This window comes from Microbulbifer sp. ARAS458-1, from assembly GCF_045348205.1.
GTDB lineage: Bacteria > Pseudomonadota > Gammaproteobacteria > Pseudomonadales > Cellvibrionaceae > Microbulbifer.
Genome location: NZ_CP155838.1, coordinates 1 through 230686, shown reverse-complemented (window position 1 = coordinate 230686; position 230686 = coordinate 1). Strand labels below are relative to the sequence as shown.

The following is a 230686-nucleotide window of genomic DNA, read 5'->3' as shown; positions in this document are numbered from 1 at the left end:
CTTGGTCGTGGGGATCTGGGGCCGGACCAGCTTGTCTGGGAGAGTGCTGATGACTCACTGCTGCGGGAGAAACTAGACGATGAAAACTGGCAGCCCAATGAAAGCCAGCTCCCGCAATATCAAACCGTAGCCCGGCTGTATCGCCTGTTGTTGCAGCCGCCACTCAACCTTTCGCGTGATGTTCTTACATTTTGGACCTACGCGCTGGTTAAGGGGGCGAATCCGCAGGAGGTGGCGGTTGCCTTCCTGCAGTCCGACACCGGCAAGGTGAACTTCCCTTCCATACAATCACTTACCAGCGAAGGCTTTATCGACAAGCTTTACGCACGCGCTTTCCCCGGGTTGGGTCAACCGGCGCTTACCTACGCCGGGCAAACCTATACGCGGAACGGCTTGGTCGATGCCATGACGGGTGGCATGACTCGTGCGCAAGCAGCCGTGCTTTTCTCGCAATCGATGGAATACGCCGGAGCCACGAACGTCTCCCTGCGCCGCAGCTTCGATTACTTCTATGCCCAGGATTACAGCTGGGCGGTATTCAGTTGCGATGAGGGCGATGAGTACACCCGCGACTGCGACGAGGATGGCCTGCCGGATTTCTGGGAGATTCAGTTCTTCGGCAGCACGGATAGTGAAAGCGGCGATACCGATGCGGATGGCGACGGTATTAGTAACCAGCAAGCCTTTTTGGCCAACCTCGACCCCTGTGCGAACCTGTGCAACTACGGCGCCACCGTTAAAGCACCCGAGCCCGCGCCGATGCCCACCGTGGATACGGGGGAGATCGATATTTCCGGACAGATTGGCAGCCTGCCTGGTGAATTCCGGGTGAGTGAATCCGGCGCGGCCAGCTATCAGATACCGCTGAGTCTGCCTGCTGGTACGGCGGGTGTAGCGCCACAACTATCCATTAACTATTCCAGCCAGAGTGGCAATGGGCTTTTGGGCCACGGCTGGGCGTTGAGCGGACTGTCCGCGATCACCCGCTGCCGCCAGACACTCGGTCAGGACGGTCAGGCCCGCCCAATCACTTGGAGTGATGAAGATCGCTTCTGCCTCGATGGCCAGCGCCTGCTTGTGGTTGAGGGTGAATACGGTGCAATCGGCAGCCTCTATCGCACGGAGATAGATAGCTTTGCGCTAATCCAGCTGCGCAACAATCAGAACGGGATGTTCTTTACCGTGGAGCGCAAGGACGGCTCAATCAGCTACTTTGGTGCCACCGAGGATGCAAAGCAAACAACCGCGCAAGGAACGCTCACCTGGGCGATCAACAGGTTTGAGGACAGTGCACGCAACCGTATTGAATTCATTTATCAGAACATCGGCGGCCAAAAGATAGACGAAATTCGTTATGCCTATGTAAATACTGAGGGAAGCAGAGATAGTGGATATGCTGCGTCAGTGCTTTTCGATTATCAGAGCCGTGCAGACTCCATCAGTGGGTTTGTTGCTGGTGAATTCTTAGAAACCACGCAGCGGATTCAAAAAGTACATGTATACAACAATTCAACAGAGATACGACGATACGAACTGGGGTACAAAACGTATTCCGCGGACACTCTGAGCCGCCTGGAACGTATTCGACAGTGTGTCGGTGATCTCTGTCAGCCAGATACGGTGTTTAATTGGCGTTTGCCGGTACCGGGAAGCTTTGCTGGTTCACCTGCAGATATAGTGACACTCAGCACTCAGCAAGACCGTGCAGCAATAGGTACTCGCCCTGCAGATATCAACGGCGATGGTCAAATGGATCTTATTTGGTTGGAGCCGGATTGGTACGACGATGGTTCCGGAGAAATAGCCTTCCAGACTTTCAAGTATGTTCTTGCCAAAGAGGACGGGTTTGGGATCGAGCGCACGGTCTATCGAGAGCCTGACAATACCTACCGGCCTTATGAATGGCAGATGGTTGACTACAACGCAGATGGCCGTGCGGATCTTGTCGCCTACCTGGAGGACAACGGGTACTGGGGCGTGGTCTTGTCAGAGCCAGATGCAGAGGGCAACTGGTATTTGCATGGTGTTCCAGCGCACCTTCCTGAATTGACCAACCGTAGTGCGAAATTCACCGATATTAATGGTGACGGCCTGGTTGATTATGTTACCAGCAGCGAGTATCGCTTACTGGAGCCTCTCGGGGATGCGGCGACCAATCGCTATTACCGTTTTGGAGAGAGCCAGCCTGTCACATTCGATATTGACTGGAGTCAGGTCGTCTGGAGTAGCCCGATGGGTGACTCGGCAACCCCTTCGCGCGCCTTTATTCGCAGTGCAAGTGCGCCGGCGGATTTTAACGGCGATGGTTTAGTCGACCCCCTTGCCAACCTGATGATGCACGCTGAGTGTCTTCCCGGTGGCTCTGTCACCGGCACCTGTGAATATTCCGCCGGAGTGGCAATTGTTATCTCCAGTGCGCTAGGTGAGTATGAAAGCAGCATTTATCTGGGTGCTGTTTCCAGCGCAGAGGCGGTTGATATTAACGGCGACGGCCTCCCAGATGTCGTTTACCGCCTGGGTACCACCGGGTATTACCGGATTAACACCGGCTCCGGCTTCGAGGAAGCGGTCTCACTGGGAGAAGTTCCGGCTCACCGCCAATACTTTGATTACGACAACGACGGTGATACCGATATTGTTTGGCATGACGCAGATGCACATCGACTGAAAGTAAGGCGTTGGCGTAGTCTCGATAAAACGTTTGCGCAAGCCGAGTCGTTCCGAAGCACCGGTGGTAACGAAAATGCGTTACACCTGTTTACCGATATGAACGGCGATGGTGTAAGCGACTACGTTAAGGTCGAAAACGATCGTGCCTTTCTATACCCCGCGACCGATTTCCGGGTGCCAGTGAATGTGATTGATAAGATCACCAACGGTATTGGCGCCGATACGAATATCACCTATGGCGCCTTAACCAATAGTGGGCACTACACACGCCGTGACATTACAACCACCACGCAAAACCGTTGTGAAACCGCGACGTATGGTGGGTCCGCGCCGAATTCTGGCGTTACTGGTGCGGTCTGGTGTCAAGATTACGCTGTGGCAGACCTCGCAGAGTATTACGGTGCGCTGAACGATGACTGGTCAGATAAAGGTGGTCTCGGAAAGCTGTCCGCCACTCTGGAACTGATGTCCCCGATGTACGTGGTCACTAATGTTGCAAGTAGCGCGCCCACGCCCGCCAGCATCGACCCTGAAGGCATCAACGCGACCAGCGAAATCAGCTATTTCTACGCTCAGGCCAAGATCCAGGCGGGTGGCCGTGGCCTGCTCGGCTTCGAAGAATTGCGCACCGTCGACGAGCAGACGGGTGTCGAAACCATTACCAGCTACCGTCAGGATTTCCCGTTCCAGGGCTATCCGGTCAGCACCGTGGTGAAAACCGCGGAAGGCAAAACCCTCAGCGAATCGGTCAATACCTGGAAATTGAGTAAAGCCGATGGTAGTGCCTGGTCCGGCTGGGGCGATGCAACTAAAGACGACGGCAGCGCGCAACTCGGACCGCTGCAACCCTGGCTCGAAACCAGCGTCGAAAAAACCTGGGCGCTGGAGAGCGCGGTGGGTGCCGAGCCGGTGAAAACCGTAACTACGGTGAACACCTTCGACCAGTATGGCAACGCGACGGACATCCTGACCACTATGGTGGCCGGTGGCGATATTTTTACTACCCACACGGTTAATACCTTTGGAGAAGGTGAAAGTGTCAACTTCGCCAACCCGGATTACACGCTTTCCGGCTATGCCGAGTTGGGTCGCCTCACGCGGGCGGTGGTTGTACATGAGCGCACGGAAAACGCTGAAACCGACAAGGCAACCCGTACCAGTGCATTCACCTACTACCAGAACGGCGGCAAGGCGGGTCTGCTGGAAACTGAGACCGTAGAGCCAGACGCCAAAGATAAAGAAGGCAATCCCGCACCCAATTTGACCTTGACCACACGCTACGACTACGACAGTTACGGCAACAAGGTACTTGTAGAGCAGCGTGCCGGTGATGTCGCGGAGGCACGTGCCAGTCGTTGGATTTACGAGGACGGTACAGGGCGCTATGTGGAGCAGGAGCTAAACGCCTACAACCAGATTGTAAGTACGGTTACTGCGCGCAACGAACTGGGGCTGCCCACTGCGGCCGAGGATATGGCGGGGAACGAGAGTCAAATCCGCTACGATGCCTTTGGCCGCAAGGTGCTGGAATACAGCCCAACCGGCGCCCACAGCATTACCTTGTTGGCCGCCCCGTCTAGCCACTGCCCGGCGGGCAGTGCGTATCAGCAAACCGTGCGCTCCGCCGGTGGCGGTGAATCCTTCACCTGCTTCGATGTGCTGGCGCGCACCACCCGCAGTGCCACCCGTGGCTTCGACGGTAACTGGGTATTCGCCGATACCGAATACGACAAACTCGGTCGCGTATACCGAAAATCCGAACCCTACAGTGGAACCGCCGGCAGCGCTCAGCACTGGACGGTAATGTCCTACGACATTCTCGGCCGCGTCGTTGGCACCGATCTGCCCGGCACCGTTAGCAATAACGGTACCGGCTACGATGTGCACATGGCCTACAGCGGCTACACCACCGTCACCACCAACCCCGAAGGCCATACCAAAACCGAGGTCAAGAACGCCAAGGGTGAACTCACTTTGGTTACCGACCACCTGGATGGTGAGATCAGCTACCGCTACGACGCCCAGGGCAACCTCCGCTTTGTCAGCCGCACCGCCGCCGACAGCAGCCTGAACCCGGTAACGGAAATGCGCTATGACCTCCTCGGTCGCAAAATCTGGATGCAGGATCCGGACAAGGGCGGTTGGGATGGTAAACACTGGGAGTACCGCTACAACGGCTTTGGTGAATTGGTGTGGCAGCAAGATGCCAAAGGTCAACAGGTGGTCAATCAGTATGACAATCTGGGGCGGCAGACGCTGCGCATCGACTACGATGCCGACGGCAATAAAGAAGGTGAAACCGTCTGGACTTTCAACAACAGCGCTAACACGCAGGACGACATCCCGCCGGGTGCGCTGTCTGGTGTGATTGACCTTGAATCCGGCTATGCCCAGATCCCCGGCTACGACCAGCTCGGTCGCCAGAACCTGTTGCTTACAAGTCTGGCCGAGGGTGATGACCACTGGACCAGAACCACCTACGACCAGTACGGTCGTGTGCTCCAGCAGTTCGACGCCGCCGGTGATGGCACCTGGCGCTCCAACGCCACGGAAAACGAGTACAACCAGTACGGTTATCTAGTCGCCGTGCAGGACGCGGAAAACATCAACCAGGCCAGCGCGGAAACCTACTACACCGTGCTCGCCATGGACGAGCGCGGCAACGTCACCGAATCCCGCCAGGGCAACGGTGTAGTCACTACCCGCGAGTACAACCCCGGCACCGGTCGCCTGGAATACCAGACCGCCTCCATCCTCGGCATCACCCAGATCCAGGATCTCACCTACCAGTGGGACAACCTCGGCAATCTGGACTGGCGCAAAGACCAGAGCGGCGGCAAGGACCTGTTCGAAGACTTCGAGTACGACGGTCTAAACCGACTGAAGAGTGCCCAGGTCACCGGCAGAACCGCGCAGACGCTGAATTACGACGGCTTTGGCAATATCACCTACAAATCCGACGTGGGGGATTATTACTACGCGGACGACAGCGAATGTGAACAAGCCGCCGGCCCTCACGCCCTGTGTGCCACCGTGGATGACATGGGAGAGGCCACCCAGTACAACTACGACGCCAATGGCAACATGATCAGCGGCGGTGGCCGAAGCCTGCACTACAGCACCTTCGACAAACTGCTGCGCATCGAAAAAGACGGCCACACCACCGAGTTCCAATACGGGCCGGATCGCAGCCGCTACCTGAGAGTGGACATCGACAGCAGCAATAAACGCACCGAAACCCGCTACCTCGGCAACGTAGAAAAGATCACCAACCCGGACGGCTCCAAAACCCTCAAACGCTACCTGCCCGGCGGTGCCGTGGTCACTATCGCTGGCGGCGAGCGCCAAAACCGCTACCTGCACAAGGATCACCTGGGCTCGGTGGATGTCATCACCGATGCCAGCGGCAGCGTAGTACAGGCCATGTCATTCGACGGCTGGGGCCAGCGCCGCAACGCCCAGAGTTGGGAAGCATTGATCGCTTCGGAACTCACCAGCTTCAACAGCGACATAACCACCCGCGGCTACACCGGCCATGAAATGCTGGATCAGGTGGGGCTGATCCATATGAACGGGCGGATATACGATGCGAGACTGGGGCGGTTCCTGCAGGCGGATCCGTTCGTACAGGCCGCTTCCGACACGCAGATGTACAATCGCTACAGCTACGTGCGGAACAACCCGTTGAATGCGACGGATCCCAGCGGGTACTTTGTCTTTACCCTTGCGGCCGCAGTCTATCTGGCTGCTGCTGAAATCACTACAGCCTGGATAGTCGGTGTGGTGATGGGGGCCGCCGGCTTCCTGGATGCCATGTCGCAAGGCGCCAGCTTCAAAGACGCGCTCAAGGCCGGGGTTATACAAGGGGTATCAGCAGCGGCCTTTGCGGGTATCGGCCAGGGTAATTTTATGGGAATAGAGATTGGTAGCGTTCCGATGAAAGTTTTTGCCTCTGGTGTTGTCGGCGGTATCACCAGCGTACTTCAGGGCGGCAAATTCGGCCACGGCTTTGTTAGTGCCGGTATTGGCGCCGCGGTTGGTGCAAGTAAAGGACTCAAGTTGCAATCCGGAGGTGGTTGGGCCAATGCAGGTCGGGCTGCGGTTCGGATTACAATTGCGGGTACGGTTTCCCGAGCGACTGGTGGTAAGTTTGGGAATGCGGCGGCGTATGCTGCGTTTTTTATGGCCATCGAAGCTTCAAATTTACCGAATAAGCCGGAAGGAAGTGGAAAGTTAAATCGTGGGCAAGTAGACCCTAAAGACTTAAAGAGACGCCAAACCATGGCGGAATCCATGATTGACAATTTGTATAATGAGGGGGTCTTAAGTGTTGACCAGCGATTCGCAGGATCTAACGCAATGGATGACCTAGTCGAATATTTGGAGCCACATATGACCGCGATAACTGAAGCCACTGGGCTTGAGGTTGGTGGGTGGATATTCGGCGATTCTGGTGGGCTAGGTTATACGAGGCCAATAGTGGGTTACGAACTAAACGCACCTACAGGCGGGTATACGAGCGTGGTCGACCTTGGTAAGAAATCTTCGGTTAATCTTCCTAGTGGCGCAAAATTGTCGGCTACGTGGCATACACACCCAAGTGGAAATACTTTTTCTCGTGGTGATATTAACAATGCTGTTAGGAGAAAGTTAGATCATCATGTATTCACTGACGAAGGATCTATTTACCGCAGAGTATGGAGCCAAAACAGAACCTGTATCGTTAACGCCAGCTTTTCATTTGCGCGATCAGTAGATGGTGCAAATATAATGTCATGTGGATTTCATTAATGACTAAATTATTTGTTAATTTTCTTTTTATAATTACATGTGTGCACGTGCACTCTTCAGAAGCTGAGCTAAATATTTCGAGCGAAGAAAAAAATGTTTTGATAAAAAATTATGACAGTTCGGTTAATAAGGGTTCTCTGAGTCCTGTAGGTCAGCTCTCGTTTGCCAACCTTGGGGGGATCAATGCATGTTTGAACCATGGTGGTAGCTACGACTCAAGTGGCGATGATTTTAATGACTGGTCGATAGAGGTTTATGAGTTCAATGAAGGTAGTGTTATAAGATTTTTCGTTCGGGGCTTAGAGGATGCAGAAACCCTCTGTTTCATCGATGCGAATGGTGAAGTTTTAGGGCTTAGACAATAATAAGATCAACGGGAAATAATTTACGTCGGGGTAAAGTTTTGAGAGGTTTTAGGGGGTTCAAAACTCTGTGCCAGCCGTATAGTCTGACGTGTTTTTCCAAGCGATCCGGGACGTGAGTCGTCAGTTGTGATAGCGTGAGGTTCTAGTTCTGAAACGGGTGCGCCCAGCGCTCAGAAGCTTTGAGTATTCCGGCGCTCAGCAGCTTGGGAAAAAACGGGTCAAGTCTAGACATAACAGTATTTCGACATGGCTGGTCGGTGCGTTTGGCGATATAACGCCAGTACTGAATACGGAAAGCGTAAACCAGGCTAGCGCAGAAGCCTACTACACCGTTCTCGCCATGGACGAGCGCGGCAATGTCACCGAAACCCGCTACCTCGGCAATGTGGAGAAGTCACCAATCCGGATGGTTCCAAAACCCTCAAGCGCTACCTGCACAAAGACCACCTGGTTCGGCCTGATGGCCTTGGGCTCGTTTTTCTCCGGCGATATTCTCAGCGCCTACCGATGGAATGCCGTGCCCTGGGATTCTTTTGCGCCGCTGGTAATTACCGTGTTCGCGCTTGCTGTTTTGATTCTGCGAAAGAACTCGGAAAGGTGCAGGCTGCGTAGTGTTTCAATAAGCGTGCGCAGTAGCGTGGAAGCGTCACGCTACTGCCGCAGGATCTTTTCCATCGCTTTGCCCTTCGCCAGCTCGTCAATCAGCTTGTCCAGATGGCGAATTTTCCGCATCAACGGATCCTCTACTGCTTGTAATTCAGAGGAGATTGGTGGGCCTTCCTGGACTTGAACCCAGGGCCTGCCCGGTTATCGGGTTGAGAGGTGAGTCGGCATCCGACGGGTTCGAAGCGCGGAGCTTGGGGTAAAAATGGTGGGCCTTCCGGGACTTGAACCCAGGACCTGCCGATTATGAGTCGGATGCTCTAACCAACTGAGCTAAAGGCCCCCACAGACGCTCGCAGGGTCCTGCGAGCGGGATGGCAAAGTACTCGATTTTTTCCGTGAAATCAACGCTCTGTCGCGCCTGTAGCGGCGTGCCGCCTGCCTTACCAGGCCCAGTTGAAGCCCAGGTTGGCATTGGCGCCGGACCAGTCCAGGTTGTCCAGGGAGCGCTGGTAGCCAATGTTCAGGAAGGCGCTGCCATACTGGCTTTCCAGTAGCACAATGCCCCCACCGAGCTCTCCCCAGGTGGCCTGGCGATCCAGGTTGGTTTGCACGTTTAGATCAAACAGCAGCTCGTCATTACCGCCAAGTGTGTGCCAGAGGTTGCCGAAGAGGTAAAAACGCAGATTGCCGTCCAGCCAGCGACTGTCCAGATTGTAGCCGCGGATACCGGCGCGGAAGTTCGCTTCCGGGGTCATATCCGGCTCCACTCTGGAGACGCCATCCTGATATGCGCTCAGGTTGCTGTAGTTCACTACGGCCTGTAGTTGCGGCTCAATATTGAAGGCCTCGGTGGCTTGCCAGGTAAACCCCTTTTCGATCGACAGGGTCAGCTGGGGGCCGGTAATGGTGTCGCCGATACCCCGTGAGGATTCACTCTCAAGCTTCAGATAGGCGACCTTGGCAGTGAAATCAAAGTAGCCCATGTCCGGGCGGTAGTCATTGAAGTAATAGCCGATGTGGTGACTGGTCAGCTGGTTGTGGCCAGCGCTGTAATCGATAAATCCGCGAGCAAAACCGGTGACATCGCCACTCGCCCGTGTTGACCCTACAAACAGGCCCATTTCCCGCGCGCCGCCGGTGCAGGTGGGCGCGGACCAGAGGTTGGTTCCCAACTGAAAACCACTGATGTCGCCGTCGAAGCGGTTGTCGATGTCGCCGTGCCAGTCGTAGTCGGCGCGCATATGGTGCACGCGAATCCAGTCTTCGTTTATCCCGTCAAACCAGCTGCGCTGCTCGCCACGCCTTTTGTGGTAGCTGCCGATTTCCTGCAGGGATGTCAGGCGTGCCAGAGATTTCGCCTGGGCGTAGAGGGGGATTTCCGGGCGGTAGATGCGAACCGGGGTATTGCCTGATTGGGCCGCCAGGGTGTTGATGGCACTGATCTCGGCGGGGGCGGCCGGGCTCTCGCTGCTGGTGGAAATACTGTCGGTGCCGGTAAAGGCCAGAACGTCGTAGGGCTCTTCGATCCCCTGAGATGGGGAGGGGGCATCACCGGGGAGTATGGTGGAGCGCAGGTACCAGTTGTCTGCGTCTTCCGGGGAGGTGGCGCCGCGGAACAGGAAGTATTCATAGGGGCCGGCGGATACCGAGCCGTTCATGGAAAATGCGTTATGGCTGGTGGTGGCGCCGTTCAGGGCTTCTACCACAAGGATACCGTTCTGGGTTTCCGCGCCGTGGCCGGCGAGACGATTGAATATCAGCCGGGTTTGGCCACCGGCATGGCCGCCGTGCAGTACCAGTCTGTCGGCGAGGCTGTCATCGCCCTCCGCCACCATATCCATGTAAATGGTACCGCTACCCCAATAGTCTCCATGGATCGTCAATCGATTGGCGGTGCTGCCGCGCATGTCGATAACCCCCCGATTGGTAAGGGTTAACGGCTGTCCATTGTATGGTGTGAGTGCGCTACTGAAGTAGGGGAGTAACAGGGCGCTGGTGCTATCGAGATGCAGGTGGCCCGGGTGCCCGCCGGCGTCTCCGAGTACCAGTGGCGTATCCAGTGTCAGTTGCGCGCGGTTCCGCAGCCGTATTGACTCCCAGTGTTGCAGGCGCGAGGGATTGTCGAGGGAAATGTTGTGTAGGGTCAGGGTGTCGACCCCCGGCCCGCCGTCGATCAGTGCGTTACCGTGGCGACTGGCACTGTGCCTGTTGGTCAGGGTATACGTGTCGTTGTCGCTACCCAGCAGTAGCTGGCTGTGGAGGCCGGGCGAGAATAGCGCGCTGGTGAGCGCCAGTGGGGTCATCAATGAGGGTTTGGCGCCGGCGAAAATGCCGCGAGCCAGTCGCAGAGTCGACATGCTTCCGTCCCTGAATCTTATGGCTGAGCGCAGATCCGTTGCACTCTTTTGGGGAAGTACCTAGTGGTACGTCGGTACCAATAGTTTAGGTCGGAGAAGGGCTGTCTGTCGGGGCTTGCGGCTATTGGTCGCGAATATTGACGGGCAAACCAGCGTCGTCACCCGCCTGTAACCAAGGCTGTGGCCGCAGGCGGTTTTTCGTGTTCCGTGGTATTCAGGTAAGCCAGTGGGGGAGCAGGATACAGGCCCAGGTAGTTATCCACAGCAGCAGGGAGATGGAGACCGCGGCGGAACCGGTATCCTTGGCGATTTTGGATAGCGGGTGTTTCTCCGGGCCTACGCGATCCACCACCGCTTCCACGGCACTGTTCAACAGTTCGACAATCATCACCAGCAGGGTGACGCCGATCAGCAGTGCGCGCTCAACGCCGGTTTCGCCGAGCCACAGTGCAGCGGGTATCAGGAAAATAGCGAGGGAAACCTCCTGGCGGAAGGCGGCCTCGTTGCGCCAGGTGGCGATCAGGCCCTGGCGGGAGTACTCGGTAGCATCGATCAGGCGGGAAATACCGGTTTTTCCGGGCTTATTCACAAACTGTTCTTCCATTGCTCTGCAAAAATCTCCATCGGTTTATGTGTGGTCACTGGACGTTGCCGGGCTTCATCGGTTTGCAATAATTCCGACATCCACAAAAAAGCCCGGCGAGCCGGGCTTTTTCATTATAGACCGAGTAACAAGGCTTACTCGTCGAGGAAGCTGCGCAGGTGCTCGGAACGCGAGGGGTGGCGCAGTTTGCGCAACGCCTTGGCTTCGATCTGACGGATACGTTCCCGGGTAACGTCGAACTGTTTGCCCACTTCCTCGAGGGTGTGGTCGGTGTTCATATCGATACCGAAACGCATGCGCAGTACCTTGGCTTCCCGCGCGGTCAGCCCGGACAGCACGGAGCGGGTGGCATCGTGCAGGCCGGTGGACGTTGCGGTGTCGATCGGGGAAGACTGGTTCTGGTCTTCGATAAAATCGCCCAGGTGGGAGTCTTCATCGTCGCCGATCGGCGTTTCCATGGAAATCGGCTCTTTGGCGATCTTCAGGACTTTGCGCACTTTGTCTTCCGGCATTTCCATGCGCTCGCCCAGTTCTTCCGGAGTAGGCTCACGGCCCATTTCCTGCAGCATCTGGCGGCTGATCCGATTGAGCTTGTTGATGGTCTCAATCATGTGTACAGGAATTCGGATGGTGCGCGCCTGGTCGGCGATCGAGCGAGTGATCGCCTGACGAATCCACCAGGTAGCGTAAGTGGAGAACTTGTAACCGCGACGGTATTCAAACTTGTCCACTGCTTTCATCAGGCCGATGTTGCCTTCCTGAATCAGATCCAGGAATTGCAGGCCACGGTTGGTGTATTTCTTCGCGATAGAAATTACCAGACGTAGGTTGGCCTCAACCATTTCTTTCTTGGCGCGGCGGGAGCGGGCTTCGCCGATGGACATGCGGCGGTTGATCTCTTTGATCTGACCGACATCCAGTTGGGCTTTGTCTTGCGCCTGCTGTAGTTTGCGCTGAGCGCGCTGAATCTCGTCGACGACCTGACGCAGTGCGTCGGAGTAATCGCGCTTTTTCTTGATGATCGCGGGGATCCAGTCAAGATTGGTTTCGTTGCCGGGGAACTCCTTGATGAAGGTCTTGCGCGGCATGCGGGCACGCTTGATGCACAGGTTCATGATCAGGCGTTCTTGCGCGCGCACGTCATCGAGGATGCTGCGTACGGCGTTGTACAGCGGGTCGAACTGGCGCGGTGCCAGTTTGAAGAAGCGGAACACTTCACCCACGGCTTCCATGGCCTCGCCGGCCTCTTTGGAATCGCGGCCGTGCTTCTTGACGGCAGCATCTGCTTTCTTCTGTGCGGCGATCAGCGCGTTCATGCGCTCAGCCAGTTCTTCCGGATCGATGCCGCCGACGTTTTCCTCTTCCTCGGTAGAGTCGTCATTGTCGTCATCGTCGCCGTCGGACTCGTTATCGTCGTCCTTGTCGTCGGGCTTGTTGGCTTCTGCGGCCTGGCCAGCCTGGGCACCCGGGGGGACTTCGTCGGCGGGGTCGAGCCAGCCGGCGATGACGTCGGGGATGCGGCGCTCTTCTTTCTCGATCAGCGCATATTCGTCGATGATCTGCTGTACCGCGCCTGGCCAGTAGGCGAGTGCAGCCATCAGCTCACGCAGGCCTTCTTCGATGCGCTTGGCAATGGCGATTTCGCCTTCCCGGGTAAGCAGCTCTACGGTACCCATTTCGCGCATGTACATGCGCACGGGGTCGGTGGTGCGGCCTACGTCGGATTCTACGGCGGCAAGTGCGGCGGCGGCTTCGGCGGCGGCGATTTCGTCAGCGGAGCTATCGCCTTCGGCCATCAACAGTTCTTCGGCATCCGGTGCTTGTTCAAACACCTTGATACCCATGTCGTTGATCATGCCGATGATGTCTTCCACCTGATCGGGATCGGAGATGTCCTCCGGCAGGTGGTCATTCACTTCCGCATAGGTGAGATAGCCCTGCTCTTTGCCGCGGGCAATCAGTTCGCGAATGCGGGAGGTGGTTTTTTGCTGCTGGGTTTTGTCGGTCATGCACAACCCTGAATTCTGGGGATTGATAGTCGGGACTTTTGTCTGGACAAAGACGCGGGATTATAGCGTATTTGCGATAGCAATAACCACTGTGACTGTCAAGGCAGAAGGCGTGGTTCAGGGTGTCCGGGCGCGCTTGTCTTTGGCTTCCCGCCGCTTTGGGCGGCGGGTCAGTCTATATGGTGATGGCGCCTTGAAATTCAAGGGGTAGATTTGAATTGCTTTTGTGGCGGTGCCGCTACCGGGTATGCCTTTGTGAGACACGCCGTGAACCCGTCCCTGGGGGCTCTGCACCGCCATCCATGGCGGTGAAGGTCTCACAAAGGCATACCCGGTATCAGCACCTTCGCTTCGGCTTTAGTCTTTCTTCGGGCGAAACTGCGCCAGTAGCGCCAGTTGCTCGGCGCTCAGCTGGTTGCCGTTGGTCTTGAGCTGGCCGAGCAGTTCCCGCTTGCGCTGGCGCTCCGCGGCGAGCTCCAGGGTGCGCAGGCAGTCACTGAACTCGGTGTGGGGGTCGTATTCCAGCACCTGGCCCTGGCCGCCGATGATCGGGTGGCTCATGGCGAGGCGGGGCAGCAGTTCGCGGGCTTCCTTGCTTTCCAGGTTCATCAGGCGACCGAACAGCTGGTTGCTGTTGAGCGCCGGGTTTTTGTGCAGTACCTGAAGAATTTCCCCAAACAGCTGCAAATCCGCGTCATCACTGTTCTGGAAGCGGCTGCTGTCGTCAATCAGCTCCGCCAGCTGGGGGTGGTGCAGCAGCAGGGCGATCAGCATGCGCTCGGCGGGCAGGCGGTACTGTCCGCTGCGCCGGCGGGGCGTGTTGCCCGGGCCGCGGTCGTCCGGGTAGTCCGGTGGCGGCGCGGTATATTCGTCTTCAATCGGGGGGCCGTCGTAGGCTTCCGCGGGGGGTATTTCTTCGCCGAAATGGGGGGCGGTGGGTTCGCCGGGCTGCGCCATCGCGGCGGGCCCGGGGGCCTGCTTCTGCGCCGGTTTTGGCGCGGGCTGGGCCTGGCGGGCGAGCTCCGCACTGCGGGCTTTTTCCGCAGCGATGATTTCTTCCAGCATGTCCTGTTCGAGGCCGGTACGCCGCGCCAGTTGCTGGAACATCAGTTGGCGGTAGACGCCTTTGGGCAGGAGGTCGAGCAGCGGCGCGGCGGCTTTCGACAGGCGTGCGCGGCCGTCCATGGTCTGGATATTGATGCCCTCACCCAGCAGGTCGAACAGGAAGTCCTCCAGGGGGCGGCCCTGTTCGTCGATCAGTTTGTCGAAGCGCTCGCCGCCAATCTGGCGCACCAGGGTGTCCGGGTCTTCCCCTTCCGGCAGTAACAGGAAGCGCAGGCTGCGGCCGTCCTGCATATGCGGTAGTGCAGCTTCTAAGGCGCGGCGGGCGGCGGTGCGGCCGGCCTTGTCGCCGTCGAAGCAGAACACCAGTTCCTGGGTATGACGGAAGGCCAGTTGGATATGGTCTTCGCCGCAGGCGGTGCCTAGGGTGGCCACAGCGCAGCGGATATCGAACTGGGCCAGGGCCACCACGTCCATATAGCCTTCCACCACGATCAGTCGCTTCAGCTCGCGGTTGGCCTGGCGCGCTTCCCACAGGCCGTAGAGCTCACGGCCCTTGTGGAAGATCGGGGTTTCCGGGGAGTTCAGGTATTTCGGCTTATCGTCCCCCAGCACCCGGCCGCCGAAGGCGATGGTGCGTCCCCGCTGGTCGCGGATGGGGAACATGATGCGGTTGCGGAAGCGGTCGTAGTGGTGGCGCTTGCCCGGTTCCGTCTTGCCATCACTGTCCTGGCGGCGGATAGCGAGGCCGGCCAGCTCCAGCTGCTCCGCTTTCTCCGAACTGGTGCCCAGCTGGTTGAGCAGATTGTCCCACCCGGGCGGGGCCAGGCCGATGCCGAATTCCTTGCACACAGCGCCGGAAAGACCGCGGTTTTTCAGGTAAGTGATGGCCGGGGTGGAGACCTTGTGGTCCCGGAGTTTTTCCCGGTAGAAGTCGGCGGCTTTCTCGGTGAGTTGATAGAGAGACTGGCTCTCCTGCTGGCGTTTGATCTGGCCTGCATCGAGTTTTTCCCGCGGGACTTCCAGGCCCAGGCTCGCCGCGAGTTTTTCGACCGCTTCCGGGAAGGGCAGGCGGTCGTACTCCATCAGGAAGCCGACCGCATTGCCGCTGGCACCGCAGCCGAAGCAGTAGTAGAACTGTTTGTCCGGGCTTACGGTGAAAGAAGGTGTTTTTTCGTCGTGAAACGGGCAGCAGGCGGAATAGTTTTTTCCGGTCTTGCGCAGTTTGACCCGGCTATCGACCACCGGAACTATGTCGGCGCGGGCCAACAGGTCGTCGATAAAGTACTGCGGGATCTTGCCTGCCATAAATAATTACTAGCCTATTTAAACCACTGAGAATCGCTGCAAAACGTAGCGAGCGGGTGGCTGGCGGTGGCCGCCGGAGCGCAGGAAGCGGAGTGTACAAGTAGTACATGAGCATTCCGAGCACCGCCGGACGCCGTCAGGCGCCCGCGCAGTAGTTTTGCTGTGATTCTCAAAAGGCGGCTTTGACGAGCTTACTCACCGCACCCATATCGGCGCGGCCCTGCACCTGGGGTTTAACCAGTGCCATCACCTTGCCCATATCCGCCATGCTGCTGGCACCGGTTTCCTGGACAGCGGCGGTGACGATTTGCTGGATTTCCGCTTCGGACAGCTGCTCCGGCAGGAAGTCCTGGATCACGTCGATTTCCTGCTGCTCCACTTCCGCGAGCTCCGGGCGGCCCGCTTTCTCGTACTGGGTGATGGAGTCGCGACGCTGCTTGGTCATCTTATCCAGCAGGGCCAGGATGCGCGCGTCGTCCAGCTCGATACGCTCGTCCACTTCTACCCGCTTGATCTCCGCATTGATCAGGCGCAGGGTCGCCAGGCGCGCTTTGTCGCGGTTCTTCATGGCGTCTTTGGTGGCGGTGGAGAGGGTTTCCTTGAGTGTGCTCATCGGGTGTCGTCCGTTCTGGTTGCGGAAGTAAGAATTCGGGTTCAGGCGGCTAAGCATAGCGCCTGTGGAGGTGCTGCTGAAGTGGCAGCGTTTTGGAGGGGGCTCCAGAAATAGAAAACGGCGCGCGAGGTAGCCTCGGGCGCCGTTTCAGATCGCGAACCGCGTTCGCGTCAGCGTGCTGTGAGCGAGAGACCGGACTCAAGTCCGGTAAAACTCAGTAGAGACGCTGGAACTTGCGGTTTTCGCGCTGCAGTTTTTTGGCGTGACGCTTAACAGCGGCAGCAGCCTTGCGCTTGCGAACGGAAGTGGGCTTCTCGTAAAACTCACGACGACGTACTTCGGAGAGTACACCGGCTTTCTCGCAGGAGCGCTTGAAGCGGCGCAGAGCGATGTCAAATGGCTCGTTGTCTTTGATGCGTACTGATGGCATTAGATTACCTGTAAAATTGTTTCTCTCGGCCAAAATCCATAGAGCATGGCTCGTGTGGATCTGGTGGGGCCTATCCGGCTAACGTTGATCTCGCAGATCAGGCCGGAGGCCGGTTCACAGCGAGGGCGCAAATTCTATACAGATGATTTGGCCTTCGCAAGCCTTGTGGACCTAAACCCGTCAATCAAGTGTGACCCGTTGAAACATGCCGGCCATAGGGCACCGGGGTCGGTGGAGGGTTGCTGGAAAGGCAGGTAAATATAGTCCTGATTTCCCCCGCCCGCCGGGCCGTACGGCGGATTTCTGGTCCATCTGAGAGTATGATAGCGCCCCCGCAACCGGGTCCGAATCGGCAAAATGTCCGTTTTTGTGGTCCGCCCGGTTAATTTTCAATTTTTGAGGAAATATCCGGCACCGTGCGAGTACTCGGCATAGAAACTTCCTGTGATGAAACCGGCGTCGCCCTGTACGACAGTGAGCAGGGTCTGCTCGGTCACACTCTTTATAGTCAGGTGAAACTGCACGCCGATTACGGCGGCGTGGTGCCGGAACTGGCCAGTCGTGACCATGTGCGCAAACTGCTGCCGCTGGTGCGCGAGGTGATGGCGCAAAGCAACACCAGGCCGGAACAGATCGACGGTGTCGCTTATACCGCCGGCCCCGGCCTGATCGGCGCGCTGATGGTGGGCGCCTGTGCCGGCCGCGCCATTGCCTACGGCTGGGATGTGCCGGCCATCGGTGTGCACCATATGGAAGGCCACCTGCTCGCGCCCATGCTGGAAGAGAATCCGCCGGAATTTCCATTCGTGGCGCTGCTGGTTTCCGGTGGCCATACCCAGCTGGTGGACGTACAGGGGTTGGGCCAGTACGAATTGCTGGGCGAATCTCTGGATGATGCGGCCGGCGAAGCCTTCGATAAGGCCGCGAAGATGCTGGACCTCGATTACCCCGGTGGCCCGCGCCTTGCCGCACTGGCGGAAAAGGGCGATCCGCTGCGTTTTACCTTTCCGCGCCCCATGACCGATCGCCCGGGGCTCGATTTCAGCTTTTCCGGTCTGAAAACCTACACGCTCACCACCGTGCAACAGCACGCACTGGAGGACGGGCTGCCGGATGAGCAGACCTGCGCGGATATCGCTGCGGCATTCCAGGAGGCGGTGGTGGACACTCTGGTCATCAAGTGTCGTCGTGCACTCAAGCAGTCAAAGCGCAAAACCCTGGTAATTGCCGGTGGCGTATCCGCGAATAAGTTACTGCGCCAGCGCCTGGAAGCGCGCCTCGCCGAAGATGGCTGCAGCGTGTACTACCCGCGTCAGGAATTCTGTACCGACAATGGTGCCATGATTGCCTACGCCGGCTGTTTGCGACTGCAGGCCGGGCAGCAAAGTGACCTTGCGATCGATGTGCGCCCCCGTTGGCCACTGACTGAATTGACCGGCGCCCTCGACGCAACCTCGAAACACAATAAATAGCAGCGGAATAAAAGGAGACAGCTTTTGGACATCGTTTATATCCGCGATCTCAAGGTCGACACCATTATTGGCATCTACGATTGGGAGCGGGAAGTTCGCCAGACCGTCAGCCTGGACCTGGAAATGGCCTTCGATATCCGTGAGGCCGCCCGCACCGACAATATCGAGCACACTCTCAACTACAAGGCCGTAGCCAAACGCCTGATTGCGTTTATCGAGGGAAGCGAATTTCTACTGGTGGAAACCATGGCCGAGCAGGCCGCGGACATTGTGCGTAAAGAATTCAAGGTAAGCTGGTTGCGCCTGCGTCTTTCCAAGCCCGGCGCCGTGCGCGGCGCCCGCGATGTGGGTGTGGTAATAGAGCGCGGGGGATCCAGTGACCGTGGTAGCAAACAAAGTGCGGAGGCCTGAATCATGGCGACCGTCTACCTGAGTCTCGGCAGTAATATCGATCGTGAAAAACACCTGAGCGCCGGTCTCGACGCGCTGGTGGAAGCGTTTGGTGATCTGAAAATGTCGCAGGTGTACGAAAGTGAAGCGGTAGGCTTCGACGGCGACAACTTCTATAACCTGGTCGCCGCCATTGAAACCGAATTGTCGGTGGGCGGGCTGGCATCAAAGCTACGTGATATCGAGGATGCCAACGGCCGCCTGCGCAGTGGTCCGAAGTTCAGCGCGCGCACACTGGATATCGATATCCTGACTTTTGATGATCTCACCGGCGAAGTGGATGGTGTTAAGTTGCCGCGGGGCGAGATTCTCAAGAATGCGTTTGTGTTACTGCCTTTATCCGAACTGGCTCCGGATACCGAGCACCCGCTCGAAGGGAAAACCTATCAGCAATTGTGGGAAGCTTACGATCAGACTTCGCAAAATTTGTGGCCGGTGGAGTTTGACTGGCCAGTGCAATAAAGTGCCGATTATTATCGTGCTCTTATCGTGTGTTCGTAGGAGCCTGTTTGCAGGCGAGTAGTTCGAGGTGTTCGATCGTTCGCCTGCAGGGCAGGCTCCTACAGAATGCGTGGTAGAAAGTGCGCTGTAGGGTGGATAAGCGCAGCGCATCCACCACTCGGATTTGAACGACTCAGCTCAAGCTCGCCAGCGCCTCCTTGGTAAACGGCACAATCTCCTCTTCGCGCCCATCTTTCACCTTCTGCAGCCAGTTTGGATCCTGCAGCAGCGCGCGGCCTACGGCGATCATGTCGAACTCGCTGTTATCCATCCGGCGTACCAGCTCGTCCAGGCCGGTGGGGTTGGCGGTACCGCCCATGCCCTGGTTGTTGCCGCCGATAAAGTCGTCATCCAGGCCAACGCTGCCCACGGAGATGACCGGCTTGCCGGTGAGCTCCTTGGTCCAGCCCGCCAGGTTCATATCGGAACCTTCAAATTCCGGCACCCAGAAACGTCTTGTGGAGGCGTGGAAGATGTCCACACCGGCATTCACCAGCGGCTTCAGGAAGCGCTCCAGTTCCTGCGGGGTACGGGCGAGGCGCGCTTCGTAATCCTGCTGTTTCCACTGGGAGTAGCGCAGCACGATGGCGAAGTCCTCACCCACGGCATCGCGCACGGCTTCCACGATTTCCACCGCGAAACGGGTGCGGTTTTCCAGTGAGCCACCGTACTCGTCGTCGCGCACATTGGTGCCTTCCCAGAAAAACTGGTCTACCAGATAGCCGTGGGCGCCGTGAATCTCGACACCATCGAAGCCAGCCTGCTTGGCGGCAAGGGCGGAATCGGCGAAGGCTTTGATAGTGTCCTGGATATCCTGTTTGCCCATCGCCTGTCCGTTAGGCTTGCCCGGTTTGAACAGACCGGAAGGGGAATGGGCGGGGAAGGATTTATCCGGGCCTGTACCTTCCTTGCGTACCGCGCCCACATGCCACAGTTGCGGAATAATCTGGCCGCCCGCTGTGTGTACTTCATCCACGACTTTTTTCCAGCCGGCCATGGCTTCATCGCCGTAAATGGCCGGCACATTTTCGTAACCGTTGGCAGCGGGGTGGCCGACAAAAGTGCCTTCGGTAATGATCAGGCCCACCTCGCCCTCGGCGCGGCGGCGGTAGTAGCCGGCTACCTGGTCATTGGGTACATAGCCCGGCGAGGCGGTGCGGGTCATGGGGGCCATGGCGACGCGGTTGCGCAGCTTGAGAGATTTGTGCTCGAAGGGACGCAGCAGACTATCGAGGGAATGGCTCATGATTGGCTCCGGTTGATGCAATACAGTCGGGGCACTGTAGCGCGTACCGCAGCGTCACGGGATTATCGTAAGCGTAAAGGGCGTTGATATTTCCGCTCTTGCGATAGTTTTTGATACCACTTGATATAGGGGCCTGCTTTGCAGGCGAACGGCGCGGAGTGCTCGAAAGTTCGCCTGCAGGGCGCGAGTTTTGTAGGGTGGATAAGCGCAGCGCATCCACCAACAATCAACCGCCGTTCTTGAGTCTGCGCAGCAGCGCCTCGTGCTTGCGCAGCTCCGGCTTGTTTTCGAGGATTTCTTTCTCGCTCAAACCCTGCAGCTCGTGGGGGAACACCAGCCATTGATCGGTCTCGTGCAGGTAGTAGTGAGGCTCCATTTCTGTCTGGTTGCGGCTGGGTTTGAAGTAGGGGCAGGCGATGCGGATTTCCGGTGTGTTCTTTTTGCAGGCTTTCTGCATATCTTTGATCGCCTGCTGGATACTCAGCCCGGTATCGTACACGTCGTCCACGATCAGCATTTTCTCATGGGATTCGACCTGCTTGATCAGATAAGTGAGGCCGTGCACCTTCACGTCTTTCTGGCGTTGATCGACACCGTAGTAAGACGATGTGCGGATAGCGATATGGTCGGCGTGAAAACCGAGAAAGTCGAACATCTCCTGAACCGCAATACCAATGGGGGCGCCGCCGCGCCAGACGCCGACGATGTAGTCCGGCCGAAAGCCGCTTTCCACGACTTTCAGAGCCAGGGTATAGGAATCGTCCAGCAGGGACTGGGCAGAAATAAACTGTTTTTCGCTCACTGAAATACCTCGGGCGCTAAACGTGTAAACAACTCAAATATTCAGGCTGCGACCGCCATCGACGGCAATCACCTGACCAGTGATGTAGGGGGCGTCAGCGACCAGAAAGCGCACGGTTCGGGCGATGTCTGTCGGGTCACCGCTGCGCTGCATTGGGATGCGCGCCAGTATCTGTTCCTTGTTATAGCCTTCACCCTCCTGTTCTGGCCACAGAATTGCCCCGGGCGCCACCGCATTCACACGTACCCTCGGTGCCAGTTCTCGTGCCAGGCTCTTGGTCAACATCACCAGGCCGGCCTTGGCCGAGCTGTAAATTGGGTGGCTGGGCATGGGCTTGTCCGCGTGGATATCCGCAAGATTGACGATGCAGCCACTCTGTTCCGCCAGCGCGGGAGCCAGCGCCTGGCTGAGAAAGAACGGGGCCTTGAGGTTGCTGCCCATCAGCTCTTCCCACTGCTGTTCGGTGGCGTCGCCAATGGGGGTGGGATAGAACGCAGAGGCATTGTTGACCAGTGCGGTAATCTCGCCAAAGCAGGCCAGGGCGGAATCCGCCAGCTGCTGGCAGTCCTCTGCTCCGGCGAGACGGCTTTGAACCGCGGCGGCGGAACCGGCACGGCGCTGATTCAGTGTGTCTACCAGCGCCAGGGCGGCCCGGGCGGATTGCCGATAATGAATGATGACCTGGTGGTCCCGGTGCAGCTCTTCGGCAATGGCGCGGCCGAGGCGGGCGGCGGCGCCGGTGATCAGGACTGTGGCCATTGTGATGCTCCTTGGATGGATTGCCGGGGGCGGGGGTTAAACCTGAGGGGCGCCGTAGCTACCCTTTAGGTGCGCAAGTGCCTGCAGGCGCGCGCGGTCCAGTGCTTTACCCAGTTCGGCCCCGGCGAAGCCTTCGGCGATCAGGGCCTGAGGGTCCACGTTGGCGGCGGCTTTCCGGGCGGCACGCAGGTAGTCCACCTGGGGGTATTCGCGGTCTTCCAGTCCGAGCCGGCCGCGGGCATCTGCCTCACAGCTTTCCAGAAACTGCTCGAAGCGCTCGGGTTTGCGCAGGGCATCCAGTGCGCGCAGCAACTTGAGCAGGGTCTGCGGGCGCAATTCAAATGCCTTGTGGCAGTGAAGGTGGTACTCACATACACCGAGAGCGAGCGCGGTGATCGGGTTGGGCACGCGCAACCGCTGGCACACCGCTTTTACCAGCGGCAGGCCGGCGGCCTCGTGGCCGCGATGGCTTGGCAGGACCTCCTGGGGAGTAATGCCTTTGCCCAGGTCGTGTACCAGCACCGCAAATTGCACGGGCAGGGTCGCCGGCGCCTGGCGCAGTGCGCGCAATATATGGTCCCCGGTATCGATTTCCGGGTGGTGCAATGCCGGCTGCGGTACCCCGAACAGGCGATCGACCTCCGGTAGCAGTATCTCCAGGGCACCGCAGGCACGCAGTGTGCTGATAAAGATGTCGGGGCGCGGCTCGGTCAGGGCCCGGCTCACTTCCTTCCACACCCGCTCCGCTACCAGGTGCTCCACCTCCCCTGCATCCACCATGGTGCGCATTAGCGTCAGTGTTTCATCAGCGACGGTAAAACCCAGTGGTGCGTAGCGCGCGGCAAAGCGGGCTACACGGAGAATTCTCAGGGGATCTTCGCTGAACGCGTCGGAAACGTGGCGTAACTTACGGGCTGCCAGGTCGGCTTGTCCGCCGTAAGGGTCGACGATCACTCCGTCCTCGGTCTCTGCCATGGCGTTGACGGTGAGGTCGCGGCGTTGCAGATCCTGCTCGAGGGTCACCTCGGGGCTGGCGTAGACGGTAAAGCCGCCGTAGCCGTGGCCGCTCTTGCGTTCGGTGCGGGCCAGGGCGTACTCCTCATCGGTGTCCGGGTGCAGGAATACTGGGAAGTCCTTGCCTACCGGGCGAAAACCACGCTCGCGCATCTCGGTTTCGGTGGCGCCGACCACGACCCAGTCGCGCTCGTGAATAGGGCGCTCAAGGAGTTTGTCGCGGACCGCGCCGCCAACCAGGTAGACCTTCATCGGCGGAATCTCGGAGAACTGGGCGAAATGACCTCGGTGATCGAGGCAAATGGCCGGAAGCGAAGGGAAAAGGCGAAAAGTGCCATAAATGCCGCTAAACCTGAAATAAAACGCGCCAGAAACGGCGTCGACTCAGGTAAATACTAGGAAATTGGAGGGTCGGGAAGATAAAAAAAAGGCCCCGAAATTACAAGGGGGCCCAGGGTCTTAGGGTATTCGTGAAGAGAGAATCCCAACAAGCTCGTTTGCGCCAAAATAACCCGACTAAAAGGAGTAGCCCGAAATTCGTTACAAAAGGCTACAGGATCGAGGTAGATGGCGCCTGTTGTCGCTGGTTAAATGACCTGTAACAACATATGGTCCATTCTATTTAACCTGTCATAACTGTCAACCGTGGCTATCAAACTTTTATTGAGGGATATGTCTGTTGGTTCGTTAAATATATATAGGCATAGAATTAACGCCTGTTTATTTGGTTTAATTCAGCATAATTAATAACTAAATGCGCGATTCGTGGGGGATAGTAATAAAATGAGCGAAGTGCATGTTCTTACCACCGGGGAAGCGGCCCGGTACTGTGGGGTAAATTTCCGTACGGTTATCCGCTGGATTGAGCGTGGCCAGTTGAAGGCCTACAAGCTTCCGGGGCGCGGTGACCACCGCATCTGTGTGGAGGATTTTGTCGGTTTCCTGCGCGATAACGCCATGCCGGTGCCTGCGGAATTGGGTAGTGCCACACGCAAGATTCTACTGGTGTCCGATTCGCCGGAAATGATTGCCGGTCGCCAGCAGCTGCAGCAGGCCGGGTGTGAAGTGGATCTGGCCAGCGACTCCTTCAGCGCGGGTGCCATGCTTGCCTGCGGCAAGCCCGCAATGCTGGTGCTGGATTGCAATCTCGAAGGTGTAAATGGTTTTCAGATACTGGATATGCTGCGCTCGCGCAGCGAATTCTCTTCTTTGAGTGTTCTGCTGATTGCACCGGAAGGTGATACGAATCAGCAGCGCTGGCTGGATGCCGGTGCGGATGCTGTGGTTGCGGCCACTTGCGACCGCGGCGAGCTGGTGGGACGCATCAATCTGTTGCTCGACGCCTGATCACCGGCGGGGTTCCCCCCGCACCGCCTTTCAGGCGTTCAAAATAGTAGTCCACAAGCCGATCTCAGATCGGCTTGGGTACCAGCATGGATTCTTCCTCTTCCGAGCGGTCTCTTCCCATTTCCGGACAGTGGTAACTTGCAGTGATCTCATCACCGTTGAGGCTGTGCAGGTGCACGTCAAATCCCCATAGACGGTGCAGATGCTTGAGGACTTCGCTGGTATCTTTGCCCAGTGGCCGGCGCTGGTGTTGGGTGTGATGCAGGGTGATGGAGCGGTCACCGCGTGTATCCACGGAATACACCTGGATGTTCGGCTCGCGGTTGCCCAGATTGTACTGACCCGCCAGCTTTGCCCGCAGTTCACGATAGCCATCCTCATTGTGAATGGCACCGACCTCGATTTCCTTCTCCCGATCGTCATCGGAAATGCAGAACAATTTCATATCCCGCATTACTTTGGGTGACAGGAACTGCAGAATAAAGCTCTCGTCTTTGAAGTCGCGCATGGCGAACTGCAGGGTTTCCTTCCAGTTGGTGCCGGCGATATCCGGGAACCAGGCCCGGTCTTCATCGGTGGGGTTCTCGCAGATACGACGCAGGTCGGTAAAAATGTTGAAGCCTAACGCGTAGGGGTTGATACCGTTGTAGTAGGGGCTGTCGTAGGGTGGCTGATAGATGACGCTTGTGTGGCTGGTGAGGAACTCCATCATAAAGCCATCGGTCACTTTGCCACGGGCATGCAGCTCGTTCAGCAGAGTGTAGTGCCAGAAAGTGGCCCAGCCTTCGTTCATCACCTGGGTCTGGCGCTGTGGATAGAAGTACTGCGCCATTTTGCGCACAATACGTACCAGTTCCCGTTGCCAGTTTTCCAGTAGCGGCGCATTCTTTTCGATGAAATACAGGATGTTTTCCTGCGGCTCGTCGGGGAAGCGCCGTACCGGCGCCTCCTCGTCACCTGCACCCAGCTTGGGAATGGTGCGCCAGAGATCATTCAGCTGGCGCTGACGATATTCCTCGCGCTCTTTCTGGCGGCGCTCTTCCTCGTGGGCAGAAATCGGGTAGGGGCGTTTGTAGCGGTCTACACCGTAATTCATGAGCGCGTGACAGCTGTCCAGCAGGGATTCCACTTCATCCACACCGTAGCGCTCTTCGCAGCGGGCGATATAGTTTTTTGCAAACAGCAGGTAATCGATAATGCTGCTGGCATCGGTCCAGGTGCGGAACAGGTAGTTTCCTTTGAAGAAAGAGTTGTGACCGTAGCTGGCGTGGGCAATCACCAGCGCCTGCATGGTCATGGTGTTCTCTTCCATCAGGTAGGCAATACATGGATTGGAGTTGATCACAATCTCGTAGGCCAGCCCCATACGGCCGCGCTGGTAATTGTTTTCCACGCTAATGAACTGCTTACCGAAGGACCAGTGGTTGTAACCTACTGGCATACCTACGGAGGAGTAAGCGTCCATCATCTGTTCGGAACTGATGACTTCTATCTGATTGGGATAGGTGTCGAGGCCAAACTCCTTGGCCAGCAGCGCAATTTCCCGGTCGTACTCCTGAATGAGTTCGAAGGTCCACTCGGAAGTGGTGGAGATGGGCTGCTTGGTAGTGACTGCTGTATCGAGCATCAGGTGGCAACCTTCTGAGTAAATAATTGGCGGAATACCGGGTAGATGTCCCCGACATCGATAATCTGTTCCATGGCAAAGTGATCCGGGAACACATGGGCCACACTCTGGTATTCATCCCACAGAGCCTGGTGGTCTCGCGGAGTGATTTCCACGTAGGAGTAGTACTGCACGTGGGGCATGATGTCGTCGATCAAAATCTTGTGGCAGGTGCTGGAGTCGTCATTCCAGTTGTCGCCGTCGGATGCCTGGGCACCGTAGATGTTCCACTCGCTGGCGGGATAGCGCTCGCGCATAATGTCGCGCATCATTTTCAGGGCGCTGGATACGATGGTGCCGCCGGTTTCGCGGGAGTAGAAGAATTCCTGTTCGTCCACTTCCTTGGCGCTGGTGTGGTGGCGGATAAAAACCACCTCGGTGTATTCGTAACTGCGCTGTAGAAATAGATACAGCAGCAGGAAAAACCGCTTCGCCATATCCTTGGTGGCCTGGTTCATGGAGCCTGATACATCCATCAGGCAGAACATCACGGCCTTTGAGCTGGGGCGTGGTTGCTTCACCAGCAGGTTGTACTTCAGGTCAAAGTCGTCGAGGAAAGGAATGCGTTTTACCCGCGCTCTCAATTCTTCAATTTTCAGGCGCAGTCCATCCACCTTGCGCTGATCCCGCAGCGCCGGATCCTTGTTCTCTTCGACCTCAAGCTCTTGCTCCAGTAATTTGAGATTGCGGCGCTTGCCTCCGCTGAGTGCTATACGCCGCGCATTGGCTGCGCGCATGGAGCGCACCACGTTCAGACGGCCGGGTGTACCCTCGTTACTGATACCGGCGCGCACCACCTGGAAGGAATCATTCCCGGCGAGCTTTCGCTTGACCATATTGGGCAGCTCCAGGCCTTCGAACATAAATTCAAGGAACTCTTCCTGGGAAATCTGGAAGGCAAATTCATCCATGCCTTCACCGCTGTCACTGGCGCCACTGCCTCCGCTCCCCTGTCCCTGGCCTTGGCCGGGACGAGGGATGCGGTCGCCGGTAACAAATTCCTTATTACCCGGAAGTACCTGTTCCATATGGCCGCCACGGCCATTGGAAAAAATGGGCTCGTTGAGGTCGCGGGTGGGAATGCTGATCTTTTCACCGGCGCCCATATCGGTAATGGAGCGGCTGTTCATGGCTTCGCCGACGGCTTTCTTGATATGGGATTTATAGCGCCGCAAAAAGCGTTGGCGATTGACGGTGCTTTTCTTCTTGCCATTCAGGCGACGGTCGATGATGTAACTCATAGTACTGCCTCGGACCCGGAATCTTCGGGCCTTGAGTGGCGGTGCTGCCACCGGCAGCAGCACCTTCACAATTAACTTCTGCGCACTGTCCTGTTTTCAATAAACAAAAATCAGCCTTGCAGAGTAGGGTGGGACGAAAATGGCGGATGCGAAGGTGGAGGTGCCGACAAGGTTTTGCGAGACCTTCTAAAACAGCGACGTTTTAGAAGAGCCCCCATGGATGGGTTCACGGCGTGTCTCGCAAAACCTTGTCGGCACCTGCACCGCCACTAAATATCGCCGGAACCACCTGCTTCGGTTACTGAGACTTGCGTACCCGCAGATACCACTCGGAAAGCAGGCGAACCTGTTTCTCGGTGTAGCCGCGCTCAACCATGCGCGCCACAAAGTCTGCGTGTTTTTTCTGGTCGTCTGCAGAGGCCTTGGTGTTGAAAGAGATAACCGGAAGCAGATCTTCGGTGTTGGAAAACATCTTCTTCTCGATCACCGCTTTCAGTTTCTCGTAAGATCTCCAGTCCGGGTTTTTGCCCTGGTTACCCGCACGGGCGCGCAGCACAAAATTGACGATCTCGTTGCGGAAATCTTTCGGGTTGGAAATGCCTGCCGGCTTCTCGGTTTTTTCCAGCTCTTCATTCAGGGCCGCGCGATCGAGAATCTCGCCGGTTTCCGGATCGCGGTACTCCTGATCCTGAATCCAGAAATCTGCGTAGGTTACATAGCGGTCAAACAGGTTCTGGCCGTATTCCGCGTAGGATTCCAGATATGCGGTCTGGATTTCCTTGCCGATAAAGTCCACATAGCGCGGCGCCAGGTATTCCTTGATAAAGCCCAGGTAATTTTCCTGAATCTCCGGCGGGAACTGCTCCTGCTCGATCTGCTGCTCCAGTACATACAGAAGGTGTACCGGGTTGGCCGCTACCTCGGTAGCATCGAAGTTGAATACTTTGGACAGGATCTTGAATGCGAAACGGGTGGACAGTCCGTTCATGCCCTCATCCACACCCGCGTTGTCGCGGTATTCCTGGATGGTTTTCGCTTTCGGGTCGGTGTCTTTCAGGTTTTCGCCATCGTAAACCCGCATCTTGGAAAAGACACTGGAGTTTTCCGGGTTCTTGATGCGCGACAATACCGAGAACTGCGCCAGCATGCGCAGGGTATCCGGCGCGCAGGGCGCTTTTGATAGAGAGCTGTGTTCCAGCAACTTGTCGTAGATCTTGATTTCTTCCTGAACCCGCAGGCAGTAGGGCACCTTGACGATATAGATGCGGTCAAGGAACGCCTCGTTATTGCGGTTGTTGCGGAAGGACTGCCACTCGGATTCGTTGGAGTGGGCAAGGATCACACCGTTGAATGGAATCGCGCCCAGGCCTTCGGTACTGTTGTAGTTGCCTTCCTGAGTGGCGGTCAGCAGCGGGTGCAGCACCTTGATCGGCGCCTTGAACATTTCCACAAATTCCATCATGCCCTGGTTGGCACGGCACAGGCTGCCGGAAAAGCTGTAGGCATCCGGATCGTTTTGTGGGAAATCTTCCAGTTTGCGGATATCCACCTTGCCCACCAGTGCGGAGATATCCTGGTTGTTTTCGTCACCAGGTTCCGTTTTCGCAATGGAGATCTGGTCGAGAATGGACGGGCGCAGTTTCACGACCTTGAATTTGCTGATATCCCCCTGGTACTCGTGCAGGCGTTTTACTGCCCACGGTGACATGATGGTATTCACGTAGCGGCGCGGGATACCGTAATCTTCCTCCAGGATCTGTCCGTCTTCGGACGGGGAGAAAAGTGCCAGCGGTGATTCAAATACCGGAGAGCCCTTGATGGCATAGATGGGGATCTGCTCCATCAGGGCCTTCAGGCGCTCTGCCAGAGAAGATTTACCACCGCCCACCGGGCCCAGCAGATACAGAATCTGCTTTTTCTCTTCCAGGCCCTGGGCCGCGTGGCGGAAGAAGGAAACGATCTGCTCGATGGCTTCCTCCATTCCATAGAATTCGCCGAACGCCTTATAGCGCTTGATCACTTTGTTGGAGAAGATGCGTGAGAGTCGCGGGTCGCGGGAGGTGTCCACCAGCTCGGCCTCGCCGATGGCCATCAGCATGCGCTCGGCGGGCGAGGCGTAGGCGCTGCGGTCGTTTTTACACAGCTCCAGGTATTCCTGGATGGTGAGTTCTTCTTCCTGAATCGCCTCATAGCGTTCCAGGTAGTGATTGAATATCGACATGGTTTACGACTCCCTGTAGCGTACCGCGTCAGTAAACGGTCTCCTGCCGTGGAGTACCTACTGCGCTGCAGCGTGTGATGACCGCGAAAACATCTCGCAACGAATGCTTAAGAGCGCTGACGCGCGAGAACGCTATCTTTATTACCTATTGATTGCGCGACGATGCAGCTGTCGCAACAGGGGGCCTGCTATCAGGTCCCGCACTTTCAGGATAGTCAGCGCTGTGGCCTTGAAAGGTGGATAGGGCCAAGATGGGTAGAATCTGGTGTCAGTTTTGCGAGGCGGGTTAAGCGCGTAAAATAGCGCTCACAAACACGGGTTAGTATTCTGGCCCACCGGGACCGGTCGCACCGAGTGTGGGATACCAGTCCGGAGAACCTGAAATAAGGAAGTCTATGAAGATTTTGGTAACCGGGGGCGCCGGCTACATCGGTAGTCACACATGTGTAGAACTGATTGAGGCGGGTTTTGAGCCCGTGGTGGTCGACAACCTGTGTAACAGCAGTGAAGAAGCGCTGCGCCGCGTAGAGGCGATTACCGGCCGCTCTGTGCCCTTCCACAATGTGGATATTACCGATGCCAATGCCCTGGGTGAGGTTTTCCGCGCGTACGAGGTGCAGGCGGTAATTCATTTTGCCGGCCTCAAGGCTGTCGGCGAATCAGTTTCCCAGCCTTTGCGCTATTACCAGAACAATGTTGCTGGCACCCTCACTCTTTGTGAGGTGATGGCGCAGGCTGGCGTGCATCAATTGATCTTCAGTTCCTCTGCCACCGTCTACGGCGATCCGGCAACGGTGCCCATTCGCGAGGATTTCCCTACTGGTGCCACCAATCCCTACGGTGCCAGTAAGCTGATGGTGGAAGATATTCTACGGGATCTGAGCAACGCGCCGGGCAGCCAGTGGAAGATCAGCCTGCTGCGCTACTTCAATCCCATTGGCGCCCACGAGAGCGGCACCATTGGTGAAGATCCGGCGGGTATTCCCAACAACCTGTTGCCCTATGTGGCCCAGGTGGCCGTTGGCCGCCTGCCGCATTTACAGGTTTTTGGCGACGACTACGCCACTCCGGACGGCACCGGCGTGCGCGATTATATCCACGTGGTCGACCTCGCCCGCGGCCACTTGGCGGCGTTGAACAAGCTGAATAAGGAAGACACCGATACCGGTTGTTACACCTATAACCTGGGCACCGGTCGCGGCAGCTCGGTACTGGAGATCGTGCGCGCATTTGCCGATGCCGCGGACAAGGAAATTCCCTACCAGATAGTGCCTCGCCGCCCCGGTGATATTGCTGAGTGCTATGCGGACCCGACCTATGCGGAAAAAGAGCTGGGCTGGAAAGCGGAGTTTGATCTGAAGCGCATGGTGGAAGATACCTGGCGCTGGCAGTCGCAGAACCCGCAGGGCTATTTGAAGTAATCGCGAACGAATCGGAATAAAAAACCCGGCAAATTGCCGGGTTTTTTATTCTTGAGAATGTGACTTTTGGTTTAGATCCGGCGACGACGCAACAGCGCAGCGGCGAGCAATGCCAGCAGCGCAAAACCGGTAGCGCCACCGCTGGAGTCATTGCCTGGATTTTCCGGCTGTTCGAATTCTTCCTCTTCCTCCTCCTCCGGAATAGAGCTGTCATCTGCCCGTGCCAGAGTGAACACTGCGGTGGTGCGCGCAGGTACGCTGAATACACCGGCCGCTACCGCCGCATCCATCAGTGCTGTATCCGCAGAATTCTGTTGTACCGGGTGCAGCGCGAACGGCAGTTCTGCCGCAGATTCCAGGGTGAATTCCTGAGCCTCTGAGCCACCGTTGAACAACACCAGAATCTGCGAGGTCTCTTCATCGAAGTCGCCCGCCGGGTCGTTCAGGTGCATGGCGATCAGGCCTGGGATCTGTTCCGGTCCGGTATTGGCGAAGGACACCACCGATTGCACCGCCTCTTTGGTGGGCAAACGGAACAGGCCGCTGCTGCGACGGATCTGCAACCACTCCTTGAATACCGCCAGCGCGAACTCGCGGTCGGATTGCTGCGGTGCGATATCCGGGTTGGCCAGCAGCGGTGCCATCAGCCCCCAGTTGTCCTCGTTCTTGTCCGCAATCGGCAGGCCGGCACCCCAGTTATCGGTGGCGAGAGAGAAGTCGATGGCATTGAACCAGTCACCGGAGTTGTAGCTGTCGCGGTCCATGGATTTCGAGCGCAGGATTTCCTGGCCGGCGTGGATAAACGGCACACCCTGGGCAAGCATCACCAGGGAGGTGCTGAAGTTCTGCAGGCGCACGCGGTCGGCAACACTGGTGGTGCTGTTGGCCTTGATCTGAATGCCGTCGAACAGGGTTTCGTTATCGTGAGCGGCAACGTAGTTGATCGACTCCTGCGGGTCGGCGGTGTAGCCGGTGGGTTGGCCGTTGTAGACCAGCTCGGCGCCGGTCATCTCGGTGCCGTCTGAAGTTTCCAGCACATAATCCGCCAGGTTGCCGGCGAGAGTGATGCGCACTTTATCGGCCAGTGTCAGCAGGGTTGCGCGCTCATCGTCGCCACCGAATTTGCCGTTGCTGTCGGTAAACAGGCCGGTGCCGAAGCCCTGTTCCTCGAAGCCACCAAACGGATTGCCGCCACGCACGGAGTCGCGGATGCGGTCGTTGAAGGTGCCGACCCCGGTGCCTGCCATATTGCCTTGGCGGGCCTGTACGAAGCGCGCATCGTCCACCACTTCACCGAAGTTCCAGCCCTCGCCGTAAAGGTAAATGGAAGACCCATCTACGCCGTCGGCTTCCGTGGTGAGTGCCTGCAGATCGCTGGCGATATTCTGGATATTTTCCTTGGTGTGATGGCCCATGAGGTCAAAGCGGAAGCTGTCGACCTTATAGGCGGTGGCCCAGGTCATCATGGAATCACGCATGAGCTTTTCCATCATGGTGTGCTCGCTGGCGGTGTTGGCGCAGCAGCTGCTCATTTCCACAAAGCCCTCGCCATTGCGGCGGTGGTAATACCCGGGAACGATCTTGTCGAGAATGGAATTGTCGTACTGGGCAAAGGAGCTGGTGTGGTTGTACACCACGTCCATCACTACCCGCAGGCCCATTTCGCTCAGGGACTGCACCATCTCGCGGAATTCAATAATCCGCTGCACACCATTCGGGTTGGTGGAATAGCTGCCTTCCGGAACGGTGAAGTGCAGTGGGTCGTAACCCCAGTTAAAGCCGTCTTCATCGCGGATGGCATTCACCGCCGCCTGTTGCTCGGTGCTGTCGGGGGCGTAGACGCTGAGGTCTTCCGTGGTTTTCAGCTCCGAGCGCGCTTCGTTTACGGTGGCGAAGTCAAAGGCCGGCAGCAGGTGTACGTGGGTCAGCCCCGCCGCGGCCAGTTCCGCCAGGTGCAGGCTGCCGCGACCGTCTTCGGCAAAGGCGGCAAAAGTACCGCGTGCCGCTTCGCTGACCATGTCATCTTTGATACTGAAGTCGCGCACGTGCAGCTCGTAAATGGAAATATCTTCCGGCGCCGTCAGCGCCGGTTTGATCAATGAGTCCCAGCCTTCCGGTTTCAGGTCGACGTCATTCAGGTTGACGATCTGGGACTTGTGGGAATTAGTGGACAGACTCAGGGAGTAGGGGTCGGTGACCCAGTTGGTTTCGATTTCGCGGGTTGCGTAGGAGTAGACCTCCACCTCGTACAGATAGAACTTGCGATTCCAGTCGATGCTGGTGGACGCCGTCCACACTCCGTTGCTTTCGCTCATCACAATATGGGCGCTGGGGTCGAACTGCCCTGCGGTATCGAACAGATGTACCTTCACCGATTTGGCCGTGGGTGCCCAGAGCGCAAATTCGATGGCTGTGTCTCCTACGGTGGCGCCGAGGGTGCCGTCGTAAGCAAAGGCCGCATCGAGAAGACCCGGAGTCTGAATACCGGTGGCATCGACGATGGCGCCATCCGCGTCAAAAATGGCAACCGCGAGCTGACCTTTGATCAGGTCGGCAATATCCACCGTAGCCGGTACCGTGAAAGCGGTGCTGTTACTCAAGTGCGGAAATTTGGCCGCAGTTGCTTCGGAGGCACCGTCGGTGTTCAGAGCCAGCGCAACTTCGCTATCACCGGCTACACCATCGGGGCCGAGCGTAAGCGCGGCGTCGGCACTACTCACCAGTTTGGCACTGCCGCCCTCCGGCAGGTTAACCGGCCACAGAATGGTGGTGGTATCGACCCAGTGTGCCTTGTCGGTGGTCAGGTCACCGCGGGGCACGCCGTCGGTGCTCACAACGACTTTTTGGGTGTTGCTGTCGAAGGCGAAGTAAATTTCTTTGCCGTCCTCAACCGTGAAGGCAATGTTGTTGCCATCCTGTCCGTAGCTTTCATCCCAGCCCTCATTCAGGGCTGCTTTCATCTGGTAGTCGCCGGCGGGAATGGCGTCGGTAATCAGGGTGTAAACACCATCGCCGTCCACATCCTGCATCCAGCTTTGCAGGCACTGGGGTTGCCAGTCGTCGGGGCACCCCAGTTCGCTCTGGAAATCGCCGGTGGCGGTCACGATAGTGTGGCGGACATTGTCGGCGATCCAGTTGCTCTCGTGATCGTAAATAAACTTTACTTCCCGCTCCTCGGTGATACCGAGCACGATATTACCGCCGCCCGCGTCGCCATTGGCTCCGTAGTTTTCATCCCAGCCGCCATTGAGTGCCAGCTTGTACTCATAGCCTCCCGCGGGCAACGTAAAGGTGCCCTGCCAAAGGTCGTCTTCCGCATCGTAGGTCAGCTGGGATGCTTCACAGGAGGGATCCCAATCGCTAGCGCAACCTACTGCGCTCTGGAGGGTGCCCGGAATATTGACCGAGGAAACTTCTGAGTTGGGGGTCGCCTGTGCGGCACCGGCAATTGCCAGCGCCAGGAGCGAGATCATGTGTGGACGTTTGTGCGTACTGATTGAACAGGCGCGGCTGCGGCGCCCCTGTGACGGAGAGTTAGCTTGCATGCTCTAGAACCTTATTGTTTCTTTTATTGAATCTCTGTCAGCGGGTGCTGTGGAACCCACTGCTTCATCATCGCTGATGCATTCTCGATACATGCGTCCCCTCAAACCGACGGTGACTGAATGCATGTATAAAATCGCAAGCTCGATTAGAGGTCAGCCATCGGTAAACAGCATCCCACCCGCGGGGGGCGGAGGAAAAAGTAACCAGGGTTGATGGGGGCGGAGAGTAGCAACTCACCGCCGGGGTAAGCTACACGGAGGGTCTGCGAAAAAGCGGCCGGGGCTTGCCGCAAGACAAGCCTCACAGCAAGGCTCAGGGGTAGGAGTTGGGGGCGGAAGCGATTTGCGCCGTTGACGTAGCACCGCGATTCGTTCGGGAGGATCGCGTTTTGGTGAAGCGTTACCGGGAGCCGGCGGCAAGCGCCGGCTCATGTTCGCTCACCATCAAAAACGCATGGATGTCGCCTGACGTGATTGTCGGCCGCTGTTATCGGTAGTCGTCGATTTTTTTCGCGATATCGGGATTCATCGCTACGGCGCGGGCAATCGTGTTGTATTCCTGCCGTGTCAGCCCGGCTTCTTCTACCTGGGCCAGCATTTCTTTGTTTGCCTGTTCCCGCAACGCCATTGCCTCCTGAGGGTCCTGGGTATTCTGGAGTTTTGTGGTCATTTCCACGCGGGTTTCATCTACGTTTTCCTGTGCTCTGGCGAAAGCTTCAAGTTTTTCATCTGGAAGGTCTTCTGCATTGATCGATGACTGAGGCGTTGCCGAATAGGTGTGGGCTTCCTTCGCCTCCTGTTGTGTATCCTGGGACGCCCACGCGCTTCCCGAAATCAGTCCGAGCGCAAGCAGTGTACTGGTGGCCGTCGCAGAAAGAGTGATGGCAAGGCGATTTTTTTTCGGAGTTTGCATATTCATGGTTCGATTTTCCTCTTCGGTGAATGGAACACTGTTACAAACAGGTCAGCAGCGGGGAACTTCTTAGGGTGAAGTGTTCCTGTGCTGGCCGTTCGTGAAATAGAACAGCCGAGAAGATGGTGCTGTTGCCGGTAACTTGCGAAAACGTGATGGAATTCTCGATCACGGGGATCCGCGGCACTGCTTTGGAACTAAACCCGGTGCCGGCTTGTTCACTAGTAAAGGCCGACAAAGTCCGTTCATCTTGAAGGTGTTTGTATGCCAGTAAGATGGTGAGCGCGCGGCCGAGACCAGTGGAGAAAAGCAGCCTATGAAGTTCGAACAGAAGGTGTGTGAGCACATTCCCGGTTTGACCCGTTACGCGTTAGCACTGTGTGCTGAAAAGTCTCAGGCGGAAGATCTGGTACAGGACTGTATGGAGCGCGCATTGCGCAAAAGACACCTGTGGCGCCCTGCAAGCACCTTGAAACCTTGGCTTTTTCGAATGCTATATCGGATTTATCTGAACCAACGCAGCTCCGCGCGGGCGCGCAAAGAATCTCTGGTGGAGAACGCGGGAGAGGATGTGGCGATATCGTCGGGGCATGAAGCCGCACTGGATTGTCGGGATGCCATGTCAGCGATACAGCGACTGCCGGAAGAGCAGCGCTCAGCGTTGCTGCTGATTGTGCTTGAGAATCCCAGTTACCGGGAAGCTGCGGATATTCTGGGAGTGAATGCTGGGACTTTGCGTAGCCGTGTGTCCCGAGCCCGTGAATCTGTTCGCAAGGCCTGCGCGGAGAATGTTCCGGACACGGGTGGCTCGCTCACTTGCGAGCGGACAACCGCTAATGGAACCATTTTGCAGAGAGTGAAATAGTGTTGAAGTTTGCAGCAGCCTACTTGTGGAGTTCTGATCATGTCACTGCACCGTAATGATGATCGCTCGAACAGTGTGTCTATGGAAGAAATTTCCGCCTTTGCCGATGGCGCACTGCCAACTCAGCGTGCACGACAGGTGGCCCGTTATCTGCGGCTGAACCCTGAGGCGGCGAAAACGGTTTTTGACACCTGGCGTTTTGAAGGCGAGCTGCTGGGGGAGTTGAACGCAATAAGCAGCGATAAGTATAGAGGTGATACGACGAACGCCTCCGTTCGCCCTTTACCCTGGTTAAGTGGTGTCGCTGCAGGTGCAGTTCTGGTTCTGGGGGTGTGGGCACTAAGCCTGGAGCTGCGCACCGAGCAGTCCTATGGGACCCTGACCGCAGGCGCGCGCGCTGCCCAGGTCCGCCCGCTATCCGATCAACCGGGAGGGGCTGCGCTCGTTCAGGTTTCAGCGGCGCCAGCAATGGCTGTTCCAGATCTGGAAATAACGGCGCAACAAGGTGCCAGCCAGGTGTCATCGGAGAAGGGGCCTGGCACTGACTTGAATGGCGGTGGCGTTGCCAAGGCTCCGTCAACTCAACAGCTGCTTCCGGAGAGTCCCGCTCTGGCAGGAGACAATTTTCGCCTGAATTTCCACGGTGTGGACGGTACCCTGCTGACACTGGAAAGTTACTCTCTACAGACCCCGCCACAAGCGACATTTCACGAAGGTGTGCCCGATACAAAAGGAAGCGAAGGCATACTGGACGGAGGTGGGATAAACGAAGAGGTAAACCAGGGGCGGGTGCACTGGGTAACCAGTGAAACACTGTATGTGCTGACGGGAAATCTCGATGCGGCAGAGCTTATGGCCCTGGCAATACGCTTGCATAAACAGCAGGATTTGCAGCGGGCTTTGGTGGCGCCTCGCGCTACGGAAGCTATTGGTGACCGGGGCGCTTCGGGCATACTAAATCCCGCATCCGATGAGGCCGCTCCCGGGTTTAGCAAAATGTAAACTCGCTATTTTCCGTATGGCGGGTTTAGAGTGTGCAGTCCGCGCAATAAAAGGATTCGTCTTCCAGCTTTAGTGCGGTGAGGTAACCACCCCACACACAGCCGGTATCCAGAGCGTATACATTTTTTGTATTCGCCTCTCCTTCCAATGCCGCCCAGTGGCCAAAAATAATTCGGTCGTTTTTAGTCTTGCGATTACTGAAACTGAACCAGGGGCGGTAGTCGTGATGCGCTGCCAGCGGCCCCTGTTTGGTGACCAGATCCAGAGTGCCGTCCTCCTTGCAGAAGCGCATGCGGGTAAAGTAGTTGGTGATGGAGCGCAATCGCTCCACACCGATCAGATGATCGCTCCACTTGTGCGGCTCGTTGCCATACATACCGAAGAAATAGGCCTCCGCCATGGCGGGATCCTGCAGTGCCTGATGTACTTCACCTGCCAGCTCCAGGGCTTTGCTCATACTCCATATGGGGGGGATGCCCGCGTGTACCATGGAGAAATATTTGCCCTTGACCTTTTTGTGCACCATAAGCGGCTGCTTTTGCAGCCACTCCAGAAGTTGGTCGGCATCTTTGGCTCGCAATACTTCGGCGAGATCGTGTTCTTTATCGGTCAGTCGTTTGGCGCCGTGAGCAATGGCCAGCAGGTGCAGGTCGTGGTTGCCAAGCACCGCGGTAATCTGGCTGCGGTGCTGGTAAAGAAAGCGCAGTGTGCCGAGGCTGTCGGGGCCGCGGTGCACCATGTCGCCCGCCAGCCACAGTTTGTCTTTGTCTGGGTTGAAACGGACTTTCTTTAGCAGTCTTTGCAGTGGTTCCAGGCAGCCCTGGATATCGCCGATTGCGTAAGTGGCCATAATTCTCTCCGGTTATTCTGGTGGATGCGCTTCGCTTATCCACCCTACGGGGAGGGGGCAATTAGGTTTGAGCAGAAATTTGCCAGGTCAACGTACTCTTTTACGCTGAGGGTTTCCGGGCGGCGGCTGGTGTCCACCGGCAGCTGTTCGGGATTCAGATCCGGAAACAGCGGCTTCAGGGCATTGCGTAACGTTTTACGACGCTGCTGGAAAGCGACGCTGACGATGCGTTCCAGCAGGGCTTCATCGTCTGCCGGGTGCGGCAGCGTCTGGTGTGGCACCAGACGCACGATGGCGGAATCCACTTTCGGCGCAGGGCGGAAGGATTGCGGCGGTACCGGGAAGAGTCCCTGCACGCGGCAGTAGTACTGGGTCATTACGCTCAAACGGCCGAAGGCTTTAACCCCTGGCACCGCACTCAGGCGATCCACCACCTCTTTCTGCAACATAAAGTGCATGTCCTGCACCTTGCCGCGAAAGCTCAGTAGGTGAAACAGCAGCGGAGTGGAGATGTTATAGGGCAGATTGCCGACGATACGCAGCTGCTCGCCTTCCTCGACCATGCTGCCGAAATCAAATTTCAGTGCGTCTTTTTCAATGATGGTGAAGTCGGGATAGCTGCGGAACTTGAATTCCAGCATTGGGATCAGATCCCGGTCCAGTTCTACTGCGGTCAACGAAGGGCACTTGTCCAGCAGCAGCGCGGTGATGGCGCCCTGGCCGGGGCCGATCTCCACCAGTTTATCGGTTTCTTTGGGGCCGATGGCGCGCACGATGCGCTCGATAATGTTCTCGTCGACGAGAAAGTTCTGGCCGAAACGCTTGCGCGCCTTGTGTTGGAAAAAATTGTCCATGAATGTGTTCGTTTGAATGAGGTTTGCGCGCGGGACGCAGGGTTAAATTTGGCGCAGCTGGACCAGTTCTATGGCCTGGTGCATGGCGGCGAGAAGGCTGCCGGTATCGGCAATACCCTGGCCGGCAATGTTGAGCGCGGTGCCGTGATCCACCGAAGTGCGGATATATGGCAACCCGAGGGTGATATTGATCGCGCGCCCGAATCCCTTGAATTTTAACACCGGCAGACCCTGGTCGTGGTACATGGCCAGTACAGCGTCGCAGCGGGCCAGTTGTGGCGGGGTAAACAGGGTGTCTGCGGGTAAGGGGCCGATCAGGTTCAGTCCGAGGGCGCGCAGGGTATCCAGCGCCGGCTCGATGGTGTCGATTTCCTCACGTCCCAGGTGCCCGCCTTCACCGGCGTGAGGGTTGAGGCCACACACGCCAATGCGCGGGCTTTCGATGCGGAACTGGTCGCGCAGACTGCGATGCAGAATGGTGAGTACCTGTTGCAGGGATTCGCCGCTGATCGCTGCACTGACATCTTTCAATGGCAGGTGGGTGGTGGCGAGTGCCACGCGCAGGTCGTCGGCGGCGAGCATCATCACCACCTTTTTCACACCGGCGTTTTCCGCGAAGAACTCGGTGTGTCCGCTAAAAGGGACGCCCGCATCGTTGATCACGCCCTTGTGCACCGGGCCGGTCACCACCGCATCGAAGGTGCGGTCTTTGCAGCCCTCGGCGGCGATGCGGAGGGCTTCCAGTACATAGGCGCCGTTGGCGGGATTGAGCCGGCCCGGCTGCGTGGCTTGCGCCAGTGCGACTGCCTGTATGTGCAGGCTATTGGCCGGGGTTACTTCCGCCGGTTTATTCGCGTCAAATGGAATCAGTCGCAGGCTTTTGCCCTGGCGTGTGGCTTCCTGTCGCAGCAGGTCCGGGTCGGCGATGGCAACAATCTGGGCGAGGGAAATGGGGTTGGGGCGGTCGGAGCAGGCGAGTTTGACCGCCAGCTCCGGGCCAATCCCGGCGGGTTCGCCGGGAGTGAAGGCTATGCGTGGGGTCATTCCGTTACTGGCTTTCGCCCTCGCTGGTGTCGCCGGCAGCGGACTCTTCCGCGGGTTCTTTGGCTTCTGGCAGCTTGATTTCCACATAGGCCTGGTCGCGGATTTCCTGGCGCCAGTTCTGTAACTCTTCCTCGTAACGGCGGTTGCGCAGCAGGTTGGCGGCCTGGTTGCGGATGTACTGGTCCGTCATGTCCTGCTGACGGCGGCCTTCCACCTGCAGAATATGCCAGCCAAACTGGCTGCGGAAGGGCATGCTGATCTCGCCCACCGGGGTGTTGTCCATGGCCTGGGTGAATTCCGGTACAAACTGGCCGGGGTTGGACCAGCCCAGGTCACCGCCCTGCAGCATGGTGCCGATATCTTCTGAATTGTCTTTGGCCGCGTCTTCAAACTTGAGTTCGCCGGCCTGGATCTTTTGGCGCAGGTCGGTCAGCAGGTTGTAGGCGGCGTCATCGTCGCGGATCGCGGAGGTTTTCACCAGGATATGACGCACCTTGGTCTGCTCTACTACCTGCTCGGTGGCACCGCGTTGCTCATGGATCTTCAGCAGGTGGAAACCGGCGTCGCTGCGGAACGGCTTGGTGGTTTCACCGACGCTGATCCCGTCCAGGGCATCGGCGAACAGGGTGGGCAGTTCCACGGTTTTGCGCCAGCCCAGATCACCGCCCTGCAGGGCGTTCTGGCCCGCTGAGCTGGAGATGGCCAGGGCGCGGAAGTCTTCGCCGCCCATGGTTTTCTCATAGATGGAATCTGCTTTGGCGCGGGCTGCGGTCACTTCCTCCGCCGGTGCGCTGGAGCTGACCGGAATCAGGATATGACCCAACAGGTACTGGGGCGACTTCCAGAACTCACCCTCTTTGGAGCGCAGGAAGTTGTTGATGTCCTGATCGGTAATCTGGATGCGGCGGCTGACGCTGCCCTGTTCCACCCGGCGAATAATCAGCTCCTGGCGGATCTGCTGGCGGAAGGCGTTGTTGGAGAGGCCATCCGCTTCCAGTTTCTGCTGGAACTGGGCCGGGGACATGTTCATGTTCTGCTGCACCCGGGCAATGGCCTGATCCAGCTCTTCCTCCGCGATGGTGACACCGGCGCGGGCACCCATTTGCAGCTGCAGGCGCTCGATAATCAGCTGTTCCAGTACCTGGCGGCGCAGTACGTCTACCGGCGGTGCCTGCACGTTCTGAGCGGCGATCTGCTGTGTGATGGTTTGCATACGCTGATGCAGCTCACTGGCCATCACCACATCGTCGTCCACCACGGCCACCACGCGGTCCAGCTGTTGTACCTGGGCCCAGGCGGGGAGCGCAATGGCGCTGGCTGCGGCCAGAGTCAAAAGACCGCGGCGAAGAGAGGTGAACATCTGCATTATTGTCATCACTGTTTCAGTACTTCTCGTTGTTCAAAGTTGGCAATGCCCTGGGTGAGTATGCGCGTGACCGAGCCGCCAATGCCAGCCAGGCCCTTCAACTGCAGTTCAATATAGACGCCTTCGTCGAATTCCAGCTCCTCCGGCGGGACGACGTCGGCCAGGTCATTGTCCAGTTCACGGCGCCACAGCAGGCGGGTGCGGTAGCAGCAGGTGTCGTATTCGATCCCTGCCAGGTACTCCAGTTCCCTTTCAAAGGTCAAATCGTAGTTGGCCCGTGCCAGGAGTGAAAGCCGGTCATTCACCGGCCACGCGGCGGAAAGGTCGATCTGCTTGACCGGGCCCTGGATCAGATAGGTGTCAGTGCTGTCGTACACCTCCTCCTTGCGCAGGTAGCGGTAACTGGCGTTGATCAGACGGAAATTGTCGTCCAGGTAGCGCAGGGTGACGTTGCCGCGGTTAATGGTGTGGTCGGTATCGTGGTAGATAACCTCACTGCTGATGCGCAGGGCGTCGCTGGGCCGGCTCTCCAGTCGCGCGGCGAACTCCGAGCGCGGTACATCCTCGATAAAGTCTCTCAGCTCGATACGACTGGCTTCCGAATAGAAGATCTGCCCGGCGCTGGCGGCGAATAGGTCGCGGCCGCTGCGCGGGTCGATAAACCGGGTTGTGAGGCCAAACGAGGCGCGATCGGCATCATCAATACGGTCGTGACCGTTGAAGCGGCTGTCGCGGAACAACTGGTCGTAACTGAAGGTGAACAGCGAGGTGTCGTACAGCAGATCGTTACCCCCGTCGCTGGAGCTGTTGCTCACATTGAGGAAATCCGACTGGTCCGCGTCGGTGCTGGCCATCAGGAACAGGCGCGGCTCCAGCGTCTGCACATACTCCTGCTGGAACAGGTTGCCGTAGCGTTCGAAAAACAGGCCGCTGTCGATGGATATCTGGGCGGCGGAAGCCTCCGGGGTGTTCATGTCCGGGTCGGCGAGGAATGTCTCCGCCAGTTCGTAGCCCAGGTAGATGCCGTTGATCTGCGGGTTGAAGAAGCCCCACAGCCACTGTTTGTCCCAGCCAAAGCTGTAGTTGGCGTAGGCGCGGGTGGCGTTGACGAAGTCGCGGGTGCTGGTAGTGACACTGTCCGGGTCATCCACATCCGCGATGTACTGAATCGTCTGGGTATCCTCGTGATCGAAGGTGGTGATTTCGTGTTCCAGCAGTAACTGCCAGTCATCCCACTTGTAGTTGCCGTTTACGTTGAGTCGCGGCAACTGGCTGTAGGTATCGAAGCGGTCCTTCACCAGCTGCTGGTATTCCTGCGCGCGGAGACTGGCAAACCAGTGCTCGGTGGTGAGGCTGGCCTGCGCGGACTGGCCCAGGCTGGTCATGGCGCGAGCGCTGACGTTTTGCGGCACCTTGATCTCCGCGTTGTCCAGGTCGCGGAAATAATCCGGGTCGCTGACCTTGGTGTAATCGATCTTGGTGCGCCACAGGCCACCGGTACCACCGAGCTGGTTCAGGTTGGCATACCAGCGGTCTTCCCCTTTTGCCGGCAGCACCAGGTCTTCCGGAAAACCCTCGTTGATCAGACGGCGGGCATCTTCATCATTGCCGCCCTCGTCGTCCGGCAGCCCGGCCAGGCGCAGTTCGGTGCTGAAGGCCGGGCTCAGGTGCCGCCCCTCCAGTTCCAGGCCGGTACCCCGGTACTGCACATAGCGGGGGGCGATAGTGGCGTCCAGCTGCGGCGCGATATTCCAGTAGTAGGGCACTGCGATGTCCCAGCCGTTCTCATCGCTGTTGCTGATGCTCGGAAACAGGAACCCGGAAAGGCGCTCATCCCCCACCGGAAATCGCAGATAAGGGAAATAGAAGACCGGCACATCGGCAATCTCCAGGCGCACATTGCGCGCGGTGCCCTGGCGCTCCACATTGTCGATGGCGATCTCGCCACCAATCATGCGCCAGAAAACGTCGTCCGGTTCACAGCGTGTGTAATTGCCTTCCGTCAGAATCAGCTCCCCGCTGGCCTCGCGGGATGCGAAACGGGCAGAGCCGTGGGCGGCGTCCTCATGCACTACGTAGGTAGCATCTTCGATAGAGGCCGCCTTGCTGTCCGTGTGGACCTCGGCGGCCTTGCCGCGCACCAGCATGCCCGGTTCACGCATTTCGATGGCGCCACTCAGGTAGGCGGTGTTTTCCTCGCGGTTGACGTCGACCTGGTCGGCAAACAGCTGGCGGTACCCCTGAGTAATGTGCACGTTGCCACGCAATTGGGCGGTGCCATTTTCCAGCCAGTCGGAGCTGTCGGCGGTGGCGCGCAGGGGTGATTCTTCCGGCAGCTTGTCCGAATCGGGGTATGCTCGCAGCGGTTCCACAAACATGCCGCCACAGATCGGGGAAACCTGATTGCGCAACGTGGGGTCCAGCTGACTCTTGGGGAACCAGTCCAGGTACAGGTAGGGGTTTTCCACGGGCTCGGGCGCGGATTCCGTTTCGGCCGTTGCGGTGAGCGGCCACAGAGAGTGGGCGGCGAGCAGGCCGAAAGCGAGGGAGCGGGGGCGTGACAATTGTCCAATGGCCAGCGCAAGACGGCGCCAGCGGGAAGCTTCCAGCATCGAGTGATTGGTTCCAGCTATCTTTAGAGTCTGTCTTGTAATCCGGCCATGGAGTGTGGCCCTGATTTGGCCTTGGGCGAGACCGCGCGCGTGGCGCCGAAAAGCGCGATTCCGGCAAAGACGGAGCCGGCGCGCAAAAATCAGCGGTCGATTCTACTTGAATGGCCGTAACCATGGAAACCGCCCGTGCGTCGACTCGGCCAGATTAGCGGGTGAACCCGACCGCCGCTGCCGCTACAATGCACAGCTTTTAGGCGATAAAGCCCGCGGTGAAAAAGTGCCTCCGGGTATTTTCCGCCAATCGGTCGCCGCAGACCGTAAATGAACGTTTCGATAATGACAGGTGGTGGATGAACGAGTGTGTATCCCAGGTCCCGGATGAGCGCAGAGATCAGCTGCGCCAGTGGGCTGTCCGCGCCCTCCAGGCCGGCCATGAACCGCTGCAATTACCCCCCCTGGAAAACACCCTCCACCTGCAGCCCCTCTCGGGAGACGCCGGTTTCCGGCGCTATTTCCGTACCGATACCACCCCCAGCCTGATCGCGGTGGATTCCCCGCCGGGAAAAACCAACGTCAGCCGTTTTGTCGCCCTGGCGGATTACCTGCGCCGCAATGGTATCCACACTCCCCTGGTGATCTCCGCGGATATCGAACACGGTTACATGCTGCTGGAAGACCTTGGGGATACCCAGCTGCTCCGAGAGCTGAATGACGACAGCGTCTCTGGTCTCTACGCGGAAGTCATGAGCGAACTCCTGTGCCTACAGCAGATCAGCCGCCAGGAGGGATTATTCCCGCCCTACAATCGCGAACTACTGCATATGGAGATGCGCCTGCTGCCCGAGTGGCTGGTGGGCAAACTGTTGCAGCGGGAGCTGAGCGAGGAGGAAAACCAGCTGCTGGAGCGCACCTTCGCGCACTTGCTTGACAGCGCCAGCAGCCAGCCCCAGGTGCTGGTGCACCGGGACTACCACAGCCGCAACCTGATGATCCGCGACGGCGAACGCCCCGGCGTGGTCGATTTCCAGGACGCTGTCTGGGGTCCGGTTACCTACGACCTCGCGTCACTGCTGCGCGACTGTTACATCCGCTGGCCTCGGGAGCAGGTGGAAAACTGGGCGCTCGCCTACGCCTCCACCGCCATGGACGCCGGGGTGATACCCCAGGTTGACGGCAAAACCTTCCTGCGCTGGTTCGACTGGATCGGCCTGCAGCGCCACTTCAAAGTCCTGGGACTCTTCCCGCGCCTGTATCTGCGCGACGGCAAACACGGCTACCTGCCGGATCTGCCCCTTGTCATACGTTACACCCTGGAAGTGTGTGATAAATACGAAGAAATGCAGCCGTTCGCCCAGTGGTTCCGGACCGAGTTGTTGCCGCTGATCGAGCAGCAGGACTGGTACCGCGACTACCGCACCGCCGGCGATCGCCGCAATGTAGAAACCGAATCCTCCTGATCAACGCGCGAAAAAGCCACCAGATGACAGCCAAAACCTCAAAGGCACCCACCGCCATGCTTCTTGCCGCCGGATTCGGCAAGCGCATGCGCCCGCTCACCGATCACACCCCAAAACCGCTCATCCCGGTGCTGGGCAAACCCCTGATCGAATACGCCATCGAGCGCCTGGCCAAAGCCGGTGTCACCAACCTCGTCATCAACCTCGCCCACCTCGGCGAGCAGATCCGCGAGCACCTGGGCAGTGGCGAGCGCTTCGGGGCAAGCATCCAGTATTCCGAAGAAAACGAACCCCTGGAAACCGCCGGCGGCATCACCAAAGCCCTGCCGCTGCTGGGGGATGCGCCTTTCCTGGTGGTCAACGGCGATGTCTGGTGTGATTTCGATTTCTCGGGCTGGGTCAACAACCCCCTACCGGAAAACTGCCCCGGCCGCCTTCTCATGGTGCCCAACCCGCCGCATAACCCCGAGGGGGATTTTGGCATCGACGACGGTCTTCTATCCGGCACTACCAAACCCAGATTTACCTTCGCCGGCATCAGCTACCTGCGCCCGGAAATTCTCACCAGCTACCCCAAAGCCCGCGAGCGCTACGGCCTGGGAGAAGTGTTCGCGTATAACGAAGACAGGATGCAGGCGGAAGTTTACGAAGGCGACTGGTGCGATGTGGGAACCCCAGAAAGGCTGAATAAGTTGGAAGAAAGACTAAGAGCGAGTTAACCCACCCGCTTACGAAGTACAAAAGTACAAATCGAAGGCCGGGTGCCGGGTGGGGCTTTTCAGGATCGTCGCAAACAGGATGTTTGCGCCGAAACTCCCAGGGATGGGTTCACAGTGGTCCTGAAAAGCCCCACCCGGTGCCCGGCCGCCACCGGCGGTCGTAAAAGCACCAAAGACCCCGGAGCTATAACCAAAGCACCGAGATGAGAAAATGCCAGACTACAAAATTGCACCCTCCATCCTCTCCGCCAACTTCGCCCGCCTGGGCGAAGAAGTCGACAACGTCCTCGCCGCCGGCGCCGACTGGGTGCACTTCGACGTAATGGACAACCACTACGTCCCCAACCTCACCATCGGCCCCATGGTCTGCAAGGCCCTGCGCAACCACGGCGTAACCGCTCCCATCGACGTTCACCTCATGGTCGAACCCGTCGATGACATGATCCGCATGTTCGCCGACGCCGGCGCCACCTACATCACCTTCCACCCGGAAGCTAGCAAACACGTCGACCGCTCCCTGCAACTGATCCAATCCCTCGGCTGCAAGGCAGGCCTCGTTTTCAACCCCGCCTCCAGCCTCGACGCCGCCCAATACGTACTCGATAAACTCGACATGATTCTCCTCATGTCCGTAAACCCCGGCTTCGGCGGCCAGAAATTTATTCCCGCCACCCTCGGCAAACTGAAGGAGGCCCGCAAACTCATCGACGACTCCGGCCTCGATATCCGCCTCGAGATCGACGGCGGTGTCACCAAAGACAACATCCGCGAAATCGCCCAGGCCGGCGCTGACAGCTTCGTCGCCGGCTCCGCCATCTTCAATGCGGATGACTATGCGGAAGTGATCAAGGTGATGCGTTCGGAGCTGGCGCAGGCCTGAGGGCCGCTTCGTAGCCTTGGGAGCTTTGTAGTGGACACCGTGGCGGCCAGATGCCGGGTGGAGCTTTTCGGGACCGCTGTGAATACGTCCCTGTACGCTTCGTCGGCAACATCCCTGTTGCCGACGATCCCGAAAAGCTCCACCCGGCACCCCGCCTTCGCATCATATTTCAGCGTTCTTAAGTACCATACGAAGCTGGAGTGCCGGGTAAAGGTTTTTGAAAGCGTCGCAAACAGGATGTTTGCGCCGCAGCGCCCAGGGATGGGTTCACAGCGGTTTCAAAAACCTTTACCCGGTGCTCCGGCGCCACAAAAGGTTATAAAGGACTTAATCAGGGCTGTTAAGAACCACGAAATCCCAAGCTTGCCGCCTCTACCAGAGATTTGTACACTTGCTCGCCGGAATACAGGGAAGCAACTCGACGCTGCGAGATTCTGACATTGAACTGCACTGCCCCCCACATCAACAGCTGGCGATGGCGCCACTGATCCTTAAAGCCTGAAGACCAGGAACTGGTCCGACGGGCGCCTCTCTCGCGGGTAGGATTTCACAACTCATGCGCAATCCAGACCCGAATACAAAACTCAACGCATTGCATACACCGGAGTCGCCATGACCCCCAGCGAATACGCCCAACTTGCGTCTAAAGGATTTAACCGCATACCTCTGGTCCGCCGCGTACTGGCAGACATAGAGACCCCGCTCACCACCTACATGAAGCTCGCCGCCCGCGATGGCGGTCGCTACAGCTACCTGCTGGAGTCCGTGCAGGGCGGGGAAAAGTGGGGGCGCTACTCCATTATCGGCCTGCCCGCGCGCACCGTACTGAAAGTGACCGGCTACGATATTGTGGTCGAGCGCGATGGAAAAATCGTCGAGCAACACACCGTCGAAGATCCACTCGCCTTTGTCGAGGAGTTCCGCGGGCGCTACAAAGTGCCGGAAATCGCCGGCCTGCCGCGCTTCAACGGCGGTCTCGTCGGCTACTTTGGCTACGACGTGGTGCGCTATATCGAGCCCAAGCTCGCCGACAGCTGCCCGCCGGATACCCTGGGTAACCCGGATATCCTGCTGATGGTCAGCGACGAGCTGGTGGTGTTCGACAACCTCGCCGGTGCCGTGCTGTTTATCGTGCACGCCGATCCGGAGCAGGGGGATGCCTTTGAAATCGCCCAGCGCCGCCTGGATCAGCTGGTGGGGCAGCTGTCGCAGCCGCTCGAGAGCGTCGAGCCGCTAGGGATCGACGGCGATCACACCGCCGAAGACACCTTTACGTCCCATTTCGGCGAAGAAGCATTCAAACAGGGCGTACATAAGGTCAAGGATTACATCCTCGCCGGCGACGTGATGCAGGTAGTGCCGTCCCAGCGCCTGTCGGCCCCCTTCACCGTTCCGCCGCTGAACCTGTACCGCGCCTTGCGCAGCCTGAATCCGTCTCCATATATGTACTTCCTCGATCTGGGGGATCACCAGGTGGTGGGTTCCAGTCCAGAGATTCTGGTGCACCTGGAGGACGGCGATATGACCGTGCGCCCGATCGCCGGTACCCGCCGCCGTGGCGCCACCGAGGAACAGGATCTGGCGCTGGAGAAAGATCTGCTGGCGGACCCGAAAGAAATTGCCGAGCACCTGATGCTGATTGACCTCGGCCGCAACGACGTGGGCCGGGTTGCGCAGACCGGTACCGTGCAGGTCACCGAAAAAATGGTGGTGGAGCGGTACTCCCACGTGATGCACATCGTCTCCAATGTGACCGGAAAAATTAAACCGGAGCTGCACGCCATCGACGCCCTGCGTGCGGCCCACCCGGCAGGTACCCTGTCCGGCGCGCCCAAGATTCGCGCCATGGAAATCATTGACGAACTGGAGCCGGAAAAACGCGGTGTCTACGGCGGTGCCGTGGGTTACCTGGCGTGGAACGGCAACATGGATACCGCCATCGCGATTCGTACCGCGGTGATCAAGGATGAAAAAGTGTACGTACAGGCCGGTGCCGGCCTGGTCGCAGATTCCGATCCGCAATCCGAGTGGGACGAGACCATGAACAAGGCGCGGGCGCTGTTCCGCGCCGTGGCCATCGCCACCGGGCAATAACTTATTTTTCTTGATCCATTGGAAGCAGTTGAACCGATGAATAGTGAAATTTCAGTAGGGCAGAGGCGTAGTTTTGCTGAACAGTGTCGCCGCCTGGTCGATACACCGATTTTCAATCAGGTGATTATCGCCCTGATCTCGGTGAATGCCGTGGTGGTGGGGCTGGAAACCTCCACCTGGGTGCTGGAGCGTTTCAGCGGTGCCCTGCACGGCATCAACCAGCTGATCCTGGGCGCGTTTATGGTGGAGGCGGCAATCAAGATGGCCGCCCACGGCAACCGCCCCTGGCGCTATTTTGCCAATGGCTGGAACTGCTTCGATTTCTCCATCATCGTGCTGAGCCTGATTCCGGCGGCGGGACCTATGGCCACGCTGGCGCGCCTGGTGCGGGTGCTACGGGTGTTGCGCCTTGTCTCCGCGTTCCCGGAACTGCGCCTGCTGGTAGACACACTGCTGCGCAGTCTGCCGAGCATGTTCCATATCAGTCTGCTGATGGGGATCATTTTTTATATATACGGGGTGGCCGGTTATTTCCTGTTTCACGAAATCGACCCCACCCACTGGCGCAACCTGCCTATCGCCCTGCTGAGCCTGTTCCGCATTGTCACCTTTGAGGACTGGACCGACATCATGTACACGGCGATGGAATCCATGCCTTACAGCTGGATTTATTTCCTCAGCTTTGTGGTGATGGGCGCGTTTGTGATGATCAACCTGTTTATCGGGGTGGTGCTGAACAATCTGGAAGAGGCCAAACTGCGCCGCCTGGACGAACTGGCAATGCCGCCGAGCCAGACCGAAATTCTGCGCGAACTCCGCGCAACCCAGGAGTCCCTCGCTCGCTTGCAGAAGCGGTTGGGAGACATGGGAGATGAGAAAGGAAGCGAATCATGATCCTGATGATCGACAATTACGACTCTTTCACCTTCAACATCGTGCAGTATCTGGCGGAGTTGGGCGCGGAGGTCGTGGTCAAACGCAACGATGAAATCACCGTAGCGGATATCGAAAAGTTGCACCCGGAGAAAATCGTAATCTCCCCGGGCCCCTGTACGCCGAACGAAGCGGGTATCTCCATGGAGACCATCCGCACCTATGCGGGCAAGCTGCCCATTCTGGGTATTTGTTTGGGACACCAGAGTATCGGTCAGGTGTTCGGTGGTCGCGTGGTGCGCGCCGGGGAAGTGATGCACGGCAAGACCTCGCCGATCATTCACAACAATGTCGGCGTATTTAATGGGCTGTCCAATCCGTTCGAGGCGACCCGCTATCATTCGCTGGTTGTGGAGAAGGGCAGTCTGCCGGATTGTCTGGAAGTTACTGCCTGGACCGAGACCGAAGACGGTGAGATCGACGAGATCATGGGCATCCGTCATCGCGAATTGCCGATCGAGGGGGTGCAGTTTCATCCGGAGTCGATTTTGACTCAGCACGGGCACGATATGCTGCGGAATTTTTTGGAGTCTTGAGGTATTGGTGCGGCGCTCCGTAGGTGGCCTGGTGGCGGCGCTGCTACCGGTATCCGTTTGCGAGACACGCCGTGAACCCATCCATGGGGGCTCTTCCGCGAGGTCCCTCTCGCGGAAGGTCTCGCAAACGGAGCCCGGCATCAGCACCTTAGCTTTGGATGCCGGAGACATAGCGAACCCCGGGAAACGAAAATCTTAGGGAAGGGGAAGAATAATGAATATCCAACAGGCCATTGGAAAACTGGTCGAGGGTGAACATCTAACCCGTGGGGAAATGCGCGAGGCCATGGGCCAGATTATGCGTGGGGAAGCGGAAGACGCGCAGATAGGTGCATTTCTGGTGGCCCTGCGCATGGGTGGTGAATCCGTGGAGGAAATCACCGGTGCCGTAGAGGTGATGCGCCAATTGTGCACCAAGGTCGAGATCGATCAGACCAACGCGGTGGATATCGTCGGTACCGGCGGCGATGGTGCCAACCTGTTTAATGTCTCCAGCGCTTCCAGTTTTGTCGCCGCTGCCGCCGGCGCCAAGGTGGCCAAACATGGCAACCGCTCGGTTTCTTCCTCCTCCGGCTCAGCAGACCTGCTGGAAAAAGCCGGTATCTACCTTCCCCTGACCCCGGAGCAGGTCGCCCGCTGTATCGACGGTGTGGGAGTGGGCTTTATGTTTGCACCCAGTTATCACAGCGCCATGCGTCACGCCATTGGCCCGCGCAAGGCACTGGGCCTGCGCACCATTTTCAATCTGCTGGGCCCGCTCACCAACCCCGCCGGCGTGAAGCGCCAGGTGATTGGAGTGTACGATCCGCACTACAGCCGTATGCTGGCGGAAGTATTGCAGACCCTTGGTTCCGAGCATGTGCTGGTGCTGCACAGCGATGATGGACTGGACGAGGTGAGCCTCGCTGCGGATACCCGCGGCTGGGAGTTGAAGAACGGTGAACTGAAAAAAGTCACTATTTCTCCGGAAGATTTTGGCATCGAGCGACAGAACCTGGACGGATTGTGCGTGGACGGCTCTGAAGAGTCACTGGCGCTGATCCGCGATGCCCTCGGCAAGCGCGAAACCGCCGCGGGAGACAAGGCAGCTGATATCATTGCCATGAATGCCGGCATGGCCATCTACGTGAGTGGTGTGGCGGCGAGCCGGGCAGAAGGGGTGAGCATGGCGCAGGACGCCATCTATAGTGGCCTCGCCGGAGAGAAGATTAACGAGCTGGCCGCCTTTACCAGCGCATTCAAAGAGTGAAGTAATGAATACCCCAACGATTCTGAAGACCATCGTCGAGCGCAAATGGGAAGAAGTGGCCGAGCGCAAGAAGCTGGTCAGTCAGGATGAAATGCAGCAGCGTGCGCTCAGGCAGCCAACCTGCCGCGGATTTGTCCAGGCCATCGAGGCCAAGCGCAACGCCGGTGAAGCGGCGGTGATCGCCGAGATCAAGAAGGCCTCCCCCAGCAAGGGCGTGATCCGCGAAGATTTTATTCCCGCAGAAATTGCCACCAGCTATGAGAAGGGCGGAGCCGCCTGCCTGTCTGTGCTGACCGATGTGGACTTTTTCCAGGGTGCCGATGAATACCTGCAGCAGGCCCGCAATGCGGTGCGCCTGCCGGTAATCCGCAAGGACTTTATTGTCGATCCGTATCAGGTGTACGAGGCCCGCGCCATCGGCGCCGACTGCATTCTGCTGATCGCGGCCTGCCTGGATGATGCACAGCTCACCGGCCTGAATGATCTGGCATTGGAACTGGGTCTGGATGTGCTGGTGGAGGTGCACGATCGCGCTGAGCTGGAGCGCGCACTGAAGCTGCCCAATCGCCTGATCGGTATCAACAACCGCAACCTGCACACTTTTGAAGTGCAGTTGGAAACCACCTTCGGCCTGCTGGAGCTGATTCCGGAAGATCGCATTGTGGTCACCGAAAGCGGTATTCACACTACCGACGACGTGGCGGCCATGCGCGGCCACAATGTGGATACCTTCCTGGTGGGTGAAGCCTTTATGCGTGAGGAAGAACCGGGCCGTCGCCTGATGGAGCTGTTCAACTAAAACGTCACCCCGGACTAGACCCGTGATCCGGCACTGCAGAGTGCGTAGCCCGAGGCCGGGTTAAATCAACCCGGCCTTCGCAAAGATTTCGATGGCCGGCTGCAACTCTTTTTCATACTTTCGCCAGCGTGCCACCGCACTGCGGTAGATGGGCTGGCGTACCTGTACGCTGCTCGCCGTGGAAACTGCCGCATCGGACTGGTGGAACTCCAGGCAGGCCTCCTCCCAAGGCAATCCCAGATAGTCCATCAATGCGTGGGCTTCCCTCCGCGGGTTCTCGGTAATTTGCTCATAACTTACCGTGTGGATCCTGTCTCTGAAAATTGTCTGCCAGTGATCGATCAGGTCCCGGTAGGCACAGATATAGCGCGCGGTGTCTTCCAGACTGTAGTGGTAGTGGTAGTAGCGAAAGTTGAAAGAAAACAGCTGGCGAAAATTGCTCAGGCACACATCCAGTGGATGCCGGTCGAGTACCACGATTTTCGCATTCGGCAGGCTGCGCAGAATAAACCCGAGATAGAGAAAATTCATTGGCAGCTTGTCGATCAGGTATGCGGCACTTCTGCCCCGTGCGCGGCAACGGGTTTCGTAGTCCTGCCCGATAGCTGCGGGGGCCACATTCAGTGCTTCGGCAATGACGTCCAAATCCAGTGTGTGCGAAGAACCGGTGTTTGAGTGTCGCTTGATCGCCAGTGGAAACTCGTGAAGTTCACCCAGCGATTCGATTTGTGAGTGGCTGGCGAGAATACGCTCTACCAGTGTGGTGCCGGAGCGGGGCATGCCCACGATAAACAGAGATTGGTTGCCGAGCCCTGTTGCGCTATTCAGCGCAGCCGATGAGAACGCGGATTTCAGCCCGTCAAACAGTGCCGCGTCCTGGGCAAAGGAATAACCGATCTTTTCCCGGTAGCGATGCTTGGCTGTATTCAGGCATTCGAAAGCCTGTGCGTAGTCGCCGCTGCGCTCACAATCACGCGCCAGCGCGTGGCTCAAGTAGAGCCGGTCCTCGGCGCTCAGTTGTGGTAGCTGTAGTCGTTTTTTCAATTCGGCGGTATTTTCTATACTCGCGTTGTTCTTTCCCAGTTCCGACAGTGCCCAGCGCGCGCGGGCGAAATCCGGCTGCAGCGCAATGGCTTTTTCATAGGCTGCGCGCGCTGCATCCATATTGCCGAGGAACTGCTCGGTGGAGGCGAGATTAAATTGAAATTGGGGATTTTCCGGTGCCAGTGACACGGCGCGGCGCAGGGGGTTGATGGCCTTGTGGTGTTCGTCGAATCGCGCGTATATCACACCCAGTGTATCGAGAATCAACGGCCTCTCGGGGTTTGCCGCGAGTGCCAAGTCTGCCGCCTGAAGTGCCCGGTCGTAGTCATTCAGTTGCGCATAGTAACGCGCCTTTTGCGCGAGATACTCAGGATTATCCGGGCTGCCAGCCAGTGCCCGTTCGACCATCTCGACTGCCTTGTAGAGATGGCCCGCCGCTGCCGCTGCGATACTGGCGAGAAACCAGGCATCGCTGTGCGCCGGGTCGCCCTGCAAGATCTGACGGCAGTAGTGGTGGAGTGCGCGCATGTCGCCCCGGTTGAGGGCCTGCTCTGCAGCACTGTGCAATTGCGCAATGGAGGGAGTCTGCATAGATGGCAATAAAGTAAGGATCAACAAATAAAAAAGCCGGCCGGGACAGTGTATCCCAGACCGGCTTGATGGAAAGCCTACAGGTGTCAGAAGCTGTAGGTGAAGCGGGCACCAATGGTGCGCGGTGTGCCCACGTACTGGCCGTAGGAACGCTGGGTAAAGCCGTTGCCCCACTCGATACCCGGACCGTTGTTTTCGTCCTGCAGGTTGCGGCGGCTGGTGCGGGTTCCAGTGATGTAATACTTGTCCCACAGGTTGTCTGCGAATGCCTGCACGGTCCAGTTGTCCAGTGACAGGGTGGCAGACAGGTGGTGTACCGCATAACCCGGAATGGCTTCGCCGCCGCGGTCACCCGCAGTAATGCTGCCATCTTCCTCGACCATATACAGCGGGTCTTCGGGGCCACCAACCATGTTGTACACATCGCTGGCGAACACGAGTCCGTAGTTCAGAGCCAGGTCATAGTTGCCCAATACCGTGGTGGAGTAGTTCAGGTTGAGAGAGCCCTGGTGTTCGGCGTGTCCCGGCAGGCGGGCGCCTGCATAGACATCGTAGGGGCCGACCAGGCCCGGGGCATCCTCGGTGAGCTCGGCGTTGGTGTACGCGTAGGTGAAAGCCAGATCCAGACTGTCACTGATCAGCCAGCTTCCCTGGAGCTCAAAGCCCTGGCTGACGGCGGCACTACCGTTGCCGGTAATGGGTAAAGAGCCATTGGTGGTGGTGGTGGCAACCTGCAGGTCGCTCCAGTCGATGTAGTACAGCGCGGTGCTGATATTCAGGCGCTCGCCGACCAGGCCTTTGTAGCCGATTTCGTAGTTGTCGATTTTGTCCGGGTCAATCAGTACTTCTTCCGGCAGTGCGCACAGCTGCTGATTATCGCTGGCGATTTGCTCCGGGGTACATTCCGGTACGGAGTTGACGCCGCCGTTGCGGTAGCCCTGGGAGTAAGTGAAATACACCATGCCGGAATCGGTCGCATCCCAGGCCAGGTTGAACTTGAACAGATCTCCCTCATCTTCCCCCTGATTGGTACCCAGGTCTACGTTGATGGCGTCCTGAGGCGCTCCGAGGAATACGGTATCGTACAGAGGCAGTCCGAATCCGCCGGTAATATCGGTTTCAAAACTGTAACGACGGTAACCGCCGGTGACCGCGAGTGTGTCGCTCAGGCTATAGGTCAGTTCACCGTAAAATGCGGATTCTTTTTCGTCGATATCCGTAAGCTGAATGTATTCCAGGCTGTCTGGGCGAAGCTGCACGGCATCCCAGTTATCCACAGCGAACTGGTCAAAGAAGGGGGTAAACTCTTCACTGATCGCGTCGGAGACATAGTCGTTCTGGAAGTAACCGGCGACCCATTTGAAAGGACCTTCATGCTGTGAAGACATGCGCAGTTCAAAGGTATCGGCTTTGTCTTTTACTTCTTCGCGAGTGTAGGCCGAGAACGACGGAAAGGAATCGTAGCCGTAGTCCAGATCGAGCAGCAGATCGGTCTGATCGCGCTGGCCCAGCTCCTCATATTCGGATTGGCCGTAAACCATGGTGGCCTGGGCAAAACCGAGGTCACCGATCAGCTCGATACTGGTGAGTTTATTGGTGTAGTGATTGGGCTCTTCATAGCGCATGCCGGATTCGTAGGGTCCGGTACCAAATGAGAGCTGGTTGGCCAGTTGGCGACCCTCTGCCTTGGTATCCTGGTAGTAGTGCCACAGGTTGGCTTCCAGCCAGTCGTTTGCTAGCCAGCGCACATTGATACGGCCGGACTTGGTGTCTTCACCGTTGGCATCTTTGACTTTGCGCAGGTTCGCGGCGACATCGTCGGGATCATTGAAATCCGGATCCGGGTTGGAGACACCGGATTCACGCACCACATAGTTGTAATCGATAAAGCCGGGGTCCTGTACGCTGTCGGCGTTTACCCGAATGGCCAGGGTATCGGTCAGGGCGAAATTCAAAGTGGCGCCGTACTCCTGACCGATGCCGGAGCTTTCATTTGTGCTGCTTGCACTACCGCGGAAACTGGCACTGTAGCCCGATGGATCCGCTTTCGCCGGGATATAGCGGATGGCGCCGCCCATGGTGCCCTGTCCGTAAAGGGTGCCCTGAGGGCCGATAAGTACCTCCACCCGCTCGAGGTCAACGGGCTTCAGGTCCACCTGCAGGGGGATATCCCCCAGGTACATGGCCACGGTGCTGCTGCTGAAGCCCGGGCCCAGGCCACCGGTGTTGAGTCCGCGTACCATCATATCCGGTACTTCGTCCCGCGGGCCGCGGTCCACTACCGTCAGCCCCGGGGTGTAGTAAGCAATTTTGGCGATGCTGGTGAGGCGCAGGTCTTCAATCTTCTCTCCGCCCACCGCGGAAATATTGATGGGAATATCCATCACATTTTCTTCGCGCCGCGAGCCGGTCACCACAACTTCTTCGAAAGCGGGTTTGCTTTCGCTTTCCGTATTCTGTGCCGTGGCGAACTGCGGCAACGGCATCGCCGCGCACGAGATGGCCAGGGCCAGGTGGGATTTTTTGAGTGAGAGGTAGTTGTTGTTGTCCCTCATTGGATCTCCCTAAGACTATTTATTTATGTGTTGAGTTGGCTGTAACCAACGTACCAGTGCCGGGGAGAATAATTTGCTAAATGTGCGCGCTCAGCAGTGTTTAATTTTGCGGCATTGCTTTATTTTGGTTCTTTAGGCCGATATTTGTTCGTATTGTGCGTCATTTTGGTGCTTTCGCCAGTATAAAATGCTGGTCGGTCGTCCAGTGCCCTGATGGTTACTGGGATACCGGATGGGGCGGCACCTGATGGGTTGGTGAGAGGCGGTGTTGCACCTGGTTGAGGTCAATATCGCCGCTGGCGACGTTGGTGTAGGCGTGATACAGGTGGCTGATCTTGCGTACGTATTGGACTGGCTCCGCACCGCGGACATAGCCGTAGCGGGCTTTGGTGAAGTATTGGGGTTCGGACAGTTTGAGCATGGCCTGCTCCACATTGCCGAACCAGACATCCGGGTTGAGACCGAGCTCCCGGGCCAGTCGGCGCGCATCCAGTAAATGCCCGTAACCGGCATTGTAGGAGGCGAGAATAAACCAGAGTCTTTCCACCGCCGGCAGTGTGGGTTCAAACCGGTCGCGTACCCAGTTGAGGTATTTGAGTCCCGCCTGAATATTGCGGTCCGGCTCGAACAGCGGAGGCGGGAAGCCCATATCTTCCGCAGTGGCGGGCATTACCTGTAACAGCCCCTGGGCACCCACCGGAGATACAGCTTTCGGGTTGAAGTTACTTTCCTGCCACATCTGCGCCACCACCAGGCGCCAGTCGAAGCCGTATTCCAGCGATGAGTGTTTTACCAGGGTGTCGTAGGGGGAGAGGTCTTTCCCCGGAATAACACGCGCAGCGACGTGCTGGGTAAAGCGCTTGTTCGGCTCGAAATAAGCCGCGATTTTTTTCGGGTAGGCCTCGCTCTTGCGATACTTGGCGAGAAAGATATCGAGCTTTTTCAGCAGCTGTTTGTTTTGCGGCATGACCATCCACCCCTGTGGACGCGGGTCACTGACCAGGGTGCCGGGGGACAACTCGGGGTGCAGGGAGGCTGCCATCATCACATCATCGTTATCCACGATGGTGGCATCCAGTTCGCCCTCCGCGATTCGGTCGATAAGTTCGGCGATAGAAATATCCGCCGGGGCGACTTCTACGGCAACATCAATACCGCTGCGTTTCAGTGTGCGCGCGGTGGTGGTAAAGGGAGAGTTGGCCCTGACCGTCAGGGTGCGTCCGGCAAGATCCTGAATCTGTTTGATCTCCGGTTTGTTCCGGTTGCTGACAACCTGCTCCGGGGTTTCACGATAGGAGCGTGTGAAGGCAATCCCCTGGTCGATGCGTTCCCGGGTGATATTTTTTACGGCACCGGCGAAATCGCCTTTCCCGGCTTTCAGCCAGTCAATCAGGGTTTCATCGTAGGGCACCACAATCACTTGCAGCTGCAGGTCGTGCTTTTCTGCAAAGGCTTTCGCGAGGTCGTAGTCAAAGCCCATAAGCACGCCTTTCCACAGGTAGTAAACGGATGGGCGGTTGTAGGTGAGGAAGCGGATAACGCCGGACTGTTTGATTGCTTTCCAGTCGCTAATGCGTTCGCCCGGCGCTTTGACCAGGTTGCCGGTTAGATAGTTGTTAACCCTGGTGAGCAGCTTTTTTGAACCTTTGCGTACCGCCCAGGCAATATTCTCTCTCTCCGAAACCGCCGCGCCCACTCGAATATCCTTGCGGTAGCTGAGCATGTTATCCGCGATATAGTCATCGAGGATGGCCACGCGATTTCTCTTTTCTTTGAGCAGGTCGACCAGGGCATCCCGGTCCTCGTAGACTACGGCCTGCTTTATCGAAAGGTTGGCATCCGGATTCTGTGCAATCAGGCGCTCGGCGGTCTGTATGTAGACGGAGCCTGTTTGCGCGATTAACTCGGCGTCGCGTAGTTGTTCTGGATCACGGATGTCCGGACCGTCCAGACTGGTCACCAGCTTCTGCCGGGTCTGCAGCAGCGGTACCGTAAAATCGACGAGCTGGCGACGGGCTTCGGTGTCGGTCAGCGAGTAGGCTGCAATGTCCGCTTTCCCCGCCTGCACCATCTCGATGGCTTCCTGCGGGGTACGCGCCACAATCCATACGGTTTCAAGCTTCAGTTTTTCCGCCAGCTTGTTCGCCAGGGTGATGTGTTTCAGCGTGACGATGCTGTCCCTAGGTAGCCGGTCGAGTTCGGACCCGCCGAGATTGACGAAGCGGATAACGCCGCGGTCGCGAATTGCCGCCAGGTCACCGGTTTCGATATATGGGGGAATTGCCTGCGCCGCTGTGGCGCTGGCGTTGACTGGGGTCTCGCGGGGTGGCTGATTCCGTTCCACCGCGCCTCTGTCGCAGGCTGTTACCAGCAAGACCAATATGGTCGAAATTAACAGCGTAAATGCTGCGAGGTGGGCAGAGTTGTGACTGTTTCCCATTCCTGGCTCCCCGGGGTGCATGCCCCCTGCGACTTACCGAATAGTAATGTCGCGGGTCCTTTCCTACGCACGTTGCGGTAGCTGCCGGAAAAATTTTCTGAAAAGTTGGGCTTTGTGGGGTTGGGATGGCCTGAATGGCGACGGAAGGGGGGTAGAGTTGCCGCTTGCCAACCTGTAGGGATGAACGGACGGTCGTATGATTGTGGGCGGGGCGACGCGTGGGAGGGGTGCGTTGCTGGCATTGGGCCCCGGCGCCTGGGGCCCATACCGAAGGTGGATCAGCGGGTCCCGTAGACCACCATGGTTTTACCTTTTACCGATACCAGGCCCTGTTCTTCCAGGGTCTTCAGTACCCGGCCCACCATTTCGCGGGAGCAGCCGACAATGCGGCCAATTTCCTGGCGGGTAATCTTGATCTGCATACCTTCCGGGTGGGTCATCGCATCCGGCTCGTTACACAGGTCCAGCAGGGTACGGGCCACACGACCGGTCACGTCGAGGAACGCAAGGTCACCCACCTTGCGGGTGGTGTTGCGCAGGCGGCCTGCCATCTGGGTGGCCAGGTTGAACAGGAATTCCGGGTGCTGACGGGTCAGCTCCTGGAACTTGGTGTAGGAGATTTCCGCAACTTCACACTCGGTCTTGGTGCGCACCCAGGCACTGCGGGTGTCCTGGTCGAACAGGCCCATCTCACCGAAGAAATCGCCGTCGTTCAGGTAGGCCACGATCATTTCGCGGCCCTCGTCGTCCTCGATCAGTACGGTGACGGAACCGCGCATGATGAAGTACAGGGACTCACAGCGGTCGCCAGCGTAGATGATGGTGCTCTTGGCCGGGTAGCGGCGGCGATGGCAGTGGGCGAGAAAGTCTTCGATGTTGCCAGTAGTCAGAGTGTCTTCGGTAGCGACCGTCACGGATCTACTCCTTTTCTTGAAATTTTTGTGCCTGATCCCGGGTAAGTGGATGATTATCCCGCTAAAACCCCGATGCCAACAGGGGGCATCTCAGGTTAATGCTCCGCAATGTGATCTGGGCCACTTTTTGCCCAGCTTAGGGGCAGGGTGTTGTTTATAGCGGTTGTCGGCAGCGGTGACAACCGTCGTTAGTGAAGGCTTACTCTGCAGAGCCTGCCGCCAGGGGATAATGTCTCCCGGGTCACTGGGGTCTCGACACGCTGCGGATTCCGGCGACTGTTGTGATAAGCTCCCGGCCCCCATCCAATCTGAAGGAGAGAGTTCCATGGCGGGCGTAATGCAGGGTCAGGTGACCTGGGTGAATGGTGTCACCTTTATCGGTGAGTCGGGCAGTGGCAATTCGGTTGTGATGGAAGGCGGCCAGAAGAATAACGGCATTCGCCCCATGGAAATGATACTGCTGGGTGTCGGTGGCTGCGCCTCCTACGATGTGGTGGGTATCCTGCAGAAGACCCGTCAGGACGTGGCCAGCTGCCATGTGGAACTGAAGGGCCACCGCCCGGACGCGGTACCGGCGCCGTTCGAGAAGATCGAGATGGAGTTCGTGGTGCGCGGGCGCAATATCAAGGAGTCCCAGGTGGCGCGCGCGGTGGAGCTGTCGGCAGAGAAGTACTGCTCCGCGTCCATCATGCTGGGCAAGGCCGGGGTGGAGATTGTGCACTCCTATCGGATCGAAGAAGTCTGAGCCGCCAACTTTGTTGTTGTAAGCCCGCAGCGTGCGGCTGCGGGTGACTGTCCCTAACGCTACAATTGTCTCGTTCTCCCGTGCCCACTAATATGCGCACATTTGTACTCATTCAGCGGGAAAAACGATGACAGATCTCAACCACAAGACCACCATCCGCATCCTCACCACCGGTGGCACCATTGAAAAGAGTTATTGTGAATCCGAGGGCACTCTCAAGAACCGCGCGTCCATCATTCGCGAGGGCCTGATCAGCAGCCTGCGTCTGCCCTATACCCATCTGGAACTGGAGAGCATCCTCAACAAGGACTCCCTGGAGATGGACAACAGCGATCGCGACCAGATCTGCGCCGCTATCGCCAGCACCGCACAGCAGGGCGACCCCATCGTTATCCTGCACGGTACCGACACCATGTCGATCACTGCGGAATACTGCTACGAAAAAATGGGGACCCCCGCTGTCCCTGTGGTGTTCACCGGTGCCATGCGCCCCATGGGCTTTATCGATTCCGATGCCCGCCAGAATGTCACCGAAGCCCTGCTCACCGCGCGCCTGATGCAACCCGGCTTCTATATCGCCTTCCACAACCGGGTGTTCCCCATCCCCGGTGCGCGCAAGAACCTGCAAACCGGTACCTTCGAAGCGATTTAACCTGAGCCATTTGACCCTGTTACACTGCGCCCTTTGATTTGTGATCACATTTTAGGTATAAACTGAACAATCCTTCAGTTTTACTGGCTGCCAACTTTCATATTGAAGACCGAGGTGTCCATGACCGATCAGCAGAAACCGCAATCCACCCCGCAATCCCTGCAGGAGTGGCTCGCCATGGCCGACACTCTCACCATCGAGGGGCGCGCCTTTATCAACGGCGAATATGTGGATGCCCGCAGTGGCCAGACCCGCCCCTGTACCAGCCCGGCGGACGGCCGCGAGCTGGCGCAGGTCGCCAACTGTGGTCCGGAAGATGCCGAGGTGGCGGTCAAGATTGCTCGCGACACTTTTGAATCCGGTGTCTGGTCCCATATGCCGCCTATGGATCGCAAGAAGATCCTGGTGCGTTTTGCCGAGCTGATCGAAGCCAACCGCGAGGAAATCGCCCTGCTGGAAAGCCTCGATGCGGGCAAGCCCATCAGCGATACCATGAATGTGGATGTGCCCAGCGCGGTGACTACCATCCGCTGGAATGCCGAGGCCATCGACAAGATCTACGACGAGATCGCCCCCACAGGCCCCACGGAGATAGGCCTGATTACCCGTATGCCCCTGGGGGTGGTCGCGGCGATTGTGCCTTGGAACTTCCCTCTCTCCACTACCGCGTGGAAACTGGGCCCGGCACTGGCCACCGGTAACAGCGTGATTCTGAAGCCCGCTTCCAACACCCCGCTCACCGCCATCAAACTGGCCGGCCTGGCAAAAGAAGCAGGCCTGCCGGATGGCGTACTGAACGTACTGCCGGGACCGGGCAGCAGCCTCGGCAAGGCCCTCGGCCTGCACATGGATATCGACGGCCTGACCTTCACCGGTTCCACCGAGGTGGGCAAGACGCTGACCGAATACTCCGGCCAGTCCAACCTCAAGCGCACCTTCCTCGAGCTGGGCGGCAAGAGCCCTAACATTGTTTTTGCCGATGCGGATCTGGACAAGGCGGCGGAAGCGGCGGCGCTGGCAGTGTTCTACAACCAGGGTGAAACCTGTACCGCGGGCACCCGTCTGCTGGTGGAAAAAGGCATCGCCGATACCTTTATCGAAAAGGTGAAAAAGGCCTCCGAGCGCTTCAAGCCGGGTCATCCGCAGGATCCGAACTCGGTGATGGGTGCACTGATCGACCAGAGCCAATTCGACACCGTCGAGTTCTACGTGGCCAAGGGCCTGGAGCAGGGCGCCAGCCTGGTGTGCGGGGGCAAGCCCGCAGCAGCGGTGGAAGGCGGTCACTACTACGAACCCACCATCTTCCGTGGCGTAAGCGGCGACATGACCATTGCCCGCGAGGAAATTTTCGGCCCGGTGCTGTCCATTATCGAATTCGAGACCGAAGAGGAAGCGCTGAAAATTGCCAACGATTCCATCTACGGCCTCGCCTCCGGCGTCTGGACCAAAGACATCAGCCGCGCCCACCGTATGGCTCGCGATATCCGTGCCGGATCTGTGTGGGTGAATAACTATTTTGGTGGCGATATCACCGTGCCGTTCGGCGGCTTCAAACAATCCGGCAATGGCCGCGACAAGTCCCTGCATGCGCTGGACAAGTACTGTGAGCTTAAATCCACCTGGATCGACATCAGCTGAGGGATTGCCGAGTTATTGAAAACGAACGACTCCGTTGGGCCGCTTTTGCGGCCCTTTTTTTTGTTTTCGAAAGGGTATTGCAGCGGCTAGACGACTTGCGCGAAAATGAGTTTCGCGCCAGGCCATGCGTTTTCCCAGAACTGTTTGGTCAACGATTTATCGTGTAGAGATATAAAAATGAAAAATAGATGTGCTTATCGGCTCTATCTGTCCGTCGTTTTGTTTGTATTGTGTGGTGGAGCGAGCGGAAGTGAGTTGAGCGCGTTGTATGCGAAGTACACGCAAGCGCTTGAATCAGGGGATAGAAGTAATACTGCTAATGCGGCGAGAGCTGTATATGAGTTCGCTAGTGAGAATCTACCGGAAAGCAGTAAAAGTCGCGTAGCCGCCAGTCTCAATTATGGTAGATCACTTCTTGCGCTGGAGCAGCACCACGTGGCTGATGGAGTGATACACAAAGCCTTGGTTCTGTCTCGTGGCATCTATGAGGAAAACGCGATCGAGCACGTCGACGCTCTTATGCTATTGGCTCAGGCTAGAGCAGGGAATGTGGGTAATTCATCTCGCTCCAGATATCGTGATTTTATTGATGAGGCATTGGAGATTGTTGAAAAGAACTCCGGAAAGCACTCATTTTTTTACGCCAACACCCTGCTTGAAGGTGGGAGAATTGGTGTCGATAACGCGGTAGACCGGTATGCAGACAGGTACTTGCAAGCTGCATATACAGCATTTCGTGGTCCGCTAAGCGCCCACGAGCTTGAGCGGTTCTTGTCCGGTTTTTATATGGGTAAGTATTTACTTTTGCGAAATCGCTATCAGGAAGCCGAAGCCTATCTAAGTGAAGCCGTAGCTCTGGCGGACTCATCCAGCAAGCGGGACTCGCAATTGGAATTAACTGCGCGAGCTTTTCTCGTGCGAGTATACGAACAGATGGGGCTTTCTGAAAAATCCGCCGAACAATGTCGACTCATTGGGCAGGCAACCCCATTCAGCGCCGATCAGGAAGCGAAGCCGCTATTCAGCGCGAGACTCGACTATCCTCGCAGTGCGTTGCAGCGCGGGGCCGAAGGTTATGCGATTGCGGAGTTCACTATTACAGACACGGGGGTGGCGGACGATATCCGAATCGTTGAGACTAAAGGGTCTCAGGGCTTTGGTCGTTCAGCGGAAGAATATATTGAACGTTTGCGATTCGCCCCTCGCTTTGAAAATGGTGAGGCGGTAGACACGCCCAGCCAGAAGTTGCGAGTGAATTTCAACCTGGTCAAGTAGAGCTGCGCTAATTGCTGAGCTCACAGTTAACTTGGCCTGGCTCGCTAAAACCTCGTAAACTCCCTTCGTCCCTTGTCTACTGCGGCAGTGCCAAAAGTTCATTGCCGCGCTCTCAAAACCGCCTAGCTATACAAAAAACGAAGGAACCGCCGCATGTTCGAATGGATTGCCAGTCCCGAAGCATGGATTGCCCTGGCCACCCTGGCCGCGCTGGAAATCGTGCTGGGCATCGACAACATCATCTTTATCTCCATCCTCGTAGGCCGCTTGCCGGAAAAACAGCGGGAGTCCGCGCGGTTTATCGGTCTGGCCCTGGCGATGATCACCCGCCTGGGGCTGCTGTTCTCCATCGCCTGGATCATGGGGCTGACGGAGCCCTGGTTTACCGTGTTTGGTGAGGAAATCTCCGGACGGGATGTGATCTTGATCGGCGGCGGTCTGTTCCTGTTGTTCAAGGCCACCCACGAAATTCACAACAGCCTGGAAGGTGTCGACGGCGAGGCCACCTCGACCAAGACCGCCACCTACGGCATGGTACTGGCGCAGATTGCGATTCTGGATATTGTATTCTCACTGGACTCGGTTATTACCGCGGTGGGGCTGGTGGACCATATCTCCATTATGGCGATTGCCATCATTCTTGCAGTGGCGGTGATGCTGCTGGCGGCCAAGCCTATTGGCGATTTTGTCGACCGCCATCCCACCATCAAGATGCTGGCGCTGTCGTTCCTGATTCTTGTAGGGGTCACCCTGATTATCGAAGGCTTTGAGGTACACGTACCCAAAGGCTACATCTACTTTGCCATGGCGTTCTCGGTGGCGGTGGAAATGCTCAATATCCGCATGCGCAGCAAGAAGGCGAAAGCGGTCGAAGCGGTAGAATTACGCAAGCCAATCCGGGAGACGGAGTAGGGGATACACGGAAACATCCATAAAAAAGGGGCGCTGGTGGAAAGCCAGCGCCCCTTTTTCATTTCTGTCTGCCGGTGGTGAATTACTGGCAGAGGCTGCGGATAGCGTGCGCTTCCTGTGCCGCATCCATCCACAGATACTCGTCGTCATCACCAAAATAGTAATAGACCGAGTTGTTGGGCAGGATCAGCACAGAAATACCGCCATAGCCCGACATAAACGGCAGCCAAAGAGGATTGCTGCATCCGCTCATATCGCTGCTGACTTCGTGGGCCCAGAAGCCGTTGTTGTATTTGTAGTCGGTGAGCGGTTCCAGACCACGGTCACTGCTATCCCGCTGCAGGGCCGCATCCAGCTGCCCCTGGTGCAGTATGGACTGGTTATCGTCCGCCAGGAACGCGCCGATTTTCGCCACATCATCCCGTAACCACATCAGCCCCCAGCCGGCGAAAGGCTGTTGCACGCTGTCATAGGTGCGACGGGTAAATTCTGCGGTGGGGCTGACCCCCAGCGGTGCCAATACTTCGTCGAGGAGAATATCGGTGAAGATATCGCTGCTGCTGCCCTCAATACCCTGCAGGTAGGCGTTCATCGCGGTACCCAGAATGTAGGTGTCCGAGGTGTGATATACCCACTTGGTACCCGGAGTCGCCTTGCGTGGGTACTCGGTACAGCTGTAATTGATTTTGCTGGCGTGGTCTTCCGGCAGGAACAGGTCGTTGGTATGGCTGGCGCCTTCGTCGCTCATATAGCTGGCGAGTTTATAGTTGCCGGTACCCATATCCAGTGCATTGCCAAAGGTCACGTCATTCCAGTTGCCGTTGGTATTGCATTCGCTGATATAGCTGCCGATGGACTGGTTGAAGGTGCCCGGATATTTCTGTTCCAGTCGCATCAGCGCGCCACCGGCAAATACCGACTTGGCGCTGGAGTAGGACGGAACCACCAGGGATTCACAGTATGGGTAAGTACCCTGGCGAGTGCTGCAGCCACCGACATAGTGGGTGCCGTCGATCACTAAGCCCACCAGGGAAATTGCCAGCGGGTCCTTGCCGTTGGGGGTGGCGAAGGCGGTGTAATCCGTGCCCGGGTAGTCCTGTGCCAGTGCGCTTAGCGGCTTGCTTGGCATACGCGCTGCAACTTCCGCCTGGTAGTCACTGACCAGAGCCGCGCTGTTGCCGACGGACTGTGGCGTGTAGCTGGCGGAGAGCTGCCCCCACATATCAAACTGATAATACAGGCAGGTTTCACTGGCGATCTGATAGGCCACATCGGAAACGGAGCCGTCGTCCTTGAACAGGAAGCTCATCACCCCATTGTGCATGCAGTTGGCGTTTTTCTGTTGCAGGGCAAAGGGCAGGGCAACCCGGCTGTAGCCCGCATCGCCGTTTTCATTCCACACCCGTCCCGGTGTCAGTACATATTCCCATTCCGGGTGGCTGCTGGGAATGGAGCCCCGCTGCCTGGGTACGATATGACTGCCCGTTTGCACAAATTCAAAATCGAATTCCGGCAGGTGTTTACGTGTTGCATCCTGGGATCCGGTGTAGCGGAAGGTATCCTTGTGCTCATCAAAGGCACCGCCGCTGGCTTCGCCGAACAGCTCCAGAGAACCTTCAAACTGATTGGTGGGCATGGCTGCGTCGGCTGGCAGTGCATAGTGGGAAAAATTCACCAGGCTGCCGGGATCGCTGCCGTTGATCAGAGTGGTCATGGTAAGTGCGGAGCGGGAAACATTGCCGCTGCCAGTGAGCGGATCAAAATCTTCCACACTGCCACCGCCCTCACTGGAAGAGCCGCTCAGGTTGATGGTGAGGCTGGATTCATCCGGGTCGTTGGAGGTCAGGGTAATGGCACTGCCAAAGCTGCCTTCGCTGGACGGCGAAAATGTCGCTGAAATTGCACAGCTGCTGCCTGCGGCAACGGTGCCGCAATTGTTACTGGTAATACTGAATGGCGCGGTGGGTGCGCTGGTGTTGCTGATCACCAGTGGGGCAGAACCCTGGTTGGATACGGTAATTACCTGGGAGCTGGTATTGCCCGGGGCAACATTTGAAAAGCTGACACTTGCCGGCGCGCTGATATCGGGATCGGTGGGGGCGCCGCCGGTGCCGGTAACCAACGCCTGGTGACCGTAGCAGTAGTCACCAGTGGTGGAGCCGGTTCCGCGGAAGCGGAGTTGCACATCGGTATTGTTGTCGATCCCGGCCGGTGAGCTGCTGCTATTGAACTGGGTACCATTGTCATCACCATTGGCGACGGTGACCGCGGTGGTCCAACTGCTGCCGCCATCGGTGGAAATTTCCCCGTAGCAGAATTCATTGTTCTCCAGTGAGCCCGCGGACATGGTCAGCGATACAGAAACCGCGGAATAACCGGCGGTCGATAACGTGTGGGTTGCACTGGATCCACCGCGCAAGCGCAAGGTGCCATTATGCGCATCCACAGTACCGGTTGCGCTCCAGTCGTTGATATTGCCGCTGCTGAAACTGTCGGAATATATAGTTTCCGCCTGAGCGCTGGCTGAGCCCGCCGCACTCAATAGCAGAATGGCCGTCGCGAGTCCTGCCCGCGATCTCTGGTCACTCGATTTCATATTCACACCTTGATTATTTTTATGAGCTGGGACTGCCGCTGCATGGGCGCGACGCGCGTACAGTGGCATGGACATAACATGGGCTTTCTGCAGTTAAATCTGTAGGGCCAGCTCTCTCGGGGTTGTAGTGCCAGTGGTGAACTGTCGTGAAATAAATCATCAGGCAGAAAAAAGGCGGACCCGCAGCCGGGTCCGCCGAAGCGCGATTGCGCAGGAGTCAATCGGTTACTGACAGGCGCTCTGGATCTGGTGTGCTTCCTGAACCGCTTCCAGCCAGTAGTAAGTGTCGTTGTCGCTAAAGTAGTAATAAACACTGTCGTTCGGCAACAGAACCAAGGTAATGCCGCCGTAGCCGGACAGGAAAGGAATCCACTGATCGCCACTGCAGCCGCTCAGATTGCCGGATACGTTGTGCGCCCAGAAGCCGTTGTTGTAGCGATAGTCGGCCAGCGGTACCGTACCGGTGTCGCCGTTGTTGCGCTGCAGGGCGGCATCGAGCTGATTGCTGTCGAGCATTTCCTGCCCGTTGATCTCGCCACCGTCGATACCTACAAAACTCGCGATTTTTGCCACATCGTCCGGCAGCCACATCAGGCCCCAGCCAGCGAATGGTTGCTCAACAGAATCGTAAGTGCGGCGGGTGTACTGGCCGGTAGGACTGACGCCAATCGGCTGCCACAGGTCGGCGACAATAGTGTCATCGAAGATATCGGCGTTGCTGCCCTGCTGATCCTTCAGATAATCGTTCATATGAGTGCCGGCGATGTAGGTGTCCGAGGTGTGGTACACCCACTGGCTGCCTGGTGTTGTCTTGCGTGAATACTGCGTACAGCTGTAACTGATCTTGCTGCTGTGGCTGTCGGTCAGGAACAGGTTGTCGGTATGGGAGGCGCCTTCATCTTCCATATAGGTAGCATTGCCGTAATTACCCGTCGCCATATCGAGAAGATTGTTCAGTGTCACATCAGACCAATTGCCGTTGCTGTTACATGCGGGAACGTGGCTTGCCACAGAGGTGTTGCGCACGCCCGGGTACAGCTTTTCCAGTCGCATCATCGCCACGCCGCCAAAAAACGATTTGGCGGAAGAGTAAGACGGTACCACCATGGAGTCGCAGTAGGGGTAGTTGCCATAGCGGGTAACACAATCGCCGCGGTAGTGGACACCACCGTAGATAAATCCAGCGGTGGAAACATGGCTGGCATCGGTACTGTTCGGTGCTTCGAAGGCGGAAGGGTCAGTACCCGGATAGTCCGTGCTGAGTGCGGACAGTGGTTTGGTCGGCATGCGCCCGGCGATCTCGGCCTGGTAGTCCTGGATCAGCTGGCTCTGATTGGCGATGGTTTCCGGGGTGTAGCTGGCGTCGAGCAGTCCCCACCAGTCAGCCTTGAAGTACAGGCAGGTCTCGCTGCTGATCTGATACGCCACCTTGGATGTCGAGCCATCCTCTTTGAACAGGAAAGTCATCACGCCGTTGTGCATGCAATTGGCGTTGCGCTGCTGCAGGGCAAAAGGTATTGCTGCGCGGGTGTAGCCGCTGTCGCTGTTTTCCTGCCATACACGTCCAGGGGTCAACACGTATTCCCAGTTGGGGTGCGCGCTGGCGATGGAGCCGCGTTGTAGCGGGAATATATGGCTGCCGGTCTGGACAAACTGGAAAGAAAATTCCGGCAGGTGTTTGCGGGTGTTATCGCCACTACCGGTGTAGTTGTAAGTATCCTTGACCTCCGAGAAACTTCCCCCTGAGGCTTCGCCACTGAGCGTCAGGGTTCCGGCAAAAGCATTCAGCGGGTGAGCCGCATTCTGTGGCACCGCGTAAGCGGAAAGATTCACCCGGCTGCCCGGGTCGCTTCCGTTCATCAGCGTGTTGTAAGTCAGCAGGCTGCGGGAAACATTTCCTGAACCGCTCAATTCATCGTAGTAATCGTCGTTACTTCCGCCGCCACTACTGCTGCCCCCGCCGCTATCCACGTCACCGGTGACGAGAATGTTGTCGCCGTAACAGTAATCGTAGTAGTCGTTGCCGCCATTGCGATAGCGAATCATCAACTGGGACTTGTTGTCCGCATCAATGGCCACACTGCTTGCGGTGTAAAGGGCGCTGTTATCCTGCCCGTTGGACAGGGTGAGCGCGTTTACCCAGGAACTGCCGCCATTATTCGATACTTCCGCGATACAGCTTTCACCGTACTCAAGGGAGTGCGCGGAGATGTCCAGGGAAATATTGACGTTTACATATCCGGATGTGGACAGGGTATAGGTCGCACTGGCGGTGCCGCCACGTAAACCGATGGAATAGTTTCCGTAATAGGCGTTTGCATAGACAGTGCCGGTCGTATTCCAGCCGGCGATATTTCCATCCTGGAAGTTTTCGTCCAGAAGGGTTGCCGCGCTCAAGCCTGGAGATGCACAGGCGCTGAGCAGAGCGGCGATCGTGAGATGTCGAATTATTTTCATGGTTTTATCGCATATGTCGTTTGCAGTTTTCTCAGGAGCTTGCGCGACCTGAACAGGCCGATTCAGGTTCTCGCAATCCTGAACCCGGCCATAGCGCCACTTGATGGCCGGTGATAGGACCAGCGCCCTGCAGATTGTTCAATAAGTGAGCGGAATCGAAATGTGTCACAGTTTGTGAGACATTTATTCCCCATGCGGAAGTGAATTACTCAGCAGAATTTAGAGGTATGCGGGAGATGGCAATTAAGCCTGATAGGGGACGTCGGCAGTTAATAGGGGTGGATGCAGTGCGCTGGGCCTGCAGTCTGCTGGTCATTCTGTTGCTTGCTGCCTGTGGCGCGGACCGCGATGTCCCCGCCCGGGCACAGGCGCCGGAAGCCGACCTGGAGCCACTGGTGGTGGACGAGGTCGAAGAGGAAGTGCTGCCGCCAACATTCGACAACTATATCGAGCGCGGCGACCTCGAAGCGATTACCGCACGGGGCACCTTGCGGCTGCTGGCTCCCCAGGGCCTGGAGGAGGAGTCGCTGCCGCGGGATGGACTGCCCACCGGCGAGTGGCGTGAACTTGCGGAAAAGTTCGCCCGCCAGCGCGGACTCGAGCCGCAATGGATCTATGTGGAAGACTTTGCACAACTGATTCCCGCCCTTATCGACGGGCGCGGTGACCTGATTGCGGTCAACTTTTCCCGCACCCCGGAGCGCGCCAGACAGGTCGCCTTCACCCGGCCCCTGGAGTACGTGCAGGAGCAGCTGATTACCCGTCGCGACCGTCAGCAACAGACGGCGGAGCTGGAAGTCGCACTGCGCAACGGCAGTGCCTTTGTTGCCACTCTCGCGCAACAATCCAGCGAAGAGCGGGTACTGATTCCCCGGGTACTGGAAGGACCCGTCACCCAGGATGAACTGCTCGATGGCGTAGCCGAAGGTGAATACGACGGTACCGTGATCGACAGCAATCTCGCCGAGGTCATGCTTGCGGATTACCCGACGCTGCAGGCGGAAAACCTGCGGGATAGCCGCCGCGCCATCGCCTGGGCCGTGCGCAGAAACAGTGCGCAACTGGAGCAGGCGCTGAATGAATATTTTACCGAGGAGCATCTGATTGCGGCCCAGCGCCGCGCCAGCGCCCTGCGTGACTGGGAGCAGATCAAACAGACCAAAACCCTGCGGGTGCTGACCCGCAACCATCCTGCGTCCTACTTTATGTGGCGCGGTGAGCTGATGGGGTTTGACTACGATTTACTGAAACGCTTTGCCAAGGATAACGGCCTGCGCCTCAGTATGGTGGTGCCCGGCCCCGAGGTGGATCTTGCGGATGCACTGGCTGAGGGAATGGGCGATGTTATCGCCGCGTCACTGACCATCACCGAGGCGCGCCAACAGCAGGGCCTAGTGTTTACCCGTCCCTATATGCAGGTGACCGAACAGTTGATTGCCGCGGTGGACAGCAGTGCGCAGCTGGATATGGCGGTACCCGTGGCTGAGCGTTTACAGGGGCAGTCGGTGGCGGTGAACCCGCTGAGCAGTTATTACTCCAGCCTGCAGCTGCTGCAGGCCTCCGTGAGCGGGGACGCGACGCTGGATATTCGCGCGGTGCAGGGGGCAACCACCGAGCAGCTGATTGATGCGGTGGCCGAAGGGCGCTATGACTACACCGTGGCGGACTCCCACCTGGTGCAGATCGAGCAGACCTACCGCGACGATTTTATGGTGGTGGGCAACCTTTCCGGCGAACAGGATATCGCCTGGGCGGTACGCGGGGATCAGCCGCAGTTGCTCGACAAGCTGAACGGCTTCCTCAATCAGTATTACCGCGGCCTGTTTTTCAATGTCACCTACAACAAATACTTCAGGGAAGAGAAGCGCATCCGCGGTAAGCACCGGGAGCGGCTGCGGGATACCTCGGAACTGTCTCCCTACGATCCACTGGTGCGCAAGCACGCGGTACCCGCAGACAGGGACTGGCGCATGGTGGTGTCGCAGATGTATCAGGAGAGCCGCTTCAATCCCAAGGCGCGCTCCTTTGCCGGTGCCCGTGGCCTGATGCAGGTGATGCCGCGTACCGGTCAGCAATTGGGCATTTCCGATTTATATCAGCCGGAAAACGGAATTCGCGCGGGTATCTCCTATCTCGGCTGGCTGGAAGAGCGCTTCCCGAGAGCCCTGCCATTTGACCAGAAAATTTATTTCACCCTCGCCGCGTATAACGCGGGCCACGGGCACGTGCGGGATGCGCGGGTGCTCGCGGAAAGGTTGGGGAAAGACCCGAACCGCTGGTTCGGCAATGTGGAAGAGGCCATGTTGCTGCTGTCACAGCCAGAGCACTATAAAAAAGCCCGCTTCGGTTACGTGCGGGGGCGTGAGCCTGTGAACTATGTGCGGGAAATTCGCGACCGCTATTTTGGCTACCTGTCGGTGGCGCAAAACGAGCGGGCGTCAGAGCGTTAATCCCGTGTGAATGCGGAAGGACCAGGCGATCCTTCCGTAATTTACCATTCAGGTGACCGGAGCAGGTGACCGGATCAAATCCGCGCGGTGACCTGAATTTCAATCTTCATTGCATCGTCCAGCAGTCGCGCTTCAAAAACGGTGGCGGCAGGGCGCACCTCGCCCAGCCACTTCTGAAATACCGGCCAGCAAGGCTGGAAGTCATCCCGGTTCGGCAGGATATAGGTAACCCGCGCAATGCGCTCGATACTGCTGCCGGCTTCCTTCAACGCCTGCTCGATATTGGCGAAACACTGGTCTGCCTGCTCGGCTACATCGTCGCTGATACTGTTGGTAGCGTAATTGAAGCCGGTGGTGCCGGAGACAAAAACATAGTCGCCATCCACCACTGCGCGGGAGTAACCAATCTTGCTCTCAAACTCCGATCCGCTGGAAATCAGCTTTCTGCTCATTCTGTGTATTCCTTTCGTTGATTGGCTTCCCTGAAACAGATCTGGCCGGTGGTCACCCGCTCGGGCTTTTCTGCTCTGGTAGGCCGGTTTTTTGGCGCGCGGATGATGACACAGGGCAGCGTTTTCTCCTACGGCAAGAGAGCGTCGTCGTTAGCCCCTTTTACTCATGCAATGACACTTCTGGGTGGAATGTCACCACTTTGCTCGCAGGGCAATCAATGAGGGCCACAAAAATGATTAAAAGGGGCTATTGAGGCGCCAAACATCCACCGGCATCATTTTCCGCCTGTGACGAAGTGAGATACGCGTCACAGTTTTTGGGCGACTGCTTGGGGGCAGCCCGAAAAGGAGAGGTGGGCACAGAATGATCCAGTCAATGGGTGGTGTCCCGAGTTTTTCAAACGGTTATCGACAAGGAAGCACTCCAGCAGGAGTGAAGGGAAAGCATGTATAAACAACTCGCACTGGCCATTGCGGTCACTGCACTCACAGCCTGCGGCGGCGGTGGCAGTTCTTCAGACAACGGAGGCTCCAGTAGCTCGAGCTCAAGCAGTTCGAGCTCAAGCAGTTCGAGCTCAAGCAGTTCAAGCTCCAGTTCCAGTAGCTCGAGCGGTGGTAGCTCCAGCTCCAGTTCCAGCTCTGGATCCAGTAGCGGTGGTACAGGCAGCTCCATTCCCGTTGGCGGTACGGCCGCCAAGGGCATCATCGCCGGTGCACTTGTCGAGGCCTATGGCGCGGACAATACCCTGCTGGGCTCGGCCACCACTGGCGCTGACGGCAGCTATTCCATTGATCTCGCCGATTACACCGGCGCGGTAAAACTGGTACTGAAAAACCCGGCAGACAGTGTCGCCATGGTGACCTGTGATACCGCCGTGTGTCGCACCGCCGGTGACAGCGACGATGACACCGATAAAGATGGCAGCATCGGTTTTGGGGAAAAATACGCACTGGATTACCAGTTGAGCTCGGTGACTTTTGTTGATGCCAGCGCAACCAGTGTTTCCTCTAGCATTACCGCACTGACCACGCTGGTGGCTGAAAAAGCCGGCCCTGCACCCACCCAGGCATCCATCAACGCTGCCAACCAGTTTGTCAAAGATACCTTTGGTCTGGATGCAAACCCGAGCACCATCGCTCCGGTTGACCTGACCAGTGCCACGGAAGCCGGAGAGCAGGAACTGCGTTTCGCCCTGCTGAACGCGGCGGTAGAAGCCGCGGCTTCCGGTGACGTGGCTGCACAACTCGTCAGCCTCAGTGCCGGCTTCGATGCCAATACCGTTGATGCGGAAGCGGTGAAAGCGATCAGCGCTGCGTTGGAAGAAGTGGCCACTGCCACCAGCAAAAACAACGAAAGCCTGGCCGGTGTGGCCGACGCAGCCAGCGCAGCCCAGAGTGACGCCGACGAGGCCGTCGAAGAAAACTGTGGCGATCGCGCCAGCTGTACCCCACCGGTAGAAGTAGACTCCGAACTGGCAGATAACCTGCAGGCGGCAAAAAACCTGGTTGCGACCGCGCGTAAAGTTTCCATAGAAGCGGTTGAAGCGATCCAGAATGAGCTGGATGGCGAATCGGATGGCTACAACGAGGAAAATATCGTTGTAAAACTGCAATCTGCAGAAGCCCTGCTGGACTCGGATGCTCAGGAAGTGATTGCCGGTTTCCGCGAGGTCAGTGATGTCCTGCTGAACCAGATCTCGGCAGTAGAGTTTGCCGCTGAACCAGCACTGGAAGCACCTTACACAAGTGTAACCGACGCAGCGGGCTACCTTTGGGACAAGTATCAGGAAGACACCGACTACGATTCCCGTGCCGATGCCCTGAGCCATTTCCCCGCGGGTACCATTTCTCGCAGCGGGACCGTCTGGACCCTGGCCGGAGGTATCTATGATATCGATGGTGACTCCTCTACCACTGCCGATCAGGTTGCGGTCAATATGGAAATCACGCTGCCAGTTCTTACTGGTGAGCCGGGCTCCCTGGCGTTGGCGGCGGCCGAGCATATATTCACGATCGAAGGTAGTGCGGGCCGTGATGATGTAAGCCTTTCTCTGAGCGACGCCTCCCAGGTGAAATTGAATCTTGCAGAGTCGTTCGGAGAAGAGTCGGAAGATGCGCCCGATATCAATAGCCTCTGGCTGATGATCAACGGTGGACTGGAAAATACTGAATACGCTTTCGAAGGCACCATTGAATTTGGCATTCGCAAATCTGCCGCACTACTCGCAGCTCAACCAGAAAATGATCACCTGGGTCTGTTGCCGGAAAAGCTGCTGTTGAGCGGCGCCTTCTCTGATAAGGCAAATGAAACTTCTGTAGAAGCGCTGGTTTCACTCACTCTCGATAATATCGCCGAGTACAGTTTCACTCCGGAAGGCTACGAGCGCGATGACCTGACTTCCTATGCCTACAGCGCCGAAAACAACACGCTGACCGTGGTACATGGGAAAGTGGGCAACCAGGCTACCGTGGTTTATTCCTATCGCTACTCGGAAGAAAGCTATCAGCACTTTATCGACCTGAGCTGCAGTGTCGAGGGCGATGCACAGTGCCCGTGGGTAGGTGAGAGTTATGAATTCTGGGGGGTAAACGAACTGCTTGAAGGTGTCACCAGCCAGTACGAGTGTGAAAACGAACCCGTCTGGGGATTCTGGAACTGGGACACCAGCGGGTGTGTTAGCGGTGTGGCGGCTGGCCAGACTGATATCGCACAGGATATTCGCATCGCTTTCACCGCTGATCATCAGGACCTGATTAATGGCCTGGAAGCAACGGTGGCCGCCGAAGGTATATACACTGCGGGTCCGGAAGACTGGTGGGACGCAGGGCTGTGGACCACTTCGCTCTTTACCGGCAGCGATAGCGGCAGCCTCGTCGCAGTTCTGGATAACGCGGAAATGGACTTCGACGCAGAAGGCCGTTACCTGAAAGCGACCGCGCGCCTGCGCGCTGCGGGCAAGCTCTCTACGAATCTGCCAACCATGGATGTCGAGCTGGTGGTAAAACGCACCGGCTACGATATTGCCGAGGCGGTGCTAACCCTGTCCTGGGGCGCCGACCTGTTGCGTATCGACATCGACTACGCAGATGAAGCGGTGACCGAGGTGGTCCTGAGCGAGGGTGAGGGTACGTCCTTTATGCTGGAGTTCACGGAATCCGAAAATGATGAAACCCTGCGCGGTTACATCAGCAAAGACGGCACCGTTTACGGTACCCTTAGCAAAGAAAACGATATTTACCTGATCACCTGGATCGACAATGCGATTGAAACTCTGCTCTAAGCAGGGAGATATTCGCAGAAATGGATCGGGCCACCTCTGGTGGCCCTTTCTGTTTCTGGGGTTGATGAATGTGCCGCTACAGTCAGTCGCACTACCTAGCCCGGAAGTCTCTCTCGATTTTTACAGCCGCACCATCAGTGAAGCGCTGCCCATCAGTGAATTTGCCGGCAAATGGAAGCAGGCCCCGGGCCGCGGCGAGAATTCCTGGACCAGAAATCGCCTGGATACTGGTGTCTGGCTTGGTGACTGGGGGCTGTCTTACACGGTCCGTTGCGATTACCAGTTGACCTATAACCGCGCCACGGCCGATCTCTACTATCGCGACGAGCAGGACCTCACTCCGCCTGAGGGTGCGGTGCCGGTATATCTGAACGCGCTGCAATTACTGGCCGACGGTATTCGCCTCAAGCGCCGCTGGAACCTGGACAGCGGCCTGTTCTTTCAGGCGGATGTCAGCCTGCTGAAAGCGCGGGAATTTCAGGATGGCACTATCGATGGGCTGTTGAGCAGCGACGAGCAGTTTTTTGCCGGTAATGCGTCTCTGGACTACCGCTATTCCGAAGATCTGTTGCTCGCGCACGATTTCGAAAAGCCCGAAGGTGAGGGGCTTACCCTGGATCTGGTGGCCGGGTACCAGAACAACCAGCGCAAAATGTTTGTGCGGGTGGAGGATGCCTACAGCCTGATTCGCTGGGAGCGGGCACCCTATACCTACGGTAAATTCGATACCGCCGACCGCGATGTAGAAGACGAGGTGCAGCTCGCCCCGGTATTTTCCGGTTGGCGCGAACTCGAGGACCATGAGTTCACCATGCCGGTGTACGCCACTGGCCGCTACGTCGAGCAGATGAGCGGCTATCAGCTTTCACTGGATGTAGAGTATTTCGCCGACACTGTGCGCTATCGCCCGGGAATCCGCTGGGGCAATTTACCCGGCAATCCGTATGTGGGTGTGGATGGTGAGGAGGGCCAATGGCTGTTCGCCCTGAGTGACGACAGTGCCCGGGTCAAATTCCAGTTGGGTTTTGACAACCCCAGCCTGGACAAATCCCACAGCCTGACCGTGGCCGTGGCCTGGTCGGCGCAGTTGTAATTCCGCACTCCAACGAAAAAACGCCCGCAGTATTGGCTGCGGGCGTTTTTTACTGGGCGGAAATTAATTGCTGGGGAAGGAGAACTGTGCTCCCTCACGTACACCGCTGGAAGGCCAGCGCTGGGTAATGGTTTTGCGCTTGGTGTAGAAGCGCACACCGTCCGGACCGTAAGTGCCGAGGTCACCGAACAGGGAGCGTTTCCAGCCGCCGAAGCTGTGGTAGGCCACGGGTACGGGCAGCGGCACGTTGATACCGACCATGCCTACCAGAATATTGTCACTGAAGTAGCGCGCCGCTTCGCCATCGCGGGTAAAGATGCAGGTGCCGTTGCCGTACTCGTGATCGTTGATCATCTGCATGGCCTGCTCCATGGAGTCCGCGCGCACCACCAGCAGTACCGGGCCGAAGATTTCCTCTTCGTAACAGGCCATGCCCGCTTTCACATTATCGATCAGGGTGCCGCCGACAAAGAAGCCGTTTTCAAATCCGGCGACTTTCGGGTTGCGGCCGTCCACCACAATGGTGGCGCCCTGCTCGGCGGCACTGGCGATATAACCGTTGACCTTGTTCATGTGCGCCTCGGTGATGACCGGGCCAAAGTCGTTGCTGCTGTCGCTGTAGGCACCCACTTTCAGGTCCTGCATGGCGGTGGACATCTTGTCGATAAACCTATCCGCCGCTTCGTCGCCCACGCAAACCGCTACCGACAGGGCCATACAGCGCTCGCCGGAGGAGCCAAAGGCCGCACCGGTCAGTGCTGCGACGGCATTGTCCATATCCGCATCCGGCATGATGATCGCGTGGTTTTTGGCTCCGCCCAGAGCCTGGCAGCGTTTACCGTGCGCGGTGGCGGTTGCGTAAACGTATTCGGCAATGGGGGTGGAGCCCACAAAACTGACCGCTTCCACGCGCGGATCCGTAAGCAGGGTGTCCACCGCCACTTTATCGCCATTGACCACATTGAATACGCCGTCCGGCAGGCCGGCTTCCTGCAGCAGTTGTGCCAGCAGCAGGGAGCAGGAAGGGTCGCGTTCGGAAGGTTTCAGTACAAAGGTGTTGCCGCACACAATGGCCAGCGGAAACATCCACAGGGGTACCATGGCTGGGAAGTTGAATGGGGTAATACCGGCAACCACGCCCAGCGGCTGCATCTCGCTCCAGGAATCGATATCCGGGCCCACATTGCGGCTGTGCTCACCCTTCAGCATCTGCGGCGCGCCACAGGCAAATTCCACATTGTCGATTCCGCGGGTCAGTTCGCCCATGGCGTCGTGAGAAATTTTGCCGTGCTCCTCGCCGATCAGCGCGCAGATTTTTTCCGCATTGTCTTCCAGTAATTGCCTGAACTTGAACATGATGCGGGCGCGCTTGGCGGGCTGGGTGTTGCGCCAGCTTTTATAGGCTTCCTGTGCTGCGGCAACGGCTTCTTCCACGGTGGCCTTGCCGGCAATCGCAACCTGCTTGGACACGGTGCCGGTGGCCGGATTGAAAACATCCTGGGTGCGCTCGGCGGCTTCGGTGGTACTGCCGTTAATAAAATGGCCTACGGTGTTCATGCTGTTTCCTCTCGAAAATATTTAATTGTTTTGTTCCCGTCATCCCGGGCTTGGTCCGGGGTCCAGCGCTACGAAGCTGGATAGTGCCACGTACACTGGATGCCGGATCAGGTCCGGCATGACGAACCGGGTCATCCCGGGCTTGACCCGGGATCCAGCGCTAGGAAGCTGGATGGTGCCACGCCCACTGGATGCCGGATCAGGTCCGGCATGACGAGCTATGTCATCCCGGGCTCGATCCGGGATCCAGCGCAACGAAGCTGGATGGTGCCGCGTCCACTGGATGCCGGATCGAGTCCGGCATGACGAACCGGGTCATCCCGGGCTTGACCCGGGATCCAGCGCAACGAAGCTGGATGGTGCCGCGTCCACTGGATGCCGGATCAACTCCGGCATGACGATGATTGTTAACCCGCAGCAACCTCATTGATTGCATCGCCAAGCGCACTTACCAGCGTATCCACTTCCTCCGCCTCCGCCACAAATGGCAGGCCCAGCTGGATGGTGTCGCCACCGTAGCGCACGTAAAAGCCTTTCTCCCACATTTTCATTGCGATCTGGTAAGGGCGCAGTAGCGGTTCGCCCGGCGTCGGTTCGATAGTGAGGCCCGCGGCCACGCCGCAGTTGCGGATATCGGAAATCAGCGGTGTGCCCTTCAGCTGGTGCACCCGGTCTTCCAGAATCACTGCCAGCTCCGCTGCGCGGTTGAACAGGTTTTCATTTTCCAGGATATCCAGTGACGCCAACGCCGCAGCACAGGACACCGGATGGGCGGAATAGGTATAGCCGTGGGGCAATTCCAGCAGGTACTCCGGGCCACCCTGATCCATAAAGGTGTCGTAGATTTCCTGCTTGGCGATCACCGCGCCCATGGGCACTGCGCCGTTGGTGAGTTGTTTGGCGGTGTTGAGGATATCCGGGGTTACGCCGAACGCCTCCGCACCGGTGGCCGCACCCATGCGGCCGAAGGCGGTGATCACCTCATCGAAAATCAGCAGGATGTTGTGCTGGTCGCAGATCTCGCGCAGGCGTTGCAGGTAGCCCACCGGTGGCGGCAGCACGCCGGCGGAGCCGGCCATGGGTTCCACAATCACGGCGGCGATATTGGAGGCGTCGTGCAGGGCGATCATTTCCAGCAGTTCGTCCGCCAGGTGCGCACCTTCCTCCGGCATGCCTTTGCAGAACCTGTTCTGTGGCAGCACCGTGTGAGGCAGGTGGTCGGCGTCTACCGCGGTGCCGTACAGGGCCCGATTGGCGCCGATACCGCCAACACTGATGCCGCCAAAGTTCACCCCGTGGTAGCCCTTGGCGCGGCCGATCAGTTTGGTCTTGGAGGGCATGCCTTTCTTGCGCCAGTAGGCACGGGCAATCTTCAGGGAGGTTTCCGCCGACTCGGAACCGGAACCGGTGAAGAACACCCGGTTCAGTCCTTGCGGCATAAACTGGGTGATGCGCTCCGCCAGCTGGAATGCCTTGGGGTGGCCAAACTGGAAGGCCGGTGCGTAATCCAGGGTACGCAACTGCTCACTTACCGCATCGGCAATTTCCACCCGGTTGTGCCCGGCACCGCAGGTCCACAGGCCGGACAGTCCATCGAAAATCCGGCGTTCATCGGCGTCGGTGTAGTAGCAGCCCTCCGCCCCGGTGATGATCCGCGGGTCCTGCTTGAACTGGCGGTTGCCCGTGTAGGGCATCCAGTAGGCATCCAGCTGAGACTGGCTGAGCCCGGCAAACTTGTCGCTCACTCTTATTCTCCATTTGGCCGGGTATCCGGCGCGATTGACCGATGGGTTGCGACAAATGTAGAAGAGCTTTAATGTTTCATAAACTGCTGTTTATCGATGTTTAGTTTCACAATTATGAAACTAATGCTCCTGCAGGTAGAGTTCCCGGAGGATTAGCCGAATGGCCCGCAAACAAACCGCCCTGCTGGGCCAGCTCAGCGATATCGACCTGCGCCTGTTGAGAGTGTTTCGCGCGGTCGCCGAGGCCGGCGGTTTCTCGGCAGCCGAGCTGGAATTGAACGTGGGGCGCTCCACCATCAGCCGGCATATCAAGGACCTGGAGGTGCGTCTCGGGGTCACTCTGTGCCAGCGGGGGCGCGGCGGCTTTGCCCTGACCAGCGAGGGGCGCCAGATCTACCAGGCCACCCTGCGACTGCTGGGCTCCCTGGATACCTTCCGCGGTGAGGTGGCGGACGTCCACCGGCGCATGACCGGCCACATCTCCATCGCTCTGTTCGACAAAATGGTCACCAACCCCGCCGCCCACATCAGTGAGGCCCTGCGGCGCTTCGACGACCTGGCGCCAGAGGTGAGCCTGGATATCCATATCGAGCCGATCAATGAAATCGAGCGCGGAGTAATGGAGGGGCGCTTCCAGCTCGGCGTGGTACCCGCACACCGCACCTCGCCAAGCCTCGAGTACCAGCATCTGTTTTACGAGCAGATGTACCTTTACTGTGGCTATCGCCACCCGCTGTTTGGCACTGCGGATATTTCCATCGACGACGATGCCATTCGCGAGAGTAAATACGCCGGCCTCGGCTACCACTCGCCGAATATGGAAGTGGGCAACCGGTTGGGACTGGAGCGGGACATCACCGTCAACGACCAGGAAGCCATCGTCCACTGCCTGCAGACCGGGCGCTATATCGGTTACCTGCCGGACCACTATGCGGAGACGTTTTTGAAAAAGGGCGAGATCCGCGCAATCCACCCGCAGCGCTACCAGTACGAATGTGATTTCGTCGCGATCCAGCGGCTCTCGCCGCGGCCGTCGAGAATCGTGCAGACCCTGTGGGACTGCCTGGCCGAGGCGCATGCGGACTGATTGGTATTTCGGTCGATGTCTTGTTTGGAGAATTGTTTGGCGTATTGGTTGAAGTGTTGCCTGGTGTTTCCGGCACATCTGTCTCCGGACGATCCCGGTGATAATATGCCTGCCCAGAGAACGGACGGAAAGGAAAGTACATGCAGGACGCATTTATCACCGGCAGCGGCAGCTTTCTGCCCGGTGTACCGCTGGACAACCGCGAAATGGAATCGCGCATCGGATTTCTGGGCGAGCACAGCCGCAAGCTCAAGGCCCTGACCCTGCGCCAGAACGGCATCCGCCATCGCCACTACGCCCTGGATGCTGAGGGCACCCCACAATTTACCAATGCCGAGATGGCTGCGCGTGCTGTGGAAGCCGCCTGCGATGCGGCGCGCCGGGACCCTGTACAGTTGCAGTATCTCGCCTGCGGCACCACCCAGGCTGATTTGCTGGTACCGGGTATCGGCAGCGCGGTGCATGGGGAACTGGGCGGTAGCAGCATGGAAATCAGCTCGCACCAGAGTGTCTGCGGCAGCAGCATGATGGCGATCAAATCCGCCTGGCTGAACATCCGCGCTGGTCAGCATCGTATTGCCGCCGCCAGTGGCAGTGAATTTTCCAGCCGCTGGTTTCAGCCTGATTTTTACCGCGCGATCGACTTCACGTCCATGAGCACGCATCAGGCAATGCAGTACGAGTTTCTGCGCTGGACCCTGTCCGACGGCGCCGGCGCGCTGGTGATGGAGGCCGAGCCGGACCCGCAGCGCCCCAGTTTGAAAATTGACTGGATCGAACAGAAATCGTTTGCCGATCGTTTCCCCACCTGTATGTACGCCGGCACCCGCAGCAATGGTATGGAAGATTACCGACCCTGGGCGCACTATGGTTCTCCCGGTATCGCCTATGACCAGGGCGCTATCGTGTTGCGACAGGATTTCGAACTGCTGGACCAGATGTTTCCGGTCTGGATGGGGTACTTTCTCGAAGTACTGGACAAGCACCGACTGTCGCCGGGGGATGTCCGCTATTTTCTGCCGCATTACTCCGCGCGCGCACTGGGTGAAAAAATGAAAACATTGCTCACCCACTCTGCAGCCATGATTCCAGAGGAACGTTGGCGCAACCACCAGCAGGAGGTAGGCAACGTGGGCTCCGCGTCTATTTTCCTGTTGATTGACCGGCTGCTGCGGGAGGAGAAGCTGGAACGCGGTGATCGCATACTCTGTTTTGTGCCGGAGAGTGGCCGCTGCCTGGCGTCGTTTATGTGTCTGACCGCGGTGTAATGGAGAATAAAATGGAAGTTCTTGAAAACGAGCCGGCATTGATCATTCGCGAGCTGGGAAAAATCTGGGCGGATTTCGAGGGGCGCCTGGTCAAGGTGCCGATTGTCGCCCGCGCCCTGCGCGGCGCACTGCGACTGGAGGACTACCGGCTGCTGGTGCACGACCACTACCAACAGGTGCTGGATGGATCCCGCTGGATTGCCTGTGCGGTATCCTCCATCGGGCGGGAACATCTGGAGTTGCGCTCACGCTTTCTCGAGCATGCGCGCACTGAGCATCGCGACTATGAAATGCTGCAGCGGGATTACCAGGCCGTGGGCGGAGATGTAGCGACGTTGCGCAGCGGCAGGCAGAATATCGGTTCCCGTGCTCTGTCCGCATGGATGTTCCAGCGCGCAGGCAGCGCCGATCCGCTGGATCTGCTCGGCGCCATGTTTATTATCGAGGGGCTGGGCAAGCACTTTGCCGGGCTTTTTGCCCGTGCCCTGCAGCAACATCTGCAACTTGAACCCCATCAAGTCTCTTTTTATCGATACCACGCCGAGCACGACGAGGATCACCTGCAGGAACTGCAGGAAGTGCTGGAATCCGGTGTCCTGAAGGTCGACGGTCTGGCGGAGCGGATACTGGAAACGGCGCGCGTGACCGGACGCCTTTATCTGTTGCAGCTGGAAGAGCTGGGCCACTATTAAAAGCCCATGAATAAAAGACCGCGGTGAATAGGCCACTATTCAAAGGCTGCGGTTCAAAGGGAGAAACCATGAGCTGGAACAGCGACTTCGCACAGGAACGTATCGACCGGAGCGACCCCAACCCCTGGCTGGCGCTCTACCTGGATCGCAGCCTGCCTATCCACGAGCCGGCCAAGAAGGCGCTGCTGGCCGGCAACAATACCTGGTCGCGACGCCTGCTGTTACCGGTGGTGCGGCCACTGGCGCGGCTCAGCATCGTACTGGTGCAGCTGTTGCGAATAGTGATTCCGGAGCGCTGGAACTCATCCCGGCTGTTGCACAAAACCATTTACTGGGGGCTCAAGTATTTTGTCCGCGGCGATGCCAACTACCTGATATTGCGTCATTTCAATATCGGCACCGAACTGCTGCAGTTTATTGCGGATAACGTCGGCGATGTGCGCATTGAAAGTACCCGCCCGCTGCGTCCGAAGAATTTGCGGGATCTGCTTGACGATACATTCCTGGTTCACGATCTGAATATCTACAACTTTATCGCCGAGTTGAATGAACAGCTGCGCCGTGACAATCGCGATATCGGCGCAGCCGAGCGGTTGGACTTTTCAGCAATCACCGATGGTGAATTTGATCTGCAACCGGGGGGAGATCACGCCACCAATGTGCTGGATCTGCAGACCGCTATCGAGATGTACACGCCACTGTATGCGCTGTTCCTCTCCGATCACGATTTCTGGCGCGCGAGTAACTCCCTGCAGCTGGACGAAACCATCTCGATCTATATCGGCAAGTTGCTGAACGATGGTATGGCTCTGTCTCTGGTCAGCAATCGCCACCCTATGGTGCCGCACTCCACACTGCAGGCGGGGTTCCGGCTGATGCTGCACGGGCTGGATGCGGAGCTGCTGCACGGATACCTGCGCAGTCTGAAGCGGGCTGCGCTACCGCAAGCGGATGCCGTGGCACTGGAAAGCGAAGCCTGAAAAGGTTGGCCGTCACCGGCAGGCAGTTACCGATAGATAGTTACCGATAGATGGCTGCCAGCGTATCACCCTGTACATTCAATCTCTTCCCATAAGCGGATACACGTGAGTTCTGAGAAAAATACTTCACCGGCGGACTCCACCTCGACCCTGAGCGCGCGGCAAATGCTTATCGCACTCTGGCAATTCATGCGCCCCCACAAGGCGGTACTGCTGGGGGCGGCGATTGCGCTGGTGTTTACCGCTCTGGTGACCCTGTCCATCGGGCAGGGTGTGCGACAGCTGGTGGACCGGGGATTGTCCGGCAGCTCCAGCGAGGCCCTCACCCATGCGGTTCTGGTATTGCTGGTGCTGGCGGGTCTGATGGCAGTGGGAACCTACGCGCGGCACTATCTTGTTTCCTGGCTGGGCGAGCGCGTGGTGGCGGACCTGCGCAAAGCGGTGTTCGATCATATCGTGACGCTGCATCCGAGCTATTTCGAGACCAATCGCAGCGGCGAGATCATGTCTCGTCTCACCACCGACACCACGCTGCTACAGCACATTATCGGGACCTCGTTTTCGATGGCGCTGCGCAGTGCACTGATGTTTGTCGGTGCGTTGATTCTGTTGCTGATCACCAACCTGAAATTGAGCCTGATGGTACTCGTCGGTGTGCCCGCTGTGCTGCTGCCGATTGTTTTGTACGGGCGGCGGGTGCGGAAACTCTCCAAGGCCAGCCAGGATTCCATCGCCGATGTCGGCAGCTACGCCGGGGAAATCATCCAGAACATTAAAACGGTGCAGAGTTACACCCGCGAAAACTATGAGAAGCAGGCGTTTGCCGGAGAAGTGGAGGCTGCATTTGATATTGCCCGGCGGCGAATACGCCAGCGTTCACTGCTGATTGCAGTGGTGATACTGCTGATGTTTGGCGCGGTCAGTGCGCTGCTGTGGGTGGGCGGCAACGACATGATTGCCGGGCGCATGACGAGCGGTGATCTGGCCGCATTTGTGTTTTATGCCTTCCTGATGGGTTCTGCGGTGGCGACCATTTCCGAGGTGTACGGTGAGCTGCAGCGGGCCACCGGCGCCACCGAGCGGCTGATGGACCTACTGGGTGTCGAGTCTGATATTCCCGCCCCGGCAGATAATGACGCTGCCGCAGCCGTCGCCGCGGCTCTGAACAGGACCCAACCTCAATCCCAGGATCAATCCCAAAATCATTCCCCGGCCCAGGCTGCCCCCCGGTACGACCTGCCCGCGCAGATCGATTTCGAAGCCGTTGAATTCAATTATCCGTCGCGCCCGGATCAGCCGGCCCTGCATCAGTTAAGCCTGCATGTAGCGGCGGGCAAAAGTCTGGCGCTGGTGGGGCCCTCAGGTGCGGGAAAATCCACAATCCTGGAATTGCTGCAGCGGTTTTATGATCCACAGGGCGGGCGCATTACCCTAGATGGCGTGGATATTCGCGCGCTGGACACCGGTACCCTGCGCAGGCAAATAGCCGTTGTGCCGCAACAGCCCGCGCTGTTTACCGCCGATGTCTGGTACAACATCCGCTACGGCAAACCGGATGCCACTGAAGCCGAGGTCATTGCCGCCGCCAAAGCCGCCCATGCCCACGAATTTATCGAGCAATTGCCAGAGGGCTACAACAGTCACCTGGGTGAACAGGGCACACGTCTGTCCGGTGGTCAGAAGCAGCGGCTCGCCATCGCCCGTGCCATTCTGAAAGACCCGAAAATCCTGCTGCTGGATGAGGCAACCAGCGCGCTGGATGCGGAAAGCGAATACCACGTACAGCAGGCGCTACAGGCGCTGATGAAAAACCGCACCACCATTGTGATTGCCCACCGCCTGGCAACCATCCTGCATTCGGACAGCATCGCCGTTCTCGAGCGCGGGCGGCTGGTCGCGCAGGGCAGTCACCGGGAGCTGGTGGCGTCATCGCCGCTGTATCAGCGCCTGGCGGAACTGCAGTTTCAGGACGGGGAACCGGGGAGCGGGGATATCCGTCAAGCCAGCGACGACTGAGTCCCGCAGACCCGCATCTGCTACCCTGCTTAACAGGTTATTGCGGCGTGGCGGTGATCAATCGCGCGCCGAGCCGGTTACAAAATCTGAGCGGGGATTTCTGGTGAAGGCATCTGACTTATTCGTGCGCGCCCTTGAAGCGGAGGGCGTGGAATTTGTTTTCGGCATTCCGGGGGAAGAAAACCTCGATCTATTGGAGTCCCTGCGCGGCTCCAAAATCAAACTGGTGATTGGTCGCCACGAGCAGGCCGCCGGTTTTATGGCGGCCACCTACGGCCGCCTGACCGGGAATGCCGGGGTGTGTCTCTCCACCTTGGGCCCCGGTGCCACCAACCTGGTGACGGCGGCCGCTTACGCGCAGCTGGGCGCCATGCCCATGGTAATGGTCACCGGGCAAAAACCCATCAAGAGCTCCAAGCAGGGGCAGTTTCAGATCATCGATATTGTCGACATGATGCAGCCGCTGACCAAGTTCACCAAGGTGATTGTCAGCGGTGACAATGTGCCGGCCCACGTGCGCGAGGCGTTCCGCCACGCGGAAGAGGAGCGCCCCGGTGCGACCCATATCGAACTGCCGGAAGATATAGCCCGCGAACACTCCACCATGCCGGTGCTGGAACCCAGTTATACCCGCCGGCCCATCGCCGAGGAAAAAGCCGTGTGTCAGGCCGCGCAGGCGATTGCCGCCGCGCGCAAACCTCTTTTACTGATCGGCGCTGGTGCCAATCGCAAGCTCACCGCGAAAATGCTGCGGGAACTGGTTATGAAACTGGGTATTCCCGTGGTGACCACGCAGATGGGGAAGGGGGTAATCGATGAAGCGAGCGCGCATTTTGTTGGCAACACCGCCCTGTCCGATGGGGATTTCGTGCACCGCGCCATCGATCAGGCAGATCTCATCATCAACGTGGGTCACGATGTTGTGGAAAAACCACCATTCTTTATGCGGCCCGGTGGCCCGGCGGTGGTGCATATCAATTTCAGTTCCGCGCAGGTGGACCCGGTATATTTTCCACAGATCGAGGTGGTGGGGGATATTGCCAACAGTCTTTGGCAATTGAAGGAAGAACTGGAGCCCCAGGAGCACTGGAGCTTCGCCGATGCCCACCGTATTCGCAATGCCCTGCAGGCGCATATCCTCGAAGGCGCGCAGGACGACAGTTTCCCCATAAAGCCCCAGCGGCTGGTGAAAGAGGTGCGCGATGCCGTACCCGAAGACGGCATCATCGCGCTCGACAATGGTATGTACAAAATCTGGTTTGCGCGCAACTATCAGGCGCACGAGCCGAATACGGTTTTACTCGACAATGCGCTGGCCACCATGGGGGCAGGGCTGCCCTCGGCCATGGCTGCAAAGCTGGTGCACCCGGAACGCAAGGTGCTGGCCATCTGTGGCGACGGGGGTTTTATGATGAATTCCCAGGAGCTGGAAACCGCGGTGCGCCTCAAGCTCGATCTGGTCATTCTGGTACTGCGCGACGACGGCTACGGCATGATCAAATGGAAGCAGGCGCAGATGGACTTTCACGATTTCGGACTGGATTTTGGCAACCCGGACTTTGTGGCTTACGCGCAGGCTTACGGTGCCTCGGGCCATCGCATAGAGAAAACCGCGGAGTTACAGCCCACCATCGAGCAATGTATGCAACAAGGTGGTGTGCACCTGATCGATATTCCGATGGACTACAGCGACAATGACCGGATCCTGAACCGGGAGATCCGCGAGTTATCTCGCAAGCTGTAAGCAAGTACATTAACCGCAATCAGCTCTCCTGGTCGGCATCGTTGGCAGTATCCGACAGCGATAGTGCCTGCTGGCTCTGCAGTGCGTAGACGCGCTTGAGATTATTCTTTGCCGCAGTATTTCTTTCGTCCAGCGACAGCGCCTGGGTATAGCTCAGCTCCGCCAGTTCCAGTTTTCCCTGCTGACGATACAGATAGCCCAGGGTATTCCAGAGGATGCTGGAGTCCGGTGTCAGCGTGAGCGCTTCACGCAACAGTGGCAGCGCTTCAGAAGTTCGCCCCGCGCGGGCCTTATCCATAGCCAGGTTGTTCAGATAGAGTGACTGTACTTCGGCGTCCGCAATCGCCACATGCCGGTGCAGGCTGCGCGGTTCGAAGTTCAGCTCGATAATTTGCGTACTCCAGCCAAATGAAACCTCCGCATTAATGTGCAGAATGTTCTGCACCAGCACGCGCCCGTCCGCACCGCGGGTCGCCCGCCGCGCCCGGGGCGCCTCCACCCGATTGAAATGTGCCGGCACACCCACTTCCCGCGCCAGAACCACGATCAATGCAGCGAACGAAATGCAGTTGCCGCGCCGGCTGGTAAACGCCTCTGCCGCGGTTGCGGTGGTATCCAGGTCGTACTCCAGATAAAAGCGATCCTGTTTCAGGGTGCGCAGAATCCGCCGGAACCGCTGCTTCGGTGACAGGCCTGGGCCGATGCCGTCTACAAAGTGTTTCATCTCCGGCGACAGTGCCAGCAGCCCCGGCGCGAGGTCTGAGGCTGGGGCGAGGGGCGTGTCTGAGGGCCACAGCTGATCGAGCTGCGCCAGGGCCAGCGCACTGCTGCCCGAACCATCGCTGGCCGGCACCGAGTAAGGCGCGTTCGCCCTCGCACTATCCGCTGACTGGGGGCCGCTGGCACAGCTGGCCAGCAGCACGCAGGTAAAAATCGCCATCCATTGCATTGGTCAATACTCCTGAAATTTGGATTATTGACGCACACAAGTTCTGTGCTGGATGCGCTGTGTCGATAAAAGTGCTGTTTTTGGCGGTGAGTGGAATGGGCTTGTGCCCTGTATCGGTACCGCGAGTATTGGGCGGGGATCAGCGGTGCGGTGAGCGGAGCCACAGGAAGGGTGACTGGGTGTGAAGGTCGGTTTCTATTGATCGCCGCCGTCGATCACCCGGAAGCGATTGCGGCGCGCAGATGCTATTTCAGCGCGCCTGCGCATCTGGCGTTCCAGTTTGATGCGGGCCTTCTCCTCATCCGAGGGCCAGCTGTCTGCCTCGGCCAGGGTGTGCCCAATCGCCTGCCAGATACGTGTGGGATTGAGACTGAGTGGGTTCTGGATGATCGGGTAGCGCTGCGCTTCATCGCAGACCTTGAGCCAGCCATGCCGCGGGTGAGAGACATGAATGGTCGCCCGGGTGCCGCTGGAAAAGGCGGAAAGCCGGATAAATGCCTCGTGAATACGTGCGCGCAGATTGCTTCGCCCCGCGGAAAAGGTGACCGTGTGATCGCGGAAGGTCAACTTGAGCTGGTACCACTGGCTGGGAAAGTTCATCTGACCACCCCGGTAGCGCTAGCGGAATGATACACACACAGCACTGCGCACTCTCAGAACGGACTCCTGCTGAAAGCGCCGCTTGTACGTGGTGGTGATCTCTTCAATAGCAGGCCCCACACTGGGCTCCTGGCGGTGCACCAGCGACAGTACGTGGCTGTCTTCGCGAATGATTTCGCCAGTGTCATCACGCCACTGCCCCTGCCCAGAGAGCACCGTCAGACCCGCGGGAAAATGCGGTGTCACAACACCTGCCAGAAATTCCGCCCACTGTGCATCGGTGACCCGGCCATCGGGTTTATCTGTACCGAAATAGATTAAATCATGAATCTGCGCCTGCTCCCCGGGTTGACAGGCCAGTGGGGCGGGAAGAGTACAGCCTGCAAGCGGTACAAGGGTGCCAAGTATCGCTATTTTCAAGAGTGACAAATAACGCTGTTGGAGTATTAAAACAATTATTCTCATCCCTGGTTGCTTTAGCTGGGGGTAAGTTTTTATCGATATAACGCGGTCAATTGTAAATTAGCAATGATCATGAAAAAACCGAGAGCGGTTGAAACAAAAACGGGCCCTATTGGGCCCGTTTTCGCAATCATTGAGATTTACATCGTTACGATGTTAAACCACTACGATGTTCTCAGCCTGAGGACCTTTTTTGCCCTGAGTTACGTTGAACTCTACGGCTTGGCCTTCGGTCAGGGTGCGGAAGCCGGTGCTGGCGATGGCGCTGAAGTGGGCGAAGACGTCCGGACCGGACTGCTGCTCAATAAAACCAAAGCCTTTTGCTTCGTCGAACCACTTAACGGTTCCAGTGACTGTATTTGACATATCAATATCCTGATGTAATTGAATTCATAAAAAGAGCCTTAAAAAGGCGGGTGTTGCTTGGAGTAAAGGCTCTTAAAACGACAGGACGAATAAATACGTCAAGTTCAGCATTAAAACGGTGTTCATAAAAGTCTTTCTTTCTAGCAGTTGATACTTTAGAGGTACAAAGCGCATCTGTCTATAAATTGTTCGGAATCTTGGCGTCAATCGTCGCAAAATTCCGGTTTAAGTGGGTATTCCCTCTTCCCCGGGGTGCCTCTCAGGCCGCCCGTGCCCCTTCCCGTGCCCGATCGGTCAGATATTCCTCATAGGTACCCTGGAAGTCCAGCAGACGCTGATCCTTGATCTCCAGGACCCGGGTGGCGAGGGATGACACAAACTGGCGGTCGTGACTGACGAAGATCAGGGTGCCCTCGTACTGGGAGAGCGCCTTGTTCAGGGCCTCGATAGACTCCATATCCAGGTGGTTGGTGGGCTCGTCCATGATGAGCACGTTGGTATCCATCATCATCAGCTTGCCGAACAGCAGGCGGTTTTTCTCGCCACCGGAGCAGACCCGCGCTTTCTTGTTGGCGTCATCGGCGGTAAACAGCAGGCGGCCGAGCATACCGCGTACGGTCAGGTCATCGTGTTTGGGGGTGCGCCACTGGGACATCCACTCGAAGATGGTGAGGTCGTTGTCGAAGTCGGCGCTGGCGTCCTGGGGGCAATAGCCGATGGCGGCGTTCTCGGACCATTTCACCACGCCGTTGTTGGCCTGAATCTGGTCGACCAGGCAGCGCAGGAAGGTCGTTTTACCCACGCCGTTCTCGCCAATGACCGCCAGGCGTGCGCCCGCTTCCAGGATCATTTCGCCACCGGCAAACAGCGGTTCGCCGTCGAAGCCGTGGGCCAGGCCTTCCAGGGTCAGTGCCTGCCGGTGCAGCTTCTTGCATTGCTGGAAGGTGATGTAGGGTTTGACCCGGCTGGAAGGCTTTACCTCGTCCAGCTTGATCTTCTCCATTTTCTTCGCCCGCGAGCTGGCCTGCTTGGCCTTGGAGGCGTTGGCGGAGAAGCGGTTTACAAAGGATTGCAATTCTTCCAGTTCCGCGGACTTCTTTGCATTCTCCGCGTGCAGCTGTTCCTGGATCAGGGTGGACGCCGCCACAAAATCATCATAGTTACCCGGGAATACCCGCAGCTCGCCGTAATCGATATCCGCCATATGGGTGCACACCTGGTTCAGGAAGTGCCGGTCGTGCGAAATGATGATCATGGTGGATTTGCGTTGATTCAGCACTTCCGCCAGCCAGTGGATGGTGTGGATATCTAGGTTGTTGGTGGGCTCGTCCAGCAGCAGGATGTCCGGATCCGCAAACAGTGCCTGGGCCAGTAGCACACGCAGTTTCCAGCCCGGTGCAACCTGCTTCATCAGGCCAAAGTGGAGTGATTCCTCGATCCCGGCCTCCAGCAGGATTTCCCCTGCGCGGCTCTCGGCGGTATAGCCGTCCAGCTCGGCAAACTGCACTTCCAGGTCCGCCACCCGCATACCGTCTTCCTCGCTCATTTCCGGCAGCGAATAGATGCGGTCGCGTTCCTGCTTGATCGCCCACAGGCGCGTATCTCCCATGATCACAGCATCGATGACAGAGTATTCCTCAAACGCGAACTGGTCCTGGCTCAGAATGCCCAGAGTGCAACCGGGTGCCATGGAGACATTGCCGGAGGTGGGAGCCAGCTCCCCACTCAGGATCTTCATAAAGGTGGACTTTCCACAGCCATTGGCCCCGATCAGTCCATAGCGGTTGCCGTTACCAAATTTTGCGGAGATATTTTCAAACAGCGGCTCGGCACCAAACTGCATGGTGATGTTGGCGGTGGTGATCAAGAGCGTCTTCCCGGGGCTTATTGTGGTGAATCGTTTGCAGGTAAATGGATTGCAGTCGAAGGTCGGCGGTTTGCGGATGGCCGGCGTCGCCATAATCGAGAAAGATGGCGGGCCGCGCACTATACGGGGCTTGGGGTGGGGTGTCGAGAATATTGTCTGATTATTGAGCAGTTGGGTGCAGTAAGTCGTGCAGTGGCCTCACCTTCCCCAGACCTTTCTGTGCGGATGCGACGCACGGTGGCCCCGGGCTTAGGTTTTTATACAGATGTGTACACAAACAGAGGGAACCCTGCGAGGAAACCGGTATTACCCCCACTGTGCAGCCAGGCCAACGCCATGAGATTTGCGGTAACCGTGAGCCAAAAGATCAGTCGGAATGGCTGCTTCCGGGTTTTGTGCCGCAGGTGCTGTTGTGCCACCAGCGCCCCGGGCCAACCGCCAAGTAGCGAAAGCAGGTGCAGGCTGTTCTCCTTGGTGCGCCGGCGGCCACTGCGGGCGGCCGATTTATCCAGGTAATAGACCAGGTAGGTCAGCAGACTCATTCCGGCATAGAACAATGGAATCACGGGTGGCAGCTGACCAATCAGTGTGAACACGGTAATCAGGCCAAAAAATATTCCTCCAATCGCTAGCGCGCGGGAGGTGCCGGCAGGGAGTCCGCCGGACTTGCGCTGACGGCGCTTCACGTCTAAAGCGCGTAGCGGGCTATGTAGTGCGCGATATCGATTAGTCGCGATTTGCCACTAAACTCAAAGCGAACCTTACCCAGGGACGAAAAGTGGAGTTCCAGCTCGCTGTCTATATCGAAGGTGCCGGAGGTCTCCACCGAATAGGCCACGATATTTTTATACGGTAGCGAGGTGAAATCTTTCTTACTGCCGGTAATACCCTGTACGTTGACCGCAATAATTCGTTTGCTGGTAAATACCACGCCGTCCCGCATGGATTTGAACGAATCGAGCACCTCCTCACCATCAATCAAAAGTGGCGCTACTTTTTCTGCAAAACCCGCGTTTTGCTTGAGCTTGAACAGGCTTTTATTTTCAAAATCGATCATGGGGGAGTTTCGCTGATTTCACTGGGTGAGTAGGTGGGATGTGCCGGTAGACTGCGACAATACTGCGGCTAAATCAACAGCCCTGATTGGCGATGTCGACGGGCTTCAACTATATGACTTTCTTGCCATGGAGAAATAATCAACAGTAATCGGCTCTGCTCAAGGATGCGTTCAGATGGGGTTCAAACTGACACATTGGGATTATCTGACCTTCCTCGTGATCGTGTGTGCGGGTATTGCGATCATGGCAATCCTGATCTGGATTGCCGGGCTTCCGGGGAAGATTGCCATCTCGCGCAAACATCCCGATGCGGAAGCGGTAAAGATTATGGGGTACGCGGGATTTCTCGCGGTGGTGCCCTGGATCAACGCGTTTATCTGGGCATTCAAACCCACAGACACCATTGATATCCGTAACTTCCCCGAAGATGAAGCACGCGAAATCGAAGAGAAAATAGCCCGCCTGCGTGGCGAAGACGATAAGCCCGCGCCAAAAAACGGGCAGGACAAACAAGCGCCTGATAGCGATGCAACCAGTTAGGGAACCAGGCCATGCTGTTCGGATTTGTTCTCCTGTTTGTTTATGTGATTGCCGTCTGGCTCACTTTTTTCAAGTTCAAATGGATGAAGTTCAACATCGTCTGGGGCCTGGTTTCGGTCTCTGTTGGGCTGCATCTGCTGCTTATATTCATGATCGGGCTGCGATTCGTGACCCCGTACTCCACCAATGCCCGCCTGGTACAGCACACCATCCAGCTGACCCCACGTCTCAATGAACCCACTCTGGTGACAGACGTATTGGTGCAGCCCAATGTTCCGGTAAAGAAGGGGGAGCCCCTCTTTCAGTTTGACCGGCGCCCCTATGAACTCAAGGTAAAAGAGCTGCAGGCGGAACTGGCGAAGGCAACACAGAATGTCGAGGTGTTAGCCGCGGATGTACAGGTAGCGCGACAGCAGGTGGTCCGGCTTCAGAGTGAATTGGTGTACGCGCGTTACGAGCAGGAACTGTCGCAAAAGCTTGCCGGTCGCGGAGCCGGGCCCGAGGAAGATGTTCAAAAGTGGACGGCTAAGGTCGCCGCCAACGAGGCTTCGGTGCGGGAAGCCCAGGCCGAAGTGGCGCGGGCCGAACTTGAATACCACTCGGAAATCAACGGGGTAAACACCACCGTCGCCAGTATTCAGGCCAAACTCGATCTGGCCAGGTTTTATCTCGACAACACCCTGATGGTGGCGCCGGAAGATGGTTACCTGATCAATCTTCAGGTGCGCCCGGGTATGGTAGCAGGGGCTCTGCGGGTAGGAGCCATCGCCACGTTTATCTGTGACTCAGACCGCTATTTGCTGGCCAATTATTTTCAGGAAAATCTCAAGCACGTAAAAGAGGGGCAGGAAGTAGAGGTGGCGCTCGATCTTTATCCGGGACAGATATTTACCGGCAAGGTAGAGGCGATCTGGCGCGGCAGTGGCAGCGGGCAGATGCTGCCGAGCGGTCGCCTGCCGCATTTTGTCTATAAGCCCGAGGAGCTGCCGCAGGGACAGTTTGCGGTTGCCATCCGCATCGACGATAAAGATCAGTCCAAATTTCCTATTGGTACTCAGGGGCGCGCCGCTATCTACACCGATCCTTCCAGTGGTTTTGTGGTGCTGCGCAAGATTGGCATTCGCGCCTATTCCTGGTCCAACTGGCTCTATCCCTTCGCCGGATGATGTGTCGGAACTGGATCTTTCTCGCGGCCGTTGTCGTGACCATCGCAGGTTGTGCACTGAAGCCGCTTCCTGCACCCGAGGAAATACTCAACGAGGCGTTACCACCGCAGACAGGCATTCCTGAGCAGTGGGTGGCCGCCGCCTATTCGGCGCCGGTTCACAGTGGCTGGCTGCAATCGTTTAACGACCCGACGCTGGTCGCTTTAGTCAATGAGGCTCTAGCGAACAACCGAGACCTGCTAGAGGCCGCAGAGGCGGTTGCCATAGCCCGGGAGACGATAGCCGTGGTTGGTGCGCAGCTGTTGCCCCAGATTGGTGGTCAGCTGGGCGGCAAGCGCACCTATGACTTTGGTGGTCGCGATGACGTAAAGCACTCGTTCACCCACACACTGATTGCGCTTGGCCTGAACTGGGAGCTGGATGTGTGGGGCAGACTGCGCGCGGAGCGTGCGGCGGCAGCAATCGACTACGAAGTGGCGGCACTGGACTACGCCTACGCACGCCAGTCCCTGGCCGCCACCGTGGCATTGAACTGGTATCTGGTGAGTGAGGCGCAACAGTTACTTTCTCTGGCAGAACGCGCCGTGGGAATTTACACGCGCCTTTACGACCTGGCGGACTTTCGCTACCAGAGCGGAAAAACCTCTCAACTGGATGTGGCGGACAGCCGCGCGCGGGTGGAGTCGGCGCAGGCCAATCTCCAGTCTGCGCGTATTGCGTTCGGGCGCGCAGTGCGCAGTCTGGAAGTCTTGCTGGGGCGATACCCGGCGGCGGAACTTGCCGCCGCCAGCCACTATCCCGCGGTTCCACCGGTGGTGGCCGCGGATACGCCCATCGCGCTGGTCAGCCGTCGGCCGGATATTCTTGCCGCCGAATACGCTGTACTCGCCGCCTTTCGCCGGCAGGAGGCCGCACGCCTTGCTTTGCGCCCAAGCTTTTCCCTTTCATTGACCGCAGAGCGTCTGGGGGATCATCTGCTGGAGCAGTTACACCTGAGCCAGGATCGCGCCTCTGCACAATTGGGTTCGATCATCCCAATCTATGAGGGCGGTGCCCTGTGCGCCTATGTACGCATCACTACGGCGCAGCAGGCACAGGCGGTGGCCAATTACGGCAGCAGTCTGCTGAGCGCCTTTCGCGAAGTGGAAAATGCGCTGGAAAGTGAACGGCTACTGGAGAAGCGACTCGGCTTTGCGCGGTCTTCATTAGCGGACAGAGATCGCGCAGTGGAAATTGCAATTGATCAATATCAGGCAGGGAAGCGGGATCTGCTATGGGTGGAAATTCTGCAGACTGAGCAACTGGTGGCACAGGCCGAAGTTATCAAGCTGGAAAACCAGCGTCTGGCGAATCGGATTCAGTTGCACCTCGCTCTGGGTGGAGACTTTTAACGCAGGATCAGACTATGCAGGTGTGGCTAGGGAATATCGCTTTCACCAATGGGAGCTTCAGTTGGATATAAGAATTGAAGTGCACCATTGGCGCCGAACATTTTTTCTCGCCATGTTGTTGGCGGCAGCCGTGTTTTTGTTCCACGCGATGGTTTTACTGGAAGCGACACGTCTGCTGAATGATATTCACAGCTGGCTAGCTGGACGGCACGGCCCGCAGAATGCAGGCAGAATCCTGATTCCTATGTGTTTCATCATCCTGTTTATTACACATGTTCTCGAGTCACTGGCCTGGGCGATTTTCATCTGGCGTAGAAAATTGATTGATACCCTGGGGGAGTCTCTCTATTACACCACTACATCCATCACCGCTCTGGGCTACGGCGACGTTGTGCAGCCACCGCCCTGGCGAATGCTGGGTCCGTTGGTGGCAATAAATGGAGTGTTGATGTTTGGTTGTTCCACCGCGTTTCTTTTTCTTGTTTTGCAAAAAGTATGGATGCATTTGTAAAGCTGCGGAAAAGAGCAGGAAAAAAGTACTATATTGAGGATGGTTAGCAGTGTTCAACTGGATGAATGGGTCTCATGGCCGACAAAGAATCAAGCGCGAGACCTGATCGGCCTGCCAATGGATCTAAAAAGTGGCTTCCCCTTTCAGAAAGTCGCTTCGGTCCTTTTCTGACCCGAAAAGTGTTTTTACTGCCGGGAAGTGTTCGAGTAATTTGGCGCTCGCGCGAACAGCGAAAATGTTACAACCGCTTGCAGGGGAAGAGTCTGCGCACGTGGTGGGCACCAACGGCGATCAGCTGGTGGATAGGTGTGCTGTTTGCAGTGGGCAGTACCGCATTCATGCTTGGCTCCGTATCTGTCTATGTGAAATGGGTTGGCGTGGCGACCGGGAATCTCACATTTTTTGTCGGATCGATATTTTTCACGTCAGCTGCGTTTCTTCAGTATCTCGAGGTTGCTGCCACAGCGTGGTCTCCGGGGGGTGGATTCATTGGCCAGGTATCACGGCGAAATTGGCAGCCGTTACGACTGGAATTGCGTCGCATTGATTGGTGGGCCGTAGTGATTCAGCTGATCGGAACCATATTTTTTAACGTGAGTACATGCCAGGCTATGACGACCGGTATGGGTCCGGCTGAAGCCGATGTAAGAGTGTGGCGCCCGGATATGTGTGGCTCAGTCTGTTTTTTGCTCTCGAGTGGATTGGCGTGGATTGAAGTTTGCCATAAATGGATTGCGATTAAAGTACGACAGATTTCCTGGTGGATTGTTGCACTGAACCTGTCAGGTTCAGTGGCATTTGGTGTTTCTGCTGTCGCTTCGTATCAGCTTACAAATGGCACCATGGTGAGTGTGTCGTTGGATAATGCCGGAACGTTCACCGGCGCCCTGTGTTTTCTTGTCGGTGGGCTTCTCCTGCTGCCTGAGCGGGTTGCACTGTTGAAGCGGTCCGGGGTGGAAGCGGCCGGTCAGTAGATTTATGTGAAATCAACACTATTCCTTTTGGGAAAATTGATGTGAATGGATGCTAGTAGTGAACAGGTGGTTGCTTCTGACGCTGTTGGTCTGTTGCACCAGTGTGCGGGCTGAGCCAGCCTTTTATTCTGAGCCGTTAACATTCGCGAGCGCGGTACAGCACCTGCAGCAGAACCCACTGCTGGAGGCCGGTCGCGCACAACTCGCGGGTGCGCAGGCAAAAAGTAGTGCCGCCCGTGCATTGGCATTGCCCCAGTTGGGGGTTATATCCACTTACGGGAATTTCTCTGACGCGGTAGAAGTGGATCTCGGTTTTCTCAATCAGGTACTGGACTCGATTGATCCTGCCATACCGGAAATTCCCAACCCGATTCTGCAACCTCGCGACTTTGCTTTCACCATGGCAACGCTGACCTGGCCGGTATTCACCGGCGGGCGTACCAGCTCGCTGCGTCAAGCCAGCGCCATCGGGATTGAGGTGGCCAGTGCGGGGCAGGATGTCACGGAAAATACCCTGATGTTGGATCTCACCGCGCGTTATTTTGGTGTTTCTGTCAGTGAACGCGCGCTGCAGGTGCAGTCTGCGGTAGTGGGAAGCCTGCGTACACACCTGCAACATGCCCGCGCACTGGAAAATGAGGGGCAAATCGCCGCCGCAGACCGGATGCGCGCGGAAGTCGCCCTTGCCCAGGCCGAAGTGCTGGAGCAGGAGCGCAGGCACGCTCTGGAAAATACCCGTGCCGGGTTAAGCAGCCTGTTGGGACTGGAGAATAGGGCGGTCAGTGTGGCATCGGCGCCGCCCAGTCAACTGCCGTCGCCACAGGGCTTACCGCAGTTGCTCGCGGATGCGCAGCGCGCCAACCCCTTGATCCGGCAGTTGAATGCCACAGCACGACAGGCGGAACAGGTGGTTAGTGTAGCGCGCTCGGAATACTGGCCGGATGTGACCATCATCGGTGGGTTCGAATTACACAGCTATCAGCTGCCGGAATTGATTCCGGACTGGACGGTAACTGCCAATCTGACTTTCAAGATCTTCGACGGTGGTGCGCGCAGGGCGGGAGTATCACTGGCTCAGGAAGAGTGGCGGGCGACACGGGCACTGGCGAAGGAAGCGGAAGAGCGCGTGCAATTGAATGTGGAAACGCGCTATTCCGCATTTCTGGATGCCCAGAGTCGTGGGCAGGTCACCCGTAAAACGGAGCGGCTGGCAGCGGAAAGCTTGCGGATGCAGCGCGCCGCCTTTGCCGCAGGTGAAGGGCGCTCCATTGATGTGATCGATGCGGAAAATGCCTTGGCCGGAGCGCGCCTGCAACGGCTTGCGGCGGACTATGACAGCCTAATAGCCTGGACCAGCCTGATGCTGGCAAGCGGTCATGAAACGACAGTACTGGACGTACTTGCCCGACCGGGAGCGGTGCCCAATGTTAAATAAAGGTATCTACTTTCCCTTGGCAATCGTCCTGGGTATCGCCATCTTTACCGCGGGCTGCAGGCAGGAGAGTTATTTCGAGGGGCGTGTGGAAATGCGCGAACTCAACATTGCCACCAAATATCCGGGAAGGCTGGCCCGATTGAATATCGAGGAGGGCCAGAAGGTTCGCAAGGGCGAACTGCTGGCGGAGATTCACGATCCGGAGGCACAGGCGCGTCTGGTGCAGGCCGACGCGATGGTGAAGGGCGCGTCCGCACAGCAATCGAAAGCCAATGAGGGCGCACGCCCGGAAGAGGTGGAGTCCGCTCACGCTGCCATGGAGGCCACCCTTGCGCAGGCGAAGCTGGCCAGGGTTACCGCAGGGCGGATGCAGCGTCTGTTTGATCAGGGTGTGGTGCCGCGCCAGCGACTCGATGAGGCGATTGCCGCGCAAAGCTCTACCTGGTCTGTGTATCAGGCATCGAAAGCCAATTACCAGCTGGTGGCCTCGGGGTTGCGCCCACAGGACAAGACAACAGCGGCTGCGGTGACCCGGGAAGCCGAAGGCGGACGGCAACTGGTGGAAACCGCCCTTGCCGAGCAACAGGTTGTGGCGCTGGCGGACGGTGAGATCACTGCAATCAACTTTCGCGAAGGAGAAATTGTCGCTGCGGGAATTCCCATCGCCACGCTGGCAAAAACCGACACTCCCTGGATCGCCTTTAACGTGCGTGAAGATCTGCTGAATGGTCTCAAGGTTGGCGACCGACTGACTGCGTCAATACCCGCCTTGGGGGAGCGGGGGGAATCGATTGCACTGCGTGTGTACCAGATTTCTGTGCTGGGTGACTTTGCCACCTGGACCTCGACTCGCGCTTTGGGAAGCTTTGATCTGCGTACTTTCGAAGTGCGCGCGTGGCCGCTGTCAGGCATTGCCGGGCTGCGCTCGGGTATGACTGTACTGGTTCCGGAGAGCGAACTGCGGTCGCAGCCATGAATGAATTTTCTGCGGCCATCCATCGCGAGCTGCAAAGCTGGCGCGTCGAAAAAACGACACACTGGTTAATACTGTGGCTTCCGATCATCGCGTGCATCCTGTTGATGAGTATTTTCAGTGAGCGCACCATTACCGGATTGCCGGTAACCGTTGTTGATCCAGACAATTCTGCGCTAACGCGCCAGATCCGGGCCGACCTGGACGCGGCCCCCGCGATCCGGGTTGTGCACACCACAACCTCAATGGACACCGCCAAGGCACAGCTGGAGCGGGGCGATAGTTACGGGATTATCGCGTTTCCCAGTGGTTTCAGCCGGGATATGGTGCGCGGCCAGCAGCCCACGGTTGCACTGCTGCTCAACGAGCAGTCCCTGGCCACCGCGGATGCCATAAGCAGCGATGTACAGACGGTGCTGCTCACCGAGATGGGCGTGCAATCGGTGACCCAGCGTATGGCAGTGGGCGTGCCGATGCTGGAGGCAGAATCCCAGGCTCAGGCTCTGCGCACCCAGACCCACCCCCTGTTCAACCCCGGGCTCGATTACGCCGCGTATCTCGGTATCGCCCTGATTGCGGCGAGTCTGCATTGCTTTGTGATTCTGCACGGTGCCCGCTGTATCGCCAGTGACAATCCCAAGTGGCTTTACGCCAACAACTGGAACCGACTTTGGGGAAAACTGGCAATCGCATTTGCGTGGTGGCTGTTCATCGGCATTGTGTTGCTGCAGTTGTGTTTTACCTGGTTGGACTTGCCACCCATGTCGGAGCCCCTGTGGTTTGTTATCGGGTGGGCGACAATGGTGGTGGCTTACCTGGGGCTGGGGTCCGCGCTGGCCATGGCGTTCCCTTCCCATGTAGCCTACTCCTGTGTGAGTGTTCTGGCGGGGCCCGCGGTGGCATTTTCCGGGGTTACGTTTCCGCAGGGCGCCATGCCTGTGGCGGCACGTCTATTCGGGGAGGCCCTGCCGGTAACCTGGTTTCTGCACCTGCAGACCCAGTTGGTTACCGAGCGGGTAAATATTCAATATGCGTTGCCTCAGGTGCATCACCTGTTTGGCTTTGCAGCAGTTTTTACCGTCTTTTCCCTCGGCGTTTTTCTGTGGCGTTCCCGCAGAAGCAACCGGGAGGCAGAATGAAAGCCCTGTTTGCCGGTGCCCGCTACGAAATTCGCGCATTGCTGTTGGCGCCGGCCACCCTGCTGATTCTCGGTGGCGCGGCACTGTTTTACAGCGCAATTTATCCCGGTCCCTATTCGCCCCAGGCTTATCGCGATATGCCGATCTATGCGCTGGATATGGATAACAGCGCGCTGTCGCGCCAGTTACTCGCACACATTGATGCCGCCGAGCTGTTGCATATTGTCGATCGGTCCGCCGACCCGCTGGCTGCCAAGCGCGCACTGGAGGCATCGGAAGTGCTGGGCATTGTCGAAATTCCCGCGGGACTACAGCGGGATCTGGTGCGGGGAGAATCACCGGTGGTAGGGCTATTGGCCAATGCGGGCTACCTGCTCGCCTATAGCCAGCTGGCCGATGCCGCTACGGACGCGGTACTTGAAGCCGGGGGAGAGCTGGGCGCGGTCGCATTTGCGGCAACTTCTGGAAAACCGGCATTGGCGGCGGTTACCCAGGCGCCATTTCAGTTAAAGGTTGTGGAACTGTTCAACCCTGGCGGTGGCTACGCCAGCTTTGTGGTGCCGGCCGTGGCCATGGTGATATTACAGCAGACCATGCTGATTGGGCTGGGCTTACTGTGCGATGCGCGGCGCCAGTTGAAAACGCCAATGCCGTCCACTCGGGGCGCGGCCATGGCATGGACCCTGGGGCGAAATCTCCCGTGGGTAGGAATCTACCTTCTACAGTTCCTGGTCATTCGCTGGATAATTTTTCCGGTCTACCATTTGCCCGCGGTGGGGCAGGCGGTGGAGCTGCTTCCATTTCTCGCGCTGTTTCTGCTGTCCGTTTCACTGCTCGGACTGCTGTTGGCTGAACTGTTCCAGAGTGCAGAGGATGTCATTCCGTTTTTGCTGTTTACCTCATTGCCCATCGTTTTCCTTTCGGGCTTTTCCTGGCCGCTGGAAAGCGTCCCGGCACCATTGCGGGCGCTGTCCTACCTAATTCCCAGCTCCGCAGGAGTACAGGGGTTTGTGCGACTCAACCAGTTGAGTGTCGGGGTTGAGTCAGTGGTTGTTCCACTGATTACCCTGACCGCGCAGTGCGTATTGTACGGCGGCATACTGTTTCTACTTACACGCAGGCGCGAGCGCCTGCAAAGTCTGTCCACTCAGTCGGGGTTTTTTCGTCCGGAGTGACTGCTGGTCGGACGCGGTTCCGACGGCGTCGCCGGATGAGTAGAGAAATATTCGATGGCCCGGCGAATATCCTGCGCCAGCAGCGCGGCCATATCCCGGCTGACCCCGTGGCGGATCATAATGCGCTGGATTACCGTATCTTTGCGGTTGGACGGCAGAGGGTAGGAAGCGATTTGCCAGCCGCGCATGCGCAGGCGATCGGAAAGATCGTAGAGGTCAAACCCCCATTTACCCGGCTTGAGGGAATAGCCGATGGCCGGTAAACCACCTCTTCCGTCGTAGAAAAGATCGAATGGGCCCATATCGGCCACCTGTTCACCGAGCCATACCGCGGTGTCCATACAGGCCTGCTGAATCTCCTTGTAACCTTCTATGCCCAGGCGTACGAAATTGTAGTACTGTGCAACAATCTCGCCGCCGGGACGGCTGAAGTTCAGAGCAAATGTGGGCATATCTCCGCCGAGATAGTCCACATGGAAAATCAGCTCTTCCGGGAGTTCCGCAGCGTCGCGCCAGATGACCCAGCCGACCCCCAATGGTGCCAGACCGAATTTGTGCCCAGAGGTATTAATGGATTTGACCCGCTGTATGCGGAAATCCCATTTCAGGTCCGGCTGTACGAATGGTGCGATAAAGCCGCCGCTGGCCGCGTCTACATGAATGGGAATATCCAGCCCGGTTTCTTTTTCAATGGCATCAAGGACGCGGGCGATTTCTTCCACCGGCTCGTAGACACACGTAAACGTGACACCCAGCGTGGCGACTACGCCGATCGTGTTCTCATCCACATAATCTCGGATTTTTTCTGGGTTAAGGCACACCTCATTTCCGTCCAGCGGAACCTCGCGAATTTCCACATCGAAATAGCGAGCGAATTTATGCCAGCAAACCTGTACCGGGCCGCAGATCAGGTTCGGCTTATGGGTGTTTTTCCCTTCCTGCTTCCGTCGCTTGCGCCACTGCCACTTTAATGCGAGACCACCCAGCATTGCGGCTTCGGATGAGCCCGTTGTCGAGCAGCCAGTGGAATCATCTTTGTCCTGCGCATTCCATAAATCCGCGAGCATATGTACACAGCGGGATTCGATCTCCGCAGTCTGCGGGTACTCATCCTTGTCGATCATGTTTTTATCGAAACAATCTGCCATCAGACGCTGTACTTCATCCTCCGCCCAGGTGGTACAGAAGGTTGCCAGGTTCTGTCGTGAGTTGCCGTCCAGATACAGTTCATCCCGCACCAGCTGGTAGCCGGTTCGCGCAGGCATGCTGTGCTTGGGCATTTTGTATCGGGGTACACTGTGATGTACCGCATTTGCACTGAAAATATCTTCACCGATATAACCGGTTTGATGTCTGCGTTTGCTCTTCCGGTGTAAAGCCATTACGGAATCCCTCTGTGCGAAAAACAGGGTGCGAAAAACAGGGTGCGAAAACAGGTCAGGCGGATAAGAACTTGAATGCGGGGGTTTCGATAAACCGGTCGGTAACATCACCCACCAGGCCGTCCTGACTCAGGTCGAGTTTACGGCTCTTAGTTAAGTCCATTTTGTTCAATTGCACCCACACAATGTCTGGACTGAAAGAGGACTCGAAGGCATAAACCCCGCGCTGCAAGTCGATCAGTGTGCGCCAGATCGTCATGGAAATGTTCGGGCGCGCCGGGTCTGGAACACCAAATGGTTGCGCGGCATTGCGCATTACGCTCAACAGCGCCGCGTAGGCCCGTTTGGGAGTGTCCGCTGGCGGCAACTTGGAGAGGTAATAGCTCGCCCGCACAAACCGGTCTGCGGCCTCAGTGGTTCCGGGTAACGGGAGATTACCACCGAACCCTTGGTACTGTTTGATGTGCTCCAGCTGTTGCGCAAAGGGAGGGGAATTCGTCATCACGGTGAAGCTGCGATCGTGATGGATCTGGGTCTCACCATTGATGATTTCGATAACCGCAGAGTCACCGCTTGCGTCGCTGAGTGCCAGGTGCACCGTTGACCAGCGCCCGGATACCGGGTCACCCTGAGGGCGAACCTGGATGGGGTGTTTGCGGGTGTACTCGACACAGGCCGCGACACTGTCAAACTGGTCCAGATAAAACTGCGCCCAGAGTGACACCGATAAGCCGAGCTGGGATGTGTCGCGCTCACCGTAATCCGATTCCGCAAGCCACAGAATATGCGCCGCGAGCCCTTTTTCGTTCAAGCCATCGGCGGAGGCCAGGTCATAGGCGGTGGCTACAAGGCTGGCGTAGGTGGAGGTCCACTTGAGTGGATTACTGTCGTTTTCAATGCCGGTTCGCTCGGCGCCCGCAGGCAATATCCAGAGATTGGTGCCGAGGCTTTGTGCCCAGTCCATATTGCGCCCGGCAATGGGGCCTTGCCCGCTGTCCAGCCAGAGAGTTCTTGTGCACATAGTATCTACTCAAATAAATTCAAAGAGTTCGCAGAATTGAATTCAGAGGGAACAGGTATAGAGTGAAAATCTCGGTTTGGCAGTCCATTTTTAGACAGGAGTCGAACTTTCATCCTGCGGAAGTCTAGTGAGAGAACTTTTCGATCAGTAGGGCACCGGGACTGATATGCTCCCTGCACAATAATTCACTCGCAGAATGAAATGGTTACGAGCGTACCAATGATGGACAGTTTCAGCGCGCGCATTCAGGAAATTTATCAGCAGGAGTCCCGGCGGGTTCTCGCCACCCTGATACGACTACTTGGCAGCTTTGAACTGGCGGAAGAGGCGCTGCACGATGCCTTTGCCGCAGCGATGAATCAGTGGCCGGGGGAAGGTGTGCCGGATAACCCCCGTGCCTGGTTGGTCTCCGCCGGTCGCTTCAAGGCCATCGATCAATTGCGCCGCAAGGCGCGCTTCGATGTGTCCTTTGAGGAAGTCGCCGACCGGCTTGAAGCGGAACTGGCCTGTGAAGATGAGGAGCCGCAGGGGATTGAAGACGATCGCCTGCGGCTGATTTTTACCTGTTGTCACCCCGGTCTCGCGCCGGAAGCGCAACTGGCGCTGACCCTGCGCGAGGTGTGCGGCCTTACAACCGAGGAGATCGCCAGTGCTTTCCTCACCTCAACCCCAACCCTTGCCCAGCGCATCGTGCGCGCCAAAGCGAAAATCCGCGATGCCAATATTCCCTATGCGGTTCCGGAAGGCCAGGAGCTGCAGGAGCGGCTCGCCAGTGTGCTGCATGCGATTTACCTGATTTTCAATGAGGGCTATTCGGCTTCAGCGGGCGAAAGACTGATCCGTCAGGACCTGTGTGGCGAGGCCATCCGTCTGGCGCGTCTTTTGTGTCAGCTGCTGCCGGAGCCGGAAGCCCGGGGGCTGCTGGCGTTGCTACTGCTTCAGGATGCACGTCGCAGTGCGCGGGTATCGGCGGACGGTAATCTGGTCCTGCTGGAAGATCAGGATCGCAGCCTGTGGAACCGGGAACAGATTCAAGAGGGAAGCAATCTGGTATTGCAGGCGCTCGCCAGCCGCCGCTTCGGCCCATATACCCTGCAGGCCGCCATTGCGGCGGTGCACTCGGAGGCGGACAGCACGGAAACAACCGACTGGCCCCAGATTGTCGGCCTCTACGAGGCCTTACTGGGGCAAAGCCCCTCTCCGGTGATTGAGCTCAACCGCGCGGTGGCGGTAGCAATGCGCGATGGACCGGAGCGGGGATTGGCTTTGATTGACCACCTGCTCGCCGAGGGGCCGCTCAGTGACTACCACCTCGCCCACGCAGCGCGGGCTGACCTGCTCCGCCGTCTCGGTCAGAACAAACAGGCTCATGCCGCCTACAGGCGCGCTCTGGCGTTGTCGCAGCAGGGGCCGGAACAGCGTTTTCTGTTACGCCGACTGCATGAAATCGAGACCAGGTTGGCGACCGAAAAAAAATAAAAAATTTTTTCTTTGTCTGTCGAATTCCCTTTCCCCCATTCGACTAACTCGTGAAACAGCCTCAATTGCTGTCACCTAAGGAGATCAAGATGAAGTACCTGGCACTGGTTTACTACGACGAAAAACTGATGGCGCAGAAAACCCAGCAGGAGTGGGATGCACTGAATCAGGAGTGTATTGCCTGTGTGGAAGGCCTGAGTGAAAGCGGTCACTTCATCACTGGAAGCCCGCTGATGCCCACCAGTGCTGCGACCACGGTACGTGTGCGGGACAAGCGCGTCACCGTGACCGACGGCCCGTTCGCGGAAACCAAGGAACAGCTGGCCGGCTTCTACATGCTGGAAGCGAAGGATCTCAACGAAGCCATTGCCCTGGCTGGAAAAATACCGCCGGCCCGTTACGGATCCATTGAGGTTCGCCCGGCGCGGGAGCTGGTGGCAGAGGGCAATCAGGCGGGCGGAGACGCCGGTTGAGACACTGAATCAACAGAAAATGCAGGGAGTAAACACATGCCTGGCACTGTAAAGCTGCATCGCGTACTGCGTGCACCCGCGGAGCGCGTCTATCGCGCATTTATCAACCCCCACGCCATGGCGAAATGGTCGCCGCCCGATGGCTTCTATGGCGTCTATGACGATCTGGAGGCCAGAGTAGGCGGTACCTACAAGGCTAAATTCGTCAATTTCACTACTGGCGAGGAGCACGCTTTTGGTGGGGAGTATGTCGAGCTGGTAGAAAATGAACGTATCCGTTACACCGATCGCTTTGACGATCCTAATATGCCGGGTGAAATGTCCATGACGGTCACCTTGACACCCGTATCCTGTGGAACAGAGCTGACACTTCTACAGGAAGGTATACCGGATGTGATTCCGGTGGAAATGTGCCACCTCGGGTGGCAGGAATCGCTGGCCGCACTGGCGCGCCTTGTCGAGCCGGAAATCAATCAGTAACCAGTCTGTAAAGAAAAGGAATCGTTATGAAACACTATCTCGCCATGTATCTGGGCGCCCCCAAATCCATGAAAGGTTGGGAGCATCTTTCAGAACAACAGCGCGAACAGCGCATGCAGGAAGGTATGGCCGCCTGGGGCGGCTGGATGGAAAAGCACAGCGACATTCTTGTCGCCGCCGGCGGCCCGCTGGGGAAAACCAAGCGGATCGATCCCGAGGGTATCAGCGATACCAGTAACGACATGACCGGGTACGTGATTATCAAGGCCGAGACGCACGACGAGGCGGCGAAGCTGTTTGAGAACCACCCGCACTTCAGCATTTTCCCCGGCGATTGTGTGGAGGTCATGGAGTGCATGCCGATGCCAACGAAGTAATTCCTGATGAAATTGGTCTGGTAACTGGCGCGGGGTATAGCGTGATCCTTATCACGCTCCTGTGCCGAAGCCCCTATAAACCGAACAGGGTTTTTATTTCGCCATCTTCGGTCGATGAGTAGCCCATATCCTTCAGGGTTTTCTGTATTGCCCGCCAGATATACGGGTTGTTTTTCTCACTGCGCTGCTCCGCTTCCGGCCAGTTGGCGCGGTTGATACCGCGCTCTCTGGCTGCCACCTCGTCCATTTCTCGCAGCGTCTCCAGTAGATGGCGGATAAAGGTTTTGCCGTGGGTGCCGTTATCCGCCCGTAGAATCAGCTCGTTCCAGAACTGGCTGGCATCGTAGGTTTTCTCGAACAGTGCCTCGCGCTGACCGCGACTTGCCGGCAGGAACCCTCCCTTACCCACACGCCCGCTCTGGATATTTTCGGACCAGCGCGCAGTACCTTCCGTGTACCAGCGGTTTTTAAAATAGGTGTAGCCATTCTGATAGATATGAAACAGCTCGTGTTCCGGGGTCTTGTTGCCCCAGTTGAGTGAATTAGATAGGTCAATCAGAAGTACGGGAACCGATTTCTGATGGGAAATACTGCGATCTAGTTTTGGCGTACCGTCGTAAGCGATCCCATTTCTGGGAATGTTCAGCAGGTTCACATCAATATAGTGGGCGTGACCCTTATAGCGCTCCCCGTCCAACGGTGAGACCAGGCCAACCTCATTGCGGTAGAAACGATCTGTCTGCAGGAAGCGCCGCCCCAGCTGGTCCACGTACTCCGGTATTCCGTCGTTATCATCATCTGCGCGGCGCGCAGGAGGGAGCGCGTCTTCCCCCGACAGGGAGTAGAAGATACGAAAGCGGTCGTAAACCGCCACTTGCTCCAGGTTTTCTCTGCGTTCAGCCAATGTCGTACCGCTAACAATGTCTGAGAAGATACAAATAACTACAAAGAGTACAGTTTTCACGCTCACCGTCGCTCAATTGGCTGTTGTAACGTCAATTTTAGTAAAAAAGAAGTAGGCGCCGTTCTCTGGCAGCCTGCTGAGCGGCAACTATCTTTTTAGCGACCCCAAAATCTGTCTCGCAACTCCTGCCCTCAACGCCGAAGGTATTCCCATGCAGAACTTGATCAAGTCTCTGGCGGTAGTGTGTGCGTCCACGCTACTGGTTGGCCCAGATCTCCTCCTGGCACAGTCTGGAGAAGATATTCCCGCGTCAATAACAACCCCGGAGAAGGTGGAAACACATCTGGGCACACTGGAATTTGAGGGCGGTATGCCAACGGAGGAAACCGTTGGCAAGATTTATGACCACCTGGACCTTCACCACGCATTTCGCACCTTCACGGAGTCCTTGCGCGGTGTGAGCATTCATGCGCTGCGCAAGGGCCTGGAGGAGGTCGGGGTAAAGGACAACGAGGTCATCATCTTTTCCGAGTTGATGGATGCCAATTCGCTGTTTCTCACCGCCAATGCCGACACCATCTACCTGATTGGTGGACTCGATTTGACCAAAGGACCTATGGTGATCGAGGTGCCACCGAGAGTCCTCGGTACCGTGCAGGATGCCTGGTTCCGCTGGGTGATCGATATGGGTTTACCTGGGCCGGATCGCGGTGAGGGCGGGCGATATCTTATCGTGCCACCAGACTACGAGGGCGCTCTGCCGGAGGGGGAATACAATGTGGCGCACTCTACAACCCATTACGGTGTCTGGTTTGCCCGCGCCTTTCTGGAAAACAATGACCCGAAACCGGCGGTGGAGCGCATCCGAAAATTTACCAAAATCTACCCCTACCAGCCCGGCGGTCTCGGCACACCGATCGCGGAGTTCCTCGACGGCAAGTCAAAGCTCGCGAAACTGGAATCTGTCCCAGAGACAGTATTTCATGAGGGCAGCGGCAAGGTGATGAATACCATTCCGCCCAACGACTGGCGCTTCTATGAAATGTTGAACGAAGTAGTGCAGCAGGAGCCGGCGACCGCGCTGGATCCGGAGTTGATGGGACCTATTGCCGCAATTGGTATCGTGAAAGGCAAACCTTTCAAACCCGATGCGCGTATGAAGAAAATTCTCACCGATGCATTGCAGCTCGCCAATGCCACCGCCCGCAGCGTTTTTATGAGCCCCCGGGATCGCAGCTGGTACTACTACGAGGGAAGCAACTGGCAGAACATGCTGTTCGATACCGGCTATCAGTTTGAGACCCCGATTCCGGAAATTACCAAAGAAGGCGTCAAGCCATTCCCTGCCACCGGTTACCGCAAGCTGGACGCGAGAACCGCATTTTTCTACGGGGTAACCGGCATCACCCCGGCCATGGCCATGCGGCTTACCGGTATCGGCTCCACCTATTTATGGACGATGGTTGATGCGGACAAAAATTACTTCGATGGTGCCAGGACCTACAAGGTGACCTTGCCGAAAGGCGTTCCAGCGGAGCGCTTCTGGTCATTTACCCTATATGACACCCAGACGCGTTCGATGCTGAAAACGCCGCAGCGGTATCCCCGCGCCGGCAGTCAGAGTTATCCCTCTCCCGCAGCGGAGCCCGGAACCGCAGGCTCTACAACAATATTCTTCGGCCCGGAGCAGCCTACAGGGGTAGCGCGGGGAAACTGGATACAGACCATTCCGGGCAAGAGCTACTTCCCGGTACTACGCCTGTACAGCCCTCTGCAGCCGTTCTTCGATAAAAGCTGGCGCCCCACGGAAGTGGAGCTGGTTAAATAGAATCGTTACTACCAGTAGAGCCGTTACTCTGCCGCCATGCTCATCAGCCGTTCGGCCTGGCGGCGGAGCTCCGCTTTGAGATTGGGCGGTGAGAGAATTTCGAAGCGGCAGGGCAGCTGCATCAGTTGTGAGGAAAACCAGCCCAGGCAGCCCGTATGTGCCCGCCAGAGAACGGCGTCCCCCTGCGGTGTCAGCAGCCCTTCCTCATGACCAAGCATGGCGCTGGCAGTGGCCAGGTTGGTGTGCAGTAGCAGTTCCACTTCCACGGCGGAATCCATCTGTGAGAAGCTCTGGTTGAGGTAGGACGCCGCATCAAAATCCCGCGGGCGTTCGAACGGGATATGCAGGCGCTGCAGCGCGCTCATACGGTCGAGGCGAAAGGTGCGCAATTCACCGCGCAGATGGCACTGGCCCACCGCGTACCAGCGGCCGCGGCGAAACACCAGGCCGTAGGAATCAAACTCCCGCCGCAAGGTGATCTCGGTGCCGGCTGCCTTGTCAGTGATGCTGGTGTACTCGAACACCGTGCGGCAGCGCTCCTGAGTGGCGGATGCCAGGGTAGCGAGAACCGAGCTGGCCGGTGCCGGGGAAGGTACAAAATCCAGGGTGATGTTTTCATCCAGCGCGCGCAATTGTTGTTTCAGTTTCTGTGGCATCACCCGTTCGAGCTTGGCCTGGGCACTGGCCACCGCTGAGCCCATATCCCCCAGGTTCAGGCTGCGTGCCGCCAGCAGACCAAGGGAGATCGCCAGGGTCTCTTCATTGGTGAACATCATCGGCGGCAGTTTATAACCGGAGACCAGCCGATAGCCGCCGTAGCGCCCGCGCTCGCTGGTCAGCGGGATACCAATTTCCTCAAGGGTATTGATATAGCGCCGCAGGGTGCGCCCATCCACACCCAGCTTGCCGGCGAGTTCACTGCCGGTGGCGTTACCGTGCGACTGCAGCAGTTCCAGCAATGCCAGCACCCTTGTCGTTGGATTCGACATCAATTGCATCCCGCTTGATTTTAATAGGGCGGAATATAGCCTAATTGCCCTTTACAGTCCTTTCAGGTTTTCAACAGACATCGACAACGGAACAACGGGAGATTCCCCATGACCAACGAAGTATTGCTCTACACCAACCCTCAATCCCGCGGGCGTACCGCGCGCTGGATGCTGGAAGAGCTGAATGTGCCTTATCAGGTGGAAGTACTGGATTACGAGAGCAGTATGAAAGCGCCCGCGTATCGGAAACTGAACCCCATGGGGAAAGTGCCGGCGATTGTGCATCAGGGCCAGGTGGTGACCGAGTGCTCCGCCATCTGCGCCTACCTCGCAGAGGCGTTTCCAGAGGCCGGGCTGGCCCCCACGCCGGAAGAGCGTGCCAGTTACTACCGCTGGTTGTTCTTCACTGCGGGGCCACTGGAAGCCGCAATCACCGACAGCAAGATACTGGGTATCGAGGTTGACGCCGAAAAGCAGCGCATGGTGGGTTACGGAAGCTATGCCGCAGTGCTGGATACACTGTCCAGCTGGTTTACGGAGCACACCTATGTCACCGGTGAGCGCTTTACTGCCGCTGATGTCTATGTGGGTTCCCAGATCGCCTGGGGAGTACAGTTCGGAACCATCGAAAAACGTATCGAATTTATTGATTACGCAAACCGGGTCACCAGTCGCGATACCTACAAGCGCGCCAATGCCAAGGACGATGCACTCGCGGAGGCTGTCCAGTGAAAAAAACCTACAAAGGCAGCTGCCACTGCGGCGCGGTGGCGTTCGAAGCGGATATCGATCTGGCGGCGGGCACCGGCAAGTGCAACTGCTCCATCTGCACCAAAACCCGCGAGTGGGGGGCCATTATCAAACCAGCAGAGTTCCGCCTGCTGAAGGGCAGGGAAGCGCTGAGCGACTATCAGTTCGGCACCCTGCAGGCCCACCATCCATTCTGCAAACACTGCGGCGTGCGCAGCTTCGGCAATGGCGATGTGGAGGAGCTGGGTGGGGAGTTTGTCTCCGTCTATCTGTCGGCGCTGGACAACGTCACCCCAGAGGAGCTGCTCGAAGCGCCGGTGCAGTACTTCGACGGACGCAATGACAACTGGATGAACGTGCCCGAGGAAGTTCGGCACCTGTAAGTGAGCGGGCGGCGCCGGCCGCCCTTTTCCTCAGGTGGTTTTTACCGTGATCGCGGTTGTCGCGGATTTTTAGGGTGCCGTTACGCGGTGATCAGCTCGGATTCCGGGGCATCTTTCGCCATTTCGAAATTCCACTCTTTGCGCGCAGCGTTGATGATTACACCGATCACAAAGCGAATGGCGATGTATTCGGCCGCCTCTGGAATATAGGGGATTTCGATTTTCTTGTTGGCAAGAACCGACAGGCGGTTGATCAGGCGTGAGGCTTCGCTTTCGGTAATACCTTTGTCCAGACTTCTTACCAGGTCGTAAATCTCGTTGGGAAGATTGTCGTAGAGGAATGTATCTACTTTCAGAACAACCTTGATCAGGATTTTCTCTTCGGCAGTTTCCCACACGAGTGGAACATCCACCTTGTCATTCAGCCTTACAGCCAGCTCCCTGATTTCCTCTTCAGTCATTTTCTGTCGCTTCTCGGGCGGTGCAAAGTAATCGTCGAGAAGTTCTTTGAATTGAGTTTCGGTAAGTTCATTTATTGTCTTCATGGTGTGAATCCCGGTTTCTGAATTGAATATCTGATGTGTGCGTGACAGGAGAGAATTGAATTCTGCACAGAGAGTGTGACAAACAAATAAAGAAGCAGGCGTGTATGGCCGTCCAGCCGCCGCAGCGCCGCCTGACAGTGGCGCTGCAGCAGGTTCTTCAGGCGAGGTGGGGATTTTGTGTCGTGTTCGCGTCTTCCAGACTTTCTGCCAGTTGGGAGATATCCCCTGGCGGCAATAATACGCGCAAGTGGTAAACGCGCCCGGCCTCAACCGGGCTGATCAAGGGCTCCGCAAGCTGTTCGCCATCGGCGTACACCTGCAGCTCATCGCCGTGGACCCGACGCTCAAACTGAACATCAAACACCGCGCTCCGGAAACGGCGCTGCACCCGTGCCTGCGGCCAGTGGGAGGGTAGCTGCGGAGAAATGCGCAGGCCCTCGCCTTCACCTTTCAAGCCGAACAGCTCTTCGATAAGACAGCGGTAGATCCAGGCCGCGGTACCGGTATGCAGTAGCTGGCTGGAACGGCCGGCGTGTGCGGGGTACTGGTGCCATGCGCCGCGATAGTAATTGGGGATAAATACCGGTAGTTGTCCGCGCTGTACCAGATCCTCACGATCCGGGCCGGGAAGCATCTGCCGCAGCAAGCGCCAGGCCCGGTCACTCTCGCCGATGGTAAAGAGGCTATAGATATAAAACGCCGCCGCGTGGTTATACACAGAGCCATTTTCTGCCGAGCCGGGAAATTTCTGGGTAACACGGCCAACATCCTCGCGCATCCCCGTGTAAGCGGGAGCCAGCATCATCGGCCCGAAGGGCGTTTCCAATTGCTGTTTCACCGCGCGCAGCAGATGCGTTTTCTGATTGTCATCGGCGGCACCACTCAGCAGTGCCCAGCTCTGTGGATTGAGAAAGATACGCCCCTCGTGATCGTCGCGTACCCCGAAAACGGTGCCGTCATCGGTGATACCGCGCGCGAACCAGTCGCCATCCCACAGGTGGCGATTGACCGCGCTGTTGATCTCCGCGGCAAGTCGCACATATTTTTCCGCGGGCCCCAGCTGATTCTGCTGCCTGCAGATTTCCGCCCAGAGTTTCAGTGCGTAGGCGGTGGCGAGGGAAAGCCAGCCGGATACGCCGCGCCCCCGGTAGCCCACCATATTCATCGGGTCACACCAATCCCCCTGACCGATATAACTGAGGCCTCGTTCGTCGCGGGCCGCTGCCAGCCAGTCCATGGCGCAGCTCACGCAGTGGAATACGCTTCGCTCATCACCTTCCATTTCACCTGCACTTTCGGTGATCACCCGCTCGTCGAGCAGTGTGTAATCGCCGGTTTCAGCGAGATACCCGTGCAGAAAAATCGACAGCCACACACAGTGATCCGTATGGGGGACCTGATTAATATATTTCAGCTCGGCGTCCGGGCTGAGCAGAATACCGTCGGGCAGGGAGCCATCCGGCTTCTGCTGGCTGAGGGTGCGCAGCAGCGCTGAACGCGCCGTCTGTGGCCGGATATAGGCCATGCCCAGCTGATCCTGCAGGTAGTTGCGGGTTTGCGGGTCTGTGGTCAGGCGGTTGACGTCCCCGTGATAGAACACCTGCCGCGGCAGCCAGTGATTGGCAAACGCATCCAGCTCCCGGTCCGGGGTTTCGATCTGCAGACAACCGCGTCCCTGCGCTAAATACTCCTGATATTCGCGGGCGGCAGCGGCAAATCCAGTGGCGGACAGATAACGCTCGCGCAGCGCGAATATTTCCTCGTCGTCCCGGGCCGGGCCGAACAGGAAACGCAGAGTGCGCTCCTCGCCCGGAGCCAGCTGCAGTTGGTATTGCAGGGCCGCCGTCGGTACCTGATAGCGGGCATCGCCACCACCCAGCAATGGCTGACGTACACCATCGGGATTGTGCAGGCCACCCTCGCCCTCAAATACCGATTGGGCGGCTTCCCAGGCGTCCGGCGCGGTTTCATGGAGCAGAAAGGTTTTGTCTTTGAGGTGCTGATTTTTAAAGTAATCATCCACCTTCTGGTAGGGCGTGATACTGGAGCAGACGATACCGCCCAGGTCCGCGCGATATTCGCCGGACTGATTCATCCAGCTCATATAACCCACAGGAAAATAGGGGTAAGCGGAAATCCGTCGCGGCCTGGGGCCGTCATTGCGCAGGGTGCATTCCCACAATTCCACAGCGTCGTCCACAGGCAGGCGCAGCGTCATGGTCACGTCCACGCCGGCGTGATGCAGACGCCAGTTGATGTCACCACTGCCGACGGAAAAGCAGAACTGATCTGCGCTGGTGCGCACCGGCTCGTAAGGAGCGGAAAACAGCGCACCACTATCCTCGTCCTTTACATACAGAAACCGCCCCGGGTGGTGCGCATAGAACGGCTGCTCCGGCTGCATAAAGGTTTTGGCTTCGAGATTGGGAGCATGAGCGTAGGCGGCGGGCTCGGGTTGCATATGGCGCGCCACCACAAAGCCCCGGCAGTTTACCTGTACCAGCATGCGCCGGTTCCACAGAAAGGCGCTGGCTGTGGGCATGGCCGTGGGGCTTGTCAGCTCACAGCGTGCGCCATCTTCGCTATTGGTTACCAGCGGGGAATTACCGGTGGCGTTTTTCATACGGAGACTATCCTCACGATGTTGCGGTGCCCATGGATGGATTTTCCGGGGGCGGATTTTTTCCAGACGCTTGGGGGAATTCTTCTGTATCTGGCTGCGCGGTTGCGGTCCGCCTGCCCAGTTCCTGCTGAATACGCGCCAGGCGTGCATTGTTCAATGGATAGAAACTTGCCACTGCGGCTGCGAGCAGCGCGAAGACACCGGGTATGACCGTTTGCAGCAGGGCGATACCGGCTTGTGAGGCACCGCTCTGCGCCTCCCGTGCCACATAACCGATGGCCGCCAATACCCACAGCATCAATGCAGAACCCATGGCTCCGCCCAATTTCATGGAGAAGGTGGCAGCGGAAAACGTCATCGCGGTGGCGCGGCGCCCGCTGCGCCACTCGGTGTAATCGGCGCAGTCGGCAAACATCGACCACGCCAGGGGAGATTTTGGCCCCAGCGCCAGGCTGATCAGAATGTTGAGGGTAAACATCAGCCACACCGCATCTTTCGGAACAAAATAAAAGGCCAGGGACAGTGTGCCGACCACCGCCATCAGAATCACGATCAAGCGGGCCTTGTCCACATAGCGGGTCAGCAGCGGCGTGATCGCCGCGCCGGCGGCCAGAGCAAGCGCCTGCACCGCCAGGTAGTTGGAAATCAGCTCCGGGCGCTCCACGTAGTACATCAGGTAGTAATAACTGGAACCGCCGCGCAGGGTAATGGTCAGCATGATGACCATCTGCAGCCCCACCAGAATCAGCCAGGGGCGATTGCGCAGGAGATCCTTTATGTCGTCCAGGGGTTTGGTTTTCTGTAATACTGGCGGTTCGATACGCTCGCGGGTAGCGAAAAAAGTCACTGCGAATATCACGCAAGCCAGGGCGCCGTACACCGTCATGGTGAGCTGCCAGCCAAGCTGCTCATCTCCCCGCCCCAACCATTCCACCAACGGCAAGGTGTATTTATTGACACAGGTCATACCGATAAAAGCGGCGATAAATCGCCAGCTGATCAAGGTGTTGCGCTCCTGCGCATGCGCGGTCATCACCCCGGAGAGCGATGCGTAGGGTGTGCTCAGCACGGTGTACCCTAACATCATCGCGCTGTAGGTGATAAAAGCGTAAATAATCTTGCCGGTTTCATTCAGATCCGGGGTGGTGAAGGTAAGCACCGAGGCCGCGGCCATGGGTAGGCCGGCAAACAGCAGGTAAGGGCGAAACTTTCCCCAGCGGGTACGGGTGCGATCTGCGATAGCCCCCATCAGCGGGTCTGTCACCGCATCAATAAGTTTGGTAACCAGCAGCAGGGTGCCGGTGATGGCCGCCGGCAGTCCAAAAACATCGGTATAGAAAACCGCAAGAAAAGAGGCAATACAGGTCCAGTAAAGATTGAAACCGAAATCACCGAGAGCGAAGCCGGCTTTCTCGCCCATCCCGAGCCGCGCGAGGCGAGGGTTAGGGTATTCGATCTGGGAGTTCTGTGAGTCTGGCGAAGGCATGGTTCGCTCCACTTTTATTGTTGTTATTGGGCAGTCAATTGGCGCTTCTACAGAGACATATTGATACCGTCGACAAGGGGTGCCAGGTTCAGTGGCGGAGACCGGTTATTATTTCGAGCGCTGATATTGAGTAGGCGTATCAGGTGGTCAAAAAGAACCGCTAGTCCGGAAAAAATGGCGGGAATTACATCTTCAGAGGCTGCCCAAGGCAAGTAGAGGTTCAGAGTGCGATGGCCAATACTGGCGGCTTGCGTTTCGTCGCCGGCACTTGACGCTGAAATGCGATGTAGAGCCGGGGGAGGTGTCATTGTCGATCTGCAAGAATTAAATCTGGCAGATAAAACATTCAAATCTTGCAAATAAGCCGTGGTTCTTCACGGAAAATTTAATTTCAAGCTGCTATATGCTTTTGTGCGGGTTCTCTCGGTGATAGATTCTCCCTCCGACTTTTATGGACATAACTTTTTCAGTCAAGGATTGGCATCATGATATATCTCTATTACCCATTTGATGACGGCACTGGCGTCGATACTTTAAAGAATCTCGTTCGTGGCGTCGGTCACAGAATGGTGCCCGCAGATGGCGACATACGGTCGCCGGCGATTGGTGAGCTGTTTTGCGATAATGGCTCCTGCCCCGCCACATTGAATGCTGCGGGTGACGATGATGAAATCTATATTATTGGTCACTCATACAAAAGCTTTAAGGTACTGGGTGATGCCAATAAAGGGGTAATTGACCAATCGGAGATAGTTGATCGACTGAGAAGGTGTGGACTTCGGAAGGTAGCCAAATGCCGGATCAATGTTTACGCCTGCTATTCGGGAAGAACGGCTGATAACCAGCGTAGTCTCGCATCTTATATCGCCACATCCTTGCGGACCGAAGGGTATGCCTGCTGGGAAAATGTATATGGCTACACGAAAAAAGTATTGAATAAGACAAAGATGGTTGACGGAAACTTCGAGATCCACGTTGAAAGCGACAGAAATACATGGTCTCCATTAGCGTGGTTTCCATTTGTCTTTGTCGAGGCCCGGCCTCATATTGATTAACGCTCTCGATAACACTGTTTTCGAAGCGCGGCGGTGACCATTTTAATACGCGGCTCTGGCTCTGGCTCTGGTTCTGGATCCGGGGTAGGGCGGCAAAGCTGCGGAACACCATTTCCGCCATAGGAGTTTGCATCCAGTTCAAGGTTCAGTGAAGAACCCAGGTTACTGCCGATGCCCACACCTCGAGCCAGACCGCCGCTGTTCCTGCCCCCCAGAAAGCCCCGCCCTTGAATAGCAGACAGATATCGCCGGATGTGCGATAAGTGGCAAATAAACCACCAAAGGTCCCCACGGTATCTCTGGTGAATTCACCATGGACACCCTAGCCGAAGTTTTCTAGAAATTAACTGGACCGAAGCTCCATGCGCGCGGTTTTTAGTTGTGTCCCGGACTAAGGAGCCAGGTTTTCTCTCAGTGTGGTCATGAAATTCTTGTCTGAATTGTCGCGAAGCCGAAAAATCTTCAGGACTGGAGACAAGTAATTAAATGCATTTGGAAATGTCTGTCTGCATTGTGAATAGTATCCGGTGGTACATCAAGCAGTGTCTCAAGTGCTTCCATATTTTGTAGCCCGCCTGAGCGGGTTCTGGACTCTGAGTGATTTCTTGTAGGCCTTCAGGGGCGACTGTTTGGTGTTCGCCGCCAAACATTCCGCCCTGCATGTTCTTAGTTTCCACCACGAAAACCCCGAATCGCGATACGAAGATATGGTCTATGTTTCTGATATTCATATTCTGAAAGGCAGTGTCCCAAAGAATCGATGGATCTTATATCAGGGTTCGCCCCGGTATAGGCCTCGATCCGCCAATGGCGGCCGCGTGTTACTGGCGAGCCCATATTCGCCCGACTAAGATCCATGGGCGCAGAGGCTGATTGCCAAGGTGGATGCGCGCGTCCCCCAATGCCACAAACGTCGAGCTCACCAGCAGCGAATGACTACAGAGCAGCAAGAAGCACCAGAAACCACGCAATTGCCCCGGGAACTCGTTCATCGGCTGAAGCAACCCTTTGTGCGCTTCCTGCACATCGAATCCGCCGCTGGCGCGATGCTCCTGCTGTTTACCATTGCCGCCCTGGTTCTATCCAATTCACCCTGGGCCGATGCCTTCGAACATATCTGGGAGACATCGATCGGTCTCAAGATCGGTACGCTGGAGTTTGCGCGCGCGCTGCGGGAGTGGATAAACGATGGCCTGATGACACTGTTTTTCTTTGTGGTCGCACTGGAGCTCAAGCGCGAGCTGGTGCTTGGCGAACTCCACAACCCGCGCATGGCGGCGCTATCCATATCCGCCGCCCTCGGCGGTATGCTCGCGCCGGCGTTGATCTACCTGGCGCTGCAATCTGGTCAACCCGGCGAGCCGGGGTGGGGCACCGTTATGGCGACGGACACGGCGTTTGTCATCGGCTGTCTGGCACTACTCGGCTCACGCATACCGCTAAGCTTGCGCGTCTTTATGCTGTCACTGGCGATCGTTGACGACATCGGCGCCATCCTTGTGGTGGCCATTGGCTACAGTGGCGACCTTGTGTGGGGCTTCCTGGCGCTGGCCGTACTGGGCCTGATCATCATTCGCGCCATGGCAATGCTCGGTTTCCGCGGTTTTCCGCTGTATTTCGTGATGGGCGGGCTCACCTGGCTTGCGGTGGATGCCTCTGGTATTCACGCCACCGTCACCGGCGTGATACTGGGTTTGATGACTCCCGCGCGCCGCTGGGTGAGTGCCGAGCGCCTGTACGCGATACTGGGCCAGGTAGTGGCGCACCCAGGCATTACCCAGAGCAGTGCCGATACCGCCGATCGACACACGCTGCAAGCGGCAGAAGTTGCCGCGCGAGAAACCCTATCGCCACTGGAGCGGCTGGAGATGTGGCTGCACCCCTGGGTGGGCTTTTTCATCATGCCCCTGTTCGCCCTTGCCAATGCCGGGCTGACACTCAACTTCAGCGACTTTGGCAGTTCGGTCACGCTGGCCATTGTCGCCGGTTTTGTAATTGGCAAGCCGCTGGGAATCCTGCTGTTTAGCTGGCTGGCTTTGCGCACACGCATAGCGACCCGCCCCCCGGATCTCAGCTGGCAGTTAATGGTCGGTGGCAGTTTTCTCGCCGGCATTGGCTTCACCATGGCGCTGTTCATCGCCAATATGGCGTTCGATAAAACCCTGATCGACAGCGCCAAGCTGGGGATCGTCATCGCGTCCCTTTGTTCTGCAGCGGTCGGTCTCACCGTGTTGATGTGCTTGCCTGCCCGCGCGGTGGCGAAGGATCAATAACCGCGCAACCTCACCAATCTTGCCAACCCCGCGAGCAGCTCGGCATCAGCGCCAAGCGCTACCAGGCCATCCTGTTCACCGGCTTCAGCAACGCGGAAGAAAAAGCGGTAGGCCTGACAGACGTAGTGCCCTGCCTGTGTTGAGATTTACACAGGCGGTCACCGGACTCTTTTGTATCGTCGGGAAGTAATACCCTGCAGAGGCGCAGTACATCGTGGTCTTGATATGTGGGTGTCCTATTGCCAGATGCCCGTACCGCGCAAGATTTGCGTCAGCTTGTCCGCAATTTCAAACTGCGGCGCTTTCGCCGCGTTGGTCAGTAACACCAAGCCATTGCGCTCCTGTGGATAACTGATCAGCAGCGATTTGTATCCGCGCACGCTGCCCGGGTGACGCGCGATAAACCGGCCATCTTTCTCATACACCTGCCACGCCAGTGCCACCTGGATGCCACTCCAGGGCGTTTTCTCACGTGGCTCCAGCATCTGTGTATAACTGGCATCGCTTAAAATCCTGTCGTCGCGCTTGAGCGTGGCACTGTGCCACGGTCGCGGCTGTTGACCCTGCGTATGGGGCACAACTGGTTCATCCAGATGGCTTTAACGTGCAGCAGAAATAACCGGGATTACCGCAGTGGTGCCAGCACAGGTAGCTGGCGCTAAATCGGACTACTTTAAATCTAGGGCCTTCCGTAGCTACACAGCCTGCTGATTCTGGTGAATTTTACGCTTGAGAAGGCTATGACGTGACAGAAATGGATTTGCTCTCCCTGGTTGTTGGTGCTGACCCCATTTACTGCACCAATTTTTCCGTGTGAGATAACGTGCGTAATAGTTACTGAAGAAAGTTTATTTTTTCTCTGCTCGATGTGGTCCGAGACTTCTTGTCCCTCTGCGAGGAGGTTATCTGAGCGTTCCCAGATAATTTCATCGTCCAGATACTCCTTCAGAAAGGAAAGATCACCTACCTCAATAGCGATAGCCACTTTCTCCACCAGCTGATTCTTGGGAGAATTTCCGCAGTCTTTACTTCCGCTTATTTTTACCATCCTGGATACTCCGAACAGAAACTATCATACTAATGAGCGCGCTCAGCTGATCGCCCATGCGAGGAGCGATAGAGCAAGCGCCGCAAGCAGGAAAAACAGGCCCTTGATCATCAGTGATTTCGGATACTCGGCTTCGTTGTAGATCAGGGAGTAGGGAAATCCCGTTATCGGCCCGAGAACAAGTGACGATAACCCCCAGCCCCAGCGGTTGTTACCCAGCGCCGTCAGCGCTGCCATCAGCCCACCGAACCAGAAGAGCGTAACGCCGATTACCAGGATGATGAATATTGGTATGGTGAGCCACTGGTTGGCCAGGAATATTCTGAGAATTTCATGTTCCATGACTTTTCCAGGTCAATAGTTGGTGAAGATTGTATCTGGGGGGCTTCGCCGCATTGGTCAGTAGCGGCCGCCTCTGTCTAATAAGTGCATGTAAAGCCCTACTCATCATCGCGACTGATACACAGATCTTCTCTTGCGGCTTTATGGCGGAATTTTACTTTGGCTCTAGATATTTGCCGCATTGCAAGTGCTGTCGTCGGTGATATTGACGATGACTTCGTTGATCGGGTTTTCCCCTTCATGGGCATCATTCAAAATCTCCCGAAAAAAGGATGAAAGCGATTTTTTAACGGACTCCTGAACGGTGGTATTTTCAAGGTAGCGAGACGCCGTGTCTTTCATTTTTTTGTTTGCCGTTTCTACCATCCATTCCTGCGCGGCAACCTGGGTGACCTTGAAACCGCCATTGAAGATTTTCTCTGCCTTCGGCGATGCATCAGACCTGTTGAGTTGGGTGATCTTTGGCGCATTGATAGAGATGACACCTTCTTCCTGGTCTACATCAATACACCAATCCCAGTTGTCTTCGATCTTGTAACCAAAATTGAACGGGTAACTCCATGTATAAAGAGCTTCCCATTTTCCATTTTTGGGGCCGATGTTTTTTTCCTTCATATAATATGTAAACTGGTTTTCCACTTTCATAAAGGTAAACTCAGTGGCCTTGGAGAGCATCGTGGAGTCAATAGAAATTTTGCCGCGTTTGACTTCCTGTTCGAGATCCTGGTTCTTGTCCCAAAGTGAGTAGGAAAATACCGCGAGTACAGCAGTAATGACGCCTAAGATAATACGGTCCATGTAAATAGCCCTTTTCGTTATTGTTGATATTGTGCGCCGGGCACCTGTCTCGGCAGGTACAAGCGGTCGCATCAGCGTGCTGTCGGTGAGGAATGCTTATTATTGTAAAAATGGCGCTGACAGATATACGACACAGACCATTCTATAGGGCAATTGCAGACTTGTAACCTGATGCGCACGGCCGGGGGGAAGAAAGTGACCAGCGTCTCGCCCATTTACCTTTGAACCAAGGTGATATTATGCTCAGGGCGAAGGGGATAAGCCATTGGGCTATTGAAAATACTTGGTCGAAAAGTGGTTTAAAGTTCATAGCTGCTACGCTGTTATTTCAAGGTATGCCTTAGATTTTATGCTCCGATGTGGTGAAAACATGGTTAAGTATGTTGATTTAGCATGGCTCTGCATGAGTTCGTTCAGCTGCATTCTCCATATTATTTTTATTAGTGTGTTGATTTTCTGATACTGATTCAATTGCACTTTCAATACTTTCCTTTTTCCTACTTAGGATGCTGTTTGTGTTCTTTTCTGCCGCTTGGGCGAGTTTCTGAAGGCCTGGTATCTTAGCGACTTTATCTAATGCCTCGCCGAGTTTCGCGCTTTTTTCGAGGGCATCAAGTACAGGGTGATCAGCTTTGTTGTAATCGGAAATTAGTTTTCCTGGGTTTTCGGAGCTTACGTCAAGAATGTTATGTAGTAGCTTGATTCTGAGTTCTCGTGAGTCATTTGAGTCGCCTAAGCTTTCTATTTGATTTGAAAGCCCTTCAAAAGTTTTGCTAAGCACCTCTTTGTGAGTGTATTCTTCGACTAGGCGTTTTGATAGGTTGGCCTTTTTACTTGAAGAGTAGGCTACCCAAATTAGTGGGACGTAGACCGGTAGTATGGCAAATAGAGTGTGAGGTATGTCGAGTATTATTTGCTCGATGCTTTTGCCGTTTATGAAGAGATATGTGTTTAATGAAAATGGTATCAAAGAAGTTGCAAAAATTCCGAGTATTGCTAGTTTAAAAGAGGAGTGTGACGAATCTCTTTCGTTGATTTCGGTTTTTCTTTTCTCTTGGTACGCGCTGCTTAGCCCGGCGGTCAATGCATCCGGCAGTAGTTTTCGTATTTTTTCTGAGTGGCTGTTATAAGTCCTTTCCCAAGTCTGAATTACATTATTTATATTTTCTTCTTGTGATTCAATTACTTGGTTAAGTTTGGCGTGAGATTCTTTTACTAGTTTTTCAACTTCTAGTTCAGATTTTTTTATTTCATTTGTTAGTTTTGAGTAGGCGGCTTCGAGTTTGTCTTTCAGGCCATCGGTTTTCTCTATCTTTTCTTCGCCAGTTTCCTCATCAGTGACTTCTTCTTCGTATCCCATTATCTCGTAATAAATCGAGTCTAATTCATTTTTTCTGCTTGTTAGTCCTTTATAAACTGCATTTATTTTGTTTTGTTGTTGCTCAACGGAATCTGAAAAACTTGTTAGAACTGATATTTTCTCGTCAAGTGGTTCGTGGCTTGCGAGCACATCTTCAATTTCTTCTATTGAGTTTTGTAGATCTTTTATTTTGTTGTAGCAAGAATTTATAAGATGAGTTTGCTCTTCAATTTTTTCTCTTCGTGATATCGTGTCGACTTCTATCTCTTTTACTTTCTGGGTAGATATTTCCGACTGCTTTACATACTCCTCGGCCTTTTGCTTTGCATCTTCTGCACGATTCCTGAACTCAGAGGTTTTCTTAGAGGCTTGTTGTGCTTCTTTAATATATTCAGTCGAACGTTCGGGGAGGGAGGAGCGAAGATTTTCGATTTCTTCGTAAATTTTTTCAATTTCTTTTCCGATGTCTAGCTTCTTGTTCATTTGGGGTGTGAGTAGATGTTGGTTTTGGATGAAGAGGCGATTGATTGCTTGGTTTTGATATCTATCACCGGTCGATATTGCGACTTTTATCACGGTTTGCACTGTTTTGGGAGGGGTAGTGAATACTCACTACGGCGTTTCGGATTGAACTTGGTTTCGGTAGGTTCGATTTGATATATGTTCTGTTTTTCGAATAGACCACGTTTACGTTCTTTCAGTGAAACCTCTATTTTATGTAGGGTATTGATTGCTACTATCGATCTGTATAATCGTGCAAAGGAATGCCCCATGCCCCGCAATCTGTCTGTCTCCCTGGCACTTGTGATCACACTTTCCATCGCGGCCCTATCCGGCTGCGACCGCTCGCAATCAGAGCCCGAGCAAAAGGCCCAGTCAGCCAGCGAGACTGCCACTCCCTCTAAAGACGTCCCAAAACCCGATTTCTCCATCGAATACGAACAGTTCCAGCTCGACAACGGCCTCAACGTCCTCTTCCACATCGACCGCTCCGACCCGGTAGTGGCGGTGTCGCTCACTGCCCACGTAGGTTCGGCGCGGGAGAAGGAGGGCCGTACCGGCTTTGCCCATCTATTCGAGCACCTGCTGTTTCTCGAGTCGGAGAATCTGGGCAAGGGCGGGCTGGATGCGATGAGTGCGCGGATTGGCGGGGCGGGGGCGAATGGGTCTACGTCGCGGGATGTCACCAATTACTACCAGACGGTACCCAAGGATGCGCTGGAGAAGATGCTGTGGGCAGAGGCGGACAAGCTGGGCTGGTTTATCAATACGGTGACCGAGCCGGTGCTGGCGAAGGAAAAGCAGGTCGTTAAGAACGAGAAGCGCCAGGGTGTGGATAACCGTCCCTATGGTCATACCCAGTATGTGATCGACAGCAATCTGTACCCCCAGGGGCACCCTTACAGCTGGCAGGTGATCGGTTCACTGGAGGATGTACAGAACGCCACGCTGGACGATGTGAAGACCTTTTTCCGCCGCTGGTATGTGCCCAACAATGTGACACTGGTGGTGGCGGGGGATTTCGATCCCAAGCAGACGAAGGCGCTGGTGCATAAATACTTCGACGAGATCCCCGAAGGGGAGACGGTGGAGCGGGCGCCCAAACAGCCCGCCGAACTGAAGGAAACCAAGCGGCTGTATTACGAAGATAATTTCGCGCGCCTGCCGCAGCTGACCATGGCCTGGCCCACGGTGCCCCGGTATAGCGCAGACAGTTATCCACTGGCGGTGCTTTCGCAATACCTGGCCTACGGCAAGCGCGCGCCCCTGTACCGGGTACTGGTAGAGGATGAGCAGCTGACCGCGAGCGTATCCATGTATGCCTACGAATCGGAACTGGCCGGGCAGTTGCAGTTGTCGGTGCAGGCCTTTGCCGGTGGTGATCTGGACGCGGTGTACGCGGGTATCGAAAAAGGATTTGCGCTGTTTGAAAAAGAGGGTATCGCCGAGGAAGACCTGGAGCGTATCAAGGCCGGCCAGGAAGTGGCGTTTTACAACAGCCTGTCCAGTGTGCTGGGCAAGGGATTCCAGCTCGCCCAGTATCAGATTTATGCAAACGACCCGGGTTACGTGAGTCAGGATATTGACCGTCTGCTGGCGGTGACCGCCGAGGATGTAAAACGGGTCTACGACACCTACATCAAGGACAAGCCCTTCGTGGCGACGAGCTTTGTACCCAAGGGGGAGAAGGCTCTGGCGCTGTCGGATTCCACCGTCGCGGAAGTGGTGGAAGAGAAAATCGTGAGCGGTGCTGAGGGGCAGTTCGATGCCTCCGCCAGTGCCGATTATGAAAAGACACCATCGAGTTTTGACCGTTCAAAAGAACCTGACTACGGTGAGCCGGCCCAGACCACGGTGCCGGATGTATGGCAGGCGGCGCTGTCCAATGGCATCGAGGTTTTCGGTATCGAAAACAGCGAGGTGCCCACGGTGACATTCAGCTTGGTGATTGACGGTGGCCAGCTGCAGGAGCGTATCGATAAAACCGGCGTGGCCAATCTCACCGCTATGCTGATGGAGCGCGGTACCAAAAACCGCACACCGGAAGAACTGGAAACCGCGGTACAGAAGCTGGGTGCGAATATCAGTGTTTCCGCCGGGCAGGAATCTTTCCGCTTTGATGTGACTACTCTGGCGCGGAATTTCAGCGAGGTGTTTGCGCTGTTGCAGGAGATGTTGCTGGAGCCCCGCTGGGACGAGAAGGAACTGGTACTGGCGAAGAAGGGCGTTGTCAGCCAGATCAAGCGGGCGCAGGCGGAGCCCAATGCCATTGCCAGCCGCGTCTACGGAAAACTTCTGTACGGCAAGGACAGCATTCGCGCTTATAGCGGCCTGGGCACCGAGGCGTCCGTGGCGGCCATCACCATGGATGATCTCAAGGCTTACTACAAAGACTATCTGTCACCCTCGGTGGCGCGGGCACATGTGGTGGGGGATATTGCCGAGGGGGATTTTCTCGCGGTGGCGGAGCAGCTGGCGAAGAGCTGGCCGGCAAAGCCGGTAAGCATTCCCGATCCGAAATCCGAGCCCGCCAAGCCGGGTATTTACTTTGTGGATGTGCCCGGTTCCAAACAGTCGGTGTTGCGGATTGGTCGCCTGGCAATGCCGGTGGTATCGGAAGATTATTACCCGGCGGTGTTCACCAATTACATTCTCGGCGGTGGCGGCTTTGCCTCGCGCCTGACTCAGGAGCTGCGTGAGAGCAAGGGTTATACCTATGGCGTTCGCTCCAGTTTCAGTGGCGATAAGACCGTGGGGCAGTTTTCTATTGGCACCGGTGTGCGCGCCAACGTGACCGCCGAATCGGTGCAGCTGATCGGCGATATTCTCAAGCAGTACGGTCCGACTTATACGGAAAAAGACCTGGAGGTCTCGCGTTCGTATCTGGTGCGTGCCAACACCCGCGCCTTTGAGACCGCGCGTGCGAAACTGGGCTTGCTGGAAAATATGAGTGAGTTCGGCTGGCCGGCAGATTACGTGCGCGAGCGCGAGACTATCGCGAAAAATATGACGATCCCGAAAGTGCAGAAAATTGCCCAGTCGTACCTGCAACCGGGCTCTATGATCTGGGTGGTAGTCGGCGACCGCGCGACCCAATTGGCAGCGCTGGAGGCGCTGGAAATGGGGGAGGTCAAGCTGCTGGAAAATAGCGAATCCTGATCGCGCTCCTGCTCCCTGTGGCCAGGACATTGGGCTCGTCGGGAGCAGTTTTCTCCGTTAGGTGAACGTCGCTTACAGGTGGAACTGCCCCCCGCGCTGTTCTACAAAGCCTTTCAGTTCGGCGGCGGCGTGAATCATGCCGTCGATACTGTTGAGGTTGCGCAGGTCGGAAAATGCCGCCTGTAGATACTCGGTTATCTGATTGCGGGTCTGGCAGAAATAGCGGTCGTCTCCCTGGGCAGTCTGTTCCTCGTCAAATTCGATACCGAAGGCGAGCTTGAACAGTTCCCGATGTACCAGAGGGTTATTCAGGTAATTGTGTAGCTTGTGCGTATTGCCGTATTCATCTGTCACTTCGTCAAACTCAAGCAGCTTATAGGCAATAAACTGCCAGTCGCCGCTGGATATCCAACGCCCATCGTTCTTGGGGTTAAACGGCTTCGCCCAGGTAATGGGATCGTAGCGATGACGATATTCCCGATAGTTGTACATGCAGCCGCTGTTTGAAGGTTTTACCAGTGATTGGTTGACCTTTATCGAGGATTCCATCAAACGGCTGATATTGGCGACCATATGCACACTGCCGAGTTTGTGGTGGCTGGTGTCGAGATTGCCCAGGTCCGCCAGGGTTGGGGGCGGGGTGTAGAGTTGGCTCAGGGTGTCGTGGAGTACCGCGGTGCCTAGGGAATGGGCCAGTACGTGCACATTCTGTACTCCGCCGTGGATAGTGCGCGCGGCGTGGGCAATGGCACGGCCGAGGCGCTCCCTGGCGATCTGCCCGAGGCGGGTGTAGCGATACAGAAAGGCGTCGAGGCCGTGGGTTTTCAAAAGGGGGGTGTTGCTGTCATCTTTTTCCAGGGCACTGAACGCGGCCTCCGCGCCGGGAAGCAGTTGTGTGCGGATCTCGGGAATGGACTCGATGGCTTCGCGGAAGGACCCTGTTGAGGTGGCAACCGGCAGCCGGTAGTCGTCTACCAGGTCACTGTAAGTAACCGGGATTATCTCGACAAAATGTTCCGGTGAGGTTCCCCTAAATGCATCGTAGAGACTGAAGGCGGAGCGGCAACCCTCTACAAATTCCTCCTTGAAGCTGTCCGCGGTATGTTGACCCATACCGTGGATAATAATGAGTTTTGGTTTGAACACGGATTGATCCTGAACGTGAAGTAAGTGGTACCTTGGTGCCATCATGGCCTGACTGATTTACTGGAATTGGTTGCAATTCGCATTGCGCGTTGTTTTACCAATAGGTACGTAGGGCGATCAAATGCTGTGCATCGGTTGGCAGTCAAAATGCAATACATGTCTCAATTGTGTCGCGTAATTCATTCTTGGCGCACACTTTGTCACCCTATTACAAATCGCTTACAGCATTCTCCCGCCAGGGGAATAGTCGCCCACTGGCGTTGGAGTAATCGTGTGAGCAACCGTTTGAATTGGCTTTGGGTGGGCTGATATCGCTTAGTGCATGGGCACAAAAAAGGGGAGCCGGCGCTCCCCGCAATGTCTCACAGGATGGGTCCCGCAATGGGGACGGGCTGCCAGGTTAGAAGAAACCCAGCGGGTTGGTGTCGTAACTGACAAGCAGGTTTTTGGTTTGCTGGTAGTGCTCCAGTGCGCGCTTGTGGGTCTCGCGCCCGATACCGGATTTTTTGTAGCCGCCAAAGGCCGCGTGGGCCGGGTACTGGTGGTAGCAATTGGTCCACACCCGGCCCGCCTGGATATTGCGCCCCATGCGGTAGGCGAGATTCATGTCCCGGGTCCATACGCCGGCGCCGAGACCGTATTCGGTATCGTTGGCGATGGCCAGCGCTTCCGCTTCGTCTTTGAAGGTGGTGACGCCCACCACCGGGCCGAAGATTTCCTCCTGGAAAATGCGCATCTGGTTGTGCCCCTTCAGCAGGGTGGGTTGCACATAGAAGCCTTTCTGCAGATCCCCGCCCAGATTCTCTGCCCCGCCGCCGAAGATGACTTCCGCCCCTTCGCGCTGACCGATCTCGATATAGGTCATGATCTTGTCGAACTGTTCCAGCGATGCCTGAGCGCCCACCTGGGTTTCCGTATCCAACGGGTTTCCGCGCACGATGGTGCGGGTGCGGGCGAGCACGTGCTGCATGAAATCGTCGTAAATCGATTCCTGAATCAGTGCGCGGGACGGGCAGGTACACACTTCGCCCTGATTGAAGAACGCCAGCACCAGGCCCTCGGCACACTTGTTGATGTAGGCCTCTTCCTGCTGCATCACATCGGCAAAGTAGATATTGGGGGACTTGCCGCCGAGCTCCACGGTGGAGGGGATCAGGTTGTCTGCGGCGCACTTGAGAATATGCCCGCCGACGGCGGTGGACCCGGTAAACGCGATCTTGGCGATGCGGGTACTGGTGGCGAGGGCCTGGCCCGCTTCGTCGCCCACACCGTTGACGATGTTGATCACACCCGGGGGAATAAGATCGCTGATCATCTCCATCATGACCAGAATTGAAACCGGAGTCTGCTCGGCGGGTTTCAATACCACGCAGTTGCCGGCGGCGAGTGCCGGGGCCAGTTTCCACGCGGCCATCAGTATGGGGAAGTTCCACGGAATGATCTGGCCCACCACACCGAGGGGTTCGTGGATATGGTAGGCCACCGTGTGTTCGTCCAGCTCCGCCATGCTGCCTTCCTGGGCGCGCAGGCAGCCGGCAAAGTAGCGGAAGTGATCGACACAAAGCGGGATGTCCGCGGCGAGGGTTTCCCGCACCGCTTTGCCGTTGTCCCAGGTTTCCGCCACAGCGAGGGCTTCCAGGTTCTGTTCGATGCGGTCAGCAATCCTCAGCAGTAGGTTGGCGCGTTCTGCGGCGGGGGTTTTACCCCAGGCATCTTTGGCTGCGTGTGCGGCGTCCAGGGCCAATTCAATGTCGGCGGCACTGGATCGCGGTACTTCGCAGAAGGCTTCGCCGGTCACCGGCGAAACGTTTTCCATGTAGTCCCGTTCCACCGGGGCGACCCACTCTCCGCCGATAAAGTTTTCGTAACGGGGCTTAAAGTTGACAAGGGCGCCATCCTGTCCGGGCTGTGCATAGATCATCGCTGAATTCCTCATTGAGCTGGTTATTCTGTTCTCCGCCCCTGGCTGCGTTGTTATCTTGTGGTGCGGGGAGTAATCTAGAAAACCGGTGATTGATTCCGGTTGCTGATTCCTGTTTTTGTGTGATCGAGGAATGAAAATAGTGGCTCTGGCAGCGGTGTACTTTCTTCTGAGTACAGATCCGTTGATCCAGAATCCAGTGTCTGCAACACATCACAACGCGATAATAAAAATATGACTGAAGCGATGGTCCGCGGTCGGCAACAGCCCCGCGAGTTGATCGAGAACCGGGTATCCTTTGCCGGCCCCAGTTCTGAACTCAGTGTCTACGACACTTACCTTCCGGCGGAACGTGTTGGCCTGTCTGCCGGTGAACTTCTGTATTGCGGCATGATCACCGGCCGCAAAATCATGCATGCGCACAACAGTTATGATGCGGAATTCCTGCCTCGGGAATCGTTCGTAATGGCGCCGGGGGAGCATGTGGAAATCGATTTTCCCGATGCGCGCATGGAGTCGCCCACCTCTTGTCTCACCATCGAGATAGCCCGCGAACGAGTGGAGAGTATCTGTTCGAAGCTGAACAGTGTCGCCCCTGTCCAGCGGGAGTTTGAAGACTGGCGCTATCGCCCGGATTCGCTCATACACACCCAGCACAGCCACGCGACTCAGGAGCTGTTGCAGCGGCTGGTCACCACCTTCACGGAGAACACCGCCGATCGGGATTTTCTGGTAGACCTGGGGGTGAGTGAGCTGGTGGTGCGAATGTTGCGGGAACAGATGCGCACTTTCTTACTGAAGGTGTGCGAAAACAATCCAGAGGTAAACGGGTTGGGTGCGGCGGTTCATTATCTGCAGTCTCACCTGGATCTGCCGCTGGATATTGAGCAGCTCAGCAAGCTCGCCTGTATGAGCCGCAGCCGTTTTTACACGGAGTTCAAGCGGCACCTGGGGTGCACTCCGGCTGAATTTCAGCAACATTTACGCATGCAGTCGGCAAGAGACCGGCTCGCGCGCGGAGAGTCGGTGACCCGGGTCTGTTTCGATCTGGGATATCGCCACCTCAGTCACTTCAGCCGACGTTTCCATCAGCAGTTCGGTGTGAGTCCAAAGCAATACCGGGCTCAGAACGTCAACTGATACCCGCAGACTTGCGTTTGGTCAGGGTGTGAATAAATGCGACAGCGCCTCTGAGGCGTGCACCGATCGCTACCAGGCGTGCCTGCTTTGCGCTCAGCAGTTGTGGCTGGTGCTCCTGAATCAGGCGGTACAGATGGTAGCGTGCCACCAGCGTGGCGATTGGCCAGTCCGGCCGCCAGTAAGCGGGACGCAGTGTCGCCCGTTCAAAATCTACCAGTCCGAGCCGGCCCTTCTGGTCGACGACAATATCGCGCACCGGCATGGAATGTCGGGCAACCCCGGCATCCAGCATTTGCTCAACGATTCTGCCGAGTTGCCGCAGGTTATCCGGGTTTAACCGCTTCGTGGATTCGCCTGGCAGGCGCGACATTTCCAGGGTAAATAACCTGTCGTCGCTATGGAGTAAGCTGGGAATTGCCCGAATATGGCGCAGCCGGTTTAGCGCTTCTTTCTCGGTACAGTAGCGGCGCCGGTGGGTTTTGGAGCGGGTCTTGAAGCGCTTGACGACCCGGTCTTGTCCGATATTCAGCAGTACTTTGTTGGTTTCGTAGACGCCGTTGATGACTGCCTTGTGCGGAAGGCGCGGTGCAATGTCGATTCCCATGAAACGTCCCTGTTTCAGTGGTTGGAATGTAAGTCCTTTCTCCGTCAGGAGATTTCTGTTTCCGAATTATGACTGGAAAGTTAATTTTTTATAAAGAGTTCTGGGTTGTAACCGGCGCCAACATAGTGTGCGACGCGGTTTAAGGGGCGCACCTGGGTGCCATTCAGAATGCTGATGGCGCCCAGGGCCTCTTATTCTGAATCGACCTAACTTGTGGATTTTGCTGCCGTACACTGATGGGAGTGATTTGATGAATGCACGCCCTTTGCTGCCAGAAACCTGCGCGGCCGGTCGGGGCGAGCATTCGAGTGAGTCGAAGCTAGGCGAATCAGGCAAAGAGGTACACATGGCTGACAATATTCTGGATATGGCGATACGCCACCTGGGTTCATCCGGTCTCAGTGCGTTAGGCAATGCACTGGGGTTGCCCGATGGCAAATCCGAAACCGCTTTTTCTACCGGTGCCGCTTCGGTGCTCGCCGGTATGCTGAACAAGGCGGGCAGTGAAAGTGGTTTGGGTTCACTGCTTAATATGGCGACCAAAAGCACCAATATGGACCTGTCTGCTCCGGGAGATATCTTCACCGACCCGGATCGGATGAGCAGCCTGCAGGATGTTGGGGGCAATATTCTCGGCTCGCTGTTTGGTGACAAGAAGGACGGCATCTTCAATGTGATTTCCAATGCACTTGGGATGGATAGCACTAAAAGCGGCAGCCTGATGCGGATTGCCGCACCGGTAGTGATGTCACTGGTGGGCAAGCTGGTTAAAAGCAAAGGCCTGAATATGGAGGGCCTGGCGGCACTGTTGCTGGGGCAAAAGGCGCACATCAAGGGGCATATACCACCGGGCCTGTTAAATGAACTCGGTGCTGATAGCCTGGATGAAATGGCGGAGCGCACCGTAGTGGAAACCACCCCGCGTCAGACGGCCCACGCCGCTCATACCTCGCCGCCGGCGCGCAAAAGTGGCATTGGCAAATGGCTGTGGCCCCTACTGATCGCCCTGGGGGTGCTCTGGGCACTCAATATGTGTGCGAAAAAAGAGAAAATGGATGACGGTACCGGTGGGGTGGTGATGGAGCAGGATGAGGTGGTCGTGGAAGAGGCACCTGCGGGTTCGGCCGATGACCCCATGACAACACCGGATACCCAGAAAGACATCCCGATGGATTCCGACAGCGGTGATTTCGCGACAGATTTTCGCGCCTACCTGGCTGATGCAACCCGTGAGCCCGGTAAGGAATTCCCTCTGCATATCGAGTTCCCCACTGACGGCAGTATGCCGAATGCAGATTCACTGCCAGACGTTCAGTCGCTGATCAAAGTGATGCAGGAAAATCCTGGGCTCAATATCGTGATTGAAGGTTACACCGATAGCGATGGCGATGCCGGTGCCAACCAGAAACTGTCCGAAGCGCGCGCTCAGGCGGTAATGCTGATGATTACCGGAGCCGGTGTAGACGCGAGCCGCATCAAGGCCGTCGGCATGGGGCCGGCCAACCCGGTGGCGGATAACAACACCGAGGAGGGCAAGCAGAAGAACCGCCGCATTGTGGTGAAGGTGGAGTCTTTTACCCAGTAATTTTTGTTGACGGTACCCCTCCAACAAAAAAACCGCGGCTTGCCGCGGTTTTTTTGTGTAAAGCGTAGAGTTATATACTCGCGCTCAGGCTCGGTTTCTATCCCCGGTATTTTTCCCGGTAAGCACCCGGAGCCAGTCCGGTCCATTTCTTGAAGGCCCGGTTGAAGGCGCTCGGTTCGGAAAAACCCAGGCGTTCGGCGATTTCCGCCACCGCAGTCTCCTGACCCTTGAGCTGATACATGGCCATATCCCGGCGCACCGAATCTTTGATGTCCTGCCAGCTGTTGCCCTCGTCTTTGAGGCGGCGGCGCAATGTCTGTGGCGAGGTATAGAGGCGCTCCGCCACATCGTCCAGTGACAGGTTTTCAATACTGTTGTCACTCTGCAGCATACGCCGGATGCGACCGGTGTAGCTGTTGTCGGACTTGTACTGGCTGAGCAGGCATTCCGGCGCGCGTGACAGAAACTCGCTCAACTGCTGTGCGTCCCGCACCAGCGGCATACTCAGGTAGCGGGTATTGAATACCAGACAGGTTTCCTGCTGGTGGAAATAGTGCCGGCAGGGAAACATATCAGCATATTCTTCCGGGTAATCCGGCGGTGGGAATGCGAGGTGCACCCGCTCCAGCAGAATGGTGCGGTCGATCAGCCAGCTGAAAAAACGCAGCCAGATGACTGACAGAGATTCGACAAAATTCTGGTTGGGCAGCTGCTTGCGATTTTCGTGGTGGAAGATAAGACGGGCTTCTTCGCCATCTTCCACCAACTTGATATGCAGGTCGTCACTCACCATGTCCACAAAGCGCGCCGAGCGCAGCAGGGCACGGCGCAGGCTGGGACAGGTGATGGTGGCATGGCCCATCATGGCGAAGGTTCCGGGCAACCAGGGGCGTGCCAGGTAGCCACTGGACTCGTCGCCGAGCTCATCCCACAGGCGGCGCAGCAGGCGTGCCAGTTGTTCACGGCCGATTCGGGCGTCGGGGGCCATTGCTGTGGGCAGGTCGATACCAGCGTGCAGCAGTAGTTGATCACAGTCCACACCGGCGGCGCGGGGGCCGGCCAGATGCGCAAACACGGCGGCGGCCAGAATGCCGGGTTCCTGGCGCTGCTCGACTTCTTGAGGCTTCTCTTCTGTCTCCACGGTCACGCTTCCCGCTGTCTGCTAATTGGATACCTGTGGCCGGATTATGCAAAAAGGTGCATAAAAAGTCGCGCCTGTTGGAAGAGTGGTGCATTTTGGTGCGTGGCTGAATGTGTGCTTTCGGTGTGCTACAAAGGGGGAGCGGGCAGCCGAATCCCGCCTTTCAATGCCAATACAAGGAAGTCTTATGTCCCAATCCCTGAACAGCGGCCTCAACCCCACCATCTGTCGCCGGTTACTGGTGGCCTACCTGATCGAGCGGCTGCCGCGGCCGAATAACCCTGCGCTGGAGGACATAACCGGCTGGCCTCGCCGGACGATTCAGGATGTGATTGCCAAGGGGCTGCCAGGGCACGGGACTCTGGTGGAATTTGTGCAGCAGGGGGTGCGCAATAACGATGGGTATTACGAACTGAAAGACTGGGGGTCGATCGACCGCCACTGGGTGCGGGGGAACCTCGTAGCAATTGCCGAGGTGCTGGCACTGGCGCCGGAGCAGATCCCGGCGCCGGATTGAGCCTGGTTGGCTCCGTCGTGCGTGTTACTGCGGGGTCGCGGCTTTCTGCAGAATCGCGTTTACTTTTTTCAGCAGTTCAGGGTCGTTGCGCAGCTGGGTGGCGATGCCCTGGTACTCTTCTTTGCTCAGACCCGCGCTCTGAACAGCGGCCACCATTTTGCTCTGGGCTTCCACATTGATCGCTTCGGCGGCGGCGGCATCGGCAGCGGCTTTGATCTTCGGCGCGTATTCCTGGCTCAGGGTCACAATGGAACGGTAGGCGTCGGCAAATTTCTGCAGCTGTGCTTCGGATATGGCGGTTTCCGCAAAGGCGCTGGATACAGCGAGAGCCAGGGCGAGAGCGGCGGAAAAGATGACGGTCGGCTTCATGAGCACCTCTCATTATCGGAAAGAAACGCATCTGTGCGGAGTTGCACGCCCAGCGTCGGGTGAGGGCTACAGGGCCTTGGCATCGATAAAGATCGAGGGTGTGCGGCAAAGCGCTGTCTGCAAAGGGTAGTTGGTATTCCGGGGCGGTTGGGAAATTCGCCGCCACTTCCTCCGCTAAACGGCCAATTTTCTCGGCTTGGTAATCATCGGGTCAAAACAGCCCCAGGAACTTTTTCCGTTTTTTCAGCGAGGCCTCGCAACTGTTGAGCTGCCGCTGGTAGGTCTGTGCCCGCGCCGATACCTTTTTGGCCACATTTTTTAGCCATTGTTTGTTGCGGAAAGTGCGGCGGTTAAACCCGCCTTGGCCCTCGTGGTAGGCGAGATAAAGATGATAGGTATCGTTGGGCTTGATACGGCACTGGCGCTGGCTGGTGTTGTGGTACCAGCCGACAAAATCGATGGCATCTTCAAAGTCGTCGCGATCCCCGCGGTAGTTGCCGGTGGAGCGCTGGTAGCCTTTCCAGGTGGTGCCCAGGGCCTGTGCATACCCGTAGGCATCGGAGGGGCGCGGGCCCGGGATTATCCACAAAATCTTGGTGCGCGGTGGCTTGGCGTCGTGCACAAAGCGGGATTCCTGGTGCAGGGTGGCCATCATGGTGGCGATGGGGGTGTTCCACTTGCGCGCGGATTCCGCGGCTTCGTGGTACCAATCATCCTTTTCGCGGAAAATTTCACACAGGTCGTCGGTATTGCTCGGGGGCGTGGTGGCACAGCCCGTTGCCAGCAGGATTGGCAGGGCGAGCAGTGCCATGGCACATTTTTTATTGTTGTGAATCATTCGTTCGCTAATAACAGGTTTTCGGTCAGGGTCAGACCTTGGACTTTACCGTTTTGACGCCGTCGGCTGTGCCGAGCAACAGAACGTCCGCCGGGCGTGCGGCAAACAGCCCATTGGTGACGACACCAGTGATATTGTTGATGGCGTCTTCCAGCTCCAGAGGTTTGGCGATCTGCATATTGTGCACGTCGAGGATGACATTGCCATTGTCGGTGGTCACACCTTCGCGATACACCGGGTCGCCCCCCAGTTTGACGATTTCCCGCGCCACATAGGAGCGCGCCATGGGAATGACTTCCACCGGTAACGGAAAATTGCCCAATACTTCTACCCACTTGCTGTCGTCGGCGATGCACACGAACTCTTCGGAGCAGGCGGCAACGATCTTTTCCCGGGTGAGCGCAGCGCCGCCCCCCTTGATCAGTTGCAGCAGCGGGTTGGTCTCGTCGGCGCCGTCCACGTACACGCGGATAGTGTCTACCGCATTGAGGTCATACACCGGGATACCGTGGGATTTGAGACGCTCGGCGGAGGCCTCCGAGCTGGCAACGGTGCCGTCGAACAGTCCTTTCTTCTCGGCCAGATAGTCGATAAAGAAGTTGGCGGTGGAGCCGGTGCCGACGCCGACAATGGTGTCGGATTCCAGCATCGGGGTGATGTATTCCACGGCGGCGCGCGCGACTGCCTGCTTGAGTTGATCCTGATTCATAAGGAAATATGCGTCCTTGTGCAATTTTTGCCATCAAAATGCCCGCGAATGAAAATTTTTGCGCGCAAAAGTGGCTCGTTGGTGGCTTTGCTGCTGTGTAGCGATTAGACTGGCGGGCTTGTAAACACTCATCGGCTGCCGATTTCTGCCATGCCCAAGTCCTATATCAAGCGCATTTTAGACGCGCGCATTTACGATGTCGCCATCGAAACCCCGCTGGAGCCCATGCGTCAGCTCTCTCACCGTCTTGGCAACCGTATTCTGCTGAAGCGCGAAGACCTGCAACCAGTGTTCTCCTTCAAGATTCGTGGCGCTTACAACAAACTCCTGCAGCTTCCTCCCGAGCAGCGCGCCAAGGGCGTGATTGCAGCCTCTGCGGGCAACCATGCTCAGGGGTTGGCGCTGGGCGCGCAACAGCTCGGTGTACGCGCCACCATCGTGATGCCTTCCACCACGCCGGCGATCAAGGTGAATGCGGTGCGTATGCGCGGTGCGGAAGTGGTCCTGCACGGAGACACCTTCGATGAAGCCGCGGCACTGGCGAAACAGCTGGTGGAGGAGCGCGGTCTGGTGTTTATCCACCCCTACGACGATCCCGATGTGATCGCCGGCCAGGGCACCGTGGCGATGGAGCTGTTGCGCCAGCAGCCGGGCAATCTGGATGCGGTGTTCATCCCCGTGGGTGGCGGTGGCCTCGCCGCGGGTATGGCTGCCTATATCAAGTACGTGCGCCCCGAGATCAAGGTGTATGCGGTGGAGCCGGAAGACGCGGCCTGCCTGAAGCTCGCCATGGATCAGGGCAACCGCGACGGGCGTCTGCCCCAGGTCGGCCTGTTTGCCGACGGTGTGGCGGTGGCGCAGATTGGCGAGGAAACCTACCGGGTGCTGCGGGAGACCATCGACGGGGTGATCACGGTCACCACCGATGAGATCTGCGCGGCGATCAAGGACATTTTTGAAGATACCCGCTCCATTGCCGAGCCTGCCGGAGCCGTCGGTCTCGCGGGCCTGAAGAAATACGCAGAGCAGAGCGGCGAACAGAATCAGGCACTGGCGACAGTGTGCAGTGGCGCCAACACCAACTTTGACCGCCTGCGCTATATCAGCGAGCGCACCGAAATCGGTGAGAAGCGAGAAGCCGTGCTGGCGGTGACCATCCCTGAAAAAGCGGGCAGTTACCTGCAGTTCTGCCGGGATCTGGGTGACCGCTCCATTACCGAGTTCAACTATCGCTACGCCAATTCTGGCGAGGCGCATATTTTCGTCGGTATGCAGGTCACCACTGATGCGGACCGCACGCAGTTGGTGCACCAGTTGGAGAGTGGCGGCTACCGGGTTACCGACCTTACCGACAATGAAATGGCCAAGTTGCATATTCGCCACCTGGTGGGTGGCCGCGCCCCTGGTGTGGATAACGAGGTGGTGTACCGCTTCGAGTTCCCGGAGCGCCCTGGCGCCCTGCGTAATTTTCTCGAGCAGCTGGCTGGGCGCTGGAACATCACTCTGTTCCATTACCGCAATCACGGGGCGGCTTATGGCCGCGTTTTGGTGGGGCTGGAGGTGGCCGATGACGAGCGCGCGGAGCTCGATGGGTTACTCGACAAACTGCACTATCCCTTCTGGGATGAGACGGAGAATCCAGCATATCGTTTTTTCCTGGCGCAGAAGGACTGAGTGGGATGGTGAAATGTGCGCCTGTCGCCAGTTTTTGCGACGGGTAGATCACTGAACTGGCTCTGTCGAACTTGCAATCTGTAATTTGTGAGGGATCTCTCAAAAAAAAGCGCTTGACGGGTTACTATTTGGCCACTGATCGAGTATCTTTTGAGCGGTAATTGGCCCCTACTGGTCAGTTTCGGACAGTGAAATCAACGGTGCGATTTTTTGTGCCCTTGAGGAACTTTCCGGATGGTAATGGTCCAATTCACCACTGGTGGCGCAGATCACCAGGCGCGACAAGAAGATACCGAAAACAACAAGAATTCAGATCTACAGGATGGTCCCCATGAAACCCGATGCATTGACACTCGCAGTAGTTGTCTTTGTTGCGGGCGTACTGCTGAGCAGCAGTGGCTTGACCGAGGTGTTCTCTTCCGACCAGGAAGAGGCTGACGTCCCGGCGGCCCTTCAGCAGGGAGTTGTCACTCGCTGACCGCTCCGCCCGTAGGCCTTATGCCAAACAAAAAAGCCGACCCCTGGAAACAGGGGCCGGCTTTTTTGTATCTGCTTGTTGGTCGCATGAAGGGTTGGTTGGGCCGCGGGCTGCTCAGCGACAGCGGTAAAGACGCTGATCCGTCGCCACCAGGGCCAGCGGTATATCCCAGCTCTCTGCCGGTAACTTCGGCACGCACTGCAGTTGATGTGCCACGCCGACCAGTTGCGGACCGCTGCCCGGGCGCAGGTGTTTGAAGGCAAAGGTGCGGTCGTAGTAGCCCGCACCCATTCCCAGCCGTGCCCCGCTCGGGTCGAAGGCCACCAGCGGCACCAGCACCATATCCAGCTTCTGTGGCGCGCGAACGGCGCCGCCCCCGATCACCGGTTCGGGAATTCCATAGCGGTTACGGTAGCGCAGAAGGGCTCCGGGCCAATGGATAAAGGTCATGGTGGTGCGCCCGGGGCGCGGTAGTGCCGGCAGGTAGAAATGTTTGCCGGGAAAGCGGGCCAACAGGGGGCGCGGGTCGATTTCGCCATCCATTGGCCAGTAGATGCCGATATGGCGTGCCCGCTGCATTTCGGGGCTGCGTGCCAAACGCTGGCAGAGCCGGCGGCTGGCCCTTCGCTGCTGATTGGTGGTCAGCCCCCGGCGAGCGGCGCGGATCTGTTTGCGCAATTGTGTTTTGGCGGGCAGAGCAGATAGCAATGTGGCGGAGTCTGACATGGGCGCGCTGCAATCACCGGCGGCTGATGCTCCATGCGGAAAGCCCGACTCCGCCGGTATGACAAGAATTAGGAGCCCCGAAGATGCGGCTGAAGACATAGCCTTGAACCGTAAGGCTCAAGGTGGGGGTTCCCGGAATGCATAAGGCTTTCCGCTACATGGCGGACTTGCACACCAACATCCGCTGGGAACCTCCAGGGTAGAATTATCGGCTCAGGACATAGTCAACTGGCCAACACTTCAGGGCGAGTAAGCAGTATACCTCTTGGCACCCATCTTGGCTAAACGCACTTTCGCGCCAAAAGGGTCTTTTTTGCAATCGTCAAGGGCAATAGGGAGGTGTAAGCGAAAGGAGTTCAAGTGATTCGAACCGCTGCGAACGGCATCGAAGGCAACAACCGTAATTGGTTATTTATGCCGTTCAGAGGTTGTCGAATTTGCTCAGTGCCGCTTGAACTTTTTCGTGCAGGCGGTCGAGCATCTGCTCTTCAACCGGTTGGCGCGCCAACCCGGCTTTGGCCTGGATCAGTTCATGGGCAATATTCAGTGCCGCCATCACGGCAATACGCTCAGCGCCGATGACGGTACCGCCATTGCGGATTTTTGCCATGCGTTCATTAAGCAGTTTCGCCGACGCCTGCAGGCCGGCCTGCTCGTCTTCGGAGCAGGCTACCCGGTACTCTTTATCGAGTATCGTGACCGCGACGGACTGGTTCGGTTTACTGCTCATGCGTTTTCTTGGCTCAGGCCCTTCAGGCGATTGATCATGGTTTCAACGCGTGTGCGGGCAATTTCATTATTTTTTATCAGCCGTTGGCGCTCCTGCTGCCACTGGCCTTCCTGCTCGCGCAGGGCGCGGTTGTCGGCTGCCAGCTGTTGATACTGTTGGATCAGAGTATCCAGCTTGAGTTCTAACGCCTGTATCTTGTCCATAATTCCTGCGTATTCGGTGCACCGCCCGCTCCGTTAACCTGACAGAAACCTGACAGAGGTTCCCTAGCCGGGGGATTCCGCTACTATATTGCCGGTGAAATTTAGGGTCAATTACCTACTATTACGGTTTGTGCGTACTCAAGTTCGCGCTGGCCGTTGCCTAGCCAATATTTCACCAGTTTGGTGAAATATTCACACATTCGGTTGCTCTTGTCGGATTATCCCGTGAGACTAGCGCGAATTCTTGGCGGCCGTTCAAATTTTCGGCATATCGTCTGCCGTATCGTCTATGCATTTGGAGTATTTATGTCCGCTGGATCCGCAAAGTCCGTAACTAAGATCTCGTTTGATGATCTGGCAAACCAGATCGTCGCCGCCGGCGGCAGAATCGGTCCCAGTGAATTGCACGGATTTATTTGCGGTGTACTGGCGGCGGGCGCGCGCCCGGATAAGTCCCGTTGGCAGAAAGAGGCAGCGGAATTTCTCGATCTCGACGGGGTGCCCGCTGATCTGAACAGTAACGTGCAGACACTGGTAGAAAAAAGCCTGGCGGACTTCACCGATAAAGAGTTTTCTTTTCAGCCCCTGCTCAGTGACAGCGATGCGCTGGCCGAACGCGGCCAGACTCTGTGTCTCTGGTGCGAAGGTTTCCTGCACGGTTTCGGTGTCGGCAAGTACGCGGGTGAACTACTGCCCACGAGCAGTGAAGCGCTGAAAGATATGGCGGAAATTGCCCAGCTGGATGCAGAGGGAATGGAGAATGATGTTGAGCAGGAGCGCCAGTTGTTTGAGGTGCAGGAGTATGTGCGTATGGGGGCACTGAATATATTTGTGGAGTGCAACGGCGCTCCTGCCGCGGGCGGCGATTCTTCCTCCGGACCCACACTGCACTGATGTATCTCTGACCCTGGCGCTACTGCTCACCAATGAATATTTCTAAAGCCGAATACGCGCGTCGCCGCCAGCGCCTGCTGGATGCCATGCCGGAAAACAGTGTGGCCATTGTGCCGTCTGCCCGCGAACAGCTGCGTTCCCGGGATACCTATTTTCCATTTCGCCAGGACAGCGACTTTCTCTACCTGAGCGGTTTCGACGAACCGGAGTCTCTGCTGGTGCTGGCCCCGGGACGCGAGCAGGGAGAAACACTGCTGTTTTGTCGTGAGCGCGATGAGGAAAAAGAAATGTGGGATGGCCCGCGGCTGGGGCCGGAGCGGGCTGCGGCACATTGCGGCCTGAGCGATGCATTCCCCATTGGTGACCTCGACGATATCCTCCCGGGCCTGCTGGAAGGGAAAGATTTCATCTGTTTCACCATGGGGCGTTTTCCACAGTTGGATCGGCGCCTGCAGTCGTATCTACAGGCCATTGAGTGCGCCCCTGGGAGCAGTGGAGCACCGCAGATGCGGACGCTCGATCCGCTGTTACACGATTTACGTCTGTACAAGAGTGCGGCGGAGGTCCGCCTGATGGCGCGGGCTGCGGAAATCAGCGCGCAGGGGCATTGCCGTGCGATGCAGGTATGTCGCCCGGGCATGTTTGAGTATGAGCTGGAAGCGGAGTTACTGTATACCTTTACCAGTGCCGGCGCGCGACAGCCCGCCTATCCGAGTATCGTCGGCAGTGGGGGCAACGCACTGGTGATGCACTACATCGCCAATAATGCGCAACTGAAAAGCGGTGATCTGGTGCTGATTGATGCGGGCTGTGAGTTCCGCGGCTATGCCGCCGATATTACCCGTACGATTCCCGTCAATGGTCGCTTCAGTGGTGCGCAAAAAGCGGTGTATGAAATTGTGCTCGCCAGTCAGCTGGCGGCAATCGCCCAGTGTCTGCCGGGCAATGACTGGGATCAGCCTCACCTCGCCAGCGTGGAGATTATTGTGCAGGGGCTGAAAGATCTTGGTCTGCTCCAGGGGGAGGTTTCCGGCCTGATCGAATCGGGCGCCTATCGGCAATTCTATATGCATCGGGTCGGCCACTGGCTGGGGATGGATGTACACGATGTTGGCGACTATAAAGTGCATGGACAGTGGCGCCAGCTGGAAGCGGGTATGACCATGACAGTGGAGCCGGGAATCTATATTGCTGCAGATGCGCCCTCGGTGCCGGAAAAATTCCGCGGTATCGGTATTCGAATCGAGGACGACGTGGCCCTGACCAAAGATGGCAACAGGGTATTGTCTGCGGCAGCGCCGAAAACCATTGCCGATATCGAACATCTCATGAGCGCCGGAGATCTTGTACAGGAGGCTCTGCTGTGACGGAATCCATTCAGGATACGGATATCGCGATTGTTGGCGGCGGCATGGCCGGCGCCAGTCTCGCATTGCTGCTGGCCCATCATTGTCCCCAGCTGAACGTTGCCCTGCTAGAGCGTCAGTCCGTTTCCGCGGTGGAAACACCGCTCACTCTGCCGAGTTTTGATACCCGTGCCACCGCCATTGCAGCGGGCAGCCTGAGTATTTTTTCGCAACTGGGGCTGTGGCCGGCACTGCAGGAATTTGCCGAGCCGATCCGCCAGGTACAGGTGTCGGATCGTGGGCACAGCCTTGGTGCCAGTCTCGATGCGCGTCGGGAAAAAGCCGCGAGCTTCGACGGAATGCTCGGGGCCGTGATCGAGAATGCGGTCCTTGGACCCCTGCTGTATCGGGCACTGGAAAAGACTTCGGTGCAGCTACTGGATAACGCGCAGGTAACGGATGTGGAGATGCTGTCATCGGGCGCAAAATTGCATATTCAGCGCGCCGATAACATATCGTCCCTGCAAACCCGCCTGCTGGTGATTGCCGATGGTGCCGGCTCTGCATTGTGCAACCGGCTCGGCATCTTGACGTCAAAGGTGGATTATCAGCAGCAGGCGCTGGTAACGACCGTGGGCCTGCAACGGGATCATCGCGGCATCGCTTTCGAGCGCTTTACCGATACTGGGCCGATGGCGCTGCTGCCGCTGCCCAAACGGCACGGGGTGCATCGTGCTGCACTGGTGTGGACCTGTGAGGAAAGCGCGCAACCATCCCTGGCAGATTTGCCGGAGAGAGATTTTATCCGGCACCTGCAGCAGACCTTTGGCTGGCGCGCCGGTCGAATTATTCGCGCCGGTAAAGTCCATAGCTATCCGCTCACCCTGTCACTGGCCCGGGAACAGGTGCGCCGCGGTGTAGTGCTGGTTGGCAACAGCGCCCATTTCCTGCATCCCGTCGCCGGGCAGGGTTTTAATCTGACACTGCGGGACTGCGATGGTCTGGCCCGTACCATTGGTCGGACAGTGGCGGAGAAAGGACCGGATTTCGTCCGTACCGGTCCCGGCGAGCTAGACTTACTGGAGGCCTATTGGCGCGAACGTCAACATGACCAGCAGCTCACTATTGGCTTCAGTGACAAGATTCCGCCGCTGTTTGCCTCCCGCAACCTGTTGACCAGTGGGTTGCGTCAATTGGGGCTGCTGGGGCTGGCGCTGACGCCGGCCACGCGGACGGCATTTGCCCGCCAGGCGGCAGGAATTACTGCTTAGGCGCGCCGCACACTATAAAGGTTCGGATTCCAGGTACGACCGATGCAGCGGTCACTCGATACCTTCACAACTCTTCATTCCGGAGATTTTCTGCCTATGAACAGACAGCGAATGGACGTAACCATCGTCGGTGGTGGCATGGTGGGTATGGCGCAGGCCGCTTTGATGGCGGTGCGTTATCCACAGTTGCGGATTTCGCTGTTGGAAGCATCGTCGGTGGAACCACCGGTGCGGCCCGATACCTACGACGCCCGGGTTGTGGCCCTCACCGAGGCTTCGCGCGACCTGCTGGAGGAGACGGGCGCCTGGTCGCTGATTGCCGGCAAGCGCGAGTGCCCCTATACGCAGATGCGGGTGTGGGACGCCGAGGGCACCGGCTCGGTGTACTTTGATTGCCGCGATGTGAAGTTACCCAACCTGGGGCACATTGTGGAGAACAACGTGATTCTCCAGGCGCTGCGTCAGCGCATTGATGCGCTTCCCAATGTGGACATGGTCACCGGATTCAAGCTGGAAAGCTGGTGGCGCGACTGCGGTCTCTGGCATTTGCAGTCACGGGATCCGAACCGTGAGCAGGTAGAAGGGCTGGAGGAACAGGCTCCAGTGCTTACCACCCGATTGCTGGTGGGTGCCGATGGTGTGCGCTCGCGGGTACGAGATCTGCTGCGCATTCGCACGCGGGATGTCGAGTACCAGCAGACCGCACTGGTATGCGTGGCGCGGTGTGAAAAATCGCATCAGAACACCGCCTGGCAGCGCTTCCTGGATAGCGGACCGCTGGCGTTTCTGCCGCTGTCTGGGCTGGGTGATGATCGTCACTGTGCGGTGGTGTGGTCCGCCGATGACAGCCTTGCCCGTGAATTGGTGATGCTGGATGACAAGGCATTCGCGCTGAACCTGGAAAAGGCGTTTGAAAGCCGTCTCGGCGGTATTGAATCGGTGGGCGAACGTTTTTCCTTTGCCCTGCGTGCCCGTCACGCGGAGTCCTATTACGGCCCCGGTGCGGTACTGGTGGGGGATGCGGCTCACAGCATCCACCCCCTCGCAGGCCAGGGGGTCAACCTGGGCATGATGGACGCCCGGGTACTGGCGGAGGAGGTTGGACGGGCGCTCGAGCGCAATATTTCTCCGGCACACGCGTCAGTACTGTCCCGTTACCAGCGCCGCCGTCGCGGTGAAAATGCGTCCACCCTGAAGGCAATGAGCACCTTCAAGTCGCTGTTTGGCGCGGGTGACCTGCACTGGCGCTGGCTGCGCAATACGGGGCTGAGTATGGTGGATGCGAGTCCAATGTTGAAAAAACGCATCATCATGCGGGCCATGTCTGTGTGAATGAATCACGGATGATGAATCTCGAAAACGCGGCGCACCAGCCGCGTTTTTTGTTAGAGTCTGCCACTGATTTTCATGTGTATTCACCGAGTAGGGGCGCCGTTTGAGTAACTGGATAACTGTCTGCGATTTCCCGCTGGGCAAAGATCTGTCGCCATTGGCGGAATTTATTCGCCGCCATCAATTACCCCTGCGTATCACCGAGGAAAATAACACCCAGGTGGTAGCGAGCCTCGCACCGCAGCTGGTGGATCCCATGCGCCAGTTGCTGACACGCTGGCAGGAAGGCGGAGTTGATCTGGCAGAGGTGACTGTGCACGTACATGACCCTGGCGCGGAGTACCCGCAGGCGGGGGCGGCGGTGGATTCACAGGCGGGTACCGAAACGGTTGATGACGGGGGGCGGCAGGCGGCTGAAGTAGATACTGCACCTGGCACTGAAGAGCGCACCGGCGCGACAGATCCGGTGCAGCGACCCCCTGTGAGTGTGATTCCCCAGTGGCCACTGCAGCAGACCCCGGTGTCGCTGCTATTGATTGCGCTGTGTTTTATCGGCTGGTTTATGCTGCGCCAGGGCTGGGGGGAACCGTTACTTATTTTTCCGCAGCCGAGTGGCGATCTGGAATTGCCCGGCAGCACCCTGGGATTGCATCTGGCGCAGGGTGAGTACTGGCGGCTCTGGTCCCCCGCGATGGTGCATTTTTCAATTCCCCATGCACTGTTCAACAGTCTGGGAATCTGGATTGTCGGCCGCTCACTGGAAGCGCGAGCCGGGTCCCTGTGGTTTGCTTTACTGGTGCTGGTCAGTGCCCCCGCGGCCAACCTCGCACAGTATTATTCCTCTCCACAGAGCCTGTTTGGTGGTATGTCTGGTGTGGTATATGCACTGATCGGCTGTGCATTGGTGGTTCAGCGCTTCCAGCCCCAGTGGCGTGATGTGCCCGGCGCACTGCTCTGGTTATCGGTGGTGTGGCTGCTGGTGTGCATGCTTGGCGTGGTGGATTATTTCATTCCCGGGGGTATTGCCAACGCCGCCCATGTGGGTGGTTTTGTAGCGGGGCTTGCACTGGGACTGGTGTTCTGTCTGGCCGGTGGTAGCCGATACTTTGCGCCGCCGTCAAAAAAAAACGATGATGCGACTCACCATCGCCGGCAACCTTTCTGACAGACAATGCTATTACTGATTATCTACGTCCTCGTCGCTCTGGGATTTTCTTTTCTGTGTTCCATCGCAGAGTCGGTCATCCTGAGTGTCACCCGCCCTTATATTCAGCTGCTGGAGCGGGAAGGGCATGCCTCCGGGAAACTGTTGAGTGAGCTGAAAGCAGACATCAACGCCCCGCTGGCTGCCATTCTGACACTTAATACCGTCGCTCATACAGTCGGTGCCGCTGGTGCCGGGGCGCAGGCGGCTGCGGTGTTCGGCAATCAGTATCTCGGGATCGCGTCTGCGATTCTCACCCTGCTGATTCTGGTATTTTCCGAGATCATTCCCAAGACCCTGGGCGCGGTCTACTGGCGTCAGCTGGCACCGATCACCGCGTTTACCCTGCGTTACCTAGTGATGGTACTAAAGCCCTTCGTATGGTTGTCGGAATGGCTCACCCGCGGTCTCGCACACGGCACCACGCTGACAGGTTTCAGCCGCGAGGAGTTTGCGGTGATGGCGGAAATTGGCGAGGCGGAGGGCCAGCTGGAGAGTCGCGAATCCAGTATTCTGCACAACCTGTTCTTCACCCTGCGCGATCACACGGTTCGTGAGGTGATGACGCCACGCACCGTGGTGTTCTCCCTGTCTCAGGACATGACCGTCGCCGAAGCCTATGAGCAAGTGGAGAAGAGTCGCTTTTCCCGTATTCCGGTATACGAGCAGGACGATCCCGACCTGGTGGTGGGCTTTGTGCTCAAGCAGGATTTACTACAGGCCTACGCACGGGGTGATCTTGAAGACACTCTGCGTAACCTGCGTCGCGATCTATTGATGCTGCCGGAGACCGCGCCCATTTATCAGGTTTTTCAAAAGATGCTGTCCCGTCGCGTGCAGATCAGTGCCGTTGTCGATGAGTACGGCAGTCTGGAGGGGTTGGTGGCGCTGGAGGATATTCTCGAAACCCTACTGGGTGAAGAAATCGTCGATGAAGCGGATAAAACCCCGGATCGCCAGCAGGTAGCCAAACGCCTGTGGCGGATCCGCGCCAAGCGCCATGGCCTGCGCGTGGATGAGGCTGCTCAGGAAGTGCAGGAAGACGATTGGCCACAGGAAAAACTCGAGCAGCAGGTGAAGTCCGAGGTTAACCAACTGAAGCAGCAGGTGTCACAAGCCGAAGGCTCTACCGCGAAGGATAGCGACACGGATGCGGTGTCAAAAAAACGAAAAAAATAAACCGTTCGTCGCAACTCCCCTTGAATAACAACCTGACAGGGCGCATAACGAGATTGAGAAAAACGTTAAGCCCATCTAGAGATCTGTAGCGTGCGTTTCGGAATTCTGCTGATACTGATGCAATCCTTGCTACTCTGCGCCGAAGGCCGCGCAGAGCCGGCGGGAGTACAGCTGGATTCCGCCGATAAGGTTGTCCGTGTCCTGTTGCAACGAGATGGTGAACCGCCACAGATTGAGAAAGATTCGGCTGCGGTTGCGCCTCAGGCCACCTTCGACACCGAGGGTCCGCTCGTCGCGCCTGCGAAAATTTTTGCATCCCCCATCTTGTCAGCAGCTCCTGCTGCACACACCATCCGCGGGCCACCCGTCCGGTAGTAATTTTCTTTTTATCCAATAAATCACTGGTGTTGGCCGCGCTTTTGTTGCGTTCAATACCTCACGCATTATCGGGCTACGAGCGCGCATTCTATTGTCCGCCCCGACAGCGGCAGCGTGCGCCCGAAAAAAGAGAAGTACTACTATGAAAAAACTGGATTTGGCTCCCCTGCAAGACCTGGACAAACTGGTATTCCCGGAAGAGTTTCACGAACTGAGCCTGGACTCGCCGGCACTGAAATTTGTCACCGATTTCAAAAAGCACCACCCCGCGGTACTCACCGCTTCCGTCTCTGCTCTGGACGCAGCCCAGGTCCTGCGCACCGGCCATCTCGCCTGGGTACTGGTGATGGATCATCGCGGAGATTTTATCGGGCTGCTCACCGCCGAAGACGTCTCTTATCAGAGAGTCATGCAGCGGGTGGCGGCAGGACAGGTGCGCGGCGACCTGACCGTGGGCGATTTAATGCAGCGCCGGAACCAGTTGCAGCAAATGAAACTCGGCCAGTTACGGGGTGCAAAAATTCGCGATGTACTGCTTGCCATGCGCCAGAGTGGACAGCGTCACTGCCTGGTTGTGGATACCGACAACCACCACGTGCGCGGTGTGATCAGTGCGGAAGATGTGAGCGCGCGCCTGCATCTCGATTTCCCCATTGATCGCCCGGCGAATATGGCGGCTATGGTGCGGGAAGTGGCGGCGGTGCATTAATTTCACGAAAGCTGCCGAGAAGGCCCTGATGCCGGGACAACCTTCTGAGACGTTGATTCGGGCTAAGGCCCTCACCCTGCGGGCGCCTTCGGCGTCCAAAACTTCGTTTTGTCCGCGAGAGGGACCTCGCAGAAGAGCCCCCATGGATGGGTTGAGGGGGGGCGCCTAGCTCGTGTCTCAGAAGGTTGTCCCGGCAGCAGGGCCGCCACATAAATAGATCGAGCCTCAGAGCTCAGCGGGCCGGATCAATATTCTCTCCAAGGCTGTTGTTCACCCGGAACCAGCCGGTAACGCTGTAGCGGGGGCGGTGGCTGGTGAGGACTTCGTGGGGGAATTCCTCGGAAAGGAAAATCACCATCTGGCCAAAACGCGGGGCCACCTTCTCGATCACCTCATCACTGTCAGGCGCATAGATCTGCAGCTCACCGCCATCCTGCGGCTGCCAGTTCGGCGTCAGGTAGAGCACCGTACTCACTACCCGGTTGGTGCTGCCCTTGAACGCATCCAGGTGCTTCTTGTAGAAACTCCCGCGATCGTAGCGCGCGTAGTGACATTCGTAATCGAACAGCCCCAGAAACAGCCGCTGGTTCAGTCCCAGTCGCAATGTTTCCGCCCAGCTCAGATACGCTGCCACCGCTGGATTCGAACGGTCCAGCCAGAAAATCTCATCGCTCCGTACAAACTGGTTCAGCTGGTGCTCCTGTTCCCGACCAATGCCCGCGGACTGAAAGCGTGTGCGGTCAATGGAGCGGAAATGCCGCAACATGGAGCCCAAAAGAGAGGGTGGCAGCGGAGCCGGCAGCACAATATAGCCGGTCTCACGCAGAGCGGACGCAATGCGGTCCAGTGGATCGTCGCCATCGGGGCCACGGCGCCGTTCGCGCTCGGTATCAGCCTGCGGGAGTAGCTCCGCAGTGGAAAATGCAGCGTTCAAACAGATCGGTTCCGCAAAAGCTGCGCAGGAAGGGGAGTTGGCATGGTGCCAGGCACAGCGGGTTGAACAGGGCGGACTTTATAACCCCGCCCGCACCACCGCGCCACAAATATTTGTGCCTGGATCGACCGCTCTGAAGATCAGCCCAATACCAGGTTCCAGTTGGTCAGCAATACCGTGATGGTCACGGCACCGACCAGTAGGTTCATGGGGATACCCACCTTCAGGTAATCGGAAAAACGGTAGCCACCAGGGCCGTATACCATCAGGTTGGTCTGGTACCCGAGTGGCGTGGCAAAGCTGGCAGATGCTGCCATCATCACTGCAAACATAAACGGCTCCGGGTTTAGCCCGGCGCTGGCAGTAATCTGCAGAACAATCGGCACCATGATGATGGCCGCCGCGTTGTTGGTCACCATCTCGGTGAGCAGAGAAACGCACAGGTATACCAGAATCAGCATCAACCAGGGGTGGCCGGAAGACAGAGAGATGACGCCTTCTGCCAACATCGCCGCCACGCCGGTTTTCTGCAGGGCAACGCCAAGGGCGAAGGAGGCAGCGATGGTGATCAGCACCGGAAGGTCGAGGCTTTTCTGTGCCTGGTTCACCGAGCAACAACGGGCTACCAGCATGGCGCCGGCGCCCATCAGCGAAGCATTCAGCATACTGACCACACCGGAAGCTGCTGCCAGCACGATGGCGATCAGGATCAGCCAGGCGGTGAGGCCTTTTTCATGGCGCGGGCTTTCCGCCTCCAGATCATTGATCAGCAGAAAGTCCTTGCTGTAGCGCTGGCGCAACACGAAACCGGGGCGCGCCTCCAGCAGTAATGTGTCACCGGCTTTCAGTTTCGTGCTGCCCAGATTGCCGGAAACACGTTCCCCCTGACGCGCCACCGCCAATACCGCGGCGCCGTAACGCTTGCGGAACTGGGCATCGCGGATGGTGCTGCCGATCACCTCGCAGTGCGGCGAAACCACCACCTCCACCAGACTGCGCTCCTCAAAGCCGCCCTTGAGCGCGGCTTCCTCGTGGTCGTGATCCGAGGGCACAATGCCGCGCATACGCAGCAGGTCGGAAATGGCTTCGGTGTCGCCGGCAAACACCAGACGATCGCCGCCGCGCAGCTTTTCTTCCGAACGCACCGGCGTAATCACCCGGTTGTCCCGATCAATTTCCACCAGATACACCCGACGCAGCCCCCGTAGCCCGGCGTCTTCCACGGTCTGGCCCACTAGCGGCCCTTTGTTGTCCACCGCCACTTCCAGAGTGAACTCCCGCAAATTGCCAAACGGCTGTATTTCGCGGCGATCCGGCAGCCAGCGCGGGAAAAAGATCAGCATGAATGCTATGCCAACCAGTGCCGCGGGCAGGCCCACGGCGGCAATTGAGAACAGAGAGAAGCCCTCATTGCCGGTGATCGACTGGTACTGGCCGTTGACCACCAGATTGGTACTGGTACCAATAAGCGTGAGGGTGCCACCGAGAATGGCGCCGTAGCTGAGCGGAATCATCAGCTTGGAGGGGGGCACATCGATTCGCTTGGCCCAGGCGTTCAGGGCGGGAATCATGGTGGCCACCACCGGCGTGTTGTTGAGGTAGCCGGACAGGGCCACCACCGGCGCGAATACCCGCATCATGGCGGAGCGGGTGGTTTTGGGGCGCCCCAGCAGGTGTTTCACCATCATGTCGATCCCACCGGAGGCGTGGATGCCGGTGGCCACCACGAACATGGCGGCGACGGTAATCAGGCCGCTGTTGCTGAAACCGGACAGGGCCTCCTCGGGTGACAGAATACCGGTAACGCTCAGCAGGGTGAGCGCCGCCATCATCACCAGATACGCGTGGACGCGGGTAAAGATCAGTGTGGCCAGTACGGCGAAGACAAGAAAGAGTGAAAACCAGCCAGACCAATCCATAGCGGTGTATTTATTGAGTAGGTAACGGGTGAGAAGGCCTGAGAGGCCCATTTGACGGTTAAAGCTACTGTAAACCCCTTAGCGCCAAAAGTTCTTTTTTCGCATATTTATATAGCGAGCGCGTGATAACCCGCCCAGACAAGGTCCGGCCACAGGCGCGCGGAAAGCGGGCGGCGGCTGACATTGCGCTCCATAAGTCATGGCAAAGCATATTTTTCACTGCGGCTGCTAGTCTTTGCAGAGTATCGGCATCTGGTAAGCCCGGTAACACGGCCGTTAGAATACGCGGCTTTCAGGCAAATGCTCGACAGACAATAACCGACACGGGATTCAGCTCAGAATGGGAAACAAAACCGCGCTTTATGATGCCCACGTCGCCATGGGCGGCAAGATGGTGGACTTTGGTGGCTGGGATATGCCGCTGCACTACGGCTCACAGCTGGAAGAGCACCACAAGGTGCGCAAGTCCGCGGGCATGTTTGACGTTTCTCACATGACCGTGGTGGATGTCGATGGCGAAGGTGCTCGGGATTATCTGCGCATCCTGCTGGCCAATGACGTGGCCAAGCTGGATGGTAATGCGGGTAAGGCGCTGTATACCGGCATGCTGAATGAGAGTGGGGGCGTGGTGGACGACCTGATCGTGTATTTACGCGATCCCGGCTACCGGGTTGTGGTGAACTGCGCTACTCGCGAGAAGGATCTGGCGTGGATGAGCGAGCAGGCCAAGGCTTTTGACGTAACCCTGACCGAACGCCCGCATCTGGCGATGGTGGCGATTCAGGGCCCGGAGGCCATCGCTAAGGTAAAGGAAGTACTGGGTATCGACTGGACGGCGGCGATCGACGGTCTCAAGGTGTTCAACAGTGTGGCCCGTGGCGACTGGTTTGTGGCGCGCACCGGTTACACCGGTGAGGACGGTCTGGAAATCATGCTGAACAATGAAGATGCACCAGGCTTTTGGCACGCGCTGGCGGACGCTGGTGTGGCGCCCTGTGGTCTCGGCGCGCGGGATACCCTGCGGCTGGAAGCGGGTATGAACCTGTACGGCCATGAAATGGACGATGACACTTCCCCACTGCAGGCCAATATGGCCTGGACCATTGCCTGGGAACCGGCAGATCGTAAATTCATCGGTCGCGAGGCGCTGGAGCAGGAAAAAGCCGCCGGTGTGGAAAACAAGCTGGTGGGCCTGGTACTGGAGGAGCGCGGTGTTCTGCGTGCGGGCCAGCAGGTTGTGGTGGACGGCAGTGATCGCCGCGGTATCATCACCAGCGGCACTTTCTCTCCGACATTGGGCTTTTCCGTTGCGATGGCCCGGGTGCCGGTGAATGTAGGTGATTCTGCGCAGGTGGAGATCCGCAACAAGCTGATCCCGGTGCGGGTGGTTAAACCGAGTTTTGTGCGCAACGGCAAGTCGCTGGTGTGAGCACGGGGTTGGGCTTTTGGCCTGACAAATGGATAGACTGTTTACAGTATTTTTTGAGCTTATCTGAGGGAAGAACCCATGAGCGAGATTCGCAGCGAACTGAAATACGCTTCCAGCCACGAGTGGGCGCGCCTGGAAGAAGATGGCACTGTTACCGTAGGCATCAGCGATCACGCCCAGGATGCGCTGGGTGATGTGGTTTACGTTGAAACTCCGGAAGTGGGCCAGACGGTGTCTGCCGGTGAAGAGGCGGGTGTGGTTGAGTCGGTGAAGGCGGCGAGCGATATCTATGCGCCAATTTCCGGTGAGGTGATTGCGATCAACGAAGCACTGGAAGACGAGCCGGAAACCGTGAACTCCAGCCCGTACGACGACGGTTGGTTCTTCAAGATCAAGCCGAGCGACGAGAGCGAGCTGGAGAAGCTGCTGGACGCGGACGCGTACAAGGCAGAGAACGACGACTGATCACAGTCTTCGACTCCGCAAACAAAAACGCCGGGCAATTGCCCGGCGTTTTTCGTTCTGAACTGGTTTAGTGGCGGCGCGGCTACCGTGTATAGCCTTGCGAGACACGCCGTGAACCCATCCATGGGGGCTCTTCCGCGAGGTCCCTCTCGCGGAAGGTCTCGCAAGGCTATACACGGTATCCACACCTGCGCATTTCGCATTGTGCCAATCTACTGAATTACGAATCTGAACTCGCTTCCGCCTTCTGCGGCTGCACCAACCCGCCAATCCCCAGATCCTGCAAATACCCGTGCAGTTTTTCTTCAATCTGCTCCGGACTTTCCATGGTCAGTATCTGTTGTAGCAAGCGGTCCAGGTCGGATTTGTTGACTTCCCGCAGGGCCGCTTTCACCCGCGGCAGGTTGGTGGCGTTCATGGAGAGGACGTCGTAGCCCATGGCCACCAGTAGCAGTGCGCCGCCCGGGTCTCCCGCCAGTTCACCACAAATACCCACCTTGGTGCTGGTCTCGTGACAGGCGGTGACTACCTGCAGCAGTGCCTGCAGTACCGAGGGGTGGAAGCTGTGGTAGATACTGGCCACGCGGCTGTTGTTGCGGTCGACGGCGAGCAGGTACTGGGTGAGGTCGTTGCTGCCCACGGACATGAAGTCGACGCGCTTGGCCAGTTCGCGGGCCTGGTACACCGCGGAGGGGACTTCGATCATGATGCCCAGCGGCGGGCGTTTGATGGCGTAGCCTTCGTCGATCAGTTCGTCGTAGGCGCGGTTGACCAGTTTGCGCGCGGCTTCCACTTCGCTGACGCCGGTGATCATCGGCAGCATGATGCGCAGGTTGTCGAGCCCGAGGCTCGCTTTCATCATGGCGCGCACTTGTCCCAAAAAAATTTCGGGGTGGTCGAGGGTGACACGGATGCCGCGCCAGCCGAGGAAGGGGTTGGTTTCCTCGATGGGGAAGTAGGTAAGGGCTTTGTCGCCGCCGATATCCAGGGTGCGCATGGTCACCGGGCGCGGGGCGAAGGCCTGTAACTGTTCACGGTAAATCTCCCGCTGCTCCTCTTCCGAGGGGAAGCGGTCGCGCAGCAGGAAGGGGACTTCGGTGCGATAGAGGCCGACACCTTCGGCGCCGCGCTCCAGGGAGCGCACGACATCAGCCATCAGGCCGGTGTTGACCCACAGACGCACCCGGTGGCCGTCGGCGGTTTCCCCGGGCAGCTTGGCGAGGTGGTCGAGGTTGCGCGCCAGTTCGCGCTCTTCGGCGACAATGGCTTCATAGTGGCGGCGGAGCTCGGGGCCCGGTTGCAGGTGCAGGTCGCCGCGGTAACCGTCGACGATCATGTCGACCCCATCGACCTGCTCCCAGGGCAGTTCCTGTGCGCCCATTACCGCGGGCACACCCATGGCGCGGGCGAGGATGGCGACGTGGCTGTTGGACGAGCCCTTTACCGAGACCAGGCCTGCGAGCTTTTCCCGCGGCACGTCGGCAAGTACCGATGCGGTCAGCTCCTCGCCAATAAGGATGGTGTTGGCGGGGTAATCCCGCTGGCTCTGTTCCTGCTGGCGCAGGTGCATCAGAACCCGCGCACCCAGGTCGCGCACATCGGCGGCGCGATCGCGGAAGTAGGAGTCGGACATGGCTTCGAAACGGCGCACATGTTCCAGCATGACCTCGGCCCAGGCGCGGCTGGCGGTGAGCTTCTGGCGGATGCGCTCGCACACCTCGACGGCGATGGAGCTGTCGTCGAGCATGCTGATATAGGCGTCGAAGAGGGCGCGCTCTTCTTTGTTCAGGTCGTTCTTGAGGCGCTCGCCCACTTCGCGGATTTCGCTGCGCGCTGCGGCCAGGGCCTGCTGGAACAGGGCCAGTTCCGCATCCACATCCATCGAACAGGCGAAGGGCACTGTGGCGAGGTTGGCTGGCGGCGCGACGATATGTGCACGGCCGATGGCAATGCCCGGGGAGGCGGCGAGACCGCTGAACTTGGCTTCATTGCGCTGCTGCCCCATGGTGGCCAGGGCGCCGGTGGCTTCGGCGTGGGCGATGACCCCGGCAAGCTGGGCCGACAGGGTGACCAGAAAGGCTTCTTCACCCTCGTCGAAACGGCGGCGCTCGGCCTGCTGTACCACGAGTACACCCAGGACATTGCGGTGGTGGATGATGGGGGTGCCGAGAAACGCGGAAAACCGTTCCTCCCCAGTGGCGGGAAAGTACTGGTACGCGGGGTGGGCCTCGGCGTGTTCCAGGTTGATCGGCTCTTCGCGGGTGGCCACATTGCCCACCAGGCCTTCCCCGGGGGCCATATGTACCTGGCCCACGGAGTCCTGGTTGAGGCCCTCGGTGGCCATCAATACATAATTGCCGGAGTGCTTGTCGCGCAGATATACCGAGCAGACCTTGGTCTGCATAACGTCGCGCACCCGCCGGACAATGATATCCAGCGCCGAGGGCAGGTCCCGTGCGGTGTTAACTTCCTGAACAATACTGCGCAGTGATCCGAGCAAAATGGCTTTCCTCGCCGAAATCCGTGCCGGCCCGATGCCGGCGTCGTCGCTGCTGGGCGCGTTCCCGGGCGGGCCTGGCGTTCATCGCGGCACCGCCTGTGCGGGTTACTGGTCGCGTTTCAGCCAGCGTCTCTCCAATTGTATTTGCGTGGGCGCCAGCTCTGTAAGGGCGCGCCGGTAAACCTCCCGCTTGAAGGTCACCACTTTGGTCAGAGGGTGCCAGTAACTCACCCACCGCCAGTGATCAAATTCCGGTTTGTAACCGTTATTGAAACTGATGTTGCTTTCCTCGGCATTCAGCTGTAACAGAAACCATTTCTGCTTCTGGCCGATGCACAGAGGCTCCGAGCGGCGTCGCACCAGTCGGTGCGGCAGCCGGTAGCGCAGCCAGCCGCGGGTGCTGCCGAGCAGGGTCACCTGACTTCTGGTCAGCCCTACTTCTTCGTAGAGTTCCCGGTACAACGCCTGCTCCGGGGATTCGCCGGGGTTGATGCCCCCCTGCGGGAATTGCCACGCGTCCTTTCCGCCTACCCGGCGCGCCCAGAGAGCCTGGCCGCGCTCATTCAGAACAATGATACCGACGTTGGGACGGAAGCCCTCGCTGTCGATGTTGCTGTCGTTGCCCGAAGTTGTACCAGAGGTTTCCGCCGCGGCCTTGCGTTGGGGTTTACCGCCGTTGGGGCGGTCATTGCGCGCGGAAGATCTGGCGGGTCTGCGGCGGTGCTTTCGCCCGGCGGGTGTCTGCTTGCCGTCGCCCAAAATACCGTCCTCAATTTTGCCGGTGCGCAAATCGTCGAGGGGGAGTAACCCCAGCGCACCATAATGTCCTGCATTGTTCCACAGGGACTGGTTTACGGCAATTCAGTGAGGTGGTCGATGTAACGTATTGGCCAGCAAGGTAAAATCTCACGCCCTGAAAAAGGGACAGCAACCAACGGAAGTGGTACCTCCGTCCGCACCCGGGTGTGAGCGGGTCTGAATTCGGCGCAAAAAATTTCCCGGCAGGGCAACCTGTGCGCCACCGGTGCCCTATAGTCAACTAAGGAGATTTCTGTGCAGCTGGCGATTTTTGACCTGGACAACACGCTGATTGGTGGCGATAGCGACCACGCCTGGGGTGAATTCCTGGTAGCGCGTGATTGTGTGGATGGGGAGCGGTTCCGCAGCGAGAACGACCGCTTCTATCGGGACTACCAGCAGGGTTCCCTGGATATTTTTGCGTACCTCTCGTTCGCGCTGGAGCCGCTGGCCCAGTTATCCCGTGGCCAGCTGCAGAATTTGCAGCAGGAATTCATGCGGGAAGTGATCGGGGAAATCTGGCTGCCGCACGCGGAAACCCTGATCCAGAAGCACCGCGACGCCGGCCACCACATCATGATCATTACCGCCACCAACCGCTTTGTGGTGGAGCCGATCGTTGCACGCCTGGGGGTGGATACCCTGTTGGCGACGGAGCCGGAAGAGGTTGACGGCAAGTTCACCGGCCAGGTAGCGGGTGAGCCCTGCTTCCAGGAGGGCAAGGTGGTGCGTTTGCGCCAATGGCTCGAGGCGCACCCCCAGTACGCCGAGGGCGAAAAGTGGTTCTACAGTGACTCCATTAACGATCTGGCGTTATTGCAGCAGGTCGAGTATCCCATTGCGGTGGATCCGGATAACCGTCTGCGCGCGGAGGCGCAGGCTCGCGGGTGGAAAGTGATCAGCCTGCGTGGCGATGTGGAAGATTTTGCCAGCGCGCTGGAATGGTAGGCCGGGGCCGGCTATTCCGGACGTTACTTTAAATTGCAGTGTAAACACAGGGTCTTAGGGTTTGTTTGAACAGCGAAAAAACGCAGTATCCCGCAGCATGTCTCTGGTGCTCATGCTCAGCGGTTTTCTGGTGCTGGGTAGCGGGTGTGAGCGCAAGCCCACGCCCACCAGTGAAGAGGTGGAAACGGTGCCCGTACCTGCCCAGGCAGTGAATGAGGCGGCGGCCGAAGCTTATTCTGCCGAGTACTGGCAGGCGGGTCAGGCGCAGATTATCGATGCCCAGGCCGCGGCTCAGGCCCTGGAGCGGGCGGTGGCGCAGCTTTTGATGGCTCCCACCGAGGATCATCTGGAGTCTGCCAAGCTGGCCTGGCTGGATGCGCATCGGGAGTTTTCCGCGTCGATGCCATTTATCGAGGTGGCCTTTGCGCCGGCGGAGTTGCAGCAGCAGGGCAAGGATCTGTTGCTCGCCTTGAACAGCTGGCCGGTGCAGGCTGGATATCTGGATACGGTACCGGGTTACTCCACCAGCGGCATTGTCAACGATACGGCCATCGAACTGACCCTGACCAATCTGCGCAAGCAGCACCGGCTTACCGCCCACGAGGAGGCGAGTACCGGCTTTCACGCCCTGGAAATTATGCTATGGGGCCCTACCAGTGAACGCTCCGCGGAGCAGTTCAGCGAGTCTAGCGGCGGTGAAGAGCCGAAGGCTCAGGCTTCCAACCGGCGTCGGGAACTGACGCGCCTTATTACCCAGGGGATCAGCGAAGACATGGCGCAGCTGGCCAATCGCTGGCCGGTGACCGCCAATGATCTGTCGCAGTCCTACCTGGCGCGAGACCCGGTGGCGCGGCTGCAGCGAATCCGCGCGGCACATATCGATCTGCTGCGCAATCAGGTGCTGCCGCGGATTCCCGAGAGCTCCGAGAGTGATGTGGAGAGCGGGTTGGCGGCAAATTCCAAACAGGCACTGCTGGCAATGTTGCGCAATGTGCAGGTGGCATGGTTGCCCGGCGAGGGCAGTGGGCTGGCGGATTTGCTGCTGGATCGCCATCAGACTGCGGCTCTAGCGGAAACCTTCGGTCTACTGGAAGAGCGTCTGTTGAAGATGGAGGACCCCATTGAACTGGCAGCGCCGGCCGAGCTGCAACGCAGCCGGCAGCAGGTCGAAAAGCTGCTGGGACTGATCTCCGGTGACACCAAAGTGCCCGCCCGGGAAGAGGAGATGACACCGGTGAGCGTAACCATTCCAGCGGCGGAATAAACTACTCCGCGGATACAGAAAACCCAGGCATTGCCTGGGTTTTCTGGTTTATGGCCAACCTGTTTACCGGTCGGGATCGCTGCGGATTACCAGCGGCGTACCGGGCCAGTGTCCACGTGTACGAAGTTACTCTTCGGATAGTAACCCACACCACCGGCCTTCAGATTGATGGCCGCCTGGCGCAGCTTGGACAGTGATACACCCGGCATGCGGATGTCCAGTGCCATACCACGGGTGTGGTAGCTGCGGCGTGCCACACCGCGACCCGCGGCGCGGAGCTTGGCGTTGGTCTTGGGCGAGCGGTATCCGGAGATAATCTCGATCTCGCCGTTGTAGTTCAGTTTTTCCTTGAGCTTGTACACGATGTCGAACAGTTTCGGGTCCATGCGTGTTACCTCATTGGCGCGGTGGTCGCGCAGCAGTCGGTTGAACTGCTTGAGGCCGCTGCTATCGTAGTCGCCATCCGCCCAGTAGGCGGTGTTCAGGCGTTCACCGGTGTGCAGGTTACGCATTTTCAGATTGCGCGACTTGCCCACTTTTGCCATAGCGGGGCCGGCCGAAACCGCCGCCGCGGTAGCTGCAGAAACTGCTAAAAACCTGCGTCTGGAAAGTTCTTTCATACCCTGTTACCGCCTTTGGTGTCTGAGTGAGTTGTGCCCTTAGGGGGCCTCTAGTCTTCGAGTTGCTTCCGGTGCCTCTCGCGATGTCTGCACTGTATAAAAAATAATCTTTGGTTACAAACCGATCAGCTCTGATAACAAATTGATCAAAAAATAACCTGGATATTTTTTTCTAATGCTCTAGGCCGCTCGAATTTATTTTGCCTACAGGGTCCAGTTATGTTCCGAAAATGTGGTGACAGCGTTGTCATAAGTGGGAAATTATTTTTCTGTGACTCGGTGGTTTCGGGTACAGGGTTTTCCGTTGGCAGAAGAACACCTATCCGACGCCGCGCGTCGAAAGTCAGCAGTCAGGGTGATATCGGGGCGGGAAACGGGGTTTTCACCACCCGTTCCTGACGCGGGCCGGGTGACTACCAAAAGGCCTATAGCGCGGCGGGGAGGCACATTGGCCTCCCCGCAAACGCTGACTGACTGAGAGTTTCGGGTGCTGGTGTGGTTCAGTGATCCCGGTGATAGATGTCCGGGCGAAACTGGATCTGTCCCAGGGTATCGACCCAGGCGGTGAGATAGGCGATGAACAGCCGTGGCGGCTTGTCCACCTTAATGGTGACGGATTCGTCACCGGTGGTTGCCTGGGCAACCCGGGTCCGGTCCCAGCCCTGTTGGCCGAGCAGTGCATAGGCGAGTTCTTCCGGTTGCTGCAGGCGGATGCAGCCGTGGCTGAAGGCTCTGTGGCGCAGCTCAAACAGACTCTGGGCCTGGGTGTCGTGCAGGAAGATCGCCTGTTTGTTGGGGATCACGAACTTCACCCGCCCGAGGGTATTGCCGGGGCCGGCGATCTGGCGCAGGGTGGCCTTGCCGCGGGCGGCGCTCTCCAGGCTTTTCTCATTGATGGGGGTGGTGGTATTGGTGCCGTACTTCACCACCCGGTAGCCGCGCTTGTGCATGGCCTCGGGGAAGTTGCGTGCTTTCGGCAGCAGGTCCGTGAGCAGGATACTGCGGGGCACCGTCCAGGTGGGGTTGAACACCACGGAGACCACTTTGGTGGTCAGGTCCGGGGTGCGTTTACTGCTCTTGCCCACCACCGTTTTCATCGACAGTACCACGCGCTTCTGGTCGATCAGCTGTAGCTGGTAGTCGGGCACATTCACCAGGATGTAGCGGTCGCCGGGGTTCGCTGGCAGCTTCTCCCAGCGCTCCGCATTGATTTCCAGTTTGTCGGCCAGCTCACGGGGGGAGCGTGCGAGCGCATTCATCGTGGCGGTATCCACGCGGCCTGTGGCCTCCATACCGTGACGTCGCTGGTAGGACTCCACCGCTCGCTGAAGCCCGGCGTCATAGCGATCCGACACATCACTCTCCACAATGACCGGTCCGAGCGCGCCGCGATAGTCGCCGTACTGGCTCAGAATCTTGCGCAGTTGGGCAACCCTTGGGCCCTGGTCGCCCGGTCGCAGCGGGGCACCCTCGTCGATCGGTTGCCACTGGTCAGCAAGCTGGCGGTAGCGGGCGGCCTGCTCGCGCAGGGCAGCAGCCGTCGCGGTGAAGTCTATGGCTCTCTGTGCATCGTCGTGCCCGCGATCGGCTCTCTGTTGCGGTGCGAGAGTATGATCGCCACTTGCGTCACTCTCTGCGTGATTACTTGTGTCGCTACCTGCCCCCGCAGTCGAAGGTGTGTTTTGTGCGGGTTGCTGTTCGGTACTTAATCCCTGAATGGGCAGAATGGGTGCCGACTCTTCTTCGCTCTGCGCGGCGGCATAGAGGGGCAGTAGGGCGCAAAAGCCCACTACCGCCAGGGTGTGGCGAGGTGGTGCTGCGCAGCGTCGCTGCGCACTTTTCGGTTTTGTGTGGTCGATGTATTTGTCTTTACGCATGGCTACCCCCGGGTGTCATTCGGCCGCTTGTTGGTCGCGCTGGTATATATCGGGCCGGAAATTCAGCTCTCCCTCCTCGTCGACCCAAGCGGTCCAGTACACGATGTGCACTGGAATAGGCTGGTCCAGGGCGACGGAACGGGTACGGCTACCGGTGGTGTAACGGGCCAGGCGGTCGTGGTCCCATTTTCCGGGGCGGCCTTGCTGAGCGAGAACAATGCGTGCCAGCTCATCGGGTTTTTCCAGGCGTACGCAACCGTGGCTGAAGGCGCGCTGGCTGCGTCCGAACAGATTTTTTTTCTGCGTATCGTGGAGAAAGATGGCCTGTTGATTGGGGATCACAAACTTGAATCGGCCCAGAGCATTCCCCGCTCCACCACGCTGCTGTAGTGCCACACTGCCGAGGCGCAGGGCACGCAGGTTGGCGCCACTGAAGGGCACCGATTTGCCGCGGTTATTGACCAGCCGATAGCCGCCGGCGGACAGGTTGCCTGAGCCTTTCGGCAACAACTCGCGTACAGCGATATTGCGCGGCACTGTCCAGGTTGGATTGAACACCACCCGGGTCAGGCGTGTGCTCAGTTGAGGCGTCTGGGCATCGGTTTTTCCGACCACTACGCGCATGCGATATTGCTCTTTCTCCCCGTCCACCAGCCGCAGGGTGTACTCGGGAATATTGACCAGAAGATAACGGGGGCCCAGGTCTTTGGGCATCTGTTGCCAGCGCGCCAGGTTGGCCTGCAGAGTGGTCAGGCGCTTGGCGGGTGGGGTATTGAGTGCATTGCGGGTATGGGTGTTGACGATGCCGTCGGCGCGCAGGCCGTGACGACGCTGAAAGCGCTCCACAGCCTTGCGAACCTGTTGATCGTAGAGGTCGGCCGGATTCTTGCTTGCGGGTATCTTGTCGCCTCCGTTAGCGGGCGCGCCCTGGAGGCTGGCTTTGGCCATATCATCCACCAGTGCCAGGTCTCCATACTGCATCAGCAGGCTGCGCAGCACTCTGACCCGCTCGTCGCGCATACCCGGCGCCAGGGCCTGACCTGCGGGCAGTGGTTGCCAGTCATCCCCCTGGCTTAGTACCTGGTAGCGCGCGAGCTCTTCGCGCATCAGGGCATACTGCCGCCCATAGGGGGTGTAGGGGCTATAGGATGCCAAGGTGGTTGTGGCGTCACTTTTCGCGGGTGGCTGCTTCCCCTGATCGGTTTCGATTTGCGGTGACCCCGCGGGCTGTTCCTGTGCCGTATTTTTCTCATCATTCATTGCCAGTGTGTCGAGGGAGAGTGACAGAACCATCGCCGCTCCAAGACTGACTGGAAATCCCAACTTGCTACCCATCGCTGACCCCTGTCGCTATCGGGGCAAAGTGCTCAGCCCCGTAAACCACTCAATCATCCGCACGCACCAGTGTGCGCAGTGTCTTAATTGGTAATTTGTGACTGGATTGGCGCCAAATACGATTGGGGTATGCGCTTGCGGGTTGTCGGGTTGATTCGGAATATGCCCTGTCTGCGGGGGCTGGGGACCGGAAATGGGGGTGGGGTAAAGAGTGCCGGGTGGAGGACCACCCGGCGAAGCCGTGGGCAGTGAGAGAAGTTCGGGGGAGGGCGGTGCCGGTTGTGGCACCGCCCGCGGCTGGCTGTGGAGCTAGAACTGGTTGGCGGCGAGGCCGTCTTTACCGTAGATATCCGGGCGGAAGTTCATGCGTCCTTCGCCGTCGACCCAGGCTGTCCAGTAAGTCAGGTATACCTTGACGTTTTTGCTCATGCGCACCTCGGTGGTGTCGTCACCGGTGGTGAGCTGTTCAATACGGAAGCGGCTCCAGTCACCGGGCTCGTCCCGCAGCAGTACTTCGGCCAGCTGGCGGGGCTTCTCCAGGCGCACACAGCCGTGGCTGTAGTCCCTGTCGGTGAGGCTGAACAGACTCTTGGCCCGGGTGTCGTGCAGATAGATCTCATCCGAGTTGGGGATTTCGAACTTCACCCGCCCGAGGATGTTCTGCTCGCCGCCTTTCTGGCGCATCAGGAAGCCACCGGCCGCCGCGCGCTTCAGGTTCTGGCTGTTCAGGGGCAGATACTCGCCGCTGCCGTTGACCACCCGGTAACCCAGATTTTCCATGCCGTGGGGGTTGGCGCGGGCCTTGGGCAGAATCTCGTTTACCAGAATGCTGCGAGGTACTGTCCAGGTGGGATTGAACACCACGCGGGCCACCCGGGTATTGATCTCGGGGGTCTGGTGAACCTTTTTGCCCACCACCACGTTCATGGAAAGCTTGATGCGATCGTGTTCCACATAGTTGAGGCTATATCCGGGAATATTCACCTGAATGAAGCGGTCCCCCAGGTTGGCCGGCAGTTTTTCCCGGCGGCGGATATTGGTCTCGATAATATGCGCACGGGCGGATGGGGAGATGTTCATGCGCTGACGGGTTTGCTTGCCGACGATGCCATCGGGTTTTAATCCGTGGCGTCGCTGGAAGCGCACTACCGCATCGTGCAGGCGCTGGTCAAAGCGGTTGCTGTTGGCCTCACCGCCGTAGCTGTAGTAGTCACCATAGACCGTCAGCAGGTTGCGCAGATGCGCCACATTGGGGTGCTTGGCTCCCAGCGTCATGGCGGGCCCCGCGGGCAGTGGGCGCCACTGGCCGGAAGCGGCCATGTTGCGATAGCGGACCAGCTGCTCGCGCAGGGCCTGGGCATCGCTGCCGAAGGGCGTGTTCTCCTCAATGTACATGCCCTCGCCATGAGACGGAGTCAGACCTGATCCCTCCTCGGACAGGTTGCGAAAGCGCGGCATGACGCGGGGGTAGGACTGTGGATAGCTGCGGGTCGAGTAGCGCGCGCTGTGGCTGGTGCCATAGCGGGAACCGCTACTGTACACCCGGCCCTGCTGGCCTTGAGAGGAGCGCTGGGTATAGTAGCGAGAGCGGTCTACGGACTGGGAGCCGCGATTGTAGCCGCGGAAATACTGGCGACCGCTGGTGCCGCTGTAATCATTGGCTGCAAGCTGCAGGCCTTCGAAGAGCTCGGCAGTATCGCCGAAGTCATCGGAGATCCGTGCACTGGCCATCTGAAACCCGCCCTCGGTCAGGTTCACCGGGGTGATGTCTTTCTTGCGCATACGCAGGCGCGGCTGTTGTCTGGGGGCCTGGGGGCGCAGCTTATCCAGCTGGGTGTCCTGGGCGTAGGAGATAAATGCATCGGTCAGCAACACGTCGAGTACCGCTGCCATCTGCAGGCGTTGCGGAGTGTCGCGCAGTGTGCGGTCGAAGTACCCGAGGTGGTAGCGGTAGTCCACCATGCTGCTCGGATTTCCGGAGCTCGACGCGGTGAGCTGCTTGAGCAGATCGTTCGCGGTGTCGCTCAGGCTGTAGTTATCGAACCACAGCAACCGGTAGTCCGTGCGGCGATAGATACGGCGCACCGCCACCGGGTTGAAGATGGGGTCCTGAGCGGGCCAGGCGTCAGGGTTGTCCTCCAGCCAGTTCACCAGGTGTGGGCGCACGGCATTCTCCGGCAGAACCGGGACCGTTTTCTGATTGGCAGTGAAAGCGTAATAGAGGGCGAACACGCACAGACTGCCGAGAAAGATCAGCGGCAGCGGTGATTTGCGTTTGCGACGCTCTGGAATGAAATATGACATGGTACCTCAGCGATACTGCAGGGCGCCGGTTTACAGTGCGGAAGCCGGGGCCCGATCGTTCATACCTTCCCAACCATCGGCGCACCTATCCACATCAATCGCCGGAAAAAAATTCCAGCGACGGCGCACCTTAGCCGAGCATCCCGCGCGACCTTCCTTTTATAAAAGCGGGCACTGAGCACGTCGCCTTGCGCGTATCTCAACATCCGCCTGCCTGTGAATTTAAGTATGGCAACAAATGCGAAATTTGCTTGGCGCTGGAATCATTTAACTCTAGGAAGTTGGCGCATCTGGCCTTTGCGCCCGGCGGGTGGTTCAGAACGCAGGGGGATGGGCGCCAGTGTGGCGTGTTGAGCAACTGACGACCGGCGCTAAGGGAGTAGCGCTCAGCCGGCGGGCAGCTGGAAATACTGCGGCGGACCGCTGACCAGTCCGTCCGTGTAGCCCTGTTCCCAGAATTGCGCGCCGCCATCAGCATCGACCGCCACCAGTGAGCTTAGCCGGGTGCCGTAGCCTGCAGAAAGTGGGCTGTCGGGCATCGCATCGTCCGCAGTGATACGCACGAATATAGGGGACAGCGCGCTTTCCAGCGCCTCGCCCACACCGGTATCGGGCAGCTGTTCCGTGGCTGCCCGTCTGTGATCGGCGAGCAGCTTCAGGGCTGGAGTGACGAAATTATCCTGTCCGAGTGAGTCGGGCAGAGTTGCGGCTAACTCGGCCAGTGCCCGGCATCCGTGGGTGACCTTGGGCCAGGGGGCATCCGGCGCTCCGTTTGAGATACCGTGCACCCCCGCTGTAATGGCGAATGGCTGATGGCGATTGCCGGCGCAGACCAGTGATGCTGCCGCCCCACCGGCGAGGAGTCGGGCATCAAACAAGAGCGCATTGAAGCCGCGATAACGCTGACCGGCCAGCCCCTTTGCGAACGCCGCGGGAGACTCCTCTCCTTCGAGAAAACGCACCGGAATCTCGCCGCGAGACAGCGCGCCCTCAGGTTCCGGTACCTGTGGCTCGCGGATATTGGTGACCGCGGCCACCCGCCCGCCCGGGGTAATCCCCAGCCAGGTGCCTCCAGCCTGAAGGTCCCGCCCCGCGGTAATCGGACTGTTCGGCCATGGGTGGGCAGGCTCCGTGGGGCGCGCGTAAAACTCATCCCGATTCGCCAGAAGCAGCAGTGGAAACTTGGGGTGTTGCCGGTAGGCAATCAACAGCAGGCACATGTCAGCTCGCAATCGTCATTTTGTCAGTGCCATAATAACGCCCAATTTTACCAACCGCGGTTTCAGTATGCTGACGTACCCCGAGATCGATCCCGTTGCGGTGGCCATTGGGCCGCTCAAGATTCACTGGTATGGCCTGATGTACCTGGCCGGATTTGCCGCCGCCTGGTGGCTGGCGATGCGGCGCGCGCAGAAGCCCTGGTCGCCGGTGATCAAGTCGGAAGTCGAGGACCTGATCCTGTTCTGTGCCATCGGCGTGGTGGTGGGCGGTCGCCTCGGGTATATGTTCTTTTATAACTTCAGTGAATTGCTGGCCCATCCGCTGAGCCTGTTCAAGGTGTGGGAAGGGGGCATGAGTTTCCATGGCGGTCTGATCGGCGTGATGCTGGCGGCCACCATCTACGCGCGCAAGATCGGCACAACTTTCCCCGCTCTGATCGACTTTGTCGCACCCCTCGTTCCCATTGGCCTCGGTCTGGGTCGTATCGGTAACTTTATCGGCCAGGAGCTGTGGGGTCGCGAGACCGACGGTCCATGGGGCATGGTATTCCCCCGCGACCCGGAGCTTCTGGTGCGTCACCCATCCCAGCTCTATCAGGCCTTCCTCGAGGGTCTGGTACTGTTTGTGGTGCTGTGGATCTACTCCAGCAAGCCGCGCCCGCGTCTGGCGGTCGGTGGCCTGTTTGTTCTTTTATACGGTATCTTCCGCTTCCTGGTGGAGTTCGTCCGCCAGCCGGATGTAGGCGTCGAAGTCATGTTTGGATGGATGACCCGTGGCCAGTTGCTGTGCCTGCCGATGATCGTCGGTGGCATCCTGCTCCTGATCTGGAGCTACCGTACCCAACCCTTGCCGGAGGGGCGCAGTCAGGGTGAAGACCCTGAGCCCGAGGCGAAACCCAAAGCCAGCAAAAGCACCGGCAAACTGAAAAAGAGCGCGGCCAAGTAACGGCCCGCGCGCCCCCGAATTCAAGACGGTTTATACCTGCGTTCAAGACTGTATATAGATGAAGCAATACCTCGATTTGATGCGCCACGTGCGCGACAACGGCACTTTGAAAAGCGACCGTACCGGTACCGGCACCCGCAGTGTGTTCGGCTACCAGATGCGTTTTGACCTTGCCGAAGGCTTCCCGCTGATTACCACCAAGAAGTGCCATCTGCGCTCCATCATCCACGAGCTGCTGTGGTTCCTGCAGGGCGACACCAATATCGCCTATCTGAAGGAAAACGGTGTACGCATCTGGGACGAATGGGCAACAGAAGAGGGTGACCTTGGGCCTGTCTACGGTTATCAATGGCGCTCCTGGCCTACCGCCGATGGCCGTCATATTGACCAGATCAAAGAGCTGGTTCACCAGCTCAAGACCCGTCCGGATTCCCGCCGTCTGATTGTCAGCGCCTGGAATCCCTCGGACCTGCCGGATGAAGGCGTGTCACCCAGTGAGAATGCGCGGGCGGGCAAAATGGCTCTGGCACCGTGCCATGCGCTGTTTCAGTTTTACGTGGCGGACGGCAAATTGTCCTGCCAGCTGTATCAGCGCAGCGCGGATATCTTTCTGGGGGTGCCCTTCAATATCGCCTCGTACAGTCTGCTGACCCTGATGCTGGCGCAGGTCTGCGGTCTCAAGCCCGGCGACTTTGTGCATACCTTTGGTGATGCGCACCTCTATTCCAATCATGCCGAGCAGGTGGAAGAGCAGTTATCCCGCGAGCCGCTGCCCTTGCCGCAAATGGTGCTCAACCCAGAGATCAAGGATCTGTTCGATTTCCGGTTTGAGGACTTCGAGCTCCGCGGTTACGAAGCGCATCCACATATTCCGGCTCCGGTGGCCGTGTGATGACGGCCACCCACACACCCGTCGCCATGATTGTGGCGATGGCCCGCAATCGCGCAATCGGTCGCGGTAATGCCTTGCCGTGGAAGATTTCCGGCGACCTCCAGTTCTTCAAGCGCACCACCCTCGGCAAGCCCGTGATCATGGGGCGCAAAACCTTCGAATCCATCGGGCGCCCACTGCCCGGGCGTGTGAATATCGTTGTCACCCGCAATCCGGACTGGCAGGCGGAGGGTGTCGAAGTGGTGCCATCTCTGGAAGCTGCGCTGGAATTGGCGGACCGCCGCGCGCAGGCGGAAAGGATGGATGAGTTGATGGTGATCGGTGGTGCCGAGATTTATCGACAGGCGCTACCGCTGGCCACCCGCCTGTACATCACTGAAGTGGATGCTGAAGTGGAAGGTGACGCCTTCTTCCCGAAATTCGCCGAAGACTGGAAAGAGGTGGCCCGGGACTGTTACCCGGCCTCGGAGCGGGATGAATACAACTACTGCTTAGTCCAGTACGACAGGTTTATTTAAAAACAATTTGACCAAAAAATGCTCTTTCGGGTAGGGTTGGTCAAATGTTGCACAGTGTAGATCGCCGCAATTGTGTGCATGAACCCCGCAGGTGTTACCTCGGTGTTACCGTGCTACACAGGCGGGACGGCGCAGTCAATCCGCATTTGAATAATCAAATCGGCTGTTTACAATGTGCGGCTCTTAGCTGTCTTCAAACCAAAAACTACCGCGTTGTGGCAGCTAATCCATCGCGACCATGTTGTGAAATATTGAACCCACTGGGGGGTCTAATGAAAACCAAGCGATTCATGGCTGTGGCGCTGACCACTGCGCTGTCTGCCGGCGCACTGTACGGTAGCGTAGCCACTGCGGACACACTCGACACCGTACTCAAGGTTGGTGAGCAGAAAACTGCTGCTGCCACTGCATCTCAAAAGCGCATCGACAAGATCGCTCAGGAAACCTCTGACCTGCTTCAGCAGTTCAAGGTAGTGAACAAAGAGATCGACGGTCTGCGTGTATACAACCGTCAGCTCGAAAAGCAGCTGGCTAACCAGCTGTCCGTGATCAAGGATCTCGACGAGTCCATCGATCAGGTGACCGTTATCGAGCGTCAGATCCAGCCGCTGATCCTGCGTATGCTGGATGGTCTGGAACAGTTCATCGAACTGGACGCCCCCTTCAAGCTGGCCGAGCGTAAGGCCAACCTGGAAGGTGTGAAGAACAATATGGACCGTTCCGATATCACAGTAGCGGAAAAATTCCGTCAGGTGCTGGAACTGTACAACTTCGAAGCTGAATACGCCCGTAAGATCGATACCTACGGCGACACCCTGAACGTAAACGGTCAGGATCGCGAAGTAAGCGTTCTGCAAATTGGTCGTATCGCGCTGGTTGCTCAGACCACCGACTCCAAAATCTCCCTGGCCTATGACAAAGAGCAGAAAGCCTGGGTTGAGATCGACTCCGGCGAATTCCGCCGCGCCATCATGCAGGGCCTGAAAATCGCCAAGAAACAGGCTACTACCGACATCATGACTATGCCGATCCCGGCTCCGGAGGCTGCGCAATGAAATCCTCTATCGCCAAAAGCGTTCTGGCCGTAGCGGCTGCTGGTCTGATCAGCGTTTCTGCTGTTGCCCAGGACAAAGCATCTTCCCTGGACCAGCTGCTGAAGATGGTTCAGAGCTCCAAAATCTCCGAGTCCGCCGAGCACAAAAAGCGCGAAGCTGACTTCCGTCGTCAAAAAGCCAACCAGGCTTCTCTGCTGAGTCAGGCAGAAAACACCCGTACCTCTGAAGAAGCCCGTTCCGCCGCCCTGGAGAAGAAGTACGAAGAGCAGGAACTGCTGGTTCAACAGAAGCGTCAGCAGCTGGACGAGCGCCTCGGCTCTCTGAAAGAACTGTTCGGCCACCTGACCTCCACCGCTGGTGACCTGCGCGCGAACCTCCAGACCTCTCTGGTTTCCGCTCAGTACCCGGGCCGCGCCGAGTTCCTCGATCAGCTGATCGACAAAATGAACTCTGCTACCAAACTGCCGACCATCCAGGAAATCGAGCGTCTGTGGTACGAGCTGCAGCGTGAGACTGTGGAATCCGGTAAGGTTGTGAAGTTCAACACCACTGTAATTCTGCCGGACGGTGAACAGGCTGAGCAGGAAGTTGTACGTGTTGGTAACTTCAACATCGTTTCCGATGGCAAGTACCTGGAAATGAACGACAACCAGAAGCTGGCCGAGCTTATTCGTCAGCCGGATGGCAAGTACCTGAGCATGGCTGCCGATCTGCAGTCTGCTACCAGCGGCTTCTCTCCGTTTGGTGTTGACCCCACTGGCCCGAGCGGCGGTTCTTACCTGAAAGCCATGATCGCGAGCCCGAGCATCGTTGAGCGCTGGCATCAGGGTGGCATCGTGGGCTACATCATCACCGGTGTTGGTGTGGTTGCGGTTCTGCTGGCCATCTGGCGTCTGCTGGTTCTGTCTGGTGTTAACGCCAAAGTGAACTCTCAGCTGCGTTCCTCTACTCCGAACACCAACAACCCGCTGGGTCGTGTTCTGGCAGTAGCCGAAGAGAACAAGGGTGTCGACGGCGAGACTCTGGAACTGAAGATGGAAGAAGCGGTGCTGAAAGAGCGTCCGGCCATCGAATCCGGTCTGAACCTGCTGAAGATCATCGCCATGGTAGCCCCGCTGCTGGGCCTGCTGGGTACCGTTACCGGTATGATCATCACCTTCCAGGCGATCACCATCTTCGGCGCGGGCGATCCTAAAGCAATGGCTGGCGGTATCTCCTCTGCACTGGTTACCACCGTTCTGGGTCTGTGTGTGGCTATCCCGACTGTACTGCTGCACACCATCGTGAACGGCCGTGCCAAGCGCATCCTGCACATCCTGGACGAACAGAGTGCCGGTATCGTTGCAGAAAACGCTGAGCGTAAATAAGAGGAGGCGGCAACATGCACGCATTAAATGACGCATGGGCCGCCGTCAACGCCTTTATGGCGTCGGGCGGGCCAGTACTACTCCTGATCGCCGGCCTGACCTTCTTTATGTGGACGCTGATTTTCGAGCGGTTCTTTTACTTCAAAGGTGGCCTGAAGAGTGATGTTCAGGGCGCTGTGGACACCTGGGAAGCGCGCCCCGAGCGCAAATCCTGGGGTGCCCACCAGATCCGCTACGCGCTGATTTCCCGGGTATCCGAGAAAATCGACAGCAACTTGGACATGATTCAGACCTGTGTAGCCCTGGCGCCGTTGTTCGGCCTGCTGGGTACCGTTTGGGGCATGATCAACGTGTTTGAGGTTCTCGCGATCACCGGTGGTGGTGATGCCAAGCAAATGGCCAGTGGTGTATCCATGGCGACCATCCCGACAATGGCGGGCATGGTAACCGCACTGTCTGGTGTATTTGCCAACACCTACATCACCCGTACCGCTCAGCGTGAGACCCAGCTGCTGGAAGACCATCTGACGATGGATCACTAAGGCACCACAAGTGTGCGTTGCCGGCGCAATCGACAGAGAGCGGCGGTAACCGAGAAGGTTTAGCCAACACGGAAGCTTCCACTCATCACCGCGTGTGGCGGTGGGGGCTTCAGGGCCAAATCTCGCTATTAGCATTTCGCTAGAGAGAGTTGCAATGAGCAGAAAACAGAATACGGCGGAAGAAGAAGGGCAAGCGATTGACCTCACGCCCATGCTGGACGTGGTGTTCATCATGCTGATCTTCTTCATCGTCACCGCGACCTTTATCAAGGAGCCGGGTGTCGATGTTCTGAAGCCGGAAGCGACTACCGCTGATCTCAAAGCCGCCTCTATTCTGGTAGCGATTAACGACAACAACGAAATCTGGATTGCCAAAGAGCAGGTAGATGACCGCCTGGTGAAAAACACCCTGGAGCGTCTCTACGCGGAAAACCCCAAGGGGTGGTTGGTTATTCAGCCCGATAAAAAGGCGAGTATCGAGAAGGTTGCCCTGATCGCAGACGCGGCCAGGAAGATCGGTATCGAGAAAGTGTCGGTCGCTACAGAGAAGAGTTAACAGCTATGAACCCGGTAAGACTAGTAGGGGCGGGTGCGCTGGCGGTAGCCACGACTTTTGCCCTGATCTTCACCATGCATGCGCTGATCGAGGCGAACCTGGGCGCTCCTGAAGAGGAGGAGCCAATCAAGGTTGCCGACATCGTAATGCCGGAACAGAAGATCGAAACGCAATACGATACCAGCAAACCGGATAAGCCCGATGAACCCGAGCAGCCGCCACCCGATATGCCGGAGCCGGAGTTTGACCAGCCGGACGTAGACAATGCCCTGAACATGTCTGCACCGACGGCCAACGCCGACCTGAATGTGGGTGGTATTGGTGGTTTTGCTTCCGAAGGTGACTACCTGCCTATCGTGAAGGTTCAGCCTCAGTACCCGCGCCGCGCATTGCAGCGGGGTATCGAGGGCTGGGTTGTTGTGGAATACACGGTAACCAAGAACGGTTCTGTACGTGATCCGCGTGTTGTGGAAGCCTTTACCAAAGATGGCAACCCCACCACCATCTTCAACCGCGCTGCTGTGAAGTCCGCGTTGAAGTACAAGTACAAGCCGCGGGTTGTTGACGGTGAACCGATTGAAGTACCTGGTGTAAAAACCAAGATCAGCTTCAATATGGCGCAATAAGATAGGGGACGCATATGAATATGACGACCGTGACGAAAGGCCTCTCCAGGCTCGTCCTGCGCACGTCCGTAGCGCTGCCCCTGGTCCTGGCGCCGGCAGTGAGTGTAACCGTGCTGGAGGCTGTGGGTGTTTCCACTTCTTTCGCTCAGGCGGAAGCCCAGAGCGAGCAGAAGACCCGCAAAACGCCTTCCATGCGCGAGAGTGCATTCAAGCACCTGGGTAAAGCCCAGGAAGCTGCCGATGCCCAGAACTGGCCGGCGGCCTTGGCGGCCCTGCGGGAAATGGAAGCGGGTAAAGACAAGCTGAACGGTTACGAAACCGCGCAGATGTACTACTTCTACGGCTTCGTTTACTACAGCATGGAGAAGTATCCGCAGGCGATTACCTACTACAAGAAGGTACTGGATCAGGGGGAACAGAACCTGCCGGTGGCTCTGGAGGTGGGTACGCTGTTGACCGTAGCCCAATTGTACTTCGTAACCGAAGACTACAAGCAGGCGGTCAACTACCTGAACCGCTGGTTCAAGGTGGCGGACAATATCAACGCGGACTCCTACGCCCTGCGCGCCCAGGCTTACTACCAGCTGGGTGACAACAACAAGGCACTGGCCGATATCAATCAGGCCGTGTCCATGTACGAAAAAGAAGGCAAGACCCCCAAGGAAAACTGGTTGGGCCTGCAGCGTTTCCTCTACTACGAGAAAAACGACTACAAGCAGGTGGCCAATATCCTGGAGAAGCTGGTCAAGTACTATCCGAAAGGTGAGTACTACAAGCAGCTGGCGGGTATGTACGGTGAGCTGAAGCGTGAAGACGATATGCTTCACATGATGGAAGCTGCCTACATTGCCGGTGCCCTGCAAAAAGAGAAAGAGCTGTTGAACATGGCTTATCTCTTTATGGGTGCGGAAATGCCGTACAAGGGCGCCAAGGTAATCGACAAGGGCATGAGTGAGAAGAAGATTGCCCGCAACTCCAAGAATCTGGAAACCCTGGCTCAGGCCTACCAGATGGCCCAGGAGCTGCAAAAGTCGATTCCCGAACTGGAAGCTGCTGCAAGCATGTCCGACAAGGGTGATCTTTACTCTCGTCTGGCCGGTATCTACCTGGACCTGGACAAGAACAAAGAAGCTCTGGATATGGGAAGCAAGGCACTGAAGAAGGGCGATATCAAACGCCCGGATCAGCTCTACATCGTGCTGGGTATGGCCAATGCCAATCTGAAGAAGTACGACGCTTCACTCAAGAACTTCAAGAAAGCCCTGGAAGACAAACGTTCCGAGAAGTTTGCCAAACAGTGGATCACTTTCGTAGAGGGTGAGCAGGAGCGAGAGAAACAACTGGCGATGTAATGCTTATACCGATCAGATGTTTTTCCAGAAAGAGACCGCACAATGTGCGGTCTTTTTTTTGCCTGTGAATGGTATGTGGCGTAATTTTGATCGATTAATGGGAATTATTTGCAATCTCGTTGAATTCAACTAGAACTGTAAGTAGCTGATCAGCTTTTTCCATCGCACCGATTCACCCTGTGCGTCGGTGCGTTTCAAACAACACCCAAAAATAAAAAGGAGAGGTGTTATGGAACTGGCTTATCCTCCCAATTCCTTATCAGCTTCATCGATCTTAAATTCTTCACCTTCCGGTCGACCATCGACCGCCGTGGGAAGCCTGGCGATGGCCCTGGGGGTTACCGGCCTGCTGCTATTTGGTATGTCGCAGCTGATCGCCACCGACTTTGAAGCACCACTCGTGGAGCCTCCTCCAAAAGTTGCACCGATTCATATGCCGGATGTAAAGCCTACGGTGCACCGGCAGGAGACCGTTAGTAAGCCACAGGAGTTACCGCCCCCGGTGACACCGACTACAGTTGAGCGCACCGTGGAGCCTGGTTCTATTCCACTGGATATTCGCCCTCCGGCGTCAACCCGGACCAAAGTGAATACCGCAATCATCAGCGCGGATCCACTACCCATTTACAAGCCGGCACCCCGCTACCCACGGCGTGCGATGGCCAGGGGAATAGAGGGCTACGTAGTGGTTGAATTCACCATCAGCAAGAACGGCAGTGTGAAGAATCCGCGGGTTGTGGGTGGTTACGATACCGCCGGGGCGCCGACGGATGTGTTTGATCACTCCGCGTTAAAGGCCGTTGAGCGCTTCAAGTACCGACCAACGGTGGTGGATGGTGAACCGGTTGAAAAGCACGGTGTACGCAACCGGATCTCTTACAAGCTGGCAGAGTAACGACTTCGTCAGTGCACTCCATTAATGGATAAAAAAATAGCGGGCAGTGCCCGCTATTTTTCTTACCGCTGGGTGACCCCAGGATCAGTCGATTTCTCGCACCGCGCCTTTATCGGCACTGGTTGCAAGCAATGCGTAGGCTTTCAGTGCGCGGCTTACCTTGCGCGGCCGAACCTTCGCCGGCTTCCAGCCTTCTTCACCTTTCGCGTTCATTGCGTCGCGGCGGCGTTGCAGTTCCTCTTCCGGAATATCGATTTCGATCAGACGCTTGGGAATGTCGATACGGACCAGGTCGCCATTTTGTACCAGAGCGATATTGCCGCCGCCGGCCGCTTCCGGTGATACGTGGCCGATTGAAAGGCCTGAAGTTCCACCGGAGAAGCGGCCGTCGGTAATCAGTGCGCAGGATTTACCCAGGCCTTTGGATTTCAGGTAACTGGTGGGGTAGAGCATTTCCTGCATGCCCGGGCCGCCTTTGGGGCCCTCATAGCGCACGATGACCGCCTCACCTTCCTTCACCTTGCCTTCAAGAATATGCGCAACGGCGTCTTCCTGGCTTTCGACGATGTGAGCGGGGCCTTCAAAGTACCACAGCTCTTCTTCCACCCCGGACGTTTTTACGACACAGCCGTTGGGAGCCAGGTTGCCAAACAGCACCGCAAGGCCGCCCTCGGAGGAATAGGCGTGCTCGACGGAGCGGATACAGCCCTGTTCGCGGTCGCCGTCCAGGTTGTTCCAGCGGCAGTCTTGGCTGAACGCGGTCTGTGTTGGAATGCCGGCTGGGCCCGCACGGAAAAACTTGTGCACGTCGGGGTTGTCGGTACGACGAATATCCCACTCTTCCAGCGCTTCTTTAAAAGAGCTGCTATATACCGTCGGCAGACTCGCATCCAACAGGCCTCCGGCTTCCAGTTCGCCGAGGATGGCCATGACACCGCCGGCACGGTGCACATCTTCGATATGGTATTTCTGGGTATTGGGAGCCACTTTGCACAGCTGCGGAATTTTGCGCGACAGGCGGTCGATATCGGACAGGTCGAAGTCGATCTCGCCTTCCTGGGCCGCCGCCAGCAGGTGCAGAATGGTATTGGTGGAGCCGCCCATGGCGATATCCAGGGCCATCGCATTGCTGAACGCGGCGCGGTTGGCGATAGAGCGCGGCAATGCGGAAAGGTCGTCTTCTTCGTAGTAGCGCTTGGCCAGTGCTACGATTTCGCGGCCCGCGCGCAGGAACAGCTGCTCGCGGTCGGCGTGGGTGGCGAGCATGGTGCCGTTACCGGGCAGCGACAGGCCCAGTGCCTCGGTCAGGCAGTTCATGGAGTTTGCGGTGAACATGCCGGAACAGGAGCCACAGGTGGGGCAGGCGGAGCGCTCGTACTCGGCTACCTTCTCGTCGCTGGCATCGTCGGTAGCGGCGATCACCATGGCATCGACAAGATCCAGCTTGTGGTCGGCGAGCTTGGTTTTGCCCGCTTCCATGGGCCCGCCGGAAACGAAGATGACCGGAATATTCAGGCGCAGCGCTGCCATCAGCATTCCCGGGGTGATCTTGTCGCAGTTGGAGATGCACACCAGTGCGTCGGCACAGTGGGCGTTCACCATATATTCCACGGAGTCGGCGATGATCTCACGGCTGGGCAGGCTGTAGAGCATGCCGTCGTGGCCCATGGCGATACCGTCGTCCACGGCAATGGTATTGAACTCTTTGGCTACGCCGCCGGCTTTCTCGATTTCTCGTGCCACCAGTTGGCCCATATCCTTCAGGTGTACGTGCCCGGGCACGAACTGGGTGAAGGAGTTGGCCACGGCAATAATCGGCTTGTGGAAATCTTCATCCTTCATGCCGGTGGCGCGCCACAGGGCGCGGGCGCCGGCCATATTGCGGCCGGCGGTGGAAGTGCGAGAGCGGTACTGAGGCATAGCGGTACTTACTAAACGTGTAAACGTGGATCAGAATTTGGTGGTTTGCCCGAAGTTTGGGCGGGGCAGCAATGTACCCCGGGGACGCGACAGATTAGCAAAATGGAAGCGCTATTGCGCGGTTGCCAAAAGTAGGGGAATCCTGCGCAAGACCTGTCCGTCTCGGGCAGAGTTTCATGCAAGTCTATTGCGCTTTCAGCGGCTTGCGTAAAACGCGGGAATTTCGCTGAATGTTGTATAGAGACTTACGGCTGGTGGGCAGATCCGCGACATCCACCTGGGTAAAGCCGCGCTCAATAAACCAGTGTTCGGTCTGGGTGGTCAGTACATAGATGTCCGCCAGATCCAGCGCCCGTGCCTGGCGCTCCAGGTGATGCAGCAGCTTGGCGCCGCGGCCGCCGCCGCGAAACTCCGGATGAATGGCCACGCAGGCAATTTCTGCGGCGATAGTGTCGCCCTGATCGTCTAGGATCGGATACAGCGCCGCACAGGCCACCGGGGTGCCATCCACTTCCACCAGGGTAAAATGGTCGATCTCCGACTCGAGCTTTTCCCGCGAGCGGCGTACCAGAATGCCCTGTTTCTCCAGTGGCCGGATCAGCCCGAGAATCCCGCCCACATCGTTGATCCGCGCCCGCCGGATTACCTCGTAGCTATCCCGGTAGATCATGGTGCCGGCGCCCTCACGGCTGAGCAATTCCTGCAGCAGGGCACCGTTGTCCGCGTAACTGAGCAGGTGCACTCGTTGCGTACCCGCATTACAGGCTTTGATGGCACAACTCAGTGTTTCGCTATCGAGGTGGTCGGCAACGTCTTCTGCCTGATGGATACTGAGGTCGTAAATCGTCTCGCCGTTTACTTCCAGTTGTGGCTGGTCGCGAAACAGGATCAGCTTTTCTGCCTGCAGTGCCTGAGCCGCCTCGGCGGCGAGATCCAGATAATTGAGATTGAACAGCTCGCCGGTCAGCGATGTGCCAAAGGGCGATAGCAGCACCAGCGAGTTTTCGTCCAGTGCACGGCCAATCGCCTGCACCTCCATCCGCCGCACCTGTCCGGTCCAGCGCATATCCACGCCATCGATAATGCCCACCGGACGTGCGGTGACAAAGTTACCAGACACCACCTTCAAGGCCGAGCGCGCCATGGGGGAATCCGGTAACCCTTGGGAAAATGCCGCTTCAATTTCAAAACGCAGCTTGCCCACGGCGGCCTTGATTACCTCCAGGGTTTCACGGTCGGTAACCCGGGTATTGCCCTGGAAGCGGCTTTCAATACCGGCGCTTTCCAGGGCGCGGTTTACCTGCGCGCGGGCGCCGTGCACCAGCACCAGCTTTACGCCCAGGCTGATAAACAGGGTGAGGTCGTGTACCAGGTTGCGAAAGTTCTCGTGCTCAAACCCTTCCCCCGGAATCGCAACCACCAGGGTTCGCCCGCGCAGATCATTGATATAGGGCGCGGCGTTTCTGAACCAATTGAGGGTGGTGGTTTCTGTATTCACGAGCTTTTGTGTTCTGCAGATTAATCGTAAGTCGGCTCAATATACCGTATTTTATGCGGTTTTCCGCCTATTACTTCTTGGCTGAAAAAGTATCAATAGTTCGCGCGAAGGCGTCGATGCCGGGTACGGGCTTGTGAGACCTTCTAAAACAGGGATGTTTTAGAAGAGCCCCCAGGGATGGGTTCACGGCGTGTCTCACAAGCCCGTACCCGGTAGCGGCGGCGCCACAGGGCGTTTTACGTTGGGGCCACTACAGACAGAATCGACCAATCATCCCCTTCAACACCTCGACCATCGGATCAATCCGCTCAAGGCCGAGGTATTCATCCGGCTGGTGCGCCTGATCAATATCCCCGGGGCCGAGAACGATTGTCTGCATGCCGAGCTTTTGCAGGAAGGGCGCCTCGGTGGCGAAGGCCACGCTTGCGGCACTGTGCCCGGTCAGCTGTTCGGCTACCTGCACCAGCTCCGATTGCGCCGGCTCTTCGAAAGCCTCCACGCCGCCGATCAGGGATTCCATTTCCAGCTGGATCTTCTCGCCGCCTATCACGTCTTTCAGGCGCTGGTGCAGTTCCCCACGCAATTCGTCCATCGGCATGCCCGGCAATGGTCGCAGGTCAAATTGCAGTTCCGTGTGCCCGCAGATGCGGTTTGGATTATCGCCCCCGTGAATACAGCCGAGATTGAGTGTCGGCACCTGAACGGCGAACCCGGGATTGGTATAGCGTTCCTGCCACTCTCCGCGCAGTTTCAGAATTTCCCCCATCGCGGTATGCATCGCCTCCAGCGCGCTGGCGCCATACGCGGGGTTGGAGGAGTGGCCGGCCTGGCCGGTAATGCGCAGTCGTTCCATCATCATGCCCTTGTGCATACGGATGGGCTTCAAACCGGTGGGTTCGCCGATGATGGCGTAACGGGCCTTGGGCAAGCCGGCCTTTACCAGTGCGCGCGCCCCGGACATGGAGGTTTCCTCATCCGCGGTGGCAAGGATGATCAGTGGCTGCTGCAGCGGCTTGTTGGCAAAGGCTTTCGCGGCTTCGATCGCCAGCGGAAAAAAGCCTTTCATATCCGTGCTGCCGAGGCCGTAAAAACGGTTGTCGCGCTCGCTCAGTTTGAACGGATCGGATTTCCAGCGGTTGTCGTCGTAGGGCACGGTATCGGTGTGCCCGGCAAGTACCAGCCCGCCATCGCCCCGGCCAAGGGTGGCGATCAGGTTGGCTTTATGGGGCTGGTCTTCCATGGGCATGATTTCAATCTTGAAACCCAGGGTTTCCAACCAGGCGGCGAGCAGGTCGATAACGCCGCGATTACCCATATCCAGTTTAGGGTTGGTGGCGCTGACGCTGGGGCTGGCGACCAGCTGCTGCAGCTGTTGCTGAACTCCCGGCAGTTTGCGAGCGCTCATGGTGTACGTCCTTTTTTAATTTGCGATATTTAAAATTACTGAATCGGTACTACTACCTCGTCGCAATAGAGCGCCAGAGAGTTGAGATTTTTACGGATGAGTGGGTTCGGGTTGACTAATGGTTGATAAGTTATCAAGTTTGGATATGACTTGTCTTCTCTCGTTTATAACGCAACTGACCTGCGATATATGTTGCTTGAATGGCTCGATCATCTCCTAGCATCACTTGGATGAACAAGGCTTCCTCGATACCTTCCACAAACTGCATACGGTAATCGATGATCGGTGTGGACTTCATATCGAGTACCACCAGATCCGCTTCCATTCCCGGAGCGATACTGCCCACTTTGTCGTCGATATACATCGCGCGGGCAGCGCCGCGGGTCGCCAAGTAAAACGCGTGCTCGGCAGTGAGCGCCTTGCCATTCAACTGTGCCGCCTTGTACGCCTCGTTCAGTGTGGCAAGGATCGAAAACGAAGTGCCGGCACCGAGATCGGTGCCAATACCTACCCGTACCGGGCGCTTGGGATCTTTCGCGCGATACACGTCGAGATAGCCGCTGCCGAGGAAAAAGTTTGATGTCGGGCAATGGGAAATGGCGGAGCCGGTGTGATGCATGCTGCTGAGCTCGTCTTCGGTCAGGTGGATGCCGTGACCGAACACTGCCCGTGGCCGACACAGTCTGCTGTGGTCGTATACATCCAGATAGCCCTTGCGGTCGGGGAATAGTGTTTTTACCCAGGCGACCTCATCCAGATTCTCCGACACATGGGTCTGCATATAGCAGTCGGGGAATTCGTCCCACAGGGCACCGGCGGAATCCAGCTGATCCGCGCTGCTTGTGGGGGCGAAGCGTGGGGTGATGGCGTACATCAGGCGGCCGCGGTTGTGCCACTTGTTGATCAGCGCCTTGGAGTCGTCGTAACCGCTCTGGGTGGTATCCAGTAGGTAGTCCGGCGCATTGCGGTTCATCAGCACCTTGCCGGCGGCCATGCGCATGCCCAGGCGCTCGGCTTCTTCAAACAGGGCGTCGACGGACTGGGGGAAGACGGTGCAGTAGACACAGCTGGTGGTAATACCGTTTTTCAGACACTCATCGAGAAACACTTTCGCCACCGATGCGGCAAATGCCTTGTCCGCGTATTTGCGTTCCGTGGGAAAGGTGTATTTGTTCAGCCAGTCCAGCAGCTGCTCGCCAAAGGCGGCAATCATGGGTGTTTGCGGAAAGTGCACATGACTGTCGAGAAAGCCCGCGGTGATCAGAGCGTCCGCGCCGTAGTTGCGAACCTTCAGGTCTTTCGGCAGCTGCGGCTGAATCTGATCCGCGGGGCCGAAATGGGTAATCACACCATCGCCAAATGCCACTATGGCATCAGACTCGTAGCGCATGGTCGCCTCCACGCTGGACGTGAAAGGATCACCAGTAAATGTTAGTGCAGGGCCGCGAATCGCACTATCGGGTTTGAGGTGGGAGTTACTCATTACCGTGACAGTATAGGGTTGAGCTCGCGATTCGTAGTGGTATTTAAACGTGAGACTGATGGGGTATCACAACAGCGCGAGGGCACGCGCAATACGGGTTTTCTCGAGTTTAATTAATTGCATCATATTTATAAGGTAGGGCTATGGATCGCTGGTGAGTTTTGATGCTCGATTTCGCCATTCGCTGAGTGCCACCGCGGCGACGATGATGGCACCGCCGAGCGCCAGCCGTGGCAGATCCGCATCCCGGTTCCAGATCAGCAGGTTGACCAGCAGCCCGGCGGGAATCAGGGCGTTGTTCATGGCCGCGAGGGTGCCGGGAGATACCAGGGTGGCGCCCTTGTTCCACAGGAAGTAGCCAAGGCCCGAGGCCACCGCACCCAACCACAGCAATATGCCCCATTGCACACCGCTGCTCGGGTACTGCGGCTTGCCGAGTATCAGCCAGGCGAGGGCGGCGACGATGCTGGCACCGATAAAAAACCAGCCGAAGGTCTGCCGGGGTGGCAGTGTGTTCCCGCGGCTTTGCTGAGATTGCATAAACTGCTTGTAGGCCACCTGGCCGCTGGCAAAACAGAGATTGGCACCCTGGACCACAAGAAAGCCCGTCCAGTAGTCACCGCTGAGATTATTCCAGCGGATGATGGCGGCGCCGAATACTGCGATAGCGGCGATCAACAGGTTCAAGGGAGAAAACCTTCGTGCCATCAGGTCGTAGATCAGTGAGATGTATACCGGGGTGAAGATGGTAAACAGCAGCACTTCGGGCACGCTGAGCAGCAGGAAGGACTGGTAGTAAAACAGGTACATCAATCCCAGCTGCACGGCGCCGATGGCCATTAGGGTGAGAGCGATACGTGGTGGAGTGCGCCAGTTGAGAAATGGCAGAAATACCAGGGCCGCCAGCAGTACCCGGGTGAGTACGGAAAAGTAGCTGTCCACCTGGCCGGCGAGGTAGACGCCGATCAGGCTGAAAGAGAAAGCCCACAGGAGCGTGATGAGGATCAACAGAATCATGAATAGGTGCGGTGTCCGGTGAATGCAGTGGTGGATTACAAAGCTTTGTCGAGGCTGGCGCAATTGGTTGAGCGGTTAAAGAAGGTGCGTGCGTTCAGTTTTAATGCCAGCAATGGACCCGGGTCGCAAACCAATTGGCGTGGGCACGGGCGCGGCGAGGTGGCGGTGACGGGTTTCGGTGCGCACATTCTGTTTGCGGAGCGGGCTGAGTTTACCGATGGCGACGGCCACAAGATCGATCTGCAGAACACTTACCGCTGGACGCGCTGTGTTGATTTTGTGCGCCTTGAGCATTTGCGGCGGGAAGAGCCCGTATTGTTATTCAATCTTGTTCCGGTGACGGAGCATGGGTTTCGTCATCAGTCTCCGCATTTGTGCGGCGAGGATACCTATACCGCCGATCTGATTCTGCATTCGGATGAAATCGAGTTGATCTGGCAGATTGATGGGCCGCGGAAAAACGAGAAGCTGCACTATCACTACTGGTAGTTTGCATTTTGCCAAAAGAGCGAATTTATTCTCGTGCTAGCTGAGTCTTATGAAGGTCGGCTTGAAGGTGACGATACCGGGTAAGCGTTTGCGAGACCTTCCGCGAGAGGGACCTCGCGGAAGAGCCCCCATGGATGGGTTCACGGCGTGTCTCGCAAACGCTTACCCGGTAGCGGCACCGCCACCGGAAGCGAAACGACCGGGACCACTGGATACCTACAGACTGATCTGCCCGCGCAAATAAGTCACCGCCTTGCCCTGCATAATCACCCGATCACCTTTCAATTCACAATCCAGCTCACCTCCACGGAGTGAAATCTGTTTTGCTTTAAGCACCGTCTTATCCAGCTTTGCCGCCCAGAAAGGCATCAAGTAGGTGTGGGCGGAGCCGGTTACCGGGTCTTCATCGATGCCGATGGCCGGGGCGAAAAAGCGGCTGACGAAGTCACAATCGAATCCATCGCCTGGCGCAGTGCAGATCAATCCTTTGTAGGGCAGGTTGGCGACGGCGCGCATATCGGGATCGAGGCCAGCAATGACCTCTGATGACGCAAACTCCACCAGCAGCTGGTCATTGGATTCGGCCACTTCCATGGCCGACAGCGGCTCGGCGCCGAGTGCATCGGAATATTCCTTGCCGAGTCCGACTGGCTGGATGTTCTGCGCGGGGAAATCCAGGGCCAGTAGTTCGCCGTCACGGCGCACGACCAGCTCGCCGCTGCGGGTAAAGAAGTGAATCTCGTCGTCGGTAAATCCCAGCTCGGTCCACAGCAGGTGCGCGGTGACCAGGGTGGCGTGGCCGCACAGGGGGACTTCTTCGCCGGGGGTGAACCAGCGCAGTTCAAAGCCGTTGCCGGCGGGGACGGTGTATGCGGTTTCGGCGAGGTTGTTCTCGGCGGCGATCTGTTGCAGCAGTGCGTCGTCGAGCCAGCGGGTCAGCGGTACGTAAGCGGCGGGATTGCCTTTGAAGAGTTCCGAGGTGAAGGCGTCAGCCTGATAGATGGGCAGTTGCATGGAGGGATCCTTCTCACATTGCCAGTGCAGATTAAACACAAAAAAGGGAGAGCCAAATAGCTCTCCCTTTTTATCAAGTGCGCCAGGTAATTGCTATTACCGTTCCAGTATTACCAACCAAAGACGCCCTTGAAGAAGAAGAAGAACAGAATCGCCAGGCCGGCGCCTGCGGGCAGGGTGACGATCCAGGAGGCGGCGATGGTGGTGATCATGCGCAGGTTGAGTGCGCCGATACCGCGCGCCAGACCAACCCCCAGTACCGCGCCCACCAGGGTGTGGGTGGTGGAGATGGGCAGGCCGGTGCCGGAGGCGAGTACCACGGTGGAGGCGGCGCCCAGTTCGGCGGCGAAGCCGCGGCTCGGGGTCAGCTCGGTAATCTTGCGGCCGATGGTGGCCATTACCTTGAAGCCGTAGGTGGCGAGGCCGACCACGATACCGGCACCACCCAGCAGCAGGATCCACGGCGGCATTACCGCCTTGGCGGTGACTGCGCCCTGTTGCACGGTGTTGACCACCGCGGCCAGCGGACCCACGGCGTTGGCCACGTCGTTGGAGCCGTGGGCAAAGGCCATGGCACAGGCGGTGAAGATCATCAGGATGGCGAAGACGCGCTCTACGTTGGCAAAACGGTTGTCCTTTTCCATGGCCGGGTCACGCTTGATGCGCTTCAGCAGCACGATGCCGATACCCATCACGACCAGGCCGATCACGCCGGCGATCAGCGCGTCCTGCCAGAAGGTCAGGGTGACACCGGCGTCCTTGAAGACGTGCTTCAGGCCCTTGGTGAGGGTCACCATGGCGATCATCCAGCCCACCGCGAACATGTAAATTGGGATGTAGCGCTTGGCGTTGGTGAACGGGTCTTCGGTGTTGAGGATCAGCCGTTGCACACTGCGGAACAGCAGGAAGGATATGGTGCCGGCGAGGACCGGGGAGACCACCCAGCTGGCGACAATGCTGGCCACCTTGCCCCAGGCCACCGCATCCACCGAGATGCCCACCGCAGAGAAGCCGACAATGGCTCCTACAATAGAGTGGGTGGTGGATACCGGCCAGCCGAGAATACTGGCGATCATCAGCCAGGTACCTGCGGCCAGCAGGGCGGAAAGCATGCCGTAGACCAGCAGTTCCGGGCTATCGTTGAACAGATCCGGGGCGATGATGCCCTTGCGGATGGTGGAGGTGACTTCGCCGCCGGCTAAATAGGCGCCGGCAAACTCGAAGATCATGGCGATAATGATCGCCTGTTTGATGGTCAGTGCGCGGGAGCCAACGGACGTGCCCATGGCGTTGGCTACGTCGTTGGCGCCCACCCCCCAGGCCATAAAGAATCCAAATACACAGGCCAGTATCAGAAAGATATGGCCGTACTGAGCAATGATATCCACGATTTCTCTCCCCGTTATCGCGCCAGCAACAGCTGCAATCGGTTGCCCACGCCGTGGGCCTCATCTGCCAGGTCACCGACCCACTCGATAATGCGGTAGAGGAAAATCACGTCTACCGGTGGCAGGTCTTTTTCTAATTTGAACAGTGCGGCGCGCACTTCCACTTCCAGCTCGTCGGACTTGCGCTCGAGGTCGTCCAGCTCTTCGGTCATACGGCGGGCAATATCCACTTCGCGCCCGGCAAAGCCGGATTCCAGCAGCTCGTCCAGCTCATTGATGGCAGTCAGGGCCTGGGCGGATGTGGCGACGGCGCTTTCCACGAAGGTGGCCATCATGGCGTGCATGCTTGCGGGGATCTGCATCTGGCGGCCGATCGCCAGGCCGGCGATGTCCTGAGCGGTGTTGGCTACCTTGTCCTGCACGTGCAGCAGTTCCAGCAGGTCGGTGCGGGAGACCGGCATAAACAGGCTGTCCGGCAGGTGCAGGCGCAGGTCTTTCTTGATGTCGTCGGCGCGGTTCTCACTGGCGGAGATGCGCTGCTGTACGGTTTTGGCAGTGCTGAAGTCGCCCTTCATAAGGGCTTCAAAGAAGGGCACCAGATCCGCTGACGCCTCGTGGGCAGTCGCCATGTGCTCCTTGATCGGCTTGATCGGCGAGCGGCCGAACAGGTTGGCGATATTGGACAGGGGCATGGTCTGTTCCTTTTTCCGGTCCTGACAGTTAACGAAAAGACCGCCTGGTGACGTGAGCAGCGGCCAAATTTGGCGGCATGGTACCCCAACCTGTGCGCAGGGCACAGTGACGTGACGGTTTCGTTACCAATGGGGGCAACCGGCGCACTGTTGCGGCTCGCCATAAGAGCTACAATGCGCCTTCACAATAAAGCGTAGACGGGTGACAGGGTATGGCTGTAAGCACTGGGACAAGAGGGGCGGACCGGGTTCTCGATCTGCCCGGATTGCTGGAAGACCTGGTGGGCCAGGGGTATGTGGCGCGTATGGACGCCAATCGCCTGATCGGCACCCCGCGCACCGCCGAGCAGGCGCAGATGCACCCGCTCACCTATATCGCCAGCTGTGAGCTGCCCAATCAGAAAAAGCCCGGTAAGACGCTCGACGCGGCCACACTTACCCAGTGGCTGGCGGATACTTCTTCCCACGGCCTTTACCATATCGACCCGCTCAAGGTGAATGTGGCGGAAGTGACCGAGGTGATGAGTTTCCAGTTCGCCAAGCGCCACCAGATCCTGTGCGTGGAAGCCTCAAAGGAAATGCTGCTGGTGGCCACCGCTCAGCCCTACACCTCGGGCTGGGAAGAGCAGCTGGAACACACCAGTGGCCGCACCGTACAGCGGGTGGTGGCGGACCCCGCCGACATCAAGCGCTACGGCACCGAGTTCTATTCCCTGGCCAATTCCATTTCCGGGGCCAGTGGTCTCAAGGGCAGCTCGGGTGCGGGGAACTTCGAGCAGCTGCTGGAGCTTGGTAACCTCAAGGACCCGGAAGCCAACGACCAGCACATCGTCAATATTGTGGACTGGCTGCTGCAGCACGCCTTTGACCAGCGCGCCAGTGATATTCATATCGAGCCAAGAAGGAACATCGGCCGCATCCGCTTCCGTATCGACGGGGTGCTGCACCCGATCCACGAGCTGCCGGATCAGGTCAACGCTGCGGTCACCAGCCGCCTGAAGATCCTCGGCCGCATGAACGTGGCGGAGAAGCGCAAACCCCAGGACGGTCGTATCAAGACCAAGCGCCCGGACGGCAGCGAGGTGGAGTTGCGCCTTTCCACCCTACCCACCGCCTTCGGCGAAAAACTGGTGATGCGGATCTTCGATCCGGAAGTGCTGGCGCGCTCCTATACCGACCTCGGCCTCGCCGGCGATGATCTGGCACGCTGGCAGACCATGTTATCCCGCCCCAACGGAATCGTACTGGTCACCGGCCCTACCGGCTCCGGTAAAACCACCACCCTGTACACCGCGCTCAAGCAGCTCGCCTCCAGCGAGGTCAATGTGTCTACCATCGAAGATCCCATTGAAATGGTGGAGGACAGTTTTAATCAGACTCAGGTGCACCACAGCATCGGTCTGGACTTCGCTGCCGGCATCCGCACCCTGATGCGTCAGGATCCGGACATCATCATGGTGGGCGAGATCCGCGACCTGGAAACCGCGCAGATGGCGGTGCAGGCCGCGCTTACCGGCCACTTGGTGATTTCAACGCTGCATACCAACGACGCGCCTACCGCAGTGACCCGTCTGCTGGATCTGGGACTGCCTCATTACCTGCTGAAGTCCACGGTGCTGGGGGTGATGGCCCAGCGCCTGGTGCGCACCCTCTGTCCCAGCTGCAAGCGCAAGGCGCAAGTGAGCGACGAGGATTGGCTGGCGCTGGTCAAACCCTGGAAGGCGCCCAAGCCGGAGGTGGTGTATCAGCCGGAGGGCTGTCTCGATTGCCGCAATACCGGTTACCGCGGACGTCAGGGCATTTACGAAATCCTGCCGTTTACCGAGGCCATTCAGACGCTGGTCACCCACGACTGCGACCTGCAGCAGGTCCGCCGCCAGGGGATGCGCGAGGGCATGAATAGCCTGCGCTTATCAGGGGCGCGCAAAGTGGCCGCTGGCATCACCACCGTGCAGGAAGTGCTGCGCGTAGCGCCGCCACCGGATATCGCGTTCTGATTGCGCCCTTGCAAAAATTATCAGGTGGCGCATAGTCAGGGAAGGCAACAATAAAAAAAAGGATTTAATTATGGCGATTGAATATGTATTGCTGGATGTCTTTGCGGATGCACCCTTTCAGGGCACTCAGATTCCGGTGGTAAACCTGGCGGAACAACAACTGGACGAGCAGGCCAAAAAAGCCATCGCCAGTGAGTTTCAGCAGACCGAAACCGTGTTTATCGAACCGGATGCTTCCGTCCCTGCCAGTGTCTACAACAGCCACGGCCAGCAGCGCTTTGGTGCCCACACCATTCTCGCCGCCTCCTTTATGGCGTTTGAGCTGGGGCTGAGCAAAAGCGAAGGCAGTTTTGCCTCCTTCCTGCTAAAACAGGAAAGCGGCCTGATCGAAAGCTTTATCGATGACAAGGACGGTGTGCCGGGGAATATCCAGTTTGCCCGCGAGCTTTCCCCCACGGTGGATCGCTACACCCCGGATGCAGGCCGCCTGGCTGCGGCGCTGAATACCGAGGAAAAACACATCACCTTCAGCAAGTACAAACCGCTGGTGGTGAGCGTGGATACGCCGACCCTGATTGTTCCCTTTACCCGCCCCGAACATGTGCTGGCCGCGAGCCTCAATCACGATCACTGGGGCGCGCTGTTGGGAGAGATGTACACCTCGGAGCTTTTCCTGTTTGCGCCGGGCTCGATTACCGGCGGCACCGAGTTTCACGGCCGCCTGCTGAATCCCAATCTGGCAAAAGATGTGTTTCCGCCCATTGGCAATGTGATGCCGGAATTTATCGCCTACCTGGCCGAGCAGCAGGAAACCGCTGCGGGCACTCATACCTTTTCCGTGGATCGCGGCAGTGTGGACACCCGCAAAAGCGTGCTGCATGTGGAGTTTGATAAAAAGACCGGCAAGGAAGTGCGCTGTCGCATCGGCGGCAACGTGATCAAGATGGGGGAGGGCCAGCTGTTCTTTCCTGAAGGGTAATACTTCCGAAGCCCGTGCATAAAAAAACCGCGCAATGCGCGGTTTTTTTTATTAAGCGTTGTTTTCAGCTTTCCGTGCCTTCCTCCTCCGTTGAACTCGATTCCTGTTCCGCGGTCTGCTCTTCCTCATCCCGTTCGATGAGTACCAGATCCTGGTGGCGTTTATCCATCACCCGATCGAAATCGTATTTGGCGATTTCAAAGAACTGATCGCGGTCATCGCGGCGCACATAGTATTTGTCGTCCGCACTGGCGAAGTGGTAGCGGCGTTCATCGTCACCGCTGCGCACCACAAACTCAGTTGCCTCCACCTCTGGGGCCTCGTCAACCGCTTTGGTGATACGCAGTTTCTCCAGTGCCGCAGCCAGTTCGCGGGCCTTGCCCGGGTCGACCGCCGGTGTTTCTTCCCCGTTGTCTGCGGAAAACGCCCAGCCGTCCTCACCTTTTTCCAGGGTGTAGTCCGGGCCCTGGATGCGCGTGAGGTCACCGGCGGCCAGCAGGGTTTTGTCCAGCCAGCTGTCGGCGGTTGAAGGCAGGTCGAAGCTGTTTAATGCCACCGCATAGATGGCGTCGTCGCCGGCGCGGCGCACGTGCACCTTGCGGAAGCCGGGGGAGGTGCCCACAAACAGTTCCAGTGCCGGGTCATTCCCTTCCGCGGTATAGAGCTTCACGTGTTTGCGGAATTTGTTCTCCGCCACTTCAAAGCGCTCGCGGGCGCTGTTGCTGGTGGCGATGGGCCAGTTACTTTTGAGTGCAGTGAGCTTTTCCAGCAGGGTATCCAGTTTGTCGCTGTTTACCGGAAGGTTGTGGAGTTCGGGCAGTTGCCACTGCCCGTCTTTTCGCACCAGCGCAACGCTTTGGTCGTCACCGACAATTTCCAGCCGTTGCAGTGCATCGGTTTCTGCCTGCACCAACTGAGTCTGTTGCGTTTGTGCCTGTTGCCGCGAGCTGGACTCCCAGAACAGGCCGGCGGCCAGCACCAGCTGCAGTGCTAGCACGCCGCTCAAGGCCATTTGTAGATTTTTCATGCGCTATTTCTCCTATCCTCCTCAGCCGGCCAGCAGTTGTTGGTAGCGCTGCTGGCGGGCGCGGTTGCGCAGCTGTTGGATCAGGGCGACGATGCCCAGTGCCAGCAGTGCGGCGATATAGTTCAGTGATTCCCAGAACAGCCGGCTGTCCTGCTCCATGGGGGGCAGGGTGCGGTTGAAGTGGCTGCGGGCGCGGATGCTGAGCAGACCTGCATCTTCCAGAGACCAGTCCACACTGTTGGCCGCCAGTTGCAGGGTGTTGAGGTAGTCACCGCCGGCCGCGGCGCCGCTCATGCGCACCACCTGGTCCCGCAGGAAGTCGTTGGAGGCGAACAGGATGATGCGCGCAGATTCCGGCGATCGGCTGATCTGGCTGGGCAGGTTCTCCAGCTTGCTGGCGTCACTTGCGCTGTCGTTTTCACTCTCGCCTTCCGTCGTGTTTTCCGCTTGCGCCAGTGGTGACGGATTATCGGCAAAGTAGGAGTCGAAGCGTCCGGCACTGACCACACCCAACAGGTGCGAGGCGGGTTCGTCCTCGGGGGTGAAGGCGCTGATCTGACCGTCCACGTAGCGCGGCATCACGTTGGTGTTACTAGACAGCCAGGCACTGTCGGAACTGCGCAGAAGTGGGGTAATGCTGCGTGCAGCAGACTTCTCTTCATCCACCTGAATGGGGGAGGCCCAGCTCACGGTGGCTTGGGGAAGATTGCCGGTGATGGGGTTGTCGGCATTGAGGCCGTCGCCGCGTACGTCGATAAAGTAGGGGTAATCCAGCATGCGCAGTTCCTGCAGTTGGAAACCGCCCACGTTGCGGGTGACCGGTACCGGGAAGGCGCTGTTTTGCGGATCCAGTACCAGCTTGTTGTCCACCTTCAGGCCCATGTGATCGAGCCATTTTTCCAGGCCGCTGTTGACCCGGTTCAGGCTCAGGCTGCGGTTCGACAGGTTGGCGCTATAGGGCGAGGTAGCGGCGATCACGGTGCCCCCCTGCATCAGGAACTGGTCTACCGCGTAGAGAGCTTTCTCACTCAGGTTGCGTGGTGCCAGCAACATCAGGATATCCGCGTCGCCGGATACGCGGCCGTCGCTGAGGTCCTCGCGCTCCACGTTCAGCTCGGCACCGAGCAGGGTTTTCAGCTGACTGAAGCGCGCACCGCCGCCCATGCCGTGGCTGAAATCGTCCGCCGGTGTCACCAGTGCCACGGTTTTGGTAAAGCCGCTGGCGAAGCGCTTGATACCTGCTTCCAGGTTGCGCTCGAAGGTATCCGCGCTTAGATCGTCCAGAGGAATTTGTACGATCTGGTCGTCGCGGGCGAGGGTCAGATAGAAATAGAAGGGGCGGCCGATCAGGCTCGCGGCCATGGGCTGGAAGCCATAGTCTTCCGCGATCTGCTTTGCCACCGCACCGCCGTCTGCTTGGGGATCGATAAATTCCACACTCAGTCGGTCGCCGGCGTCTCCCTGTATTTTTTCCACGCTTTCGCGGATGGACTGTTTGAACTCCGCCAGCTGCTCCGGTAATTGCTCGTCGGCGGAGACGTAGGCGGTAAACGCCAGTTTGCCCTGTACCGTGTCGAACAGATTGCCCTCGCTCTGGTAGCTCTGCAGTACTTTCTTCACCGCGCGGGTCAGGTCGTACTCCGGGTTGCGCAGTTGTACGTCCACGTCGGTTTCCCGCTCCGCGTTCACCTCGATCAGGTCGCGGAAACCCAGCACTTCGTACTCGTCGCCGTACTGCACCAGTACATCGAAGTAAGAACTGACGATGGACGCCTGGTAGCGGTCTGCCACCTGGAAGGGGACGGGCGCGATACCGTATTTACGGTTGGCCTCTTCTTCCAGTTCTGGCTCCTGAGTGGGATCGATGATTTCCACCCGTACCCGACCGTTACCCGCCACTTCGTATTCCCGCAGCAGGTCGCGCATCTGCGGCACCAGCGGCGCCAGCAGTGGGTGGGTTTTGCCGCTGAAATAGCCGCGGATCAGCAGGGGCTCCTGTAGCTGATTGAGGTATTGCTCGGTGGCCGGGGAAATGGAGTACAGATTGCCTTCGGTCACATCGGTGCGCAGGGACTTGAGCTGACCCAGCCATAAATTGGCGCCCAGGGCGTTCACCACCAGCAGGGCGGTGACCGTGTGCCAGGCTTGGCGGTGTTTGCGGTCGCCGCCATTGGCCCAGCGTTCGCGCTCCAGCACCAGTGTGTTGAGGGCCAGGAATACCGCGCACAGGCTCAGGTAATAGTAGAGGTCCGGCAGGTCGAGTACGCCGCGGGTAATGGCATCAAAGCGCGCACCGGTGCTCAGGTTGCGCAGCCATTCGCCGACGGTGTTGCCGAAAAAGTCGGTGAGCAGCGGTGTGCCTACCAGGTAGAACAGGCCGCAGAGTGCAGAGGCGACAATCAGGCTGACGATCTGATTACTGGCGCGGGCGGAAACAAACAGGCCGATGCTGAGGTAAGCCGCACCCAGCAGGAAGGTCGCCAGGTAGCCCGCCCACACCGGGCCCCAGTCGAGATCACCAATGATGGCCACAGTGACCGGCAGCGGCAGGGTGATGGCGAGCGCGATGCCGAGCAGTGCCAGACAGGCGACAAACTTGCCCACAACAAACTGCCACAGGGGCGCGGGCTGGGTGAGAATATGCTCGAGGGTGCCCTTTGCCCGCTCGTCGCTCCACAGGCGCATGGTGAGCGCGCTGGTGAGGAAGATCAGTAGCAGCGGCATCCACTCGAACAGCGGGCGCACGTCGGCGATGTTGCGGGCAAAAAATGCTTCGCCCCAGAAAAATACGAACAGGCTCACCGCGGCAAAGGTGGCGAGGAACAGGTAGGCCACCGGCGAGGCGAAAAACAGCGTGAGCTCTTTGCCGGCCACGCGCTGGATCAGTCGTTTACCATTGATGGGAGGTGATGATTCAGGCCGCATTTTCCAGTGCCTCCGTGTTTTTTTCCTTGTGATTTTCTTTGTTGTTTTCGTTGACCTGACGGAACAGGCTTTCCAGATCCCGCTGCTCCGGTTGCAGGCGGTACAGCTCCCCACCGGCGGCGATCAGGGTGCGCGCAATAACGGCACTGGTGCTGCGTATATTGGTGCCTTCGGTGAGGGGGATGCGGAAGTGTCCCGCTTTACCCATGGGCTCGATGGCTGCGATACCTTCGTCTTCGCCGAGTCGGCCGAGTATTTCGCGGGCATCGGTGGCGGAGGTTTCCAGCCAGATGCTGTTGGCGTTGCGCAGGCGTTCGAGCTTTTCGTCCACTGCGAGGCGGCCGCCGTGGATGATCAGCACCCGGTCACACAGGGCTTCCACTTCCTGCATGATGTGGGTGGAGAGGATGACGGTGGCTTCGCAGGCGATTTCTTTGATCAGCGCGCGCATCTGCCGGGTCTGGGTGGGGTCGAGGCCGTTGGTGGGCTCATCCAGAATCAGCAGGCGTGGTCGGCCTAATATGGCCTGGGCGACGCCGACCCGTTGCTTGTAGCCGCGTGAAAGGGTGTGAATACGTGCGTTGAGTTTGTCACCCAACTGGGTGGCTTTGACGGCGCGGCGGATTTCGCTGACTTTGTTGTTGCCGTCCAGGCCTTTGAGAGAGGCGGCGTAATCGAGGTAGTCGGCGACGGTCATTTCACCGTATACGGGCAGGTTTTCCGGCAGATAGCCCAGTTGCCGCTGCAGGGTTTTGGGCTTGTCGGCCATTGATATGCCATCGATGGTGACGCTGCCGCTATCTGGTTCCAGGTAGCCGGAGAGCATTTTCATGATGGTGGTTTTGCCGGCGCCGTTGTGGCCGAGCAGGCCGACAATTTCGCCTTTCCCGATCTTGAAACTGACACTGTCGACGGCTTTGAAGTCGTCGTAGTAACGGCTGAGGTGGGTGACTTCCAGCACCTTGTCCTCCTTTTGGTTTGGTTGTCAGGGGGTGGTGGTAACGCTTTGGTTTTTTAATCGACGCCTTCGCGCGAAGTGATTTGGTATCTATTCGAGAGTGATTACGGCGGTGGACGCGAGATAGGCAGGTAGATGGGGACGCATCGCATGGCACGGCGACGGGTTGCCGCGGTCAGGGGACTGTGATGATTTGTGTAATCAGTCGAAATAGTCATGCTCGTAAAACGGGGCTGCCCGCAATAAAAACAAGGTTCAGACGAAAGATCGCGCTCAGTGGATCCTGGTTAGTTGAATGTTAAGCCTGAGTTAGATAGGGCCTGCCGGGGAAAGTTCAAGGCTGATAGCCGTGCGTTAGTGAGGAATCCGGTGACTGCCGGTGTACACTTTCGTTTTGAGTGTTCTGATTCCGCGATACCGGTTATAGATGGAGTTACCCATGTCAATGATGGATTTCTGCCCGCCACAGCATCAGGCGATATTCGCCAAGCGGTGGGAGGGTTGGTGCGCCACTGCTGGGGCGGAAGTTGTGGCGGAAGTGGAAGCTCTGCTTGATGAGCACCGGAGTCCGGCGCTGGCGCGCGTTTTTGTGGGATCGGATTTCTTTGTGCAGCAGTGCAGCCGGCACCCTTGGTGGCTTGCGAGCTTTCTGCGCGAAGAGGACTGCGGGCTGGTGGCGCCGGATCTGGAGGAAATCGAAACTGAGGAGCAGTTGGAGAAGGCGCTGCGGGATCTGCGCAACCGGGTGAATACCGAGGTGATCTATCGGGATTTTGCCGGTCAGTGGGATATCCCCACCACCTGTGCGCGATTGACCCGGTTGGCGGAAGTGTGCATTCAGACGGCGGTCGACTGGCACCGGGAAAAGATGGTGGCGCGCCACGGTGAACCGCGCAGCCGCGATGGGGATATCCAGCCGATGGTGGTGTTGGGGATGGGTAAGCTGGGGGCGCGGGAGCTGAATCTTTCCTCCGATATTGATCTGATTTTTGCCTACCCGGAGCCCGGTCAATCAGATGGCGAGAAGCCATTGGAAAACCAGGCCTGGTTCCAGCGCCTGGGCCAGCGGCTGATCAAGTCCCTCGATGCGGTTACCGCTGACGGTTTTGTGTTCCGCGTGGATATGCGCCTGCGTCCCTACGGTGACAGCGGCCCGTTGGTGAGCCATTACGCGGCACTGGAAGACTATTACCAGACCCAGGGGCGGGAGTGGGAACGCTACGCCATGATCAAGGCACGCCCGGTGGCGATGAGTGGAGCGAGCGCGGCAGAGGCGGCGGAGGAGCTGATGGAATTGCTGCGGCCGTTTACCTATCGCCGCTATATCGATTTCAGTGTAATCGACGCCCTGCGGGAGATGAAAACCCTGATTCAGCGCCAGGTGCGCGCCCGCGGTCTGATCGACAATATCAAGCTGGGTCGCGGTGGTATTCGCGAAGTGGAATTTATCGCCCAGGCATTTCAACTGATTCGCGGTGGGCGCGAGCCGGATCTGCGGGTGCGTAATATTCTGAAGGTGCTGCCTTTGCTGGAGGAGGGCGGTCATTTACCGGAAGGTGCTGCGGCCGAACTGCGCGATGCCTATTTATTGCTGCGTCGGGTCGAGCATGGACTGCAGGCGGAAAAGGATCACCAGACCCAGACGCTGCCGCCAGAAATTGAGCGCCGTGAGCAGTTGGCCTTCGCGCTCGGTTACGACAGCTGGGCAACATTGGAAAATGCACTGGTGCAGGCCCGCGCGGCCATCGAGCGTGAGTTCGACGAGGTGATCGCGCCGCCGGAAGAAAGCAGCGAGATAACCGACTCTGACCAGTGGGAATTTCTCTGGGCGGGGTGTGAACGCGCCGACGATCGCGACAGCTGGCTTGAGCAGTTGCATAACGCCGGCTTCCAGCCTGCCGCCAAAGCCTTGGAAGCGCTTTCCAGTCTGCATGGTGATCGCATCGTTGCCGCGTTGCCTGCCACGGGTCGTCAGCGTCTGGATCAGACAATGCCGTTGTTGCTGGCTGCAGCTTCCGAGGTGAGTGAGCCTTTACTTGCGCTGGGGCGGGTGCTGCCTTTGTTGCGCTCGATTCTGCGTCGCAGTGCGTATCTTGTCCTGATCAACGAAAATCCGCCGGTACTGAACCAGCTGCTGCACCTGTGCAGTGCCTCCCCGTGGATCGCCGATCTGCTCGCGCGTCATCCCATTCTGCTGGATGAAATGCTTGACCAGCGTCGTCTGCTGCAGCCCTCCACCGCAGCGGATGTCGCCGACGATCTGCGCCAGCATATGCTGCGGGTGGATGAAGACGACCTGGAAGCGCAGATGGAAGCCCTGCGCCATTTCAAGCAGGGCCAGAGCCTGCGTATTGCCGCCCAGGAAGTGACCGGCGCGCTGCCACTGATGAAGGTGAGTGACTCCCTGACCTGGCTTGCGGAAGCCATACTGCAGCAGTCGCTGACCCTCGCCTGGCAGCAGGTGGTGGAAAAGCACGGCGAGCCCAAGGACGCCAGCGCAGAGGATATGCGGTTTTCCATCGTCGCCTACGGCAAGCTCGGTGGCCTGGAGCTCGGGCACGGCTCCGATCTGGATATCGTGTTTGTACACGACGCCGACAGCGCCGGCTATACCAGCGGCGAACGGTCGCTGGACGCGCAAAGTTTTTACACCCGCCTGGCGCAGCGCCTGATCCATATCCTGCAGACCCGTACGCTCAGCGGCCCATTGTACGAAGTGGATACCCGCCTGCGGCCCTCGGGGAATTCCGGCCTGCTGGTGACGTCACTTTCTGCGTTTGAAAAATACCAGCGCGAGAGCGCCTGGACCTGGGAACACCAGGCACTGGTGCGCGCGCGCCCGGTTGCTGGCAGTCAGCGCCTCGGATTGGCGTTCGAAGATCTGCGCACCAGGTTGTTGTGCGAGGTGCGGGATGAACAGAAATTGCGTAAAGAGGTGGTGGAAATGCGCAATAAGATGCGTGCACACCTCGATAAGAGCAATGATCGACAATTCGATCTCAAGCACGGCCCAGGCGGTATTGTCGATATTGAATTTATGGTTCAATATGCCGCATTGGCCTGGGCGCAAGGCGCCCCTTCGATCGTGCGGTATACCGATAATATCCGCATACTTGAAAGCCTCTCCGAGGCGGGCCTGATGCCGGCCCACCAAGCCGCGCATTTGATCGACGCCTACAAAGCCTACCGATCAGAAGGTCATCGCCTGGCATTACAACAGCTGCCGGGGGTTGTATCCGGTGACCAATTCGAAGCGGAAAGAAAGACCGTTGAAACAACTTGGCAGCAGATGTTGGGCTGAATTCCCTTTTAAGGGATTTCTGTGCCTCGCCATTCCCGCTGCCCGCTTAAACTGTTTTTCACCTGGCTCTGTGCTGTAGGAGCCAGCCTGCTGGCGAACTGATTCGATCATCCCTTTTCAGGGCTCGACCATCCTCCCCCAGGCCTGAACTCCTACAGAGTGCGTAATAGAATTTTGTAGGAGATCCCCATGTCTTTTGCCGATCGAGACGGCGTTATCTGGTTTGATGGTGAGCTGGTTCCCTGGCGCGATGCCCGGGTTCATGTGCTTACCCACACCCTTCACTATGGAATGGGTGTTTTCGAAGGTGTGCGCGCCTACGAAACCGCCGATGGCGGCACCAGCATCTTCCGTCTGAACGAACACACCCGCCGCCTGTTCCGTTCCGCCAAGATCATGAACATGCCCATGCCGTTTGACGAAGAACAGCTCAACGAAGCGCAACGTCTGGTGGTGCGAGAGAACGGCCTAAAGGAGGCCTACCTGCGCCCGATGGTGTTTTACGGATCTGAGGGCATGGGACTGCGCGCGGATTCCCTGCAGACCCATGTGATTGTTGCCGCCTGGGAGTGGCCGAGCTACATGACCCCGGAGGCCCGCGAGCTGGGGATCAAGGTCAATACCTCTTCCTATACCCGCCACCATGTAAATATTGCCATGTGTAAGGCCAAAGCCAATGGCAATTACATCAACTCTATGCTGGCCCTGCAGGAAGCCATCCGCAATGGCTGTGAAGAAGCCCTGCTGCTGGACCCGGAAGGATATGTGGCCGAGGGCAGTGGCGAGAACTTCTTCCTGGTCAGCGATGGGGTCATATACACCCCGGAACTGACCTCCTGTCTGGATGGCATTACCCGCGCGTCGGTGATACAGCTGGCAGACGAGTGTGGCTACCAGGTGAAGGAAAAGCGCATCACCCGCGACGAGGTGTATATTGCCGACGAAGCCTTCTTCACCGGCACCGCCGCAGAAGTCCTGCCGATCCGCATGCTGGATGGCCGCACCATCGGTTCCGGCCGTCGCGGTCCGGTCACCAAGCGCCTGCAACAGATGTATTTCGATGCGGTACAGGGCAGGAGTCAGGCACATATGGGTTGGCTCAGTGATGTACATGAGACCTGTGCGGCGGTAGCCGCGTCGGCCTGATTTTTAGCTCGGCGGCAACGGAAAAAGGGCGGATACCTTTCGGGGATCCGCCCTTTTTTTTGTGCGTTTTCCGGCTGATTGCTGTTTCATAGAGTCGTCTTCGCTTTACCCATACAATATTGCGTATCGAAAGAGAGGTGTTTCGGGAGAGAGAAATTGGCTGTGTGGGACAGAACGTATGTTTTCTAGTCTGTTGAAAGGGCGGCTTCGCAAGCACGACCGGGTGAATAACCGCAAGTTGGAGTCCGTGCTCCGGGTGCAGCTGTTACAGCAGCAGGTGCTTGGCTGTAGTGATATGGGGGTCGGAAACGATAAAGAGCACAGCATCGTTGTGTCTCTCACCTCATTCGATCGTCGCATCCATAATGTGGTGTACGCGGTGGAAAGCGTGTTTCAGCAGTGGCTGAAACCGGATGTGGTGGTACTGTGGTTGTCTCGAGAACAGTTCCCGGAGGGACAGTTACCCGAGAGTCTGATACGTCAGCAGAAGCGCGGGCTGCAGATTTTCTATGTCGAGGACCTCGGCCCCTATACCAAGTATTTCTACGCGTTTGAAAAATATCCGGACAGCCTGATCATCACCGTCGACGACGATACCCTGTACCCTCCGGACATGATCGATCAGCTATACCGCGCATGGCTTCGCAACCCGACCTGGATCCACTGCCATCGTGCCCACCTGATGCAGCTGGATAAGCGCGGCAAGCTGAAACCCTACAGCGACTGGTATGCTGACTGGCGCTGGCAGAATTGCGACGGCGAGTCTTCACCGCTGGTATTTCCGACCGGTGTCGGTGGTGTACTGTATTTTCCCGGCTCGTTGCACGACGACGCTTTCGCCAAGGACAAATTCCTCACGTTGTGCCCCGGTGCGGACGATGTATGGCTGAAGGCCATGAGTCTACTGCAGGGTACGCCCTGCGCGAGATTGCCCGATACCCGGGACTGGTCCGGGCGCTTTTTGACGGTGGACGGGTCTCAAGAAGTGGCGCTGCAGCAGGAGAACTGGCGCTCCAGGGGGGGCAATGACTGTAAAATCCGCGCGGTATTTGAGAGCTACGATTTGTACGGGCTATTGCGTTGATCCAGGCCTGGCGCACCAGGCACGGGGGGAGTGCCTAGTGTGTCCTGGTGCCTGAAAGGAGGTTACTGTCCGCTGGCCGCCTGCGGGCGACCGACGCAGTAATACTCAAATCCGGCTTCGGCCATGTCCAGCGGGTGGTATAGGTTGCGTCCATCAAACACCACTGGCTCCTTCAAATTGCTATTGACCGTGGTGTAGTCAAGAGACTTGAACTGCTGCCATTCGGTCGCAATCACCAGGGCGTCGGCGCCGGACAGGGCACTGTCACGGGTACCGCACAGTTGCAGGTCGTCGCGATTGCCATAAATACGCTCGCACTCCTGCATGGCTTCCGGGTCGAAGGCACGTACACTGGCGCCCATTCCCCACAGATTTTCCATCAACACGCGCGCGGGAGCCTCGCGCATGTCGTCGGTGTTGGGTTTGAACGCCAGTCCCCACAGGGCAAAGGTTTTACCGGACAGGTCCTTGCCGTAGCGCTCGACAATTTTATCCAGCAGGTAGTGCTTCTGGCTGTGATTGCGGTCTTCCACCGCATTCAGAACCTTGGGCTCGATACCCAGCTGTGCGGCAGTAGTTTTCAGAGCCTGTACGTCTTTGGGGAAACAGGAGCCGCCGTAACCGATACCCGGGTAGATAAAGTGGTAACCGATACGCGGGTCGGAACCGATGCCCTGGCGCACCGCTTCAATGTCGGCACCGACTTTATCGGCAATTACCGCCATTTCATTCATAAAACTGATCTTGGTGGCGAGCATGCAGTTGGCGGCGTACTTGGCCAGCTCTGCGCTGCGCACATCCATCACGATTACCTTGTCGTGATTGCGGTTAAACGGCGCATACAGCTGGCGCATTTTCTGCTCGGAGGCATTTTCCGAGGTACCGATAATGATGCGGTCTGGCTTCATACAATCCGCTACCGCGGATCCCTCTTTGAGGAATTCGGGGTTGGAGATTACATCGAATTCCAGATTTAGTGCGTCGCGTTCTTGCAGGGTGCGAGTCACTTCCTCGCGGACTTTATCCGCGGTACCTACCGGCACGGTGGATTTGTTGATGATGTATTTCTTGCCTTCCATATGTTCGGCAATAGTACGTGCCACCTTGAGTACATAGCGCAAGTCCGCAGCCCCGTCTTCGTCAGGCGGGGTGCCGACTGCGATAAAGATCAGGTCGCCGTGCGCCACCCCATCTGCAGCATTGGTTGTGAAGGCGAGGTTGCCGGATTCGTTGTTGCGTTTGACCAGTGGTTCAAGGCCCGGCTCGAAAATCGGAATATGGCCCTGTTTCAGTCGTTCGATCTTGTTTTCGTCAATATCGATGCAGGTTACCCGGTGACCGGCCTCTGCGAGAACGGCGGCCTGCACCAGGCCTACATAACCAGTGCCAAATACAGAGACATTCATTGCTTTTCGCTTCCTTCAAATTTGTCTAAATTGGGTTTTTCATGACCCGCGATCCCTTGCGTGGCTTTCGGGAGGTTTGAGCGTGCAATCACCAGGGCAATACAGAGCCACGTAAATACCATCATTTCAGAGCTGAACAGCTCGCGATGTGTACTCAGCGGAAACCAGGTGCACAGTAAAATAATCAGTGGAGCCAGTGGGCGGCGGGCCTCGCTCACTCGAGAGTAGTCGCCGTACCATACGATACGCAGAAAGCAGGCCAGCACGGCAAAAAACAGAGTGAAGCCGATAATGCCGGTGCCCGCGAGCACTTCGAACACCACCTGGTGTGCGTAAGGCTGGTCCAGGTGGGTATCGGCCCAGGTTTCCGGTAAAAACATCACATAGTTCCCGGCGCCGGTACCGAGCCAGGGGGAAGCGAGGAATTGCTCCCAGGCCTGGGACCACAGTTGGATGCGCACCGGAATAACGGAAGACAAGCCCTGTACATCGAGGCTTTGCGGTACGCTGGCGGCGATGCGTTTGCTGACCATTGGGTCGCTCATGATCCACCAGCCGGCGGAGAGTGCTGCGGCAGCCAACAGGCACATCACACTTTTCGAGGCCCGCAATTGGTGGCGAATAGTGTACAGCCAGATCAGGCTGACCAGAGCGAATGCCACCCAACCGGCGCGGGTATTACCAAAGAAGGTGACAGCGAGGCACAGAAGATAAATACCCGACTGTAACGGCAGGCTTAGCTTGCGCACTATCGGTGCAAACAGAACCCATGCGCAGAGTGGTGCTATGTAGTAGCCAAATTTGTCTGGGTGACTGAAGTAGCCGCCGAGCCGTTCGGCCCGGGGCACTCCGAAGAAGTCGAAGCCCACCAGGGCCTGAAAGAGCCCATCCACCAGCCAAAAGCCGATAATGGCGACCAGGCACAGCTGCAGCTTGTGCCATATGGCATCATTGCGTGCCCAAAGCAGCACCGGAATACCAGCGAGCATCAGGACCAGCTGAAACACCGCGAGTTCAATGGGTTTGCTCGAATATTGCGATCCTGCGGCAGAAAGCGCCAGCGCCATCGCGGCCAGCAGGTTCATCAGGCACCAGGGCTTGATGCCAAAGGGCTTCCAGCTATTCCGGTCGCGCACCAACTGAACGATCGCCGTAATGGCGAGCACAAGGACAGAAAGTTGGAATGTGCGTGACCAAGGCAACACCCAGATAAAGCTACACAGCAGCAGACCGATGGCGAAAGGCTGGTCAAAAATCTCCCGCAAACGGGCTTTTCGTGAAGGGGGCGTGTGCGGGGATGAGGCCGACAAAGTGGTAGACATACAACGGGAATCCTGTTTTCCGGCCTTTCTGGTAGTGACTTTGAGGCTCTGGATAGGCGGCTCATTGTATCCTTAGAGCATGTCGCGGGCTACCGCAGGGCGTGTCTGGTCTGGCGGGTCATAAGTGTGCAATACCGGCTGTTGTCGATAGTCCGCGAATAGCGGCTGCGGTTTCAGTCTTCTTGATGGCTGCGGTAGCATGGCGCGGGGTGTGGGCTTATCTCTGACACGCTCGATTTTGATTATTCACATGTCGATGTCACGTTGATGAAGGCAATAGGTGCTAGTGGTATCGACGGCTATTGAGGTGGAACTGTGCTGGTTATCTGGCGTTTTGTGGACGGTAATCGCGCGCATGAAAAGCAGAGCGCCGCACTGATCAGTGGGCTGGGTCTTTGTCTGGGGGCAGGCAGGCTCGATTGCCGGGTTATCGACTGCAGAGCCGTGAAACTGTCGTTTTTTGGGGGGGTGCCCGAGGCTTTACGACAGCTGCCACGCCCAGACCTGTTAATTGGTGCGGGGCATAGAACCCACTGGCCCTTGCTGCGTGCACGGGGCCTTTGTGGTGGCCGCAGTGTTGTAATCATGCAGCCCAGCCTGCCACTGCGCTGGTTTGATTTCGTGATTGTTCCTGAACACGACCGGCCTCCAGCCGTAGAAAACGTGATTCTTACACAGGGAGCGCTGGCCGAGCCGCTTCCTGATATTCCTTTCGAGGCCGACCGTGGGTTGCTGTTGTTGGGTGGTCCCAGCCGACATTTTCAATGGGACGCTGCAAAAGTTACGGCAGTTGCTGAGCAGCTACTGAAAAGGCCGCTGAAGTGGGTAGTCGCGGACAGTCGCCGCACGCCCCAGGGGGTTCTGACGCAATTCATTGGGAGTGGTGCAGAGTTAGTCTCCTGGCAGGAGACTTCACCGGGGTGGCTGGCAGAGCAGATGGCCCGATCCGGACATATCTGGGTTACTGGTGACAGCGTTTCGATGGTGTCCGAGGCGCTACAGAGTCGCGCGCAAGTGGGGGTCATTACCTTGCCCAGTCGGCGGCCTAACAACAAGATCCGCGGGGCCATACAGCGATTGCTGGATCAGGAGCTGGTGACAGAGCAGTTGGATGAAGCTGCCTGTTCCGCATTGCAGCAGCTTCCTCGAAAACCTCTCAATCAACAGGTAAGCTGCGCGCGGGCGTTATTGCGGCGCTGCGGCATTAAATCGACTTTGGAGAAGGGTGATGGTTGAGACGGCGAATGACGTGGAGAGAAGCAAGCCATTGCGAATCTGTCAGCTGTTTACCAGCGTCGAATCCGGCGGGCTTGAGAAGCATGTTCAGGAGTTGAGCAGTTGGCAGCTGCGACACTGCAATGCGGAAGTCTATGTGATCGCCCACCCCCGGTATGAAGCTATGTTTCCCGAGGGGGTCAGATTCCTTCCGGTAAATACCGACCGCGGTCGCCGCAATCCATTACTCAGTATTGAACTTTTCCTCCTGATGCGGCGTTATCAATTTGATCTGGTTCATGCACATGCAGCCAAACCCGCGTATATCATGCGCCGTCTTCAGGGGTGGATCCCCGGTAAAGTAGTTCTGACCAGGCACAATGTGGTCAACCCGAAAGACAATCTCTCCAAACACTTTCCGCATCGGATTGCTGTGAGCCAAATGGCTGTAGCCAATTCCGCGTTGCCCTGGCATGTGATCCCGAATGGTACTCAGTTGCGGGACGCTGGTGATAGTCATGACTCGCTTCTGGATTCAACCAGGCCAGCAGTTATTTCCGTTGCAAGGCTGGTTCCTGCGAAGGGCATAGACCTGCTATTGCGGGCCTGGGCACAGGCGCAAGTGGGTGATGCGGTGCTGTATATCGTGGGCGATGGCCCTATGCGGGAAGAGCTGGAAAGCCTCGCTCAAGAGTTGCACCTGGAGGGGCGGGTCAAATTTGTCGGGTTTCAGTCTCGAGTAACTGATTGGATGGCTGCCGCGGACCTGAAGGTTGTAGCATCCAGCAAAGAGGGAGCGCCTTATACCGTGGTCGAGGCGCTTTTGGCTGGTTGTCCGCTGGTTTCCACCCGTGTGGGCAATGTGCCGGAAAATATCCCGGCTTCATATCTGGTGGATATCGGAGATACTGCCGGTCTTGCAGTCAAGCTGACAGCTGCACTGGCGAGTCTGGAAAAACTGAAGGATGACTACAGCCCATACTTTGCTCGCGCGCGAGAGAGGCTGACTCTCGATGCCATGGCACGTGAAACCTTTAAGGTGTATGAGCAGGCATTAGCAGAGAAGTCGACTGCGGGATGATTTTGTCGGCAAGAATCTAGAAAAGCCGGCGTCCACTCAAAAAAGTCAGCGTCGGCGGCTGATGGCTTCAGCCTCCTCCCAGGTAATGGATCGATCCGAGATTTCCCAGGCTACTCGTGCCCACATGCGTTTGATGCGACGTTCCAGGTAGCGATCCCGGGATCGATCGAAAATTTCGGCAAAAGGCAGGAATGCGGAGCGGCCAAGACCATCAATCAGTACGAGCTGAGGCTGCTCTCCGGCCTCACGAATGACCAGGTTGTGGGGTAGCAGGTTTTTGGTCATCACACCTGTTAACCGCAGCCAGTCAGCAAATTTGGAAATGGCGTGCCGGATTGTGGTGTCCAGCCCGTTTTGCTGCAGATAGTGCTCCAGTGTGATTGCTGGTTCGCCATTGCGGTCGAGAATCAGTTCGGAAACCGCACCTGGTCCCTGACTGGTCTCCTCCATGCCATACCAGTAGGGCAGGTGTTGCCAAACGATACTAGTGGGTGCCTCATTGCGTAATGCTTTCTGGGAGTACCCTTCCCTCTCTCGTGAATTATCATCGAACTGATCGTCGCTGAATAATTTTTTATACCAGGGCGCGCGAGCGCGGAGTTCCGCAAGCCGGCCCGGAAGCATGACTTTGACACAGCGGTCCGGAAAGTCGGGGTGGCGGAAACAGTTGCGATTGCCTCCTTTTGCGAAAGGCTTACAGTTACTAAGGTCGATCAACGGGCAGTGTTCTCTCGTTCTTTCTGGGTGAGCAGCTTCTGGTATAGCGCGATTGTTTTTTGCGCCTGGGCGTGCAGAGTAAACTCTGGACTGAGCGTCGGTGACGGAGCCGCTGCAAGCAGCTCCCGTGTACGTGAAAGCAGTTGGTCGGGGTCGCCGTTCTGTATCAGTCCCTGTGGGTAGCAGATACGCAGCGATTCCGCCGGCCCGCCAATGCCATACCCAATCACCGGTGTTCCCATCGCCACGGCTTCGATCACCGTGCGCCCGAAGGGCTCGGGCTTTTTCGACAGGTTGTACACCAGGGTTGCGTGGCGGTACCACTCGCGTATATCGCTGCGGTGGCCGGTAAAAGTGATGCGATCGGCAATCCCGGCGCGTGCCGCCTGTGCTTGCAGCTCGTCAGCGAAATGCTGCTTGTTCTTTTCCGCTGCGCCGATAATCACGCCCTGGATATCGGCGTGATCCTTGGTCAGTCTCGCAACCATTTGGATAAAGTCCTGCTGGCCTTTCCAGCGGGTCAGGCGCCCGGGTAACAGTAGCCAGCGGCGATCGCGCAGCTGTGGAAATTCACTGAGTGTCTTCTCAAGCCAGTCGGCTGGAGGAGGAATATCCAGTGAGAATTCATCAGTGTCGACACCGCGATAGATGACCTCCGGCTCGGTTTGCAGTGCGGATGAATAGTTGTGCTTTAAATAATCGTTCACACATTCAGATATGGCGATCACCTGTTCAGCGCGCGCCATGATCGCACTGTAGCGATTGATGGAGTATAGGCCGTGGGCGGTACTCACCAGGCGCGGGCGGGTGTCCAGCGGCAACTTTTTCCAGGCCAGGTAGGTAAGCCAGGCAGGCATGCGTGAGCGCACATGCAGGATGTCGGCCTGCAGCTCGCGGAGCACCGAGCGAAGCGGCCGCACTTGCCGCAGGCTGAACAGGGATTTTTGATGAATTGGCAGGGTGATATGCCGGCTGCCCTCGCGCTCCAGCTGTTCTACCAAGCGGCCACCGCTGGATATCACGATGGACTCATGCCCCGCCTGTACCAGTGCCCGCGCGTGGTCCAGGGTACCCCGCTCGACGCCACCGGAATTGAGAGCGGGTAATAGCTGGACTACTTTCAACGTTGACTCCGTGGTCTGATAGGCGGCGCGACGGGAGTTCACAGTCCCGAGCGGGGTTGCACCAGCATGGCGCGAGATTGGGGTAGATATTGGGGTAGAATAGTGCCCTGAAAAGAATCCAATTGCACACCCCATGGCGCTGTGTCGCCGAACTTCGATATTGACCTGATGCGTTTTCTGTACACCTGGTTTTTCCGCCTCGCCCTGCCGCTGATGTTATTGCACCTATGGTGGCGCGGACGTGCGGATCCCGCCTATCGCAAGCGCTGGAGCGAGCGTTTTGGCCTGGTGCCTTCACGCCCGGGGGCGCGGCGACGCTGGCGCGAGCGCTTCGGGGTGGTACCGGATCGGGCCAGCCGGGCACCACTGATCTGGATTCACTCGGTCTCCGTGGGTGAGACCCTGGCGGCAATCCCGCTGATCGAGGAGCTGGCGGCACGTCATCATCACTGGCAATGGCTGGTGACCACCACCACGCCCACCGGATCACAGCGGGTGCACGATGCCCTCGACCCGATCCTCAATGGCCGGCTGCTGCATTACTACCTGCCATTCGATCTACCTGAGTGCCTTTCGCCATTTCTCGATGCATTGCGCCCCAATATGCTGGTCAGCATGGAGACGGAGCTCTGGCCGAACCTGCTGGCGCTGTGCGCCAAGCGGAATATGCCGGTGGCGTTGGTGAACGGTCGCCTGAGTGCGAAATCCGCGCGCGGCTACGGCCGGTTCGCCAGCCTGAGTCAGGAAATGCTCGGGCATGTTACCCGGGTGGTGGCTCAGTATCCGGCAGACGCGGAGCGCTTTATTGCCCTTGGCGTGCCAGCAAAACGCGTGCTGACCGTGGGGAATATCAAGTTCGACCTGCAGATCGGCTCGGGCCTGGTGAGTGAGGCTCAGGCCCTGTCGCATCAATGGCGAGAACCCGGGTGCCAGGATCTGCGCGGCCAGCGCCGTCCTGTGTGGCTGGCGGCGAGTACGCATGCCGGTGAAGATGAGGTGGTGCTGGACGCCTACGAAAAGCTGCGCAGCGCTTTTCCAGACCTGTTGCTGGTATTGGTGCCGCGTCACCCGATACGGTTTGATGGCGTGGCGCGACTGTGCCGGGATCGGGATCTGAATGTGGTTCGCCGCAGCGACGGCGTGAAGCCGGCGGCCTCGGACCAGGTTTTACTGGGCGATACCATGGGGGAGTTACTGCGCTTTTACGGAGCCTGTGATGTGGCATTCGTGGGGGGCAGTCTGGTGCCGGTGGGCGGCCACAATATGATTGAACCCGCTGCCTGGGGGGTGCCGGTGGTTACTGGTCCTCATCTGCATAACTTCAGTATGGTGTCTGACCTTCTGCGGGAGGTGGGTGGACTGAAAGTGGTGAAAGATGCCGAGCAGATGGCGGAAGAGGTCGGGAAATGGTTGGGGAATCGGGATGAGCGTATTGCCGCTGGTGCGCGCGCGCGGGATGTGGCCGCTCAAAATAGCGGTGCCTTGGAGCGCACCATTGAAGTAGTGGAATTGCTGATGCGGCGAAGAGGAGGCTGAACCAGCTCTTCCCCGGGGCGCTGCGCAAAAAAAGCCGGGTGCGATCGCATCCGGCTTTTTTTGCGCGAGCTGTGTACGTAACCGAGGTGTCTCAGTGCTTGTCCGTGGCCTGCCGCACGCTGCTGCGGATCTGGGTGTTCAGCTTACTGCCGGTATAGCGCCCCTTGCTGATATGGCGAATCCGGTAGACACCGGGGATGGCCAGCGGGGTGCCCTGGGTGCCCAGCAGCCAGCGGAAAGCTCGGTCTTCGTGGGCCTTACACCAGCGTTCAGCGGGCTTCTGGTAATAGCGCAGGCAGTCACAGTAACCACCGGCGCGGGCCATATCACCGTGGGCAATCTGAAGCGGGCCGGTGGCGCGGTCGCGGGTCTGCTCGATAAAGCGGGAGTCATCGATGTCGGCGAGACTCAGATTGTCAGGGTCAAAGTTCAGCATCGGGTCGTCGTCCGCCAGCAGCGAGGTAATACGCTCGCGTTCTGGGAAAACCAGTGCGTCCTTGCGGCCCTGGAGCAGCTCAGCCAGCTGGTCGATGCAGTTTTCCCGGAACATCAGGTCGCAATCGGTAAACCAGATCCAGTCGGCTTTGGTGGCAAGGGCAGCCTGATTGCGGCCGATGGCGCGGCGGTACAGGGATTCCTTGGGGAGTTCACACCAGTTCCAGGTCACGCCGGGCACCTGCTGCCTGCGGAAAAAATCCAGCACGGCTGCGGTGCGGGTATCTTCGCGGTTGTAGTACACGGTCATGGTGACGGTGGCCCTGGTCGGTGGGAACAGGACCAGTGAGCTCAGCTGGTAAATCAGGAAGTGCGAGTATTGCCAGCAGTGGCTGACAATCTCGATATCCAGTACACCGGTACGCGCGGCGCGTTCACTCTCTGTTGGCAGGGGTTTCTGAAACAGTGAAGGCGGTACCAGGCCGCTGGCTGCGAGGCGCAGGAAGCGGCTGACGATGGGGTCGGACCAGTGCTTGTTGGTTGTCGGTGCACTCATTGAATTTGCTTCTGTTGACAGTGTGTTGGTGTGCGCTGGGAGCTACTGAGGTAGGTAGCCGGACTCGATAAGCTGGCGAATACCTTGAGGCGTTTCGACGATGCCCTCTTTGGCCACGCGCAAGCGAAGTGCCTTGTTACGCGCGACGATTTTCGGGTCTGCGTAGCCGCGGGGGTGATCCAGGTGAATACAGATCGCATCGAAACGTACGTGGCGAGGTCTGACACCAGCATTTTCCAGGCGCACACCAAATTCGCGATCGAGGCCACCCCAGGCCATGCGCTCGTCAAACCCGTTGACCTTGAGGCAGTCCTCTTTCCATGCCGAAGCGTTGGAGCCCTTCAGGTTGCAGGCAGTGGGGGTGAGGCGGTTGAGCAGCGGTGCCCAGCGCGGTGTGGCGCGCAGCTTGAGGGTTTTGCGCCGGGTGTTCAGGCCGTTTTTGCACAGCCATTTGAAATCGAAGCAGCGCCCGGACAGGATATCGTCGCGGTTGATGGTTTCGCTGGTGCTCATGGGCAGCTTGAAGTAACTACCGGAAAGAAAATACCCGCGCTCGGCGCGACGCTTGTGCACGGCGAGAAAGTCGGCCCGCGGAATACAGTCGCCATCGGTAAACACCAGGTAATCACCGCGCGCGCTGAGAATGGCCTTGTTGAGAATACGGCATTTGCGAAAGCCGTCGTCTTTCTGCCAGATATGACGAATATCCAGGCCCGTCTCCTGGCGCAGGCGCTCGATAAGCTGCCCCGTCTCCGGGCCGGAGCCATCGTCGGCCACAATCACCTCCAGTGGCTGCTCAGTCTGACAACTGTAGCCCCACAGTACTTTCTCTAACCATTCCGGCGAGTTGTAGGTGGTCATGATGACGGACAGGTTCATGACGGATTGATTCATTATTTCTCCGCGGAGGATACCGGTAATTCTGCGCGCGAATTGTACAGGTTTTTGCGGCTCACAGGTGGTACCCGTAACGCTTGGCAGCGGAGGCCAGATTGCTGCGGGTTTCCTCAGGCAGCAGGTTTAGGGTGATATCGTCACGCTTCTGTCCGCGGGTGTTCACATTGGTCGGTAGCTGGGAAAACACCTGCTCGACGGTATCCGGGTCATGGGGGAACTGGATCCAGGTAAGCATTTCATTCAGTTTGGCCAGATCGAAGTCCTCGATCCGGTAGCGCAGGTAGGACTTTCCTCGCGCTCGCTCTTCAACCAGTGCATTCCAGTCGATCCAGAATCTGGCCAGCCAGTCAGCCTGCTCCGGGAGGGGCAGTGCGGCAAAGCGCGCTTTATTCATGCGCGGGAAATGGGGCAGGTGGCGGCTGCGAAAGCGTCCGTGGACCCAACCTTTTTTCTGTCGCGAGCGGATAAACTCCAGGGGGTGGCGTAGCTGGTGCAGCACATGTGTATCGTCGGGCATCAAGGGCAGCCAGGGGGCGGCTTCCCAGGCAGCTTCACCGATAGTGGGTGACGACCAGCGCAGTTCGCGAGCGCCCAGGCGGGCCATCAGCTCAGTGCCGCGCCCCGGTCGGCTGCCGGTAAAAAACACTTCGTGATTGCATGGGCAGCCCAGTTCACTGAGCAGCCTGGCGATGTAGGTGGTTCCGGATCGGCCGCAGCCGGTAATGACAAAACGCTTGGTCATAGGGATCTCAAATAGCGGTGAAACGGCCAGATCCTTGGCTGTACGACGAAAAGCCTTCTCGGTAAAGCTCTCATCCGGTGAGTCTAGTCAGTTTAGGACCGCCGTTGCAGTAACCTGGTTCAAGGTTTGATAGGCTTTCCTTCTTAACTTTTTATGACGGCTTGTTGCAGACAAGCGCTGAATTGACGCCTCTCTGTAAGACAGAGATGGGAATATGGGCAGTTATATGCATATCTTTGTGTTTTCGTTCAATCGTGGTCGGTATCTGGAAAACTGCGTCAGTTCCATCGAGACCTGCGCACCCCAATGTCGGCTCACGATCATTGATGATGGGAGCGATGATCCGGAGACCCGCGAGGTGCTGGCGGCAGTGGCGAAGCGACACCGGGTGATCGATCGGACCGCGGAGTCCGGACACAAGCTGGGAGGGCTGTATGCCAATATGCAGGCCGCGTTTGAGATGGCATCCGATGACGAGTTGATGTGCTTTCTGCAGGACGATACCCAGATGGTGCGGCCGTTGTCCGAAGCCGATATTCAGGGGTTAAAAGAAAGCTTTGATGCTCAACCGGATCTCGGATTTATCTCCCCCGCGTTTGTGCGCGGTATTTCGCTGAAGAAATCCGCGGATCGGGATTTTCGCTTTGATGCAGAGCGCAACTTCTGGTTCTGGTATCCCCGCAAACGTTCTACGGGAACCTGGTTTTCCGCCCTGTTGATAGCCGACGTCGCCCGCCTGCGCAGTGTTGGCTGGGAATTTGAAGTGGGCGAGTCGGTGAATAATCGTCGCGCGGCGAAGATTTTTTGCCGCATGGCGAGAATGCGCGCGCCCTTCGCCATGTGGCTACCCAATGGTGGCGCTTATCGGGGCAAGCAGAAATCCCTCGCGCTGCGCTTTGGTGAGTGGGTGCGCAGCTGTGGGTTTTATCCGTTGCGCATGATGTCGGGAGAAGAGGTTGCAGCTCTGCAGGAGTCACAGCCACCGCGCCTGCCGGTTGCGGAGGAGTTTCTCTCTGCGGAGCGCCGGCTGAAAACCCCCTGGGCCTATGACCCCATGCAGGGTGCCGGCTGGCTGAAACTGCTGGACCGGCTGGAACGAAAGGTGCGAACACCGAGAAAACCCTGAGATCTACAGAAAAATATTCCCATTAAGTGGCCTATGGGGGATGGCAGTACTGTGGCGCGGCGGTCGCTACGGGTAGAATGTGTAAAAATTTCTAAAGCTCAGCCGCTACCCAGTGGCTGGGAACCTGGTGGTCCAGGCCCGAATCACCGGTCCGGGGCGTTTTTGGGGGCATTCTGTGGGGTATCAACAATTCACGCGCAAGCGCGTCTCGATCATTTTTGACGATGCGCTTGTCGGTGCCGACTGTGAAAAACTGTTTCGGCCCGATTGGCTGGCGCAGGCGAGCGGTGGCCGCCAGGTACAGCGCGGAACGGCGATCATGTTCGAATACAACGGCCTGGAGCTGGTATTCAAGCAGTATCACCGGGGAGGCCTGGCCGGACGGGTCGTCAAGAAAACCTATCTGCACAGTCCTCTCGCGGATACGCGGATGTGGCGGGAATTCAATATGCTGCGGGAAATGCGTGCACTGGGCTTGCCGGTACCGCGCCCGGTGGCGGCGCGCTGCGTGAGCCTGCCGCCGCTCGCCTATCGCGGTGCGTTGATAACCGAGCGGGTAGCGGATTCGCGGACGCTGGCCGAGGCTTTGTGTCAGGGGCCGCTAGATGAGGGGCTCTGGGAGGCGCTGGGCGGGCTGATTGCGCGCTTCCACCGGCACAACGTGTACCACGCTGACCTCAATGTACACAATATATTACTGACGGGTGCGGACTGGTATCTGATCGATTTCGACAAGGGGGCGATCCGCAGCCCGCTGTCCCGTCAGGATGCGGACGGTAACGTGTCGCGCCTGCGCCGCTCCCTGGACAAGGAAATGGGGCGTCTGCCAGGCTTCCAGTTCACGGAAGACAACTGGCGCAGGTTGCTGAGCGCCTATCGCGCGCAAATGGCGGCCTAGGATTCATTCGAATCATACCGAATAGTAGTTTCGGTACCACTCCACAAATTTCCCCACGCCCTCACGCACACTGGTATTCGGGCGGTAGTTCACCGCCTGCTGCAGCTTGCTGGTGTCCGCGTGGGTATCCAGAATATCGCCCGCCTGCATGGGTAGCATCTCGCGAATCGCCTTTTTCCCCAGTGCTTCTTCCAGCGCGTCGATATAGTCGACCAGCTGTGCGGGGTTGCCATTGCCGATGTTGAATACCCGGAAGGGCGCATTACTGGTGGATGGCACCGGTGCATCGCTGGACCAGTGCTGATCCGCCGTGGCGACCTGATCGCTGGATTTGATCACACCCTCGACGATGTCGTCGATATAGGTGAAATCCCGCGTGTGATGGCCGTGGTTGAACACAGGGATGGGGCTGTCTTCGAGGATCAGGCGGGTGAACTTGAATAGAGCCATATCCGGGCGCCCCCAGGGGCCGTATACGGTAAAGAAGCGCAGGCCGGTGGTCGGTATCTGAAACAGGTGACTGTAGCTGTGGGCCATCAGCTCATTGGCGCGCTTGGTGGCGGCGTAAAACTGCAGTGGGTGGTCAACACCGTGGTCTTCACTGAATGGCATCTGGGTATTGCCGCCATAGACACTGCTGGTGCTGGCGTACGTGAGGTGTGGTGTGCTGGCGTAGCGGCACACCTCCAGCAGGTTCGAAAACCCCACCAGGTTGCTCTCTACATAGGATTCCGGGTGCTCGATCGAGTGACGCACGCCGGCCTGGGCGGCCAGGTGGATAACCCGGTCGAACTGGTGTTCGGCGAAGATCCTGTCCAGTGCTGCGCGATCGGCAATATTGGCCCGTTCAAACTGGTAGGCGACGCCGTGCTGCTGTGCGGCGTGTTCCAGCTCGCGCAAGCGGGCTTCCTTGAGGCTGGTCTCGTAGTAGTCGTTGACGTTGTCGATGCCCACTACGGCATCGCCGCGGGCCATCAGCGCGCGGGCGACGTGGAAACCGATAAAGCCGGCATTGCCGGTGATCAGGTGCTTCATGGATAGTTGGATCGCAAATAAATCTTGGGTAGCGGCAATTGTAGCCAGTGGCCGCGCCAGTTTTCTCCAGACGGAAAAAAGGCCGGGACTATAGCAGTACCGGCCTTCAATTTCTGCGCTTCGCGCAAAAGTCGCGAAGCGCGTCAGGTTTCCCCCTCAATAGGGGAGCGGTTACTTGCTGAAGCTCGCTGCGCCGCTATCGAGGATATGGGCACGGGAAACCGGAGTGGCCGGATTCAAGCGCGTGTCCAGCTGCTGCAGGTCTTCCGGTGCCAGCAGGCCCGCCACCAGTTTCAGGTTCAGGGTGTTGAGGATGTAGTCGTAGAGCGCGTTGGCGTAGTCGGTCCGGGCCAGCGCGAGGGTGCGCTGAGCCAGCAGTACGTCCACGATATTGCGCGTACCTACCTCGTAACCCGCCTGAGTGGCGTCCAGCGCGCTTTTGGCGGAAATCACAGCCTGTTCGCGGGCCTCTACCCGGCTGGTATCGGTAGTGACCGCGCGGTGCAGGGTACGGGTGCTCTGAATGGTATTGCGCTCGGTCAGGTTGCGGATATCTTCCGCCTGGAAGGCCAGGTTGCGCGCCTCGCGACGGCTGGCGCTGAGGCCACCACCGGTATACAGCGGCATGTTGAAGGTGATCGCCGCATACTTGGTCTGGCTGTCTGTGGAAATGGGCAGGCGCTCGTCCAGCTCTCCCGGGACCGAGGTGGTGGAGGAACCGTCCTGGTGATAATCCTGATAATTCAGGGTGCCGGTCAGTGTGGGCAGATGCTCGGCCGCCGCCGCGCGAGCACCGTAGCGGGCGGCATCGGCGGCGAGGCGGGCCGCTTTCAGGCTGTAGTTGTTGACCAGGGCAAACTCTACCCAGGCGGCACGATCGGCGGGCTCCGGTGGGGCAACGGTAAAGTTGGGCTGCAGCGGGGCAACCACATCGTGATCGCGGCCGGTCAGCACCGAGAGAGCGTCAAAGTTGCTCAACAGGTCGTCCTGAGCGGTCAGGCGGCGGGCAACGGCACTGTCGTACGCAGAGCGGGAGTCGTAGACGTCGGTAATCGCGGTCAGGCCCACTTCAAAGCGCTGTTGCGTCTGCTCCAGCTGCTTGGCCAGGGCTTTCTCTTCTGCCAGTGCGGCCTCCAGTACATCGTGGGCGCGCAACACGTCAAAATAGGCGCTGGCGACACGCAGCATCATGTCCTGCTGGTTGGCGCTGAACTCCGCGGTAGATTGCTCGCTGGCGGTTTTGCCCTGCTTGTAGCCGAACCAAGCCGGCAAATCGAACAGCGCCTGGCTGAGGGTCGCCGAGTAAATGCGCTCGTCGGTATCGGTATCGCTGCGGTTGGGAACTACAACAACCTGATTTTCGGTAAAGGTGTAGTTGAATCGCGTGGCGTCAGTTTTGGTTCTGCTGGCTTCCGCGGAGGCGTTCACCTGAGGCAGCAGCGCCGAACGGCCGAGATTTTTGGCTTCGAGACCCGCGCGGTAGGCTGCGCGGTCCGCGGCCAGTTGTGGATCGTTATCCAGTGCCTGCAGGTACACCTCCCACAGAGTGTCCGCTTGCGCCTGAATGGCGCCAAGCCCGGTACCCAACCCCAAAACGGTCGCGGCGAGCAGAGATTTCATCGGGCGTCCCAGCTTGCGTGCGATGCGCCCTTTTGCACTTCTTGTCATTTCGTTTGATTTCCTGTGACAGCTGCGGTCTTCAAGTTTCCGGTGGCGTCTGTGGTATGCGAACCCCAACGCCCACTGCTTTCCTGTAAACCCCGCATTGCATTTCACTGCGCACTGTTCGTTATTTATGCGCGTGAAATGGTTCTGGAGCCAGTCTGTCGAGTGCTCTGAAGGCAATGCTGGCTTGGCCCCTTCTCGTTAGCATTTATTGCTGGCATCCGTTTACAAGACGGAGATCGGGCCCGCGGTCGCGAGAGTGTACCGTCCGCCCGCAGGAGCGTCGAGGCGACGGTTGGGGCAAATTGGTATATCTTCGTTAAACGGACGCGAATGCGCGTCCAGTGACAAATATTTGCCCGCCCATCGGCTTTTCGCCGTTCCCGCCCATCAGACGCGCCACTGGCGCCGAATGGATGCACGCAGGTGCGCGGCCGCGTGGAAGATGAAATTCCGGGGCTGGCAGGTGGGATTCACACCGGAAAAAGCGGATACACGGAGCGCGCAGACGATTTATGGGGCAGGGTTTGGATCAGACTTGCCGGCATACGCAAAACCCGGATACCGGGCCTGTTGCCTGGCAGCGGGCCTGCCACCAGTGCGACCTGCTGCTGACGCGCGCCCATGCCCCGGTGGGGCAGAGTCTGCTGTGCCCGCGCTGTGGCGCCTCCCTGCATCGCAATATGGACCGCAGTGTGGCGCAAACCGCGGCACTGAGCCTGTGTGGGCTGCTACTGTTCATCCCCACCGCAACCCTGCCGCTACTGGAGTTCTCGCTGTTTTCTTTTGGTGCCGAGAACACCCTGATGAACGGTGTGCAGGCACTTTTTGCCGCCGGCTATATCTGGCTGGCTTCCATCGTACTGTTCTGCAGTGTGCTGGCGCCGCTGGGGAAATTCCTGTTGCTGGGGTTTATCTGCTGGGGTAGCGGTTGGGCCAGCATGGCCGGGCCGGTCGCGCGCGCCCTGCGCTGGTATCACCACCTGCAGGAGTGGGGCATGCTGGATGTGTATATGCTCGGCATTCTGGTGGCACTGGTGAAAATGTCGGATCTGGGCAAGATGACTGTGGAGCCCGGTCTTTATTGCTTTGTTGCCATGATGGTGGTGGCCAGTGCCACTTCCGTGTCGTTTGACGCGGAAACCATCTGGGCAAGGCTGGCGCGTCGCCGCGCACAAAGTGACGCTGCGGAGCGCAACCAAGAAGAGGATACCGTGTGAACCGTCCCGCGCGCGCATTGTCTCACGGGTTCTGGACCTGCCTCGGTTGCCGCCAGCTGGTGCGGGTGTCGCCGCAGACGCAAAGCTGCCTGTGTCCGCGCTGCGGTGCGCGTATGCACGGGCGGATCGAATCCAGTCTGATGCTGACCTGGGCGCTGACAATTACCGGCGCGCTGCTGCTGATTCCGGCGAATATATTGCCGGTGATGACGGTCATCTATCTGGGGGCCGGTGAGCCAAGTACGATTATCGGCGGCGCCCTGGAGCTGTACCAGAATGGACTCTGGGGCATCGCGTTGATCGTGTTTGTGGCGAGTATCGCGGTGCCGGTGATGAAGCTGGTTGGGCTGGTGATTCTGTGCCTCATCGTACAGTGGCGCCTGAATGTGGCACCGCGTCAGGCCATGCGGATCTACCGGGTGGTCAATGCTATCGGCCGCTGGTCTCTGCTGGACCTGTTTATGATCTCTATTCTTGTGGCGCTCGTGGATATGGGAGCCATTGCCGAAGTGGAGGCGGGCGCCGGCAGCACTGCCTTCGCTACCGTGGTGGTGGTGACCATGTTTGCGGTGCGCGCATTTGATCCGCGCCTGGTGTGGGACGTATACGAAGCCAGGCTGCAGGCGAGTACAGCGGTAAAGAATAAAACGCACAGGGAGACCGAATGAGCGAACCGCCATTGGATTACGACGCCCCGCCCGAAGGGGTGGCGCGCCGCAGTCGCGGGATTTCGCTGGTGTGGCTGCTGCCACTGATTGCCGCAGCCATCGCGGCCTGGCTGCTGTATGAAGATTTTACCCAGGGGGATATCAAGGCCACCATCCTGTTTTCCACCGGCGATGGCCTGGTAAAAGGCAAGACCGCGGTGAAGTACTCCGGGGTGGAAATCGGTGTGGTGGAGGACTTCCGTCTGGCGCCCAATGCCAAGGAGCTGGACGGGCAGGACGGCGTCGTCGCGGAGGTGCGCTTCAACCACAGCGCCGCCTATCTATTGACCCGCGGCAGTAAATTCTGGCTGGTGAAACCGGAAGTGTCGCTCACGGGCGTCCGCGGTCTGGAAGCACTGGTCTCTGGCAATTACATCGCCATCGAGCCCGGCAGTGGCCCGTCGCAGAAACACTTTGTGGCGGTAACGGAGGCCCCACCCAACGTACGGGGTGACGGCCTGCGTATCACCCTCAAGTCTCCGCGTCTGGCGTCGCTCAACCGCGGCTCGCCGGTGTATTACCGACAGCTGGAAGTGGGGCAGGTGGAGAGCTATCGCCTGACTGAAGATGCCAGTGAGGTGGAGATCAGCCTGTTTATCCGTCGCCCCTACGCCCATCTTGTACACCGCGGTAGCCGCTTCTGGAACACCTCCGGAGTGTCTATCCAGGGCGGGATCAGCGGAGTGAATGTCGAGCTGGAATCCCTGGCGTCACTGATCGCCGGGGGGGTCAGTTTCTACACACCCGAGTCTCAGCGCCATTCGCCCCAGGCGGAAGACGGCAACGCGTTCAAACTGTACAAAAATTTTGCCGAGGCCGACGCAGGTATTCCCATTACGCTGGATTTTGATCGCGGGGTCAGCCTGGCAGAGGGCTCCACTGAGGTGATCTACCAGGGTATCAAGGTGGGGGAGGTCAGCAGCGTCAAGGCCAATCGCAGCATCAATGGTATGTCGGTGAAGGTACTGATGGATCCCATCACCGACGACCTGCTCAGTGAAAATACCCGCTTCTGGCTGGCACCACCCACCCTGGATTTCACCTCTGGGGTAAACGACCTGCTGAAAGGCAATCGCATCGAGGTTGATCTGCGCAAAGGCAAGCGCTCGGTGCGCACCTTTGAGGCCGCGTCGAAACCGCCCCAGCGCGATCCGCGAGTGCCCGGGCTACACCTCACATTGACCGCGCGCAGTACCGGCTCTCTGCAGCGGGGGGCGTCGGTGTATTACCGCCAGATTGAAGTGGGGCGGGTACAGGGGATGGCGCTGTTACCCGATGGCTCCGGGGTAGAGGTGTACGTGGTGATCGATCCCCCCTACGCACATCTGGTCAATAGCGATAGCCGCTTCTGGAACGTCAGTGGCGTGCGCGCCAGCGCCAGTCTCGAGGGTATCGAGGTGGAAACCGACGCTTTGTTGTCCGTGGTGCGCGGTGGTATTGCCTTCGGTAGCGGACCCCATCACAGCAAGAACGCGGAAAGTGCGCGCACCGGTGACAGTTTCCGGTTGTATAGCAGCCGTGAAGAGGCGCAGGAAGAGGGGATCAATATCTATATCGACCTCAAGGGTGATGAGGGGTTGAAGGTGGGATCGGCACTGCGCTACCGGGGTATTCAGGTGGGTGAGATCACCCGTATGCGCCTCACCCTGGAAATGGACGGTGTGCGCGCCCGCGCCCGCCTGTACCGACGGGCGGAACGCTTCGCGCGCACGGGAACCCGGATGTGGGTAGTGGGGCCGAAGCTGGGCCTGGATGGCGTGGGCAATCTGGAAACACTGGTTACCGGACCCTATCTCGAGTTGGAGCCGGGCAGCGGCAACGACCCGCAGACCGAGTTTGTAGCCATGGCCGCCAAGCCGGAACCGGACCTTGCGGATACCATGATGATGCCCGGTCTGGCGTTGATTCTGGATGCACCGCGACGGGGTTCACTGAAACGCGGCAGCCCGGTGTATTACCGTCAGGTGCAGGTTGGGCGCGTGACCGGATACCAGCTTGGGGAACTGGCGGACCGGGTTTACATCTATGTTTATATTGAGCCCCAGTTTCGCACCCTGGTGCGGGAGCACACGCGCTTCTGGAATGCCAGCGGTGTGGACGTCAACTTTGGCCTGATGACCGGCCTCGATGTCCACACCGAATCAACGCAGGCACTGCTGGCCGGCGGCATTGCCTTCGCCACCCCGAACAACCCGGAAATGGGGCTTGAAGTAGAGTCCGGCAGCCATTATCCACTGTACGGGAAGCCGGAAGACGAGTGGTTGCTGTGGAGCCCGAAAATCGAGTTATATCCGGCTCTGGAAGACAGTTTCAAATAACACGAAGGAGTTTCGTTTGCGGAGCTCAGCGAATCGCCGCACCTTCGTCGCACCAAGGACCTAAGGAAGCTTTCATGGGAATTATGCACAAACCTGTTACCGCGCCTGTTGTCGCTATGATGCTCGCGCTGGGCGTCGCCCTCGGGCTCGCCGGCTGTGGGACACCGACAAAAATCGAGCGTATCCAGTCTCCCGGTGCTCCGGTCGCATTTCAAACCTATGCCTGGGGTACGGAAGCCCTGAGTGCGGATACCGGCGCACCGGCACAGCTGGTGGAGCTGGACACCGAGTTGCGTCAGGTGGTGGGTGGCCTGCTGCAGTCCCGCGGGTATCGCCAGGTGGCCAGCACCGACAGTGCGCAGATGGTGGTGGATTATCAGATCGCGGTGGTGGAAGAGGAGTTTGCCAGCGACGACAACAACGAAAGCTGGGATTCCCAGTTCGACAGCAACGCCCAGCGGGGTGTGGTTGAATTGCCGGATCGCAGCGGCGCGCCTAAAGTCACCCTCTCTGTGGGGATCGGCCCGCAAAATGCCATGCCCATCTGGGGCGGCAGTGCTACCAAATTGATTGCGCGCCCGGAAGACAAGCAAGAGCGCCAGCGGATTCTGAACAGTGCCGTGGGTGAGCTGCTGAAAGACCTGCCGCCGGCCTCGTGATCGGAGGGAGTGATTAGGGATAGAATCCCTCTCACAAATAGGCCCACCATATTGTTCAGATATTTTACGCACAACAAATAACAGTTTCGGCAGGGACGCCGCGACTCTCAACGCACTACCGGGAGAAGTCATGGCTTCACTGCAACGACGTACACCGCTTGCCGCCGTTACTCTGGGGCTGCTCGCCGCCCTGCTGCTGGCCGGCTGCGCAGCCCCTAATCCGGTGGCGGTCGATTACGACCCCACCTACAAATTTGCCAACCTGCGCAGTTACTACCTGCTCGACACCCTCGCCAATGGGCCTGTCTCACCGTTTGAAAGCAAACGTGCGAGCCAGGCGGTGGATGACATTCTCAAAGGCAGCTACCAACCCGCCGCCAGCCGCGAACAAGCGGACTTTCTGGTGCGGGTACAGCTGTTCAGCGCCGATAAAGTCGCGGTCTACGAAGACCCGTTTTCCATTTACGGTGGCTACCGCTATTTCGGGTTCGGCTGGCGTGCGCCGTTGCGAGTGCGTGAATATCGTGAGTCGTCGCTGATAGTGGATGTTCTCTCGCCGGACGAGGCGCCCCTGTGGCGTGGGTCTATGCCCTCTGTAGCCGGTCGTTACGATGCGCCGGAGCAGCAGCTATTCCAGCTGCGTCAGGAGGCCAGCCAGATTCTCGCCCGCTTCCCGCCTTACAATGATGTCGGCTTCGACTGAGCCCGGCGAGTTGGCCACATAGGAACGCGCGAATGAGTGAAAAAACGGATCTGCGCCCCCAGTTTACCCGCGGCGCGGTGGATATTATCCAGCGCCAGACCGTGTATGACGGTTTCTTCAAAATGCACAAACTGCGCCTGCGTCACCGCCTCTACCGCGGTGGCTGGGGGGAGGAAATGGAGCGGGAGCTGTTTGTGCGCGGCAACGCCGTGGGGGTGCTTCTGTACGACCCGCAGCACCAGCTGGTTGCATTGACCGAGCAGTTCCGCATCGGTGCCCTGGAGCGAGACCCGAGCCCCTGGTGTCTGGAAGTCGTCGCCGGGATGGTGGAAGACGGAGAATCCCTCGAGGAGGTCGCCCGTCGAGAGCTGCAGGAAGAGGCGGGCATACAGGTGCAGGACCTTCACTATATCCGCAGCTACCTGCCGAGCCCCGGCGGCTCCAGCGAGCGCATGCACCTTTTTTGTGCCTGTACCGACCTGCGGGGTACAGAGGGGGTATTTGGCCTGGCGGACGAGCATGAAGATATCTGTCTCAGAGTTTTCCCCCTGGATAGCGTGATCGCCGCTATGGAGAGCGGTGACGCAGCCATCGACAATGCCGCCAGCATCATCAGTCTGCAGTGGTTGCAGCTCAACCGGACGCAGCTGGACCAGGCTGCGGAGGCGCACCCCAATCTCTGATTGGATGGATCAGCCTATCTTGACCTTATCATTCCCCTGATAGTTACACTTTAATGGCAATCACCGCTGGATACTGCCAAGGTAGTGAACGGTTACTAGCGGTGTGTGCCTCCCAGCCCCTTGCTTCCAGGCTGCCAGTATCGGGCGATGACGCAGCTGCTGATTTGGTCGGTTTTTGTTCGTAAATTGGCAAGATGCGTCGAAATTTCACCGCGCCGCAGATATTTTGAGAGATCAGTCACGGCGTGAACTCAACAGGAGTGTCGATAATGGCGGTACCGGCAGACACAGGCCGAAACAAAACGGCATCGCCAGCGCGAGAGAGCTCTCGTGGCCCGGCGGCGGCTGGTAAGGACCGCTTTCGTGTGGACTTACCCACCTATCACGCCGATTGCGATGCGAACTACCTTCGCCTGTGCAAGTTGATGCCGGAGCTCGCAGATAATCAGAGCTGGCGCTATCAGATCCCTAACGGGACCCTGGAAGTCGCCGTGCTGGATCGTAGCAGGTACACCACCGAGGTGTGTCTTCAGGCCTCGGCCAGCGAATCCAGCGACAAGGACAAACACTGGCTGACCCCGCCGCCGATCACCGTACGCCTCTATCACGATGCACGGATGGCGGAAGTTGTCGCGGTGAACGGACAGGGCCCGGTAGGTGGTGATGGACTGAATTTCCGCTATCCCAATCCGGCCATGCACAATGAAGACGAGCGCCAACAGGTCAACCGCTATCTGAGTGAGTGGTTGGCCCACTGCCTGGCCAATGGTCGCGCCGAAGTTACTCTCCCCTTCGGAACTCAACCGCCGACCTGAATAGACCTGAGTAGTCGCCGGGCATCGTACAGGCGTACATGGATGTACCGGCAAGGTGAGAATGTGAGTAACAATCCAGCACAAGCAGCACATCGGCTGATCCAGTTTACCGACCCCCATATTGGCGGCCGGCCGGATTATCAGTTGCTGGGTCTCGACACCGGCCACACTCTGGATGAGGTGCTCGCCGCCCTGGAAAAAAATCCGGTGACGCCCGAGTTGATGGTAGTGACCGGCGACGTCTCAGCGAATGCCTCCGAAGCCTCTTACCGCCGCTTCCTGCACAAAATGCAGCGGGTACAGTCCCCCTGGTTCTGGCTGCCTGGCAATCACGATAACCCCCAGCGGATGGATCAACTGGCAGCAAAACGCCGCCCGGAAGTGGTCAATGTGGGCAACTGGCGGTTGTTGTTACTGGATACCAGTGTGCCCGGCCAGATCTGTGGTGGTTTTGATGAGGCCGAGCTCGCGCGCATTGCGCAGTTGCTTGAAAACTACGCCGATCATCCACTCATGCTAATGATGCATCACCAGCCGGTAGCCGTCGGCAGCCACTGGATTGACGGCCACATGCTGAAGGCGGGGCGCGACACGTTTATCGAGCTGGTGCAGAAAGCAGACAATGTGCGCGCCATCACCTGGGGGCACGTACACCAGCAGTTCGACAGCCACCTGGGCAATATCGGCCTGCACGCCACGCCATCCACTTCGGTACAGTTCACCCCCGGCAGCGGCCCATTCGCCGTAGACAGCGAAATGCCCGGTTACCGCTGGTTCGACCTACACGACGACGGTCACTACGAGACGGGCGTAGAGCGGGTCGTCATCGCCGAATACAGTGTCGATCTGGCATCTTCCGGATACTGATTCCACACGGCACCTTAAACGCAGATCAAAAATCCATTTGCATTTCTTAACCTGACTTACGTGACTTGTCGGCCGCCAATCTATTCTAAGATGGCACCTGAATTCGCGGTTTAGTGGTACCGGGTTCCTGCAGACCGCAGGCTGGCAGTTTGCCGGCGCCGGCTGCAACAACATTCGTGTTCATCAGGAAGTGAGGTCACCATGCAGAAAATCCCTAAAAACGTCCTGCCCCTGCTATTGCTTGCCACTACGTTTATCGCTGGCTGCGCCCAGCAGCTGGTGGCGACGCCTGAGGACCAGGCCGATGGCCTGATTCCCCGTGAAACCGGCCTGGACAGCGTCAGTGCCGCATATGCGTTCGATATGAGTGGTGCCAAGGTATATCTGGAACCGGTGGGTGTGGAGTACAGCAAGCGCTTCCCCACGGCCAGCTCACCACTGCGGGCCAAGGATTACGAGTTCCGCGATAAAGACCTGGTGAAGCTGCAGGAAGTGATGGGGGAAACCCTCAGTGAGCGCTTCCTTGCTCCGCGCCAGAGTCAGCTGGTAACGGACAAGGCGGAAGCCGACTACGTGATGCAGCTCGATCTGAGCCGCTTCGCCCTCGGCGCGCCGCTGGATCCGCAACCCTGGCTGTGGCGGGTCTACACCGACCAGAGTGCCTACGGCACCCTTTCCGGTGAGCTGACCGACCTCGAGGGCAACCCGCTAATGCGCTTCAGCGATCGCCGGGATATCGGAGAAAACTTCGGCAGCCTCGGCCCGGGTGGCCGCTTCGAGCGGTTTACCAGCGTCACCTTCTGGCGCGATATGAAAATTGATCTGCGCCGCGCATTCGCCAGCCTCGACGAGTCACTTCAGTAAGCGGACATAGAAAACATCCGCAATGCCGCCGGTACTTCTGCCGGCGGCATCGTTATAATCCCCAGCATGTCGCAACATGCCAACCCTCAACATCGCCCCCTGGCGCCTCAGGAGCGCCCGCTGCTGGTCTATCTGCACGGGTTCCTGTCGTCGCCCCAGTCCTTCAAGTGTCAGCAGCTCAAGGCGTGGCTACAGCAGACGCATCCGGAGGTTGTCTTCTACGCTCCGCTGATCTCGCCCTATCCCGCAGAGGCCGCCATGGCTCTGGGCAATGCACTGGCCGAATTCAGAGCCTCGCATCCAGGGCCCATCGGCCTGGTGGGTAGCTCCATGGGGGGCTTCTGGAGTACCTGGCTGGCGGAGCAGCACGGGCTTCCCGCGGTTCTCATCAACCCCGCGGTCTCACCGTCGCGCTTCATGCCCGACTACGTTGGTCAGGACCTGAAGCCCTACAGCGGTGAGGATAAAACCTATCGCCTGCGAACGCAGGATCTGGATAACATGCGACAGCTGGAAGCGGGGATACCGGCAACCTTGAGTGGGCGCTACTGGCTGCTGGCGCAGCGCGGTGATGAAACGCTCGACTGCCGCGAGGCAGAAGCATTCTACCGCGGCCATCGGCAAACCATCGAAGATGGTGGTGACCACAGCTTTCAGGAATTTGCCCGCCATATGCCCGCGCTGGTAGATTTCCTGTTTTCCGATCAATAAAGAACAACACCAAGCAGTAGGCGCCGGCCACGGCGAGCAGAACTCTATGGCTAATTATTCCGCAGAAGATATCGAGGTATTGACGGGCCTGGACCCGGTGAAAAAACGCCCGGGGATGTACACCGAAACCACGCGCCCCAATCACCTCGCCCAGGAAGTGATCGACAACAGCGTCGACGAAGCCCTCGCCGGGCACGCCAAGAAAATCGAAGTGGTGCTGCATAAAGACCACTCCATCTCCGTCAGTGATGACGGCCGTGGCATGCCAGTGGATATCCACCCGGAGCAGGGGCGCCCCGGAGTGGAAGTGATCCTCTCTACGCTCCATGCTGGCGGTAAGTTCTCCAACAACAACTACCAGTTTTCCGGTGGCCTGCACGGGGTCGGTGTTTCCGTAGTGAATGCCCTGTCCAAAGTACTGGAAGTGACCATCCAGCGGGATGGCAAGGTGCACCGCATCGGTTTCCAGGACGGTGAAAAAGCCTCCGACCTGGAAGTCGTCGGCGAATGTGGCAAACGCACTACTGGCACCAGCGTGCGCTTCCTGCCGGATCCCAAATATTTCGACTCGCATAAATTTTCCGTACCGCGCCTGCGTCACCTGCTGCGTGCCAAGGCGGTGCTCTGCCCCGGCCTCAACGTCACCTTTATCAATGAGCAGGATGGCGAGTCTGACCAGTGGTACTACGAAGATGGCCTCAAGGACTACCTCGCAGCCGCCAATCAGGGCTGGGAAGTGCTGCCCGCCGAGCCGTTTATCGGCAACTTCGCCGCGCAGACCGAAGCCGCAGACTGGGCCGTGCAATGGTTGCCGGAAGGCGGTGAGGTTACCGCCGAGTCCTACGTCAACCTGATCCCCACCGCCCAGGGCGGCACCCATGTGAATGGACTGCGCGCGGGACTGCTGGACGCTATGCGCGAGTACTGCGAGATCCGCAACCTGCTTCCGCGGGGCGTTAAACTCGGCCCGGAAGACATCTGGGGACAGTGCTCCTACGTGCTCTCCGCCAAACTCGCCGACCCGCAATTTTCCGGCCAGACCAAGGAGCGTCTCAGTTCCCGTGAAGCCACCGCCTTTATTTCCGGTGTGGCCAAAGATGCGTTCGGCCTTTGGCTCAATCAGCATACGGAAGACGGCGACAAACTTGCCGAGCTCTGCATCAGCAATGCACAAAAGCGCCTGCGCTCGGCCAAAAAAGTCGCGCGTAAAAAGGTCACCCAAGGCCCCGCATTACCCGGCAAACTTGCCGACTGCTCCAGTGCCGATGCCAGCCGCTCCGAACTCTTTCTGGTGGAAGGGGACTCCGCTGGTGGTTCCGCCAAGCAGGCGCGCGACCGCGAATTCCAGGCCATCATGCCCCTGCGCGGAAAGATTCTGAACACCTGGGAAGTAGATGCCAGCGAAATCCTCGCCAGCCAGGAAGTGCACGATATCGCCGTCGCCCTCGGCGTCGATCCCGGCAGCGACAATCTGGAGGGGCTGCGCTACAACAAAATCTGTATTCTCGCCGACGCCGATTCTGACGGCCTGCACATTGCAACGCTCCTGTGTGCACTCTTCCTGCGCCACTTCCGCCCATTGATTACCGCCGGCCACGTGTACGTAGCCATGCCGCCGCTGTTCCGCATCGATATTGGCAAAGAGGTTTACTACGCACTGGATGACGCCGAGCGCCAGGGAATTCTTGACCGTATCAGTGCCGAGAAAAAGAAAGGCAAAATTCAGGTAACACGATTTAAAGGTCTGGGTGAAATGAACCCCTTGCAGCTGCGCGAAACCACCATGGATCCTAACACGCGGCGGCTGGTACAGCTGTATATAGACGCGGGTGACAACAGCAATCAGCTACTGGATATGCTCCTCGCCAAGAAGCGCGCGAGCGACCGCAAGCAGTGGCTGGAAAGCAAAGGCAACCTTGCCGAAGTCAGCTGATCATAAAGCCCCGCAATGCGGGGCTTTATTGTTCATACGGTGCGCAAAACTGCCTTAAAGCCGATTCGCATGGCGAGGGTCGAGTCGAATGAGGCGCCTTGGTAGTAGTCTGGGGCAGTGCATTTATGCCTAGATATAGACATGTGCGAGAAGAGGTGAAATGCCTATATATAGCCATTATGGGTATATATAGACATCTCATGCCCAGATGTAGACATTATGTCTATATCTGGGGCTATTGAATAAAACTGTTATACGCAAATATGAACAATAGGTATCTACTTGGAGTAATAGCATTTTTGATTTTCGCTTGGGGAGGCGAAGCTGGAGGGAAAGCATTTAGTGGAGTCTACAGCTGGATCAAAAGTGACTTTAGCAATCCAGTGCCTGGTGTAATAACTAAATCGGAAATGGTGTGGTCGTCGGGACGTTATGGAGGGCAAGCTCACTGGGATATTGAATATTTCTACGTGGCTGGCGGAAAAGAGCTTACTGGTTATCGAGTAATGCCGTCTAGCTATGGAATTGAGGTTAACGAAGTTCTCTCCAGTTATCCTGTAGGCAAAAAAGTTACTGTCTGGCATTCAGCATCAGATCTCCAAAGCTCAATGCTGGAGCCTAGAAGAATTAGTTTCATGGCATTTTTTGTTGTTGTAGTCTCTGTGGTACTACCAGCACTAATAACATTCGTGTGGCTTCGGCCAAGCGTATAACAAGCAGCGGCAGAGCGACAGCCAACACTACGCACCTTTTGTGTTACTCGCTGTCGCTCAAACATTAACACAAAAGATGCTCCGCGTTGGCAGCGCCTGCGCTGGGCGTTAGAGTAAGGAGAGCACAATGAAAGGATTTATCACCGTTCTGGTTCTATCGTTGATTTCGGCCAGTGTTTTTTCGTACGAGCCTGATCGAGCTAGGTCTAATCAAGCTCACGAGCTTGCTGAATGTGCCGCATTTTATTCATACGGCGCTGTAGCTGTTAAGAGAAATGGCAATTCTGAGCTTTCTCAAGAATTACGTAGATCAGCTGATCTTGCGTTAAAGCTTTCAGAAGGTTTGAGTAACCAAGAAACTGCCATGGCTCGTTTTACAATGGCTGCGAAAGAGCAGGGTGAAACTATCAATCATGATTTCTCTAATATTTCTCGACTTTTACTAAAAAGTAAAGATATCTGCAAGATAGCCGTAACGCAGCCGAGTACAAGATATCAGTACTGGCTTGGACAATAACTCTAACAATCAGCGGCAGGGCGACAGCCAACGCTACGCACCTTTTGTGTTGCTCGCTGTCGCTCAAACATTAACACAAAAGGTGCTCCGCGCTGGCTGCGCCTGCGCTGGGCGTTAGGTAAATGAGCATTGAGAAAATTTTCGAAGTACAGCCCGTCTACAATGTCGAAAAGAATAAGGCAGGAAGAAAATTGGCAAAAACAAAAAGCGCTGAGAGAAAGATATCTTCCTATATATTTTAAAGTATTATTTATAACTTACGTGTTTATGGTTTCAGTCTATGTCCCGTTTGGAAATCATGACAAATTTTACATTCAGGCATTTATTATCGTGCTGATATTTATTGTGCCAGCAGGTAGCGCATTTATAGCGAGCGTTTTTTCTACCTACATGTCTGGAGTAAACTACTACTTAGGAGATTGGATCGTGTCGCAAGAGAGTGATGGGAGGCGATTTAGCAGCAATAAATTATTTTGTTGGTGCTTTTCAATAGTGTATATCACAATTTATTTTTTTTCCTCGGTTAACACGAGGCTCCTTTTTACCTAACAAGGTGCGGCAGACCGACGTCTTACTTTGCGCACTTTTTGCGCAGTCGCTACGCTCCTATTTTCGCGCAAAAACTACACAAAGTAAGCCGCCGCTGCGCGGTATCTGTCAACGTAGTTGTCGCGTTTAAGGTATCAGCTCTTTAACAATTTACCGCCTTGTCCGGGTTCAGCA

Annotated in this window: 189 protein-coding genes, 1 tRNA gene, 2 other RNA genes and 1 pseudogene (1 of these 193 cut by a window edge); 100 read left to right on the top strand and 93 right to left on the bottom strand. The window is 57.8% G+C overall.

The window, feature by feature from the left end:
- Both AAFH99_RS00965 and AAFH99_RS00960 read left to right on the top strand, forming a co-directional pair.
- Nucleotides 1–7461, top strand: partial view of an RHS repeat-associated core domain-containing protein gene (locus AAFH99_RS00965; RefSeq protein WP_406828404.1) — the 3' portion only. Its footprint begins 1734 nt before the window's first position; only the last 7461 of its 9195 coding nucleotides appear in the window; its start codon lies off the left edge, out of view; it ends in the stop codon at nucleotides 7459–7461.
- Entirely contained in the window at nucleotides 7461–7826 is a 366-nt protein-coding gene (locus tag AAFH99_RS00960; protein ID WP_406828403.1) for a hypothetical protein, read from the top strand. Before AAFH99_RS00965 ends, AAFH99_RS00960 begins: the two co-directional genes overlap by 1 nt.
- Before the next feature lie 79 nt (nucleotides 7827–7905).
- On the opposite strand, the pseudogene AAFH99_RS00955 reads toward AAFH99_RS00960, so the two are convergent.
- From AAFH99_RS00955 to rpsU, 10 genes and pseudogenes are all read right to left on the bottom strand, one after another.
- Nucleotides 7906–8031 (bottom strand): annotated as a pseudogene (locus tag AAFH99_RS00955) (IS256 family transposase); the annotation flags it as partial.
- Nucleotides 8032–8477: 446 nt separating this feature from the next.
- Nucleotides 8478–8558, bottom strand: coding sequence for a DUF2200 family protein (locus tag AAFH99_RS00950; protein WP_406829158.1), 81 nt, complete (start codon nucleotides 8556–8558; stop codon nucleotides 8478–8480).
- A 137-nt stretch (nucleotides 8559–8695) separates the two neighbouring features.
- Nucleotides 8696–8772: transfer RNA gene (locus AAFH99_RS00945), tRNA-Ile, on the bottom strand.
- Nucleotides 8773–8872: 100 nt separating this feature from the next.
- Nucleotides 8873–10789 carry an autotransporter outer membrane beta-barrel domain-containing protein gene (locus AAFH99_RS00940; RefSeq protein WP_406828402.1) on the bottom strand — a complete coding sequence of 639 codons (1917 nt, stop codon included), beginning with the start codon at nucleotides 10787–10789 and terminating at the stop codon, nucleotides 8873–8875.
- A 214-nt stretch (nucleotides 10790–11003) separates the two neighbouring features.
- Nucleotides 11004–11393, bottom strand: coding sequence for a diacylglycerol kinase (locus AAFH99_RS00935; RefSeq protein ID WP_043319596.1), 390 nt, complete (start codon nucleotides 11391–11393; stop codon nucleotides 11004–11006).
- A 134-nt stretch (nucleotides 11394–11527) separates the two neighbouring features.
- Nucleotides 11528–13402: an RNA polymerase sigma factor RpoD gene (gene rpoD, locus AAFH99_RS00930; protein WP_043319595.1), complete on the bottom strand. Its 1875-nt coding sequence runs from the start codon at nucleotides 13400–13402 to the stop codon at nucleotides 11528–11530.
- A 357-nt stretch (nucleotides 13403–13759) separates the two neighbouring features.
- Entirely contained in the window at nucleotides 13760–15772 is a 2013-nt protein-coding gene (gene dnaG, locus AAFH99_RS00925) for a DNA primase (protein ID WP_043319592.1), read from the bottom strand.
- 34 nt (nucleotides 15773–15806) lie between these two features.
- A non-coding RNA gene (locus tag AAFH99_RS00920) (sX9 sRNA) lies at nucleotides 15807–15881 on the bottom strand.
- 60 nt (nucleotides 15882–15941) lie between these two features.
- Nucleotides 15942–16385, bottom strand: coding sequence for a GatB/YqeY domain-containing protein (locus AAFH99_RS00915; RefSeq protein ID WP_043320466.1), 444 nt, complete (start codon nucleotides 16383–16385; stop codon nucleotides 15942–15944).
- A 214-nt stretch (nucleotides 16386–16599) separates the two neighbouring features.
- Nucleotides 16600–16815 carry a 30S ribosomal protein S21 gene (rpsU, locus tag AAFH99_RS00910; RefSeq protein WP_043319591.1) on the bottom strand — a complete coding sequence of 72 codons (216 nt, stop codon included), beginning with the start codon at nucleotides 16813–16815 and terminating at the stop codon, nucleotides 16600–16602.
- 416 nt (nucleotides 16816–17231) lie between these two features.
- Between rpsU and tsaD the strand changes: the two genes are divergently transcribed.
- The 3 genes from tsaD to folK are packed head-to-tail and all read left to right on the top strand — an operon-like array spanning nucleotide 17232 to nucleotide 19199.
- The gene (gene tsaD / locus AAFH99_RS00905; RefSeq protein WP_051687215.1) at nucleotides 17232–18287 is read left to right on the top strand and encodes a tRNA (adenosine(37)-N6)-threonylcarbamoyltransferase complex transferase subunit TsaD; all 1056 of its coding nucleotides are present in this window, start codon (nucleotides 17232–17234) and stop codon (nucleotides 18285–18287) included.
- Between the two features lie 24 nt (nucleotides 18288–18311).
- Nucleotides 18312–18698 carry a dihydroneopterin aldolase gene (folB, locus tag AAFH99_RS00900; RefSeq protein ID WP_043319590.1) on the top strand — a complete coding sequence of 129 codons (387 nt, stop codon included), beginning with the start codon at nucleotides 18312–18314 and terminating at the stop codon, nucleotides 18696–18698.
- Nucleotides 18699–18701: 3 nt separating this feature from the next.
- Entirely contained in the window at nucleotides 18702–19199 is a 498-nt protein-coding gene (gene folK, locus AAFH99_RS00895) for a 2-amino-4-hydroxy-6-hydroxymethyldihydropteridine diphosphokinase (protein ID WP_043319589.1), read from the top strand.
- A gap of 172 nt (nucleotides 19200–19371) precedes the next feature.
- On the opposite strand, the gene AAFH99_RS00890 is transcribed toward folK, so the two are convergent.
- The 4 genes from AAFH99_RS00890 to AAFH99_RS00875 form a co-directional block, all read right to left on the bottom strand.
- On the bottom strand, nucleotides 19372–20484 hold the full coding sequence (locus AAFH99_RS00890) for an NADH:flavin oxidoreductase (RefSeq protein ID WP_043319588.1): 1113 nt from the start codon (nucleotides 20482–20484) through the stop codon (nucleotides 19372–19374).
- A gap of 226 nt (nucleotides 20485–20710) precedes the next feature.
- Nucleotides 20711–21286, bottom strand: coding sequence for a phosphoribosyltransferase (locus AAFH99_RS00885; RefSeq protein ID WP_043319587.1), 576 nt, complete (start codon nucleotides 21284–21286; stop codon nucleotides 20711–20713).
- A 33-nt stretch (nucleotides 21287–21319) separates the two neighbouring features.
- Entirely contained in the window at nucleotides 21320–22045 is a 726-nt protein-coding gene (locus AAFH99_RS00880) for a pteridine reductase (RefSeq protein ID WP_043319586.1), read from the bottom strand.
- A gap of 36 nt (nucleotides 22046–22081) precedes the next feature.
- Nucleotides 22082–23311, bottom strand: a complete 1230-nt coding sequence (locus tag AAFH99_RS00875) for a multifunctional CCA addition/repair protein (RefSeq protein WP_406828401.1) — start codon at nucleotides 23309–23311, stop codon at nucleotides 22082–22084.
- A gap of 531 nt (nucleotides 23312–23842) precedes the next feature.
- On the opposite strand from AAFH99_RS00875, the gene AAFH99_RS00870 reads away from it, so the two are divergent.
- On the top strand, nucleotides 23843–24406 hold the full coding sequence (locus tag AAFH99_RS00870) for a response regulator (protein ID WP_406828400.1): 564 nt from the start codon (nucleotides 23843–23845) through the stop codon (nucleotides 24404–24406).
- Nucleotides 24407–24470: 64 nt separating this feature from the next.
- On the opposite strand, the gene AAFH99_RS00865 is transcribed toward AAFH99_RS00870, so the two are convergent.
- The 3 genes from AAFH99_RS00865 to AAFH99_RS00855 form a co-directional block, all read right to left on the bottom strand.
- Nucleotides 24471–26033, bottom strand: a complete 1563-nt coding sequence (locus AAFH99_RS00865; protein ID WP_043319582.1) for a SpoVR family protein — start codon at nucleotides 26031–26033, stop codon at nucleotides 24471–24473.
- Entirely contained in the window at nucleotides 26033–27313 is a 1281-nt protein-coding gene (locus tag AAFH99_RS00860) for a YeaH/YhbH family protein (RefSeq protein WP_043319581.1), read from the bottom strand. The genes AAFH99_RS00865 and AAFH99_RS00860 overlap by 1 nt, the downstream gene beginning before the upstream one ends.
- A 298-nt stretch (nucleotides 27314–27611) precedes the next feature.
- Complete coding sequence (locus tag AAFH99_RS00855; RefSeq protein WP_043319580.1) at nucleotides 27612–29534, bottom strand: PrkA family serine protein kinase; 1923 nt, start codon at nucleotides 29532–29534, stop codon at nucleotides 27612–27614.
- Nucleotides 29535–29929: 395 nt separating this feature from the next.
- Between AAFH99_RS00855 and galE the strand changes: the two genes are divergently transcribed.
- On the top strand, nucleotides 29930–30955 hold the full coding sequence (galE, locus tag AAFH99_RS00850) for a UDP-glucose 4-epimerase GalE (RefSeq protein ID WP_043319579.1): 1026 nt from the start codon (nucleotides 29930–29932) through the stop codon (nucleotides 30953–30955).
- Between the two features lie 71 nt (nucleotides 30956–31026).
- Here the strand turns inward: galE and pulA are convergent, their stop codons facing one another.
- The gene (gene pulA / locus AAFH99_RS00845; RefSeq protein WP_406828399.1) at nucleotides 31027–34500 is read right to left on the bottom strand and encodes a pullulanase-type alpha-1,6-glucosidase; all 3474 of its coding nucleotides are present in this window, start codon (nucleotides 34498–34500) and stop codon (nucleotides 31027–31029) included.
- Nucleotides 34501–34987: 487 nt separating this feature from the next.
- Nucleotides 34988–35419 carry a DUF4168 domain-containing protein gene (locus tag AAFH99_RS00840; protein ID WP_043319577.1) on the bottom strand — a complete coding sequence of 144 codons (432 nt, stop codon included), beginning with the start codon at nucleotides 35417–35419 and terminating at the stop codon, nucleotides 34988–34990.
- A gap of 310 nt (nucleotides 35420–35729) precedes the next feature.
- On the opposite strand from AAFH99_RS00840, the gene AAFH99_RS00835 reads away from it, so the two are divergent.
- Both AAFH99_RS00835 and AAFH99_RS00830 read left to right on the top strand, forming a co-directional pair.
- Complete coding sequence (locus tag AAFH99_RS00835) at nucleotides 35730–36278, top strand: RNA polymerase sigma factor (RefSeq protein ID WP_051687214.1); 549 nt, start codon at nucleotides 35730–35732, stop codon at nucleotides 36276–36278.
- Between the two features lie 39 nt (nucleotides 36279–36317).
- Complete coding sequence (locus AAFH99_RS00830; RefSeq protein ID WP_406828398.1) at nucleotides 36318–37280, top strand: hypothetical protein; 963 nt, start codon at nucleotides 36318–36320, stop codon at nucleotides 37278–37280.
- Between the two features lie 25 nt (nucleotides 37281–37305).
- Here AAFH99_RS00830 and AAFH99_RS00825 read toward each other — a convergent pair whose 3' ends face one another.
- The 5 genes from AAFH99_RS00825 to AAFH99_RS00805 are packed head-to-tail and all read right to left on the bottom strand — an operon-like array spanning nucleotide 37306 to nucleotide 44006.
- A complete protein-coding gene (locus tag AAFH99_RS00825) occupies nucleotides 37306–38130 on the bottom strand; it encodes a symmetrical bis(5'-nucleosyl)-tetraphosphatase (RefSeq protein WP_043319574.1) in 825 nt (274 codons plus the stop codon).
- Between the two features lie 44 nt (nucleotides 38131–38174).
- Complete coding sequence (rsmA, locus tag AAFH99_RS00820) at nucleotides 38175–38984, bottom strand: 16S rRNA (adenine(1518)-N(6)/adenine(1519)-N(6))-dimethyltransferase RsmA (RefSeq protein ID WP_043319573.1); 810 nt, start codon at nucleotides 38982–38984, stop codon at nucleotides 38175–38177.
- Between the two features lie 42 nt (nucleotides 38985–39026).
- Nucleotides 39027–40028, bottom strand: a complete 1002-nt coding sequence (gene pdxA, locus AAFH99_RS00815) for a 4-hydroxythreonine-4-phosphate dehydrogenase PdxA (RefSeq protein ID WP_043319572.1) — start codon at nucleotides 40026–40028, stop codon at nucleotides 39027–39029.
- Nucleotides 40029–40032: 4 nt separating this feature from the next.
- Nucleotides 40033–41403 carry a peptidylprolyl isomerase gene (locus AAFH99_RS00810; protein ID WP_081848087.1) on the bottom strand — a complete coding sequence of 457 codons (1371 nt, stop codon included), beginning with the start codon at nucleotides 41401–41403 and terminating at the stop codon, nucleotides 40033–40035.
- On the bottom strand, nucleotides 41403–44006 hold the full coding sequence (locus AAFH99_RS00805) for an LPS-assembly protein LptD (RefSeq protein ID WP_406828397.1): 2604 nt from the start codon (nucleotides 44004–44006) through the stop codon (nucleotides 41403–41405). The genes AAFH99_RS00810 and AAFH99_RS00805 overlap by 1 nt, the downstream gene beginning before the upstream one ends.
- 350 nt (nucleotides 44007–44356) lie before the next feature.
- On the opposite strand from AAFH99_RS00805, the gene AAFH99_RS00800 reads away from it, so the two are divergent.
- From AAFH99_RS00800 to trpC, 8 genes are all read left to right on the top strand, one after another.
- Nucleotides 44357–45463 carry an aminoglycoside phosphotransferase family protein gene (locus AAFH99_RS00800; protein WP_406828396.1) on the top strand — a complete coding sequence of 369 codons (1107 nt, stop codon included), beginning with the start codon at nucleotides 44357–44359 and terminating at the stop codon, nucleotides 45461–45463.
- Nucleotides 45464–45486: 23 nt separating this feature from the next.
- The gene (murU, locus tag AAFH99_RS00795) at nucleotides 45487–46182 is read left to right on the top strand and encodes an N-acetylmuramate alpha-1-phosphate uridylyltransferase MurU (RefSeq protein ID WP_406828395.1); all 696 of its coding nucleotides are present in this window, start codon (nucleotides 45487–45489) and stop codon (nucleotides 46180–46182) included.
- A 211-nt stretch (nucleotides 46183–46393) separates the two neighbouring features.
- Nucleotides 46394–47062 carry a ribulose-phosphate 3-epimerase gene (gene rpe / locus AAFH99_RS00790; RefSeq protein ID WP_406828394.1) on the top strand — a complete coding sequence of 223 codons (669 nt, stop codon included), beginning with the start codon at nucleotides 46394–46396 and terminating at the stop codon, nucleotides 47060–47062.
- Nucleotides 47063–47674: 612 nt separating this feature from the next.
- Entirely contained in the window at nucleotides 47675–49156 is a 1482-nt protein-coding gene (trpE, locus tag AAFH99_RS00785) for an anthranilate synthase component I (protein WP_043319566.1), read from the top strand.
- Nucleotides 49157–49192: 36 nt separating this feature from the next.
- Nucleotides 49193–50050, top strand: a complete 858-nt coding sequence (locus AAFH99_RS00780; RefSeq protein ID WP_406828393.1) for an ion transporter — start codon at nucleotides 49193–49195, stop codon at nucleotides 50048–50050.
- Entirely contained in the window at nucleotides 50047–50625 is a 579-nt protein-coding gene (locus tag AAFH99_RS00775) for an aminodeoxychorismate/anthranilate synthase component II (protein ID WP_043319565.1), read from the top strand. The genes AAFH99_RS00780 and AAFH99_RS00775 overlap by 4 nt, the downstream gene beginning before the upstream one ends.
- A gap of 214 nt (nucleotides 50626–50839) precedes the next feature.
- A complete protein-coding gene (gene trpD / locus AAFH99_RS00770; protein WP_043319564.1) occupies nucleotides 50840–51874 on the top strand; it encodes an anthranilate phosphoribosyltransferase in 1035 nt (344 codons plus the stop codon).
- A 4-nt stretch (nucleotides 51875–51878) separates the two neighbouring features.
- Nucleotides 51879–52673, top strand: coding sequence for an indole-3-glycerol phosphate synthase TrpC (gene trpC, locus AAFH99_RS00765; protein ID WP_043319563.1), 795 nt, complete (start codon nucleotides 51879–51881; stop codon nucleotides 52671–52673).
- A gap of 60 nt (nucleotides 52674–52733) precedes the next feature.
- Here the strand turns inward: trpC and AAFH99_RS00760 are convergent, their stop codons facing one another.
- From AAFH99_RS00760 to crp, 4 genes are all read right to left on the bottom strand, one after another.
- On the bottom strand, nucleotides 52734–54308 hold the full coding sequence (locus AAFH99_RS00760) for a tetratricopeptide repeat-containing sulfotransferase family protein (protein ID WP_406828392.1): 1575 nt from the start codon (nucleotides 54306–54308) through the stop codon (nucleotides 52734–52736).
- An 86-nt stretch (nucleotides 54309–54394) separates the two neighbouring features.
- Nucleotides 54395–56863: a TonB-dependent receptor gene (locus AAFH99_RS00755; protein ID WP_406828391.1), complete on the bottom strand. Its 2469-nt coding sequence runs from the start codon at nucleotides 56861–56863 to the stop codon at nucleotides 54395–54397.
- A gap of 217 nt (nucleotides 56864–57080) precedes the next feature.
- The gene (locus AAFH99_RS00750) at nucleotides 57081–59207 is read right to left on the bottom strand and encodes a transporter substrate-binding domain-containing protein (protein WP_406828390.1); all 2127 of its coding nucleotides are present in this window, start codon (nucleotides 59205–59207) and stop codon (nucleotides 57081–57083) included.
- Between the two features lie 374 nt (nucleotides 59208–59581).
- Entirely contained in the window at nucleotides 59582–60217 is a 636-nt protein-coding gene (gene crp / locus AAFH99_RS00745) for a cAMP-activated global transcriptional regulator CRP (RefSeq protein WP_051687212.1), read from the bottom strand.
- Nucleotides 60218–60554: 337 nt separating this feature from the next.
- Between crp and AAFH99_RS00740 the strand changes: the two genes are divergently transcribed.
- From AAFH99_RS00740 to AAFH99_RS00720, 5 genes are all read left to right on the top strand, one after another.
- Nucleotides 60555–60962: an OsmC family protein gene (locus AAFH99_RS00740; protein ID WP_043320461.1), complete on the top strand. Its 408-nt coding sequence runs from the start codon at nucleotides 60555–60557 to the stop codon at nucleotides 60960–60962.
- A 127-nt stretch (nucleotides 60963–61089) separates the two neighbouring features.
- Complete coding sequence (locus AAFH99_RS00735) at nucleotides 61090–61614, top strand: asparaginase domain-containing protein (protein WP_043319557.1); 525 nt, start codon at nucleotides 61090–61092, stop codon at nucleotides 61612–61614.
- A 120-nt stretch (nucleotides 61615–61734) separates the two neighbouring features.
- The gene (locus AAFH99_RS00730) at nucleotides 61735–63252 is read left to right on the top strand and encodes an aldehyde dehydrogenase (RefSeq protein ID WP_406828389.1); all 1518 of its coding nucleotides are present in this window, start codon (nucleotides 61735–61737) and stop codon (nucleotides 63250–63252) included.
- Between the two features lie 177 nt (nucleotides 63253–63429).
- On the top strand, nucleotides 63430–64527 hold the full coding sequence (locus AAFH99_RS00725; RefSeq protein WP_406828388.1) for an energy transducer TonB: 1098 nt from the start codon (nucleotides 63430–63432) through the stop codon (nucleotides 64525–64527).
- Between the two features lie 153 nt (nucleotides 64528–64680).
- Entirely contained in the window at nucleotides 64681–65439 is a 759-nt protein-coding gene (locus AAFH99_RS00720; RefSeq protein ID WP_406828387.1) for a TerC family protein, read from the top strand.
- Between the two features lie 82 nt (nucleotides 65440–65521).
- Here AAFH99_RS00720 and AAFH99_RS00715 read toward each other — a convergent pair whose 3' ends face one another.
- Nucleotides 65522–68035 carry a choice-of-anchor D domain-containing protein gene (locus tag AAFH99_RS00715; protein WP_406828386.1) on the bottom strand — a complete coding sequence of 838 codons (2514 nt, stop codon included), beginning with the start codon at nucleotides 68033–68035 and terminating at the stop codon, nucleotides 65522–65524.
- A gap of 225 nt (nucleotides 68036–68260) precedes the next feature.
- A complete protein-coding gene (locus AAFH99_RS00710) occupies nucleotides 68261–70492 on the bottom strand; it encodes a hypothetical protein (protein WP_406828385.1) in 2232 nt (743 codons plus the stop codon).
- 236 nt (nucleotides 70493–70728) lie between these two features.
- Here AAFH99_RS00710 and AAFH99_RS00705 point away from each other — a divergent pair, with 236 nt between their 5' ends.
- Nucleotides 70729–72942 (top strand): transporter substrate-binding domain-containing protein, encoded by a 2214-nt coding sequence (locus AAFH99_RS00705; RefSeq protein ID WP_197023830.1) that lies wholly within the window; start codon nucleotides 70729–70731, stop codon nucleotides 72940–72942.
- A 74-nt stretch (nucleotides 72943–73016) separates the two neighbouring features.
- Here the strand turns inward: AAFH99_RS00705 and AAFH99_RS00700 are convergent, their stop codons facing one another.
- A complete protein-coding gene (locus AAFH99_RS00700; RefSeq protein WP_406828384.1) occupies nucleotides 73017–73394 on the bottom strand; it encodes a RidA family protein in 378 nt (125 codons plus the stop codon).
- A gap of 446 nt (nucleotides 73395–73840) precedes the next feature.
- On the opposite strand from AAFH99_RS00700, the gene AAFH99_RS00695 reads away from it, so the two are divergent.
- Nucleotides 73841–76675, top strand: coding sequence for a hypothetical protein (locus AAFH99_RS00695; RefSeq protein WP_406828383.1), 2835 nt, complete (start codon nucleotides 73841–73843; stop codon nucleotides 76673–76675).
- Complete coding sequence (locus AAFH99_RS00690; protein ID WP_406828382.1) at nucleotides 76653–77768, top strand: hypothetical protein; 1116 nt, start codon at nucleotides 76653–76655, stop codon at nucleotides 77766–77768. The genes AAFH99_RS00695 and AAFH99_RS00690 overlap by 23 nt, the downstream gene beginning before the upstream one ends.
- A gap of 63 nt (nucleotides 77769–77831) precedes the next feature.
- Here AAFH99_RS00690 and AAFH99_RS00685 read toward each other — a convergent pair whose 3' ends face one another.
- Nucleotides 77832–79325 (bottom strand): CoA-acylating methylmalonate-semialdehyde dehydrogenase, encoded by a 1494-nt coding sequence (locus AAFH99_RS00685; RefSeq protein ID WP_043319549.1) that lies wholly within the window; start codon nucleotides 79323–79325, stop codon nucleotides 77832–77834.
- 407 nt (nucleotides 79326–79732) lie between these two features.
- On the bottom strand, nucleotides 79733–81019 hold the full coding sequence (locus AAFH99_RS00680; RefSeq protein WP_231492018.1) for an aspartate aminotransferase family protein: 1287 nt from the start codon (nucleotides 81017–81019) through the stop codon (nucleotides 79733–79735).
- A gap of 211 nt (nucleotides 81020–81230) precedes the next feature.
- Here AAFH99_RS00680 and AAFH99_RS00675 point away from each other — a divergent pair, with 211 nt between their 5' ends.
- The 6 genes from AAFH99_RS00675 to AAFH99_RS00650 all read left to right on the top strand — a co-directional run bounded on the left by AAFH99_RS00675 (nucleotide 81231) and on the right by AAFH99_RS00650 (nucleotide 88857).
- Nucleotides 81231–82157, top strand: coding sequence for a LysR family transcriptional regulator (locus AAFH99_RS00675; protein ID WP_043319547.1), 927 nt, complete (start codon nucleotides 81231–81233; stop codon nucleotides 82155–82157).
- 140 nt (nucleotides 82158–82297) lie between these two features.
- Nucleotides 82298–83425, top strand: coding sequence for a 3-oxoacyl-[acyl-carrier-protein] synthase III C-terminal domain-containing protein (locus AAFH99_RS00670; RefSeq protein ID WP_406828381.1), 1128 nt, complete (start codon nucleotides 82298–82300; stop codon nucleotides 83423–83425).
- A gap of 11 nt (nucleotides 83426–83436) precedes the next feature.
- Nucleotides 83437–84117, top strand: coding sequence for an iron-containing redox enzyme family protein (locus AAFH99_RS00665; RefSeq protein WP_197023829.1), 681 nt, complete (start codon nucleotides 83437–83439; stop codon nucleotides 84115–84117).
- 68 nt (nucleotides 84118–84185) lie between these two features.
- Entirely contained in the window at nucleotides 84186–85097 is a 912-nt protein-coding gene (locus tag AAFH99_RS00660) for a DUF6999 family protein (RefSeq protein WP_406828380.1), read from the top strand.
- Between the two features lie 165 nt (nucleotides 85098–85262).
- Nucleotides 85263–87113: an ABC transporter transmembrane domain-containing protein gene (locus tag AAFH99_RS00655; RefSeq protein ID WP_406829157.1), complete on the top strand. Its 1851-nt coding sequence runs from the start codon at nucleotides 85263–85265 to the stop codon at nucleotides 87111–87113.
- 103 nt (nucleotides 87114–87216) lie between these two features.
- Nucleotides 87217–88857: an acetolactate synthase large subunit gene (locus AAFH99_RS00650; RefSeq protein WP_406828379.1), complete on the top strand. Its 1641-nt coding sequence runs from the start codon at nucleotides 87217–87219 to the stop codon at nucleotides 88855–88857.
- 19 nt (nucleotides 88858–88876) lie between these two features.
- On the opposite strand, the gene AAFH99_RS00645 is transcribed toward AAFH99_RS00650, so the two are convergent.
- The 7 genes from AAFH99_RS00645 to AAFH99_RS00615 form a co-directional block, all read right to left on the bottom strand.
- Entirely contained in the window at nucleotides 88877–89806 is a 930-nt protein-coding gene (locus AAFH99_RS00645) for a tetratricopeptide repeat protein (protein ID WP_406828378.1), read from the bottom strand.
- Between the two features lie 195 nt (nucleotides 89807–90001).
- Complete coding sequence (locus AAFH99_RS00640) at nucleotides 90002–90406, bottom strand: hypothetical protein (protein WP_406828377.1); 405 nt, start codon at nucleotides 90404–90406, stop codon at nucleotides 90002–90004.
- A gap of 18 nt (nucleotides 90407–90424) precedes the next feature.
- A complete protein-coding gene (locus AAFH99_RS00635) occupies nucleotides 90425–90871 on the bottom strand; it encodes a DUF3574 domain-containing protein (RefSeq protein ID WP_406828376.1) in 447 nt (148 codons plus the stop codon).
- 153 nt (nucleotides 90872–91024) lie between these two features.
- Nucleotides 91025–91234, bottom strand: a complete 210-nt coding sequence (locus AAFH99_RS00630) for a cold-shock protein (RefSeq protein ID WP_043319538.1) — start codon at nucleotides 91232–91234, stop codon at nucleotides 91025–91027.
- Nucleotides 91235–91493: 259 nt separating this feature from the next.
- Nucleotides 91494–93101, bottom strand: a complete 1608-nt coding sequence (locus AAFH99_RS00625; RefSeq protein WP_406828375.1) for an ABC-F family ATPase — start codon at nucleotides 93099–93101, stop codon at nucleotides 91494–91496.
- A gap of 257 nt (nucleotides 93102–93358) precedes the next feature.
- The gene (locus AAFH99_RS00620; RefSeq protein ID WP_051687208.1) at nucleotides 93359–93787 is read right to left on the bottom strand and encodes a DUF1294 domain-containing protein; all 429 of its coding nucleotides are present in this window, start codon (nucleotides 93785–93787) and stop codon (nucleotides 93359–93361) included.
- A gap of 2 nt (nucleotides 93788–93789) precedes the next feature.
- A complete protein-coding gene (locus tag AAFH99_RS00615; protein ID WP_043319535.1) occupies nucleotides 93790–94158 on the bottom strand; it encodes a PH domain-containing protein in 369 nt (122 codons plus the stop codon).
- Nucleotides 94159–94333: 175 nt separating this feature from the next.
- On the opposite strand from AAFH99_RS00615, the gene AAFH99_RS00610 reads away from it, so the two are divergent.
- From AAFH99_RS00610 to AAFH99_RS00570, 9 genes are all read left to right on the top strand, one after another.
- Entirely contained in the window at nucleotides 94334–94699 is a 366-nt protein-coding gene (locus tag AAFH99_RS00610) for a DUF3302 domain-containing protein (RefSeq protein ID WP_043319534.1), read from the top strand.
- A gap of 11 nt (nucleotides 94700–94710) precedes the next feature.
- Nucleotides 94711–95865: an HlyD family secretion protein gene (locus tag AAFH99_RS00605; protein ID WP_406828374.1), complete on the top strand. Its 1155-nt coding sequence runs from the start codon at nucleotides 94711–94713 to the stop codon at nucleotides 95863–95865.
- 35 nt (nucleotides 95866–95900) lie between these two features.
- A complete protein-coding gene (locus AAFH99_RS00600) occupies nucleotides 95901–97256 on the top strand; it encodes an efflux transporter outer membrane subunit (RefSeq protein WP_406828373.1) in 1356 nt (451 codons plus the stop codon).
- A gap of 61 nt (nucleotides 97257–97317) precedes the next feature.
- Nucleotides 97318–97767 (top strand): ion channel, encoded by a 450-nt coding sequence (locus tag AAFH99_RS00595; RefSeq protein ID WP_231491868.1) that lies wholly within the window; start codon nucleotides 97318–97320, stop codon nucleotides 97765–97767.
- Nucleotides 97768–97841: 74 nt separating this feature from the next.
- Entirely contained in the window at nucleotides 97842–98741 is a 900-nt protein-coding gene (locus tag AAFH99_RS00590; protein WP_406828372.1) for a hypothetical protein, read from the top strand.
- Between the two features lie 58 nt (nucleotides 98742–98799).
- Nucleotides 98800–100176: a TolC family protein gene (locus AAFH99_RS00585; protein WP_197023828.1), complete on the top strand. Its 1377-nt coding sequence runs from the start codon at nucleotides 98800–98802 to the stop codon at nucleotides 100174–100176.
- Nucleotides 100166–101152, top strand: coding sequence for an HlyD family secretion protein (locus tag AAFH99_RS00580; protein WP_406828371.1), 987 nt, complete (start codon nucleotides 100166–100168; stop codon nucleotides 101150–101152). Before AAFH99_RS00585 ends, AAFH99_RS00580 begins: the two co-directional genes overlap by 11 nt.
- Entirely contained in the window at nucleotides 101149–102288 is a 1140-nt protein-coding gene (locus AAFH99_RS00575) for an ABC transporter permease (RefSeq protein ID WP_406828370.1), read from the top strand. Before AAFH99_RS00580 ends, AAFH99_RS00575 begins: the two co-directional genes overlap by 4 nt.
- Nucleotides 102285–103463, top strand: a complete 1179-nt coding sequence (locus AAFH99_RS00570) for an ABC transporter permease (protein ID WP_406828369.1) — start codon at nucleotides 102285–102287, stop codon at nucleotides 103461–103463. Before AAFH99_RS00575 ends, AAFH99_RS00570 begins: the two co-directional genes overlap by 4 nt.
- Here AAFH99_RS00570 and AAFH99_RS00565 read toward each other — a convergent pair.
- Both AAFH99_RS00565 and AAFH99_RS00560 read right to left on the bottom strand, forming a co-directional pair.
- A complete protein-coding gene (locus AAFH99_RS00565; RefSeq protein ID WP_406828368.1) occupies nucleotides 103436–104845 on the bottom strand; it encodes a glutamate decarboxylase in 1410 nt (469 codons plus the stop codon). The genes AAFH99_RS00570 and AAFH99_RS00565 overlap by 28 nt on opposite strands.
- 55 nt (nucleotides 104846–104900) lie before the next feature.
- On the bottom strand, nucleotides 104901–105866 hold the full coding sequence (locus AAFH99_RS00560) for a linear amide C-N hydrolase (protein ID WP_043319523.1): 966 nt from the start codon (nucleotides 105864–105866) through the stop codon (nucleotides 104901–104903).
- A 219-nt stretch (nucleotides 105867–106085) separates the two neighbouring features.
- Between AAFH99_RS00560 and AAFH99_RS00555 the strand changes: the two genes are divergently transcribed.
- The 4 genes from AAFH99_RS00555 to AAFH99_RS00540 all read left to right on the top strand — a co-directional run bounded on the left by AAFH99_RS00555 (nucleotide 106086) and on the right by AAFH99_RS00540 (nucleotide 108675).
- On the top strand, nucleotides 106086–107345 hold the full coding sequence (locus AAFH99_RS00555) for an RNA polymerase sigma factor (RefSeq protein WP_406828367.1): 1260 nt from the start codon (nucleotides 106086–106088) through the stop codon (nucleotides 107343–107345).
- An 89-nt stretch (nucleotides 107346–107434) separates the two neighbouring features.
- Nucleotides 107435–107818 (top strand): YciI family protein, encoded by a 384-nt coding sequence (locus AAFH99_RS00550; RefSeq protein ID WP_043319520.1) that lies wholly within the window; start codon nucleotides 107435–107437, stop codon nucleotides 107816–107818.
- Between the two features lie 36 nt (nucleotides 107819–107854).
- Nucleotides 107855–108298, top strand: a complete 444-nt coding sequence (locus tag AAFH99_RS00545; protein WP_043319519.1) for an SRPBCC family protein — start codon at nucleotides 107855–107857, stop codon at nucleotides 108296–108298.
- 26 nt (nucleotides 108299–108324) lie between these two features.
- A complete protein-coding gene (locus tag AAFH99_RS00540) occupies nucleotides 108325–108675 on the top strand; it encodes a YciI family protein (protein WP_043319518.1) in 351 nt (116 codons plus the stop codon).
- A 73-nt stretch (nucleotides 108676–108748) separates the two neighbouring features.
- On the opposite strand, the gene AAFH99_RS00535 is transcribed toward AAFH99_RS00540, so the two are convergent.
- Complete coding sequence (locus AAFH99_RS00535; protein ID WP_406828366.1) at nucleotides 108749–109579, bottom strand: hypothetical protein; 831 nt, start codon at nucleotides 109577–109579, stop codon at nucleotides 108749–108751.
- A gap of 211 nt (nucleotides 109580–109790) precedes the next feature.
- On the opposite strand from AAFH99_RS00535, the gene AAFH99_RS00530 reads away from it, so the two are divergent.
- Entirely contained in the window at nucleotides 109791–111407 is a 1617-nt protein-coding gene (locus AAFH99_RS00530; protein WP_406828365.1) for a DUF1254 domain-containing protein, read from the top strand.
- A gap of 23 nt (nucleotides 111408–111430) precedes the next feature.
- Here the strand turns inward: AAFH99_RS00530 and AAFH99_RS00525 are convergent, their stop codons facing one another.
- Entirely contained in the window at nucleotides 111431–112396 is a 966-nt protein-coding gene (locus AAFH99_RS00525; protein ID WP_406828364.1) for a helix-turn-helix transcriptional regulator, read from the bottom strand.
- A 108-nt stretch (nucleotides 112397–112504) separates the two neighbouring features.
- On the opposite strand from AAFH99_RS00525, the gene AAFH99_RS00520 reads away from it, so the two are divergent.
- Nucleotides 112505–113128: a glutathione S-transferase family protein gene (locus tag AAFH99_RS00520; protein ID WP_406828363.1), complete on the top strand. Its 624-nt coding sequence runs from the start codon at nucleotides 112505–112507 to the stop codon at nucleotides 113126–113128.
- The gene (locus tag AAFH99_RS00515) at nucleotides 113125–113529 is read left to right on the top strand and encodes a GFA family protein (RefSeq protein WP_406828362.1); all 405 of its coding nucleotides are present in this window, start codon (nucleotides 113125–113127) and stop codon (nucleotides 113527–113529) included. The genes AAFH99_RS00520 and AAFH99_RS00515 overlap by 4 nt, the downstream gene beginning before the upstream one ends.
- An 80-nt stretch (nucleotides 113530–113609) precedes the next feature.
- Here the strand turns inward: AAFH99_RS00515 and AAFH99_RS00510 are convergent, their stop codons facing one another.
- The 3 genes from AAFH99_RS00510 to AAFH99_RS00500 form a co-directional block, all read right to left on the bottom strand.
- The gene (locus tag AAFH99_RS00510; RefSeq protein WP_406828361.1) at nucleotides 113610–114074 is read right to left on the bottom strand and encodes a hypothetical protein; all 465 of its coding nucleotides are present in this window, start codon (nucleotides 114072–114074) and stop codon (nucleotides 113610–113612) included.
- 157 nt (nucleotides 114075–114231) lie between these two features.
- Nucleotides 114232–116697, bottom strand: a complete 2466-nt coding sequence (locus AAFH99_RS00505; protein ID WP_406828360.1) for a GH36-type glycosyl hydrolase domain-containing protein — start codon at nucleotides 116695–116697, stop codon at nucleotides 114232–114234.
- A 13-nt stretch (nucleotides 116698–116710) separates the two neighbouring features.
- Nucleotides 116711–118183 (bottom strand): glycoside-pentoside-hexuronide (GPH):cation symporter, encoded by a 1473-nt coding sequence (locus AAFH99_RS00500; protein WP_406828359.1) that lies wholly within the window; start codon nucleotides 118181–118183, stop codon nucleotides 116711–116713.
- Nucleotides 118184–118668: 485 nt separating this feature from the next.
- Between AAFH99_RS00500 and AAFH99_RS00495 the strand changes: the two genes are divergently transcribed.
- The gene (locus AAFH99_RS00495; protein WP_043319511.1) at nucleotides 118669–119238 is read left to right on the top strand and encodes a hypothetical protein; all 570 of its coding nucleotides are present in this window, start codon (nucleotides 118669–118671) and stop codon (nucleotides 119236–119238) included.
- A gap of 482 nt (nucleotides 119239–119720) precedes the next feature.
- On the opposite strand, the gene AAFH99_RS00490 is transcribed toward AAFH99_RS00495, so the two are convergent.
- Nucleotides 119721–119969 carry a nuclease-related domain-containing protein gene (locus AAFH99_RS00490; RefSeq protein WP_406828358.1) on the bottom strand — a complete coding sequence of 83 codons (249 nt, stop codon included), beginning with the start codon at nucleotides 119967–119969 and terminating at the stop codon, nucleotides 119721–119723.
- 201 nt (nucleotides 119970–120170) lie between these two features.
- On the opposite strand from AAFH99_RS00490, the gene nhaA reads away from it, so the two are divergent.
- Nucleotides 120171–121511 (top strand): Na+/H+ antiporter NhaA, encoded by a 1341-nt coding sequence (nhaA, locus tag AAFH99_RS00485; protein WP_406828357.1) that lies wholly within the window; start codon nucleotides 120171–120173, stop codon nucleotides 121509–121511.
- 236 nt (nucleotides 121512–121747) lie between these two features.
- Here the strand turns inward: nhaA and AAFH99_RS00480 are convergent, their stop codons facing one another.
- The 5 genes from AAFH99_RS00480 to AAFH99_RS00460 all read right to left on the bottom strand — a co-directional run bounded on the left by AAFH99_RS00480 (nucleotide 121748) and on the right by AAFH99_RS00460 (nucleotide 125635).
- Entirely contained in the window at nucleotides 121748–122089 is a 342-nt protein-coding gene (locus AAFH99_RS00480; protein WP_406828356.1) for a hypothetical protein, read from the bottom strand.
- 101 nt (nucleotides 122090–122190) lie between these two features.
- Complete coding sequence (locus tag AAFH99_RS00475) at nucleotides 122191–122559, bottom strand: hypothetical protein (RefSeq protein ID WP_051687206.1); 369 nt, start codon at nucleotides 122557–122559, stop codon at nucleotides 122191–122193.
- A gap of 42 nt (nucleotides 122560–122601) precedes the next feature.
- Nucleotides 122602–122901 (bottom strand): hypothetical protein, encoded by a 300-nt coding sequence (locus tag AAFH99_RS00470; protein ID WP_406828355.1) that lies wholly within the window; start codon nucleotides 122899–122901, stop codon nucleotides 122602–122604.
- Nucleotides 122902–123066: 165 nt separating this feature from the next.
- Nucleotides 123067–123699 (bottom strand): hypothetical protein, encoded by a 633-nt coding sequence (locus AAFH99_RS00465; RefSeq protein ID WP_406828354.1) that lies wholly within the window; start codon nucleotides 123697–123699, stop codon nucleotides 123067–123069.
- A gap of 388 nt (nucleotides 123700–124087) precedes the next feature.
- Complete coding sequence (locus AAFH99_RS00460; RefSeq protein WP_406828353.1) at nucleotides 124088–125635, bottom strand: hypothetical protein; 1548 nt, start codon at nucleotides 125633–125635, stop codon at nucleotides 124088–124090.
- Between the two features lie 195 nt (nucleotides 125636–125830).
- Between AAFH99_RS00460 and AAFH99_RS00455 the strand changes: the two genes are divergently transcribed.
- Nucleotides 125831–128719: a M16 family metallopeptidase gene (locus tag AAFH99_RS00455; RefSeq protein ID WP_406828352.1), complete on the top strand. Its 2889-nt coding sequence runs from the start codon at nucleotides 125831–125833 to the stop codon at nucleotides 128717–128719.
- A 72-nt stretch (nucleotides 128720–128791) separates the two neighbouring features.
- Here the strand turns inward: AAFH99_RS00455 and AAFH99_RS00450 are convergent, their stop codons facing one another.
- Together AAFH99_RS00450 and AAFH99_RS00445 are read right to left on the bottom strand one after the other, a co-directional pair.
- Nucleotides 128792–129865, bottom strand: coding sequence for a hypothetical protein (locus tag AAFH99_RS00450; protein WP_406828351.1), 1074 nt, complete (start codon nucleotides 129863–129865; stop codon nucleotides 128792–128794).
- A 400-nt stretch (nucleotides 129866–130265) separates the two neighbouring features.
- Nucleotides 130266–131786 (bottom strand): aldehyde dehydrogenase family protein, encoded by a 1521-nt coding sequence (locus AAFH99_RS00445; RefSeq protein ID WP_043319499.1) that lies wholly within the window; start codon nucleotides 131784–131786, stop codon nucleotides 130266–130268.
- Nucleotides 131787–132020: 234 nt separating this feature from the next.
- Here AAFH99_RS00445 and AAFH99_RS00440 point away from each other — a divergent pair, with 234 nt between their 5' ends.
- Entirely contained in the window at nucleotides 132021–132926 is a 906-nt protein-coding gene (locus AAFH99_RS00440; RefSeq protein WP_043319498.1) for an AraC family transcriptional regulator, read from the top strand.
- Here the strand turns inward: AAFH99_RS00440 and AAFH99_RS00435 are convergent.
- The gene (locus AAFH99_RS00435) at nucleotides 132919–133530 is read right to left on the bottom strand and encodes a phosphotransferase (protein WP_406828350.1); all 612 of its coding nucleotides are present in this window, start codon (nucleotides 133528–133530) and stop codon (nucleotides 132919–132921) included. The genes AAFH99_RS00440 and AAFH99_RS00435 overlap by 8 nt on opposite strands.
- 346 nt (nucleotides 133531–133876) lie before the next feature.
- Between AAFH99_RS00435 and AAFH99_RS00430 the strand changes: the two genes are divergently transcribed.
- The gene (locus AAFH99_RS00430; protein ID WP_051687205.1) at nucleotides 133877–135115 is read left to right on the top strand and encodes an OmpA family protein; all 1239 of its coding nucleotides are present in this window, start codon (nucleotides 133877–133879) and stop codon (nucleotides 135113–135115) included.
- A gap of 97 nt (nucleotides 135116–135212) precedes the next feature.
- Here AAFH99_RS00430 and AAFH99_RS00425 read toward each other — a convergent pair whose 3' ends face one another.
- Nucleotides 135213–136262 carry an AraC family transcriptional regulator gene (locus AAFH99_RS00425; protein WP_051687204.1) on the bottom strand — a complete coding sequence of 350 codons (1050 nt, stop codon included), beginning with the start codon at nucleotides 136260–136262 and terminating at the stop codon, nucleotides 135213–135215.
- A 181-nt stretch (nucleotides 136263–136443) separates the two neighbouring features.
- On the opposite strand from AAFH99_RS00425, the gene AAFH99_RS00420 reads away from it, so the two are divergent.
- Nucleotides 136444–136773 (top strand): helix-turn-helix domain-containing protein, encoded by a 330-nt coding sequence (locus AAFH99_RS00420; RefSeq protein ID WP_043319496.1) that lies wholly within the window; start codon nucleotides 136444–136446, stop codon nucleotides 136771–136773.
- Between the two features lie 24 nt (nucleotides 136774–136797).
- Here AAFH99_RS00420 and AAFH99_RS00415 read toward each other — a convergent pair whose 3' ends face one another.
- The 3 genes from AAFH99_RS00415 to rpiA form a co-directional block, all read right to left on the bottom strand.
- The gene (locus tag AAFH99_RS00415; RefSeq protein ID WP_051687203.1) at nucleotides 136798–137142 is read right to left on the bottom strand and encodes a DUF4168 domain-containing protein; all 345 of its coding nucleotides are present in this window, start codon (nucleotides 137140–137142) and stop codon (nucleotides 136798–136800) included.
- A 211-nt stretch (nucleotides 137143–137353) separates the two neighbouring features.
- Nucleotides 137354–137980 (bottom strand): transglycosylase SLT domain-containing protein, encoded by a 627-nt coding sequence (locus AAFH99_RS00410; protein WP_043319495.1) that lies wholly within the window; start codon nucleotides 137978–137980, stop codon nucleotides 137354–137356.
- Between the two features lie 31 nt (nucleotides 137981–138011).
- A complete protein-coding gene (gene rpiA / locus AAFH99_RS00405) occupies nucleotides 138012–138689 on the bottom strand; it encodes a ribose-5-phosphate isomerase RpiA (RefSeq protein WP_043319494.1) in 678 nt (225 codons plus the stop codon).
- 150 nt (nucleotides 138690–138839) lie between these two features.
- On the opposite strand from rpiA, the gene ilvA reads away from it, so the two are divergent.
- Nucleotides 138840–140363: a threonine ammonia-lyase, biosynthetic gene (gene ilvA, locus AAFH99_RS00400; protein WP_406828349.1), complete on the top strand. Its 1524-nt coding sequence runs from the start codon at nucleotides 138840–138842 to the stop codon at nucleotides 140361–140363.
- Nucleotides 140364–140694: 331 nt separating this feature from the next.
- A complete protein-coding gene (locus AAFH99_RS00395) occupies nucleotides 140695–140841 on the top strand; it encodes a hypothetical protein (RefSeq protein WP_197023877.1) in 147 nt (48 codons plus the stop codon).
- Between the two features lie 114 nt (nucleotides 140842–140955).
- Here the strand turns inward: AAFH99_RS00395 and AAFH99_RS00390 are convergent, their stop codons facing one another.
- The 4 genes from AAFH99_RS00390 to AAFH99_RS00375 form a co-directional block, all read right to left on the bottom strand.
- Nucleotides 140956–141567 carry a 5-formyltetrahydrofolate cyclo-ligase gene (locus AAFH99_RS00390; RefSeq protein ID WP_406828348.1) on the bottom strand — a complete coding sequence of 204 codons (612 nt, stop codon included), beginning with the start codon at nucleotides 141565–141567 and terminating at the stop codon, nucleotides 140956–140958.
- 70 nt (nucleotides 141568–141637) lie between these two features.
- A non-coding RNA gene (gene ssrS / locus AAFH99_RS00385) (6S RNA) lies at nucleotides 141638–141817 on the bottom strand.
- A gap of 171 nt (nucleotides 141818–141988) precedes the next feature.
- The gene (locus AAFH99_RS00380; protein ID WP_043319491.1) at nucleotides 141989–142297 is read right to left on the bottom strand and encodes a cell division protein ZapA; all 309 of its coding nucleotides are present in this window, start codon (nucleotides 142295–142297) and stop codon (nucleotides 141989–141991) included.
- Complete coding sequence (locus AAFH99_RS00375) at nucleotides 142294–142500, bottom strand: TIGR02449 family protein (protein WP_043319490.1); 207 nt, start codon at nucleotides 142498–142500, stop codon at nucleotides 142294–142296. Before AAFH99_RS00375 ends, AAFH99_RS00380 begins: the two co-directional genes overlap by 4 nt.
- Nucleotides 142501–142806: 306 nt before the next feature.
- On the opposite strand from AAFH99_RS00375, the gene AAFH99_RS00370 reads away from it, so the two are divergent.
- From AAFH99_RS00370 to AAFH99_RS00340, 7 genes are all read left to right on the top strand, one after another.
- On the top strand, nucleotides 142807–143394 hold the full coding sequence (locus AAFH99_RS00370) for a UPF0149 family protein (protein WP_406828347.1): 588 nt from the start codon (nucleotides 142807–142809) through the stop codon (nucleotides 143392–143394).
- 32 nt (nucleotides 143395–143426) lie between these two features.
- On the top strand, nucleotides 143427–144761 hold the full coding sequence (pepP, locus tag AAFH99_RS00365; protein WP_406828346.1) for a Xaa-Pro aminopeptidase: 1335 nt from the start codon (nucleotides 143427–143429) through the stop codon (nucleotides 144759–144761).
- A complete protein-coding gene (locus AAFH99_RS00360) occupies nucleotides 144758–146011 on the top strand; it encodes an FAD-dependent monooxygenase (RefSeq protein WP_406828345.1) in 1254 nt (417 codons plus the stop codon). Before pepP ends, AAFH99_RS00360 begins: the two co-directional genes overlap by 4 nt.
- Nucleotides 146012–146107: 96 nt before the next feature.
- Nucleotides 146108–147343 carry a UbiH/UbiF/VisC/COQ6 family ubiquinone biosynthesis hydroxylase gene (locus tag AAFH99_RS00355; RefSeq protein WP_043319484.1) on the top strand — a complete coding sequence of 412 codons (1236 nt, stop codon included), beginning with the start codon at nucleotides 146108–146110 and terminating at the stop codon, nucleotides 147341–147343.
- Between the two features lie 103 nt (nucleotides 147344–147446).
- Nucleotides 147447–148508 carry a rhomboid family intramembrane serine protease gene (locus AAFH99_RS00350; protein ID WP_406828344.1) on the top strand — a complete coding sequence of 354 codons (1062 nt, stop codon included), beginning with the start codon at nucleotides 147447–147449 and terminating at the stop codon, nucleotides 148506–148508.
- 6 nt (nucleotides 148509–148514) lie between these two features.
- Nucleotides 148515–149726: a hemolysin family protein gene (locus tag AAFH99_RS00345; protein ID WP_043319480.1), complete on the top strand. Its 1212-nt coding sequence runs from the start codon at nucleotides 148515–148517 to the stop codon at nucleotides 149724–149726.
- Between the two features lie 520 nt (nucleotides 149727–150246).
- A complete protein-coding gene (locus AAFH99_RS00340) occupies nucleotides 150247–150813 on the top strand; it encodes a CBS domain-containing protein (RefSeq protein ID WP_051687201.1) in 567 nt (188 codons plus the stop codon).
- A gap of 232 nt (nucleotides 150814–151045) precedes the next feature.
- Here AAFH99_RS00340 and AAFH99_RS00335 read toward each other — a convergent pair whose 3' ends face one another.
- Together AAFH99_RS00335 and AAFH99_RS00330 are read right to left on the bottom strand one after the other, a co-directional pair.
- Nucleotides 151046–151747, bottom strand: coding sequence for a 2OG-Fe(II) oxygenase (locus tag AAFH99_RS00335; RefSeq protein WP_081848075.1), 702 nt, complete (start codon nucleotides 151745–151747; stop codon nucleotides 151046–151048).
- A gap of 140 nt (nucleotides 151748–151887) precedes the next feature.
- The gene (locus tag AAFH99_RS00330) at nucleotides 151888–153717 is read right to left on the bottom strand and encodes an SLC13 family permease (RefSeq protein WP_406828343.1); all 1830 of its coding nucleotides are present in this window, start codon (nucleotides 153715–153717) and stop codon (nucleotides 151888–151890) included.
- Nucleotides 153718–154006: 289 nt separating this feature from the next.
- On the opposite strand from AAFH99_RS00330, the gene gcvT reads away from it, so the two are divergent.
- Both gcvT and gcvH read left to right on the top strand, forming a co-directional pair.
- Nucleotides 154007–155095, top strand: coding sequence for a glycine cleavage system aminomethyltransferase GcvT (gene gcvT / locus AAFH99_RS00325; RefSeq protein ID WP_406828342.1), 1089 nt, complete (start codon nucleotides 154007–154009; stop codon nucleotides 155093–155095).
- A 78-nt stretch (nucleotides 155096–155173) separates the two neighbouring features.
- Nucleotides 155174–155560 carry a glycine cleavage system protein GcvH gene (gene gcvH, locus AAFH99_RS00320; protein WP_043319474.1) on the top strand — a complete coding sequence of 129 codons (387 nt, stop codon included), beginning with the start codon at nucleotides 155174–155176 and terminating at the stop codon, nucleotides 155558–155560.
- Nucleotides 155561–155780: 220 nt separating this feature from the next.
- On the opposite strand, the gene ptsP is transcribed toward gcvH, so the two are convergent.
- The gene (gene ptsP / locus AAFH99_RS00315; RefSeq protein WP_406828341.1) at nucleotides 155781–158060 is read right to left on the bottom strand and encodes a phosphoenolpyruvate--protein phosphotransferase; all 2280 of its coding nucleotides are present in this window, start codon (nucleotides 158058–158060) and stop codon (nucleotides 155781–155783) included.
- 105 nt (nucleotides 158061–158165) lie between these two features.
- A complete protein-coding gene (rppH, locus tag AAFH99_RS00310; RefSeq protein ID WP_043320442.1) occupies nucleotides 158166–158669 on the bottom strand; it encodes an RNA pyrophosphohydrolase in 504 nt (167 codons plus the stop codon).
- A gap of 444 nt (nucleotides 158670–159113) precedes the next feature.
- Here rppH and AAFH99_RS00305 point away from each other — a divergent pair, with 444 nt between their 5' ends.
- Complete coding sequence (locus AAFH99_RS00305) at nucleotides 159114–159806, top strand: HAD family phosphatase (protein WP_043319467.1); 693 nt, start codon at nucleotides 159114–159116, stop codon at nucleotides 159804–159806.
- A 97-nt stretch (nucleotides 159807–159903) separates the two neighbouring features.
- A complete protein-coding gene (locus AAFH99_RS00300) occupies nucleotides 159904–161070 on the top strand; it encodes an imelysin family protein (protein ID WP_406828340.1) in 1167 nt (388 codons plus the stop codon).
- A gap of 86 nt (nucleotides 161071–161156) precedes the next feature.
- On the opposite strand, the gene AAFH99_RS00295 is transcribed toward AAFH99_RS00300, so the two are convergent.
- The 5 genes from AAFH99_RS00295 to AAFH99_RS00275 all read right to left on the bottom strand — a co-directional run bounded on the left by AAFH99_RS00295 (nucleotide 161157) and on the right by AAFH99_RS00275 (nucleotide 168426).
- Entirely contained in the window at nucleotides 161157–161690 is a 534-nt protein-coding gene (locus AAFH99_RS00295; RefSeq protein WP_043319465.1) for a DUF882 domain-containing protein, read from the bottom strand.
- Between the two features lie 500 nt (nucleotides 161691–162190).
- Nucleotides 162191–163567, bottom strand: a complete 1377-nt coding sequence (locus tag AAFH99_RS00290; protein WP_081848073.1) for a murein L,D-transpeptidase — start codon at nucleotides 163565–163567, stop codon at nucleotides 162191–162193.
- A gap of 15 nt (nucleotides 163568–163582) precedes the next feature.
- Nucleotides 163583–164902: a murein L,D-transpeptidase gene (locus tag AAFH99_RS00285; RefSeq protein ID WP_043319463.1), complete on the bottom strand. Its 1320-nt coding sequence runs from the start codon at nucleotides 164900–164902 to the stop codon at nucleotides 163583–163585.
- A 309-nt stretch (nucleotides 164903–165211) separates the two neighbouring features.
- Nucleotides 165212–167206, bottom strand: a complete 1995-nt coding sequence (locus AAFH99_RS00280) for a L,D-transpeptidase family protein (protein WP_406828339.1) — start codon at nucleotides 167204–167206, stop codon at nucleotides 165212–165214.
- A gap of 386 nt (nucleotides 167207–167592) precedes the next feature.
- Nucleotides 167593–168426, bottom strand: a complete 834-nt coding sequence (locus AAFH99_RS00275; protein WP_406828338.1) for an NRDE family protein — start codon at nucleotides 168424–168426, stop codon at nucleotides 167593–167595.
- Nucleotides 168427–168493: 67 nt separating this feature from the next.
- Between AAFH99_RS00275 and lgt the strand changes: the two genes are divergently transcribed.
- The 10 genes from lgt (at nucleotide 168494) to AAFH99_RS00225 (ending at nucleotide 177175) form a co-directional block, all read left to right on the top strand.
- Nucleotides 168494–169372 carry a prolipoprotein diacylglyceryl transferase gene (lgt, locus tag AAFH99_RS00270; protein WP_043320439.1) on the top strand — a complete coding sequence of 293 codons (879 nt, stop codon included), beginning with the start codon at nucleotides 168494–168496 and terminating at the stop codon, nucleotides 169370–169372.
- A gap of 58 nt (nucleotides 169373–169430) precedes the next feature.
- Nucleotides 169431–170264 carry a thymidylate synthase gene (locus AAFH99_RS00265; protein ID WP_043319457.1) on the top strand — a complete coding sequence of 278 codons (834 nt, stop codon included), beginning with the start codon at nucleotides 169431–169433 and terminating at the stop codon, nucleotides 170262–170264.
- Nucleotides 170264–170782, top strand: coding sequence for a dihydrofolate reductase (locus tag AAFH99_RS00260; protein ID WP_043319455.1), 519 nt, complete (start codon nucleotides 170264–170266; stop codon nucleotides 170780–170782). The genes AAFH99_RS00265 and AAFH99_RS00260 overlap by 1 nt, the downstream gene beginning before the upstream one ends.
- Nucleotides 170783–171054: 272 nt before the next feature.
- Nucleotides 171055–171837, top strand: coding sequence for a DUF3450 domain-containing protein (locus AAFH99_RS00255; protein WP_043319453.1), 783 nt, complete (start codon nucleotides 171055–171057; stop codon nucleotides 171835–171837).
- Nucleotides 171834–173204 (top strand): MotA/TolQ/ExbB proton channel family protein, encoded by a 1371-nt coding sequence (locus AAFH99_RS00250; protein ID WP_043319452.1) that lies wholly within the window; start codon nucleotides 171834–171836, stop codon nucleotides 173202–173204. The genes AAFH99_RS00255 and AAFH99_RS00250 overlap by 4 nt, the downstream gene beginning before the upstream one ends.
- A 14-nt stretch (nucleotides 173205–173218) precedes the next feature.
- Complete coding sequence (locus AAFH99_RS00245; protein ID WP_043319451.1) at nucleotides 173219–173746, top strand: MotA/TolQ/ExbB proton channel family protein; 528 nt, start codon at nucleotides 173219–173221, stop codon at nucleotides 173744–173746.
- Between the two features lie 154 nt (nucleotides 173747–173900).
- On the top strand, nucleotides 173901–174302 hold the full coding sequence (locus AAFH99_RS00240; protein ID WP_043319449.1) for a biopolymer transporter ExbD: 402 nt from the start codon (nucleotides 173901–173903) through the stop codon (nucleotides 174300–174302).
- Between the two features lie 5 nt (nucleotides 174303–174307).
- Nucleotides 174308–174928 carry an energy transducer TonB gene (locus AAFH99_RS00235; protein WP_043319447.1) on the top strand — a complete coding sequence of 207 codons (621 nt, stop codon included), beginning with the start codon at nucleotides 174308–174310 and terminating at the stop codon, nucleotides 174926–174928.
- Between the two features lie 14 nt (nucleotides 174929–174942).
- Complete coding sequence (locus AAFH99_RS00230) at nucleotides 174943–176280, top strand: lipopolysaccharide assembly protein LapB (protein ID WP_043319445.1); 1338 nt, start codon at nucleotides 174943–174945, stop codon at nucleotides 176278–176280.
- 325 nt (nucleotides 176281–176605) lie between these two features.
- Nucleotides 176606–177175 (top strand): TonB family protein, encoded by a 570-nt coding sequence (locus AAFH99_RS00225; protein ID WP_406828337.1) that lies wholly within the window; start codon nucleotides 176606–176608, stop codon nucleotides 177173–177175.
- A gap of 84 nt (nucleotides 177176–177259) precedes the next feature.
- Here the strand turns inward: AAFH99_RS00225 and ilvD are convergent, their stop codons facing one another.
- The 5 genes from ilvD to AAFH99_RS00200 form a co-directional block, all read right to left on the bottom strand.
- Nucleotides 177260–179095 (bottom strand): dihydroxy-acid dehydratase, encoded by a 1836-nt coding sequence (ilvD, locus tag AAFH99_RS00220; protein WP_406828336.1) that lies wholly within the window; start codon nucleotides 179093–179095, stop codon nucleotides 177260–177262.
- Between the two features lie 184 nt (nucleotides 179096–179279).
- Nucleotides 179280–180593 (bottom strand): amino-acid N-acetyltransferase, encoded by a 1314-nt coding sequence (argA, locus tag AAFH99_RS00215; RefSeq protein ID WP_406828335.1) that lies wholly within the window; start codon nucleotides 180591–180593, stop codon nucleotides 179280–179282.
- Between the two features lie 250 nt (nucleotides 180594–180843).
- Nucleotides 180844–181998, bottom strand: coding sequence for an acetylornithine deacetylase (gene argE, locus AAFH99_RS00210; RefSeq protein WP_406828334.1), 1155 nt, complete (start codon nucleotides 181996–181998; stop codon nucleotides 180844–180846).
- Nucleotides 181999–182131: 133 nt separating this feature from the next.
- A complete protein-coding gene (gene guaD, locus AAFH99_RS00205) occupies nucleotides 182132–183481 on the bottom strand; it encodes a guanine deaminase (RefSeq protein ID WP_406828333.1) in 1350 nt (449 codons plus the stop codon).
- A gap of 141 nt (nucleotides 183482–183622) precedes the next feature.
- On the bottom strand, nucleotides 183623–184498 hold the full coding sequence (locus AAFH99_RS00200) for a carboxylate/amino acid/amine transporter (protein ID WP_406828332.1): 876 nt from the start codon (nucleotides 184496–184498) through the stop codon (nucleotides 183623–183625).
- A 27-nt stretch (nucleotides 184499–184525) separates the two neighbouring features.
- On the opposite strand from AAFH99_RS00200, the gene AAFH99_RS00195 reads away from it, so the two are divergent.
- Complete coding sequence (locus tag AAFH99_RS00195) at nucleotides 184526–184987, top strand: DUF6314 family protein (protein WP_406828331.1); 462 nt, start codon at nucleotides 184526–184528, stop codon at nucleotides 184985–184987.
- A 216-nt stretch (nucleotides 184988–185203) separates the two neighbouring features.
- Here AAFH99_RS00195 and AAFH99_RS00190 read toward each other — a convergent pair whose 3' ends face one another.
- The 3 genes from AAFH99_RS00190 to AAFH99_RS00180 all read right to left on the bottom strand — a co-directional run bounded on the left by AAFH99_RS00190 (nucleotide 185204) and on the right by AAFH99_RS00180 (nucleotide 188081).
- Nucleotides 185204–186001 (bottom strand): PhzF family phenazine biosynthesis protein, encoded by a 798-nt coding sequence (locus AAFH99_RS00190; RefSeq protein WP_406828330.1) that lies wholly within the window; start codon nucleotides 185999–186001, stop codon nucleotides 185204–185206.
- Between the two features lie 110 nt (nucleotides 186002–186111).
- Complete coding sequence (locus AAFH99_RS00185; protein ID WP_043319407.1) at nucleotides 186112–187389, bottom strand: inorganic phosphate transporter; 1278 nt, start codon at nucleotides 187387–187389, stop codon at nucleotides 186112–186114.
- Nucleotides 187390–187403: 14 nt separating this feature from the next.
- Nucleotides 187404–188081: a TIGR00153 family protein gene (locus AAFH99_RS00180; RefSeq protein WP_043319405.1), complete on the bottom strand. Its 678-nt coding sequence runs from the start codon at nucleotides 188079–188081 to the stop codon at nucleotides 187404–187406.
- Between the two features lie 212 nt (nucleotides 188082–188293).
- Here AAFH99_RS00180 and AAFH99_RS00175 point away from each other — a divergent pair, with 212 nt between their 5' ends.
- Both AAFH99_RS00175 and AAFH99_RS00170 read left to right on the top strand, forming a co-directional pair.
- Nucleotides 188294–190078, top strand: a complete 1785-nt coding sequence (locus AAFH99_RS00175) for a GspE/PulE family protein (RefSeq protein ID WP_406828329.1) — start codon at nucleotides 188294–188296, stop codon at nucleotides 190076–190078.
- A gap of 70 nt (nucleotides 190079–190148) precedes the next feature.
- A complete protein-coding gene (locus AAFH99_RS00170) occupies nucleotides 190149–191057 on the top strand; it encodes a PhzF family phenazine biosynthesis protein (RefSeq protein WP_197023825.1) in 909 nt (302 codons plus the stop codon).
- A 64-nt stretch (nucleotides 191058–191121) separates the two neighbouring features.
- Here AAFH99_RS00170 and AAFH99_RS00165 read toward each other — a convergent pair whose 3' ends face one another.
- From AAFH99_RS00165 to AAFH99_RS00155, 3 genes are read right to left on the bottom strand one after another with little or no spacing between them, the layout of a single operon-like run.
- Complete coding sequence (locus tag AAFH99_RS00165) at nucleotides 191122–192084, bottom strand: DUF4340 domain-containing protein (protein ID WP_406828328.1); 963 nt, start codon at nucleotides 192082–192084, stop codon at nucleotides 191122–191124.
- Nucleotides 192085–192105: 21 nt separating this feature from the next.
- Entirely contained in the window at nucleotides 192106–195009 is a 2904-nt protein-coding gene (locus AAFH99_RS00160; protein WP_406828327.1) for a Gldg family protein, read from the bottom strand.
- Complete coding sequence (locus tag AAFH99_RS00155) at nucleotides 194999–195970, bottom strand: ABC transporter ATP-binding protein (protein ID WP_406828326.1); 972 nt, start codon at nucleotides 195968–195970, stop codon at nucleotides 194999–195001. Before AAFH99_RS00155 ends, AAFH99_RS00160 begins: the two co-directional genes overlap by 11 nt.
- Before the next feature lie 436 nt (nucleotides 195971–196406).
- Here AAFH99_RS00155 and glnE point away from each other — a divergent pair, with 436 nt between their 5' ends.
- The 3 genes from glnE (at nucleotide 196407) to AAFH99_RS00140 (ending at nucleotide 201498) form a co-directional block, all read left to right on the top strand.
- Complete coding sequence (gene glnE / locus AAFH99_RS00150) at nucleotides 196407–199268, top strand: bifunctional [glutamate--ammonia ligase]-adenylyl-L-tyrosine phosphorylase/[glutamate--ammonia-ligase] adenylyltransferase (RefSeq protein ID WP_406828325.1); 2862 nt, start codon at nucleotides 196407–196409, stop codon at nucleotides 199266–199268.
- A gap of 189 nt (nucleotides 199269–199457) precedes the next feature.
- Nucleotides 199458–200414 (top strand): branched-chain amino acid transaminase, encoded by a 957-nt coding sequence (locus AAFH99_RS00145; protein WP_406828324.1) that lies wholly within the window; start codon nucleotides 199458–199460, stop codon nucleotides 200412–200414.
- A 178-nt stretch (nucleotides 200415–200592) separates the two neighbouring features.
- Nucleotides 200593–201498 (top strand): hypothetical protein, encoded by a 906-nt coding sequence (locus tag AAFH99_RS00140; RefSeq protein ID WP_406828323.1) that lies wholly within the window; start codon nucleotides 200593–200595, stop codon nucleotides 201496–201498.
- Between the two features lie 62 nt (nucleotides 201499–201560).
- Here AAFH99_RS00140 and AAFH99_RS00135 read toward each other — a convergent pair whose 3' ends face one another.
- On the bottom strand, nucleotides 201561–202904 hold the full coding sequence (locus AAFH99_RS00135; protein WP_406828322.1) for a UDP-glucose dehydrogenase family protein: 1344 nt from the start codon (nucleotides 202902–202904) through the stop codon (nucleotides 201561–201563).
- Nucleotides 202901–204226 carry an O-antigen ligase family protein gene (locus AAFH99_RS00130; RefSeq protein WP_406828321.1) on the bottom strand — a complete coding sequence of 442 codons (1326 nt, stop codon included), beginning with the start codon at nucleotides 204224–204226 and terminating at the stop codon, nucleotides 202901–202903. The genes AAFH99_RS00135 and AAFH99_RS00130 overlap by 4 nt, the downstream gene beginning before the upstream one ends.
- Nucleotides 204227–204541: 315 nt before the next feature.
- On the opposite strand from AAFH99_RS00130, the gene AAFH99_RS00125 reads away from it, so the two are divergent.
- A complete protein-coding gene (locus AAFH99_RS00125) occupies nucleotides 204542–205462 on the top strand; it encodes a mitochondrial fission ELM1 family protein (RefSeq protein ID WP_406828320.1) in 921 nt (306 codons plus the stop codon).
- The gene (locus tag AAFH99_RS00120) at nucleotides 205455–206522 is read left to right on the top strand and encodes a glycosyltransferase (protein WP_406828319.1); all 1068 of its coding nucleotides are present in this window, start codon (nucleotides 205455–205457) and stop codon (nucleotides 206520–206522) included. The genes AAFH99_RS00125 and AAFH99_RS00120 overlap by 8 nt, the downstream gene beginning before the upstream one ends.
- Nucleotides 206523–206567: 45 nt before the next feature.
- On the opposite strand, the gene AAFH99_RS00115 is transcribed toward AAFH99_RS00120, so the two are convergent.
- Entirely contained in the window at nucleotides 206568–207239 is a 672-nt protein-coding gene (locus AAFH99_RS00115) for a YrbL family protein (RefSeq protein ID WP_406828318.1), read from the bottom strand.
- Nucleotides 207236–208363 (bottom strand): glycosyltransferase family 4 protein, encoded by a 1128-nt coding sequence (locus AAFH99_RS00110; protein WP_043319380.1) that lies wholly within the window; start codon nucleotides 208361–208363, stop codon nucleotides 207236–207238. Before AAFH99_RS00110 ends, AAFH99_RS00115 begins: the two co-directional genes overlap by 4 nt.
- A 141-nt stretch (nucleotides 208364–208504) precedes the next feature.
- Here AAFH99_RS00110 and waaA point away from each other — a divergent pair, with 141 nt between their 5' ends.
- A complete protein-coding gene (gene waaA / locus AAFH99_RS00105; protein ID WP_406828317.1) occupies nucleotides 208505–209899 on the top strand; it encodes a lipid IV(A) 3-deoxy-D-manno-octulosonic acid transferase in 1395 nt (464 codons plus the stop codon).
- A 91-nt stretch (nucleotides 209900–209990) separates the two neighbouring features.
- Here the strand turns inward: waaA and AAFH99_RS00100 are convergent, their stop codons facing one another.
- Genes AAFH99_RS00100 through AAFH99_RS00090 form a run of 3 tightly spaced genes read right to left on the bottom strand, consistent with a single transcriptional unit; the run spans nucleotide 209991 to nucleotide 212529 of the window.
- Nucleotides 209991–210890, bottom strand: coding sequence for a glycosyltransferase family A protein (locus tag AAFH99_RS00100; RefSeq protein ID WP_043319376.1), 900 nt, complete (start codon nucleotides 210888–210890; stop codon nucleotides 209991–209993).
- A 42-nt stretch (nucleotides 210891–210932) separates the two neighbouring features.
- On the bottom strand, nucleotides 210933–211784 hold the full coding sequence (locus AAFH99_RS00095; RefSeq protein ID WP_231491856.1) for a glycosyltransferase family 2 protein: 852 nt from the start codon (nucleotides 211782–211784) through the stop codon (nucleotides 210933–210935).
- 58 nt (nucleotides 211785–211842) lie between these two features.
- Nucleotides 211843–212529 (bottom strand): sulfotransferase family protein, encoded by a 687-nt coding sequence (locus tag AAFH99_RS00090; protein ID WP_043319374.1) that lies wholly within the window; start codon nucleotides 212527–212529, stop codon nucleotides 211843–211845.
- Nucleotides 212530–212743: 214 nt separating this feature from the next.
- Here AAFH99_RS00090 and AAFH99_RS00085 point away from each other — a divergent pair, with 214 nt between their 5' ends.
- Together AAFH99_RS00085 and AAFH99_RS00080 are read left to right on the top strand one after the other, a co-directional pair.
- Entirely contained in the window at nucleotides 212744–213655 is a 912-nt protein-coding gene (locus tag AAFH99_RS00085; protein ID WP_406828316.1) for a glycosyltransferase, read from the top strand.
- 175 nt (nucleotides 213656–213830) lie between these two features.
- Entirely contained in the window at nucleotides 213831–214553 is a 723-nt protein-coding gene (locus AAFH99_RS00080; RefSeq protein ID WP_043320426.1) for a 3-deoxy-D-manno-octulosonic acid kinase, read from the top strand.
- A 12-nt stretch (nucleotides 214554–214565) separates the two neighbouring features.
- Here AAFH99_RS00080 and AAFH99_RS00075 read toward each other — a convergent pair whose 3' ends face one another.
- Both AAFH99_RS00075 and AAFH99_RS00070 read right to left on the bottom strand, forming a co-directional pair.
- Nucleotides 214566–215588 (bottom strand): NAD-dependent epimerase, encoded by a 1023-nt coding sequence (locus AAFH99_RS00075; protein ID WP_406828315.1) that lies wholly within the window; start codon nucleotides 215586–215588, stop codon nucleotides 214566–214568.
- Between the two features lie 171 nt (nucleotides 215589–215759).
- Complete coding sequence (locus AAFH99_RS00070; RefSeq protein ID WP_406828314.1) at nucleotides 215760–217256, bottom strand: TolC family outer membrane protein; 1497 nt, start codon at nucleotides 217254–217256, stop codon at nucleotides 215760–215762.
- Nucleotides 217257–217768: 512 nt separating this feature from the next.
- Between AAFH99_RS00070 and AAFH99_RS00065 the strand changes: the two genes are divergently transcribed.
- From AAFH99_RS00065 to AAFH99_RS00005, 13 genes are all read left to right on the top strand, one after another.
- Nucleotides 217769–218473, top strand: coding sequence for a paraquat-inducible protein A (locus tag AAFH99_RS00065; protein ID WP_231491854.1), 705 nt, complete (start codon nucleotides 217769–217771; stop codon nucleotides 218471–218473).
- The gene (locus tag AAFH99_RS00060) at nucleotides 218470–219141 is read left to right on the top strand and encodes a paraquat-inducible protein A (protein WP_406828313.1); all 672 of its coding nucleotides are present in this window, start codon (nucleotides 218470–218472) and stop codon (nucleotides 219139–219141) included. Before AAFH99_RS00065 ends, AAFH99_RS00060 begins: the two co-directional genes overlap by 4 nt.
- Nucleotides 219138–221498 (top strand): PqiB family protein, encoded by a 2361-nt coding sequence (locus AAFH99_RS00055; protein WP_051687188.1) that lies wholly within the window; start codon nucleotides 219138–219140, stop codon nucleotides 221496–221498. The genes AAFH99_RS00060 and AAFH99_RS00055 overlap by 4 nt, the downstream gene beginning before the upstream one ends.
- A gap of 74 nt (nucleotides 221499–221572) precedes the next feature.
- Entirely contained in the window at nucleotides 221573–222157 is a 585-nt protein-coding gene (locus AAFH99_RS00050) for a DUF4136 domain-containing protein (protein WP_043319368.1), read from the top strand.
- Nucleotides 222158–222287: 130 nt separating this feature from the next.
- Entirely contained in the window at nucleotides 222288–222860 is a 573-nt protein-coding gene (locus AAFH99_RS00045; RefSeq protein WP_043319367.1) for a DUF4136 domain-containing protein, read from the top strand.
- A gap of 32 nt (nucleotides 222861–222892) precedes the next feature.
- Nucleotides 222893–223543 (top strand): NUDIX domain-containing protein, encoded by a 651-nt coding sequence (locus tag AAFH99_RS00040; protein ID WP_043319365.1) that lies wholly within the window; start codon nucleotides 222893–222895, stop codon nucleotides 223541–223543.
- A gap of 269 nt (nucleotides 223544–223812) precedes the next feature.
- Nucleotides 223813–224358, top strand: a complete 546-nt coding sequence (locus tag AAFH99_RS00035; protein WP_051687187.1) for a DUF1249 domain-containing protein — start codon at nucleotides 223813–223815, stop codon at nucleotides 224356–224358.
- 63 nt (nucleotides 224359–224421) lie between these two features.
- A complete protein-coding gene (locus tag AAFH99_RS00030) occupies nucleotides 224422–225225 on the top strand; it encodes a metallophosphoesterase (RefSeq protein WP_043320421.1) in 804 nt (267 codons plus the stop codon).
- Between the two features lie 201 nt (nucleotides 225226–225426).
- A complete protein-coding gene (locus AAFH99_RS00025; protein ID WP_043319363.1) occupies nucleotides 225427–226089 on the top strand; it encodes a hypothetical protein in 663 nt (220 codons plus the stop codon).
- A 66-nt stretch (nucleotides 226090–226155) separates the two neighbouring features.
- A complete protein-coding gene (locus AAFH99_RS00020; protein WP_406828311.1) occupies nucleotides 226156–226800 on the top strand; it encodes a YqiA/YcfP family alpha/beta fold hydrolase in 645 nt (214 codons plus the stop codon).
- Between the two features lie 46 nt (nucleotides 226801–226846).
- On the top strand, nucleotides 226847–228733 hold the full coding sequence (gene parE, locus AAFH99_RS00015) for a DNA topoisomerase IV subunit B (RefSeq protein ID WP_406828310.1): 1887 nt from the start codon (nucleotides 226847–226849) through the stop codon (nucleotides 228731–228733).
- Between the two features lie 263 nt (nucleotides 228734–228996).
- Nucleotides 228997–229446, top strand: coding sequence for a DUF3592 domain-containing protein (locus AAFH99_RS00010; protein ID WP_081847960.1), 450 nt, complete (start codon nucleotides 228997–228999; stop codon nucleotides 229444–229446).
- Between the two features lie 127 nt (nucleotides 229447–229573).
- Nucleotides 229574–229963, top strand: coding sequence for a hypothetical protein (locus AAFH99_RS00005; protein ID WP_406828309.1), 390 nt, complete (start codon nucleotides 229574–229576; stop codon nucleotides 229961–229963).
- Nucleotides 229964–230686: the final 723 nt, after the last annotated feature.

Coding starts and splice junctions, on each gene's coding strand:
- AAFH99_RS00610 (WP_043319534.1), top strand. CDS start 94,334: ATGGGGTTCAAACTGACACATTGGGATTATCTGACCTTCCTCGTGATC.
- AAFH99_RS00095 (WP_231491856.1), bottom strand. CDS start 211,784: ATGAATCAATCCGTCATGAACCTGTCCGTCATCATGACCACCTACAAC.
- AAFH99_RS00180 (WP_043319405.1), bottom strand. CDS start 188,081: ATGCCCCTGTCCAATATCGCCAACCTGTTCGGCCGCTCGCCGATCAAG.
- AAFH99_RS00065 (WP_231491854.1), top strand. CDS start 217,769: ATGGGGCAGGGTTTGGATCAGACTTGCCGGCATACGCAAAACCCGGAT.
- AAFH99_RS00490 (WP_406828358.1), bottom strand. CDS start 119,969: ATGAATATCAGAAACATAGACCATATCTTCGTATCGCGATTCGGGGTT.
- AAFH99_RS00040 (WP_043319365.1), top strand. CDS start 222,893: ATGAGTGAAAAAACGGATCTGCGCCCCCAGTTTACCCGCGGCGCGGTG.
- AAFH99_RS00775 (WP_043319565.1), top strand. CDS start 50,047: ATGATCCTGATGATCGACAATTACGACTCTTTCACCTTCAACATCGTG.
- AAFH99_RS00250 (WP_043319452.1), top strand. CDS start 171,834: ATGAAATCCTCTATCGCCAAAAGCGTTCTGGCCGTAGCGGCTGCTGGT.
- AAFH99_RS00810 (WP_081848087.1), bottom strand. CDS start 41,403: ATGACAATAATGCAGATGTTCACCTCTCTTCGCCGCGGTCTTTTGACT.
- trpD (WP_043319564.1), top strand. CDS start 50,840: ATGAATATCCAACAGGCCATTGGAAAACTGGTCGAGGGTGAACATCTA.
- argE (WP_406828334.1), bottom strand. CDS start 181,998: ATGAGCGCTCGCAAACTGCCGGGAGTTCAGCAACAGCTGCAGCAGCTG.
- AAFH99_RS00265 (WP_043319457.1), top strand. CDS start 169,431: ATGAAGCAATACCTCGATTTGATGCGCCACGTGCGCGACAACGGCACT.
- AAFH99_RS00695 (WP_406828383.1), top strand. CDS start 73,841: ATGTATAAACAACTCGCACTGGCCATTGCGGTCACTGCACTCACAGCC.
- AAFH99_RS00235 (WP_043319447.1), top strand. CDS start 174,308: ATGAACCCGGTAAGACTAGTAGGGGCGGGTGCGCTGGCGGTAGCCACG.
- AAFH99_RS00635 (WP_406828376.1), bottom strand. CDS start 90,871: ATGAGAATAATTGTTTTAATACTCCAACAGCGTTATTTGTCACTCTTG.
- AAFH99_RS00175 (WP_406828329.1), top strand. CDS start 188,294: ATGGCTGTAAGCACTGGGACAAGAGGGGCGGACCGGGTTCTCGATCTG.
- AAFH99_RS00225 (WP_406828337.1), top strand. CDS start 176,606: ATGGCCCTGGGGGTTACCGGCCTGCTGCTATTTGGTATGTCGCAGCTG.
- AAFH99_RS00075 (WP_406828315.1), bottom strand. CDS start 215,588: ATGAAGCACCTGATCACCGGCAATGCCGGCTTTATCGGTTTCCACGTC.
- AAFH99_RS00665 (WP_197023829.1), top strand. CDS start 83,437: ATGGAAGTTCTTGAAAACGAGCCGGCATTGATCATTCGCGAGCTGGGA.
- AAFH99_RS00835 (WP_051687214.1), top strand. CDS start 35,730: ATGAAGTTCGAACAGAAGGTGTGTGAGCACATTCCCGGTTTGACCCGT.
- AAFH99_RS00300 (WP_406828340.1), top strand. CDS start 159,904: ATGTCTCTGGTGCTCATGCTCAGCGGTTTTCTGGTGCTGGGTAGCGGG.
- pepP (WP_406828346.1), top strand. CDS start 143,427: ATGAATATTTCTAAAGCCGAATACGCGCGTCGCCGCCAGCGCCTGCTG.
- AAFH99_RS00755 (WP_406828391.1), bottom strand. CDS start 56,863: ATGAGGGACAACAACAACTACCTCTCACTCAAAAAATCCCACCTGGCC.
- AAFH99_RS00525 (WP_406828364.1), bottom strand. CDS start 112,396: ATGTCGAATCCAACGACAAGGGTGCTGGCATTGCTGGAACTGCTGCAG.
- pulA (WP_406828399.1), bottom strand. CDS start 34,500: ATGCAAGCTAACTCTCCGTCACAGGGGCGCCGCAGCCGCGCCTGTTCA.
- AAFH99_RS00355 (WP_043319484.1), top strand. CDS start 146,108: ATGAACAGACAGCGAATGGACGTAACCATCGTCGGTGGTGGCATGGTG.
- AAFH99_RS00550 (WP_043319520.1), top strand. CDS start 107,435: ATGAAGTACCTGGCACTGGTTTACTACGACGAAAAACTGATGGCGCAG.
- AAFH99_RS00575 (WP_406828370.1), top strand. CDS start 101,149: ATGAATGAATTTTCTGCGGCCATCCATCGCGAGCTGCAAAGCTGGCGC.
- AAFH99_RS00685 (WP_043319549.1), bottom strand. CDS start 79,325: ATGAACACCGTAGGCCATTTTATTAACGGCAGTACCACCGAAGCCGCC.
- AAFH99_RS00655 (WP_406829157.1), top strand. CDS start 85,263: ATGCTTATCGCACTCTGGCAATTCATGCGCCCCCACAAGGCGGTACTG.
- AAFH99_RS00345 (WP_043319480.1), top strand. CDS start 148,515: ATGCTATTACTGATTATCTACGTCCTCGTCGCTCTGGGATTTTCTTTT.
- AAFH99_RS00875 (WP_406828401.1), bottom strand. CDS start 23,311: ATGAAGGTCTACCTGGTTGGCGGCGCGGTCCGCGACAAACTCCTTGAG.
- AAFH99_RS00120 (WP_406828319.1), top strand. CDS start 205,455: ATGGTTGAGACGGCGAATGACGTGGAGAGAAGCAAGCCATTGCGAATC.
- AAFH99_RS00035 (WP_051687187.1), top strand. CDS start 223,813: ATGGCGGTACCGGCAGACACAGGCCGAAACAAAACGGCATCGCCAGCG.
- AAFH99_RS00590 (WP_406828372.1), top strand. CDS start 97,842: ATGGCCGACAAAGAATCAAGCGCGAGACCTGATCGGCCTGCCAATGGA.
- AAFH99_RS00160 (WP_406828327.1), bottom strand. CDS start 195,009: ATGCGGCCTGAATCATCACCTCCCATCAATGGTAAACGACTGATCCAG.
- ilvA (WP_406828349.1), top strand. CDS start 138,840: ATGCCCAAGTCCTATATCAAGCGCATTTTAGACGCGCGCATTTACGAT.
- AAFH99_RS00165 (WP_406828328.1), bottom strand. CDS start 192,084: ATGAAAAATCTACAAATGGCCTTGAGCGGCGTGCTAGCACTGCAGCTG.
- AAFH99_RS00720 (WP_406828387.1), top strand. CDS start 64,681: ATGTTCGAATGGATTGCCAGTCCCGAAGCATGGATTGCCCTGGCCACC.
- AAFH99_RS00915 (WP_043320466.1), bottom strand. CDS start 16,385: ATGAGCACACTCAAGGAAACCCTCTCCACCGCCACCAAAGACGCCATG.
- AAFH99_RS00830 (WP_406828398.1), top strand. CDS start 36,318: ATGTCACTGCACCGTAATGATGATCGCTCGAACAGTGTGTCTATGGAA.
- folK (WP_043319589.1), top strand. CDS start 18,702: ATGGCGACCGTCTACCTGAGTCTCGGCAGTAATATCGATCGTGAAAAA.
- AAFH99_RS00465 (WP_406828354.1), bottom strand. CDS start 123,699: ATGGACCGTATTATCTTAGGCGTCATTACTGCTGTACTCGCGGTATTT.
- AAFH99_RS00230 (WP_043319445.1), top strand. CDS start 174,943: ATGAATATGACGACCGTGACGAAAGGCCTCTCCAGGCTCGTCCTGCGC.
- AAFH99_RS00555 (WP_406828367.1), top strand. CDS start 106,086: ATGATGGACAGTTTCAGCGCGCGCATTCAGGAAATTTATCAGCAGGAG.
- AAFH99_RS00290 (WP_081848073.1), bottom strand. CDS start 163,567: ATGCGTAAAGACAAATACATCGACCACACAAAACCGAAAAGTGCGCAG.
- AAFH99_RS00475 (WP_051687206.1), bottom strand. CDS start 122,559: ATGGTAAAAATAAGCGGAAGTAAAGACTGCGGAAATTCTCCCAAGAAT.
- AAFH99_RS00020 (WP_406828311.1), top strand. CDS start 226,156: ATGTCGCAACATGCCAACCCTCAACATCGCCCCCTGGCGCCTCAGGAG.
- AAFH99_RS00870 (WP_406828400.1), top strand. CDS start 23,843: ATGAGCGAAGTGCATGTTCTTACCACCGGGGAAGCGGCCCGGTACTGT.
- AAFH99_RS00510 (WP_406828361.1), bottom strand. CDS start 114,074: ATGAAGACAATAAATGAACTTACCGAAACTCAATTCAAAGAACTTCTC.
- AAFH99_RS00240 (WP_043319449.1), top strand. CDS start 173,901: ATGAGCAGAAAACAGAATACGGCGGAAGAAGAAGGGCAAGCGATTGAC.
- AAFH99_RS00085 (WP_406828316.1), top strand. CDS start 212,744: ATGGGCAGTTATATGCATATCTTTGTGTTTTCGTTCAATCGTGGTCGG.
- rpoD (WP_043319595.1), bottom strand. CDS start 13,402: ATGACCGACAAAACCCAGCAGCAAAAAACCACCTCCCGCATTCGCGAA.
- AAFH99_RS00415 (WP_051687203.1), bottom strand. CDS start 137,142: ATGAAGCCGACCGTCATCTTTTCCGCCGCTCTCGCCCTGGCTCTCGCT.
- trpC (WP_043319563.1), top strand. CDS start 51,879: ATGAATACCCCAACGATTCTGAAGACCATCGTCGAGCGCAAATGGGAA.
- rpsU (WP_043319591.1), bottom strand. CDS start 16,815: ATGCCATCAGTACGCATCAAAGACAACGAGCCATTTGACATCGCTCTG.
- AAFH99_RS00245 (WP_043319451.1), top strand. CDS start 173,219: ATGCACGCATTAAATGACGCATGGGCCGCCGTCAACGCCTTTATGGCG.
- AAFH99_RS00580 (WP_406828371.1), top strand. CDS start 100,166: ATGTTAAATAAAGGTATCTACTTTCCCTTGGCAATCGTCCTGGGTATC.
- dnaG (WP_043319592.1), bottom strand. CDS start 15,772: ATGGCAGGCAAGATCCCGCAGTACTTTATCGACGACCTGTTGGCCCGC.
- AAFH99_RS00705 (WP_197023830.1), top strand. CDS start 70,729: ATGGCAATTAAGCCTGATAGGGGACGTCGGCAGTTAATAGGGGTGGAT.
- AAFH99_RS00700 (WP_406828384.1), bottom strand. CDS start 73,394: ATGAGCAGAAAGCTGATTTCCAGCGGATCGGAGTTTGAGAGCAAGATT.
- AAFH99_RS00800 (WP_406828396.1), top strand. CDS start 44,357: ATGAACGAGTGTGTATCCCAGGTCCCGGATGAGCGCAGAGATCAGCTG.
- AAFH99_RS00200 (WP_406828332.1), bottom strand. CDS start 184,498: ATGATTCTGTTGATCCTCATCACGCTCCTGTGGGCTTTCTCTTTCAGC.
- AAFH99_RS00615 (WP_043319535.1), bottom strand. CDS start 94,158: ATGATCGATTTTGAAAATAAAAGCCTGTTCAAGCTCAAGCAAAACGCG.
- AAFH99_RS00865 (WP_043319582.1), bottom strand. CDS start 26,033: ATGCTCGATACAGCAGTCACTACCAAGCAGCCCATCTCCACCACTTCC.
- AAFH99_RS00495 (WP_043319511.1), top strand. CDS start 118,669: ATGATATATCTCTATTACCCATTTGATGACGGCACTGGCGTCGATACT.
- AAFH99_RS00045 (WP_043319367.1), top strand. CDS start 222,288: ATGGCTTCACTGCAACGACGTACACCGCTTGCCGCCGTTACTCTGGGG.
- pdxA (WP_043319572.1), bottom strand. CDS start 40,028: ATGACCCCACGCATAGCCTTCACTCCCGGCGAACCCGCCGGGATTGGC.
- AAFH99_RS00255 (WP_043319453.1), top strand. CDS start 171,055: ATGAAAACCAAGCGATTCATGGCTGTGGCGCTGACCACTGCGCTGTCT.
- AAFH99_RS00890 (WP_043319588.1), bottom strand. CDS start 20,484: ATGAGCCATTCCCTCGATAGTCTGCTGCGTCCCTTCGAGCACAAATCT.
- AAFH99_RS00135 (WP_406828322.1), bottom strand. CDS start 202,904: ATGAATGTCTCTGTATTTGGCACTGGTTATGTAGGCCTGGTGCAGGCC.
- AAFH99_RS00050 (WP_043319368.1), top strand. CDS start 221,573: ATGGGAATTATGCACAAACCTGTTACCGCGCCTGTTGTCGCTATGATG.
- AAFH99_RS00370 (WP_406828347.1), top strand. CDS start 142,807: ATGTCCGCTGGATCCGCAAAGTCCGTAACTAAGATCTCGTTTGATGAT.
- rpe (WP_406828394.1), top strand. CDS start 46,394: ATGCCAGACTACAAAATTGCACCCTCCATCCTCTCCGCCAACTTCGCC.
- AAFH99_RS00630 (WP_043319538.1), bottom strand. CDS start 91,234: ATGTCAAATACAGTCACTGGAACCGTTAAGTGGTTCGACGAAGCAAAA.
- lgt (WP_043320439.1), top strand. CDS start 168,494: ATGCTGACGTACCCCGAGATCGATCCCGTTGCGGTGGCCATTGGGCCG.
- AAFH99_RS00645 (WP_406828378.1), bottom strand. CDS start 89,806: ATGCAATGGATGGCGATTTTTACCTGCGTGCTGCTGGCCAGCTGTGCC.
- AAFH99_RS00010 (WP_081847960.1), top strand. CDS start 228,997: ATGAACAATAGGTATCTACTTGGAGTAATAGCATTTTTGATTTTCGCT.
- AAFH99_RS00280 (WP_406828339.1), bottom strand. CDS start 167,206: ATGTCATATTTCATTCCAGAGCGTCGCAAACGCAAATCACCGCTGCCG.
- AAFH99_RS00730 (WP_406828389.1), top strand. CDS start 61,735: ATGACCGATCAGCAGAAACCGCAATCCACCCCGCAATCCCTGCAGGAG.
- AAFH99_RS00960 (WP_406828403.1), top strand. CDS start 7,461: ATGACTAAATTATTTGTTAATTTTCTTTTTATAATTACATGTGTGCAC.
- AAFH99_RS00670 (WP_406828381.1), top strand. CDS start 82,298: ATGCAGGACGCATTTATCACCGGCAGCGGCAGCTTTCTGCCCGGTGTA.
- AAFH99_RS00880 (WP_043319586.1), bottom strand. CDS start 22,045: ATGGCCACAGTCCTGATCACCGGCGCCGCCGCCCGCCTCGGCCGCGCC.
- rpiA (WP_043319494.1), bottom strand. CDS start 138,689: ATGAATCAGGATCAACTCAAGCAGGCAGTCGCGCGCGCCGCCGTGGAA.
- AAFH99_RS00545 (WP_043319519.1), top strand. CDS start 107,855: ATGCCTGGCACTGTAAAGCTGCATCGCGTACTGCGTGCACCCGCGGAG.
- AAFH99_RS00100 (WP_043319376.1), bottom strand. CDS start 210,890: ATGAGTGCACCGACAACCAACAAGCACTGGTCCGACCCCATCGTCAGC.
- AAFH99_RS00565 (WP_406828368.1), bottom strand. CDS start 104,845: ATGGCTTTACACCGGAAGAGCAAACGCAGACATCAAACCGGTTATATC.
- AAFH99_RS00840 (WP_043319577.1), bottom strand. CDS start 35,419: ATGAATATGCAAACTCCGAAAAAAAATCGCCTTGCCATCACTCTTTCT.
- AAFH99_RS00170 (WP_197023825.1), top strand. CDS start 190,149: ATGGCGATTGAATATGTATTGCTGGATGTCTTTGCGGATGCACCCTTT.
- AAFH99_RS00605 (WP_406828374.1), top strand. CDS start 94,711: ATGCTGTTCGGATTTGTTCTCCTGTTTGTTTATGTGATTGCCGTCTGG.
- AAFH99_RS00025 (WP_043319363.1), top strand. CDS start 225,427: ATGCAGAAAATCCCTAAAAACGTCCTGCCCCTGCTATTGCTTGCCACT.
- AAFH99_RS00380 (WP_043319491.1), bottom strand. CDS start 142,297: ATGAGCAGTAAACCGAACCAGTCCGTCGCGGTCACGATACTCGATAAA.
- AAFH99_RS00145 (WP_406828324.1), top strand. CDS start 199,458: ATGTCTTTTGCCGATCGAGACGGCGTTATCTGGTTTGATGGTGAGCTG.
- gcvT (WP_406828342.1), top strand. CDS start 154,007: ATGGGAAACAAAACCGCGCTTTATGATGCCCACGTCGCCATGGGCGGC.
- AAFH99_RS00780 (WP_406828393.1), top strand. CDS start 49,193: ATGAATAGTGAAATTTCAGTAGGGCAGAGGCGTAGTTTTGCTGAACAG.
- AAFH99_RS00140 (WP_406828323.1), top strand. CDS start 200,593: ATGTTTTCTAGTCTGTTGAAAGGGCGGCTTCGCAAGCACGACCGGGTG.
- parE (WP_406828310.1), top strand. CDS start 226,847: ATGGCTAATTATTCCGCAGAAGATATCGAGGTATTGACGGGCCTGGAC.
- AAFH99_RS00430 (WP_051687205.1), top strand. CDS start 133,877: ATGGCTGACAATATTCTGGATATGGCGATACGCCACCTGGGTTCATCC.
- AAFH99_RS00690 (WP_406828382.1), top strand. CDS start 76,653: ATGCGATTGAAACTCTGCTCTAAGCAGGGAGATATTCGCAGAAATGGA.
- AAFH99_RS00435 (WP_406828350.1), bottom strand. CDS start 133,530: ATGGGAATCGACATTGCACCGCGCCTTCCGCACAAGGCAGTCATCAAC.
- AAFH99_RS00410 (WP_043319495.1), bottom strand. CDS start 137,980: ATGATTCACAACAATAAAAAATGTGCCATGGCACTGCTCGCCCTGCCA.
- AAFH99_RS00295 (WP_043319465.1), bottom strand. CDS start 161,690: ATGAAAGAACTTTCCAGACGCAGGTTTTTAGCAGTTTCTGCAGCTACC.
- AAFH99_RS00570 (WP_406828369.1), top strand. CDS start 102,285: ATGAAAGCCCTGTTTGCCGGTGCCCGCTACGAAATTCGCGCATTGCTG.
- AAFH99_RS00950 (WP_406829158.1), bottom strand. CDS start 8,558: ATGCGGAAAATTCGCCATCTGGACAAGCTGATTGACGAGCTGGCGAAG.
- AAFH99_RS00390 (WP_406828348.1), bottom strand. CDS start 141,567: ATGTCAGACTCCGCCACATTGCTATCTGCTCTGCCCGCCAAAACACAA.
- AAFH99_RS00445 (WP_043319499.1), bottom strand. CDS start 131,786: ATGATCTATGCACAGCCCGGACAGGATGGCGCCCTTGTCAACTTTAAG.
- AAFH99_RS00940 (WP_406828402.1), bottom strand. CDS start 10,789: ATGTCGACTCTGCGACTGGCTCGCGGCATTTTCGCCGGCGCCAAACCC.
- AAFH99_RS00675 (WP_043319547.1), top strand. CDS start 81,231: ATGGCCCGCAAACAAACCGCCCTGCTGGGCCAGCTCAGCGATATCGAC.
- AAFH99_RS00285 (WP_043319463.1), bottom strand. CDS start 164,902: ATGGGTAGCAAGTTGGGATTTCCAGTCAGTCTTGGAGCGGCGATGGTT.
- AAFH99_RS00715 (WP_406828386.1), bottom strand. CDS start 68,035: ATGAAATCGAGTGACCAGAGATCGCGGGCAGGACTCGCGACGGCCATT.
- AAFH99_RS00090 (WP_043319374.1), bottom strand. CDS start 212,529: ATGACCAAGCGTTTTGTCATTACCGGCTGCGGCCGATCCGGAACCACC.
- AAFH99_RS00710 (WP_406828385.1), bottom strand. CDS start 70,492: ATGAAAATAATTCGACATCTCACGATCGCCGCTCTGCTCAGCGCCTGT.
- AAFH99_RS00760 (WP_406828392.1), bottom strand. CDS start 54,308: ATGCAGACTCCCTCCATTGCGCAATTGCACAGTGCTGCAGAGCAGGCC.
- AAFH99_RS00420 (WP_043319496.1), top strand. CDS start 136,444: ATGTCCCAATCCCTGAACAGCGGCCTCAACCCCACCATCTGTCGCCGG.
- rsmA (WP_043319573.1), bottom strand. CDS start 38,984: ATGGACAATTTTTTCCAACACAAGGCGCGCAAGCGTTTCGGCCAGAAC.
- AAFH99_RS00740 (WP_043320461.1), top strand. CDS start 60,555: ATGCAGGGTCAGGTGACCTGGGTGAATGGTGTCACCTTTATCGGTGAG.
- AAFH99_RS00375 (WP_043319490.1), bottom strand. CDS start 142,500: ATGGACAAGATACAGGCGTTAGAACTCAAGCTGGATACTCTGATCCAA.
- AAFH99_RS00640 (WP_406828377.1), bottom strand. CDS start 90,406: ATGAACTTTCCCAGCCAGTGGTACCAGCTCAAGTTGACCTTCCGCGAT.
- AAFH99_RS00805 (WP_406828397.1), bottom strand. CDS start 44,006: ATGCTGGAAGCTTCCCGCTGGCGCCGTCTTGCGCTGGCCATTGGACAA.
- AAFH99_RS00825 (WP_043319574.1), bottom strand. CDS start 38,130: ATGGCCACTTACGCAATCGGCGATATCCAGGGCTGCCTGGAACCACTG.
- trpE (WP_043319566.1), top strand. CDS start 47,675: ATGACCCCCAGCGAATACGCCCAACTTGCGTCTAAAGGATTTAACCGC.
- AAFH99_RS00540 (WP_043319518.1), top strand. CDS start 108,325: ATGAAACACTATCTCGCCATGTATCTGGGCGCCCCCAAATCCATGAAA.
- AAFH99_RS00260 (WP_043319455.1), top strand. CDS start 170,264: ATGACGGCCACCCACACACCCGTCGCCATGATTGTGGCGATGGCCCGC.
- glnE (WP_406828325.1), top strand. CDS start 196,407: ATGTCAATGATGGATTTCTGCCCGCCACAGCATCAGGCGATATTCGCC.
- guaD (WP_406828333.1), bottom strand. CDS start 183,481: ATGAGTAACTCCCACCTCAAACCCGATAGTGCGATTCGCGGCCCTGCA.
- AAFH99_RS00660 (WP_406828380.1), top strand. CDS start 84,186: ATGAGCTGGAACAGCGACTTCGCACAGGAACGTATCGACCGGAGCGAC.
- AAFH99_RS00855 (WP_043319580.1), bottom strand. CDS start 29,534: ATGTCGATATTCAATCACTACCTGGAACGCTATGAGGCGATTCAGGAA.
- AAFH99_RS00560 (WP_043319523.1), bottom strand. CDS start 105,866: ATGTGCACAAGAACTCTCTGGCTGGACAGCGGGCAAGGCCCCATTGCC.
- AAFH99_RS00395 (WP_197023877.1), top strand. CDS start 140,695: ATGAAACCCGATGCATTGACACTCGCAGTAGTTGTCTTTGTTGCGGGC.
- gcvH (WP_043319474.1), top strand. CDS start 155,174: ATGAGCGAGATTCGCAGCGAACTGAAATACGCTTCCAGCCACGAGTGG.
- AAFH99_RS00680 (WP_231492018.1), bottom strand. CDS start 81,019: ATGCCCTACACGGGCAACCGCCAGTTCAAGCAGGACCCGCGGATCATC.
- AAFH99_RS00275 (WP_406828338.1), bottom strand. CDS start 168,426: ATGTGCCTGCTGTTGATTGCCTACCGGCAACACCCCAAGTTTCCACTG.
- AAFH99_RS00505 (WP_406828360.1), bottom strand. CDS start 116,697: ATGAAAAACGCCACCGGTAATTCCCCGCTGGTAACCAATAGCGAAGAT.
- AAFH99_RS00190 (WP_406828330.1), bottom strand. CDS start 186,001: ATGCAACTGCCCATCTATCAGGCTGACGCCTTCACCTCGGAACTCTTC.
- nhaA (WP_406828357.1), top strand. CDS start 120,171: ATGACTACAGAGCAGCAAGAAGCACCAGAAACCACGCAATTGCCCCGG.
- AAFH99_RS00440 (WP_043319498.1), top strand. CDS start 132,021: ATGACTGAAGCGATGGTCCGCGGTCGGCAACAGCCCCGCGAGTTGATC.
- AAFH99_RS00070 (WP_406828314.1), bottom strand. CDS start 217,256: ATGACAAGAAGTGCAAAAGGGCGCATCGCACGCAAGCTGGGACGCCCG.
- AAFH99_RS00725 (WP_406828388.1), top strand. CDS start 63,430: ATGAAAAATAGATGTGCTTATCGGCTCTATCTGTCCGTCGTTTTGTTT.
- AAFH99_RS00530 (WP_406828365.1), top strand. CDS start 109,791: ATGCAGAACTTGATCAAGTCTCTGGCGGTAGTGTGTGCGTCCACGCTA.
- AAFH99_RS00005 (WP_406828309.1), top strand. CDS start 229,574: ATGAAAGGATTTATCACCGTTCTGGTTCTATCGTTGATTTCGGCCAGT.
- AAFH99_RS00330 (WP_406828343.1), bottom strand. CDS start 153,717: ATGGGCCTCTCAGGCCTTCTCACCCGTTACCTACTCAATAAATACACC.
- AAFH99_RS00860 (WP_043319581.1), bottom strand. CDS start 27,313: ATGAGTTACATCATCGACCGTCGCCTGAATGGCAAGAAGAAAAGCACC.
- AAFH99_RS00500 (WP_406828359.1), bottom strand. CDS start 118,183: ATGCCTTCGCCAGACTCACAGAACTCCCAGATCGAATACCCTAACCCT.
- AAFH99_RS00055 (WP_051687188.1), top strand. CDS start 219,138: ATGAGCGAACCGCCATTGGATTACGACGCCCCGCCCGAAGGGGTGGCG.
- AAFH99_RS00455 (WP_406828352.1), top strand. CDS start 125,831: ATGCCCCGCAATCTGTCTGTCTCCCTGGCACTTGTGATCACACTTTCC.
- AAFH99_RS00935 (WP_043319596.1), bottom strand. CDS start 11,393: ATGGAAGAACAGTTTGTGAATAAGCCCGGAAAAACCGGTATTTCCCGC.
- AAFH99_RS00735 (WP_043319557.1), top strand. CDS start 61,090: ATGACAGATCTCAACCACAAGACCACCATCCGCATCCTCACCACCGGT.
- AAFH99_RS00130 (WP_406828321.1), bottom strand. CDS start 204,226: ATGTCTACCACTTTGTCGGCCTCATCCCCGCACACGCCCCCTTCACGA.
- ilvD (WP_406828336.1), bottom strand. CDS start 179,095: ATGCCTCAGTACCGCTCTCGCACTTCCACCGCCGGCCGCAATATGGCC.
- galE (WP_043319579.1), top strand. CDS start 29,930: ATGAAGATTTTGGTAACCGGGGGCGCCGGCTACATCGGTAGTCACACA.
- murU (WP_406828395.1), top strand. CDS start 45,487: ATGACAGCCAAAACCTCAAAGGCACCCACCGCCATGCTTCTTGCCGCC.
- AAFH99_RS00470 (WP_406828355.1), bottom strand. CDS start 122,901: ATGGAACATGAAATTCTCAGAATATTCCTGGCCAACCAGTGGCTCACC.
- AAFH99_RS00520 (WP_406828363.1), top strand. CDS start 112,505: ATGACCAACGAAGTATTGCTCTACACCAACCCTCAATCCCGCGGGCGT.
- AAFH99_RS00340 (WP_051687201.1), top strand. CDS start 150,247: ATGAAAAAACTGGATTTGGCTCCCCTGCAAGACCTGGACAAACTGGTA.